We start from the raw sequence: 227,184 nt of genomic DNA on the forward strand, positions 1-227,184 counted from the left end.
AGGAGAACCACGATGAACAAGACCTATCACGGCAGCTGCCACTGCGGCGCGGTGCGCTACGAAGCCGATATCGACCTGAGCCGGGGCACCAGCAAGTGCAACTGCTCGATCTGCGCCAAGACGCGCAACTGGAACGCGGTGATCAAGCCCGATGCGTTTCGCTTGCTCAGCGGTGAGGATCAGTTGACCACGTACCAGTTTGCGACCAAGACCGGACATTATCTGTTTTGCAGGCAGTGCGGCGTGCACTCGTTCGGACGCGGGTATGTGGAGTTCCTCGGCGGGGCGCTGGTGTCGGTCAATATGGCGGCACTCGACGATGTGACGCCGGAAGAGCTGATCGCGGCGCCGGTGGCGTATCTGGACGGGTTGAACGATAACTGGGGCAATCCGCCGGCGGAAACGCGGCATTTGTAGGGCTGGCATCGATCGGCAAGGTCCGCACTAGCGCGCCGTTCGCGCCGGGGGCCGCCGGTCGTTCTCAGCAATCGTAATTCATGCTGTCACGCGGATACGCCATGGGGTTGCGGATCGCCTCCAGCGTCAGATCGAGGTCGAGCTCCGGCCAGTACACGCGCCCGGTGCTCACGCACTTGACCCGGCAGATCTGCGCAATGGTCGCGTGTTCGAACAGTGGAAACTCCACGAACGGCAAGTACAACTCTTCCTCGCCACACTGGAGCCAGAAGCCGTGCGGGCTCAGGCTCGTCACTTCGGCGCGTGAAAAATAGATGCCATTCATAGTCAATCCCCGTTAAGCATGTCACCCAGGCAGGGTCGCCCGCATCGAAGGTATCAAATGCGCCAGGCGATTCCTTTGACCTGGCTCAAATGACCCTGAATTTACTTCCGTCCTATCGAAATCAGATAATTCTGCATCGTTTGCTCGGACACGGAGGCCCACATGTTCTGGTCCTGCCGGAACCGCTTCCATGGTTCGTACACTTTCTTGAACTTGGCGTTCCTGGCCGCTTCCTCTTCCATGACCGCGGTCGAGATCTTGTAGGCCTCGTCCATGATCGCCCTGGAAAAGGTGTGCAGCTTGGCGCCGTTCTTGATCAAACGCGCCAGCGCCGACGGGTTCCTGGTGTCGTAGGCGGCCTGCATCGTCACGTGGCACTCGTAGCTGGCCGTTTCCACCGCCGCCTTGTACTGCGCGGGCAGCTTTTCCCATTCCTTGATATTGATGTAGAACGACAGCTGCGGCCCCGCTTCCCACCATCCCGGCGTGTAGTAATGCGGCGCCACCTTGGCCAGGCCGAGTTTTTCATCGTCGTACGGACCGACCCACTCGGCCGCGTCGATCGTGCCTTTTTCGAGCGCCGCATACACGTCGCCGGCCGGAATCTGCTGCGGCACCGCGCCCATGCGTTCCATCACGCGGCCGGCAAAACCGGCGATGCGGATCTTCATGCCCTTCACATCGGCCAGCGACTTGATCTCCTTGCGGTACCAGCCGCCCATCTGCGTGCCGGTGTTCCCGGCCATGAAGTTGATGATGCCGTAGCCTTTGAAAAAATCGCGCATCAGGTCACGCCCGCCGCCCTGGTCGAACCACGCGGTCTGCTGGCGCGAGGTCAGGCCGAACGGCACCGCGCAATCGAAGGCGAAGGTCGGATCCTTGCCGAAGTAGTAGTACGACGGCGTGTGGCCCATTTCCACCGTGCCCGCCTGCACCGCGTCCATCACCTGCAAACCCGGCACGATGTCGCCGGCGGCGAACTGGCGGATCTGGAAGCGCCCGCCCGTCAGTTGCGCCACGCGCTTGGTAAACGCTTCGGCCGCGCCGAAGATGGTATCGAGCGACTTGGGAAAGCTCGACGCCAGGCGCCATTTGACTTCAGGGTTGATTTGCGCGAACGCCGGCGTGGCGATGACGCCGGCCGTCGCGCCGATGGCGCTTGTGGTGAGGAAGGAACGACGCTGCATGACAGTCTCCGAGTTTTTTATCTATCTGAGGGACGTGCGACCCATTGTAGCCGCTTGTTCGCGCCAAAGTTTCGTGTAATTGTAGCGTCGCTAAGGCACGAGGGGTTTTACATTTCGCGGCGCTTCGCCGGCCAGGCCGCCGAAGCGCTGGAAGAAGCCGGCATCGAGCTGCGGCGCGCTGTCATCTTCGCGCCGCATGGTCGCCATGATGTGCGCTTCGGCGCCCGCGTACGTACGCGCATACGCCGCGCGCGCCAGTTCATACGCGCTGCTGCCGGGCCAGGGATTGGGCAGCAGTTCGATCGGCAGCATCGGGTCGTGCAGCTGCACGCGGCGGTAGGCGTGGACCAGCAGGGTGCGGATCACGAAGGCCTGCTCGGGTGCCAGCGCATCATCGCTTCTCAAGAGTTCCAGCAGCGGCGCAAAGCGTTCGATGAAGTGGCGGTAGCCTTCGATCACGCCCGACAAGTCCCAGCCATCGTGCACCAGGTCCTGCAGCGGGCGGCTCGATACACCCGGCAGCGCGCTGGCGCGGCACACGAACAGCTTGTCCTTCACGCCCACGCGCGCCAGCAGTTCTTCCAGCACGCCGGCGTCGCTGGCCGGGTGCCCGAACATGCCCGGCGCGATCATGGCGTAGCCCTCCCACAGCATCTCCTTGCGCAGCAGCGCGCGTTCGGGCGCGTCGATGTTGCCGGCGCCGGAGAGCACCAGGGTCCAGTTGCCGTCCCAGTGCGCGGCCAGCGGCGCGTAAATGCGGCGGTTGGCGCGTTCGAAGCGGGGCAGCGCCTGCGGCAGGATCGCATACGAACTGCGGCGCCCGTCGCGGCTGGCCACCAGCCAGCCTTCCTGCGCCAGCCGGAACACGCTGGTGCGCAGCAGGCGGTCGTTGACGCCGAACGGCGCCAGCAATTCGATCAGGCTGCCGAGCCAGATGGTGCCGCCGTGCGGGGCGATGGCGTCGCCGAAGATCGTCATCACAAGCGACTTGGAACGGGGCGGATCGCTGGCGAGAAAATCGGCGATCCATGCTGTGCTGGTAAGTTGTTTCATGGATGCATGGTCTGGCGCGGTGGGGTGATTGTCAAGCAAAGCAGCCGTTTACTTTAGCGCGTGTTGGGCGCAGCATGGTTTTTTTGCCATCGACTCAATCTTGATGAGATACGGATATACAATACGATTCAATTGATCTGTGTACATTTGATTTTTCGTATCGTATTATCGCTTGATCGCCTTTGCAATGGGAGAAGCACCATGTACGCACAACTCGTAGAAACCGGCCTCAAGAAAGTCCAGAGCGCCGAGGACATGGATGAGCAGGAGCGCGAGTTCCAGGCGCGCATCGATGCCGGCGTCAAGATCGAAGCCAAGGACTGGATGCCCGAGGCCTACCGCAAGACCCTGATCCGCCAGATTTCCCAGCACGCGCACTCCGAAATCGTCGGTCAGCTGCCCGAAGGCAACTGGGTCACGCGCGCCCCCACGCTCAAGCGCAAGTCGATCCTGCTGGCCAAGATCCAGGACGAGGCCGGGCACGGACTGTATCTATATAGTGCGGCCGAAACCCTGGGCGTCTCGCGCGACGAGCTGCTGGCCGCTCTCCATTCCGGCAAGGCCAAGTATTCGAGCATCTTCAATTACCCGACCCTGTCGTGGGCCGACATGGGCGCGATCGGCTGGCTGGTCGATGGCTCGGCCATCATCAACCAGATCCCGCTGTGCCGCTGCTCGTACGGACCGTACGCGCGCGCCATGATCCGCGTCTGCAAGGAAGAATCGTTCCACGCGCGCCAGGGCTACGACATCATGATGAGCCTCGCCCAGGGCACGCCCGAGCAAAAGGCGATGGCGCAGGATGCGCTCAACCGCTGGTGGTGGCCGTCGCTCATGATGTTCGGCCCGTCGGATGCCGAATCGGTCAACAGCGCGCAGTCGGCGCAGTGGCGCATCAAGCTGTTCTCGAACGACGAACTGCGCCAGCGCATGGTCGACCAGACCGTGCCCCAGGCCGAGTACCTTGGCCTGACGGTGCCCGATCCCGACCTCAAATTCAACGCCGAAACGGGCCACTACGAATTCGGCGAGATCGACTGGAGCGAGTTCCAGAACGTCTTGAAGGGTAACGGCCCGTGCAACCGGGAGCGCCTGCGCACCCGCGTCAAGGCCTATGAAGACGGCGCCTGGTTCCGCGATGCGCTGGTCGCCTACGCCGACAAGAAATCCGCGCGCGCCGCCGCGTAATCGACGAACCACACCGGAGAACAACATGAGTAAAGAATGGCCCCTGTGGGAAGTCTTCATCCGCAGCCAGCATGGCCTGGCCCACAAGCACGTGGGCAGCCTGCACGCGTCCGACGCCGAAATGGCGGTCAATAACGCGCGCGACGTCTACACGCGCCGCAACGAAGGCGTGTCGATCTGGGTCGTGCGCGCCGCCGACATCGTCGCCAGCAGCCCGGGCGACAAGTCGGCCCTGTTCGAGCCGTCCAACAGCAAAGTCTATCGCCATCCGACCTTCTTCCCGATGCCGGAAGAAGTCAAGAACCTGTGAGCGCGCCAGTGGATCAAAAAATCGACTACCTGCTGCGCCAGGGCGACAACGCCCTGATCCTGTCGCAGCAGCTCTCCAAACTGTGCGGCAAAGGCCCGGCGCTCGAAGAAGACATGGCACTGACCAACGTCGCCCTCGACCTGCTCGGCCAGACCCGCATGTGGCTCACCTACGCCGGTGAGCTGGAAGAACGCGGCCGCACCGAAGACCAGCTGGCCTTCCTGCGCGACGCCCACGACCTGCGCTGCTGCCTGATCGTCGAACAGCCCAATGGGAACTACGCCGACACCATGGTGCGCCAGTTCTACTTCGACACCTGGCACTACTTCCTGATGCTTGGCCTGACCAGGTCGAGCGACCCACGCATCGCGGAGATCGCCGAAAAATCGCTCAAGGAAGTCACCTACCACCTGCGCCGCAGCGGTGACCTGATCGTGCGCATGGGCGACGGCACGCCCGAAAGCCACGCCAAGACCCAGGCCGCCGTCAACGAACTGTGGATGTACAGCGGCGAGATGTTCCTCTACGACGCGGTGGACAACGCCATGGTGGAGCAGGGCGTGGCACCGGCCGCCGAGGGCCTGCGCGCAGCCTTCGTCGAACACGTCTCCGAAATCTTCACCGAAGCCACCTTGGCGATGCCCGATCCGGCAGCCTGGATGCAGCGCGGCGGCAAAACCGGGCGTCACAGCGAGCACCTGGGTTTCATTCTGGCCGAGATGCAGTTCCTGCAGCGCTCCTACCCCGGGGCCGAGTGGTAATGAGCACGCAGCCGGCCAGCACGGAACAGGTCTGGGCCTGGCTGGGCGAGGTCAGCGACCCCGAGATCCCGGTGATCTCTGTCGTGGACCTCGGCATCGTGCGCGCGGTGGACTGGGAAGACGCCACCTGCGTGGTCACCATCACGCCGACCTATTCGGGCTGCCCCGCGATGACGGTGATCGCCGACTCGGTGAAGGACGCGCTGCATGGCCACGGCGTGCCTGACGTGCGGCTGGTGAACCAGCTTTCGCCCGCGTGGACCACCGACTGGATGAGCGATGCCGGCAAGGCCGCGCTCAAAGGCTACGGCATCGCACCGCCGGCGCAGCAGGTGATCGACATCAGCGCTCTGCATGCGGGCGTCAAGCGCGGCGCGGCGCCGAAGCTGATCGTCATCTGCCCCAATTGCGGTTCTGGCCATACGGAGCTGACCAGCCAATTCGGCTCGACGCCGTGCAAGGCCCTCTTCAAGTGCCTGGACTGCCGCGAACCTTTCGACTATTTCAAGTGCCACTGAGTTTTCACTAAGGCTGTTATGAGCAAATTCTACCCACTGACCGTCGCCAGGGTGCGCAACGAAACGCGCGACACCATCGCCGTCACCTTCGCCGTGCCGGACGAACTGGCCGCCAGCTTCGCCTACCAGCAGGGCCAGCACCTGACCCTGCGCGCGCAGATCGGCGATGAAGACGTGCGCCGCTCCTACTCCATCTGTTCGGCGGTGCAGGACGGCGCGCTGCGCGTGGCCATCAAGCGCACGCCGGGCGGGCTGTTTTCGAGCTGGGCCAACGAACACCTGAAGGTCGGCGCGGTGCTCGACGTGATGCCGCCGATGGGGCACTTCAACGTGCCGCTGGCGCTTGAAAATGCGCGCCACTACGTCGCCTTTGCGGCCGGCAGCGGCATCACGCCGATCCTGTCGATCATCAAGACGACCTTGCTCACCGAGCCGAAAAGCCGCTTCACGCTGTTCTACGGGAACCGCGCCTCGTCGTCGGTGATCTTCAAGGAAGAACTGACCGATCTCAAAGACAGCTATATGGAGCGCCTCAACCTGGCCTACGTGATGAGCCGCGAACAGCAGGACATCGACCTGTTCAACGGCCGCATCACCAAAGAAAAGGTCGAGCAGTTCATCAAGCACTGGATCCGCATCGACGACATCGACATTGCCTTCATCTGCGGGCCGGAAGACATGATGCACGGCGTCTCGGCGGCGCTGCAGGAAGCCGGCATGCCCAAGCAGAACATCAAGGTCGAGCTGTTCGCCGCCAGCATTCCCAAGCACCAGCACAAGCCGCGCCAGTTCGACGCGCTGGTGCGCCACGAGACCGAGGTCACCGTCATTTTGGACGGCAACCACACCAGCTTCACCATGGACAAGGACAAGGAATCGATCCTCGACGCCGGCCTGCGCGCCGGCATCGACATGCGCTACTCGTGCAAGGGCGGCGTGTGCTCGACCTGCCGCTGCAAACTGGTCGACGGCAAAGTCGACATGGATGTGAACTACGCGCTGGAAGACTACGAGATCGCGCGCGGTTTCGTATTGAGCTGCCAGAGTTTTCCGGTGACAGACAAAGTGGTCGTCGACTTCGACCAGGCCGAATAATCCAACTGAAAGAACAGGACGCGCCATGAACTACGAAAACATCACGTTCAAGATCGAACACGGCATCGCCACCCTGACCCTGAACCGCCCCGACAAGCTCAATAGCTTCACGCAGGCGATGCACCTCGAAGTGCGCTCGGCGCTGGCGGCGGTGCAGTCCGACCCCACCGTGCGCGTGCTGCTGCTCACCGGTGCGGGGCGCGGTTTTTGCGCCGGCCAGGATTTGTCGGACCGCGCGGTCGAACCGGGGGCCGAAGGCGTGGACCTGGGCCACTCGGTCGAAACCTATTACGCACCGCTGGTCATGACCCTGCGCTCGCTGCCGATGCCGGTCATCTGCGCCGTCAACGGCGTGGCCGCCGGCGCCGGCGCCAACCTGGCGCTGGCCTGCGACATCGTCCTGGCCGCCAAATCGGCCAGCTTCGTCGAAGTGTTCTGCAAACTGGGCCTGATTCCCGACACCGGCGGCACCTGGCACCTTCCGCGCCTGGTCGGCCACGCGCGCGCCATGGGCATGGCCATGCTGGGCGAAAAAATCCCGGCCGAACTGGCCGAGCAATGGGGCCTGATCTGGAAGTGCGTGCCCGACACCGCCCTGATGGACGACGCGATCGCCATGGCCGAACACTTCGCGGTGGCGCCGACCAAAGGCCTGGCCTTTACCAAGCGCGCCATCCAGGCCAGCTACGCCAACAGCCTGCCGGAACAGCTCAAGCTCGAAGGCGAGATGATGCGCGAACTCGGTTACAGCCACGATTACCGCGAGGGCGTGACCGCCTTCATCGAGAAGCGCGCGCCGCACTTCATGGGGGAATGAGCATGGCAGCACTGGAACAAGGCAGCATCGTCGCCGTCATCGGCAGTGGCGCCATGGGCGCCGGCATCGCGCAGGTAGCCGCGGCATCGGGCTATCGGGTCAAGCTGTTCGACACGCGCCCCGGCGCGGTCGACAAGGCGATTGCCGATATCGGCAAGGTGTACGCCACGCTGGTCGAAAAAGGCCGCATGAGCGGCGACGCGGCAGTTGCCGCGCACGCGCGCCTGCAGAGCGTGGCCACGCTGAAAGAAGTTGACGACGCCGCCCTGGTGATCGAGGCCATTGTCGAAAACCTCGATGTCAAGCGCATGCTGTTCGCCGACCTCGAAAACGTGGTTGGCGACGACTGCATTTTGGCGACCAATACCTCGTCGATCTCGGTGACGGCGATCGCCGCGCCGCTGCGCCGCCCGCAACGCCTGGTCGGCATGCACTTCTTTAACCCGGTGCCGCTGATGGCGCTGGTCGAAGTGATCAGCGGCCTGGCCACCGATCCGGCCGTCGCCGATACGGTCTACGCCACCGCCAGCGCCTGGGGCAAGAACCCGGTGCACGCCAAGTCGACGCCCGGCTTCATCGTCAACCGCGTGGCGCGCCCGTTCTACGCCGAAGGCCTGCGCCTGTTGCAGGAGCAGGCGGCAAGCGCCGCCACCCTGGACGCGGTCATGCGCGACTGCGGCGGCTTTCGCATGGGCCCCTTCGAGCTGATGGACCTGATCGGCCACGATGTCAATTTCTCGGTCACGCAGTCGGTGTTCAACGCCTATTTCGGCGACCCGCGCTTTACGCCATCGGTGTTGCAGCAAGAGATGGTCAACGCCGGCTTCTTCGGCCGTAAATCGGGACGCGGCTTTTACCAGTACGGCGAGGGCGCGACCAGGGCGGCGGCCAGCCAGGAAGCGGCGCAAGTGCGCCCGGAAGTGGTCAGCATCAGTATCGACGCCGACGTGCTTGACGCGGTGACGCAGGCGCTGGAACAGCGCCTGGCCGGCGCCGGCTTCACGGTCGGCCACCGCAAGCCGCTCGAGCATGCGGGCGAAAACGAAGCGCCGGCGTTCCACTGCAACGGCGCCGCCATTTTCCTGACCGACGGGCGCAGCGCCACCGAGCGCGCCAGCGCCAATCACCATCCCGACACGGTGCTGTTCGACCTCGCGCTCGATTACGGCAAGGCCACCCGCATCGCGCTGGCACGCGCCGACCAGTGCAGCGACGCCGCCTGGAACGCGGCGGTCGGCCTGTTCCAGGCGGCCGGTTTTGCGGTCACGCGGCTGGACGACGTGCCCGGTATGGCGGTCATGCGCACGGTCGCCATGCTGGCCAACGAAGCGGCCGACGCGGTCAACCAGGGCGTGTGTACTGCGCCGGCGGTCGACATCGCAATGCAAAAAGGCGTCAACTACCCGCGCGGGCCGCTGGCCTGGGCCAGTGCGGTCGGCATTGGGCACATCGTGACGGTGCTTGCCAACCTGGCCGCCGCGTATGGCGAGGACCGCTACCGCGTCGCGCCGCTGCTGCGCCGCAAACTAGCCAATGGAAGCGCCTTCTGACCCATGCACACTGACCCTCACGCGCTTGACCCTCAGGCGCTGGCCGAACTGGCCGGCAAAACCATGTTCGAGCGCGATCCCGCCAGCCAGGCGCTCGGCATGCTGCTCGCCGAGATCCGTCCCGGCTACGCGCATATGACGATGCCGGTGCGGCGCGATATGCTCAACGGCCACCAGACCTGCCACGGCGGCTACATCTTCATGTTGGCCGACAGCGCCTTTGCCTTCGCCTGCAATTCGCACAACCTCAACACCGTGGGCGCGGGCTGCACCATCGACTACCTGTCGCCGGGGCGCGAAGGCGACCTGCTGACGGCCGTAGCGATCGAGCAGGCGCTGTCGGGCAAAACCGGCGTCTACGACATCACCGTCACCAACCAGGACGGCCGCACGGTCGCCCTGTTCCGAGGCAAATCGCATCGCGTGACGGGCAACGTGGCAGAACTGCCGCAATAGGAGGAACACCATGGTCCAACGCACGCCAGCTCCCGATGACCTGGAACCGATCGAACGCGCCAGCCGCGACGAGCTGCAAGCCTTGCAGCTCGAACGCATGAAGTGGTCGCTGAAACACGCCTACGACAACGTGCCGCACTACCGCGCCGCGTTCGACGCCGCCGGCGTGCATCCGGACGACCTGCGCACCCTGGCGGACCTGGCCAAATTCCCGTTCACCGACAAGAAAACCCTGCGCGACAATTATCCCTTCGGCCTGTTCGCGGTCCCGCGCGAGAAGGTGGTGCGCATCCACGCCTCGTCCGGCACCACCGGCAAGGCGACGGTGGTGGGCTACACCCGGAACGACATCGACACCTGGGCCAATGTGGTGGCGCGCTCGATCCGCGCCGCCGGCGGGCGCGCGGGCGACATGGTGCACGTCTCGTACGGCTACGGCCTGTTTACCGGCGGGCTGGGGGCGCACTACGGCGCCGAGCGGCTTGGCTGCACCGTGATCCCGATGTCGGGCGGGCAGACCGAAAAGCAGGTGCAGCTCATTTGCGACTTCAAGCCCGAGATCATCATGGTCACGCCGTCGTACATGCTGAACATCATCGAGGAATTCACGCGCCAGGGGCTCGATCCGGCGGCGTCCTCGCTCAAGGTCGGCATCTTCGGGGCCGAGCCGTGGACCGATGGCATGCGCAGCGAGATCGAAAAGCGCGCCGGGATCGACGCGGTCGACATCTACGGCCTGTCCGAAGTCATGGGGCCGGGTGTCGCCAGCGAATGCATCGAGAGCAAGGACGGCCCGGTCGTGTGGGAGGATCATTTCTACCCCGAGGTGATCGACCCGGATACCGGCGAAGTGCTGCCCGACGGTGCCGAAGGCGAACTGGTTTTCACCTCGCTGACCAAGGAAGCGCTGCCCATCATCCGCTACCGCACGCGCGACCTCACGCGCCTGTTACCGCCGACTTCGCGCGCGATGCGCCGCATGGGGAGAATCAACGGCCGTTCGGACGACATGCTGATCATCCGCGGCGTGAACGTGTTCCCCAGCCAGATCGAAGAACTGATCCTGCAGATGCCGCTGCTCGCGCCCCACTACCAGCTGGTGGTCTCGCGCGACGGCCATCTGGACAAGCTCGATGTGGTGGCCGAACTGCGCGACGGGTCGCAGTCGCAGGACGCCGTGGCGGCGCTGGCGCGCGACCTCGAACACCGCATCAAGACCTACGTGGGCGTGACCACGCGGGTGAACCTGCTGCTCGCCAACGGCATCGAGCGCACCCTGACCGGCAAGGCCCGGCGCGTGATCGACCAGCGTCCAAAATCGCATTGAATCAAGGAGCACCTGTGAACAAACCGACCGACGCCTTTATCTGCGACGCCATCCGTACCCCGTTCGGCCGCTACGGCGGCTCGCTCTCCGGCATGCGCGCCGACGACCTGGCCGCGCTGCCGATCGCCGCCCTGATCGCGCGCAACCCCGGCGTGGACTGGACGGCCGTGGATGACCTGTATTTCGGCTGCGCCAACCAGGCCGGCGAAGACAACCGCAACGTGGCCCGCATGGCTGCACTACTGGCGGGCCTGCCGCCGGAAGTCCCGGCCAGCACCATCAACCGCCTGTGCGGCTCCAGCCTGGACGCCGTCGGCATCGCCGCGCGCGCCATCAAGGCTGGCGAAGCGAACCTGATCATCGCCGGTGGCGTGGAAAGCATGACGCGCGCGCCTTTCGTGATGGGCAAGGCCGACAGCGCGTTCTCGCGCGCCGCCAAGATCGAAGACACCACCATGGGCTGGCGCTTCGTCAACCCGCTCATGAAGGCGCAATACGGCATCGACTCGATGCCAGAGACGGCCGAAAACGTGGCGCAGGAATTCAACATCAACCGCGCCGACCAGGATGCGTTCGCGCTGCGCAGCCAGCAGCGCTGGGCCGCAGCCCATGCCGCCGGCGTGTTCAGGGACGAAATCGTCCCTGTCACCATCGTGCAGAAGAAGGGCGAGGCGCGCGTATTCGACACCGACGAGCATCCGCGTCCCGACACCAGCATCGAGATGCTGGCCAAGCTCAAGGGCGTGGTCACCCCAAGCGGCACCGTCACCGCCGGTAACGCCTCGGGCATCAACGACGGCGCCTGCGCCATCCTGATCGCATCAAGCAGCGCCGCCGAGCGCTTCGGCCTCACGCCGCGCGCGCGCATCGTCGGCATGGCCCTGGCCGGACTGGAACCGCGCATCATGGGCTTCGGTCCCTCGCCAGCGACCAAAAAGGTGCTGGCGATGACCGGCCTGTCCATCGGCCAGATGGACGTGATCGAGTTGAACGAGGCCTTTGCCGCGCAGGGCCTGGCGGTCACGCGCGACCTGGGCCTGGCCGACGACGCCGCCCACGTCAACCCGAACGGCGGTGCGATCGCCATCGGCCACCCGCTGGGCGCGTCCGGTGCGCGCCTGGTGCTCGCCGCTGTCAACCAGCTGCACCGCACTGGCGGGCGCTACGCGCTGTGCACGATGTGCATCGGCGTCGGGCAGGGCATTGCCCTGATCATCGAAAAAGTATAAGGTGCGCGCCATGGTCAAGGTCTACGCAATCAATGGCGTCACGCCGGTGGTCCATCCAAGCGCTTACGTGCATCCGAGCGCGGTGCTGATCGGCGACGTGATCGTCGGCCCGCGCTGCTACGTCGGCCCGCTGGCCTCGATGCGCGGCGACTTTGGCCGGCTGATCCTCGCAGAAGGCGCCAATCTGCAAGACACCTGCGTCATGCACGGCTTTCCCGGCGAAGACACGGTGGTCGAAGTCGATGGCCACATCGGCCACGGCGCGGTGCTGCACGGCTGCCGCATCAAGCGCAACGCCATGGTCGGCATGAACGCCGTGGTGATGGACCGCGCCGTGGTGGGCGAGGAATCGATTGTCGCCGCCATGAGTTTTGTGAAGGCCGGCATGCTCATCCCGCCGCGCAGCATGGTCATGGGCACGCCGGCGCGTATCATGCGCGAACTGACGGACCAGGAAGTCAAATGGAAGAGCTTCGGCACCAGGCAGTACCACGACCTGGCGGTGCGCTCGATGGACACCATGCGCGAAGTCGAGGCGTTGACCGAAGTCGAGCCAAACCGCGCCCGCATCGACCTTGGCCCGGACCTGCATACCCATAAAGAATAGAACAGAGAATTAGGAGAAGACACCATGCAAACCATATCGACCCTGCAAAGCCTGATCGGCGGCCGCTGGCTCGGCGCCGAAGCGTCGGTGCCGCTGCACTGCGCGCTCAATAACAGCCTGATTTACCACACCCACGCCGAAAAGATCGACTTCGACGAGGCAGTCACCTATGCGCGCGGCACCGGCGTGCCGGCCCTGATGTCGCTCGACTTCCAGAAGCGCGCCGCCTGCCTCAAGGCGCTGGCGCTGTACCTGATGGAGCGCAAGGAAGAGCTGTACGCGATCTCGCACCTGACCGGCGCCACCCGCCCGGACAGCTGGGTCGATATCGAAGGCGGCATCGGCACCCTGTTCGCGTACGCCAGCATGGGCAGCCGCGAACTCCCGTCGAGCAACGTGCTGCACGAAGGCCCGGCGCTCGCGCTGGGCAAGAACGGCGGCTTTGCCGGTACCCACATCCTGGTGCCGCGCGGCGGGCTGGCGGTGCACATCAACGCCTTCAACTTCCCGATCTGGGGCCTGCTCGAAAAATTCGCGCCGAGCTTCCTGGCCGCGATGCCGTGCATCGGCAAACCCGCCACCGCCACCAGCTACCTGACCGAAGCCGTGGTCCGCATGATGCACGAGTCAAGCCTGCTGCCGGCGGGCGCGCTGCAACTGGTCATCGGCAGTACCGGCGACCTGCTCGACCGCCTGACCGGCGCCGACGTGGTGACGTTCACCGGTTCGGCCGATACCGCCGCCAAGCTGCGCGTGAACAAAAATCTGATCGCCCACTCGGTGCCGTTCACCGCCGAAGCCGATTCGCTCAACTGCGCCATCCTGGGGCCGGACGTCACGCCCGACGATGTCGAGTTCGACCTGTTCGTCAAGGAAGTCGCGCGCGAGATGACCGGCAAGGCCGGCCAGAAGTGCACCGCGATCCGCCGCATCATCGTACCGAAGCGGCACGTCGAGGCGGTGGGCGAGCGCCTGCGCGAACGCCTCGCAAAAATCGTCGTGGGCGATCCGTCGGTGAAAGAGGTGCGCATGGGCGCACTGGCGTCGATGGACCAGCACCGCGATGTGAGCGAGCGGGTCGAGATGCTCGCACGCGGCAACGAGATCTTGTTCGGCGCCAAGGACGGCTTCAAGCCGGTGGGCGATGGCGCTGCCAATGGCGCCTTCTTCTCGCCGACCCTGCTGCTGTGCCGCGACGGCATGAACAACGACGCCGTGCACGATATCGAAGCCTTTGGCCCGGTCAGCACGATGATGACCTATTCCGATCTGGACGAAGCGCTGGCGCTGGCCGCGCGCGGCAAAGGAAGCCTGGTCAGCACGCTGGTGACCAGGGACACCGCGATTGCGGCGCGCGCGGTGCCGGTGGCGGCGGCTTCGCACGGCCGCGTGCTGGTGCTCGAGCGCGAAGCGGCGGTCGATTCGACCGGCCACGGCTCGCCCCTGCCGCAGTTGAAGCACGGCGGTCCGGGCCGCGCCGGCGGCGGCGAGGAGTTGGGCGGGATTCGCGCGGTGCGCCACTTCTTGCAGCGCGCCGCGGTTCAGGGTTCGCCCACCATGCTGGCCGCGATCACGGGCGAGTACGTGCGCGGCGCGGCCGTGCGCGAGAGCGACCTGCACCCGTTCCGCAAGTATTTCGAGGAACTGCAAATGGGCGACTCGCTGCTCACGCACCGTCGCACGGTGAGCGAGGCCGATATCGTCAACTTCGGCGGGATTTCGGGCGACTATTTTTACATGCACTTCGACGAGATCGCGGCCAAGGATTCGCAGTTCGGCAAGCGCATCGCGCACGGCTACTTTGTGCTGTCGGCGGCGGCGGGCTTGTTCGTTTCGCCGGCGCCGGGCCCGGTGCTGGCCAACTACGGGCTGGATAATCTGCGCTTCATCACGCCGGTGGCGATTGGCGACACGATCCGCGCACGCCTGACGTGCAAGCGCAAGGTGGACCGCAACCGCACCGACGACAAGGGCGTGGGGCAGGGCGTGGTGGCGTGGGATGTGCAGGTCACCAACCAGCATGATGAGCTGGTGGCCAGTTACGATATTCTGACGCTGGTGATGAAGAAGGGGTGAGGGGCGCGGTGATATCTACCGCAACATTTAGCTCCGTCATTCCCGGCCTCGGCGGCCCCCTTGGCGGGAATCCAAGGCTTCGTAGCTTAGCAACGAAATTGGGTTCCCGCCTTCGCGGGAACGACGGTTTTTAGGCTAACGCTACTGGCACGTGCACAGGCTTTTTACACAAACCCCATATTGCGCGTACTTGCGTTGTAATTCCCCAGATTCGGCAGCAGCGCCAGCAACTCGCTGTTCGACACCCCCAGCCACGCGCCCATGGTGGCCGCGAACTGGTCCACCGACGTGGTCGGCAGCAAGCGCCCCTGGCCCACATCATCCGGGCCGCCATTGGCCACAATCGGCGCGGTGCCGTAAAAGCGCTTGCCCTTGACCGCGCCGCCCATCACAAAATGCATGCTGCCCCAGCCATGATCCGAGCCGTCGGCATTGCCCGCCATGGTGCGTCCGAAGTCCGAGGCGGTGAAGGTGGTCACCTTGTCGGCCACGCCCAGTTCCACCGTCGCCGCATAAAACGCCGCCATCGCGTCGCCCAGCCTGGTCATCAGCACCGGATGGTTGGTTGCCATGCCGTCGTGATTGTCGAAGCCGCCCATCGACACGAAAAACACTTGCCGTTTCGCGCCCAGGGTCGGACCGGCGGCGATCATGCGCGCCACCAGTTTCAACTGGTCGCCCAGGTTGTTTCCGGTCGGGAACGGAGTCTTCGGCGCCGGCGTCGAGGTCAAGGCCCCGGTCAGCACTTCATTGGCTTCGATCGAGCGCTTGCCGATGCGGTTGTATTCGTTTTCCAGCACGTTGCTGCGCTGCTGCGTCATCAAGGTGCGCAGCGCCGTCGAGGCCGCAGCCGAACCGAACAGCGAATTCTTCAGCCCCGCCAGCGGTACCGAGCCATTGGTCGATACCTGATATTGCACAGCGGTATTGCCCGACAAGAACACCGCATTGTTCGAGACGTTGATGCAGGTAAAGGTCGAGTGCGTATTGCTTGACTGGAACAGGTCGCCGATGCGTCCGCCCCAGCCGGAGGTGGCGCCTTCCGGCGACGAGGACTGGAATACCGACTGCTGGTCGTTGTGCGAAAACAGTTTTGGCGGCAGGCGCCCGGTCTTCTGGGTGTACTGGAGCTTGGTGGTCGGCTGCACCAGGTTGCCCACGTTCAGGATCACGGCCAGCTTGCCGTCATTAAAGATCGGCATCAGCGGCGCGAGGTTGGGCGCCAGCGCATACTGGTGCTGGAAACCGGCCGAGTCGACCGGCACCACGGTCGGAGTCAGCGCGGTCGCGCCCAGCGCGGCGCGGCTGTGCGCAAAATTGGGACGGAACGACTGGTACAGCGCGTGGCTGGTCTGGTCGTACGGCGTGACGGTATTCGCGTAGTCGTTGCCGCCGTACAGGAATACGCAGACCAGTGCCTTGTAGTCGGTGGCCGTGGCCGCGCTGGCCTCGGACATGGCGGCGATGTTGATCGCCCATGGCGCGGCCACGCCGGCGACCGACAGGGCCGAGGCGCGTTGCAGGAAGGCGCGGCGCGATGCATTGGTTCCATTTTTGTTTTGCATGGCTGCTTCCTATTTCTGGACGATGAATTCGGGTGAGGCGAGCACCAGCACCAGGGCCGCGTAGATGCGGTTCAGGCGGTGCGCTTCGGTGGTCTTCGGCATGGAATCGATCCCGCCCTTGATCAGGTTGAGCGTGGCCGGCGCCAGTTGTCCCGCCGCCAGTAGCAGGTTCAGCTCGTTGACCAGGTTCTCGGCCACCTCGGCCAGCGGCAGCAAGGCGCTGTAGTTGGCCTTGACGTCGCCCACGCCCCGGCTGACCACGCCCTGCATGTAGTTGACATAGCCGACCACGGTCGATTCGTTGGTGATCTGGAATTCCGGCGCCACCATGCGCGCATTGGCAATCTCGCTGTTGGGCGGCACATAGCCCGGACGGAAGAAATTGAATACCGTGCTGGAGCGGCCCGGGCTCTGCCCGAGGCGGGTGCCGGGGTCGGAGGTGTTGCCGATCGCCCAGGCATCCGATGGCGAACTGGCCTTGCAGGCGCGTGCCCAGGCCGTGAAGCGCAGCACCGGCTCGCGCAGTTTGCCGAAGTTGGGGTCGCTCAGCCGGTTTGGATTGCGCGCCTCGTCGTCCAGCAGAATGGCGGACACGACTTTGGCCAGGTTGCCCTTGACCCCTTTGCCATCGTTGTTGAACACGTTGGCGACCCGGGTCACGTAGGCGGGCGACGGGTTGCTCGTCACCAGGCGCTGGATCAGCTGGCGGCTGATGAACGGCGCCACGTTGGGATGCGCGTAGATGATGTCGAGCGCGCGGGTGACGCTGGTCAGGGCGTCGGTGCCGGCGGGAATGCTGCTGTCGAGGAATTCCTTGGCGCCCGATTCATGGCGGTTGGCCGACACGGCCATCGGCCGGCGCTTGTAGTCGGGCGAATTCATGTCGCCGCCAGCCAGGTCGTAGCCCCAGCCGGTGAATACGCGCGCCAGGCCGCTGATGTCGTCGAGGCCGTAGGTTTCCTGCTGCAGGCCGCCGCTGAGCTTGGGCGTGCCGTCGATGTTCAGCTGGACCAGGCCGATGGTAAACAGCTGCATGACTTCGCGCGCGTAGTTTTCGTCGGGCAGGGCGCCGGTGGTCGGATTCATCTTGACGTTGCCGCGATAGGTCAGGTACTCGCCCATCGGCGCGCTCAGCGACACTTGCTGGAGCAGGGTGCGGTAGTTGCCGAAAGCGTGGGACTCGAGCAAGTCCATGTGCGCGACGCCCGAAAAATTGCTCCAGCTGGCGCTGAAACCGGTGATCGAGGCCACCACGATTTCGGACAGCGCCAGGGTGACGCGCTGGCGCAGGGTGTCGGGCGCGCTGATCATCTTGCGCCAGAAGGCCGCATCGTGGCCGTTTTCGGTGTTCTTCAGGTCGGACGTGTTGTACTTTTTGCCGACCAGGTAGTCCCAGCGCGACTCGCCGCGCGGCATGGCGATTTGTTCGTTGATCCAGCCGGCGTAGCCCATCTGCTGCACGCGCGCGATTTGTTCGCGCGTGGCGCCCATCGACGCCTGGCCCAGGAAGCGCGAGGCTTCGGCGGGGGCGATTTTTTCAGCGACCGGCGTGGGGGTTGGGGTCGGGGTCGGCGTCGGGGTCGGGGTTGGTGTGGGAGTCGGGGTTGGTGTGGGCGTTGGTGTCGGAGTCGGCGTCGGCGTCGGCGTCGGCGTCGGTGTCGCAGGCGTCGGCGCGGTCGGGGTTGGCGTCGGGGTAGCCGGTGTCGGGACGGTCGGGGTTGGCTTGACAGGCGTCGGCACAGGGGGCGTCGGCACGGTCGGTGCGGGGCCGGAGGTGCCCGGCGTCGGCGTGACCGGCGTTGGCACGACCGGTGTCGGAACCGGCGTCGGCACCACCGGCGTCGGCACTACCGGCGTCGGCACTACCGGCGTCGGCACCACCGGCGTCGGCACGGCGGGTATCGGAACCACCGGTGTCGGCAGGATCACCGGCGGGGGCGTCAGGGCACCTACCGGAATCGACGAGCTGCTACTGCCGCCGCCGCAGGCCGCCAGCGCGGCGCTGGAGAGGAGGGCGGTGCCCGCCGTCGCCAGCCTGACCCTGGAAAGTGATTCATCGCCAGCAACATCAAGCTGGATTGTCAGCATGTCGGCGTTCAGTTCGACGCCAGCGTCATCCTCGACACCCGCGTCGAGTAGTTGTTGCTCTTGCATGAAGTTATTCCCGGTGTGTCCACGACCACAGATAATAGGTGATTAGCGGAAACAAATAAACGTTAGGTTTTGTTTATTTTGTAACAAGGGCATCATTTTCGCCTTGTTTGCAACACTGTTTCACGCCGCGGAGCGCGCAGGTGTGGATATATGAGCAAGGCGGCCGTCCAGCCGCCTTGCGTAAATTGAATCATCGCGCGACGCGCTTCAGCGTCCGATGCCGAACGGATCGTCGATCGAATGGGCCGGTTCGGTGAACCACGTCGGCCCCGCAGCCGTCATATAGAAGTGATCTTCAAGGCGCACCCCGAATTCGCCCGGAATGCAGATCATCGGCTCGTTCGAAAAGCACATGCCCACATCGAGCGGCGTGCTGTCGCTGCCGACCAGGTAGGGCCACTCGTGGATATCCATGCCGATGCCATGGCCGGTGCGGTGCGGCAGGCCTGGCAGCTTGTAGCCGGGACCGAAGCCGTTCGATTCGAGCGAGGCGCGCGCGGCGGCGTCCACCTCGCGGCAAGGCACGCCCAGTTGCGCCGCCGCGAACGCGGCCAGCTGCGCCGCCTTCTCGGCATTCCACACGAAGCGCTGGCGCTCGCTGATCTCGCCGAACACGTAGGTGCGCGTGATGTCCGAAATGTAGCCATGCACCTGGCAGCCGGTGTCGATCAGGACCACGTCGCCCTGTTTCAGGGTCTGCGCGTAGCTGACGCCGTGCGGATAGGCGGTCGCCTCGCCGAACAGCACGATGCAAAAATACGAACCGGGCGCGCCGACCTTGCGGTGCGCGCGCGCGATGAAGTCGCTCACCTCCACCGTGGTGATCCCCTCGTGCAGGATGCTGGCGGCGGCCTTGTGCACTTCCAGCGTCATGTCCTTCACACGCTGCATCAGCGCGATTTCGGCGGGCGACTTGCGCGCGCGGCAGAACGCCGTGACGCTCTTGGCGTTTTCGAGCGCGTAGCCGGCGGCCAGCGGGCCGATGCCGTCGGCGATGAAGAACGCCGCGCTCTCGCAAATGCCGATGCGCGGCGCTCTGGCCGCATTCGGCTTGACGCCCATGCGCGCCAGCACGTCGATGAACAGCTGGTAAGGGCTCTCGTGCTCTTCCCAGCAATTGACCTTGCCCTTGACGAGCATGAAGTCGGTCAGCGAGCCCTCTTCGAACACCGGTGCGATGTATTCGAGCGCGCCCACGGCCGGCAAAATGGCGCCGACCATGCGTTCGCTGGCATACCACTTGGTGCCCGTGAAGTAGCGCATGTTGGTACCCGCGTTGAGGAACACCGCGCCGATGCCCTGTTCCAGCATGAAGGCCTGGGCGCGCGCGATGCGCTCTTTGTGTTCTTGCTTGCCGATCGGGGCCATGCCGCCGGTCATGTCGGACAAGGCGGCCAGCGCCTCGTCCATGCTCTTGCCGCCAATGTTCAATGCGTTCATTTCTTTTTCGGTTCCGTGTCAGTATCGGTCGAGAAGTTCAGTTCCGGCGTGGTGTCGTCGTCCTTCTTGGCAGCGTCGCCGCCCTTCGTTTTGGCGTCGGCGTCGCTGTCGGTCGAGAAGTTCAGATCCGGGGTGCTGTCGTCGTCCGCCTTGCCGGCCTCGCTTGCCGGGGCATCGATTTTCAGTTCGATCTGTTCGTCCATGTCGACCTTCTTCTCGACCGAGACCAGGTGCGGGAAGGCGATGATCAGGCTGACCATGATCACCTGGATCACCACGAACGGGATCGCGCCCCAGTAAATGTCGGAGGTCTTGACCTCTTTCGGCGCCACCGATCTCAAATAGAACAGCGCGAATCCGAACGGCGGATGCATGAAGGAAGTCTGCATGTTCACGCCCAGCAGCACCCCGAACCAGACCAGGTCGATCCCCAGCTTGTTGGCCACCGGGCCGACCAGCGGCACCAGGATGAAGGCCAGCTCGAAGAAGTCGAGGAAGAAGGCCAGCACGAAGAACATGACGTTGACCACGATCAGGAAGCCGGTCACCCCGCCCGGAAGGCTGGTCAGCAGGTGCTCGACCCACAGGTCGCCGTCCACGCCGCGGAACACCAGCGCGAACACGGTCGAGCCGATCAGGATGAACATGACGAAGCACGACAGGCGCGTGGTCGAATTCATCGCTTGCTTGAGCAGGCTCCAGGACAGGCGGCCATTGAGCATGGCCAGAATGATCGCGCCCAGCGCGCCCATGCCGCCGCCTTCGGTCGGAGTGGCGATGCCGACGAAAATCGTGCCCAGCACCAGGAAGATCAGCGCCAGCGGCGGCACCAGCACGAACACCACCTTTTCGGCCATGCGCGAGAGCAGGCCGAGTTTCAGGTGGCGGTTGGCCAGGGCGAACGAAAAGGTCAGCGCAATGCCGGCCGCAGCGGCATAAATACCCAGTTCGTCGCTTTTCAGTTGCGGGTGGCTGGCGCCCCAGACCAGGGCGAAAGCATACGACACGGCGACCGTGCCGAGCACCAGGAACAGCAGCGACATTGCGCCGCTGTCGCCGTTCGGCTCGCGCAGGTTGCGCGCTTCGAGCGGCAGCGCCGGCACGTGGTGCGGCTTGAAGATCGACAGCGCCAGCACGTAGCCGGCGTACATCGCGGTGAGCATCAGGCCGGGGATGAAAGCGGCCTTGTACATGTCGCCCACCGATTTGCCCAGCTGGTCGGCCATCACGATCAGCACCAGCGAGGGCGGGATGATCTGCGCCAGCGTGCCGGAGGCGGCGATCACGCCCGAGGCGAGGCGCTTGTCGTACCCGTAGCGCAGCATCACCGGCAGCGAAATGAGGCCCATCGAAATCACCGACGCCGCCACCACGCCGGTGGTTGCGGCCAGCAGCGCGCCGACGAAAATGACCGCATAGGCCACGCCGCCGCGAATCGGCCCGAATAGCTGGCCAATGGTGTCGAGCAGGTCCTCCGCCATCCCCGACCTTTCCAGGATCAATCCCATGAAGGTAAAGAAGGGGATCGCCAGCAGGTTCTCGCTGCCCATGATGCCGAAGATCCGGTTGGGCAGCGCCTGCAGCAGTTCGGGTTTGAGCAAACCGAGCTCGATGCCGACCAGGCCGAAAAACAGGCCGTTGGCGGCCAGTGAAAATGCGACCGGAAAACCGGACAGCAAGAAGATGACCAGCGCCCCAAACATGATGGGCGCCAGGTTGGCGATGATGAATTGTTCCATGTGTCCCTGACCGAAGTGGCTGTGTGCTTGACTGCTAACCGAGATTGTTGGCGGCTTTGATCGCGTCGATCTCGTCCTGCGGCGTGGTGGCCTGCTTGGTGAACGAGCTGGCGTCGATGCGGCCGGCCAAAAACGCGATGCGCTTGATGATTTCGGACAGGCCCTGCAGGATGATCAGCGCAAAGGCGACCGGAATGAGCAGTTTGGCGGGCCAGACGATCAGGCCACCGGCGTTGCTCGACATTTCGGCGCTGACGATCGACAGATGGGCAAAGGGGATGCCGTACCACAGGATCAGCAGCGAGACGGGCATCAGGAACAGCAAGAAGCCGAACAGTTCGATCCAGACCTGGGTGCGCCGCGAAAAGCGTCCGACGATCACGTCGATGCGCACATGCTCGTCGCGTTTGAGCGTGTAGGCCGAGGCCAGCATGAACATGGCGCCGTACAGGTACCACTGGATTTCGAGCCAGGCATTGGAACTGATATTGAAGATGTAGCGGATCAGGGCATTGCCGGCGCAGATGAGGACCGCGGCCAGCAAGGCCCAGCTGACGGCGTTGGCGATCTTCTCATTGAGAGTATCGATCGCGCGCGACAGCGGGACGAAAAGTGACATGAGCATGGTGCTGGTATCTCCGGTAGTTTCAAACAAAAAGTTCAAAAACAAGCACAAGCGCCGGCGTCTTGCGCGCCGGTCGGCTTAAGTACAGCTCACTGCTGGTGCGCTACCCCGCCAGCTGGGCGCGCACGCGGGCGATCGCCGCGCGCACCTGGCGCGGCGCGGTGCCGCCCACATGGTCGCGCGCCGCCACCGAGCCTTCCAGGGTCAGTACCGCGAACACATCGTCGCCGATCAGGCTTGAGAACGCGCGCAGCTGGTCGAGCGACATCTCCGCCAGGTCGTATTCGAGGTCGTCGCAGGCACGCACGGCGCGCGCCACGGCTTCGTGGGCGTCGCGGAACGGCAGGCCTTTCTTGACCAGGTAGTCGGCCAGGTCGGTCGCGGTGGCGTAGCCCTGCAGGGCGGCGGCGCGCATGTTGTCCGGCTTGACCGTGATCCCGCCGGCCATGTCGGCGAAGATGCGCAGGGTGTCGACCAGGGTGTCGACGGTGTCGAACAGCGGCTCCTTGTCTTCCTGGTTATCCTTGTTGTAGGCCAGCGGCTGGCCTTTCATCAGGGTCAGGAGGCCGGTCAGGTGGCCGTACACGCGGCCGGTTTTACCGCGCGCCAGTTCCGGCACATCCGGGTTTTTCTTTTGCGGCATGATCGAGGAGCCGGTGCAGAAGCGGTCGGCGATGTCGATGAAACCGACCCGTGGGCTCATCCAGATCACCAGTTCTTCCGACATGCGCGAGATGTGCGTCATGATCAGGGCGCCGGCGGCGCAGAACTCGATCGCGAAATCGCGGTCCGAGACGGCGTCGAGCGAATTGTGGCAAACGTCGTCGAAGCCGAGCGTGCGGGCCACCCGTTCGCGGTCGATCGGGAAGGTGGTGCCGGCCAGCGCGGCGGCGCCCAGCGGCAGGCGGTTGACGCGCTTGCGGGCGTCCTGCATGCGTTCGACGTCGCGCCCGAACATCTCGACATAGGCCAGCATGTGGTGGCCGAAGGTGATCGGCTGGGCCACCTGCATGTGGGTAAAACCGGGCATGATGGTGTCGGCGTTCTGTTCCGCCAGATCGGTGAGGGCGGCGCGCAGGCCGTTCAGCAGCACCACGATATCGTCGATGGCGGCGCGTACGTACAGGCGGATGTCGGTGGCCACCTGGTCGTTGCGCGAGCGTCCCGTGTGCAGGCGCTTGCCGGCGTCGCCAACCAGTTCGGTCAGGCGTTTTTCGATATTCAGGTGGACGTCTTCCAGGTCGAGCAGCCATTCGAAGCTGCCGGCCTCGATTTCGCCCTTGATCTGGGCCATGCCGCGTTCGATCCCGGCGCGGTCTTCGGCGCTGATGATCCGCTGGGCGGCCAGCATTTCGGCGTGCGCGAGCGAACCCTGTATATCGAACAGGGCCAGGCGTTTATCGAAAAAGACGGAAGCGGTGTAGCGTTTGACGAGGTCGGAGACGGGTTCGGAAAAGCGCGCCGACCAGGCTTCGCCCTTCTTTGAAAGTTGTGCGGTCATGTGAATAGTTCCTTTACGTTACCTGATTATAAACAAGGAAAGCGGGCTGCGGGCAATTCCTGTTGGGGGGTTGTTGGGGCGTTCCGAATTCGCGCGCGGGCCTTGCGCTGGCGGCGAACGAAGGTAGAATTGTTTCTTTTCACGGGATGCGTCCAGCCATGTCCAATTTACAGATCAGTACCGACCGCACGCAGCTCGATGTCCCGATGATTTATCGCTTCCTGAGCGAGCAGTCGACGTGGGCGGTCGGCATCTCGCGCCCGGTGGTGGAGCGCGCGATCGAGAATTCCCTGTGTTTCGGCGGCTATGTGGACGGCCGCCAGGTGGCGTTCGCGCGGGTGATTACCGATTTTGCGACTTTTGGTAATCTGGTGGATGTATTTGTGATTCCCGAATACCGCGGGCGCGGATTCAGCAAGGAGATCATGAAGGCGGTGCTGGCGCATCCGAGCCTGAAAGGGCTGCGCAGGTTGACGCTGGCGACGGGGGACGCGCATGCCCTGTATGCGCAGTTCGGATTCACCCCGCCGCAAAGGCCGGAGTCGCTCATGGAGCGGTATTTCCCGAATATCTACGTCAGTTGACGGCACGCTGTTGTAACTGCCACTGGCATCTATCAGAAACTACTAAGCTAAAAACCGTCATTCCCGCCTCCGCGGGAATGACGGTTTGAAGTGTCGTGGCCGTTAAGACATAAGATCAACTCCAATTCGTCAGCGCCGGCGGAATCAGCAACAGCAGCGCCATCACAAAATACGCCAGTTGCAGCGGCACCATCCACTTGGCCCAGGTAATCCAGGGAATGCGCGCCAGTGCCAGCACGCCCACCGTCACGCCCGAGGTCGGAATCATCGGCAAGGTCAGCTCGCCCAGCTGGAACGCCAGCACGGCGGTCTGGCGCGAAATGCCCACCAGGTCGGCCAGCGGCGCCATGATCGGCATGGTCAGCGCGGCCTGCCCGGTGCCGGAGTGGATGAAGAAGTTAATCACCGTCTGGATAATGAACATCTTTTGCGCCGCGAACACCGGATTGGCCGACTGCACCAGCGGCACCAGCGAATGGAGCATGGTGTCGATGATTTTGGCATCCTGCGCCAGGATCATGGTGCCGCGCGCGAGCGCGATCACCAGCGCGGTGCCGACCAGGTCGCGCGCGCCGTGCAAAAAGGCCGCCACGAATTCGTCGCTGTCGAGCCGCCCGATGATGCCGACCACGATCGCCATCACCATGAACAGGGCGGCGATCTCGTTGATGTACCAGCCGAAGTGGATCACGCCGACCACCATGGCCGTCATGAAGCCGACGAACAGCAGCAGCACCACGGCGTGGGTGGTGGTCATGCCGGTCAGGTTGGTGAGGGCGGCGCTGCTTTCCTTGCGCTTTTCGATATCGAGCGCGTACGACGGGCTGCGGGTCGGGTCTTTCTTGATGCGCGCCGCGTACCACATCAGGAACGCGATGGTCAGCGCGGTGGCCACGAACCAGACGATCAGGCGGTAGCCTATGCCCGAAAACATCTCGATCCCGGCGATATTCTGCGCCACGCCGACATTGAACGGATTTAAGAAGGCGGCCGCGAAGCCCACCTGGGCGCTCAGGAACGGAATCGACACGCCGATGATCGAGTCGTAGCCAAGGGCGAGCGCCAGCGGCACGAAAATGAGCACGAACGGAATCGACTCCTCGCTCATGCCGAAGGTGGCCCCGCCCAGCGAGAAGATGGTCACGAACACCGGAATGAGCATGGCCCGCACGAAGCGCGAGTGCGTGTGCGCGCGCGCCACGCTGCGGATCATGGCGTCGAGCGCCTCGGTCTTTTGCAGCACCGCGAACGCGCCGCCGACAATCAGCACGAAGCCGATGATCTGGGCCGCTTCCTTGAAGCCTTTGATGGGCGCCATCATCAGCGCCACGAAGCCCTGCGGATTACTCTGCACGTAATGGAAGGAGCCGGGATCGATACGCGGTTTGCCATCGACCATGACGGTATCGTACTGGCCGCCCGGCACCAGCCAGGTGGCCACGGCGATCATCGCCAGGATCAGGAACAGCAGGACGAAGGTATTGGGGATGCGCAGTTTCATTGGCTGAGCAGCTTTCCGGCGCGGTAAGCCACGGGTCCCGCGATCTTACCGACCGCCATGCCGCGCAGCAGATGGCGGTGCGCGGTGCGGGCGAAGAACACGCCGTCGACGCTGCAGCGCAGGGTGGTGGTGCGTCCGCTGACCGGGTCGACCAGGTCGGCGATGGCGTCGCCGGCCACCACCTTCTCGCCCAGGTTCTTGAGGAACACCAGCACGCCGGCATGCGGCGCGGCGATCGGCTCCACGCCTTCGAGCGGGGTCGGGGCGCACAGGGGCGTGGGCAGGTCCGTCAGCGCCATATCGAGCACGCCGGCATGCGCCAAAAATTGCTGCAGGGCGCGCGCGTCGCCCCCGGCCAGTTCGTAGTTCACATCGCGCTCGCCGCGCAGCTCCACGGTGGTCGACAGGCAGGCCGGCGGAATCGGAAAGGCCGGCCCGAAGTGCGCCGCCAGGTCCCACCACAGGCGCGAACACGCTTCGTCGAACGGTTCGCCGCCGGCCTCCAGGGCCAGCAGCACGCTGTGCGCCTGCATCAGCGCCGCCAGCGGCGCCACCGCGTCCGCCAGCGGGGTGCCCGCATAAATATGCAGCACCGCTTCGTTATCGCAGTGCAGGTCGAGCACGATGTCGGCGTCGATCGCCATTCCGAGCAGGATTTTCTTGAGCGTGTCGGCGTCGGTTTTCGGCTCCCAGGCGGCGACCGAGTCGCGCGCGTGGGCGCGGATCAGGGCCACGTTGGCACCGGCGTCCGGGCCGAGTAAACCTGCCAGCGAGGTTTTCAGGTCCTCGGCCACGTGCTTGTAGGCGCGGTTGAAATTGGTTCCGGTCGAGAGGTCGAAGCGGCCGAACGGCGCGCCGTGGATGGCCTGCGCCAGCCCGAGCGGATTGGCCGCCGGGACCAGGATGATCTCGCCGCGGATCTTGCCGGCCGCGTCCAGCAGCTGCAATTGCTTGCGCAGGAACTGCGCCACCAGCATGGGCGGCACTTCGTCGGCGTGCAGCGCGGCCTGGATATACACCTTCTTGCCGGTGCCCGGCGCGCCGAAATGGAAACTGGCCAGTTGCGAGGACATGCTGCTGTCCTCGAGGGAGATGCGATGGGTGTTTGCTTGCATGATCAGGACCGTGAAATGAAGTCAGCCGGAAGTGTGGCATAAAAAACCGCCGCCGCGCCGGGTCCATTTCTGGAATACGACATATTATTTCTGAGCGGGGTATCATCTTGCCTGCACATAACATCGGCTGCGCGCTGGCCTGTACTGGCCCGCGCAGCCCGACCTACCGAATAAGGAAGAACCACCGATGCTGAACCTGGCCCGCCGATACTTACAGTTCCTGTTCCTCTTCCTGCTGGCGGCGGGTCAGGCGCAGGCGGCGGCAGCGGCCGCAGCGGCCGCGCCCACGGTGCCGCCGGGCGGGCCGAAAGGCTCGCTGGTGATCATCGGCGGCGCGCTGCGCGGCGAGAACGCGGCGGTGTGGAAGCGCATCGTCGAACTGGCGGGCGGCCCGGGCGCGCGCATCGCCGTCTTCGGCTCGGCCTCGGCCAGCCCGGACGTCGCGGGCAAGAACAATATCGAGGTGCTCAACTCCTACGGCGCCGACGCCTTTTTCGTTCCGGTGGCGGTCAAGCTGAAAGACACCGACTACCGCATCGCGGCCAACGACCAGGCGCTGGCGGACGCGGTGCGCCACGCCGACGGCGCCTATTTCGTCGGCGGCAACCAGGCCCGCATCACCGAAGCGCTGCGCAAGAAAGACGGCAGCAGCACCCGCGTGCTCGACGCCTTGTGGGCCATGTACCGTAACGGCGGCGTCATCGCCGGCACCAGCGCGGGGGCGGCGATCATGAGCGAGACCATGTTCTACGATGCCAGCTCGGTGCTCTCGACCCTCAAGCGCGGCGTGGCCGATGGCATGGAACTGTCGCCGGGCCTGGGCTTCGTCGGCAAGGATGTCTTCGTGGACCAGCACTTGCTGGTGCGCGGCCGCTTCGGGCGCATGCTGCCGGCCATGCTGGCCAAGGGCTACAAGATGGGACTGGGGATCGACGAGAATACCTCGATGATCATCCATGGCAACCGCGATGTGGAAGTACTCGGCTACAAGGGCGCGCTGATGATCGATTTGAGCGGCGCCACGTTCACGCCGGGCGACTTCAACGTCAGTAACGCCAAACTCAGTTACCTCGATAACGGCGACCGCTTCAATCTGCAGAATGGCGTATTTACGCCGTCGATCGAAAAGCTGGCCAACAAGCTCGATTCGTCCAGGCCGTATTATCGCGGTCCGCTGTTCTTTGCCGATATTCTCGGTAACACGACGGTGGTGGACCTGATGCACCGCCTGATCGACAGCGACCAGACCGACGCCATCGGCCTGACCCTGGGCAGCCCGCGCGACCTGCAGCCGGAACTCGGCTTCGAGTTCCGCTTCAGCCGCACCAAGGAAAGCATCGGCTACATGTCGGCCATTTCGGATATGTACTCGGTGTTTAACATCCGCCTCGACGTGCTGCCGATCCTGATCCGCCAGCCGCTGTACCAGTACAAGTAAGCCTGCAAGAAAACGCTACAGGTAGCGCACCCAGGCTTGGGTGCTGGCCCGCTTGTAGCGCCCGAACCAGCGGCACGGATAGTACAGTGCCGCGATCACCGCCACCGACCAGAGCCAGACTTCGCCGATCCCGCCCGCCTGGTGCGCCTGCCCGCCCGACAGGGCGGCCGTCAGTCCGCGCAGCGCGAGCAGCAGGTACAGGTGGGCCAGGTAGTAGAACAGGGGGGCGCCGCCGAACGTGGCGCAAAAGGCCACCACCCTTTCGTTCGCCACGCGTGTGCACGCCGCTTCCATCCACGCCAGCGCGATCAGGCCCACGCCGAGCGTCATCAGCAAAAAGTTGAACGAGGGCGGGTACTTGGTCAGGTTCAGGAACGACATCGCCGTGTGCAGCAGGTCGGCCTGCACGCTCCATGGCAGCGTTTCGCCATAGATGTTAAAACCGCGCAGCAGCGCAAGCAGCGACAGGCAGGCCGCGCCGCCGAGCAGCAGGATGCGGCGCCGCGCGCCCGGTTCCACCTTGTTCGAGAACAGCGGACCAGCCGCGTAGCCGAGCAGGATCACCCCGATCCATGCCAGCAGCGGATAACTGATCTTCACGCGCACCGGGCCATCGCCCACCAGGAAGCCGCGCTGTTCCAGCACCGTCCAGGCGGCGTGCGCAAAGCTGCCCGGTTCCAGGCCGGGGAAGGACAATGCGTTGTGGCTGGCGACGATGACGCCGCCGAGCAGCGCGAGCCAGCGCAGCGGCAGCTTGTGCAGCAGGGCCAGCGCGATCATCGACAGCCCGATTACCCAGATCACCTGCAAATACAGCACCGGGGGCGGGAAGCGGCCCGACCACGCAAAACTGACGAACACCAGTTCCAGCACGATCAAAAAGAGCCCGCGCTTGAGCAGGAAAGCCCGTGGGCTGCGCGGGCCGGACGGCGGATTGGCGTACAGCCAGGCCGACAGGCCGGTCAGGAACACGAACATCGGCGCGCAGAAGTGCGCCGCCACGCGGCTGAAGAACAGCGACGGCTCGGTCGTGGCCAGGTCCATCGGGTCGCCGACCTTGCGGTGCAAAAAGAAGGTTTCGCGCGCGTGGTCGAGCGTCATGATCAGGATGATCAGGCCGCGCAGCGCGTCGATGGCGGCGATGCGCTTGGTGGGTGCGATGGCGAGAGCGGTCACTGAGCGCCTCAGAAGCTGTAGCTGGCCGTCAGCGTGGCGGCGCGCTCGGTGCCCGGCGCCACCCAGACCTGGTTGTACGAGCTTGTGTAGTAGGCCTTGTTGAACAGGTTGTCGATATTGAGGGCGATGCGCAGCTTGCGGTACGGCGTGTAGGCCGCCACCAGCTTGACGGTGGTGTAGGCGGGCAGCTCGAAGCTGCTCGACGCGGCCACGTCGCCCATGCGCTTGCCCACATAGCTGGCGCCGCCCCCGATACTGGCACTGGCGTCGCCCAGTTTGAAACTGGACACCAGCAGCACGTTGGCGCTGTGGCGCGCCACGTTCGGGAAGCGGCTGCCGGTGCGGATGGTCTTGTCGCCCTTGGTGACCGTGGCGTCGGTGCAGGCGTAGGCGGCGGAGAGCTGCAGGTCGCGCGCCACGGCGCCGGAGACGTCCAGTTCCAGGCCGCGGCTGCCGACTTCCCCGGCCGGAATCGCAAAGTCGGCATTGGCCGGGTTGGTGGTCAGGACGTTCTTCTTGTCGATCTTGTACAGCGCCACCGTGCTGCTCAATTTCCCATCGAGGGCGTCGAATTTGGCGCCCAGTTCGTACGACAAGCTTTTCTCGGCGTCGAAGGCGCTGTTGTCGATGCTGATGCCGCTGTTCGGGCGGTACGCGCGCGCCGCGGTGGCGTACAGCGACAGCGCGTTGTTCGGCTGGTACACCAGGCCCGCGCGCGGACTGCTGGCGCTGAGGCTTTGCGCGTTGCTCGTTTTGAGGCGCTGGTTGGTGACGGTCTGGTCGGCGCTGTCGTAGCGCATGCCCAGCAGGGCTTTCCAGCGCTCGCTCAGGTCGATCTGGTCCTGCGCATACAAGCCGTGGGCGCGCTGGCGTTCCAGCGTGTCGATCGACAGCATCAAAGGATCGGCCACGGCGCCGTACACCGGCCGGAAAATATCGATTGCGTAAGGATTGGCGCTGGACGGATTGCGGCGCAGCTGCACGCGGCGGTCGTCGAAGCGGTAGGCGTCGACGCCGAACAGCACGCTGTGGCGCAGGCCGCCGATGGTCAGTTTTCCGAGCAGTTCGACTCTGCCCGACATATCGGTCGCCGAAAAATCGCGGTGGCGGCGCTGGCGACGCATGGTGCGCCCGTCGGCCAGCAGGTTGTTCGCCTCGGTCGAGAAGCCGGCCAGTTCACTGTCGCGGTACGACAGGCCCGATTGCAGCGACCAGTCGTCGTTGAAGGCGTGCTGCACGAATAGCTGGTGCCCGAGCGACTTGACGCTGACCCGGCCGTCGCCCGGCTCGCCCAGGAAGTGCGATACCGGCACCGCACCGAGCTTGCCGTTCACCGCCGGCACGCCGCGGTCGAACGGGGCTTTTTGCCCGGTCGCTTCGATCTCGTACGAGACCGTGGTGTGCTCGCCGGCCAGCCACACGAACGATGGCGAGAGCAGCAGCGTGTCGCGCCGGGCGGTGTCGCGGAAGCTGTCGCCTTGCTGCCAGGCGGCGTTGAGGCGGTAGGCCAGCGTGTCGCTCACGGGCCCGGTGACGTCGACCGCCGCGCGCCAGGTATTGAAGCTGCCGACCGAAGCGCTGATGCCGCGCTGCGGGGCGAAGCGCGGTTTCTTGGTGACGATGTTGACCGTGCCTCCCGGCTCGCCGCGCCCGTACAGGGCGGCGGAAGGGCCTTTGAGCACTTCGACCGACTGCGTGCTGGCCGTGTCGCGCAAGCCGTTGTAGCCGCGGCTGGAACTGAAGCCGTTGACCAGGAAGTCGGAGCCGAAATTGGGGTCCCCGGTGAAGCCGCGCATGGCATAGCTGTCCCACAGGCCGCCCAGGTCACTCTGGCGCGAGATGCCGCTGGCCAGGTCCAGCGCACTGGCCAGGGTGCTCACGCCGGCGTCGCGCAGCACGTCGCTGGTGAGCACGCGCACGCTTTGCGGAAGGTCCTTGAGAAGCGCATCGGTCTTGGTCGCGCCGGTGGCCGACAGGCTGCGATAGTGCTCGCGCTGGCCGCCGATGACGACCGTGTCGGTGGGCGCGGGGGCGGCGTCGGCCGCGGCCATGGCGGCCAGCGGCGTGATGCTGGCAAAGAGGGCGGCGGTAGCGGTTTTGATGTACATACGTGGATTTCTTCAGGCGTGGGAGGGCCGGGCAAGGCGGGGATGTAATGCAACTGAGTTGCTATAATAGGTCGAATGCCTCTTTATTGCAATAGGGTTGCGTTAGCAGTCCGGGCGAAGCTTGCGGCGACGCGGTGAAACCGATGCTACTTTCGGTGTTACTTTTTCACGTTACAGATATTGCAGACGCCCTTGATCAGGAAGTCGACCTGCTGGCTCGTAAAGCCGGTAGGCAGGGTGATTTGCGCAGGCAGGGCGATGTCGGTAAAGCAGGTCACCATCTCGCAGCGGGTGCACTGGAAGTGCGCGTGCTGGTGCCCGTGCTGGCCCGCGCCGGCGTTGAAGCGCCACACCTGGTCGGCGCCGGCGATGCGGTGCACCAGTTCGTGCTCGGTCAGCCATTCCAGCACCCGGTACAGGGTGACCGAATCGAGCGCGTCGCCGGCCAGGCCTTCCTGGATGTCGTGGTGGGTCAGAGGCTTGTTCTGCGCCAGCAGGTACGCCAGCACGCGCGAGCGCGGCTTGGTGAGGCGCGCGCCCGTATCGCGGATCAGTGACTCTGCCTGGCTTTCAATCGTTGTGACCATCTTGGCTGGGATTTCAAAGGAAGCGACATGCTACCACGCAGGCGCCGGCCGCAACCACCGCGCGCAGGTTTACAATGCGGGACGATCCACGCTTGCAAGGAAACCGCCATGCCGCTGTCCCCCGTCCCGCTGTTCCCCGTGCCGCTGTCCCTCGTGCCGCTGTCCCTCGTGCGTTTCATGCGCCGCCTCGCCGGCTTGCTGGCGCTGGCCGCCGCCGCCGCCGCCGCCCACGCGCAGGCCCAGCCGCCGGCCACCGTGCGCGTCGACTACCAGCACAGCGGCAATGCCCTGTCGGACCAATACGCCTTGGAGCGCGTGGTGATCGAAGCGCTGCCGTGGGCCGGCGACCTGTCGCAAAACCTCGACACCACCAACCGTGGCCAGAACATGGTCGAAGTGGTCGACGCCAAAACCGGCGACCTGCTGTATTCGCGCGGGTTCTCCACCATTTTCGGCGAATGGCGCACCACCGAGGAAGCCAACCGGATCAGCCGCGGTTTCCAGGAATCGGTGCGCTTTCCGGCCTTCGGCAAACCGGTCAGGGTGCGGGTGCTCAAGCGCGACGAGCGCAATCAGTTTTCGGTCGCGTGGAGTGTCGAGGTGGACCCGGATGCGCCGGACGTGGTGCGCAAGCAGGCGCCCGCGCCGGCCAAACCGATCCCGATCCGCGTCAGCGGGCCATCCCCGGCCAAGGTCGACCTGCTGGTCATGGGCGACGGCTACACCGCCGGCGAGATGAAAAAATTCGAGGCCGATGCGCGCCGCCTGGCCGATCACCTGTTTACGGTCTCGCCCTTCAAGGAGCGCGCGGGCGACTTCAATGTGTGGGCGATTGCGGTGCCGACCCGGGAAAGCGGCGTGTCGCGCCCGTCGACCGGCGCGCACAAGGCCTCGCCACTGGGCACGCGCTACGACATCTTCGGCAGCGAGCGTTACGTGCTCACGCTGGATAACCGCGCGCTGCGCGAGATCGCCCAGCATGCGCCCTACGAGTTCATCGAAATCCTGGTCAATAACGATACCTACGGCGGCGGCGGCATCTTCGGCCAGTTCAGCACCGCGGCGGCCGGCAACGACTGGGCCAATTACCTGTTCGTGCACGAATTCGGCCACCACTTCGCCGGCCTGGCCGACGAGTACTACACTTCACCCGTGGCTTACCAGTCCGGTTCCGCGCGCATGGAACCGTGGGAGCCGAATGTGACGGCGCTGCGCGACCCGTCAAAGCTCAAATGGCAGCGCCACGTCAAGGCCGGCACGCCGCTGCCGACCGCCTGGCCCAAGGCGCAGTACGAACAATACGCGCGCGCCTATCAAAAACGCCGCGCCGCGCTGCGTGCCGCCAACCGGCCCGAGTCCGAGATGAGCGCGCTGTTCCGCGAAGACTTGACCCACACCAATACCCTGTTCGCCAAGGCCACCCACCGGCATGATGTGGGCGCCTTCGAAGGGGCCAATTACGAGGCCACCGGCTATTACCGGTCGGAAATGCAGTGTTTGATGTTCGACCGAAGTGAAAGATTCTGTAACGTGTGTAACGACGGCATCACCACGATCATCGATTTGTATGCGAAGAAGGGCGCGGGAAAATAGGCTGGAGCCTGCAACGGCGGGCGATACGCGTGATGCGGTGGGCCGGGGGCCTCATTGTAAGTTGCTTTTGGTTAGCTCTATTCAGCGTGCGCTAACGAACAGACCACGTGTCCAGTAAGACATATTCTGGACACCGTTCCTTGACGAAATATAAAGTTGAGAACGATAGATGGCGAATGGACTGCGGTCCAGAACGTCCACGAATAAGAAACCCCAACCATTCTTCTAAAGGACTACACCATGAACAAATTACTCGTTACCCTGATCGCCGGCCTGTTCGCTACTTCGGTTTACGCACAAGCTCCCGCGGCAACCCCAGCGGTTGTCAAAGCTGAAGCCAGCGCCAACAAAGACATCGCCAAAGCCGAAGCCAAGGAAGCCAAAGTCGGTGCCAAAGCCGACGAAAAAGTGACCAAGGCAGCTGCCGACGCTTCCGAGAAAAAAGTCAAAGCCCACTCGAAAGCAGTCAAAGAGCACGCTGAAGCGAGCACCGACGTCGCTAAAGCCGATCCGGAAGACAAAATGAAAGCCGAAGCCAAGGCCGAGAAAAAAGTCGCCAAGGCCAATCTGAAAGCCGAGAAAAAAATGATCAAGGCCGACGAAAAAGCTGAAAAAGTGGCTGTCGAAGCCGGTGCCGACAAGGCAACCGCTGCTGCAAAAACCCACGAAGCCAAAGTCGAAGCATCGGCTGACGTGAAAAAAGCTGCTGCCAAGTAATTATCCGAACGCCCTGCTTGCAGGGCGCTGGATGTGAAAGCGGGGCAAGTGTTGCTTGATTGAGGTCTGAGCTCGATCAAGCAACACTTGCCCCGTTTTTGTTTGCCGGCCCTCCCGCGCGGGTAGCGCGGGAGGGGAAAGATCAGCCGATTGGCGTGAGCGCCATCACCTTGATCTTGGCTGCCAGCGGCTTGCCCTTGCGCGCCCGCTTGCCGAAGTGGACCGCCAGGCCTGAGGCCGACAAATCCACCGCGCGCGGTTTGGCGCCCGCCCAGGTGCCGTGCACCGTCACGCCTTTTTGCGAAATCGGCTGCACCGCGAGCAGCTTTTCCTTCTCTTCCAGCTCGATCAGGATCACGCCGCGTCCGCCGTTGGTCAGCGTTTTGAGTTCATCCATGCCGAATACCAGCAGCTTGCCTTTTTCGGTCAGGCAGGCCACCGCGCTCGCATTGGCCGCGATCACGCGCGGCGGCAGCGGCTGCGCGCCTTCGTCGAGCGTGATGAAGGACTTGCCGCCTTTGAGGCGGCTGACCATGTCGCCCGCCTTGGCCGAAAAACCGTAGCCCGCGGTCGTTGCCATCAGCAGCATCGTCTGTGCGCTGCCCGCAAAGAAGTGCGGGATGCGCGCGCCGTTCGGCACATCGACCAGGGTGGTGATCGGCACGCCATCGCCGCGCGCTCCCGGCAGGGCCGCCACCGGCACGGAATACACCTTGCCGTTGTCGCCGAAGCCGAGCAGGGTGTCGGTGGTGCGGCATTCGAAGGCCGCGTACAGCGAGTCGCCCGCCTTGAACGTGAACTGCGCCACATCGTGGCCGATACCGGTACGCGCGCGCACCCAGCCTTTGTCGGAGACGATCACCGTCACCGGCTCGTCGACCACTTTTTGCTCGGCCACGGCGCGCTGCGCTTCTTCGATCAGGGTACGGCGCGCGTCGCCGAACTGCTTGGCGTCGCTTTCGATCTCGCGGATGATCAGGCGCTTCATCGTCGACGGGTTCTCGAGGATGTCGCGCAGGGTCACTTCTTCCTTGCGCAGTTCCGCCAGCGCCTGCTGGATCTTGATCGTCTCCAGGCGCGCCAGCTGGCGCAGGCGCAGTTCCAGGATGTCTTCGGCCTGGATGTCGGAGAGGCGGAATTCGGCGATCAGCGCCGCTTTCGGCTCATCCGAATTGCGGATGATGTGGATCACCTTGTCGATATTGAGCAGAACCGCTTCGCGTCCTTCGAGAATGTGGATGCGGTCGTTGACCTTGCCCAGCCGGTATTCGGTACGGCGGCGTACCGTCACGAAGCGGAAATCGATCCACTCCTGCAGGATTTCGGTCAGGCCCTTCTGGCGCGGACGGCCGTCGCCGCCGATCATCACCAGGTTGATCGAACTCGATGACTCCAGCGAGGTATGCGCCAGCAGCATCAGCATGAATTCGGCCTGGTCCTGGTTCTTCGACTTCGGCTCGAACACCAGGCGCACGGCGGCGGCGCGGCCCGATTCGTCGCGGATCGAGTCGAGCGAACCGAGCATGGTCTGCTTGAGCGCCAGCTGTTCTGGCGAGAGCGCCTTTTTACCGAGCTTGATTTTCGGGTTGGTCAGCTCTTCGATCTCTTCGAGCACCTTTTGCGACGACACGCCCGGCGGCAGTTCCGACACCACCGCCTGCCACTGGCCGCGCGCCAGCTCTTCGATCTTCCAGCGCGCGCGCACCTTCATCGACCCGCGTCCGCTGGCGTACATGTCGGCGATCTGCGCCGGCGGCGTGATGATCTGGCCGCCGCCCGGGAAATCCGGCCCCGGGATGATACCCATCAGTTCGGCGTGGGTGATCTTCGGATTGCGGATCATGGCCACGGTGGCGCGCGCCACTTCGGTCAGGTTGTGCGAGGCGATTTCGGTCGCCAGGCCGACCGCGATGCCGGAGGCGCCATTCAACAGCACCATCGGCAGGCGCGCCGGCAGCGCTTTCGGTTCGGCGTGTTCGCCGTCGTAGTTGGGCTGGAAGTCGACCGTGCCTTCGTCGATTTCTTCGAGCAGCAGCTTGCCGATGGGCGTCAGGCGCGCCTCGGTGTAGCGCATCGCCGCAGCGCCGTCGCCGTCGCGCGAGCCGAAGTTACCCTGGCCGTCGATCAGCGGATAGCGCAGCGAGAAGTCCTGCGCCATGCGCACCAGCGCGTCGTAGATCGACTGGTCGCCGTGCGGGTGCAGTTTGCCCATGACGTCGCCGACCACGGCGGCCGACTTGCTTGGCTTGGCGGTCGCGCCCAGTCCCAGTTCGTTCATGCGGTACAAAATGCGGCGCTGTACGGGCTTCTGGCCGTCGCACACGTCGGGCAGGGCGCGGCCCTTGACGACCGAGACGGCGTAATCGAGATAGGCGCGCTCGGCGAAGGTCGACAGGGTCAGCGTTTCGGTGTCTTCCGGCGGTGGCGGCGGTGGCGGGTCAAACAGATTGGTTTGTGAGGACATGTACGTAGGTGCTTATGCGTAGGTGCTTGGTAAAAGGAGTGTGTTTGTTCTGGGGTGTGCGTGGCGGGGGGCGGCTCTTACGCCGACCAGCCCCTGCCGCGCACCACGGCGACCCAGTGTTCGACGATATCGGCATCGAGCTTGAGGTCGAGCATCTCGCCGTGGTAGCAGTGGACATGTTCGAGCAGCTCGCGCATGCGTTCCGTGAAGGCGGCGTCCGGATACCTGCCGATGATGCCGCGCGGGTCGCCGTCGAGCAGTGCGCGCACCACCTCGTCTTCCAGCGCGAGCTGGCAGAAGTGGGCGTACGAGCGCTGGGCGCGCAGGCGCGCCAGCATCATGCCGGTTTCGTCGGGCATCTGGCGGCCCACGAAACTGGCGTCGTCGACCCAGTTGAAATGGCCCGCCATCGCTTCGCGGAAGTCGTCGTCGCAGCCTTCGCCGGCGCAGTACTGCACCGCGCACTCTTCGAAGTGGTCGCGCACGTCGATGTTGAGCAGTTCCTCTCCGGCGAACAGCTGCGCCAGATGCTCGCGCGGGTTGCGGTGCGCGCGCGCCAGGAACGCGGCCCAGACGCGGCGCGCTTCCATGATCGGCGATTCCAGCCCGGTGCCGGGCAAGGGGCGCGGCAGGATCTCCGGCAGGCGGTATTGCTCCGGTTTCGGCGGCGGCGCTGGTGCGGCGGGCGGTGCGGGCGGCGCCGCTGGCTCAAACGCCGGCAGCGGAGCCGATGCTTCGGGCGGCGGCGCGGCCGGATCGAATTCGTAGCAAGCCGTGTAGACCGGCGCATCCGGATCGAATTCGTAGGCGGCGACGTACACCGGCGCGTCCGGGTCGAATTCGTAGGCCGCCACGTAGACCGGCTGCTCGCGCTGGTCCTCGCGCTGCCCGGTCTCGCGCAGCTCGGCGCGCGGGGCCGGCTCGTCGTCCGGCCAGTCCAGGTCGTTGGCCTGGCGCGCCAGCTGCAGCGCGGCCTGGTAAGCGTCGTTGAGAATCTGGAAGGCGGCCGGATCGTCCTCGGGACGGGTGACCTTCAGCCTGGCCGCGTAGGCGCGCTTGATCGCGCGCTCATCGCGGCTGGCCGTCATTCCGAGGACGCTCCAGATGTTCATAGGAAGGAACTCCCGCCCAGCTCACGCATGACTTTGGTGAGCGTTTCGTGCGCGCGCCGCATGGCCGCCGGCTGCTGCGTATTGAGCACGCCCGTAAAGGCGGCGATGTGCTCGGCCAGGTAGGCGCGTTCCTGACCCAGCAACTGCTCGTAGAGGCGGTCGGCCTGTGCCAGCAGGGTGCGGTTTTCGATCTTGTCGCGCGGGTGGATTTTCAGTTCATTCAGTTCGGCCAGGCGCTTGGCCACTTCGGCCTGGGTCATCACGCCGGCGTTCTCGGTGATGACCAGGGTGTGCTTCTCCTGGCTTGGCTGGAGCGTGATTTCCGCTTCCAGCACGCCGCTGATGTCGTAGGTAAAGCGCACGTCGGCGCTGATTTCGCCGGAGCGTTTCGACTCGATCGGGAAGGCCAGCTTGCCCAGGAAAACGTTGTCCGACACGCGGCGCGACTCGCCCTGGTACACATGCACCACCAGTTCTTTCTGGTAGTCGTTGATGGTGGTGATCGATTCCACGCGCGACACCGGCACCGTCGAATTGCGCTCGATGATCGGCAGGTAGTGGCCGCCCTCGTACTGGTTCGGGCCGATTTCGCGCGCGATCGAGATGCCCAGCGAGTAGGGCGCCACGTCGGTCATCACCACTTCGGAGAGGGCCGCGTCGCGCGCCATCAGGCCCGTTTGCACGGCGGCGCCCAGCGCGATCGCCTGGTCGGGATCGAGACTGATCGACGGGAAGCGCCCGAACATGCGCGAGACCATCTTGCGCACCAGCGGCATGCGGGTGGCGCCGCCGGCCAGCACCACCGAATCGAGTTCGGAGGCCTTGATGGTGGCGTCGCGCAGCGCGCGTTCGACCGGGCCGCGCAGGCGCTGCACCAGGTGGTCGCACAGCAGCACGAACAAGTCTTCGGTCAGGTCCAGGCTGTATTCCTTGCCGGCGCTGGTGTAGACCATGCGCGCGGTGAGGCTGTCGGACAGGACGCGCTTGGCGCGTTCGGCTTCTTCGCGCAGGCGCTGGCGCTGGGTGCCGTTCAGCTCCGCGCCGTTCAAGTCCTTGGACAGGCCGCTGCGGGACAGGAAGGCGTCGACCAGCACGCTGGCAAAATCTTCGCCGCCCAGGAAATTATCGCCGGCCGTGGCGCGCACTTCCATCACGCCCTCGAACAGTTCGAGGATGGAGACGTCGAAGGTGCCGCCGCCCAGATCGAAGACGAGGAATTTGGTTTCGCGCTTGGTGTCCTGGATGCCATAGGCCAGCGCCGCGGCGGTCGGCTCGTTGAGCAGGCGCTCGACGCGCAAGCCCGCCAGCTGGCCGGCCACCCGGGTCGCCTTGCGCTGGGCGTCGCTGAAGTAGGCGGGGACGGTGATGACGGCTTGCGTGACCGTTTCGCCGAGCCAGGCTTCGGCGTCTTCCTTCAGTGAGCGCAGCACCATCGACGACAATTCCTCGGGGCGGAACTTGCGCGCGCCGAGCTGGGTTTCGCGTTCGCTGCCCATGTAGCGCTTGAACAGCGCCGCCGTCATGTGCGGGTGGGTCTGCAGGCGCGCGCGCGCCGCTTCGCCGGTGAGCACGGTGCCATCGTCATCCATGCCGACGCAGGAAGGCGTGAGAAAGCTGCCCAGTGCGTTGGGAATGAGGTGGGCCTTGCCGTCGCGCCACACTGCCGCGAGACTGTTGGTGGTGCCGAGGTCGATTCCGATAATCATGGTTCAGTGTCCGTTTGCGCCGCCGCAGACCGGCGATGTGTTGCAAAACCGGGGTCAGAGCCCGGTCTTGCCGGGTGGGGTCTGACCCCGGTTTTCCCAATTTTCCTCAAACTGAGTCTGGTGCAAAGCCGGTGGAAAACCGGGGTCAGACCCCCAACTGAACAACCGGGGTCTGACCCCGGTTTTCCACCGGCCTTGCAACAACATCAGATGTCGGCTTCGGTTTCGTTGCCGTGTTCTTCGATCCAGGCGCGGCGGGCGGCGGCTTCGCCTTTGCCCATCAGCATGTTAAAGCGCGCCGAGGCGTCGATGTGGCTGAAGTCGCCCAGCGATACCGGCAGCAAACGCCGCGTGTCCGGGTTCATCGTGGTTTCCCACAGTTGTTCCGCGTTCATTTCGCCCAGGCCCTTGAAGCGCGAAATGCTCCAGCTGCCTTCTTTCAAGCCTTCTTTCATCAGCTTGTCCTGGATCGCCACCAGCTCGCCATCGTCGAGCGCGTACAGCTTCTGGATCGGCTTCTTGCCGCGCGCCGGGGCGTCGACCCGGTACAGCGGCGGGCGCGCCACGCAAATGTGGCCAGGCGCGAACAGGGCCGGGAAGTGCTTGAAGAACAAGGTCAGCAGCAACACCTGGATGTGCGAGCCGTCCACGTCCGCATCCGACAGGATACAGATCTTGCCATAACGTAGGCCCGACAGGTCCGGCGTGTCGCCCACGCTGTGCGGGTCGACCCCGATTGCCACGGCAATGTCGTGGATTTCGTTGTTGGCGAACAGGCGGTCGCGGTCGGTCTCCCAGGAGTTCAGCACCTTGCCGCGCAGCGGCAGGATGGCCTGGAATTCCTTGTCGCGCCCCATCTTGGCCGAACCGCCCGCCGAGTCGCCCTCGACCAGGAACAGTTCGTTGCGGCCGATGTCGCTCGATTCGCAATCGGTCAGCTTGCCCGGCAGGACAGCCACGCCCGAGGACTTCTTCTTTTCGACTTTTTGCAGCGAACGCAGGCGCGACTGGGCCTGGCGGATCACCAGTTCGGCCAGCTTGCGGCCGTATTCGACGTGCTGGTTCAGCCACAGTTCTAGCGGCGGCTTGGCGAAGGTCGAGACCAGCCGCACCGCGTCGCGCGAGTTCAGGCGTTCCTTGATCTGGCCCTGGAACTGCGGGTCGAGCACCTTGGCCGACAAGACAAACGAGACGCGCGCGAACACGTCTTCCGGCATCAGCTTGACGCCTTTGGGCAGCAGCGCGTGCATCTCGACGAAGCTCTTGACCGCGCCGAACAGGCCGTCGCGCAGGCCCGATTCGTGGGTGCCGCCGTTCGAGGTGGGAATCAGGTTCACGTACGACTCGCGCACCACCGCGCCTTCTTCGGTCCAGGCCACCACCCAGGCCGCGCCTTCGCCTTCGGCGAAGCCGTCCGACTCGCCGTTGGAGTACTGGGCGCCTTCGAACACCGGGATCACGGTGTCGCCGTTGGTGCTTTGCGCGAGCATTTCATTGAGGTAGCCGCGCAGGCCTTCGTCGTACTTCCAGGTGGTCACGTCGCCGGTCTTGGCGATGGTGAGGGTGACCGTCACGCCGGGCAGCAGCACCGCCTTGGAGCGCAGCAGGCGCGCGAGCTCGACCTGCGAGATCGCGGGCGAATCGAAATACTTCGGGTTCGGCCAGGCGGTCACGCGGGTGCCGCTCTTCTTGCCGTCGCGCGGCGCCGGGACCGACGCCAGCGGCTCGATCACCTCGCCGTCGGCGAACACCATCTTGTGCAGGCCGTTGCCGTTGTCTTCCTTGCGCCAGACCGTAATTTCCAGGCGCGAGGAGAGCGCGTTGGTGACCGAGACGCCGACGCCGTGCAAACCGCCCGAGAAGGCATACGCGCCGCCCGAACCCTTGTCGAATTTGCCGCCCGCGTGCAGGCGCGTAAAGACGATTTCCACCGTCGGCACGCCTTCGTCGGGATGCAGGCCGACCGGAATGCCGCGGCCGTCGTCTTCGACCGTGATCGAGCCGTCCGCATTGACCGTCACGCCGATGTTCTTGCAATGGCCGCCGAGCGCTTCATCGGAAGCGTTGTCGATCACTTCCTGGATGATGTGCAGCGGATTTTCCGTGCGGGTGTACATGCCCGGACGCTGTTTGACGGGTTCGAGTCCCTTGAGGACCCGGATGGAGGATTCGCTGTAGTCGGATGCAGGTTTTTTGGTGGCCATATCTAAGTTCTTTATGCGGATGCCTGCGCATTCTATCTTGTCAGCCGGAAAAGAAGCCAAATTTGAGCGCGCTGAATGTACTTGCCAGTCCGGACAATTGTGGTTAGATTTGTACGCGCACCAACAGGTGTGGTCAAAACACTTCCATAAGTTATCAAAAATGCATTCAAAAAGGCAGTCTCTGAGCGTTCGCCTGTTGGGCTTTCCTTCTTCCGAAGGGGCCGAGCTGGGGACGGCGCTCGCGCATCCCCCGCGCGACGGGCCGTCGTATTCTTGCCTGCTGGGCGACAGTTTGCAAGAGCCGGACCTGATGATCGCCAACGGCGACGACCTGAGCGCGCTGGCCGCCTTGCTGGCGTGGCAGCCGGACGCGCTGCGTCCCGGCCTGGTGATCGGCTCGGCGGGGATGGACTTTCCGTGTGCGCAGCTGTCGCGGCCGCTGGACATGTTCCAGATGTTCAAGCTGCTCGCCGAGATGGGGCGCAAACGCGCCGAGGGGCTCAAGGACTTGCCGGCGCCCGCGCCGACGCCGCGGCACGAGCGGCGCCGCCGCATCCGCCTCGATCTCGACATCACCGACCCGGCCGACTTCATCAAGATGCGGCGCCAGGCTCCGAGCGGCGCGGTGCTCATCGTCGACAAGCGCGGCGCGCTGCGCGACCATGTGGCGCGCCTGCTCGCACCGAACCAGGTGGCCGTGGAGTGGACCGAGAGCGCGGTGGCGGCGCTGCGCCTGTGCGCCGAGACGCCGGTGGCGGTGGTGATGATCAATACCTCCACGCCCGGCATCGATCCGTATGCCCTGTGCGGCGAGATCAAGCGCCAGGACGGGGCCGAACGGATCGCCGTGGTGCTGCTGGTGAACCAGGCGTCCGGCTACGACACGGCGCGCGCCCGCGCGGCCGGCGTGCGCGGCCTGCTCGACAAACCGATGGCCGACCGCCATCTGCTCGGGGCGCTCAAAAAGCTGCTGTCGCTGCCGTCCTAGCATGTGATAGTCACAATTTTGTTACAACTTTGAATCGTGCGCCCGCATGGGAGCGCTATATTTAAGGCATGCCCGATACCGACAAGCCCCTGTTGCCAGCCGCCGTTCCCGATCCTGTTCCCGCGCCCGTGCCCGGGCAGGATGCCGACGGCGGCGTTCACGCCCCGCGCGTTCCCGACCGCCGTGCCGCCGACGCCCTGCCGCGCTACCAGAAAGAGAGCGACACGCCGCTGGCCCTGGCGCGCCGCGTGCTCGCTTCGCGCTGGCGCAACCTGCGCGACAAAATCGGCCGCGACTTCATGCGGCGCACCTTGCGCATCGGCGTCTCGGCGCGGATTTTTCATCCCGAGCCCGGATCGACGGGGCTGCGCAGCAAGAATTTGCAGTACCTGGAAGAGTCGATCGCGCAGTGGGTGATGTCGCGCGACGTGCTGGTCTTTATGATCCCGACGGTCAATACCAACGGCCTGCTCCATCCAAGTAACATCACCTTGCGTCATTACGCGCGCCATCTCGACGGGCTGGTGCTGCAGGGCGGGGCCGACGTGTCGCCGCAAACGTATTCCGAAACGCCGACCCGGCCCGAGTGGAGCGGCGACCGCGCGCGCGATGTGTACGAGCTCGAACTGCTGCACGAATTCGTCGATGCCGGCAAACCGGTGCTGGGCATTTGCCGCGGGTGCCAGTTGATCAATGTGGCGTTCGGGGGGACGTTGTACCAGGACGTGGCGACCAATGTGCCGGCGGCGCACGCGCACGTGCACAGCGATTACGACGCGCACCGGCACAAGGTGATTTTTCCATCGGGGTCGTCGCTGGGACGCATGTTCCCGGATGTGCGGCGGCCGATCGTGAACTCGATTCACCATCAGGCGGTCAAGGACCTGGGACGCGATATCCTGGTGGAGGCGATGTCGGATCCGGATGGGATTATCGAAGCGATCCGGTATCAAAGGGCCAATTTCGTGATGGGATTGCAGTGGCACCCGGAGTTTCACCGGGCCGGCGGGGTCGATCTGCTGGACTGCACGCCGATCCTGGATGAATTCTTGCGGGCGGCGCGCGAGACGCGGCTCTGAACGTCGCTTAGCTACTTGCCTCATTCTTCCACTACCCCCGTCGTTCCCGCCGAGGGCCGCCTTGGCGCGGGAACGACGGGGCTAACGTTTGCCCCGGAAGCGCCGAATCGCCGCATTCACCATCCCCTCGGCGCTCCCCTGTTCCTCATACTGCCGTCTCAAATACGTCGCGTCGCTGGCCTCCTGCGCCGCCGTCGACAAATGCCTCAGCGCCCCCAGGCTGCCCAGCGCCTCGCCGTGCGGCTCCATCTTGCGCAATGTCGTCAGAATATCCTCGCGCAGCGACATCGTCTCGTAGGTCTTCGGATGCGTGATCGCGCCATCGAGCCCGAACCTGCACGCCTGGAAGCGGTTGAAGTTATACACAAGATAGTCGTCTTCCACCGGCGGCTCTTCGCGCCGCTCCAGCAGGTGCCGGCACAGCGCCTGCAAATACCCGGCCAGCGCGGCCGCCCGTTCCACCGTCAGCGGCGTGTCGCACACGCGCAGCTCGATGGTGCCGTACTCCGGCTTGGGCCGCACGTCCCAGTAAAAATCCTTCATGCTCTTGATGATGCCGGTGCCTTCCATCTTGGCAAAGTACACATTCGCGAATTCGTCCCAGCTCAAGGTGAACGGCGCGCGTCCGCTCATCGGAAACGCGAACACCGAATTGAGGCGCGCCGAATCGAACAGGCTGTCGTGCCCCTGCACGAACGGCGACGACGCCGACAGCGCGATGAAGTGCGGAATATACCGGTTCAGCGAATGCAGCAGGAACATCGCATCGTCCCCCGACGCGCAGCCGATGTGCACGTGCTGCCCGAACACCGTGAACTGCTTGGCCAGGTAGCCATACAGCGACGAGAGCTCCTGGAAGCGCTGCTTGGGATAGATCTTCTGCTCCGACCAGTGCTGGAACGGATGCGTGCCGCCGCCGCACAAGCCGATGTTGAGGCGGTCGCCGGCCGCCACCAGGATGTCGCGAATTTCCAGCAGTTCGGCCAGCAGCGGCAGGTGGCTCGAATGCACGCTCGAATTAATCTCGATCATGCTCTCGGCGATTTCGGGCGTCACATTGCCGGGGAAGGGCTTTTGCGCGAGCAGGTGCAGCAGGTCGGGACTGGCGGCGGTCAGGTCGAAGTCCGACAGGCTGACCAACTGCAGTTCCAGTTCCACGCCAAAGGTCAGTGCCTTGGAATTGGCAAACGGTTCAAGCGCCATCTCAGGCCTCCGTGGTTTCGCGGGCCCAGATCAGGGCGCGCTGGATGATGATGGGGCCGAATACTTCGAGCAGCATGGTGACCGCGGCCATCGAACGCAATTCCTGCACGTCGATCCCGCGCAGGCGCGCATGCTCGAGCAGCAGAATCACGAACACCGATACCGGCGCGAGCGCCAGGCCGGTCAGCGCGCCCTTGCGCCACGAAATGCCGGACAGCTGCGAGAACAGCGTCACGCCCAGGGTCTTGGTGACGAGGCGCACGATCACGACGGCGAACGCCAGTGCGCCGCCGGCGAGTACTTCGCGCCATTCCAGGGTCGATGCGGCGTACACGAACAGCAGTACGGTGAGCAGTTCGCCGAGCGCGCCGAAGTTGCGCTGCGCCTGGCTGAAGGCCACCCTGCGGTGGCGCGCCGTCAGGCCGAAGGCCAGGGTGGCCACCACCGGCGAGAGGTTCATGGTGTAGGTGATCGAGACCAGCAAAATGACGGCCAGCGCGAAAGCGACCGTGGCGTCCTGCGACAGATTGCCCAGGTGGCGCAGCAGCGCCGGCACCACGACGCCGAAGACGGCGCCCACCACGCCCGAGATCAGCAGCGCAACCAGGCTGCTGATGGTGGCATCGCCAATGTCCGACGAACTATGAAAAATCCAGAAGCCGACGATCACGTTGAAGGTAAACACCGACAGCACGCAGTTGATCGCGGACAGGTGCAGCACCCTTTCGGTCACCTGGCCGGAACTGCGCTGTTCATTGATGATGCGCACCACCGTGGCCGGCGAGGTGGACATGGCGAGCGAGGCGAGCATCAGCGCGGTCATGGTGGTCACGCCGAACCACAGGGCGACGAAATAGACGGCGACAAAGGTGCCCAGCGCTTCGACCAGCGAGGCCATGGCGAACCACGGATTGGTGCGCAGCCAGCGCAGGTTGATGCGGTAGCCAAGTTCGAACAGAATCAGGCCGAAGGCCACGTCGGCCATCAGCAGTATGGTGCCGCCGCTGGTCGCCGGCAGTACGCCGATCTGGGTGCTGGCCAGCGCAAAACCGACAATGCCGTAGAAGCTGATGCGCGGCAGGCCGGTCCAGCGCTTGCCGAATTCTCCGGCCATCCAGGCGATGCAGATCGCGAAGGGCCACGAGAGATTGGTGAGGATCGTCAGCAGATCGGGCATGAATTCCTTTCGTTCCACCGGTCGATGGGTGCGCCAAGATTCTACAAGACGGGCCCGCGCGCACGATTCCGCATAACGAAAAATGTTACCCAAAACGCAATTATGCGCTCCGGGTAGCGCCGCCCAGGGCTATTTGCTCAGGGTGCGCATGGCGCGCTCGAGGCCGTCGATCGTCAGCGGGAACATGCGGTGGCTCATGATCTGGCGGATCACCGAAATCGACTGGCGGTACTGCCACACGCCTTCCGGCTCGGGATTGAGCCAGGCGAATTTGGGGAAGGCATTGCAGAAGCGCGCCAGCCACGCGGCGCCGGCTTCTTCGTTGTTGTATTCGACCGAGCCGCCCGGATGCAGTACTTCGTAAGGGCTCATGGTGGCGTCGCCGACGAAAATGAGCTTGGTGTCGGCCGGGTACTTGCGCAGGATGTCCCAGGTCGGAAAGCGCTCGGCGTTGCGGCGCCGGTTGTTCTTCCACAGGTAATCGTAGACGCAGTTATGGAAGTAGAAGAATTCCATGTTCTTGAATTCGGTCTTCGCCGCCGAGAACAGTTCTTCGGTGCGTTCGATATGGTCGTCCATCGAACCGCCCACGTCCAGCAGCATCAGCACCTTGACCTTGTTGCGGCGCTCGGGCCGCATCTTGATGTCCAAATAGCCGGCGTTGTTGGCGGTGGCGTGGATGGTGGCGTCGAGCGCCAGTTCGTCTTCGGCGCCTTCGCGCGCGAACTTGCGCAGGCGGCGCAGCGCCACCTTGATGTTGCGCGTGCCCAGTTCGCGCTCGGCGTCGTAGTCGCGGTAGGCGCGCTGCTCCCACACCTTGACCGCGGTGCGGTTGCCGCCCTTGCCGCCGATGCGCACGCCCGCCGGATTGGTGCCGCCGTTCCCGAACGGCGAGGTGCCGCCGGTGCCGATCCACTTGCTGCCGCCTTCGTGGCGCTCTTTCTGTTCCTTGAGCAGTTCGTTCAGGCGGTCCATCAGCTTGTCGTAGCCGAATTTTTCGAGCTGGCGTTTCTGCTCGTCCGACAGTTCGCGCTCCATGCGCTTGACCAGCCAGTCGAGCGGAACGGCGGCATTGGTCTCGAAGGCGGCGTTGATGCCCTTGAAGTACTGGGCAAAGGCGCGGTCGAATTTGTCGTAGTGCGCTTCATCCTTGACCAGGGTCAGGCGCGCTACATAATAGAAGTCGTCCATCGAGGCACCGACGACGTTGCGCTCCATCGCTTCGAGCAAGGTGAGGAACTCCTTGATCGTGACCGGGATTTTGGCGTCCTTGAGGGTGAAGAAGAAGTCGATCAGCACCTTATGTTCCCTCCCTCGACCCGGCTCCCGCGCGCTGCAGCTGGTAGTGCAGCTGCGATTTGATTTCGGGCCATTCGCCGCGCACGATGCTGTACATGACGGTGTCGCGCACGGTGCCGTCGCGGCGCGGGGCGCTGTGGCGGATCACGCCATCTTTTTTGGCGCCGAGGCGTTCGATGGCCGCCTGCGAGGCATGGTTGAAGTTATCGGTGCGCAGGCCGACCACCGCGCAGCCGAGGGTGTCGAAGGCGTGCGAGAGCAGCAGCAGTTTGCAGCTGGTGTTGACGTGGCTGCGCTGGCGGCTTTTGGCATACCAGGTCCAGCCGATCTCGAGGCGGTCGACCTTGGGCAGGATGTCGTGGTAGCTGGTCGAACCCACAATGACGCCGCTCGAGACGTCGATCACGGCAAAGGCCAGCCGGTCGGGCATCTCGAGCGCATGGCCGATGTACTGCTCCACGCTGTGCGGTTCCGGCACCGAGGTGACGCGGATGTTCCACAGTTCGCCGTCGCTGGCCGCAGCGCGCAGGCCGTCGGCGTGCGCGAGCGACAAAGGCTCGAGGCGCACACCGTTGAATTCGAGAGTGAGGGCGTCGACCTGGATCATCAGCGGTTGGTCCGCGACATGTACACCAGGCGCTCGAACAGGTGCACGTCCTGCTCGTTCTTGAGCAGGGCGCCGTGCAGCGGCGGCACGATGGCCTTGGCGTCGCCGCTGCGCAGCGCTTCGGCCGGGATGTCTTCGGCCAGCAGCAGCTTGAGCCAGTCGAGGAATTCGGAGGTCGAGGGCTTTTTCTTCAGGCCCGGCACGTCGCGCACTTCGTAGAAGCTTTGCAGCGCCTGCTCCAGCAGGTCCTGTTTCAAGGTCGGGTAGTGCACCTTGACGATCTCCTCCATCGTGTCCTTGTCGGGGAATTTGATGTAATGGAAGAAGCAGCGGCGCAGGAATGCGTCCGGCAGTTCCTTTTCATTGTTCGAGGTGATGATCACCAGCGGGCGGTGCTTGGCCACGACCATTTCGCGCGTCTCGTAGACGTAGAACTCCATGCGGTCAAGTTCGCGCAGCAGGTCGTTGGGGAACTCGATGTCGGCCTTGTCGATCTCGTCGATCAGCAGCACCACCGGCTCGGGCGCGGTGAAGGCCTGCCACAGCACGCCCTTGACGATGTAGTTGTGGATGTCGCGCACGCGCTCGTCGCCGAGCTGGGAGTCGCGCAAACGCGACACCGCGTCGTACTCGTACAGGCCTTGCTGGGCCTTGGTGGTGGACTTGATATGCCACTGCATCAGCGGCATGTTCAGGGCCGCCGCGACTTCTTCGGCCAGCATGGTTTTGCCGGTACCCGGCTCGCCCTTGATCAGCAGGGGACGCTGCAAGGTGAGGGCGGCGTTGACCGCCAGTTTCAGGTCGGCGGTGGCGACGTAACTGCTTGAGCCCTGGAAGCGGTGCGCCTGCGAAGTCGATGCGTGCATGTGCGTGTATGGTCAAAAGTGGAATTATTTCGAGTATATGCCAGAAGCGGAAGGGCGGCACTGCAACACAGTGAAGTGGACGCGTCACGTCAGTTCGGTTAAACTCTCAGGTTGATAGTGCAAAACATAATAAGTTTGCACGTGCGATACCCGATTATCACTTACCCTCGCCACCATGAAAAAACTCATCGCACTCCTCGTGCTCGCCTGCGTCGCGAACGTGTCCGCCGCAGCGGACATCGTTGGAAACGCCAAGGCTGCCAAAGTTGAACAATGTATCGGCTGCCACGGCATCCCCGGTTACAAAGCGACTTTCCCCGAAGTCTATCCGGTGCCGATGATTGGCGGCCAGTCGGCCAAGTACATCGAAAACGCGTTGAATGCCTATAAAAAGGGCGACCGCAAACATCCTTCGATGCGCGGTGTGGCCGGCAGCATGACCGACCAGGAAATCGCCGATGTCGCTGCCTACTACTCGCAGCAAGTGAAAAAATAAGGACAGAGCCATGAAAAAACTGATGATCGCCCTGTTCTGCGGCGCTGTATCCATGAGCGCAAGCGCCGGCGGCAATATCGCCAATGGCGAAGCCCTGGTCAAGAAATACAACTGCGCGTCCTGCCACGGCGCCGACTTCACCAAGTCGACCGACCCGAGCTACCCCAAGCTGGCAGGCCAGCACGCCGAATACCTGAAGCACGCGCTGATCGCCTACAAGCGCGGCGAAGGCCCGAACGGCCGTAACAACGCCATCATGGGCGGCTTTGCCAAGCCATTGTCGAACAAAGAAATCGACGACATCGCAGCCTACCTGCACAGCCTTCCTTCGGGACTGGTGCTGCAGCGCTAATCAGCACGCAGCCGCGGCACGCACCCGCAGTACCCCGAGCGCCTTCCACCTTCTCCTTATCGGGAAGGGGAGGGCGTTTTGTATTGAGACCCCGCTGACGGAGCCGCGTTTGCCTACCTTCTCGCCCCACTACCTCAAATCGAACCTGCTCAGCGGCCTGACCGTGGCGCTGGCCATGGTGCCGGAGGCGATCGCCTTTGCGCTGGTGGCGCACGTGTCGCCGCTGACCGGCCTGTACGCCGCTTTCATGGTGTCCTTGATTACCTCGGCCATCGGCGGGCGGCCGGGCATGATTTCGGGCGCGACCGGTGCGCTGGCGGTGGTGATGGTGGCGCTGGTGGTCTCGCACGGGGTCGAATACCTGTTCGCCACGGTGGTGCTGATGGGGCTTTTGCAGCTGCTGTTCGCCGCCGCCCGGCTGGGCAAATTCATCCGCATGGTGCCGTATCCGGTCATGCTCGGGTTTGTGAACGGGCTGGCGATGGTGATCTTCATGGCGCAGTTCGGGCACTTCAAGGTGCCTGGGGACGACGGCGCGCAGCACTGGATGACCGGGGCGCCACTGTATACGATGCTCGCCCTGGCGGCGCTGACCATGGCGGTGATCTACCTGCTGCCGCGCCTGACAAAAGCGTTTCCCTCGACCCTGGCCGGCATCCTGCTGGTGTCGGTGCTGGTGGCCACGCTCGGCATCGACACCAAGACCGTGGGCGACCTGGCCTCGATCAAGGGCGGCCTGCCGGCGTTCCACCTGCCCGATGTCCCTCTGAACTGGGCGACCCTGTGCATCATTTTTCCTTACGCGCTGGTGCTCGCCGCGGTGGGGCTGATCGAGTCGCTGCTCACGCTCACGCTGATCGACGAGATGACCGACACGCGCGGCCAGCCGAATCGCGAAAGCATGGCGCAGGGCGTGGCCAACGTGGTCACGGGCCTGTTCGGCGGCATGGGCGGCTGCGCCATGATCGGCCAGAGCATGATCAACGTGAACAACGGCGCTACCGGGCGCCTGTCGGGCATCGCCACCGCCGTGTTCCTGCTCTCGTTCATCCTGTTCGCCTCCGCATGGATCGAACGCATTCCGCTGGCCGCCCTGATCGGCGTGATGTTCGTGGTGTGCCAGAAGACCTTCGCCTGGGGCAGTTTTCGCCTGTTCGGCAAGGTGCCGCGCGCCGATATCGCGGTCGGCCTGCTGGTCGCTGTCATTACACTGATCTTCGACCTGGCCATTGCGGTGGTCGCCGGCGTGATCGTCTCGGCGCTGGTCTTCGCGTGGGAGCACGCCAAGCGGATCCGGGTTTCCATCCATCCGGACCAGCAGGGCGCCAAGGTGTACGAACTGGAAGGAACGCTGTTTTTCGCCTCGGTGGCGCAGTTTAACCAGCTGTTTACGCCCAAGGACGATCCGCAGGACGTGGTGGTCGATTTTGCGCGCGCGCGCGTGGTCGATCATTCGGCGATCCAGGCCATCGACGCCCTGGCGCTGCGCTACCGCCAGGCCGGCAAGCGCCTGCACCTGCGCCACCTGAGCCCCGACTGCCGCGAGCTGCTGGAAAACGCGCGCGACATGATCGAGGTGAACCTGGCCGAGGATCCGCGCTACCGCATCGCCGACGACAAACTGGCCTGAGCCTGACGATGCGGGCCGCGCTCTCCTTACTCCTGCTGCTGGCAATGGGGCAGGGCGTGTTCCTGGCGATTGCGCTGCTGGCCGCGCGCCAGGCCGAGCTGCGCGGGGCCAACCGCCTGCTGGCGGGGCTGCTGCTGGGGAGCGTGGCGGTCATCGGGCACGCCTGGCTGGGCATCAACCGTCTATATACGAGCTATCCGCACAGTGCCCTCGCGATTGCCACCATTGGTTTGCTGAGCGGGCCGCTGCTGTATCTCTATCTGCGCAGCGCGCTGACCGAACGGCGCCTGGCCGCGCGCGACTGGCTCCATGGCGCGCCGTTTTTGCTGGCCACCGGCGCCATGCTGCCGTTTTACCTGCAAAGCGCCGAGGCCAAGCTGGCCTGGATGCTTCAGCGCCCGGTGCTGCCGTGGTATATCGGGCTGTCGGTGCTGGTCAAGACGGCGATGTTTATCTGTTATGTCGTCGCCAGCTACCGCCTGATGCGCGGCGCCGCCAGCGGTCCGCTGGCCGGCGGCCTGGCGCGCCTGGCCAGGATCTGGGTGGTCGGCGCGGCCGGCAGCGTGGCTGCCTTCGGCATCGAGTTTTTCGACGTGGCGCTGCCGCTGTCGTCGGACGCGGTGGGCGCCATCGCGCTGGCCTGTTTTGTCTACGCGACCGCGTTCCTGGCGATCCGCCTGCCGCTCGGGTATCGCCCGCATTTGCCGGCGCCCGCGCCGTTGCCGCAAGCGGCGCCGCGCTACGCCAACAAGCGGCTGTCGGAACCGGACCGCGCCAGCTTTCTCGACGCTCTGAAACGGTGCATGGAAGTCGACCAGGCGTATCGCAACGGCGAACTGACGCTCGATGAACTGGCCGCGCTGCTGGCCATGACGCCGCACGAACTGTCGCAGCTGATCAACGATGCCTGCGGCGTCAACCTGCAGGAATACCTGAACCGCTACCGGGTCGACGCGCTCAAAGCGGCCTTGCTGGCGCCCGGGCAGGCCAGCGTCAGCATTCTCGACCTGGCGCTGGCGTGCGGCTTTAACAGCAAGACCACGCTGAACCGCGCTTTCAAGAAGCAGACCGGCCTGACCCCGTCGGAATTCCGGCGCGGCGGCGCCGGAACAGGTGCGGACCCAGGTGCCGAATCATCATCTGGCACGACTCTGCCGGGCTAAATCGTGAAAATGGGTCCATTCGCCCCTTCACTTCCAGCCACGGAGATATGATGAAACCTGCCCTCTTGCCGGCCCTTTTGGCCACCCTGATGCTGTGCACCCCGGCCGTTGGCGCCGGCCAGACCTGGATTTCGAACGTCAAACTGGTCTCGCCCGAAAAACTCGACCGCGTCGAAACCGGCAGTGTACTGATCGACGCCGGCCGCATTGCGCGGGTCGAGCGCGGCCGGTCCGGGCCGGCGCCGGCCGGCGCCACGGTGGTCGACGGCAAAGGCTACTACCTCACCCCCGGCCTGATCGACTCCCATGTGCACCTGCATGCCGTGCCGGGCATGAGCATGGCGCAGGGCGCGTCCGGCGACAGCCTGGCCCGGGCTTACTTTCGCCAGATGCCGCGCTCGTTCCTGTATCACGGTTTTACCACCGTGATCGACCTGGCGGTGTCGGACTACGGCGTGATCGAGCGCTTGCGCAAGGAGCCGCTGCATCCGGACGTATTCCACTGCGGCGAAGCGCTGGTGCTGGCCAACGGCTACCCGATGTCGTTCTACGCGCCCGATAAACGCTTCCAGAGCTTCGGCAACTACCTGTTCGATCCGGCCATGCCGACCGCCGTGCCGGCGCAGTTTGCGCCTGCGGCGCACACTGTGGCGGCGGGCGTGGCGCGGGTGGCGAAAGCCGGCGGAATCTGCGTGAAGACCCACTTCGAGCGCGGTTTCGGGGCCGACCGCAACCTGCCGGTGATGAGCCGCGCCAAATTTGCCGAAGTGCGGGCCGCGGCCACGCAGGCGGGCAAAGTGCTGGTCACGCACGCCAATTCGTTCGAAGCGCAGTCGTTCGCGGTGGCCGGCCGCGCCGACGTGCTGGCGCACGGCATGTGGCACTGGGGCGCGCTGAACGGGCAGGCCGGCCTGCCCGGCGAGATCAAGGCGCTGCTCGACCGGATCGTCGAGCAGCGCACCGGGTACCAGCCGACCATGCAGGTGCTGCATGGCCTGCGCGCGTATGTGGAGCCGGATTACCTGAACGATCCGGCGCTGCGCAAGGTGGTGCCGGCGTCGCTGCTGGCCTGGTTTTCGACGCCGCAAGGCCAGTGGTTCAAGCCGGAAGTGACCGACGGCGAGGAGGACGCCGCCGTCATGCAGGGCATGGAAGGGCCGCTGCGGCGCCAGCGCGCGGTGGTGGCCTACCTGGCCGGGCGCGATGCCAACTTCGTGTTCGGGTCGGATACGCCATCGTCGCCGACGTATGGCAATTTACCGGGCTTGAATGGGTATCGCGAGATGCGGCAGCTGCACGCGGCGGGCATGTCGCTGGCGCAGATCTTCAAGGCGGCCACGATGAACAATGCGCGCACTTTCGGGCTCGATCGGGAACTGGGCTCGATTGAAGTGGGCAAGGCGGCCAATCTGCTGCTGCTGAAAACTTCGCCGCTGGACGACATCAGCGCCTACGACAGCGTGGTGACGGTCTGGGTGCGCGGGCGCCAGGCGCCGCGCGAGGCGCTCGCCGCCGACTATGAATAGCGCCAGAGAATAGAGCCAGAGCCGGCTGGCCGGATCAGGCGCAGCGCGCGCGCACGCACTCGACGTACGCCACGCTGTCCGGCGGCACGCCGTTGCGCTGCGAGGTCCAGATCATCTGGCCCAGGCATTCCATGATTTCATGATGGGCGTCGTGCGCGCCCAGGCGCTGGGTCAGCGCGTTGCAGGCCGCGCGAATCCCGGGCGGCTGGTCGATCGAGACCTGCTCGGCGATCGACAAATGCATGGACAGGTGCAAAAACGGATTGGCCTGCCCGCCCTCGACCGAATAATCGCGCGCCAGCGCCGCTTCGGCGTCGGACAGCACATCGGCGTATTCGGGATGCTGGACGATCCAGTCGGCGGCGATGGCGTCCATCGGGCTGAGGATCTCGCCGCTGCGCTGCTTGCGGTAGGCTTCGCAGAAAAAACGGCGAACGTCGTCGGAGGAGGGGGTGAACATGATTGGCGGGGCGGGCAAATGAGGTAGGCCACATTGTACCGCCATCGCCGCGCCCTCGTCGCTGCGGCTAGTTCTTCCTCGGCTTGCACTCGGCGCTGATGCTTTCCATGGTCTGGCGCGCCAGTGCCGGCTCGCCCGAGATGCGCTGGAGTGACGCGATGTAGGCGCCGGCCCGGCAGGCGCGCGCCTGCGCCTGGGTGCTGCCGTCGCGGGCGGCGGCCATCAGGGCGGCGGCGTCGATCCGGCCCAGGTAGAAGCTGGCCACCGGCGCCGGCCAGCGCGTGTCGGTGGCCGCCGCCAGGTCGCGCCTGGCCGCCTCGCGCTCGCCGGCCTGGACCTGGGACAGGAACAGCTCCAGGTCCAGCTCGATCTTGTCGGGCTTGCCGGCCAGGGCGGCGCGCAGGCGCGTGACCGCCTCCTTCGGCTTGCCGGCTTCGCGCAGCAGGCGTGCCGTCAGCACCAGCGCGGCCGGATGGTTCTGCGCGGCCGCCTTGTCGAGCCACGCGTTGGCCTCGACCTGGTCCTTGGGCAGGCGCGCGCCGTTGTAGAAGTCGCGCGCCAGGATGTACTGGGCGTCGGCGTTGCCGCCGTTGGCCTCCTGGCGCACCAGGGTCAGGTTGCCGCTGCCCGGCTTGGCGAACACCTCGCCGCCCAGGTAGCTCAGGTAAACGCGGCGCTGGCTGTTGGCAAACAAGACCCGGTGCGCGCGCAGGAAGTCGGTGCCGAGGATGACATCGACCTGTCCATACTCGCGGTTGAGCGATTCGGCGATGGCGATATCGGCATTGCGCACCGTCTCGTCGCCGATGGTGAAAGTCTTGAAGACGGCGTTCCAGCGCGCCGCCCTGCCGCCGCCGGCGCCGATGAAAAAGCCGTTGCGCTTCACGTCCGCCATGTCGGTGGTGACGCCGGCGCGCCGCGCGGCGCTCTGGCTGATCGAACTGACGCCCGCGCCGGTGTCGAGAATCGCCGAGAGCATCACGCCGTTGACCCGCACCTCCACCTGCGGCGTGGCCGCCTTGCCGCTGGCGCCGCAGCTGGAGGTGCAAGTCATCGGCACCACCATGGCCTGCGCATCCCAGTACGACAGCAGATTGTCGTCATTGCAGTTGTCGCTGCGGTGAAAGCGCACCACCTTGTCGGCCAGCGCCACTTCGAGATCGGACTGCATCAGGAAGTCGGCGCCCACGATCGCGTCGTACCAGGGCGTGATGCCCATCTCGCCGAGGACCGGCAGGGTGATCTTGCCGCCGCCGCTAGGGCCGATGGTGAAGTCGTCCAGGTTGGCCAGATAGAGTGCGCTGCTGCCGCCCGTTCCCAGCACTTTACGGCCGCCGCTCGAGCGCAGCGCCAGTTTGCGGTTCTCGGCGCCGGTGCGGGTCAGCATGGTCATGAAGGCGCCGGTATCGAGCAGCATGAGCGCCGGCTTGCCGTTGATGCTGCCTTGCACGGCTGGCTGCAGCGTGGCGCCGCGCAAGGTGATGGGCACCTGCTGCTGCTGGACGAATGTGCAGGTGGTGGACGGGGCGGCAAGGCCGGTGGCGGGCGCCGCCAGGCACAGGGCCGACAGCAGCAGGGCGCAGCAGGGGGAACGGAAGAGGGAGGGGAAGAGGGCGAGGAACATGGGGGCCGATTGTACTCTGGCCGCTGGCGGGAAACGCCATGCGGCGGACGAAAAAACGGCGCCGTGAAGCGCCGTTTTGTGTGGCTTGCTAGTCCTTGCTCGGCACCAGCACCAGTTGCGGTTCCGGGGCGCAGGGCTGATCCGGGGCTGGCTGGCGCGGCGCGTGCGGCTGGCGAAGGTAGCGCGCCGTGTGGCGCCGTTCGTGCGTATGGCCGCCGTTGGCCGGCCAGGTCAGGAAACGCGACAATTCCTGCAAGGCGCGCTGGTACACATCGCGCTTGAACTCGATGACCACATCGAGCGGTACCCAGTAATCGTGCCAGCGCCAGGCGTCGAACTCGGGGTGGTCGGTCAGGCGCAGATTGACGTCGTTATCACGGGCACACATGCGCAGCAGGAACCAGATCTGCTTCTGCCCGCGGTAATGGCCGCGAATTTCGCGCTTGATAAAATGGTCGGGTACTTCATAGCGCAGCCAGTCGCGGGTACGGCCCACAATCTTCACATGCTCCTGGCGCAGCCCTATTTCTTCCTCCAGTTCGCGATACATTGCCTGTTCCGGTGTCTCACCGTATTTAATGCCCCCTTGCGGGAACTGCCACGAGTGCTCGCGCACCCGCTTGCCCCACCACACCTCGTTATGGGCGTTCAGCAGGATGATGCCGACGTTGGGCCGGAACCCTTCACGGTCGAGCATAGTGCACCTCGAAACTTTCTGCCAGCGCGCGCCTTCTTTACATATTTACCCACAAATTCTGGTCCCCGCCCGGCTTTCGGGGTACGAAAACGGCAGGAACCGCGTCAAACGGGTCCATTTGTATAAGATTTGGACGCATCAGCCAGCTAATCCTTTAAAATTAGGTTGATTATAACCCTCTCTTTTTAAAAAGAATTCACCGATATGCGTGCCTCCCGTTTTTTTATTTCAACTTTAAAAGATGCACCTTCCGACGCTGAAATCGTCAGTCACCAGCTGATGATGCGCGCAGGAATGATCAAGCGCCTCGGCTCCGGTATCTACACCTACATGCCGACCGGCTTGCGCGTGATCCGCAAGGTCGAAGCAATTATCCGCGAGGAAATGAACAAGGCTGGCGGTATCGAACTGCTGATGCCGCTCGTGCAACCAGCCGAGCTGTGGCAGGAAACCGGCCGCTGGGAAAAGATGGGCCCGGAACTGATGCGCGTGAAAGACCGTCACGGCCGCGAATACGCGATCCAGCCGACTTCCGAAGAAGTCATCACCGACGTGGTGCGCTCCGAGATCAAGTCGTATCGCCAGCTGCCGCTCAATTTTTATCACATCCAGACCAAGTTCCGCGACGAGCGCCGTCCGCGTTTCGGCCTGATGCGCGGGCGTGAATTCACGATGAAGGACGCGTACTCGTTCGACCGCGACGAAGCGAGCATGAAGGCCTCGTACCAGATCATGTACGACGCCTACACCGCCATTTTCAACCGCTTCGGTTTGAAGTTCCGCGCGGTGGCGGCCGACAACGGCGCCATCGGCGGCTCCGGCTCGCACGAATTCCACGTCATCGCCAGCACCGGCGAAGACGCCATCGTCTACTGCCCGACTTCCGACTACGCGGCCAACATGGAAGCGGCCGAAGCGCTGCCGCTGGCCGAAGCACGCGCCGCGGCCGCCGCAGCGCTGACCAAGACCGCCACCCCTGGCGCGACCAAATGCGAGGCCGTGGCCGAGATGCTCAAGCTGCCGCTGAGCCAGACCGTCAAGACAATCGCCCTGACGGTGGAAAAGGAAGTCGCGGGCAAGCAGGTGTTTGAGAACTGGATGCTGCTGCTGCGCGGCGACCATGAACTCAACGAGATCAAGGTCGGCAAAGTGCCTGGCCTGGCCGGTCACCGTTTCGCCACCGAAGCCGAGATCCTGGCCTGCTACGGCAGCATTCCAGGCTATCTGGGCCCGATCGGCACCAAACAGCCGGTCACCATCGTGGCCGACCGCACGGTCGCCAACATGGCCGATTTTGTCTGCGGCGCGAATGAAGAAGGCTTCCACTACACGGGCGCCAACTGGGTGCGCGACCTGCCGGAAGCGTTGGTGGCCGACCTGCGCAACGTGGTCGAAGGCGACGCTTCGCCGGACGGCAAAGGCGTGCTGGCGATCGAGCGCGGCATCGAAGTGGGCCACGTGTTCCAGCTCGGGACCAGCTACTCCGAGAGCATGAAAGCGACGTTCCTGGACGAAAACGGCAAGCCTGCGCCGCTGCAGATGGGCTGCTACGGGATTGGCGTCACGCGCATCCTGGGCGCGGCGATCGAACAGAATTTCGACGACAAGGGCATCATCTGGCCGGCCGCCATCGCGCCGTTCGAAGTGGTGTTGTGCCCGATGGGGATGGACCGCAGCGAGATGGTCAAGACCGAAGTCGAGAGCCTGTACGCGGCGCTGCAAGCGGCTGGAGTGGACGTCATCGTCGACGACCGCGGCCTGCGTCCGGGCGCCATGTTCGCCGACTGGGAACTGATCGGCGTGCCGCACCGCGTGGTGATCGGCGAGCGTGGCCTGAAAGAAGGCAACCTCGAATACCAGGGCCGGCGCGACCTTGAGGCGACCGCCGTGCCGGTGGCTGGCATGGCCGAGTTCATCAAAGGCAAATTGAGCCAGTGAGCACGTCGTTCATGGTGAATGGACTGGTGCAGGCGGTGCTGGCGGCCGGTCTGCTCTGGTCCTGGGCCGCGTGGGCGGGCAACCAGAAAGAGGAGGCCATGGCCGACTCGGTGCGGGTGGCCCTGTCGAACGCGATCAGGGACACGCGTCCGCCGCAGCCGGTATTTCGCGACGAAGCGGCGCGGGTGCGCTACCAGCAATGGCTGTCGGCCATGTCGGACCGGCTCAAGCGCAAGCTGCCGGACGAGCAGGTGCGGCTCGAATTCCTGCAATCGGTCTGGTACGAATCGAACCGTGCCGGACTCGATACGGGGCTGGTGCTGGGGCTGATCCAGGTCGAATCGGCGTATCGCAAGTACGCCGTCTCGATGGTGGGCGCGCGCGGCTACATGCAAGTGATGCCGTTCTGGACCAACGCGATCGGCGACAGCGACCGCAGCAAGCTGTTCCACATGCAAACGAACCTGCGCTACGGCTGCTCGATTTTGCGCATGTACCTCGACATCGAAAACGGCAACCTGTACCTGGCGCTGGGCCGCTACAACGGCAGCCGCGGCAAACCCGCCTACCCCAACGCGGTACTCTCCGCCTGGGAAAAGTGGAAATTTCCTACCTAAAAACCCGGACCCCGCCTACAACCGGGGTCAGAGCTCTGACTCGAAACATTTGCCATTACCCACAACCGGGGTCAGAGCTCTGACTTGCAATTAGTTGCCAAATTAGCCTACCGGCGTGATGACCTGCGGGGCGTGTGCGCCGCAACGGGTTTCACTGTTGAAAAAGCCGCTCGTTTGCCGGCCCACCAATGCGAAGGAACAAGCGATCTTGAGCCGTAGCCGTCGCCACAATCCCATCTGGGGCATCTGTGTTTCGAGCAGCGAGCGCTGGTGCAAGAAAACCTGGCATCGCCGTTTCCGTAAAAATGAGCGCCATACGCTGGGCACGGCCTCGCCAGAGGCCCTTGAGGCCCATTTGCCTGTCGCGGAACGTGAGGTCAGCAACGTATGGGCAATGCAGAAGGACGGTCATCGTTACCATTCCTTGAGCGATCGGGCGGAGTGGGCGGAGTGGAGCGCCGCACGCCAGGGAAAGACACCTCACGAGCGCACGGCCCTCAAAAAACGCTGGATGCACAAATTGATGGGCAAATGACACGCTCCATTCCGCTGTGGCGAGGAAAGATTTCGAATTAGAGCTCTGACCCCGGTTGTAGGAAGTTCGGCGCTGGCGGTCGGAGTTTGTGCCAAATGTTGCTAGTCAGAGCTCTGACCCCGGTTGGGAGTCTTGCACTCTGGTAGCACGGGCGGCAGCGGGCGGTGTAGACTGCCTTTTTTCTCGGAGCTCACGAAAGTGCACATGCGATTGACTCTTCTTGCCGCAGCGTCCGCGCTGGCGGTCTTGGCGGGATGCGCCAGCGTCCAGCCGCCGTCCCAGGCCCTCATCCACACCCACGCGCCAGCCAAGAACATCATCTTCTTCCTCGGCGATGGCATGGGCATCAATACCCTGACCGCCGCCCGTATCTATGCCGTCGGCGAAGAGGGCGAGCTGACCCTCGACACCCTGCCCGAATCGGCCTTCGTCAAGACCTTTTCCAACGATGCCCAGGTCACCGACAGCGCCGCGTCGATGTCGGCGTATATGACCGGGGTGAAGGTGAATAACAATGTGCTGTCGATGAGCTCCGATACGCCAGCCACCGCTCCCGCTCTTGACGCCGCCGGTAACAGGCTGGCCGGGCGCTGCGCCACGGGCCGACCGGTCGCCACCCTGGCCGAACTGGCCAGGCAGCGCGGCATGTCGGTCGGCGTGGTCACCACCACCCGCGTCACCGACGCCACCCCGGGCGCGGTGTTCGCGCATGTGTGCCATCGCGGCATGGAGAACGATATCGCCGCCGCCCTCGTTCCCGGCGGCGCCGGCTACAACGCGGCCCTCGGCGCGCGCGGCCTCGATGTGCTGCTGGGCGGCGGCAGCGCCCATTTCACGCCCTCCGCCAAAGGCGGCAAGCGCAGCGACGGGCGCGACCTGCTGGCCGAACTGGCCGCGCAGGGCGTGCGCACCGTGGCCGACAGCGCCCAGCTGCGCGCGGTCGATACGTCCGCCAGCGCGCCGCTGGTCGGCTTGTTCGCCGCGCACGACCTGAGCTTCGATTCGATGCGCGATGCGGCCCAGCAGCCATCCTTGCCGGAGATGGCGGGCAAGGCCATCGGCATCCTGGCGAATAATCCGAAAGGCTTCTTCCTGGTGGTCGAGGGCGGCATGATCGATCTGGCACTGCATAATTCGAACGCGCGCCGCGCGCTGCAGGAGACGGTCGTCTTCGACAATGCCCTCAAGGCGGCCATCGCGCAGATGCGGGCCATCGATCCGGACCTGAAAAACACGCTGATCGTGGCCACCGCCGACCATGATCATTCGCTGCTCCTGAACGGCTATGCGCGCCGCACCGGCAAGACCACGCCGGCCGAACCGGGCGTGCTGGGATTGATGCGCCGGGTCGATAACAACGAGATCAAGCTCGATGCCGATGGCGCGCCGTTTACCATCATCGGCTTCGGGGCCGGCGAAAACCGGGTGCGGGGCAGCCGCGGCGCGGCCCCGCACCTGACCAGCGCCCAGGTCAGCGCCGACGATTACCGCCAGGAGGCGGTGGTGCGCACCGAGCCCGGTTACGAGACCCACAGCGGCACCGATGTGTACCTGGGCGCGGTCGGCGCGGGCGCCGCGCGCTTCGGCGGCACCATCGATAACACCCGCGTGTTCGAACTGATCAAGGCGGCCGCCGGCTGGTAAGCCGCGCTCCCTTTGTAACGTCACCATTATGAGAGTCACCATGACGCTATCCCGTTTTCCATCGCTCCTGCTGGCCGCTTCGTGCGCGCTGGCGCCATCCCTGGCCTTCGCCGCGCCGCCCGCCAGGAACATCCTCTTCTTCCTCGGCGACGGCATGGGGCCGACCACCATCACCGCCGCGCGCATCTACCGCTACAAGGAGGAGGGCTTGCTCCACTTCGAGCGCATGCCGCATTCGGCGCGCATCAAGACCTATTCGAACGATGCCCAGACCACCGACAGCGCGCCGTCGATGGGTTCCTACATGACCGGCATCAAGATCAATAACGATGTGATTTCGATGGCCGACGCCAAGCCCTTCGGGCCGCGCAAGGATGCCAACGGCAATGCCAGCATCGACGCCTGCCCGGCCGGGAACGGGCGCGCGGCGGCCACCATCCTCGAACTGGCCAAGGCGGCCGGCAAGTCGGTGGGCTCGATCACGACCACGGAGCTGACCCACGCCACGCCGGCGTCGACCTTCTCGCATGTGTGCGACCGCGACATGGCGTACCAGATCGCGGCGCAGGTGGTGCCGGGCGGCGCCGGCTACAACCCGGCCTTGATGGATGGCGTCGATGTGCTGATGGGCGGCGGGCGCAATCACTTCACGCCGTTCGACGCGGCGCATAATTCCAAGGGCCGCGCCGACGGACGCGATCTGATGGCCGAATTGGCGGCGCGCGGCTACACGGTCGCCGCCGACGCGGACCAGATGCGGGCGGCGCCGCCGGGCAAGAAATTCGTGGGTATTTACAGCGATGTGAGCCATCTCGACTACGCGCTGGCGCGGCGCGCCGGCCAGCCGGCCCTGGCGCAGATGACGTCCAAGGCGATCGACCTGCTGGCGCCCAACCCGAAGGGCTTTTTCCTGATGGTCGAAGGCGGCAAGATCGATCATGCGCTGCACGATACCAATGTGAAGAACGCGCTGGCCGAGACGGTCGACTTCGACGAGGCCATCAGGACGGCGCTCGAGAAGATGGAGGCGCTCGATCCGGGCCTGCGCAATACGCTGCTGGTGGTCACCGCCGACCACGATCACACGATCGTGATGAACGGTTACGCCAAACGCGGCAGCTCGATCCTCGATATCGTGCGCAATGTGGACGATGGCGCGCCGGCGCGCGATGCCGATGGCAAGACCTATACCGCGCTGGTGTTCGGCAATGGCCCGAACCGCCCGCATCAACGGGCCGATGTCGACAGCGCGCAGGCGCAGGCCGATGACTACCACCAGGAGACCGGGGTGCGCCTGAAAGGCGAGACCCACGGCGGCGGCGACGTGAAGCTGTTCGCCAGCGGCGCCGGCGCGGGGGTGTTCAAGGGAACCATGGAAAACACCAGGGTGTTCCACCTGATGAAGGCGGCCTTCGGCTTTTAAGCAGCTGCTTGAAACGCGTCGCCCAAACAAAAAGCCCCGTTCGCGAGAACGGGGCTTTTTGTAATCCGGCTTGGACAGGCGAACTGGTTTTTATTTCAGATGGTCGGAAATGAGTTTCGTCATTTCGAACATCGAGACCTGCGCTTTGCCGCCGAAGACTGCTTTGAGCTTGTCGTCAGCATTGATCATGCGGCGGTTGGCCGCGTCTTGCAGATCGAGCTTCTTGATGTAGTCCCAGACTTTCTTGGTCACTTCGGTGCGCGGCAGCGGCGTTGCGCCAACCACGGCTGCCAGGACGGCGGACGGAGTCATCGCCTTCATGAAGGCGGCGTTCGGCTTGCGTGGGGCTGCTGCAGGTTTTTTTGCGGCTGCTGCTTTTGGTGCTGCCGCAGCTTTCGCTGGAGCGGCTTTCTTCGCTGCTGCCGGCTTTGCCGCTGCGGCTGGCTTAGCTGCGGCGGCCTTTTTTGCTGGCGCTGCTGCTGGGGTTTTTTTGGCTGTTGCCATCTTCAAGCCTCCTTAACGAACACATGGGAAATTGCGCAATTCATCGCACGGCTTATATTGGTGGGGATTTACCGATGACGCAAGTGTTTTTCAAGAATTTTTCGGCGTTTTCATAGGGAAAAGGCGGAACGATGGCCCGAGAAGGCCGATTTTGCTGGATCGAGGAGAAGAACCGTTGAACCGTCGCCCCCGCGCAGGCGGGGGGCCAAGTTCTTCGCTGAGCAGCCAACTTGGGCCCCCGCCGTCGCGGGGGCGACGGTTTGACGGTCCGGGGCTGGCGCGAACAGTCGGTAGCGGCAGAATGCTTAGCGCATCCCGCCCGGCATCATGCCCTTCATCGAGCGCATCATTTTCATCATGCCGCCGCCTTTGAATTTCTTCATCATGGCCTGCATCTGGTCGTATTGCGCCAGCATGCGGTTTACTTCCTGCACCTGCACGCCGGCCCCGGCGGCGATGCGGCGCTTGCGCGTGGCCTTGATCAGTTCCGGCTTGGCGCGCTCCTGCGGCGTCATCGAGTCGATGATGCCGACCATGCGCCGCACCTGCTTGTCGGCCTGGTCCATGTTGGCGCCGCCGGCGGCCTGCTGGAACTGGGCCGGCAATTTGTCGATCAAACTCGACATGCCGCCCATTTTCTTCATCTGGCCCAGCTGCGACTTGAAGTCGTTCATGTCGAAACGGCCGCCGACCTTGATCTTGTTGGCCAGATCGGCGGCGGCCTTGCTGTCGACGCCCTTGCGCGCTTCTTCGACCAGCGCCAGGATGTCGCCCATGCCCAGGATACGGTTGGCCATGCGCTGGGCGTCGAAGGCTTCGAGGCCGTCGAGTTTTTCGGACACGCCGGCAAACTTGATGGGTTTACCGGTAATGTGGCGCACCGACAGCGCCGCGCCGCCGCGCGAGTCGCCATCGAGCTTGGTGAGCACGATGCCGGTCAGCGGCAGCGCGTCGTTAAAGGCCTTGGCGGTGTTGATCGCATCCTGGCCCAGCATGGCGTCGACCACGAACAGGGTTTCGATCGGGTTGACCGCCGCATGCACGGCGGAGATCTCCTGCATCATCGCTTCGTCGATGCCCAAACGGCCGGCGGTGTCGATGATCAGCACATCGTGGTAGTGCTTCCTGGCCCAGTCGAGCGCGGCCAGGGCGATGTCGACCGGCTTGTCGGTGGCGGCGGACGGGAAGAAGTCGGCGCCGACCTGCCTGGTCACCGATTCGAGCTGGGCGATCGCGGCCGGACGGTACACGTCGGCCGAGACGGTCAGGACCTTCTTCTTTTTCTCTTCCTTGAGGTACTTGGCCAGTTTGCCGACGGTGGTGGTTTTACCCACACCCTGCAGGCCGGCCATCAGGATGATCGCCGGCGGCTGCTGGGCAAAGCTCAGCTGCGACGCTTCGGGACCCAGATCGGCGCCCATCAGCGCGCCCAGCTCGCGCTGGACCACGCCGACCAGGGCCTGGCCCGGGCTGAGCGAGGCCAATACTTCTTCGCCGAGGGCTTTTTCCTTGACCCGGCTGATGAACTCGCGCACGGCGGGCAGGGCCACGTCGGCTTCGAGCAGGGCCAGGCGCACTTCGCGCAGCATCTCGGCGGTATTCGATTCGGTCAGACGCGCCTCACCGCGCATGGTCTTGACGACCTTGGCAAGGCGTTGGGTTAAGTTATCTAGCATGGCAGACCTGACTAATATATAGGGCGATGCCGGCACGCGCCGGTTGTGGCGTCATTTTACCCTATGTCCAAAGGAAAAAAGACCGGCGCCGGGCCGGTCTTGGGAAGGCTGCGCGCGCGCCGTTTTACGGCAAGCTCAGCTTGACGATGGCGTTGCCCGAGATCAGCGCGTAGCTGTTGGCGCCGATCCGCACGATGTTCCTCGGATTGTCCAGCGTGACCGGGGCGGCGCCGGGGATGGCGAGCGCCGGCCCGGCCTTGCCGGCCACGATGGTCGATACGCCCGCCGGCGTGATGCGGGTGACCGTGTTGGCGGCGGCGTCGGTCACATAGCGGTTGCCGGCGTCGTCGAAGGCCGCGCCGACGTCGGGCGGTACCCCGCTTGTGACGGGGATGACATGGCGCTCAGGCGTCACGCGCCGCACGACCTTGTGCGCATCCTGGACATACAGGTCGCCCACCTTGTCGAAACCGAGAATGTAGGGCGCCTGGAAGATGGCGCCCCTGCCGATGCCGCCGCCGGTGGTGCCGACATACGCACTCCATTCGCCCTGCGGGTTGAGCATGACGATTTCTTGCCCGGACGGCGTTGCTTCGAGGTAGCTGGCCACGGTCGAGATATAGATATTGCCGGCCTTGTCGGCGGCGATCCCGCTGGCGATGCCGCCGGCCCGGAACAGGGTGGTGACGCTGCCGTCGGGCGCGATCTTGCGCAGGTGGATGCCGCTGGCGGGAAAGGCGCCGATGTTTTCGTGGCGCAGCAGGGGCCGCTCGATGGCGTACAGGGTGCCGGACGGCGTGACCGCCAGCCCATGCGGGCCGCGCAGGCGCGCCGCCGCGCCGGTGCCGTCGACCGCCGTCTCCGACAGATTGGGTTTGCCGGCAAACAAGGTCAACTTGCCGTCCGCGCCGAGCACGGAGATATGCTGGTTGAACACCACGTACATGGTTCCCTCGCGGTCGGCCAGCAGGGTGCGTGCTTCCGGCAAGGTGATCGCGCTGGTGGTGACGACGCCGTCCAGGCTGACCCGGCGCAGCGCAAAATTGTCGATCACCAGCAGCTGGCCGTCGTGGTACACCATGCTGGCCGGATTGGCGAAGCGCGCGGCGTCGCCTTTGCCGTCGCGCGCGCTGTCGCGCACGGGCGTCCAGTCGACCCCGGCCACCGTGCTGACCATGCCTTGCGGCGTGACCTTGCGGATCCGCGTCTCATCGGCAAAGTACAGGTTGCCGGCGGGGTCGAGCGTGACGGTGTCGACCCGGATCCACTCGATGCTCACGCCCAGGCCCGGGCCTTCCGTGGCGCACGGGCGCTGGGGCGAGCTGACCTCGCCAGCGTTCGGGACGGCATATTGCTCGCATCCGGCCAGCGCGGTCTCCTTGCCGTCGGCCTCGATGCGCACAATCTGATGCGGGGTAATGCGGTAACCGATGCCGGCGGCGCTGGTGAGCATGCGTCCGCCACCGCGGGCGAAGGGCAGGGGCGTCGCCGTGCCGTCCTTGCCCAGCAGGACGGTCTGGCTCAGGACCGTGCAATACACCTGGTCGCGGGCGTCGACGGACAGGCGCGGGCCGTCATAGTTGTGGATGGCGTCGAGTCGATCGTCGAACGGGTTCAGGTACATGGTGCGCACCGTGCCGTTGCGCTCCACGCTGCGCACCGCATAGCCATAGTAATAGTCGGCGCCGCTGCCCAGGCTCTTTGGCTCGCTGACATAGATCGTGCCCTTGCTGTCGATGTCGGCATCGTAGATGCGGCTGAAACGGGCATCCGCGCCGACGCCGTCGGCGCGCCCGGTGTTGCCGTGCTCGCCGGCGATCAGGGTCAGCTCGGGCACCGGGGCGGGCGCCGGCGGTGGGCCCGGCGGCGTTGGCGCCGGGGTGGGTGTCGGGGTGGAGTCGCCGTCGCCGCCGCCGCCACAGGCGGCCAGCAATGCCGCGGCGCCCATCTGGAGCGTCATGCGGCGTAGTTGGAAAGTGCGTACAGTCATGGCGTAATCCTCTCTGGAAAGTTTGTTCATTATATTCAGTTAATGTTTTCCAATATGTAACGGAGTGTGCGGAACTGTTGTATTGCCCGCTCTGCCGCGCCTGCGTATGCAATATGGGTACCACTGTCTCTTTCTCATGCGCCTGCCTGGTTTTTCCGCACAAAGCTTGCGCCAGTCGTGGGACTGCGCGGGTTTGTCGCGATACCTTTCTCTAAAGCAATCGACCCCGCTCCCCATCGACTCTGCAGCATTGACCGGAGATTGGCATGACAGGCAAGCATATTGGCAAGATCGTCCGCACCACCCTGGTACTGGCGGCGCTGTGCGCCGGCGCCGCCACCCAGGCGCAGGAGGTGGTTCGACTCGGCAACCTCAAGTTCGCGCATTTCGGCGCCGTCGCGTACATCAAGGAAATCGCGCCCGCCTGCGGCATCAAGGTTGAAGAGAAAATTTTCGCCAAGGGGCTCGACGTGATGCAGGCGATCATCGCCGGCGAACTCGATGTGGGGGCGACCGCGTCCGAGGCGGCCATTTCGGGCCGCGCCAGCGGTGCGCCGATCGTGGTGGTGGCCGGTTTCGCCAGGGGCGGCGCGCGCCTGGTGGCGCGCCACGGCCTGGGCGTGAAGGGCATGCGCGAGCTCAAGGGCAAGAAGGTGGGCGTGACGCGCGGCGGCATCCAGGAAGTGCTGCTGATGGCCGAACTGCAACAGCACGGCATGAGCGCCGACAGTGCGCCCGGCAAGGATGTGCAGCTGATTTACCTGCCGTTCGCCGACCTGAATCAGGCGCTGATGGGCGGCGACATCGACGCCATGATGCAGTCCGAACCGCAATCCTCGCAAGCCATCAACAAGGGTTTCGGGGTTGAAGTGCTGAAACCCTACGATACCCCGATCGGCGAGCCGGTGCGCACCCTGGTGATGACCGAAGCGTTCTACAGCGGCAAGCGGGCGCTGGCCGAAAAATTCATGCGCTGCTTCGTGCAGGCCACGCGCACCTTCATCAGCGAGCCCGCAGTGGCCGAAAAATATGTGCGCGAGACCATCTTCAAGGGCCAGATCAGCAAGGACGACTTCGAGGACGCGATCGCCAATTCGCCGTATTCGTTCGATGTGACGGCCGCGCATATCCAGATCACCACCGACACCATGGTCAAGACCGGGGTGGGACGGATGGTGCGCCCGCCAAGGGCGAGCGACTGGGTGCGCATCGACCTGCTCGAGGCGGCCAAGAAAAGCGCGGGCGTGCGCTAGCAGGCGCGCGGTAGCAGGCGCGCGGTAGCAGGCGCGCGGTAGCAGGCGCGCGGTAGCAGGCGCGCGGTAGCAGGCGCGCGGTAGCAGGCGCGCGGTAACTGGCATCCGACAACCCGATCCGGAGGCGGCATGGACAGCAGGCGCTTACGCGAGAGGGGCATCGGCCTGGTGGTGCCGGTGCTGGTGATCGGCCTCTGGCAGCTGGCGGCGCTGCGCGGGCTGGTCAATCCGCAGGTCTTGCCGTCGCCGCTGGCGGTGCTGCGCAAGTGGATCGAGTACCTGCTGCCGCTGCAGCCGTACGCGGACGGCAGCTGGCTGGCCTGGGCCTTTTCGGGCGAGCTGATGGTCGATGCGCTCACCAGCATGGTGCGGGTGCTGCTCGGCTTTGCCATCGGGGCCGGGCTGGCGCTGCCGCTCGGGCTGGCGATGGGCGCGAACGCGCGCGTGTACGCCTGGCTCAACCCGCTGGTGCAGCTGCTGCGCCCGATTCCGCCGATCGCCTACATTCCGCTGGCCATCCTGTGGTTCGGGCTGGGCAACCCGCCGGCCGTGTTCCTGATCGCGCTGGGGGCGTTCTTTCCGGTGCTGATCAATACCATCGCCGGGGTGCGCCAGGTCGACGCCATCTACCTGCGCGCCGCGCGCAACCTGGGCGCCAGCGGCCACACCCTGTTCCTGCGCGTGATCCTGCCGGCCGCCGTGCCCTATATTCTGTCGGGCGTGCGGATCGGGATCGGCACCGCCTTCATCGTGGTGATCGTGTCCGAAATGATCGCGGTGAACAATGGCCTGGGTTTCCGCATCCTGGAAGCGCGCGAGTATTTTTGGTCCGACAAGATCATGGCCGGGATGATCAGCATCGGCATGCTGGGGCTGGCGATCGACGCCGGCATGGACCGCCTGAACAACTATCTGCTGCGCTGGCACCGCGGCCTGGAGAACTGAGATGAGCGCAGCGCCGATCCATATCGAGGGCGTCGACAAGGTCTTCGGCAGCGCCGGGCGCGAGCTCGTCGCGCTGCGCGGCATCAGCCTGACCATCCCGGCCGGGCAATTCACCTGCCTGCTGGGGCCGTCGGGCTGCGGCAAGTCGACCCTGCTCAACGCCGTGGCCGGGTTTGCGCCGCCCACGCGCGGGTCGATCCGCACCGGCGCGCGCGAAGTGACCGGGCCGGGGCCGGAGCGCGGCATGGTGTTCCAGGAGTACGCGCTGTTCCCGTGGATGACGGTCGAGCAGAACATCGCCTTCGGCCTGCACATCAAGGGGCTTGGCAAGGCGGCCATCGCGGCGACCATCGGCGCGCTGCTCGAGACGCTGGCGCTGACCGATTTTCGCCAGCGCTATCCGAAGGACCTGTCGGGCGGGATGCGCCAGCGCGTGGCCATTGCGCGCGTGCTGGCGCTGGACTCGCCGATCATGCTGATGGACGAGCCGTTCGGCGCGCTCGACGCCCTGACGCGGCGCAATCTGCAGGACGAATTGCTGCGCATCTGGGCGGACACCGGCAAGACCATCCTGTTCGTCACGCACAGCATCGAAGAAGCGATCTACCTGGCCGACCGGATCGTGGTGATGACCTACCGGCCCGGCACGGTCAAGCGCGATGTGGCGGTCGATCTGGCGCGCCCGCGCGACCCCTCCGCGCCCGCCTTCAATGCCCTCAAGCGCGAACTGGGCCTGCTGGTGATGGAGGAACAGCAGCGCCACCACAACGACGAGTTGCGCATGGCGGCCGGCGATTAGGATGGCGCGGGCGGGGCCGTCGGCACGCCGTCCCCGCCAGCACGCCCTGATAGTGTAAACTTGCAGCATGCAGACTTACTTACTTATCGCAGCGGCGCTGCTGTACGCGGTGTGCGCCCTTCTTCCCTCGCCCCGGGGTTCGCTCATTTCGGCCGTCACGGCCGGGGCCTGGCTGCTGCACGGCGCCGCCCTGTGGCTCGACATGATGGCGCCCGGCAGCGTGCGGATCGGCTTCGCGCTGATGATTTCGGCCGCGCTGTGGATCTCGGTGGCGGCCTACTGGATCGAAAACCGCAATTTCGCGCTCGACGGCCTGCGCCGCCTGGTGATGCCGTGCGCCGCCGCCGCCGCGCTGCTGCCGGCCGTGTTCCCGGGCAGCGTGTTGCTGCTCGAAGGGCGCGCGCCGGCCTTCGGCTGGCATATCGCGGTCGCCATCCTGGCCTACAGCACCTTGACGATTGCCGCCTTCCACGCGGTCCTGATGGCCCTGCAGGAAACACGGCTGCATGCGCGCAACCCGAAGGCCGGCTGGCTGGCCACGGCGCTCGACCAGTTGCCGGCCCTCTTGACCATGGAAAAACTGCTGTTTCGCCTGATCTGGATCGGCTTCGTGCTGCTCAGCCTGACCGTGCTGTCGGGGATCGTGTTCTCCGAGCAGTTGTTCGGCACCGTGCTCAAGTGGGATCACAAGAGCGTGTTCGCGCTGCTGTCGTGGTTCCTGTTCGCCGCGCTGCTGGCCGGACGGCGCTGGCGCGGCTGGCGCGGCAAGACCGCGCTGCGCTTCACCCTGGCCGGTTTCGCCACCCTGGTGCTGGCCTATGTCGGCAGCCGTTTCGTTCTTGAAGTGATTTTGCACCGGGGGCTGGCATGATGCGCATTCTGTTCTGGATCGCGCTGGTCGTGCTGGTCATCGCCGCCATTCGCAGCAAGATTCGCGGCAAGCTGCGCGAAATGACGCCGCCGCCCGGCCACCCGGGCCATCCGGGCGCCGGGCCGCGGGCGCCTTTGATGCGCGAACTGGGCGCCACCGTCGAGTGCGCGCACTGCCATGTGTATTTCCCGGAGTCGGAAGCGGTCACGGCCAACGGCCGCGCGTACTGCAGCCCCGAGCACGTCAATCTGCCGCCGGCCTGACCGATGCCGTTCTGGAGCGGCTTGTCGGCCGAGTCGCGCGAGACATTCTGGCGCTCGCTGCAGGCGCTCTCCGCCACCCGCATCGTCATTTCGCTGGTGCTGCTGGCCTACCTGATGTTCGACCGGCGCGATGTGCCGACCGCCGGCCTGTATCTGTATACCGAAACCTGCATCGCCTACCTGGTCATGGCCGGCGCCTTCGCGCTGGCCTGCCTGTACGTACGCACCCGTTTCCTGGCGCAGGTGGTGATCCAGATCGCGGTCGACATCGCCGTCATTTCAGTGCTGTACATGGCCGGCGAGGAGGGCCGCGGCAGCCTGGTGATCCTGTACCTGTTCCCGCTGGCCGGAGCCGCGATCCTGGCGCCGCGCGTGCTGGCCCTGTTTTCGGCCGCGCTGGTCACCCTGTTCCTGCTGCTGGCCTCGCTCTACCAGGTGTTCATGGGCATCGGCGGCATGCCGATCACCCAGGCCGGCCTGTACGGCGGCGCCTTCTTCGCCATCGTGCTGGTGGTCAGCCACCTCGCCGGCAAGCTGATCCGCCAGGAAGAACTGGCGACGCGCCACGGCGCCGATCTGCAGATCCAGCTGGCGATCAACCAGATCGTCATCGCCGACGTCGCCGACGGCATTCTCGTGGTCGACCGCGCCGGCCGCATCTTTGCCGGCAACCCGGCCGCCCAGCGCATGCTGGGGCTGGCCAACGGCGACAGCGGCTTTGCCCTGTCCGAGGTGGCGGCGCTGGAACCGGTGGCGTTTGCGTTTTCGGAGTGGCAGCAGCAGGTCGGACCGGCCAGCCCGAGCGGGGCGGCGCGCGCCGCCTTTGTCACCGTCAAGCCGTATCGCGACAGCGGCGGCGGCACCGCCGGCACGGCCGCCTGGAGCGGACGGCGCGACCTGGCCGCCCACCTCAAGCTGCGCTTCGCCCGCGTGGACACGGTCGACGAAGCCTCCGAGCGCTGCGTGATTTTCCTGCAGGACGTCACCGCCATCGAAAACCAGGCCCAGGAACTGAAACTGGCCTCGATGGGACGGCTCACCGCCAGCATCGCCCACGAGGTGCGCAATCCGCTCTCGGCCATCGGCCACGCCACCGCGCTGCTGGCCGAAGACCTGCACGAGCCGGGCCAGGCGCGCCTGCTCAAGATCGTCGGCGACAATGTCACGCGCGTCAACCGCATGGTGGAAGACATACTCCAGTTGTCGCGCAAGGTCCAGCCCAATGGCGCACCGTTGTTGCTCGGCCCCTTTTTGAATGAGCTCAAGACCGAATTTGATGAAACCCAGGGGGTTGCCGATGATATAGTGTGGCTAGGCAACACTGGCGCCGTGCCGGTGCGTTTCGACGCGCTGCACCTGCGCGAAGTGGTGATCAACCTGCTGACCAACGCGCTGCGCTACGCCAGCGGCGGGGTGGGCAGTATCCGGGTCTACGTCGTCACCGATGCGGCCGGCGGCATGGAGCTGCACGTGCAGGACGACGGTCCCGGCATCACGCCGGAAGTGCGGGCCCACCTGTTCGAGCCGTTTTATACGACGTCGAGCAAGGGGACCGGGCTGGGGCTGTACCTGGCGCGCGAGCTGTGTCTGAACAACGCGGCGATGCTCGATTACGAATATCGCTTCGATGCCAGCGGCTTCGGCGTGCGCGCGGCCAGCGGCCGTTTTGTGATTTCGTTCGCGCAGCCGCTGGGAGCGCGCGGCGCTACTGCTAACAGAAAGGCAACAACATGACATCACCCCGCGTACTGGTCGTCGATGACGAGGCGGATTTACGCGAACTGCTGGAAATCACGCTGGTCAGGATGGGGCTCGATGTGGACAGCGCCGAAACGCTGCGCGAGGCGCGCGCCTTCCTGGCGCAGAACGATTACGGCCTCATTCTCACCGACATGCGCCTGCCCGACGGGCTGGGCCTGGAACTGGTGCAGGAAGTGGGCGCCTCCAACAAGTCGACCCCGATCGCGGTCGTGACCGCTTACGGCAGCGCCGAAAACGCGGTGGTGGCGCTCAAGGCGGGCGCCTTCGATTACGTGTCCAAGCCGGTGGTGCTGGACGACTTGCGGGTAATGGTGCAGTCGGCCTTGCGGCTGTCGGCGCCGTCGGCGCACAGCGGTAGCCCGGCCGCGCCCGGCAGCGCCTCGCGCCTGATCGGCGAATCGGCCGTGATGCAGTCGCTGCGCAGCCAGATCGAGCGGCTGGCGCGCTCGATGGCGCCGATCGCCATTACCGGCGAGTCGGGCAGCGGCAAGGAACTGGTGGCGCGCGAAATCCACGCCCGCAGTTCGCGCGCGGGCAAGCCGTTCATCGCGGTCAACTGCGGCGCGATTCCCGAAGCGCTGATGGAAGCGGAGTTTTTCGGCTACCGCAAGGGCGCGTTTACCGGCGCGGCCGACGAGCGCGACGGTTTTTTCCATGCGGCCAACGGCGGCACCCTGATGCTCGACGAAGTGGCCGACCTGCCGCTGGCGATGCAGGTCAAGCTGCTGCGCGCGATCCAGGAGCGGCGCGTGCGCAAGATCGGGGCCACCAGCGAGGAGCCGGTCGACGTGCGCATCATCAGCGCCACGCACCAGAACCTGGCCCAGTGCGTCGAGACCGGCAAGTTCCGGCAGGATCTGTTTTACCGTTTGAATGTGATCGAACTGAGCGTGCCGCCGCTGCGCGAGCGGCTCGACGACCTGGGCGTGCTGGTGAACGGCATGCTGGCGCGCCTGGCCGGACCGGGCAAGCCGGCCGCGCTGGGGCCGCAGGTGCTGGAGACCCTGCGCACGTATTCGTTTCCGGGCAATGTGCGCGAACTGGAAAATGTGCTGGAACGGGCGCTGGCGTTTGCCAATGACGGCGTGATCGAGGTGGGCGACCTGTCGCTCAAGGGCGCGCGGGTGGCCGAGAAGGCGGCGCCGGCCGAGGCGATGCCGGCTCCGGCGCCGCCGCCGGTGGCGCTTGCGGCGGCGGCGCCGCTCGGCGCCGGCGCGCCGGCCGAGCTGCCCAGCAGCCTGCCCGATTACCTGGAACAGGTCGAACGCGAAATCATCTTGCGCGCGCTGACCCAGACCCAGTTCAACCGCACCCAGGCGGCCGTGCTGCTGGGGATCAGTTTCCGGCAGCTGCGCTATCAGATGCAGAAGCTCGATATCCAGGAGCCGGAAGGGTAGACAGCTTGCCCCTCTCATCGTTCGAGGCCCATTTCGACGCCCACTCTCCCCACAGTTTATAATGCTGCCCCGCGATGTAAAAAGTGGGAGCGTGACGGCGTAGCGCTGACGTAAAGAATGCGAAATGACTCGCTAAATGGAAGGGCAGGCGTGCAACTTGGCTGATAAAGTCAAGTGTGTTCGGTAAAAAAATCGCAAGTGAATTCAGTTGCCTCAGCCCGGGCAAGGCACTACAATTAGTCTCATATTTGATGAATTGACTAGATCTAGTGGTTATGAAACGTATCTACCGATAGCTCAATACGCATGCGGCAGTACCGGCGAGCCCGGCTTTTAACGCTGCGACCCCACCACAGCCCATCACGGTACCGGCCTAGGATTTCAGGCTGGCGGGGTAGTTTTTTGTTTTTTTACATTTATTGGGGACGGTTGCTTGACGCCGTCCACTTGATAACAACCGGCGGCAGACCAAAGCCCGCCGCTCCAGGAGGTCCCACATGCAAACATCCCAAGATTCTTCGATTAACCAATTGCACGTCACACCTGGAGCAGCCGCTCCGGCCGCAGCCACCAGCGCCGCCGCTGTCGCCGCCCGCGGCGACTACCGCATCATCCGCCGCAACGGCGCCGTCGTCGCGTTTGAACCATCGAAGATCTCGATCGCCGTCACCAAGGCCTTTTTGGCCGTGAGCGGCGGCCAGGGCGCCGGCTCCGCGCGCGTGCGCGAACTGGTCGAGCAACTGACCGACAACGTGGTGTCGGCCCTGATCCGCCGCCAGCCATCGGGCGGCACCTTCCACATCGAAGACGTGCAGGACCAGGTCGAACTGTCGCTGATGCGTTCGGGCGAGCACGACGTGGCGCGTGCCTATGTGCTGTACCGCGCCAAGCACATGGAAGAGCGCCGCCTGCAGAAGGAGGCGCAAGGCGCCTCCGCACATCTGACTCCGCCCCAGATCCACGTGCTTGAGAACGGCCAGCGCCGCCTGCTCGACATGAACCAGGTGCGCGACCTGATCGCCGCCGCCTGCGTCGGCCTGGAAAAGCACGTCGACGCCGACGCCATCCTGGCCGAAACGGTCAAGAACCTGTACGACGGCGTGCCGGTCGAAGAGCTGCACAAGTCCGCCATCCTGGCTGCGCGCGCGCTGATGGAAAAGGACCCGGCTTACTCGCAGGTCACCGCCCGCATCCTGCTGCACACGATCCGCAAGGAAGTCTTCTGCGAAGAAGTGCCGCAAGCCCAGGCCGCCGCACACTATATAGAGTACTTCCCGAAATACATCGCCAAGGGCATCGAGAACGAGCTGCTGGACCCGGTCCTGGCCAGCTTCGACCTGGCCAAGCTGGCCCGTGCCCTGGTCGCCGACCGTGACTTGCAGTTCGGCTACATCGGCCTGCAAACCCTGTACGACCGCTACTTCCTGCACGTGCGCGATGTGCGCATCGAAATGCCGCAGGCGTTCTACATGCGCGTGGCCATGGGCCTGTCGCTGCGCGAAGAAAACCGCGAAGCGCGCGCCGTCGAGTTCTACAACCTGCTGTCGTCGTTCGACTTCATGAGCTCGACCCCGACCCTGTTCAACGCCGGCACCCTGCGTTCGCAGCTCTCGTCGTGCTACCTGACCACCGTCTCGGACGACCTGGAAGGCATCTACGACGCGATTAAAGAAAACGCGCTGCTGGCCAAGTTCGCCGGCGGCCTGGGCAACGACTGGACCCCGGTGCGCGCCCTGGGCGCCCACATCAAGGGCACCAACGGCAAGTCGCAAGGCGTGGTGCCGTTCCTGAAAGTGGTCAACGACACCGCCGTGGCGGTCAACCAGGGCGGCAAGCGCAAGGGCGCGGTGTGCGCCTACCTGGAAACCTGGCACATGGACGTGGAAGAATTCCTCGACCTGCGCAAGAACACCGGCGACGACCGCCGCCGCACCCACGACATGAACACGGCCAACTGGATTCCCGACCTGTTCATGAAGCGCGTGATGGAAAAGGGCGACTGGACCCTGTTCTCGCCGTCCGAAACGCCCGACCTGCACGACAAGGTCGGCAAGGCTTTTGAGGCGGCCTACACCGGCTACGAGGCGAAAGCGGCCGCCGGCGAGATCCGCGTATTCAAGAAGATCGCCGCGCTCGACCTGTGGCGCAAGATGCTGTCGATGCTGTTCGAAACCGGCCACCCATGGATCACCTTCAAGGACCCATGCAACATCCGTTCGCCACAGCAACACGTGGGCGTGGTCCACAGCTCGAACCTGTGCACCGAGATTACCCTCAACACCAACGAGTCCGAAATCGCGGTCTGCAACCTGGGCTCGGTGAACTTGCCGGCGCACATGAAAGAAGGCAAGCTGGACCCGGTCAAGCTGCAAAAGACCGTGCGCACCGCGATGCGCATGCTCGACAACGTCATCGATATCAATTACTACGCCGTCGAAAAAGCCCGCAATTCGAACATGCGCCACCGTCCGGTGGGAATGGGTATCATGGGCTTCCAGGATTGCCTGCACATGATGCGCGTGCCTTACTCGTCGAACCAGGCGGTTGAATTCGCCGACCGCTCGATGGAAGCGGTGTGCTACTACGCCTACCTGGCCTCGACCGAGCTGGCCGAAGAGCGCGGCCGCTACGAGTCGTACAGCGGCTCGCTGTGGGATCGCGGCATCCTGCCGCAGGATTCGGTCAAGCTGCTGGCCGACGAGCGCGGCGGCTACCTGGAAGTCGACATGTCCTCGGCCATGGACTGGACCGTGGTGCGCGAGCGCATCAAGCAGTTCGGCATGCGCAACTCGAACTGCGTGGCGATCGCCCCGACCGCGACCATTTCGAACATCATCGGCGTGTCGGCCTGCATCGAACCGACCTTCCAGAACCTGTATGTGAAGTCGAACCTGTCCGGCGAATTTACCGAGATCAACTCGTACCTGGTGCGCGACCTCAAGGCGCGCGACCTGTGGGACGAAGTCATGATCGCCGACCTGAAATACTTCGACGGCTCGCTGGCCAAGATCGACCGCATCCCGCAAGACCTGCGCGACATCTACGCCACCGCCTTCGAAGTCTCGCCGAGCTGGCTGGTGGAGGCGGCATCGCGCCGCCAGAAGTGGATCGACCAGGCCCAGTCGCTGAACATCTACATGGCTGGCGCGTCCGGCAAGAAGTTAGATGAAACCTACAAGCTGGCCTGGCTGCGCGGCCTCAAGACCACCTACTACCTGCGCACCATCGCGGCGACCCACATGGAGAAATCGACCTCCAAGACCGGCGCGCTGAACGCGGTGGCGGTGGACGGCGGCATGTCGGCCCACGCCATGGGCGCGGCGGCCGATACGGCGGCGGCAGCTGCCGCGGCGACGGCGGCATCGGTGGCCGCCGCGGCGGCCGAGGAAGAGGGCGCGGCGTGCTACCTGCGTCCGGGCGACGATGGTTTCGAGGAATGCGAAGCCTGCCAGTAAGCGTTGAAAACCCTGATACACCAAGAGGAGCGCTGCGGCGCTCCGGCAAGACCGAACTGAACACAGACGAAAAGAGGAATCACCATGTTGTCCTGGGACGATGAAACAGCCAGCGCGCCAGCCGCGCGCCCCGCGGCGCCTAGCGCCGAACCCGCCGCCGATGCCGCATCGGTCGCCAAGCGCGTGCACGCCGACGACAAGCGCATCATCAACGGCAAGACCGATGTCAACCAGCTGGTCCCGTTCAAGTACAAATGGGCGTGGGACAAGTACCTGGCCGGTTGCGCCAATCACTGGATGCCGCAAGAGGTCAACATGCAGCGCGACATCGAGTTGTGGAAAAATCCCAACGGTCTGACCGACGACGAGCGCCGCCTGGTGAAACGCAACCTGGGTTTCTTCGTGACCGCCGATTCGCTGGCCGCGAACAACATCGTGCTCGGCACCTACCGCCACATCACGGCGCCGGAATGCCGCCAGTACCTGCTGCGCCAGGCCTTCGAAGAAGCGATCCACACCCACGCCTATCAATACATCGTGGAGTCGCTGGGCCTCGATGAAGGCGAGATCTTCAACGCCTACAACGAAGTCAAGTCGATCCGCGACAAGGACGAGTTCCTGATTCCGTTCATCAACACGCTGACCGATCCGGCCTTCACCACCGGCACCGTGGAAAACGACCAGAAGCTCCTGAAGTCGCTGATCGTGTTCGCCTGCCTGATGGAAGGGCTGTTCTTCTACGTCGGCTTCACCCAGATCCTGGCGCTGGGCCGCCAGAACAAGATGATGGGCGCGGCGGAGCAGTACCAGTACATCCTGCGCGACGAGTCGATGCACTGCAACTTCGGCATCGACCTGATCAACACGATCAAGATGGAAAACCCGCTGCTGTGGACCCCGGCCTTCAAGGAAGAAATCAAGCAGCTGTTCCTGAAAGCGGTCGACCTGGAGTATGCGTACGCCGAAGACACCATGCCGCGCGGCGTGCTCGGTCTGAACGCCACCATGTTCAAAGGTTACCTGCGCTTCATCGCGAACCGCCGCGCGCAGCAGATCGGCCTGGACGCGATGTTCGCCCAGGAAGAAAATCCCTTCCCGTGGATGAGCGAGATGATCGACCTGAAAAAGGAACGCAACTTCTTCGAGACGCGCGTGACCGAGTACCAGACCGGCGGCGCCTTGAACTGGGAATAAGCGAGCGCACGGTGGGCCGGAGAAGGATGCCGGCGCCATCGATCGTGTGAGGCACTTCGGGCGAACATGGATGTTCGCCCGAAGTCCGTTTACGCGTTGGCTTTTGCATGCGGCGCGTTGGCGCGGCGTCGGGTTGTGGAAAAATCCCAACGGTTTGACGATGACGCGCGTCGTCGCACAAAAAAAATCGCGCGCCTTCATGCGCGCCGGTTGGCGCGCCGCCCGGCGCATTATCGCGCGCCGCAATTGCCATCCAACCCGGTCGCGCCAGGCCGTCCGCGAGCGCATTCGCAGGCACCGAAAGCGTCGCATCGCGACCTCGCCGGAGCTGAGCAAAGGCGCGATTGTCGGCGCCCGAAACCGCCTTGAGCCGATCGGCGACATCGCCGCGTTGCGCATATCGTTCATCGATTTCTGTGCGATCCGGTCTCCACGGTGCGCGCTTTGGCGCGCGCCCGGATGCGCCCGACCTTGCCGATTGCCTTGCCCGGCATGATCGAAGGCGGCTTCTTTTACGCGGTCCTCACCCGATTCCCGCGCGCGCATGGCGGGACAAAATGACGGGTGCGGCGAAGCGCTATCAGAACATTTTGCGTGACGAATCAATGCATTGCAATTTTGCGGCCGACTTCATCGACACCATGCGGATGAAAAAACGCCGCTGCGCACGGCGGCTTGATACGGCGCGGACGCGGCGTCCGTGCCGCACGCATTCATCGATCGGCCGCGCATGCCGACGGCGCCGCGCGGCGCGCCGTGACGCGCGCGACGCGACGACGTTTCGTGCTTGCGCGCGCCTCATCGCACTGCATCGGGCAGCGCCGCGCGCAACCGGCCGGGCCTGATGGCGTGCGTGCGCGAGAAGAAAATTCGCGCCGGCGAATGCGCCAAATGCATGCCTCGGAAAACGCGCTCGGCGTCGTCGCGGCGCGCATCGCCAAACACCAAACCGAGGCCGCGTTGAACGGCGAATAAACGATTTTCAAAACGCGCGACGCGCATGAGGCGCAAGCGGTCGAAAAAAAAGTAAGCGAAACACAGTGTGCTGGTTGCGCACTGACAAGGTTTTCGTGTACTTTACGTGATTGAATTTGTCAAAACGTGAACGCGAAGATGCAAGCCGCGCGCGACGACAAAATCATCGATCAAAATGGGACGCTGATTCAAACAGATATGCGCTTAAACTTCTGCAAAAGACAAAGCCGCACTGCCTGATCCGGTTCAGGCATGGCGGCTTTTTCTTTTACGGATGTGGGCTCTTGATGTGGACAGCGAACCATGAACACCGTATCCATCGTCTCTGTTTTCAGAAACGACTATAGCTGAAGCGCTGCAAACTTGAGGAGTTGCAGCAGTTCAGCTGGTGCCGAATTCATTAGCATAAACACCGAACACGTTTGTGCCGATGAATAATTCGCCTGACCTCCAGTTACGGGTCGGACGGGTTTTACATCTTGTAGCGTGATTTTTTCCCATCGCAGATGAAGGAGAACCCAAATGGCAACAGCCGCTAAGAAACCCGCAGTAAAGAAACCAGTCGCGAAAGCCACTGCCGAGAAACCAGCGAAGAAAGTCGCCGCGAAAGCAGTAGCAGCTAAAGCAGTCGCAGCCAAGCCGGCAGCGAAAGCCGCAGCGAAACCTGCAGCGAAAAAAGTTGTAGCGAAAGCCGCAGCCAAGCCAGCAGCGAAAGCCGCAGCGAAGCCGGCAGCGAAAGCCGCAGCCAAGCCAGCAGTGAAAAAAGCGGCAACCAAGCCAGTAGCGAAAAAAGCAGCGGCAAAAACCGCAGCCAAGCCAGCAGCCAAGCCAGTAGCGAAGAAAGCAGCAGCCAAGTCGGCCGCCAAGCCAGTCGCTAAAAAAGCGGCAGCCAAGCCAGTCGCCAAAAAAGCGGCAGCCAAGCCAGCAGCAAGCAAGGCAGCAGCCAAGCCGGCAGCCAAGGCAAAAGCGACGGCCAAGCCAGTCGCTAAAAAGGCAGCAGCCAAGCCAGCAGCCAAGGCAGCAGCAAAGCCGGCCAAGGCAGCAGCCAAGCCAGTAGCGAAGAAAGCCACGGCGAAATCGTCGGCCAAGCCAGCAGCCAAGTCGGCAGCGAAGCCAGCAGCCAAGCCGGTAGCGAAGAAAGCCGCCGCCAAACCTGTCGCCAAGAAAGCAGCAGCAAAGCCAGCAGCCACCAAAGCCGCAGCCAAGCCAGCCGCCAAAAAAGCAGCAGCGACGTCGACCGCCAAGAAACCAGCAGTAACTAAAGCAGCAGCAAAGCCAGCAGCGAAAGCAGCAGCAAAGCCAGCAGCAAAAAAGGTGGCGGCTAAGCCAGCAGCAAAAAAGCCGGTTAAGGCTGCGGCAACGCCAGCAGCCAAGCCAGCACCAGCTCCAGCAGCGGCGATTCCTGCCGTCGCAGCAGCCAAGCCGGCCGTAAAGAAAGCGGCAGCCCCTAAAAAGGCAGCGGCACCGAAAGCCGACGCGGCCAAGCCAGCGGCAGCTCCCGCACCAGCGGCAGCGGCAGCACCGGCACCTGCGCCAGCGGCGAAAACTGTGTTGGCTCCGGCAGCAGCATGGCCATTCCCGACCAGCAGCCGTCCGTAACAGGTTGTTGGGCCTGGATCAGGCAAAATACCGCTGTGTGACTTGATTCACACAGCGGTTTTTTTTTAAGGAGAGCACGTGTACAGTATTGTTCAGTTGATCGTCGACACCATCGCCACCATTCTTGGCGGGGTCCTGTTACTCCGGTTCTGGATGCAGGCGATCCGCGTGCGTCCGCCGCCGCAGATCGGGCAATTCATTTTTACCCTGACCGATTGGATGGTGCTGCCGATGCGGCGCATCATTCCCGGTGTGGGCGGCTACGATTGGGCCAGCCTGATCGGCGCTTTTCTGGTGGTGGCACTGGCGACCTCGGTGATCCTGTTCTTTGGCGCCTCGTTCGAGCTGGTGGCCATGATGTCCCTGTACACCTTCCTGACCTGGATTCTGTACGGCTTCATGGGGACGCTGTTGATCGAGGTGATCCTGAGCTGGGTCAACCCGCAGGCACCGATGGCGCCCTTCGTACAGGCCCTCAACGACCCGCTGCTGCGCCCCTTGCGCAAGGTGGTGCCGCCGATCGGCGGGATCGACCTGTCGGTGATGGTGGCGTTGATCCTGATCAAGATCGTGCATCTTCTGGTGCAGATGCTGTTCGGGCTGCGATGAGCCGTGCCTGGTGCTCGGCCTTGCCGGGCGCGCTGCGGCTGGCGGTGCAGATCACGCCGAATGCCAGGAAGACCGAGGTGATCGGCGTGCTGGACGACGCGCTCAAGCTCAAGTTGCAGGCGCAGCCGATTGAAGGCAAGGCCAACGAGGCCTTGATCAAATATTTATCTGGAGAATTGGGCGTGCCGAAAAGCGCGCTCACGATCACGCACGGCCTGACCAGCAAGCGCAAGCTGATCGAAGTGGTGTCAGGCAGCCTGACGCCGGAGCGGGTCGCGCAGATCCTGTTGAAGTAAATCCACTAATTTCAACCGGAGTCAGCGCTCCAAATCGAAACATGTTTGTGTCGATTCGGAGCGCTGACCCCGGTTAGGCAACTTAGAAGCGGTAGCCGAACTCGGCTTCGAACTTGTCGGCGATCTGGTCGGCCGTGACGAGGTGGTTCTGGCCACCCTGGTGCGCGATCTTGATTGCGCCCATCAGGCTCGCCAGGCGGCCTGTGGTAGGCCAGTCGAGGTCGTTGGTGATGCCGAACAGCAGCCCGGCGCGGTAGGCGTCGCCGCAACCGGTCGGATCGACCACGGCCGCTGCTTGTACGCAGGGAATCTCGTGGCGCTTGCCGCCGGTGTGGATTTCCGAGCCCTTTTCGCCGCGCGTGATGATCAGCGCTTCCAGGCGCCCGGCAATCTCGGCCAGGGTCAGGCCCGTGCGGTCCATCAACATTTCGAATTCGTAGTCGTTGGCGGCCACGTAGGTCGCCTGGTTGATGAATTCGATCAATTCGTCGCCGCTGAACATCGGCAATTGCTGGCCCGGATCGAACATGAACGGCACTTGCAGCGCCGCACAGTCGCGCGCGTGCTTGATCATGCCGCCACGACCGTCCGGCGCGATGATCGCCACGCGCAGCTCGCCCTGGTCGCCGACATTGTTTTCATGCGCGAATTCCATCGCGCCCGGGTGGAAGGCATTGATCTGGTTGTTGTCCAGGTCTGCCGTAACGAAGCATTGCGCGGTGTACGAGTGGGTGATCTTGCGGATCCCGCGCGTCTCGATGCCGAGCTTGTCGAAGCGCTCCATGTACTCGCCGCCATCCTGGCCGATCGCGGCCATGATCAGCGGCTCGCCGCCCAGCATCTTGAGGTTGTAGGCAATATTGGCCGAGCAGCCGCCGTATTCGGTGCGCAAGGTGGGTACCAGGAAGGAGACGTTGACCTTGTGCAGTTGGTCGGCCAGCAGCGTTTCGCCGAAACGGCCGTTGTATTGCATGATCTTGTCGAATGCGAGCGATCCGCAGATCAGTGTGGTCTTGGTCATGAGGGTCCCTTATGGATAGAAGATGGCGATGCGGTAGCCGGATGCCTTGATCTGTTTTACTTCAAAAGTCAGTTTGATCGCTTGTTCGGACCGCGCCGTGAAGCCTTTGGCGGTCACCGTGCCTTTGGGCAGGTATTCGGCCGGCACGACGACGCGCCGCAGCAAGGTCTTGTCGTTGCCATCGGTCAGCGCCAGTTCGATGTTCGGCCAGGCCTGGGTCAGGTCGCTCTGGTTGCGCAGCAGGGTCGAGAGCGTAAAGGCGTTGGCGCCGAGCGATTGCAGCTCGCCCGTTTCGATGCTCAGGCTGTCGATCTGGGCCGGCAGTTCGAGCTTGCAGCCAAGCGTGGCGCAGGCCGATACCAGTACCGGTTTGACTGCCGGAAACTTGGCCACCAGGATGTTGCGGAAGGTCGTGACGCCCTGGGCCACGAGCAGGATCGCCAGTACAAGCGAGCCGATCATCAACGCGATGCGGCGCGAGCCTTGCTTTTCTTCCAGTTCGCGGCTGCGGCGCAGGAAATCGGGCTCGTCGTTCTCGGGCTCGGAGATGACTGGCGCCGGCGCTGGTGGCGGTGGCGCGGCCGGCACGCTGGCCGGCTTGTCGCCCGAGGACTGGCGCAGCAGCGGCAGCGGGGCATGCTCCAGGTCGCGCACCAGCGGTTCGGTGTTCGGGTTCAGCAAGGCGTCGCTGCGCGCGTGGTCGTCGATTTCTTCGGCGTAGGACAGCACCATCACGGTGTGGCCGGGCTCGTCATATGCGTGCTCGACCAGCATCGGCTCGATGCGGCCCGGCTTGGTGACGGCCGGCTCGACGCGCGCCGGCTCGTCGAAGACTGGCTCGATCGCCGGCGCGTCGAAGTGGGCAGGCTCGGCAACGGCCGGCTCGACGTGGACCGGTTTGGCCGGATCAGGCTCGGCCGGATCAGGTGCGGCCGGATCAGGTTCGTCGAAGACAGGTTCGGCCAGCGGCGGCAGGAACTGGGCTGGCTCGGCAGCGGCCGGCTCGATGTGGACCGGTTCGTCCAAGTCAGGCTCGGCCGGATCAGGCTCGGCCAGCGGTGGCAGGAATTGATCTGGCTCGGCAACGGCAGGTTCGACCTGGACCGGCTCGTCGAACGCGGGTTCGAGTGGCGGCAGTTCGTCGTGCGCCGGCTCGGCGGCGGCGGACAGCTCCACGGCTACTGGCTCGGCCAATGCGGGCTCGGGCAACATCGGTTCCGGCGCTGCTTCGGCAGGTAGCGCTTGCGTGAAAGCCGGTTCGGCAAAACGCGGTTCCTCGAAGGCCGGCTCGGCAAAGCGCGGTTCCACCAACAGCGGCTCGGCAAACTCCGGCTCCTCGCGCTCCGGCTCGAAGAAGACCGGCTCGATACGCGCGTTCGCATCGCGTACCGGCGCCGATGGATAGTTCAGATCGAGCAGCGGCTCGTTGAAGCTCAGCTCGCCGAAGTCCGATTCGGAAGAATCGTCCGGAGGAGCAATCGCGACGATTTCTTCATCGATCGGCATGTCGATCGGAAAGGGCGCTGGGCTCGAACCAGGCGTCGCGTCGTCGCGGGCGCCGATGTCGATCGTCGGCCATGGCGTCGTGGACTTGCCGCGCCAGGCTGCCGCTTGCGGTTCGGGCTCGACGTAGGGCGCCGCGTACGGCTCGTCATACATATCCTCGGGCTCGACGAACATCGCAATCGAGAGCGGGATGAAAGGTTTCGTACGCGGGGGCTCCGGCTCCGGTTCCGGTTCCGGCTCTTGAGCCGGCCCGGCTTCGGGCACAGGAACAGGCTCCGGCTCCGGCACAGGCACCGGTTCCGGCACGAATACAGGCTCCGGTTCGGGCTCGGGAAGCGGTTCGGGCTCGGGAACTGGCTCCGGCGCCGGCTGCGGCCTGAGCCACACCGGGACGAAAGCAGGCTCGACCGATGTTTCCATCTGCAAGGTGGACACGGGATTGCCGTTATCCACGGGCGCACTCATCGCCGCAGCGGCGGGAGGCGGGGCAACAGGGGAGGAGATGACTGGCGGCAGCGCGTCGAGTTCGACCAGGGCCGCGTTGCCGTCGAAAATTTCATTGCAGGCGCCGCAGCGCACTATGCCCCCACGTAACTTCAACTGGTCGGAAGCGACCCGGAAAGTCGTGCTGCAATGGGGGCATCGAGTGGCGAGCGCCATGCCTTTATTGACCGCGAGGGGTAGGTGGAACGTTGCTGCCAAGCTGGCCGTGTAGTGCTACCCAGCCATCTTGCTCAGCCCACACGCCGAGCGTAATGAACGGGGCATACGCCTCGGCCACTTCTTCAGCCTGGCGCGCCAGCACGCCGGACAACACCAGCGAACCGCCCGGGGCAACCCGGCCGGCCAGCATCGGCGCCATCAGTTTCAATGGGCTCGACAAAATATTGGCGACAACCGTGTTGAACTTGCCGGTGGCGTGATGCGGCTTGGCCGAGGTGGCGAAGCTGTCCGGCAGGTAGTAATCGATGTCGCACTGGTTGCGCGCGGCATTGTCGCGCGCCGATTCGATCGCTTGCGGATCGATATCGACACCGGCCACGTCGCCCGCGCCCATTTTCTTGGCCACCATGGCCAGGATGCCGGAGCCGCAACCGTAGTCGAGCACGGTCTTGCCGGGGGCCGGATGCGCCTCCAGCCATTCCATGCACAAACGCGTGGTCGGATGGCTGCCGGTGCCGAAGGCCAGGCCAGGATCGAGTTCGAGAATCAGGGCGTCCGGGTCCGGCGCTTCGTGCCAGCTCGGAACGACCCAGATGTTCTTGCCGATATGAATAGGCGCGAACTGCGATTGCGTCAAACGCACCCAGTCTTCGTCGGCCACGGCGCGCGTGGTAAACGTTGGTGTGGTGTCGATACCAATGGCCGCAGCCGCTTCGGCCACGATGGCGGCCTGGTCGGCGTCGACGTCGGTCAGGGCCACCACGCGGCTGTGATCCCACGCCGCTTCGGTCGGTTCCATGCCAGGTTCGCCGAACAGCGGCTTTTCCTGGTCGGTGCCTTCGTCGGCGTCTTCCACCGAGACCGACAGGGCGCCGGCTTCCATCAACGCGTCGGACAAGGCTTCGGCGTGTTCACGTGCAATTTCAATGACAACTTCTGTCCAACTCATGCGTCTGCCTTCGTTTCCGATTTGTTAGGGCTGGTCGGGCCTTTCGGCAGATCCGGCTTGTCGGCCAGTTTCTGCTCGAGGTAGTGAATATTGGTGCCGCCTTCGATAAAGCGCGCATCGATCATCAATTCGCGATGCAGCGGGATATTCGTCAGGATACCCTCAACTACCATTTCCGACAGCGCGATTTGCATGCGGCGGATGGCTTGCTCGCGCGTGGCGCCGTAAGCGATGACCTTGCCGATCATCGAATCGTAATGCGGCGGCACATAATAGCCGGCGTACGCATGCGAATCGACGCGGATGCCAGGACCGCCCGGCGCGTGCCAGGACACGATGCGCCCCGGCGACGGGGTAAACTTGAACGGGTCTTCGGCATTGATGCGGCACTCGACGGCGTGGCCCGAGAGCATGATGTCGCGCTGGCGGAAACGCAGTTTTTCGCCGCAGGCGATGCGGATCTGTTCTTGCACGATATCGATGCCGGTGATCATTTCGGTGACCGGGTGCTCGACCTGCACGCGCGTGTTCATCTCGATGAAGTAGAACTCGTTGTTCTCGTACAGGAATTCGAAGGTGCCCGCGCCGCGGTAGCCGATCTTGCGGCAGGCTTCGGCGCAGCGGTCGCCGATCTTTTCGATCAGTTTGCGCGGAATGCCCGGCGCCGGCGCTTCTTCGATCACTTTCTGGTGGCGGCGCTGCATCGAGCAGTCGCGCTCGCCCAGCCAGACGGCATTCTTGTGTTCATCGGCGAGGATCTGGATTTCCACGTGACGCGGATTTTCCAGGTACTTCTCCATATACACTTCCGGATTGCCGAAGGCGGCGCCGGCTTCGGTCTTGGTCATTGCCACGGCGTTGAGCAAGGCCGCTTCGGTGTGGACCACGCGCATGCCGCGTCCGCCGCCACCGCCGGCTGCCTTGATGATCACCGGATAGCCCACGCGGCGCGCGGTCTGGATGATTTCTTTCGGATCGTCCGGCAGGGCGCCGTCCGAGCCTGGCACGCACGGCACGCCGGCGCGGATCATGGCTTGCTTGGCCGAGACCTTGTCGCCCATCAGGCGGATCGAGTCGGAACGCGGACCAATGAAGACGAAGCCGGATTTTTCGACGCGTTCGGCGAAGTCGGCGTTTTCGGACAGGAAGCCGTAGCCGGGGTGAATCGCTTCGGCGTCCGTCACTTCGGCCGCGCTGATGATCGCCGGCATGTTCAGGTAGCTCAGCGACGATGGCGCCGGTCCGATACACACCGATTCGTCGGCCAACTTCACGTACTTGGCGTCTTTGTCGGCTTCGGAGTGGACCACCACGGTCTTGATGCCCATCTCGCGGCAGGCGCGCTGGATACGAAGCGCGATCTCTCCACGATTGGCAATGAGAATTTTTTCAAACATAGTGGTCGATCAGCCAATCACAAACAGCGGTTGGCCGAACTCGACAGGCTGGCCGTTTTCGACCAGGATCTTGGTCACGACACCGGAGACGTCGGAGTCGATTTCGTTGAGCAGCTTCATCGCTTCGATGATGCACAGGGTCTCGCCTTCCTTGATGTTCGAGCCGACGTCGACGTAGGCAGCCGAGCCCGGGGCCGACGAACGGTAGAAGGTGCCGACCATCGGCGACTTGACGATGTGGCCGGTTGGCTCGGCCGGCACGGCCACAGGGGCGGCGACCGGGGCCGGTGCCGGGGCGCCGGCGTAGTGCTGCTGCATGCCTTGCGGCTGCATCATGACCATCTGATTCTGCGGGATTGCGGATGACTTGACGATGCGGACCTTGCTCTCGCCTTCGGTTACTTCGAGTTCAGCGATGTCCGATTCGGCGACGAGATCGATCAAGGTCTTGAGTTTTCGTAAATCCATGTGAAACCCCTTGGAATTTATTGTGTTTTAAGAGTATGCGGCGTGCTCATGATATAAGCATAACCGCGCATAATGCTTGAAGATGCCAGTAGATTAACGCTTTTTAAGCGCAAAGTCGATGGCAAAGCGATATCCATCAATGCCGAGCCCGCAAATGGTGCCCTGCGCAATGGCGGACAGAAAAGAGTGATGGCGGAATGCTTCACGCTGGTGGATATTGGAGATATGCACCTCCACGAACGGGATCGCAACCCCGGCCAGCGCGTCGCGCAAGGCCACGCTGGTATGCGTCAGCCCCCCCGGATTGATGACAATGGCGTCCACGCCGCCGCTGCGGGCGGCATGGATGGCATCGATCAGGGCACCTTCATGATTGCTCTGAAAGCAAGTTAGCGTGGCGCCCGCCGCGGCAGCCTGGGCTGTCGCAGCGTTCTCGATGTCGGCTAATGTTGCCTTGCCGTACACCTCAGGCTCCCGTGTCCCCAGCAGATTCAGGTTGGGGCCGTTGAGCAGAAGGAGCTTTTTTGCCATGGTTGAAGGGTCGTTATTGCGCGAAAGTCCCGCATTTTGCCGCCAACTGCGGGCATTGGCAAGCGAAAAAAATTGCTAAAAGTTACTGACTGGTGCATTCCGTACCGTAAAGCACGGTTGCGCCAAGGGTTTGTGCCTCAGGACTTGAGTGCGGCCAGGTCGGCCTTGAGCTCGTCGAACTTGATGCGTCCCAGATAGGTTTTCTTGACCTGGCCGTCGGCGCCGATCAGCACGGTGTAGGGCAGGCCGCCGGCGCTGTTGCCCAGCTTGCGCGAGAGTTCGGTGCCGCTGATGCCGGCCACGTAAATCGGGTAGCTGATATTGAATTTGCCGGTAAATTCGGCGATGTTGGACGGCGAATCGATGCCGATGCCGATGATGTTGATGTTTTTGGCGCTGTTTTCCCTGGCCACCTCGGCCAGCTCCGGCATTTCTTCCACGCACGGCGGGCACCAGGGCGCCCAGAAATTGACCACGAGCGCCTTGCCCTTCCACTGGGCCAGCGCCTGCGGCGTGCCGGCCGGGTTGTTCAGGGTTTCGGCAAACAGCGCCTCGACCGGGGTCGCGCCAGCGCCGCCCGGCTGCACGGCAGGCGGGGTGGTGGAGGCCACCACCGGGTCCTGTTTGTTGTGCATGCCAAACCAGGCGCCCAGCGCGCCGGCCAGCACGGCGATACCGGCGAAGGTGAAGATCGTTTGCTTGTTCATGTCGGGTCCTGGGGGGAAGTCGCTGTCGTTTCGGAAGTGGTCATCATGCTGCGCAGGGCGGCGGCGTCGGCGCGCTGGGGGCGGCCGTCGGCGCGTGGCTTGAGGGCGCCGCGCAGGTCGTGCTTTTCATACAGTTCGGCGTGCACGCCTTCGCCATGCCACAAGAAGCTGACCGTTTCGACCGGGTCGAAGCGCGCGCCCTTGAAGTGCGGCGTTTCGGAAATGTCGATCGTGACGTTGCGGTTCAGAAGGTAGATCTGCACTTCCTTGGCGCTGTCGGCGAACAGTTGCAGCTCGATGTCGTCGTGCGCGCCGGCGGTGCCATTGAGCACCGCGCCGGTGATGTAGGGCGAAAATTCGGCCAGCGCATCCATCACTTGCAGGGCCGCCGTGCGCAGCGCGAGCAGGCGCGCCGGCTGGGTGTCGGCCAGGAACAGCGCCTGGTAATCGCGCACGGCGGTTTCGATCTGCACGTTATCGGGCAGCAGGTTGGCGGCGTCGGCGCGCTCGCCGAGCACCTGCAGCGCGGCCTTGCGCTTGGCGCTGGCATAGTCGGCGCCGTCCTGGGCAATCATGCGCGCGGCGACGGCGGCGATTTCCGCGCGCAGCAGGGAGAGATCGTCAATCGGGGTAGGCATCATGAGCGAGATAATACTCTGGAACGGAAAAAGTCATGGGATAGCTCGAAAAACCTACTGCGCGGCGCCTGGTTGGTCCGGCGATGCTCACCGTACCTTCGTACGGCTGCGCTTCTCGGGCCAACCATGCACCGCTCGCTACGGTTTTTCGAGCCATCCCAGTGGGTCGGGTAAAATCGCGTATTCACTCATTTGGCCACGACACCATGCATATTCACATCCTCGGCATTTGCGGCACCTTCATGGGCGGCCTCGCGGTCCTGGCGAAAGAAGCCGGCCACAAGGTCACCGGCTGCGACGCCAACGTCTATCCGCCGATGAGCACCCAGCTCGAAGCCCAGGGCATCGAACTGATCCAGGGCTTCAGCCCGGACCAGATCAAGCTCAATCCCGACCTGTATGTGATCGGCAATGTGGTGGCGCGCGGCAATCCGCTGGTCGAGGAAATCCTGAACCGCAGCCTGCCGTACATGTCGGGTCCTCAATGGATCGGCGAACACATCCTGCACGATAAATGGGTGCTGGCCGTGGCCGGTACGCACGGCAAGACCACCACCTCGGCCATGCTGGCCTGGATCCTGGAAGACGCGGGCTATTCGCCGGGCTTCCTGATCGGCGGCGTGCCGATGAACTTCGGCATTTCGGCGCGCCTGGCGGGCAGCGCGCCGTCCGGCTACTTCGTGATCGAAGCGGACGAGTACGACACCGCGTTTTTCGACAAGCGCAGCAAGTTCGTGCATTACCACGCCAAAACCGCCGTGATGAACAACCTCGAATACGATCATGCAGACATCTTCCCCGATATCGGCGCCATCGAGACCCAATTCCACCATCTGGTGCGCACCGTGCCCGGCGTTGGCCGCCTGATCGTGAACGGCGACGAAGCGTCGCTGGGCCGCGTGCTCAAGCGCGGCTGCTGGAGCGAGAAGGAAATGTTCGGCGCCAGCGACGGCGCTGACTGGAGCATGGCGGAACATGCCGGCGGTAACTTCGATGTCGTCTTCAAGGGCGCGGTCGTGGGCACCGTGGCCTGGGGCCTGACCGGCAAGCACAACCGCCTGAACGCGCTGGCGGCGATTGCCGCGGCGCGCCACGTGGGCGTGCCGGTGGCGCAGGCGGCCGAATCGCTGGCCCGCTTCGAGAGCGTCAAGCGGCGCATGGAAGTGCGCGGCGTGGTGCGCAACATTACCGTGTACGACGATTTTGCCCATCATCCGACCGCGATCGCCACCACCGTCAACGGCCTGCGGCAAAAGATCGGCAGCGGCGACAAGGCTCAGGGCCGCATCCTGGCCGTGCTGGAACCGCGTTCGAACACCATGAAACTCGGCTCGATGAAAGACGCCTTGCCTGGCAGCCTGCGCGAAGCCGACCTGGTGTTCGGCTTCGGCAGCCAGCAGGCGCTGGGCTGGAGCCTGGCCGACGCCCTGTGTCCGCTGGGCGCCATCGCGCACAGCTTCGACCATCTGGATTTCCTGGTCAAGGCGGTGGCCGACGCGGCCGAGCCGGGCGACCATATCCTGGTCATGAGCAACGGCGGCTTCGGCGGCGTGCACCAGAAACTGCTTGAGGCGCTGGCCCAATGATTCTTTACCTGCACGGTTTCCGCTCCTCGCCGCGCTCCTACAAGGCGCGCGTGGTGGGCGAGAAGATGGCGGCGCTGGGGCGCGCGTCCGAGCTGATCTGCCCGCAACTGCCGGCCTCGCCGAAAGAGGCGATGGATCTGGCGCTGACCCTGGTCGAACGCTACGATGCGGCCGAGCTGGCGATCATCGGCTCCTCGCTGGGCGGCTATTACGCCACCTGGCTGGCCGAGCGGATCGGCTGCCGCGCGGCGCTGCTCAACCCGGCGGTGTACCCCCTGAAAGACCTCGACAAGCATGTCGGCGTCACGACCGAGTATCATTCCGACAAAGTTTTTGAATTCAAGCGCGCGTACATCGATGAACTGGGCGCGCTGGCCGTGCCCGCCATCACCCGTCCGGAGCGCTATTTCCTGCTGGCTGCGACCGGCGACGAAGTGCTCGACTACCGCGACATGACGGCCCATTACGCCGGCGCGCGCCAGCATGTGATCGAGGGCAGCGACCACGCCATCGCCGAATTCGGGCAGTACGTGGACGACGTCCTGGGGTTTTGCCTGGACGGCGCCGCGGACCGGGTGCGGTGAGGGGCGCTTCGCTGCGCCAGGCGTCGTGGCATGCGCATGTGAACCGGGTCAACGCGCCGCTGGCGCTGCGCGCCTGGCTCACCAGCGGCGGCTCGCTGACGGCGCGCCTGGTCGCGCACAGCAAGGCCTTCCGCGTGCAGCGCCTGCACCAGCGGCGCGCGCCGTGCCTGGCGGACGAAGCCGCCGCGCTGGGTTTGCCGCGCACGGTCCAGGTGCTGGAGCGTGAAGTGTTGCTGCGCTGCGACGAAAGGCCGGTGGTGTTTGCGCACACGATGGTGCCGCTCTCGGCCAGCGCCAGCGACTGGCCGCTGTTCGGCGGGCTGGGCGAACGCTCGCTGGGGAGTACCCTGTTTTACGATCCGCAAGTGCTGCGCGGGGAACTGGAATTTGCGCGCATCCGCGCCGGTCATCCATTGATGGAACGGGCCCGGGCGGCGCTCGGCATGGACGCCGACACTGTTTTATATGCGCGGCGCTGCCTGTATCGCCGCCACCGGGGCATCTTGCTCGTGACCGAGGTGTTTCTGCCCCCGGTCCTGGCACTTGCCAGGCGCGACCTGACCCCCGCGCCAAAGAACAATACCAAGTAAAAAATATCAAAGCAAAGACAAAGCATTCACATGAATCTATTTTTTGAAGAATCCGGCGATTTCAAGGTCGGCACCGTATTGTCGCAAGCGGGCGAGGCCTATCAGGTCGAAATGCCAAGCGGCAAGCGCACGAAGGTCAAGGTCAAGGACGTACTGTTGCAGTACGAAAAGCCGTCCGCCGCCGACCTGCTGGAAGCGGCCAAGGCGGTTGCCGGCGACGTCGATTTCGAGTTCCTGTGGGAAGTCGCCGGCCAGGACGAATTCGGTTTCGCCGAGCTCGGCGCCGAGTATTTCGGCCACACCCCGCTGCCGTCCGAAGCGGCCGGACTGATCCTGGCGCTGCATGGCGCGCCGATCTACTTCTACAAGAAGGGACGTGGACGCTACAAGGCGGCCCCTGAAGCATCCTTGCGCGCGGCCCAGGCCGGCATCGAGAAAAAGAAACAGCAGGGCCTGATCCAGGCCGGCTATGTGGACGAACTCAAGGCCAGCAAGTTGCCGGAATCGATGCGGCCGCTGGTGCAGCAACTGTTGTTCAAGCCGGACAAGAACAGCATCGAATTCAAGGCGCTGGACGCCGCCTGCAACGAACTGCACACCACGCCGCAGCGCCTGATGCTGGCCGCCGGCGGCATCGGTTCGCCCAAAGAGCTGCACATGGCGCGCTTCCTGTTCGAGAATTTCCCGCGCGGCGCCGGTTTCCCGGCCGTCACGGTGCCAAGCGTGCCGACCAATCTGCCGCTCGCCAACGTGGCCGCGTTCTCGATCGATGACGTCACCACCACCGAGATCGACGATGCCTTCTCGGTCGTCACCCTGGCCGACGGCATGGTGCAGGTCGGCATCCACATCGCCGCGCCGGGCCTGGGCATCCGCCCGGACGACGCCATCGACAAAATGGCGCGCACGCGCATGTCCACCGTCTACATGCCGGGCGACAAAATCACCATGCTGCCGGACGAACTGGTCGCCGCTTTCACCCTGGCCGAAGGCAAGACCTGTCCGGCGGTGTCGCTGTACGCCACCATCGATCCGGCCGACTGGAGCGTGAAGTCGACCGTCACCCGCGCCGAACTGGTGCCGATCAAGAGCAACCTGCGCAACAACGACCTGGACGATGTGGTCAGCGAAGAAGCGCTGGCGGCGGGCAGCGGCGAGTATCCGCACAAGGCCGAGATGGCCGTGCTGTGGCAGTGGGCGCTCACCCTGGAAGCGGCGCGCATGGTCAAGCGCGAAGGTTTCGGGCTCAAACCCGAGCAGAACAACCGGGTCGATTTCAATTTCTACGTCGAAGACGACGTCGTGACGGTGCTGCGCCGCAAGCGTGGCGCGCCGCTCGACAAGATCGTGGCCGAGCTGATGATTTTCGCGAATAGCACCTGGGGCAAGCTGATGCACGACTCGGGCGTGCCGGGTATTTACCGTTCGCAAGGCGCCGGCAGCGGCGCCGGCTGGGCCGCCAAGATGCAGGTGCGCATGGTCACCCATGCCGCGCCGCACCAGGGCCTCGGGGTGGACCAGTACGCATGGAGCACCTCGCCGCTGCGCCGGTATACCGACCTGGTCAACCAGTGGCAGATCCTGGCCTGCGCCGAGCATGGCGTGACGGCCCCGCTGGTGGCCCCGTTCAAGCCGCGCGACGCCAACCTGTTCGCGATCGTCTCGGCCTTCGACGCGGCGTATGGCGCCTACAACGACCACCAGCAGAACATGGAGCGCTACTGGTGCCTGCGCTGGCTCGGCCAGCAGGAGCGGCGCCAGGTCGAAGCGGTGGTGCTCAAGGATGAAGTGTTGCGTCTGACCGACATTCCGCTGATCATTCGCCTGCCCGGCATGCCGCAGGTGGCGCGCGGAGCGCAGGTCAAACTCGACATCCTGCGTTGGGACGAGCTCGATTTGACGATCGAAGCACGCCTGCTCGAACTGCCTTCCAGCACCGAGATCGCTGCCGATGCCGACCTCGATTACGAGGAAGAAGAGACGGCGGCGGACAGCGCGGCCCCGGCCGACACTGGCGAAGCGACCGAGGCAGTGGAAGCCGAGGGTTCGGTCACGGTGGTGACCAGCGAGCCGGCGGCCGGCTAACGTTGCCAGCATCGCCACGGCGGCCATTAGAATGTAGAATGGCCGTTCCCTGATTCAACAGATTCTTCCCGGTATCGTGTGAAGCACTTGCAAAATATAAGCTCCCTGTCCATTGCCGTGGCCGTTTCGGTCGCGGTGCACGCGGCCCTGCTGGCGGTCCGTTTCGTCGCGCCCGAGGCGTTCAACCTGACCCCGACCGATCCCGGCCTCGAAGTCATCCTGGTCAACGCCAAGCACGCCAGCAAACCGCTGAAGGCGGACGCGCTGGCCCAGGCCAACCTCGATGGCGGCGGCAACGCCGACGCCGGCCGCGCCGCCTCGCCCCTGCCCGACATGCGCAAGGACGAGACCGGCGAAAGCGTCAAATCGACCTTGCGCCGCATTACCGAACTGGAGCAGATGCAGAAAAACCTGCTGACCAAGGCCAACGATTCGAATGTGCATGCGGCCCCGGTGACGGACAAGGAAACGCCCGATCCCGAGCAAGACGGCAACGACCTGATCGAGAGCACCAAGCCGCTCGCGCGCCAGAAGGCCGAGATTGCCCAGCGTATCGAAGACCAGAACAAGCGTCCGCGCAAGACCTTCTTCACGCCGAGCACGCAGGAAGTCGGTTACGCCGTTTACTACAAAACGACGCAGAAGAAGATCGAAGACATCGGTACGCTGAACTTTCCGCAGAAAGACGGCAAGAAGCTTTACGGCGAGCTGATCGTGTACATCCCGATCTTCCAGGACGGCACCATTTACACCAAAGAAGGCGGCGTGCGCATCGAAAAGAGTTCGGGTAATCCCGCGCTCGACAAGGCGGCGCTGGCCATCGTGCGGCGCGCCGCGCCGTTCACCCAGTTCCCGAAAAACATGCGTTCCAGCGACAAGGACGACTTGTGGATCATGATCACGAGCTTCAAGTTCACGCGTGAAGACAAGCTCGAAGCCGAGCTGCGCGGCCAGACCAAATGAGCGAGCGTTACTGCGTCATCGGGAATCCGATTGCCCACAGCAAGTCGCCCGAGATCCACGCCGCCTTTGCCCGGCAGACCGGGCAAGAGATGGTGTACGAACGCTGCCTGGCGCCGCTCGATGCCTTCGAAGCGACCGTGCGCGCCCTGGTGGCCGCCGGCTACAAGGGCGCCAACGTCACCGTGCCCTTCAAACTCCAGGCCGCCGACCTGGTCGACCGTCTGACCGAACGCGCGCGCGCGGCCGGCGCCGTCAATACCCTGGTATTTAACAGCAGCGGCGGCATCATCGGCGACAATACCGACGGTGCCGGGCTGGTGGGTGACATCACCCGCAACGCCGCCATCGACCTCGAAGGCAAGCGCGTGCTGCTGCTGGGCGCCGGCGGGGCCGCGCGCGGCGCCGTGGTGCCGCTGCTGGCCGCCTTGCCGGCCGAACTGACGATCGCCAACCGCACTCTGGCCACGGCCGACACCCTGGTCGAGCGCTTCGCCTCCCAGCTGGCGCAGGACCAGCGCCTGGCCGCCTGCGCCTTCGAGGACATTGCCGGCCCGTACGACGTGGTCATCAACGCCACCTCGGCCAGCCTGCTTGATGCCATGCCGCCAGTGCCGGCCGGCGCTTTCGGTCGCGGCACCCTGGCGCTCGACATGATGTACGGCAAGGCCCCGACCCGCTTCATGCTGTTCGCCGCCGCCCAGGGCGCGCAGGCGCGCGACGGCCTCGGCATGCTGGTCGAGCAAGCCGCCGAAGCCTTCTTGCTGTGGCGCGGCGCGCGTCCCGAGACCGCGGCCCTCCTGGACCGCCTGCGCCTGGCAATATGAGCAAGGCCGCCAAGCCCGCCAAGGGTGGCGCACGCAAGCGCTGGATCAAGTGGCTGTTGCTCGGCCCCTTGCTGATCTTCATCGTGGTCCAGCTGTATTTCTTCCTCATGGTGTGCTGGTATTCCCAGGTCAATCCATCGAGCACGAACATGATGGACGACCAGCTGGCCCTGATGCGCGAAAAGAAACCCAAGGCCGTGCTGCAGCACCAGTGGGTGCCGTACGAGCGCATCTCGGAGAACCTGAAACGGGCCGTGATCGCCTCGGAAGACGCCAATTTTTCCGAGCATGACGGGGTCGACTGGGAAGCGCTGCAAAAAGCCTATGAACGCAACAACCGGCGCCACAAGGTGGTCGGCGGCGGCTCCACCATCACCCAGCAGCTGGCCAAGAACCTGTTCCTGACCGGCTCGCGCAGCTACTTGCGCAAGGGCCAGGAAATGATCATCGCCTTCATGCTCGAAACGGTCATGAGCAAGCAGCGCATCCTGGAAATCTACCTGAACGTGGCTGAATTCGGGCGCGGCATCTTCGGCGCCGAGGCGGCCGCGCGCTATTACTACCGCACCACCGCAGCCAACCTGGGCGTGGCGCAGGCCGCCAAGCTGGCCGTGATGCTGCCCAATCCCCGCTATTACGACCGCAACCGCAGCTCGAGCTACCTGGCGCGCCGCACCACCCTCATCGTCAATCGTATGAGTTCGGCAGACTTGCCCTGATTCTTTACTGGAATATTTCCATGCTCTATCGTCACCAACATGGCGCCATCTCGCTGTTCTGGGTCGCCACCGGCTCGGTTGCCCTGGCGGCACTCGCCATGGCCGCCTTGTTTTCCATGCGCTACGAGCGCAATCTGTTCGCCGAGGGCGCTGCCAAACTCGGCAAGACCGTCACCGCCAGTGGGGCCGGCAAGGTGATCGACTCGGCCAAGCAAGCCGTCGGCGAGGCGTCCGGCAAGGGCGACGGCCAGATGCGCAAGTGCGTCATCAACGGCAAGACGGTCATTTCCAACACCGATTGCACGCCTGACAACCGCACCAGCAAGGTGATCCAGATTCACGACACCAAGGGCATCGAAGCGCCTAAAAAGCCGCCGCTCGAGCAGGCGCCGGCGGGCTCGAACCCGATGCTCGACAAAATGATCGAAAAACAGCTGCGCTGAGGCGATTTAAGTGTTTCGGGGTGGTCGGCCTCAGGCCTAACGGGTACACTTGCGCTGTTTTGAATCCGGCCGAGAAAGCGCATGATCAACGTATTTGTCCTACAAAATGGCCGACTCAATCAGGTACCGATCGAGTCGCGGGCGGATCTCGAAAACGTGGCGCCGGTGTGGGTCGACCTGACCGATCCGAACGACGACGAGCGGGCCTGGGTCAAGACCATCTACGGCGTGATCTTGCCGGGCGAAGACGAAGTCAAGGATATCGAAGCGTCGGCCCGCTATTACGAAGCCGAAAACGGCGACCTGCATCTGCGCACCGACTTCCTGCTGGAAGAAGACGACGGCCCTTCGCGCGTGGTCACGGTCGCCTTCATTCTCGCGCGCAAGATGCTGTTTTCGGTGCACACCGACGACTTGCCGGTGTTCCGCCTGGTGCGCATGCGCGCGCGCTCGCGGCCGGGCTCGATTGCCGATTACATGGACGTGCTGCTCGACCTGTACGCCACCGACGCCGAGTACTCGGCCGATGCGCTGGAAGGTATTTACCAGCACCTGGAAGAAGTCAGCGGGCTGGTGCTGCAGAAAGAATTCACCGATAAAGACGCGGCCGACGCCCTGAACGCGATTGCGCGCGAGGAAGACTTGAATGGCCGCATCCGGCGCAACATGATGGATACACGGCGCGCCGTCAGTTTCCTGATGCGCGGGCGGCTGCTCAACGCCGAGCAATTCGAAGAAGCGCGCCAGATCCTGCGCGACATCGAATCGCTGGACGGCCACACTTCCTTCCTGTTCGACAAGATCAACTTCCTGATGGACGCCACGGTCGGTTTCATCAACATTAACCAGAACAAGATCATCAAGATCTTCTCGGTGGCCTCGGTGGCGTTCTTGCCGCCGACTTTGATTGCCAGTATTTACGGCATGAACTTCAAGTTTTTCCCTGAGCTGGAATGGCAGTTCGGCTATCCGCTGGCCTTGAGCCTGATGGTGGCCTCGATGATTACGCCGGTGCTGGTGTTCTTGCGCAGGGGCTGGTTGAGGTAAGTCGGGTACGCGCGCCCCCCCAGAGCTTTGCACCGTCATTCCCGCCTGCGCGGGAATGACGGAAATGCGCTCGGTGGCTTGAAAACGTACAGTCAAGCCAGCTTGGCAAACACCCGGCGCGCCGCCGCGATGGTTTCTTCGATCACCGCGTCATCGTGCTGCGCCGACACAAACCCCGCCTCGAACGCGGCCGGCGCAAAGTACACGCCTTCGTCCAGCATCGCGTGGAAAAAGGCATTGAAGCGCGTCTTGTCGCCCGCCATCATCTCGGCATAGCTGCCCGGCACTTCTTCGCTGAAATAGATCCCGAACATGCCGCCCACCGAATCGGCGCAGAAGGTCACGCCCGCTTCTTTGGCCGCTTGCGCCAGCCCGGCCGCCAGTTTTGCGGTCTGCGCCGTCAGCTTCTCGTAGAAACCCGGCTGCTGGATCAGCTTCAAGGTGGTCATGCCGGCCGCCACCGCCACCGGATTGCCCGACAGGGTCCCGGCCTGGTACACCGCCCCGATCGGCGCCATGTTCTGCATCAGTTCCGAGCGCCCGCCGAAAGCCGCCACCGGCATCCCGCCGCCGATGACCTTGCCCAGCGCGGTCAGGTCCGGCACGATGTCGTACAGCGCCTGCGCGCCGCCCAGCCCAACGCGGAAACCGCACATGACTTCGTCGAAAATCAGGATCGCGCCGTGCTTGGTGCACAGCTCGCGCATGGCGCGCAGGAATTCCGGCGTGGCCTTGATCAGGTTCATGTTGCCGGCTACCGGTTCCACGATCACGCAGGCGATGGTGTCGCCCATCGAGGCGAACGCGTCTTCGAGCTGGGCCACATTGTTATAGTCGAGCACCAGGGTGTGCTTCACGAAGTCTTCCGGCACGCCGGCCGAGGTCGGGTTACCGAAAGTCAGCAAGCCGCTGCCGGCCTTGACCAGCAGCGAGTCGGCGTGGCCGTGGTAGCAGCCTTCGAACTTGACGATCTTGTCGCGCCCGGTGGCGCCGCGCGCCAGGCGCAGCGCGCTCATGGTCGCTTCGGTGCCGGACGATACCAGCCGCACCTGCTCGATCGACGGCACCAGGCGGCAGATTTCCTCGGCCATCAGGATTTCGCCTTCGGTCGGGGCGCCGAACGAGAGGCCGCGCGCGGCCGCGTCCTGCACCGCTTTGACCACCTCCGGGTGGGCGTGGCCGACGATGGCCGGCCCCCACGAGCCGATGTAGTCGATATAGCGCTTGCCGTCGGCGTCCCAGAAGTAGGGGCCTTCGGCGCGGGTGATGAAGCGCGGCGTGCCGCCCACCGATTTGAAGGCGCGCACCGGCGAATTGACGCCGCCGGGGGTGGTTTTCTGGGCGCGCGCGAACAGCGTGTTATTCAGGGAGTCTTGGTTCATGGCTTGCTCGATAAGGAAATGGGGTGTGCGAAAAATTTGTTGGGCACCAGCTTGCCCATGCCGAAGCGCTGCGCATTGGCCAGCGCGCCGACGGTGAATTCCTGGGCCGCCTGGATGGCGTCGATCGGCTCGAACTGGCGCGCCATCAGCGCGGCCAGCGCGCCCGACAAGGTGCTGCCGGCGCCGACGAACGGGCCGGGAAAATGCTGCCAGTTGAAGGTGCCGATCACGCCGTTCTCGTCGAACAGGGTGTTGGCCAGCTGCGCGCCGGCGCCCGTGCCGCTGGTGCCGGTGCACTTGACCAGCACATACTGGCAGCCCATGCCGGTCAGTTCAAGCACGTCTTCCTTGAGCATGTCGCCGCCGCCGTCGCGCCAGGTCTCGGCCATGCGCGCCAGTTCCACCTGCGTGAGCAGCAGCACGGTCGCCTGCGGCACCAGGATCTGGCGGATCGCGCCGAGCATGTCGTCGTCGGCCAGACCCGAATCGGGCAGGCTCGATAAAAACGGGTCGAGGATCAGCGGCACGTCAGGGTAGTCGGAGACGATTTCGGCAATCGCCGAGGCTTGCTCGATGCTGGTCAGCGCGCCCACCTTGAAGGCGGCCACCGGCATGTCTTCGAGCACCACGCGGGCCTGGTCGCAGACCCAGTCGGCGTCGACCTCCTGCACGTCTTCGACCCGCGCGGTGTCGGAAATGAGAATGCCGGTCATGACCGACAGGCCGTGGCAGCCGAGGGCCGAAAAACACGCCAGGTCGGCCTGGATGCCGATAGCGCCTATGGGGTCGGACACGCCGAACGTTAAGATCAGAGGAGAAGTTTGGATTTGCACGGCCGGTAGATTAAGATGCCTGATTCGGCATTTTACTAGATAGAAGGGTAGTCCAACGTGAGCAGCAATGAATCAACCGGCGCAGCAGGCGCCGCTTTCCAGACCTGGATGTGCCTGATCTGCGGTTGGGTGTACGACGAGGCCGCCGGCCTGCCCGAGGAAGGCATCGCCCCCGGCACCCGCTGGGCCGATGTGCCGATGAATTGGACCTGCCCCGAGTGCGGCGCCCGTAAAGACGACTTCGAAATGACAGTTATTTGATTGGCATGAGGCTTATTGCCGACACATGTTGACTAGCCGCAACATTAAGGGGACAAAAGGGTTGCCCTATGATATCGTTCATGCTCATGCCGAGTGAAACTGAATATGACGACATTGCCGCAACCGAACGTACTGAAAATCATGGTGATCGACGACAGCAGCACGATTCGTCGTTCGGCCGAGATTTTCCTCACCCAGGCAGGATATCAGGTGGTGCTGGCCGAAGATGGCTTCGATGCCCTGGCCAAGATCAACGACCATCATCCGTCGCTGATCTTCTGCGACATCCTGATGCCGCGCCTGGATGGTTACCAGACCTGCGCGCTGATCAAGCGCAGTGCGCGTTTTCACGCCACCCCGGTGCTGATGCTGTCATCGAAAGATGGCCTGTTCGACCGGGCGCGCGGCCTGATGGTCGGTTCCTCCGCCTACCTGACCAAACCCTTTAGCAAAGACAGTCTGCTTAGCGCAGTGCGCGAGCACACTGCCGATACCGTTTCAAAATAATTACTGGAGCCTCCCGTGGCCATACAAAAAATCCTGATCGTCGACGATTCCCCGACCGAGCGTTACTACCTGACCGACATCCTGGTCAAAGCCGGCTTCACCGTGACCACCGCCGAAAACGGCGAGGAAGCACTGCTCAAGATCAAGGACGACAAACCTGAACTGATCCTGATGGACGTGGTCATGCCTGGCGCGAACGGCTTCCAGGTCACCCGCACCATCGCGCGCGACCCCGAGCTGGGCGACGTGCCGATCATCATCTGCAGCAGCAAGAACCAGGAAACCGACCGTGTCTGGGGCCTGCGCCAGGGCGCGCGCGACTACATGGTCAAACCGGTCGATGCCGAACTGCTGCTGGCGAAGATCGCCGCCCTCGGCGGCGCCTAAATCGTGAGCGACGTCGATTACGCCCCAGTCGCCTCCGCGCCCACCGATGGCGCGGGACGCCGCACCCGCCTGCGCGAGTACCAGGTGCAGCTGCTCGAACGCATGCAGGCGGCCCGTACCAACAGCGGCGCGCGCGTCAACCAGCTGGGGGTCTTGATCGGCGCCGAGCGCTTCCTGCTCGACCTCACCCAGGCCGGCGAAATCGTGCCGGTGCCGCCGGTGACGGTGGTGCCGCTGACGCAGCCGTGGTACCTGGGCCTGGCCAATATCCGGGGCAACCTGGTTGGCCTGATCGATTTCGCGCGCTTCCAGGGAGGCTCCGAAACGCAGGCCGGCCCGGACAGCCGCATCGTCACCCTGGCCACCCACCTGGGCTTTAACTGCGGCCTGCTGGTGGCCCGCGTCTACGGCCTGCGCCACGCTGGCGACATGGAAGTCGTTGGCGACAGATTACGCGATACCGACGCAAACGAATGGATCCCGCTCGACCTGGCGGCCCTCGTCACCGATGCGCGGTTTTTGCACGTTGGATTTTAAGCCGCAGTCATAAGTGGCCATACCTTAAGAAACTGGGAGCTGGAATGGGATTTGCATGGAAGAGTACCCCAAAGGGTGAGCCGGTACCGGATACAGAATTCGGTCCCGACCTGGAGGCTGCGGCCTTGAACAAGGACGACGCGCCGGCGAGCGCGCAGAACGTGATCGACGACAGCCATCGCGCCGAACTCGATCAGCACGACGAGCTGCGCCTGGCCAACATCATGGGCCGCAAGCGCCGCGACGACGACGACGACGGCGAGGTTGACGCGCGCCTGCCGTTCATCGGCCATTTGTCGTTGCCGCGCCAGCTGCGTATTTTGCTGATGGTGTTCGTGGCCGGCATCCTGGTGACTGTGGTGGCGCTGTGGCGCAACGCGGCCAGCAGCTCCGACGCATCGGCCCAGACGCAGATCGCATCCGACGCCCTGATGCACTCCCAGCGTATCGGTAAAGCGGCGCCTAACGCGATCCAGGGTAACCAGGAAGCGTTCGTGCAGCTCGAGCAAAGCCGTGCCCAGCTCAAGGCCGACCTCGATGCGCTGCAGCGCGGCGGTAAAATCGGCGGCGTGCAGCTGCCGACGCCACCGGCCAGCATGAACCGCCTGATCGCCACCGCGAAAACCAAGTGGGTCAGCACCGACAATGCCGCAGGCACCATCTTGAAAATGAAGCCGGAACTGACGGGCTTCGAAAAGACCCTGCGCCAGCTCGATACGCTCTCGCCAGAGCTGCTGACGATGACCGAAGAACTGCTCAACGACAAAGTCCAGCGCGGCGGCACGCCACGTGAACTGGCGGCGATCGGCCGTCTGATGATGCTGACCCAGCGCCTCTCGCGCAGCGCCAGCGAGTTCCTGACCTCCGGCGGTATTCGTCCCGAAACCGCGTTCCAGCTGGGCCGCGACACCACGACCTTCCGTACCACCGTCGAAGGCTTCCTGAACGGGAACGAGACGATGCAGCTGTCGGCGACGAAAGATGCGGAATTGCGCGTCAAGCTCGAACAGATCAAATCGAAATTCGACACCTACCAGAAACTGGTGGCCTCGATCCTCGACAACCTGCCGAAATTCACGGCCGCCAAAGGCGCCGAACAGTCGATCTTCTACGAGAACGAAGAAGTCAAAGCGCAGCTGACCAAGGTGCAGGTGGGCTTCCGCAGCGAGCAGGATTCGACCACGGTCTGGTTCTGGGTCATGGCTCTGTCCACGATGTTCACCCTGGGCGTCGGCGTCAGTATCGCCCGCGTCATGCTGCAAGACTCGCGTACCCGTGCCCGCGGCGCCGATGTGCGTCGCCAGGAAGCGGAATCGATGCGTCAGCTGGCGCAGTCGAAGGAAGAAGAAGCGAAAGCGACCAACGACCAGAATCAGGCCGCTATTTTGCGCCTGATGAACGAACTCCAGGAAGTGGCGGATGGTGACTTGACCGTGCACGCAACGGTGTCGGAAGACATCACCGGCGCGATTGCCGACTCGGTTAACTATACGGTGGAAGAGCTGCGCGGGCTGGTGGAACGCGTGACGACGACGGCCGAGCAGGTTACCTCGGCATCGACCAACGCGCAGAACATTTCGACCGACCTGCTGGCGGCGACCGAACAGCAGTCGCGCGAGATTCAGGAAGCGTCCGAGACGGTTCTGAAAATGGCGAACGAAATTAACGACGTATCGAAGTCGGCGAATGAATCGGCAGAGGTTGCGCGCCAGTCGGTTGCGGCGGCATTGCAAGGTTCGACGGCGGTGGAAAACTCGATCAAGGGTATGCACGAGATCCGCGAGCAGATCCAGGAAACCTCGAAACGCATCAAGCGACTGGGCGAATCGTCCCAGGAGATTGGCGAGATCACGGAACTGATTTCCGACATTACCGAACAGACCAACGTACTGGCGCTGAACGCGGCGATTCAGGCGGCATCGGCCGGCGAAGCCGGTCGCGGCTTCTCGGTGGTTGCGGAAGAGGTTCAGCGACTGGCGGAACGTTCGGCGGAAGCGGCAAAACAGATCGGCGCGCTGGTGCGTACCATTCAGACCGATACCCACGACGCGGTGGCCGCTATGGAAAAATCGACGCAGGGTGTGGTCGAGGGAGCCAGGCTGTCCGATGCCGCGGGTGCCGCACTGTCCGACATTTCGCGCGTTTCGAACCGTCTTGCGGAACTGATTCAGGGCATTTCGTTCGCAACCGAGCTGCAAGCGACATCGGCGAACGATGTGGCGCACAACATTCAGCACATCCTGTCGGTGACCGAAAATACCCAGGACGGTACGCAGCAAACCGCCCAATCGATTCGCCAACTGTCGCTGCTGGCGCAGGAACTGAAAAACTCGGTATCGCGCTTCCGCGTGGTGGCTTGAGAACCCGGTTGATTTATCAAGGTAAGCATGACCACTACTGACAATTCGCACGTGCCGCAGTTCGACACAGGACCGCTGTCCTGGGTCATGAGCGAGATCCGCGATGCGCTGGGCCGCTCCAACACCGCGCTGGCAGAGGCGGCGGAGCGTACGGCGGAAGCCCAGGCAAGTTCGCTCAAACATGCGAAAGCCTATCTGCACCAGGCGCATGGCGCCTTGCAGATGGTCGATGTCGATGGCGCCGGCGCCATGACCGAAGCCGCCGAGAGCGCGCTGGACCGCTTCAAGGATGGCCTGCTCGACTGCACACAAGAGCGTGCGCAAGTCATCGCCCAGGCTTACCAGGCGGTGATCGAGTATCTCGAAGAACTGCTTTCGGGCGCGCCACAGCAGCCGGCGCGCCTGTTCCCTTACTACCGCGCGCTCAAGGAAATGCTGGGCGCCGACCGGATTCACCCGGCCGACCTGTTTTTCGCCGACCTGTCGGTGCCGGTGTCGCTCAAGCGCCACGTGGCGACCGACAGCGCGCCGGATTACGCGGCTTGCCGCACGCGCTTTGAAAAAGCGCTGCTGCCGTTCCTGAAAAGCGCCGACAAGACCAGCTGGCAGCAGCACGCCCAGGTGTTGCTCGAAGCGATCGCCCACGTGGCCGACGCCCAGGACCAGCCTTTGCCGCGCACCTTCTGGATGGCGATGCAGGGCTTCGCCGAGCTGGTGGCCCAGGGCCACCTGGCCAGCGACCTGTATGTCAAACAGCTCTTCGGCCTGATCAATCTGCAGATCCGCCGCCTCTCGCAAGGCCAGGTCAGCCTGCCCGAAACGATGCTGCGCGACGCCCTGTTCTTCATGGCCGCCGTGCCCAATCCGCCGCCGACGGCGCTGGCCCTGCGCCGCGCCTATCATCTGGACGGCATGGTGCCGGCCGATTACGATACGCGCCGCTACGGCCGCATCGACGCCGAAGCACTGAAAACGGCCAAGGAAGCCCTTTCCAAGGCCAAGAGCAACTGGGATCGCCTGTCGGTCGAACCGCTGCCTGCGCTGGAAACCGAATTCGTCGAACTGCTCAACACCATGGCTGCCGCCGGCGAGAAGCTGGGCGCTCCGGCGCTGGCCCGCCTGCAGCAGCAGATGGTGCATGTGGCCACCGCCACGGCGGCGACCAAGCATAACAGCGTGTTCAGTCTCGAAATGGCGACCGCCATGCTGTTCATCGAGAACAGCCTGGATAAAATCCGCCAGCTGCCCGACGATTTCGACGCCCATGCCGACATCATCGGCGCGCGCCTGAGCGCCATCGGCGCCGGCGAAACGCCGCCCGAAGCGCCGCAATGGCAGGGCGACCTGTCGCGCCGCATCCAGCACGAGCAGACCGTCGCCGTGCTGGCGGCCGAAATGAAAAACGGCTTGCGCCAGGTCGAAAAAGTCCTCGACGACTACTATTCCGACACCAGCAAGCGCGCCACCCTGGCCCAGATCGATCCGGTCCTGCACCAGTTGCAGGGCGCCGTCGCTATCCTCGACCAGGAAGACGCGATGCGCGCCGCCCTGCACGTCAAGGATGCGGTACGCACCCTGGCCGCGTCCGAAGGCAATCCGGAACTGGAAGCGGCCTCGCTGCAGAACATCGCCCAGAACATCGGCGCGCTGGGCTTCTTTGTCGACATGCTGGCCAAGAACGTCGACGAAGCGCGCGAACGCTTTACCTTCGACAGCAACGACGGCATGCTGCGCGCCGTTCCGTTCGAAAAACCGGCGCATGGCGAATCGCAATTCGACCAGGAACCGGTGCTCGAGATCGAGCCGGTAGCGGTAATCGACACGCCTGCGCCAGCCGCGCCGGTGGAGCCTGAAGAAGAAGTGAAGGCACCGGTCGTGGTGGCGGCGCCCGCGCCGCCGGGCGACGACGAAATCGAAGCCGAACTGCTCGAAATTTTCATCTCCGAAGCGCAGGAAGTGCTGGCCTTTGTCGGCTCGACCCTGCCCGCGGCGCAAAGCATGCCGAACAACCTGGAGACGCTGACGATGCTGCGGCGCTCCTTCCACACGCTCAAGGGCAGTGGACGCATGGTTGGCCTGAACAACTTCGCCGAAGGCGCAGCCGCCGTCGAAAAAGTGATGAATCTGTGGTTATCGGAAGAACGCGCGGCCGACGCCAACCTGCTGGCGCTGCTGACGCGCGCCACCACCGACATGACCGCCTGGGTCGAGCAGCTTGCCGCCACCGGCAGCTCGCATCGCACCAGCGAAGCGCTGGTCGCCGCCGCCGAACGCGTGCAGCATGGCGAAACCTTCGCCATGGATGCTGCGCTAGGCGACGCCCCTGGCGAAGCGCCAGCGGCTGCGCCGGTGGTCGAGGAAATCGTGGCGGCCGCTCCGGTGGACGAGCATCACGACGAACACTTTGCGATCGACGACTCGTTCGAGCCGATGATCCTCGACGACATCATCGCCCTGCCTGCGACCGAGAGCGCAGCGCCTGGCAATGTGATCGAGTTCCCGGTTCCGGGCACCATCGCCGCCGCCGACGACAATACCAAGCGGATTGGCGAACTTGAAATCCCACTGCCGCTGTATAACATCTACCTCGCCGAGACCGACGAGCTGGTTCGCCTGTTAAGCCAGGACTTCGCCGAATGGCGTCACGAACCGCAGCGCCAGGTCACGCCGGAAGCCGAAAAAGCCGCGCATACCCTGGCCGGCACTTCGGCCACGGTGGGCTTCCACGCCCTGCGCGAAATCGCCTACGAAGTCGAGATGGTGCTCAAGAGCCCCGCGCCGGTGTTCGATGAATCCCAGCGCGACCTGCTCGACGAAACCATCGAGCGCGTGCGCCACATGCTGCAGCGCTTCGCGCTGGGCGAACTGGCGCCGGCCGAGCCAAGTCTGGTGGCGCGCCTGCACGTTCTGCGCGAGCAGCTCGCGGCGCAGGAAGCGGCCGCCGTGTTCGCGGGCGCCGACGAAGACCTGGCACGCCGTCTGGACGGCCTGTTTGCCGAAACGCTCGACGAGCTGGTGGCATCGCCACCGGTGATGCCGGAACGCGCATCGGCCGTGGCCGACGCCCCGTCCGAACCGGAAGTCGACGCCATCGACGCCCTGTTCGGCGAGGACGATCCGTTCGACATTCCGCTGCTGGCCAATCCGGAACCGGCGCAGCCGGTGGTGGAAGAGGCGCAGGAGCCGGTGCTCGAAGCCGAGCCGGTGATCGACGCCGAAGAAGTCATCGAAGCCGAAGAAGTCATCGAAGCCGAAGAAGTCATCGAAGCCGAAGAAGTCATCGAAGCCGAGCCGGTAGTCGAAGAGCCAGCGCTTGAAGCCGAGCCGGTGGCCGACGTGCCGGTGCTCGAAGAACCCGTTCTTGAAGCTGAGCCGGTTCTTGAGACCGAGCCAGTTGTCGAAGAGCCGGTGCTCGAAGCCGAACCCGTGGTCGAACAGCCGGTCGTTGCAGCCGCACCGGAACCGGTGCCGATGCAGCCGATGACGGCGCACGTGCCGCTGCTCGAAGCCTTGCTGCAGCCGGAGTCCGAGACGGCCGCCGTGCCGGTGGCGCCCGAAACGTCGTTCGCCGATGACCTTGACGTCGACTTGCTGCCGGTATTCCTGGAAGAGGGCACCGACCTGCTGCCGGAAATCGGCAACAACCTGCGCAAGTGGCAGCAAAATCCGTCCGACACGACGCCGGTGGCGCAGCTTCTGCGTACCCTGCACACGGTCAAGGGCAGTGCGCGAATGGCCGGTGCGATGCGCCTCGGCCAGCACACCCACGAGATCGAAACGCAGATCGAGAACATGGTCCACGCCGGAACGTCGACGCCAGCCGCGTTCGACGAACTGATGGCCAACTACGATCACGCGCTCCTGCTGTTCGAACAATTGCAGCAGCCTGCGCTCGGCGTCGTGCCGGTGCCGGGCCTTGCCGCGGCAGTCGCCGGCAGCGTGGACGATGCTCACGCAGCCCAGACCCGCACGCCGCTGGTGCGGGTACGCGCCGACATTCTGGACCGCCTGGTCAACCAGGCGGGTGAAGTGTCGATCACGCGCTCGAAGCTGGAAAGCCAGGTCTCGACCCTGAAAGCGTCGCTGAGCGACTTCTCGGACAATCTGGGCCGCTTGCGGCGCCAGTTGCGCGAAGTCGAGATGCAGGCGGAATCGCAGATTTCGTCGCGTATGTCGATTTCCAGCGAACGCGAATTCGATCCGCTCGAATTCGACCGCTTTACCCGCCTGCAGGAACTGACGCGGATGATGGCCGAATCGGTGAACGACGTTGCGTCGTTCCACGAAAGCCTGACCCGCACGGTCGACGGCGCCACCGACGACTTGAACGTGCAGTCGCGCCTGACCCGCGATCTGCAGCAGGATCTGATGCGCGTGCGGATGGTGCAGTTTGCCAGCCTGTCGGAACGTCTGTTCCGCGTGGCGCGCCAGACCGCCAAAGAAATCGACAAACGGGTCAACCTGGACATCCGGGGCGGCACGGTCGAAATCGACCGCAGCGTTCTGGAACAGATGGCCGCGCCGTTCGAGCACTTGCTGCGTAACGCCATCGTGCATGGTATCGAGTCGCGCGCCCGCCGTGGCGCGGCCGGCAAGGCCGAAACGGGCGAGCTGCTGATCCAGGTCAGCCAGCAGGGTAACGAGGTGGTCATCCAGTTCAACGACGATGGCGCCGGTCTCGACCTGGCCCGCATCCGCACCAAGGCGCGTGAAAACGGCCTGCTGGCGCCGAATGCGATCGTCACCGACGCCGAAGCGGCCGACCTGATTTTCGAACCAGGCTTCTCGACCGCCGATGCGCTGACCGAACTGGCCGGCCGTGGCGTGGGTATGGACGTGGTGCGCTCGCAAGCGCAGGCGCTTGGCGGCCGGGTGGCGATTTCCACCGAAGCCGGCAAGGGCGCGCGCTTCACGATTCACCTGCCGCTGACCCTCGCGGTCACCCAGGTCGTGCTGACCACCAGCGGTACCAAGACCTTTGCGCTGCCATCGATTCTGGTGGAGCAGGTATTGCAGATGAAAGAAGCGGCAGTCAACGCCGCGCACGCCGAAGGCTTTGTCGAATTCCAGGGCCAGAAGGTGGCGCTGCATTACCTGCCAACCTTGTTGGGCGATACCGAAGCGCGGCCGATGTCGCAGCGTTCGTGCCCGGTGATGGTGCTCAAAAGCGGCACCGACCGGCTGGCGGTACAGGTCGACGACGTGCAGGGCAACCGCGAGGTCGTTATTAAAAACATCGGCCCGCAGCTCTCGCGCATGATCGGTATTTCGGGTGCGACGGTGCTCGGTTCGGGCGATATCGTGCTGATCCTGAACCCGGTGGCCTTGTCGCATCACCTCGACCATCATCCGCAACAGCGCCAGCGCGTTGTGGTGGAAACGGTGGCGGCGGTGCCCGAGACGCGTGCGGCCGACTTTGTGATCATGGTGGTCGATGATTCGCTGACCGTGCGTAAAGTGACCCAGCGTCTGCTGGAGCGCGAGGGCTATCAGGTGGTGCTGGCCAAGGACGGTGTGGACGCGCTCGAGCATTTGCAAGAGACGGTGCCCGACCTGATGCTGGTCGATATCGAGATGCCGCGCATGGATGGTTTCGACTTGACCCGGAATATTCGCGGCAACAGCGGCACCAACGAGATCCCGATCATCATGATCACCTCGCGTACCGCCGACAAGCACCGCAACTACGCGCTCGATCTGGGTGTGAATGCCTACTTCGGCAAGCCGTTCCAGGAAGATATGCTGCTCGCCGCGATTGCCGGTTTGCTCAATCGCGAAATGCCGGTAGCGCATTAAGCGACAGGCGGCACAAACAAGAACGCCCTGCACCGCTCAAACGGTACAGGGCGTTTTTTATGCTCGCACCATCACGATGCCTTTACCACCGCATAGCGCTCCAGCGTCTTCGCGCGCGCCTCGTCGTGCCTGACGATGGGTGCCGGATAATCCTTCCCCAGCACGATCTTCTTTTGCGCCAGCACCATCGGCGGCACGGTCCACGGCGCATGGATCTCCTTGTCCGACAAACCATCGAGCTGCGGCAAATAGCGCCGGATGAACTTGCCCTTGGCGTCGAACTTCTCCGACTGCGTGATCGGATTGAAAATCCTGAAATACGGCTGCGCATCGCATCCAGACGACGACGCCCACTGCCATCCGCCATTGTTCGACGACAGGTCGAAGTCGTTCAGGTGCAGCGCAAAATACGCCTCCCCGCGACGCCAGTCGATCCCCAGGTCCTTGATCAGAAAGCAGGCCGTGACCATGCGCAGCCGGTTGTGCATGTAGCCGGTCTGGTTCAACTGCGCCATGGCCGCATCGACCAGAGGGTAACCGGTACGTCCTTCGCACCAGGCGGCGAACAGCTCGTCGGCATCAAGTCCTGTCTCGAACGCGATCGCGTCGTAGGCCGGCTTGAACGCGCGCCCGACGACATGCGGATGGTTATACAAGATCATGGCGTAGAAATCGCGCCAGATCAGTTCCGCCAGCCACACCGGCGCGCCTTCGCCGCCGGCGCCGCGCGCGATCAGTTGCGTCACCGTGCGCACCAGGTGGCGCAGCGACAGGGTGCCGAAGCGCAGATGCACCGACAGATACGACGGCCCCTTGAGCGCCGGGTAGTTGCGCGCCTCGCCATAGTCGGCGATGCGGCCGATGAAGTCCTCGAACAGCTGCGCCGCGCCGCTCATGCCGGTGGGGATCGACAATGCCGACAGATTGGTCGGCTCGAAGCCGATCTCGCGCAGGGACGGCAGGCGCTGCTCGCCGGCAGGGGGCGCAAGGCGCGCCGCGTGCGGCTCCACCGCATACGCCACCACGCAATCCGGTTCGGCCGCCATGCGTTTGAGCCAGGCGTTCTTGTACGGCGTGAAGACCGAGAAGTTCTGGCCCGCCAGCGTGAGCACTTCGCTCTTTTCGAAAATGACCTGGTCCTTGTAGCTGGCCAGTCGCCGGCCGTCGGCTTCCAGGCGCGCGGCCACTTGCGCGTCGCGCGCGATCGCCTGCGGCTCGTAGTCGCCGTTCACAAACACCGCGTCCACGCCCAATTCGGCGGCGAGTGTTGGAATTGCCTCCACCGCGTCGGCATGGCGCACGATCAGGCAACCGCCCAACTGACGCAATTCCGCATCGAGTTCGGCCAGGCAGGCGTGAATGAATTCGACGCGGCGGTCGGCACGCGGTAAACTGTCGAGGATTGTGTTATCGTAAATGAACGCGCAATGGACGCTATTCGACGACGTTAGCGCATGATGCAGCGCGGCGTGATCGAAGGCGCGCAAGTCGCGGCGAAACCAGACGAGCGATTTACTCATAATATTGATGGTGTTCGGTATCAAGGAAGGTGGCGGGATTATCGGCTACCATCGCTTTAGCTGCGCGCGCGATGGCGCTTCCCATGGTGGCGGCCGCAATTCAGTGTAAACTATCGAAAAATCCATCGTTGGCAAGCCCGGATACTAGCAGCAAAGCGGAACATCAGAGAGCGAGCAGAGAGAGTGACGAATATGAAGAAAAGCAAAATCGACAAAACTCTGCCCGTGCCCGGCATGTCGCAGGACGACGCGCTTCGTCCCGACGAAGGCAACGTCGCGGCATCGGCGTTCACATTGAATTTGGCAAATCATTTCCTGATAGCGATGCCGTCGATGCAGGACCCGATTTTCGGCGGCACCGTGGTCTACATTTGCGAGCACAACGATAAAGGCGTGCTCGGGGTGGTCATCAACAAGCCGACCGACATGACCATGGAAGTGCTGTTCGAACGGATCGACCTGAAACTGGCCGACGGCTTGCGCACCGCCGTGGTCAATGAGCCGATCATGTTCGGCGGCCCGGTCCAGGACGACCGCGGCTTCGTGCTGCACACCCCCGGCGCGCGCTATTCGTCGTCGCTTACCGTGACCGAGGACGTCGCTTTCACCACCTCGATCGACGTGCTCGAAGCGGTGGCCAACGGCGACGGCCCGCAACGGCTGCTGGTCTCGATCGGCTACGCCGGCTGGAGCCCGGGCCAGCTGGAAGATGAAATCGGCCGCAATGGCTGGCTGACGGTGGGCGCCGACGCGCGCGTGCTGTTCGACCTGCCGATCGAAGAGCGCTACAACGCCGCCATCAAACTGCTTGGCATCGACCCGATGATGCTCGCCTCCGAGGCCGGCCATGCTTGACCGCTACAGCAGGAACCGCGCGCGTGGCTGAAGCGGTGATTGAACTCGTACTCGGCTTCGATTTCGGCATCAAGCGTATTGGCATCGCCATGGGGAACACCCTGACCGGCCAGGCGCAGCCGCTCGCGGTGGTCAACGCCATCGACAACGCGGCCCGCTTCAAGCAGATCGGCGACCTGATCGCCGCCTGGGCGCCGGCCCGCCTGGTGGTGGGCGAACCGCGCCACCCGGACGGCACCGAACACGGGATGACCTTGCGCTGCCGCCGCTTCGCCAACCAGCTGCACGGGCGCTTCAACCTGCCGGTCACCCTGGTCGACGAACGCTATTCGTCGGCCGTGATCAACGCCAAACGCGGCCAGATCATCGACGACCAGGCCGCCTCCATCATTTTGCAACAATACTTTGACGACCATGCCAACAACAACTAATCAGCTCGACGCAATCAAGCAGTTCGACGCCGAGGCGCTGTATCAAACGCTGCTCGGCCAGGTGAAGGGCGGCTTGCACGGGGTGCCGGACGCGGCCATCATCGGCATCCATTCGGGCGGCGCCTGGCTGGCCGAACGCCTCGCGGCGGACCTGGGCCTGAAAGACCGCCTGGGCTTCATCGACGTCTCGTTCTACCGCGACGACTTTGCCAGGAAGGGCCTGCACCCGGACGTCAAGCCGACCCACATTTTGTTCAACGTCGACCGCGCCAACATCGTGCTGGTCGACGATGTGCTCTACACCGGGCGCACCACGCGCGCGGCGATCAACGTGCTGTTCGATTATGGCCGTCCGGCGCGCATCATGCTGGCGGCGCTGGCCGACCGCGGCGGGCGCGAGCTGCCGGTGGCGGCCGATTTTGTCGCCACCAGTGTCGCGCTGGAAGCCAATCAGTCGCTTGCGCTGGCGCGTGCCGGCGACGGGCAATTTTCGCTCACCATAGAAGAAGACCATGCTTAATCCGCAACTGAATAAAAATGGCGAACTGCAGCACCTGTTAAGCATTGAAGGGCTGCCGAAATCGATCGTCAATCATATCCTCGACACGGCGTCGAGCTTCGTCGGCATCTCCGACCGTGAAGTCAAGAAGGTGCCGCTCATGCGCGGCAAGAGCGTGTTCAACCTGTTCTTCGAGAACTCCACGCGCACCCGCACCACCTTCGAGATCGCGTCCAAGCGCCTCTCGGCCGACGTCATCAATCTCAATATCCAGGCATCGTCCGCCAGCAAGGGCGAGTCGCTGCTCGACACCATCGACAACCTGTCGGCCATGCACGCCGATATGTTCGTGGTGCGCCACGCGCAGTCGGGCGCGCCCTACCTGATCGCCAAGCACCTGATCGACACGAAGCAGTCGCACGTCCACGTGGTCAACGCGGGCGACGGCCGCCACGCGCACCCGACCCAGGGTCTGCTCGACATGTACACGATCCGCCACTACAAGAAAGACTTCACCAACCTGCGCGTGGCCATCGTGGGCGACATTTTGCACAGCCGCGTGGCGCGTTCCGACATCCATGCCCTGACCACCCTGGGCGTGCCGGAAGTGCGCGCCATCGGCCCGCACACCTTGCTGCCGGGCGGGCTGGAACAGATGGGCGTGCGGGTGTTTACCAACATGGACGAGGGCCTCAAGGACGTCGACGTCATCATCATGCTGCGCCTGCAGAACGAGCGCATGAGCGGCGCCCTGCTGCCGTCGGCGCAGGAGTATTTCAAGAGCTATGGCCTCACACCGGAGCGCCTGGCGCTGGCCAAGCCCGATGCGATCGTCATGCATCCGGGCCCGATGAACCGGGGCGTGGAAATCGATTCGGCCGTAGCCGATGGCGCGCAGGCGGTGATTTTGCCGCAGGTGACGTTCGGGATCGCGGTACGCATGGCGGTAATGAGTATTCTGGCAGGAGCGCAAGGGTGAACGTGAACAACCATCTTCATATCAAGAACGGGCGCCTGATCGACCCGGCCAACGGCATCGACGCAGTCACCGATCTGTATATCATCGACGGCAAGGTCGCCGCCACCGGCAGCGCGCCGGCCGGCTTCAATGCCGGCAACTGCATCGACGCCACCGGCCTGGTGGTCGCTCCCGGCCTGGTCGACCTGTCGGCCCGTTTGCGCGAGCCGGGCTACGAATACAAGGCCACCCTCAAGTCCGAGATGCAGGCGGCGATGCAGGGCGGCGTGACCAGCCTGATTTGTCCGCCCGATACCGATCCGGTGCTGGACGAACCGGGCCTGGTCGAAATGCTCAAGCACCGCGCCAGCAAACTTCAGCAGGCAAATGTGCATCCGCTCGGCGCGCTGACCATGGGCCTGAAGGGCAAGTCGCTGACCGAGATGATGGAGCTGACCGAAGCGGGCTGCATCGGCTTTTCGCAGGCCGAAGAAGTCATCGAAGACACCACCGTGCTGCTGCGCGCCATGCAGTACGCCAAAACCTTCGGCTTTACCGTGTGGGTGCGTCCGCAGGATGCGCACATCGGGCGCGGCGGGATCGCCCACAGCGGGCCGCTGGCCTCGCGCCTGGGCCTGGCCGGCGTGCCGGTGATGTCCGAAACCATCGCGCTGCACACCGTGTTCGAACTGGTGCGCGCCACCGGCGCGCGCGTGCACCTGTGCCGCATGTCGTCCGCCGCCGGCCTGGAGCTGGTCAAGGCGGCCAAGAAGGAAGGCTTGCCGGTCACCTGCGACGTGGCGGTGCACCATGTGCACATGACCGACGCCGACATCGGCTTTTTCGATTCGAACGCGCGCGTGACGCCGCCGTTCCGCAGCCAGCGCGACCGCGATGCGATCCGCGCCGCCCTGTACGACGGCACCATCGACGCCATCTGCTCGGACCACACCCCGGTCGACGACGACGAGAAGCTGCTGCCGTTCGGCGAAGCCTCGCCCGGCGCCACCGGGCTGGAACTGCTGCTGTCGCTGGCGATCAAGTGGGCCGACGATTACGCCGGCATGCAGCACGGCGCCGCGGCATCAAGCACGCCGCTCGCGCGCGCGATCGCCAAGATCACCATCGACGCGGCCCGCATCGCCGGCCTGAAAGTGGGCCAGCTGGCGCCCGGCGCCCCTGCCGATGTGGTGGTGTTCGATCCGGCCGCGCGCTGGACGGTGGAAGCGTCGGCGCTGGCCAGCCAGGGCAAGCACACGCCGTTCCTCGGCTACGAACTGGCCGGACAGGTCAAGGCGACCATCGTGGGCGGACGCATCGCGTTCCAGCGCTAGGCTAGTCCAGCCGATCGCGCAGTTATAGTGGCATGCGGCGCGACGCCGCATGCACATCGGGTAGTTCGCGCTCCCGGCTTTCCCGTTCCTCTGGAGTCATTTGAAGATCAAGCTCTGTTTCCGGCTGTGCCGCGTGTTTTTTCACCTGTTGACCGGCTTGTCCGCGTGCGCATTCGTGTTCCCGTGGGCCAGCCATACGCTGCGCGACCGCATCGTCCAGGGCTGGTCGCGCCGGCTGGTGGGCATCTGCGGCGTGACTGTGGCGCCGTCGACCGGGGTGCCGGCGCTGGCGCACGCGATGGTGGTGGCCAATCATGTGTCGTGGCTCGATATTTTTGTGATCAATGCGCTGTATCCGTGCCGCTTCGTGGCCAAGTCCGAGATCCGCGAGTGGCCGGTGCTCGGCTGGCTGGCCGACAAGGCCGGCACGGTATTCCTCGCGCGCGGCAACCGGCGCGACCTGCGCCAGATTTTCAAGGGCCTGGTGCACAAGCTGGAGCAGGGCGAGCGCGTCGCCTTCTTCCCGGAAGGGACCACCGCCTCGCAGGGCAGCCTGCTGCCGTTCCATGCCAACCTGTTCGAAGCGGCGGTCGATGCCGGCGTGATGGTGCAGCCGTACGCGGTGAGCTATGTGGACGCCAGCGGCGCGCTGCATCCCTCGATTGAATTCATCGGCGAGATGAGCTTTGCCGAGAGCATGGTGGCGATCCTGTCGGGTCCCGCCGTGAGCGCGCGCGTGGTCTGCATGGCGCCGATCGACGCCGCCGGCGCGCACCGGCGCGACGTTTGCGCCGCCGCCCACGCCGCGGTGGGCGCGGCGCTCGGACACAAGGCCGATTAGCCTTTCTGTTTGCCCGGTTCCTTGTACTCGGGGCAGTCGACCTGCAGCAGGCTGCGGTCGTTCAGGCACAGCGCGGTCAGTTTGCCGCCCCACACGCAGCCACTGTCCAGACCGACCACGTCATCGCGCAGCAGCAGGCCGAGGGCCGACCAGTGGCCGAACACCACGGTGGTGCCGAGGCTCCTGCGGCCCGGCAAGTCGAACCAGGGCAGCAGCGACGATCCGGGCGGCGCGCCGGCGCTTTCCTTTTCCTTGAAATCCATCGTGCCGTCGGGCGCGCACAGGCGCATGCGCGTGAGCGCGTTGACGATGCAGCGCAGGCGCGCAATGCCGCTCAGGCCATCGTCCCAGCGCGCCGGCTCGTTGCCGTACATGCCGCGCAAAAAGTCTATCCAGCCCGGCCCGCGCAGCACCGCTTCGACTTCCCCCGCCAGCGCCATGGTTTGCGCCGCATCCCACTGCGGGGCCACGCCGGCGTGCACCAGCAGGTGGCCTTCGGCCATCATCGCCAGCGGGCGGTGACGCAGCCAGTAGATCAGTTCATCGCGGTCGGGCGCGCCGAGGATGGCGTCGAGCGTATCGGACTTCGCCATTTTTTGCGCGCCCACGGCCACCGCCAGCAGATGCAGGTCGTGGTTGCCGAGCAGCGCCTCGCCAGCGCCCGCGCGCGCCAGCGCCGCCACCCGGCGCAGGGCGTCGAGCGACGCCGGGCCGCGGTTGATCAAATCGCCGACGAACAGCACGCGCGCGGGGCCGCCGGCATCTTCTTCGATGCGATTGAGCAGGACGGCGGTTTCGTGGGCGCATCCTTGCAGATCGCCGATGACATAAGTTCTTAACAATTCAATTCCAGTACTGGCAGGTTTCACATAAAATCGGGGTTCGGCATTCCGGGCCCGGCGGATACTAAATGATTTTTGCAAGCGGTGGTGCCGGTTTGGGCTGGAACATGGTTTGCCGCGGTGCACATGTTGATGAATTGACCCTGGCCAAAATGTGGTTCGATGACGCCGCCGTATTTGCGTATCATATGCCGGTGCGCACTGCTCCGGCGCATAAGAGTTAATGCTTACAGGCAGTATTTGCTGCAATCTTCGATGATAGGATTTTCTGATGAAAGTCACGCCCACCGCCATTCCCGAAGTACTGATCCTGGAGCCTCGCGTGTTCGGCGACGACCGGGGCTTTTTCTTCGAAAGTTTTAACGAGCGCAAATTCGAGCAACTGACCGGTGTGTCCGCCCATTTCGTCCAGGATAACCACTCCAAGTCCGCCAAAAATGTGTTGCGCGGCCTGCATTACCAGATCAGCCAGCCACAAGGCAAACTGGTGCGGGTGACGGCGGGATCGGTGTATGACGTGGTGGTCGATTTGCGCAAATCGTCGGCCTTTTTCGGACGCTGGATCGGATTGGATTTATCCGCTGAAAACCAGCGTCAGCTATGGGTGCCGCCCGGTTTTGCGCACGGTTTCATGGTCACCAGCGATAGCGCCGAAGTCCAGTATAAAACCACCGATTACTGGGCGCCCGAGCTGGAACGGGTGATTTTATGGAACGATCCCGACATCGGCATCGAATGGCCCTTGCCCGGTTTGCCTATGCTCTCCGGCAAAGACAGCAAGGGGGCGCTGCTGGCGCAGTCCGACGTATTCCCATGAAAATTCTACTGACCGGCGCCAACGGCCAGCTTGGCCATGAACTGGCGCGCAGCCTGCGCCCGCTGGGCGAGCTGGTCGCGCCCGCGCGCGCCGACTGCGACCTGGCCGACCTCGACCAGCTGCGCGCCGTGCTGCGCAGCGTGCGGCCCGGCCTGATTGTCAATGCGGCCGCTTACACGGCCGTGGACCGGGCCGAGGACGAGCCCGCGCTGGCACTGCGCATCAACGCCGACGCGCCCGCCCTGATGGCGCGGGAGGCAGGCGAGCTGGGCGCGGCGCTGCTGCATTACTCCACCGACTATGTATTCGACGGCGCCGCGGCGGGGGCCTATGCCGAGACCGATACCCCGGCGCCACTGAGCGTCTACGGCCAGAGCAAGCTGGCCGGCGAACAGGCCATTGCCGCCGCCGGCATCCGGCATCTGATCCTGCGCACCAGCTGGGTGTATGGCCTGCGCGGCAATAACTTTTTGCTGACCATGTTGCGCCTGGCGCGTGAGCGCCCGCAGTTGCGCATCGTTGCGGACCAGCATGGCGCGCCCACCTGGAGCCGCACCCTGGCCGATACCAGCGCGCACCTGCTGGGCCTGGCGCTGGCGGGCGGCGCCCCATGGTGGGAGCGCCACGGCGGCCTGTACCACCTGACCAGCCAGGGCCGCACCAGCTGGGCCGGCTTTGCCGAGACGATTTTCAGCGCAACCGGCCTGGGCTGCGAGGTGGTTCCGATCACTGCGGCGGAATATGGCGCCAAAGCACCCCGGCCGGCCAATTCCAGTCTCGATTGCAGCAAGCTGATGGCGCTGTGCGGCCCCTTGCCCGACTGGCAAACGGCGCTGGCCGACTGCCTTTCTTCAGCGGACGCAAGCACGGGTCTTGTCCAGGACTGAGCAAAAGTGCCGCAACAGGCGCCGAAAGCGCTCTTTTTTGCATAAAACCTGGGTATCGTCAGTCGCTGGCCCCCATCCTGGCGTATTTGGGGGGCAGGTAATCCGGTACAATCATGGATTACCTTCATACCAGATCATGGCGACCGCAACACTCACCGCATGCGTTGGTCCGCCGGGTAGGGCACGAGCCTGCCCGCGTTTTTGCATATATAAATAATAATGTTTTCATTTCTCGTGAGTTTCGTCGCTTCCGCCTTGCTGACCCTGCTTGTAATCAAGCAGGCCAGGCTGCATGGCCCCGCGCTCGATGCCGATTTCTTCGGCGTTCAAAAAGTCCATTCGCATACCGTGGCGCGCATTGGCGGGCTGCCGATTTTCATGGCGGTCGTGATCAGCGCGCTCATTTCGATCTGGCGCGTGCCGCCCATGGCCGGCTGGCTGATGTCGCTGATGCTGTGCGCGGGCGTGGCGTTCGTGGGCGGGATCGTGGAAGACTATACCGGCAACGTCAGCGCGCTGCGGCGCCTGATATTGACGATGGCGGCCGCCTTGCTCGGCTACTTTTTGCTCGGCGCCAAACTCGACCGCATTGATTTTCCGTTCAGCTCGTGGCGCATCATGTATATCTGGGTGGCCGTTCCGCTGACCGTGCTGGCGGTGGCCGGTATCGCCAACGCGATTAATATCATCGACGGTTTTAATGGTCTGGCCAGCGTGGTGACCATTTGTATGCTTATCTCGCTCGGTTATGTGGCGTGGCAGGTGGGCGATGTGTTCGTGCTGGTGGCGGCGCTGATGGTGGCGGGCGCCACGGCCGGCTTCCTGATCTGGAATTACCCGGTCGGCCTGATATTCCTGGGCGATGGCGGAGCGTATTTTATCGGCTTCATGCTGGGCGAACTGGCGCTGCTGCTGGTAATGCGCAACCCCGACGTGTCGACCTGGTATGCGGCTTTGCTGCTGATATATCCGGCCTTCGAAACGATTTTCTCGGCCTATCGCCGCATGTTCTTGCGCGGCAAATCCCCCGCAATGCCGGATGGAATACACCTGCACAGCCTGATTTTCCGGCGCATCGTGCAATGGGCGGTCGGCCGCAAAGAAGCGCGCGCCCTGATGCGCCGAAATTCGCTAACATCGCCATACCTGTGGATGTTTTCCCTGATGGCGGTAATCCCGGCCACGGTGTTCTGGAAAGATACCGGGGTATTGATTTTCTTCTGCTTATTGTTCGTCGTCAGTTATGTGTGGCTGTATGCGCGTATTGTTCGATTTAAGTCACCCCGGTGGCTCATTCTTCGCAAGAAGGACTAGCATTAATGCGCGGATGTAGTATATTGCGACAATTGGTGAGATTTCACTTAATCTGTTTCAACCCACTTTGAAGGAACGATGATGGATCTGTCAAATATGTCGGTCGGTGATCTGCGCAACCTGCAGGATCAAATCAAGCAAGAAATGAAGAAGCGCGAGCACCAGGAAGTCGCCAAAGCCCGCGAACAGATCCTGGCAATTGCACAGAGCGTTGGTGTGCCACTAAAGGATCTGATTGGTACCGGTATCCGTGCCAAGACTGGCAGCGTGGCCGTGCGTTATCGCCATCCGGACAATGCAGCCCAACAATGGACCGGCCGTGGCCGTCAGCCGAAATGGGTCAAGGAATGGGTCGAAGGCGGCAAGGATATCGACAAGCTGCGCGTGTAATTCTTTTTCGTGCAGTTCATGTAGCGGCAGGATCGGCGGGCAATTCCCAAAGGCCCCGCTTGCCGCTACAATATCAGGCATTCATTTAAGCGCTTTCCCCCATCACCATCCCGACGCACTGTTTGCAAGCCCGGTACCGCCTGTTCCGCATGGCGCACGCCAGCATCCTGCCGCGCCGCGACTTACCTGAGGTTTCTATTCCATGCTTCCACTTTCCAAGACCATCTTCAAAGCCTACGACATTCGCGGCGTCATCGGCAGCACGCTCGACGCCGGCATCGCGCACCAGATCGGCCGGGCCTTCGGGGCCGCCGCGCTGGCCAAGGGCGAGCGTACCGTCGTGATCGGCCGCGATGGCCGCCTGTCGGGCCCGGAACTGGCGGCAGCGCTGGCGCAAGGCTTGCAGGCCTCCGGCGTCGACGTGATCGACCTGGGCATCGTGGCCACACCGATGGTCTATTACGGCACCAATGTGCTGGGCGCGGCCTCGGGCATCATGGTCACGGGCAGCCACAATCCGCCCAACTACAACGGTTTCAAAATGGTGCTGGCCGGCGAAGCGATTCACGGCGAAACGATCCAGGCGCTGTACCAGAGCATCGCCGCGCATGACGGCAGCGTTGCCGCCACACCGGGCGCCTACAGCACGCACGACATCCGCGCCGCCTACCTCGAACGCATCATCGGCGACGTCAAGCTGGCGCGCCCGATGAAGATCGCGGTCGACTGCGGCAACGGCGTGGCCGGCGCCTTTGCCGGCGACCTGTATCGCGGCATGGGCTGCGAAGTGATCGAATTGTTCTGCGAAGTCGACGGCACCTTCCCGAACCACCATCCCGACCCGGCCCACCCTGAAAACCTGCAGGACCTGATCCGCTGCCTGCAAGAGACCGACGCCGAAATCGGCATCGCTTTCGACGGCGACGGCGACCGCCTGGGCGTGGTCACCAAGGATGGCCAGATCATTTATCCGGACCGCCAGATGATGCTGTTCGCGGCCGATGTCCTGTCGCGCAATCCGGGCGCCGAGATTTTGTACGACGTTAAATGCACGCGCCACCTGGCGCCGTGGATTGCCAAGCATGGCGGGCGTCCGCTGATGTGGAAGACCGGCCACTCGCTGGTCAAGGCCAAGCTGCGCGAAACCGGCTCCCCGCTGGGCGGCGAAATGAGCGGCCATATCTTCTTCAAGGACCGCTGGTACGGTTTCGACGACGGCCTGTACTCCGGCGCGCGCCTGCTCGAACTGCTGACCAGGGAAAGCGATCCCTCGGCCATGATGAACGCGCTGCCGCAGTCCGACAGCACGCCCGAGCTGCATCTGCACCTGGCCGAAGGCGAAAACGTGGCACTGATCGAGCGCCTGCGCAATGAAGCCACCTTCCCGGGCTCCGAGCGCATCATCGACATCGACGGCCTGCGTGTCGAGTATCCGGACGGCTTTGGCCTGGCGCGTTCGTCCAACACCACGCCGGTGGTGGTGATGCGCTTCGAAGCCGAAACGCCGGAGGCGCTGCGCCGCATCCAGGGCGAGTTCCGGCGCGTGATCGTGGCCGCGCGCCCCGACGCCGAACTGCCGTTCTGAGCGCGAGCCCCGCTTGGCGCGCCTGAACATCCTGCTGGTGCGCGTGTCGTCCCTGGGCGACGTGCTGCACAACCTGCCGATGGTGGCCGACATCCTGCGCCACCATCCCGACGCCAACATCGACTGGGTGGTGGAGGAGGGCTATGTCAGCCTGGTGCGCCTGAATCCGCGCGTGCGCCGCATCATTCCGTTCGCCTTGCGGCGCTGGCGCAAGAGCCTGGGCAAGAAGGAAACCCGCGCCGAGATCCGCGGCTTTTTCAAGGCCGTGCGCGAACAAGAATACGACTATGTGTTCGATACCCAGGGCCTGCTCAAGACCGGCATCATCATGGGGGCCGCGCGCGTTACAAAGGGCGGGCGCAAGGTGGGCCTGGCCAACGGCAGCGAAGGCTCCGGCTACGAAGGCATCTCGCGCATCTTCCACAACCAGAGCATCCCTACCGATCCACGCACGCATGCGGTGGCGCGCGGGCGCCTGGTGGCCGGCGCGGCGCTCGGCTACGCGCTCGATACCCAGCCCGACTTCGGCCTGCCGGGACCCGAGCACGCCAACCGCCCGGCATGGATGCCGGCCGAAGAGTACGCGGTGTTCTTCCACGGGACCGCGCGCAACGCCAAGAAATGGGCGCCGGAGAACTGGATCGCCACCGGGCGCGCGCTCGCGCCCATGCCGGTGCTGCTGGCCTGGGGTTCGCCGCTCGAGAAAGCCGAAGCCGACACGCTCGCCGCCAGCCTGCCGAATGCCACCGTGCTGCCCAAATTGTCGATGGATGAAGCGGTCGGCCTGGCGCGCAACGCGGCGCTGGTGATCGGCGTCGACACCGGCCTGACCCACATCGCCGCCGCCTTCATGCGCCCGGTGATCGAAATTTATTGTGACTCGCCCAAGTGGAAGACCGAAGGCAACTGGTCGGACAGGATCGTCAACCTGGGCGACAAGGGCGCGCCGCCGGCGGTGGCCGAGGTCTTGGGCGCCGTCAAGCAGTTGCGGGGCATGGCCTGATGCGCACCTTCTACAGCATGATGTGGTACCTGGCCTTGCCGCTGGTGCTGCTGCGCCTGTGGTGGCGCGGCATGAAGGAACCGGGCTACCGCCAGCACTGGCGCGAGCGGCTCGGCTTCTACCGCGAGCGCGTGCCGGGCTGGCACACGATCTGGGTGCACGCGGTGTCGGTCGGCGAAACGCGCGCCGCCGAACCGCTGATCGACGCGCTGGTCGAGGCCTATCCCGACAGCCGCATCCTGCTCACCCACATGACGCCCACCGGGCGCGCCACCGGCCGCGCGCTGTTCGCCAAGCATGGCGAGCGCCTGATCCAGGCCTATCTTCCCTACGACACCGTGGCGATGGTGAACCGCTTCATCCGCCAGTTCACGCCGCGCATCTGCATCCTGATGGAGACCGAAGTCTGGCCCAACCTGATCGCGGCATGCGGCGAGCGCATACCGGTCGCGCTGGTCAACGCGCGCCTGTCGGAACGCTCGCTCAGGCGCGGCCAGCGCTTCGGCAAACTCATGACCGACGCCGGCCGCGGCATCGCCCTGGTGGCCGCCCAGACCGAGGCTGACGCGGCGCGCCTGCGTTCTTTCGGTGCGCCCAAGGTGGATGTCACCGGCAGCATCAAGTTCGACGTGGTGGTGCCCGAGGCGGCCCTGGAAACCGGCGCCTGGCTGCGCGCGCGCGTCAAGGCGCGCCCGGTGCTGCTGTGCGCCAGCACGCGCGATGGCGAGGAGGCGCTGATCCTGGACGCCTTCCAGCGCATGGCGTGGACCCATGGCGCGCCGCTGTTGATGATCGTGCCGCGCCACCCGCAGCGTTTCGACGACGTGGAAGCGCTGGTCAAGCAACGCGGCCTGTCGCTGCAGCGCCGCTCGGGCCTCGCGCAGCAGGGCGTCGATGCGGATATCCTGCTGGGCGATTCGATGGGCGAAATGTTCGCCTACTACGCCGCCTGCGACGTGGCGTTTGTCGGCGGCAGCCTGCTGCCGCTGGGCGGCCAGAATCTGATCGAGCCATGCGCGCTGGGCAAACCGGTGCTGGTCGGTCCGCACACCTTCAATTTTGCGCTCGCCACCGAGGACGCCATCGCCGACGGCGGCGCGCTGCGGGTGCCGGATGCCGCCGCACTGCTGAGCGAAGCGGCGCGCCTGCTGGGCGACCCCGAGGCCCGCACCGCCATGGGCGCGCAGGCCGCCGCGTACGCGCAGCGCCATCGCGGCGCGACCGCGCGCACAGTTGGTTTATTGCGACGACTGATTTATTAGGCTTTGGTAACATGTGTCCACAATAAATAATAACTGGGGAAGCACATGTGGTTCAGTCATCCAAAGCAGGTGGGCAGCCGCAAGCCCGTCGCCGTGCTGGTTCAACGCCAGCGGCTCGATCCGGTCAACGCGATATCTGTCGATGCGTCGCTGATGCCGCTGCCGACGCTCGGACCGGGGCTGGTGCCAGCCAGCGCGCCCGAGACGGTGCAGTTTTCGGTGCGCTATGCGCTGCCGGAATACGTCAGTTTCATGTGGCAGCACGCCGGCTATATCATCCGCCGCCGCCGCATCGGCACTCTCGCTACGTTCTGGATGCAGACCAAAAGTACATCGTCAGCCGCGCTGCATTTCGTCGCGCAGGGACGCTCCCGCCATACCTATGAATTCACGATCGACACGCACGGCATCGTGCGCGCCAGCCGCAGCGGCGTGACCCTGGTGCCGTGGGGCGATGTATGTTCGATCCGGCGCTATTCGCGCGGCTTCATGATGGTGCTCAAACGCGGCACCTTGCCGATTCCGTTCCGCTGCCTGAGCCACGCGCAGGGCGAGAGCATGGCGCGCTTCGGCGAATCGGTGCGGGCGCCGGCGCGGCTTTGATGCCGCTCCAACCCGGCCGGCACGGGGTCAGGCGCTGAACACCACCGGCATCTCCTGCGAGCGCTGGCGCAGCGCCAGCCGGGCGCCGTCGTAGTCGGGATATACCGATTCCACCTTGGCCCAGAAGCGCGCGCTGTGGTTCATTTCCAGCAGGTGCGCCAGTTCATGCGCCACCACATAGTCGACCAGCGGCAGCGCGTAATGGACCAGGCGCCAGTTCAGGCGGATGCGCCCATCGACCGTGCATGAACCCCAGCGCGTACCGGCCGACGAGAGCGTGAGCGACGCATGGCGCACCCCCAGTTTTTCCGCATACAGGTCGAGCCGCTCGGCGAACAGGCGCTTGGCTTCGGCCTGGAACCAGATTTTCACCCGCTCCTGCAACTGCCATTCGGCCAGCCCGGCCACCACGCCCACGGTCAGCACGCGCGCCCCGGCATCGAACTCGCAGCGGCTGCGCGGCGCCTCGACCAGGCGCAGGGTGATGTTCGCGCCAAGGTAAGGCAGCTGGGCGCCGTCGACCCAGACTACGGGCGCGCGCTCCTGGCGCGTGGCGCGCCGTTCGCCGCGTTCGCGCAGCTTGGTGAGGATCCAGCGCTGCTTGGCGCGGATGGCGTTGTCGATGTCGGCCAGGGTGATGCGCCTGGGCGCCGTGACGCGCAGGCCCTGGTCGTCGATCATGAAGCCGATCGAACGCCGGGTCGAGCGGCGCAGTTCGAATTCGAGGCTATGGGGACCGAGCTGAATGCGCCGCAGCGGCGGCGCGTCCGGTGCGCGCACCGGCGTGGGGAAAACGACTTTGGGTGGCGCCGGCGGCGCCTTGAACAGCGGCTGCGGCGCGATGGACTGCTTCGCGGCCGGTTCGATCGCCGCAAAAAAATCCTGGGCAAACAGTTCGAGCTGGTCGCCGTCGAGTTTGGGCGAGGACTCGGTTTTTTGCGGCGCCGATGACTGGATCAGGGCGCCGACTCCGCTCAGCCAGCGCTGTAGACGTGGGGCGAAATGACGCGCATTTCTGATTCTATCCAATTTTCTACCTCTTGCATCAAGCTGTCGGGAGTGTGACCATCGGGAGAAATCGGTTTGCCGACCGAGACCGTGATCACACCGGGGCGTTTCAGAAAAGAGTTCTTGGGCCAGCATTCACCTGAATTATGCGCGATCGGCACCACCACCGCATTGGTTTCAATCGCCAGGCGCGTACCGCCGCTTTTGTATTTACCTTTTTGTCCCACCGGGATGCGGGTCCCTTCGGGGAACATGATAATCCATTGGCCGGTGGCCAGGCGGCGTTTGCCATGCGCGACAACGTGCTTGAAGGCGTTCTTGCCCTGTTTGCGGTCGATCGGAATCATGCGCAGCAGCGCCATGGCCCAGCCGAAGAAGGGGATATACAAAATCTCCTTCTTGAAGACGAACACCAGGGGGCGGGTCAGGTTCGGCAGCAGGAAAATCGTCTCCCACGCCGACTGGTGTTTCGACAGCACGATGGCCGGCGCGTCGGGCAGGTTTTCATAGCCCTTGAATTCGTAGCGGATGCCGCAAATGACTTTGGCGCACCAGATCACGAAGACGTTCCAGCGCGAGGTGACCCAGAAGCGCTGGTTGTACGGCAGCGGCGCGGCCAGGAAGCACACGCAGGCCCATACAATGGTGGCCACCACCATGATCACGGTAAACAGCAGGGAACGCAGGAACAGAATGGTATGACGCAAAGAAGTCTCCGGGGATGCGTGAGGGGGTGGTGTCAGCTTGCGCTGGCGGGGGCGGCGGCTGCGGCATTGACCTTGAGCAGCGCGCTGACCATGGCCGCCAGGTCGGGGAAGACCTGGGTGCCGGGCGGCAGGCCGCCGGTTTCGCGGGTCTTTTCGCCCTTGCCGGTCAGGACCAGGTAGGGCGTGCAGCCGCTGATGAAGCCCGCCTGCAGATCGCGCAGCGAGTCGCCCACGGTCGGTACGCCTTTCAGGCTGACCTTGAAACGCTTGGAGATCTCGTCGAACATGCCCGATTTGGGCTTGCGGCAGTCGCAGTTGTCGATGGCCGCGTGCGGGCAGAAGAAGATGGCGTCGATGGCCGCGCCGACCTGCTGCGCGCTGGCGTGCATCTTCTGGTGGATGGCATTGAGAATCGCCATGTCGAACAGTTCGCGCGCAATGCCAGACTGGTTCGACGCGATGACCACCCGATAACCCGCCTGGTTCAGGCGGGCGATCGCTTCGAGCGAGCCGGGGATCGGAATCCATTCGGCCGGCGACTTGATGAAGGCCGGCGAATCGTGGTTGATGACGCCGTCTCGGTCGAGGATGATCATCTTCATGCCGGTCTCTCCTAGGCCGCCAGCTTCGAAATGTCGGCGACGCGGTTCATCATGCCGTGCAGGACCGACAGCAGCGCCAGGCGGTTGTTGCGCAGCGCCAGGTCTTCGTCCATCACCATCACGTCGTCGAAGAACTTGGCGACGTCGTCGCGCAGCTGGGCCAGTGTCTTGAGCGTGCCGGCGAAATCGCGCGCCGCAAAGGCCGCGTCGATTTCAGGGCGCACGCGCGTAATGGCCGCGAACAGGGTGCGTTCGGCGTCTTCCTTGAGCAGCGCTTCGGAAGGCGCTTCCGACACGGCGCCGTTTTTCTTGAGGATGTTGGTGATGCGCTTGTTCGCTTCGGCCAGGGTGACGCTTTCCGGCAGGGCGGCAAAGGCTTGCACCGCTTCCAGGCGTTCGACGATGTCGTGCAGGCGGTCCACGTGCGAGGTGAGCACCGCTTCGACTTCGTTGGCCGAGAAGCCGCGTTCGCGCAGCACGCCGCGCAGGCGGTCGAACATGAAGGCGCGCACGTCGAGCACCGGATCGGTGAAGCCGGCGATGCCCTCGAAGCGCGCGTTGGCAAAACCGAGCAACTGGATGATCGACACGTCCATGCGCTTTTCGACCAGCATGCGCAGCACGCCCAGCGCGTGGCGGCGCAGCGCGAACGGATCTTTTTCGCCGGTTGGCTGCAGGCCGATGCCCCAGATGCCGACCAGTGTTTCGAGCTTGTCCGCCAGGGCCACGGCGGTGCCGGTGTCGGTCGATGGCAGGGTGTCGCCGGCAAAGCGCGGCTGATAGTGCTCGGTCGCGGTCAGCGCCACTTCTTCCGGCTCGCCGTCGTGGCGTGCGTAGTAGGTGCCCATGATGCCTTGCAGCTCGGGGAACTCGCCCACCATGTCGGTCAGCAGGTCGGCCTTGGACAGTTGCGCGCCGCGCGCGGCCAGTTGTTCGTTGTAGCCCATGGTGTGGGCGATGTCGGTGGCGATGGCCACCACGCGCTGCGAGCGCGCGGCCTGGGTGCCCAGCTTGTTGTGGTAGACCACATTGGCCAGCAGCGGCAGGCGCGATTCCAGCGTCTTCTTCTTGTCCTGCTCGAAGAAGAACTTGGCGTCGGACAGGCGCGGACGCACCACGCGCTCGTTGCCGCCGATGATGTGCCGCGGGTCGTCGGTTGCGATGTTCGACACGATCAGGAAGCGCGAACGCAGCTTGCCGCCGGCATCGGTCAGCGCAAAGTACTTCTGGTTGGTCTGCATGGTGAGGATCAGGCATTCCTGCGGCACGGCCAGGAATTCTTCCTCGAAGCGGCATTCGTACACCACCGGCCACTCGACCAGCGCCGAGACTTCATCGAGCAGCGACTCGGGCATCAGCACCTGGTCGGCGCCCGCCGCTTGCAGCAGGGCGCTGCGGATTTTTTCCTTGCGCGCCTCGATGTTGGCGATCACCTTGCCGCCCTCTTCGAGCGTGGCCGCGTACTGGTCCGCATGCGCAATCGTCAGGGCCGCGCCATCGGTCAGGAAGCGGTGACCGAGCGTTTGATTGCCGGCGGCCAGGCCCAGCAGGGTCAACGGCACGACGGCGTCGCCATGCAGCGCAACGAGCTTGTGGGCGGGACGAACGAACTGCACGGTGCTGCCATCCGGACGCTGGTAGCTCATGAGCTTTGGAATCGGCAGGCGGGCGCAAGATTCTTCGAGCGCGGCCTGCAGGCCGGTTTGCAGCGCGCTGCCAGCCACGCTACGGGTGTAGAACAGGCTTTCGGCCTTGCCGTCGACGGCGCGTTCCAGAGTACTGATATCGAGGTCCGGCACGCCCAGGGCGGCCAGCTTCTTGGCCAGCGGCGCGGTACCCTTGCCGTCGGCGTCCAGCGCGACGCTGACCGGCAGGACTTTTTCGCGCACCGATTTATCGGGCGAGACGGCGCGCACGCCGCTGATCGAGACGGCCAGGCGGCGCGGCGAGGCGTAGGCGGTGGCGACGCTGTCGTCGGACAGGAAGTCGCGCGATTTCAAGCCATTGTTGATGCCGGCGGCGAAAGCGGCGCCCAGTTTGGCCAGCGCTTTCGGCGGCAGTTCTTCGGTCAGCAGTTCGACGAGGAGAGTTTGAGTCATCATTCTGTTTTTATCTTTCAGGCGGCGAGCGGCGCTTTGGGAGCCATCGGGAATCCCAGCTTTTCGCGCGAGTCGTAATAGGCTTGTGCGACCAGGCGCGACAGCGTGCGCACGCGCCCGATGTAGGCGGCGCGTTCGGTGACCGAAATGGCGCCACGGGCGTCGAGCATGTTGAAGCTGTGCGAGGCCTTCATGATCTGCTCGTAGGCCGGCAGGGTCAGTTCGAGTTCGATCAGGCGCTTGGCTTCCGATTCGTGGTTGGCGAACTGGGTGAACAGCAGGTCGGTGTTGGCGTGCTCGAAGTTATAGGTCGATTGCTCGACCTCGTTCTGATGGAACACGTCGCCGTAGCTGAGCGACTTTTTGACACCGTTCTCTTCCCACTCGGTCCAGACCAGGTCGTAGACGTTTTCGACGCCCTGCAGGTACATGGCCAGGCGTTCGATGCCGTAGGTGATTTCGCCGAGTACCGGTTTGCAGTCGAGGCCGCCAACTTGCTGGAAATAGGTGAATTGCGTCACTTCCATGCCGTTCAGCCACACTTCCCAGCCGAGGCCCCAGGCGCCCAATGTCGGGCTTTCCCAGTCGTCTTCGACGAAGCGCACATCGTTCTTTTGCAGGTCGAGGCCGAGCGCCTTGAGCGAGCCCAGGTACAGGTCGAGGATGTTTTCCGGCGCCGGTTTCAAGACCACCTGATACTGATAGTAGTGCTGCATGCGGTTCGGGTTTTCGCCGTAACGGCCATCTTTCGGGCGGCGCGACGGCTGCACGTAGGCGGCACGCCAGGGTTCCGGTCCGATTGCGCGCAGGAAGGTGCCTGTGTGAAAGGTGCCCGCGCCGACTTCCATATCGTATGGCTGGAGCAAGGCGCAGCCCTGCTTGTCCCAGTAGGTTTGCAAGGTCAGGATAATTTGTTGAAATGTGAGCATCTTGGTGGCTGTCGCGCGGCTGACGGCGCGAACGAATGAGTTTGCTAAAACGACCAATTTTAGCGGGTTTTAGCGGGACGCTGGGGGGCAAGTGATTGACAACGTCATGTTTGCTGCGTTTTTGCAAAGTTACGGCCCGAGAAGCAGGCAACGCCGAACGCCAGCGCCGACAGTAGCAGGAACAAATAATTGCCCATGCGGATGAATGGCGTCATGCCGCCCATCCCCTGCACCTGGGCCGCCAGGATGCCGTGGGTGTACATCGGCAAGGAATTGACGATCTTGCCGCGGCCATCGATCACGACCGTCGCGCCGGTGTTGGTGGCGCGCAGCATCGGACGCCCGGTTTCGAGCGAACGCATCTGGGACATCTGCACATGCTGGGGAATCGCCACCGATTCGCCGAACCAGGCCAGGTTCGACACGTTCAGCAGCATGGTGGCGGGGCGCGGCATGTTGCGCAGCTGCATGGCGATTTCTTCGCCGAACACGTCTTCGTAGCAGACATTCGGCAGCACCAGCTGGTCCTTGACGGCAAACGCCGGCTGGACTTCGGCGCCACGGCTCATGTCGCCCAGCGGAATGCGCATCATGTCGACGAACCAGCGAAAGCCGGCCGGGACGAACTCGCCGAACGGCACCAGGTGATGCTTGTCGTAGCGGTAGGCCTGGCCGGACGGGCTGAAACCGATCACGCTGTTGGCATAGCTGCCGGGGCCGTCGGACATGGGAATACCGGACAGAACATGGCTGCCGCTGGCGGCGGCGTATTTCTGGATCGAAGGCAGGTAATCGGGCGGCAGGTACTGGGGCAGGCTGGCGATGGCGGTTTCCGGCAGGGCGATCAGGTCGGCCGGCTGGGCGGTGATCATGCCGCGATACATCTCCAGCGCACGCAGTACGTGATCCGGATCAAACTTCTTCTGTTGCTCGACGTTGCCCTGGAGCAGGCGCACGCTGATCGGCATGCCTTGCGGCGTGGTCCAGGCCACGAAAGTGAGCCCGTAGCCGAGGCCGAGGATGGCGCCCAGCAATCCGAGGCCGGGCCAGCGCGCGCGCTGGGTCAGCATGACGATGCAACTGGCGCACACGGCGGCGATCACGCCGATGCCGTACACGCCGACGATGGGAGCAAAGCCGCCGAGCGGGCTGGCGTTATGGGCGTAGCCGGTGGCAACCCAGGGGAAGCCGGTCAAAATCCAGCCGCGCATCCAGTCCGACAAGCCCCACATGAAGGGCACTATCAGGAGCAAAAAACTGCTGACCGGCAACGACCAGCGCTTGCGCAGCCAGGTCGAGAAACCGCTGGCAAACGCCCCGAACAAGCCCATGTAGGCGCCCAGCAGGCACACTGCCGCCACCGCCATCGGCCCCGGAATGTTGCCGAAGCGATTCATGGTGATGTACAGCCAGTGCATGCCGGCAACCGACCAGCCGAAGCCGAAGGCCCAGCCGATCAAGCTGCTGCGGCGCACATTGGTGTCCATGCCGATCTGGTAGAACAGGAAGGCGAGCGCGAGGATTTGCAGCGGCCACCAGCTGATTGGCGCGAACGCCAGCACGCTGGATCCTCCCGCGAGGGCGGCGAACAGCATGGGCAGCAGCGTGGTGCGGGGTGCGCGCAGCGCCGGATCGAGCGGAACGGTCGTGCGGCGCAGCATCAATCGTGTTCGTCTTCGGGCAGCGGCAGTTTTTCCACCAGCAAGACGTGCACCTGGCGGGCGTCGGCGCGCAGTACTTCGAAGCGCATATTGGCGACATCGAAGGTGTCGCCCTTGTGCGGCATGCGGCCGAGGTGGCTCGCCACGAGGCCGCCGACGGTGTCGACATCGTCTTCGGGCAGGCTGGTGCCGAGTTCTTCGTTGAACTGGCTGATCTCGGTCAGCGCCTTGATGCGCCAGCGCGGGCCGAACTGGCCTTCCTTGATCGACAGAATGTTGTCTTCTTCTTCATCGAAATCGTATTCGTCCTCGATGTCGCCGACGATCTGCTCGAGCACGTCTTCAATCGTGATCAGGCCGGCAACGCCGCTGTATTCGTCGACGACGATGGCCATATGATTGTGATTGGCGCGGAAATCGCGCAGCAGCACATTCAGGCGTTTCGATTCGGGAATGAAGATGGCGGGACGCAGCATCTCGCGCACGTCGAAAGTTTCTTCGGCGTAATAGCGGAGCAAGTCCTTGGCCAGCAGGATGCCGATCACCTTGTCGCGTTCGCCTTCGATGGCAGGGAAGCGCGAGTGGGCTGTTTCCAGCACCTGCGGCATCCATTCCTCGATCGGCTTGCCGATGTCGATGACGTCCATCTGCGAGCGCGGGACCATGATGTCGCGCGCGGACAGGTCCGAGACCTGGAACACCCCTTCGATCATGGACAGCGCATCGGCGTCGATCAGGTTGCGTTCGTGGGCGTCGTGCAGGACTTCCAGCAGCTCGGCGCGGTTTTCGGGCTCGGGAGAGATCAGTGCGGTCAGGCGTTCAAACAGTGACCGGTGGGTCTTGGCGTCCGTGCGGACGTCATTAGGGTGCTCTGGCATAGTTGGCGTGAGCCGTTGTTGCGATAGGCGTAGGATACACCAAAAGCGCGGTTGCCTGTTTTTTGAGCGGAACCGGCCACCATGGCACAACGTATCCTCCGTCTCCCCCGCGCCAAGGCGGCCCTTCGCGGGGGAGACGTTTCAGGTCCGGCGTTCTTGACCTGCTGCCGGATGCGCTCCTCCACTCTGGATGCCTTCCAGCGTGGCCGCCGCCAGCGCGCGTTTGGCCGGCCCGTGCAGCACCTCCCCATCGGGCGCGAACCTGGACCCGTGGCACGGGCAGTCCCACGACTTCCCGCCCGCGTTCCAGTGCACCGCGCAGCCCAGGTGCGTGCACGCCGCCGATACCGCCTGCAGCCCGCCATCCTCGCCCCGGTACACCGCCAGCAAGCGCCCGCCGTCGCGCAGCAGGGCGCCTTCGCCGCTCGCGATCGCGCCGGTTGCGGCCCAAAAAGGCGAGACCGTCGGACGGCTCCATCACCTCGCCCGACCAGCGGTACGCCACCTCGCCGGCGATCGGGAAGCGCCGACGCGTCCACGCCTCGATCTCGTCGTAGCGCTGCCGCGGATGCGCATCCTGGCCGGTCTTGTGATCCTGGCCGCCGACGATCAGCAGTTCATGGTCGGCGCCAGTGCCGGCCGGGGCCAGGCGCACGTAGTGGTAAGGATCTCCCGTATCCCACATCAGCACGCGCGGCAGCGCATCCTTGGGCACGCGCAGCGCCACCACGTAGGTGCGGTAGCCGGCCTGCCTGGCATGCATCGCCACGCGCTCGTTGAAGGGCGTGTTGCTCGCCACCACCACGGCGGCCGCATCGACCTGGCCATGTTCGGTCGCGACCACCTGGCGTCCCTGTTCGGCGCGCAGGCCGAGCGCGCGGGTGCGGTCGTGGATGCGCCCGCCCAGGCGTTCGATGGCGCGTGCCAGCCCGTCGAGATATTTCAATGGATGGAACTGGCCCTGGCGCGAAAAACGCAGGCACGGGCCGGTGTCGAAGTGCAGGCCGGGCACGCGTTCGAAACGGCGCACGTTCAGGCCGAGGCGCGTGGTGATGGCGTATTCGCGTTCGAGGATGTCGTTCCAGGCGCCGTCGGGGTTGAACAGGTAGCCGTCGACGCGTTCGAATTCGCAGTCGATGCGTTCGGTGCGGATGATGGCCTCGACGCAGTCGGTGGCCTTGCGGTAGGTGTCGGCCACCAGCGCGGCCTTGTCGCTGCCGAAGCTGCGTTCGATCTCGAAAAAGCGTTCGTCGGGCGGGAAGAAATGCGCGCTGGTGCGGCCGCTTTCGCCGGCGCCGACGCCGAGCGCGTCGAGCACCACCACCGATTTGCCTTCGCGCAGGAGCATGTAGGCGGTGGTCAGGCCCGCGATGCCGGCGCCGATCATGCACACGTCGGCGCGCTCGGTCGACATCAAGGGGGAGTAAGTGGGAAGGCTTGCGGTGGCGAGCCATGCGGATGTGGTGCCGTGCTGCGCGGGTACTGCGCTTGCCTGGTTTGTTGCTGTCATTGGCAGGTTGCTCCTGTCTTGGTTTTCCTCTTGCTGAGAATGCCGAGTAGACCCGAAGGTGCCGCATGCCACAGTGCGATGGCATACAAATGGGGGTGAGCGGCGTCGCCTGTTCATGTAGGCCCGCAAGCCGCGTGCGCGTGCGAAAAGTACGACGACGATCTGGCCAGCCCTTGCCGGCTAGTCCTTCTTTTTGTCAAGGTGATGACCGAAGGCGTTCAACAGCAAGTACGGGACGAAGGACAGGGGGAACCAGAACCACTGAAGGCTACGGGCTGTCCAGGCCCAGCATCCCCAGGCCCACAGAAGAACAGTAATCTTGAGTGCTTTGTGCATCAAGCATCTCCTTCAAGGAAGAACAGCCGGCGCCAGGCCAGTGGCCGGAATCAGGCGCAGGCAGCCGCGCCTACGCCATCGCGCCCGACTTCCACGCGTTGACCAGTTCCGGCGGCCAGAACTTGTGCGGCGCGATCATCAGGCACAGCGTGTCGGGGTGGGTCAGCAGCGGGAACCAGGCGCCGTGCAGCACGTCGGCCGGCAAATGCTTGCGGATCGCCAGGAAGGAGGAAATCATCACGCGCCGGCGCGTGAGCACGGCGGGCACCGCCAGGTCCTGCGGGCGTTGCTGTTCGCTGGCCAGGCTGCCGACGATGTGCTGCAGCGCGGCTGGCGCCTCTTTGCCCTTGTATCCGAACAGCTCCACGGCGACGCGGTGCAGCGCTTGCGGGCGCGCTTCGAAATGGCGCTCGAGGCTGTACGCCAGCAGCGCCGGCATGTCGTGCGGACCCTCGGAAAACAGGGCCTTGTTGGCCTGGACCAGCGAGGCCCACACCACCATGCCTTTTTCCAGCAGCAGGTGCTGGCGGCGGTAGATCTCGGTCAGGCTGTCGCTGCCCATCCAGGCCGGGTTGTCGGCGCAGGTGGCCGCGTATTCTTCCGGCGTGGCCGAGCGGCGCCACTTCATGATGGCGTTGCGGACCTGTTCGAGCGCCTGCTCCATCGTGGCGTCGGCCGGCCAGTCTTCGATCTGGCCTGGCTCCAGCGGGCCTGCGCGCTCGTCGGCGGCCTGCGGCAGCAGCTTGCGCGCGTAGTCCAGCAGCGATTCGGCGCGCGCATCGGCCAGCAGCGTGCCGACGGTGGCCAGCGGGTAGGTGGTGTGCTCCACGCTGTCGAGAAAAGCCATGTAGCCGCGCGCGCGCGCACGCTGGCGCGCAAAGGCCGGGTGGGCGCGCACCATGTCGTCGTAGTTCATCCACTGCCACTGGCTGGGGTCGGGCGTGGCGCCGCGCACGACTTCACCCAGATAGGCGCCGGCCGCCTCGGTCGCGTGCGCCAGTTCTTGCGCGGGGATGGCGGCGCCCTGCTGGCGCACCTGGGCCAGCCAGGCGTCGAGATGGCGCAGCGAGGCGACGCTGTAATCGAGCTGCTCGCGCGCCAGTTGCGCGGCCAGCGGCAGGGCGGACTCGCCGCTCCCGAGCAGCAGCGCGCACAGGCGCGGAATGCGGCAGGCGATATCGTCGGCGCGCGCGCAGGCGCTGGCGTCGCTCACGGCCAGCTGCGCATACCAGCGCGCCACGCTGTCATGGGCGCCGTTGACGATGTGGTCGAGCACCTGCAGGTGCGGATGGCAGACGCGCCCGCGATGGGTGCGCACCACCGTCAGGCGGCGCTGGCCGCGCGTGACGTAGCCCCACTGGCCGCCGATCTGGCTGGCGAGCACGGAGCCGAGGTAGCAGCCGGCGCGCAGCGCCCAGCTGGAGGCGACCGGACTGGCGAAGGCGGTATTGGCCGGCTGCTTCGCGCGTTCGAGCACATACCAGGCGTGCAGCTTGTCGAGCAGGGCGGACAGCGCGTTGATGCTGGCGCCGCCGCCGTCGAGCGCGATGCCGTATTTGTCCCGCGCCAGCGCCACCAGCTTGCGCTGTTCGACGTCGGCGCTGGCATCGATCTCGCGCGCGGCGATAAAGCCGGGACGGTGCGCGGACAGCCCCGGGCCCGGGCTGACCATGGCGGCGCTGTGCGCCAGCGGGCCCAGTGGCTCCGATGCGAGGAACAGCTGCGCGCTGGCGTCGTGCACGAAACGGTAGGACGGGTGGTAGCCGGGATTGACGCCGACGGCGGCATCGACGCGCGCGGCGAGGTTGCGCAGCACGCGCAGGGTGGCGGCGTTGCAGGCTTCGGGCCGCAGCGCCAGGTCGATCGTCATTTCCCTGGCGCTGAAATCGGCCTCGTCGAACAGCTGCAGGCCATTCGCGCAGGGCAGGCCGGGAGGCACCTCGTCGGGCAAGCGCGTTTCGAGCTGGTCGGGCCAGAGCTGCTGGGCGCTGTCGACGCGGCGCACGCCGTTGGCGCAGGCGGCGCTCAACGCCGGCGGCAGGCCGGTGGCGCCGCGCAGCGGGGTATAGACCATCTCGAGCGCGTCGTCGAACACGGCGCAGCCGAGCTCGCGCATGCACTCCCACACCAGCGCGCGCAGCGGCGCGTCGAAGCGCGGGCGCTCGAAGCCGACGCACAGGGCGCCGCCGGTGCGCCCGCCGATCAGGGTGGCGCCGGCCGCCAGGCCGTTGGCGAAGGTGATCTCGGTGTCGTGCGCGCCGCGTCCGGGTTTGCCATGGCGCGCGAGGATGGAAAGCAGTACATCGAAAGGCATGACAGCGCTCTCGCCGTTGACGAAGCGCTGCAAGTAAAGAAATGTGGTCACGAAAATCCCGGAAAGGTGCAAAGGCACGTCAACGCGCCACCGTACATACGATTTATATATTTGCCGTATGGTACTTCAGAGCCCCGTTCCGGGTCCATCAAAGCGTTAGCATTGTGGAAAGAAAGTGACAGGCGCGCATGGCGCCCGGCGCTCAGGACGCGTAGGGATCGGGGTAGCCCAGCACGGCGAGGATGTCGCGTTCGAGCTGCTCCATTTCGGTCGCTTCGTCGTCGTCGTTGTGGTCGTAGCCTTGCGCGTGCAGCACGCCGTGCACGATCAGGTGGGCGCTGTGCTCTTCCACGGTCTTTTTCTGTTCGAGCGCTTCTTTTTCGAGCACGTCGGTGCAGAGGATGATGTCGGCGCGGGTCGGTTCATCCTCGGCGATGTCTTCGCCTTCGTTGTAGGCGAAGGTGAGCACGTTGGTGGCGTAGTCCTTTTCGCGGTAGTCGCGATTGAGCACGCGGCCTTCTTCGGCGTCGACGAAGCGGATGGTCAGTTCGGCCGGCGCGAACAGCGCCGCCTGCACCCAGCGCCGTACTTTCGGGCGCGTGATCGATTCCTGCAGGCGGGGGTCGGGATACTGGACCGACAGCGACAGCTTATTTTTTGCGGACATTTTTAGCGATAACAGGTTTCGGCAGGGCGGCCAGGTCGTCGACCGAGGCGGCCGATTCGTAGGCGTCGACAATGCGCGCCACCAGCGGATGGCGCACCACGTCGGCGCTGGAGAACTGGGTGAACGCGATGCCGCGCACGTCCTTGAGCACATGCACGGCGTCGCTCAAGCCGCTCTTTTGCGTCTTGTGCAGGTCGACCTGGGTGACGTCGCCGGTGACCACGGCCTTGCTGCCGAAGCCGATCCGGGTCAGGAACATCTTCATCTGTTCGACGGTGGTGTTCTGCGCTTCGTCGAGGATCACGAACGCGTGGTTCAGGGTGCGTCCGCGCATGTAGGCCAGCGGGGCGATCTCGATCACCTGTTTCTCGAACATCTTCTGGGTGCGGTCGAAACCGAGCAGGTCGTACAGCGCGTCGTACAAAGGGCGCAGGTACGGGTCGATCTTTTGCGTCAGGTCGCCCGGCAGGAAGCCCAGGCGCTCGCCCGCTTCCACCGCGGGACGGGTCAGGATGATGCGCTTGACGGCGTCGCGCTCAAGGGCGTCGACCGCGCACGCCACCGCCAGGTAGGTCTTGCCGGTACCGGCGGGACCGACGCCGAAGCTGATGTCGTGCTCCAGGATCGAGCGCAGGTACTGGATCTGGTGCGGCGTGCGTCCGCGCAGGTCGTGGCGGCGCGTCTTGAGCGTGGGGCTGTTGATCTCGATGTCGGGCAGCGCTTCGGTCGGGGTGCTGTCCGGGCTTTGCTGGCTGTGCAGGCCGGAGCGCTGTTCGACCAGCGCCAGTTGCACTTCCTCGATCGGGACAATCTTGTTGGCGACCGCGTAGAAGCGTTCCAGGATCTGGACCGCGTGTTCGGCGTTATGGCCGCTGACGATGAATTTTTCGCCGCGCCGGAAAATGGTCACGTCGAGCGCCGACGAGATCTGGCGCAGGTTCTCGTCGAGCGGTCCGCACAGGTGGGCAAGCCGCGTGTTGTCGAGCGGTTCGGGGATGAAGTAATGAGGCTGGATAGGTGTCTTGGTTTTCAACTGGCGCAGGCTAAAGTGTCACCGCGCGCAACGAGTTCGCCGCGCAGGGTGTAGTTAAAACTCTCGGTGATGCGCACGTCGGCCATCTGGCCGATCAGCGCGCTCGCATTCATGCCGGGCTCGAAATTGACGACCCGGTTGTTTTCGGTGCGGCCCTGCAGTTCGGCGGCGTTCTTGACCGACGGACCTTCGACCAGGATGCGCTGCACGGTGCCGACCATGGCGGCGCTGTACTTGCGCGTGTTGGCGTCGATCGCGGCCTGCAGCTGCTGCAGGCGCGCCAGCTTGACCTCGTGCGCCGTGTCGTCGGCCAGGTTGGCGGCCGGGGTGCCGGGGCGCTTGCTGAAGATGAAGCTGTAGCTGGTGTCGAAACCGACGTCCGCGATCAGTTTCATCATGGCGTCGAAGTCGGCCTGGGTCTCGCCCGGGAAGCCGACGATGAAGTCGGACGAAATCGACATGTTCGGACGCACCGCGCGGATGCGGCGGATGATCGACTTGTATTCGAGGCCGGTGTAGCCGCGCTTCATGGCGGCGAGTACATTGTCGGCGCCATGCTGGGCCGGCAGGTACAGATGGTCGACCAGCTGCGGGATCTTGGCGTAGGCGTCGATCAGGCGCTGGGTGAATTCTTTCGGATGGCTGGTGACGAAGCGGATCCGTTCGATGCCGGGAATGTCGGCCACGTATTCGAGCAGCAGGGCGAAGTCGGCGATCTCGCCGCCTTCCATCACGCCGCGGAAGGCGTTCACGTTCTGGCCGAGCAGGGTGATTTCTTTCACGCCCTGGGCGGCCAGGCCGGCGACTTCGGTCAGCACGTCTTCAAAGCGGCGCGAGACTTCTTCGCCGCGCGTGTACGGCACCACGCAGTAGCTGCAGTATTTGCTGCAGCCTTCCATGATCGACACGAAGGCCGAGGCGCCGTCGACCTTGGCCGGCGGCAGGTGGTCGAATTTTTCGATTTCGGGGAAGCTGATGTCGACCTGGGCGTCGCCGCTGGCGCGCCGTTCGCGCATCATCTGCGGCAGGCGGTGCAGGGTTTGCGGGCCGAACACCATGTCGACATACGGGGCGCGCTTGACGATGGCTGCGCCTTCTTGTGAGGCAACACAACCGCCGACGCCGATCAGCAGGTCGGGGCGCGCCAGCTTGAGCTCGCGCAGGCGGCCAAGGTCGGAAAAGACTTTTTCTTGCGCTTTTTCACGGACCGAGCAGGTGTTGAGCAAAATCACATCGGCGTCTTCCGGCGTGTCGGTGCGAACCAGACCGTCGGAGGCGCCGAGCACGTCGGCCATCTTGTCCGAGTCGTACTCGTTCATTTGGCAACCGAAGGTTTTGATGAAGACTTTTTTCTGCATGGAATGATCAACGTGGCGCTGCAGCCTGGTTTCAGGCGGGGTTGCCAGTTTATCGTAAATCAGCGGGTGCGGCCATGTTCGCGACGGCAGGCGCCACGGGACGCATGTTGCACTCCCGCCATTGCGGCGTGTCAACGGTCGAACTAGCCGTCCGTCACTCTTCCATGTAGTCCGGAAAAGTTTCCGTCAGAAATGTTTCACAATTGCTTAATTGCACACCACCTATTTCTTCTTGTAAATCAATGAGTTCCGAGGGAATTCTGTGGCCGGACTGAGGACAATAAATGTTCTTGCGTGCGCCACAATTTATCTCGCTGTGTTGAAATGACGATGTGACAAGCTTTCTGGCGGTTAGCTTGATTTCAAACAATGTCACTTATGTAAAGATAAGTTGTACTTATTGCATATGAGTCTAATAATGTGTTTGGAGTTTCAAGTGCGTTGGAAGTGAGTAGCGCAGAGCGCATACGATCCGGAAGCGCGCTTTTAAGCCAGTTATCAGATTTGTTCTGTTTAATCACGCTCAAGGGCGATTTTCCGGGAACTTATTAAGACGCGTATGGGTCTTTAACATAGTTCGTAACGGCATTATTTCAACCACTCACCACGAGGTAAAATCATGGCACACCATGCTCTGGCATCACAGGAAAGTTACAACCCCAACCACCTGCTCGACATTCTGCTTGGCAAAATGCAGCTGAAAAACGATGCAGCGCTGTCGCGCATGCTCGAAGTCGCGCCACCGGTCATCAGCAAGATCCGCCACCACCGCCTGCCGGTCGGCGCCTCGCTGCTGATCCGCATGCACGAAGTGACCGGCATGAGCATCCGCGACCTGCGCGACCTGATGGGCGACCGCCGCACCAAGTATCGCCTGTCGGACGCCCAGGGCCGTCCAAAAGCGACCGAGGAAAAGCCGGCGGCACCAGACGCATCGACGTCCGGAAACTATGCGCACTAAGTCCTCCGGCATGGCGGTGTCAGCTGTCATGCCAGCGGAACGGGGCGCCTGATTCCGCCTCTGCATGCAGAGGCGGGTCGGTCAGCCCATCAGGATCATCGTGATTTCTTCGTACTGCAGTTCGGTTTCGCGGAACACCTGCAGGTAGCATTCTTCGTTCAGTCCCAGTGCGGTCCACGCGACCGGTGACACGGCGGGCACCAGATCGTCGCTTTCGCGCCCCAGGTCGAGCGCATGCACGATGGCGTTGGCCACATGCACAATGGTGGCCAGCAAGCCTGCGTCGGGCGCGCCCGGATCATGGTGGAAGGCGATCGCCATCTTCATCGTATCCGAAAAATTCCAGTGTTCGGCCAGCGCCACGCCGGCCAGCACATGGTCCACACCCATCACCGCCAGTTCGGCATCTTGTACGTACGTATCGTTGGCCGCGCGGTATTCCATCACTTGTTGATACAGATCAGGGTAGCTGCTGACCAGCACCAGGCGCCCGATATCGTGCAGCAATCCTGCCGTGAAGGCGTAATCCTGGTTGAAGCGCACGCGCCGCGCCAGCACCTTGGCGCAGCAGGCGGTGCCGATCGAGTGGCGCCAGAAAGCCTTGTGGTCGAAGGCGGCGCAGCGGCCCTCGGCGAAGCAGCCGGTCAGGGCCGAGGCCGTGATCAGGTTGCGGGTGGTCTGGAAACCGAGGTAGGTGATCGCCTGCTGGATGGTGGTCACGCGCACCTGCAGGCCGTACAGCGAGGAATTGGCCAGGCGCAGGGTCTTGGCGGTCAGGGCCTGGTCGTGCGAGACTTTTTTGGCCAGCACCGTGATGTCGATGTCTTCCTGGTCGATGCTGGTGAGCAGTTCCATCACCACCGCCGGCAGCGAGGGCAGGTCGGCCAGGCGCTTGAGGACGTCGTCGAGCACGATGGCGCTCATAAGGCGGCCTCGCGCGCGGCGCGGTAGTCTTCTATATAGCGGCGCAGCGCGCTGGTGGCCCAGTCGTGCGGTTCGTCGGGCTTGTGCTTGCGGAACAGCTGTGCCAGGCGCTGCCCGCTGGCGGCGTGGTCGGGCCGGGGACTGGCGGCCGGCGCGGCGCCGCTGCGCAGCACGGGAACGGCGTCGATGCCGTGGCTGGGCAGCAAGGCGATGGTGCGGTCGGTCAGGATCGCGCCCTTGGGCAAGAGGATCTGTCCCTGGCGGTCGAGCAGATCGTCGGACAAGACCATTCCCGGCTCCACCTCGGCCAGTGCCAGGTGCTGGTAAGCTGCGCTCATAGGCATCCTCCCTCGTAAGGCTACGATCTTACCATTGCTGTCCGAGCCTGTGCGCCACGCAAAAAGCTTTACTTTTTGCGTGCCCACGTACGGCAATTTCTTGCCAAGGAGAAGGGCTTACCGTACATTCGGAGATGCATCGCGCACGCTGGTTGTCGGAAGGAGCTCAGTGTTGGCTGGAGCTGCTTATCGGACGGAGCTGCTTATCGGGAGGAATCGGATGTTCGGTATTCAAAGCCGGCTGAAACTGCTGTTCGTGGTGATCGTCACCCTGGTGCTGACCATTTCGGGCAGTTACACCCAGTATTCGCTGGGCAAGGCGCTCGAGGAGAGCAACCTGCGCCTGCGCAAGGGCGTGATCACGCGTTTGCAGATCAGCCTGCCGTCGGCGCTGTGGGACCTGGACAAGTCCAAGGTCGACAGCATCGTCGAGGCCGAGATGCTGCCGCCCGAAGTGGTGGCGATCCGCGTCTACGACAGCTCGGTCGGCCTGTTCGCCGGCAAGCTGCGCGCGGCCGACGGCAAGCTGGTCGGGGTCGATGGCGCGTCCGAGCCGGGCGGCCAGGCGGTCGACGCCCCGCTGGTGTTCCATGAAGGCGGCACGGCCAGCGCCTCGATCAAGCCGGTCTCGGTGGGCCGGGTGGTGATCAATTTCAGCCGCGCCCAGATCGACAAGGCGCTCGCTTCCGAACTGATGCGCAAGGTGATCGAAGTGCTGCTGCTCGACCTGATCCTGGTGGCGGCGCTGTCGCTGTCGCTGCGGGTGGTGTTCGAGCCGCTCAAGCAATTGCGCGACGGCTTGTTCGACCTGGCCACGCGCGGCACCGACGAGGTGGAGGAATTGCCCGAGAACCGGCGCGACGAGCTCGGCGAGGTGATCCGCGGCTTCAACCAGATCCAGCGCCGCCTGAAATCGACCATCGGGCGCATCCGCGAAGCCGAGGATGCGGCGCGCCGCTCGGCCCAGCAGACCGCCCAGGCGATGCACGACTTGCGCCAGACCCAGGAATCGCTGCTCCAGGCTGAACGGCTGGCCTCGCTCGGGAGCCTGGTGGCCGGGGTCGCGCACGAAATCAACACCCCGGTCGGGATCGCCCTGACCAGCGCCTCGGTGCTCAAAGCCGCCACCGACGAGCTGGAAATCGCCGTCAACGGCGCCGGCCTGAAAAAATCCGACATCCTGCGCTATGTCGAGACCGCCAGTGAAAGCGCGCGCCTGATCATGAACAACGCCTACCGCGCGGCCCACCTGATCCACAGCTTCAAGCAGATCGCGGTCGACCAGACCAGCGAGGCGCGCCGTCCCTTCGGCCTGCACGAGTACATCGAGGAAATCGTTTCCAGCCTCCAGCCCAAGCTCAAGAAAACCCCGATCTCGCTGGTGCTGAACTGCCCGGACGACATTGTGCTCGACAGCTACCCCGGCGCGTTCGCCCAGGTCATCACCAACCTGACCCTCAACTGCGTGGAGCACGCCTTCGAAGTCGATACCGCCGGCGAAATCATGATCAGCGCCCGGCTCGACGGCGAGGTGGTCGAACTGCACGTCAAGGATGACGGCAGGGGTATCGCGCCGGACGTGCTCGACCGCATTTTCGACCCGTTTTTCACGACCCGGCGCGGGCAGGGCGGCACCGGGCTGGGCCTCAATATCGTGTACAACCTGATCGTCAAGCAATTTCTCGGCACCATCGCCGTGAGCAGCACCCTGGGGCAGGGCACCCATTTCACCTTGCGCATCCCGCGCGTGACGCCGGTCGAGGGCGCTGCCGAGGGCGCGCCATAGTCACGCTGCTTGCGTGCGCCCAAGCGCGAGCGCTCGTTTTATTGTACGCTGGCCATTCTTGAAACGCGCCGCCCTCAAGCGCGCGTATCGCCCCGGCGCCCCGGCGATGCATTGCCAGCGGCTGCGCCCCTTCCATCTCAAAGGACCATCATGAAACTGTATTTCAGTCCCGGTGCTTGTTCCCTTTCTCCGCACATCGTCCTGCTCGAAGCAGGGCTGGCATTTACGACCGAAGCGGTCGATCTGCGCAAGAAGGTCACTGCCAGCGGGGCCGATTTCAGCGCCATCAATCCCAAGGGCTACGTGCCGGCGCTGGAAACCGGGCAGGGCGTCCTGCTGACCGAAGGCCCTGCCATCGTGCAATACCTGGCCGACCTGGCCCCCGAGAAAAACCTGGCGCCCGCCGCCGGCACCCCGGAGCGTTATGTGCTGGTCGAGTGGCTCAACTTCATCTCGACCGAACTGCACAAGAACTTTGCCCCGCTGTTCCGCCCGAATGCCGGCGCCGACCTGGTGAACTATGCGCACAGCAACCTGGCCTTGCGCCTGGGCTATGTCGAACGCAAGCTCGACGGGCGCGACTACCTGACCGGATCGCAGTTCACGGTGGCCGACGCCTATCTGTTTACGGTGCTCAACTGGGCGGGCGTGCTCAAGTTCGATCTCTCCAGCTTTCCGTTGGTACAAGCCTTTCACAAGCGCGTGAGCGAGCGGCCGATGGTGCGGCAGGCCATGCGCGACGAAGGCTTGCTCAAATAAGCGCCGCGCTCGATGACCGGACAACGCTGTATCGCGCTGCTGCGCGGCATTAACGTCGGGCGCGCCAAACGGATCGCCATGGCCGACCTGCGCCAGCTTGTCGGCGAACTGGGCTGCACGGACGTACGGACCTTGCTCAACAGCGGGAATGTGGTGTTCAGTGCGCCACCTGGTGCGCCACGTAGTGCGCCGCCCCGGGCGCGCGCCAGGATCGCCGCGCGCATCCAGGATGCGATGGTGGTCAAGCTGGGCGTGGTGGCCAGGGTAATCGTGCTCGGCAGCGACGAACTCGAGCGCGTGATCGCCGCCAATCCGCTGCTGGAGGTGGCGACCGACCATGCGCGCCTGCTGGTGTTCGTCTTCAGCGACCCGGACGCGCCGGCCTTGCTGGCGCCCCTGGCCGCTACCGACTGGGGGCTGGAGGTGTTGTCCGTGGGCGAACATGCCGCTTACCTGTGGTGTCCGGCTGGCGTGCTGGAAAGCAAGGCGATGGCCGCGATGAGCAAGCTGCTCGGCGACGGGCTGACCTCGCGCAACTGGAATACGATGTGCAAGCTGCAGGCGCTGTGCGCCGAGCCGGCCAAAGGCTGACGCGACTGGTAGTGCGGCCGCCGGCAGGCAAAAAAAATCCCGCGGCCAGCGGGATTTTTATGCAATTCTATGATTACTGGAACTTCTCGCCACTTTCGCGGCGGGCGCGGTAACCGATCAGCACCAGGCCGAGCAGCATCATGGCGAAGACTTCAGGCTCGGGCAATTCCGACATGTGCGGGGCGGGCATCGTGGCCATCTGCATGGCGTTCATCCGCGGCTGGCTGTCCACATGGGCGGCGGCCGCCTGATGGTTGTCCAATACCTCGATAGCGCTCGCTGGTGCGGCGGCGACCAGGGCAAGCATGAAAGCTGCTGCGACTGCGTATTTTTTCACGGTGTTTCCTCTTCTTTTTGGTTTCCGCAAGAGCATGATGACTCATGCTGCATTGCAACCAGATGAGCACTAAATGCGAATCACCCGGGTATGTATTTAACCACGCTCACCACCGATTTCAAAGCCATTCCGCTCTAAACGTCGTTTTTTTGATGTTTTATTGACCAGAGGAATTAACATTTCTCGGCAAATGCTGCGCTGCGGCAAAACGCAAGGAAACTGTCAAGAAGACACGAGGATTGCCCCGTGTTACAGCTCGCTGTCGCGCGACAGCAATCCGTGGCAGTAAGCGGTATCGGACAGGTCGACCGCGCCGGTCAGATGGTCTTCTTCGGCGGCGCGGCGGGCGCCGAACAGGCTGGCGAAATAGGCGAAGAGACGACGCATGTGACTAATCCATTCGTGGGTTTTAAGGATCATCTAATGATCGCGATTTACCATCAAGGGCTGATACGAAATGTTACGAACATACCTGCATTTCCCAAGCGGGCCTTGATGTTGCTCAGGTCCACCACAAGACGCATTGTCGAGTTGATCAGAGGTGTTGCGTCGCAAAATTTTTTCAGCAGATCAAGGTATACCTGGCATTTTTTTGGCGGTATAGTCTCCCTAATCCTATTGCTTCCAGGCATCAAACTGATGGCATAGGGGCACGCATGGGCCACATCGCCCGTCGTGCGGATGTACCGTCAGGCGACATCGATTGGCCACATGGTTTGCGGAAATTGTCATGGTCACATATCGAACGTCGCTGTCACTGCCGCTCCCCATCATTGCGCGGCAGAAGAACGATGTTTGCATAGAAATTCCGTCCGCAGCCACCATTCATAGAGTAACCACATGCCCAATCTTGCCAAGCTTCAGCTCGCCCTCAAGAATGTCTACGTGCGCATCGGCGCCGGACTCCTGTTCGTCCTGCTTGTCGGTTTGGTCATCTATAACGCCGATGTGGAGCAGGACACCAGCCCGCTGGTCCATTCGCAGGACATTTCGCGCATCACCGCGCTGGCCTCGCAGAAGGACAAGCTGGAATACCTGATGGTGGCCAAGCCGCTGTCCGAGTCGCCGCGCTACATCTTCAAATTCAAGGATGCGCCCCAGCTGCACGTGATCAAGGTGCCGAGCACCTCGCACCTGAGCCTGGAGCGCGAAGTCCTGCTCAAGAACGCGATTCCGTACTCGATCGCCAAGGAAGACTACCTGGCCTCGCACAAGGCGGTCCTGCTCGACGAAGGCCAGAACGCCGCCAGCGCCGAAGCGGTCGCTTTTCTGAAGCGCCACGCGCTCGATATCTTCCTGATCCTGCTGATTCTCTACGCGATCAAGTTCGGCATCCCCGGCATGGGCATGAGCGCCGCCGTCATCATGCCGGACAAGCTCAAAGGCAGCATGGATGACCTGATCGGCATGGACGACATCAAGCAGGAAGTGCTGCACCTGGAAGACATGATCCGCAACCGCAGCGAATACAAGTCGCACAACATCGACAAGCCGTTCAACGTGATGCTGACCGGCCCCGCCGGCACCGGCAAGACCAAGCTGGTTGGCTACCTGGCCAAGAAACTCAACGTGCCGCTGATCCAGGCCTCCGGCTCGGCGCTCGAATCGGGCTACGTGGGCGGCGGCTCCAAGGCCTTGAATGCCCTGTACCGCAAGGCCTGCGCGCGCGGCAGCTGCATCATCTTCCTGGACGAAGCGCAAACCCTGTTCATGCCGCGTGGCCGCGGCGAAAAGAAGTGGGAAGACGACACCGCCAACACGCTTCTTGGTTTGCTCGACGGCGTCAAGAGCGACAAGGGCGCCGGCGTGATCTGGGTGGTGGCCTCGAACTTCGACGATGCCTCGGTCGAGATGGACGACGCGATGCTGCGCCGTTTCTCGGTCAAGATCAACTTCCGCCTGCCGAACAAGGGTGAGCGCGGCCAGCTGCTCAAGAGCTTTTTGGGCCGCAAGAAGGACGGCCTGGTCGACTGGAACGACCTCGATCTGGGCCAGGTCGCCGAAATGACCGCCAACCTCAGTCCCGCGCTGCTCGAAACCGTGGTCGAACGCGCCAGCATGATCTCGATCCAGGAAAAGGCGATCATCAACACCGATCTGATGTTCCGCGCTTTCGAGCGCGCCACCCTGGGGCTGACCGATCGCGCCACCACGGCCGAAAAGCACAAGCAGCGCGAGCGCGTGGCGCTGCACGAACTGGGCCACTTCTTTATGCAGATCGATCCGTACCTGCGCCAGGGCCTGTCGCTGGCCGAGGTGAAGGAAAAATCGCACCTGCTCAAGATCAGTACCGAGTCGGTGTCGAAACTGGGTGCGCTGGGGTATGTGCTGCAGTCGGGCGATGACGTGTCGCTGCGCACGCTGGAAGAACTCGAGCAGGACGTGATCCAGCTGTACGGCGGCGTGGCGGCCGAGGAGCTGTTTTACGGAGCGCGCGGGATTTCGGTCGGCAGCCAGAACGACATCGAAAAAGCGACCAAGATGCTCAATCTGATGGTCAACCGCCTGTCGATGTATTCGCGCTCGAAGATCGACTACACGCAGCTGAAGAACGAAGGCGGCGGCGAGCACACGATCCGCCAGGTGGAACAGAAGTCCGATGAGCTGTACACCTACACCCTGGGCGCGATCCGCGATTACAAGGCGGTGATCGAGTCGCTCAAGGATACTTTGCTGGACCAGTACGTGCTGTCGAAGGATGCCGTCTTCGCGCTGCTGGAAGAGCGCCGCGATCTGCTGGCGTTCCACGTGGCCGGCCAGCGTTTGGGTAACCTGAAACTGTGTACCGAGGCCGCTGCGGTTTAAGCATCGACTGTAAAGGTTAGTACCAGCTAAATATGCTTCGTCGTTCCCGCGCAGGCGGGAACGACGATTTGGTGGTTAGTGCGGCTTCGCCGCCGCCAGATCCAGGCTGATTCTCTCCGCCATGCTGCGCGCCAGCTCCCGCTCTCCGACGAACACCTGGCTGCCGGTCTCCTTGCGCAGCAACTCCGCCTCTTCCTCGTTATGCGTGCGCACCAGCGTACGAATCCCCGGATTGAGCGCGCGCGCCGTCTCGATCATGGCGCGCACATGGAAGGTATCCGGCGTGGCGATCACCAGCAAGGCCGCGCGCGCGATGTGCGCCTGGATCAGCACCGCCGGTTCGGCCGCATTGCCCACCACCGCCGCAATATCGCGGCGGCGCAGCTGGTCGACCAGCTCGCGGTTCTGCTCCGCCACCACGATGTGCACGCCCTGGGCCGTGAGCGAGTCCGCAATCATGCGCCCGACCCGCCCGTACCCGACCAGCACCACCTGTCCGCTCAAACGTTCCTGCGGCACCGACATCGGCAGTTCGGCCAGCGGATCGGTCGAGCGTTCCACCTTGCGCGCCGCGCCCGATCGTTCGCGCAGCGCGCGCTGCAGCGGTTCGATCAGCTTGAACAGCAGGGGATTGAGCGCGATCGAGATGATCGCCCCGGCCAGAATCAGGCTCTGGCCTTCTTTCGGCAGCAAGCCGAGCGACATGCCGAGCGCCGCCAGGATGAACGAAAACTCGCCGATCTGCGCCAGGCTGGCAGACACCGTCAGCGCCGTATTGAGCGGATAGCGCAGCGCGATCACCAGCGCAAAGGCCACCAGCGACTTGCCGAACATGACCACGGCCACCACCGCCAGTACGCGCAGCGGGCTTTCGACCAGCACCATCGGATCGGCCAGCATGCCGACCGACACAAAAAACAGCACCGAAAACGCATCGCGCAGCGGCAGCGATTCTTCGGCCGCGCGGTGGCTCAGGGGCGACTCGCGCAGCACCATCCCGGCAAAGAAGGCGCCCAGCGCGAACGACACACCGAACAATTCCGATGAACCGTAGGCGATCCCCACGGCGGTAGCGACGACGGCCAGCGTAAACAACTCGCGCGAACCGGTGCGCGCCACGCGCCACAGGAACCACGGGAACAGCTTGCGCCCGACCACCAGCATGAACACGATGAAGGCGGCCACCTGGCCCAGGGTCAGCCCCAGGGTTTTCCAGATGTTCGCGTCCGGCCCGGCGGCGCCGCCGTCCGGGCCTGTTCCGCCCAGCGCGCCGGCCAGCGCCGGCAGCATCACCAGCATCAGCACCGTGACCAGGTCCTCGACCACCAGCCAGCCGACCGCGATGCGGCCGTTGATCGAATCGAGTATGCCCAGGTCCTCCAGCGCCCGCAGCAGCACCACCGTGCTGGCCACCGACAGCGCCAGTCCGAACACCAGGCCCGCGCCCAGGCTCCAGCCCCACAAATACGCCATGCCGATCCCCATGCCGGTGGCCGCGCCGATCTGCAGCACCGCGCCAGGCACGGCGATGCCGCGTACTTCCATCAGGTCGTCCAGCGAAAAGTGCAGGCCCACGCCGAACATCAGCAGCATCACGCCGATTTCTGCCAGTTGCCCGGCCAGCGCCACATCGGCCACGAAGCCCGGCGTGGCCGGGCCGATCACGATCCCCGCAGCCAGGTAGCCGACCAGCGCCGGCAATTTGAAGCGCACGGCGATCATGCCGAATATGAGGCCGAAGCCCAATGCGGCGGCGATGGTGGTAATCAGGCTGATGTTGTGGTGCATACGGACGCTCTCCTCGTGATGGGCGGAGCCCCCAGTATAGTTTACATCGCCCTGTACAGATGCTTACGGAATGGTGGCCAGCGCCAGCAACACCTTGCGCACCGAGGCGCGTACGGCCAGAAATTCGTCGCGCCGCCCGCTTTTATCGAGCCGGAACAGCATCAGGCCCTCGATCTGCGCCACCATCAGGATGGCGCGCTGGCGGTATTCGTCGTCGCCGATGGCGGGATTGAGGCCGCGAATGAGCTTGAAGATGGCCTTGCGCTCGCGCGCCATCATGATATCCATCAGGTTCGATGCGAAGGCGTTGCGCGAGGCCAGTGCCCAGATCTCGAAAAAGATCGCGTGCGTCACCGGGTCGGTGATCTCGTCCAAAAACATGTCGCAGGTCGAGAAAAACTGGTCCAGGCGCGGGGCGCCCGCCATGGCCGCCGAAATCGAATCCATCTTCGACTGGAACAGGTCCATGGTATAGAGCAGCAGCGCTTCGAGCAGCGCATCTTTGCTCTGGTAGTAGTGCTGCACGTTCGACAGGCTGATGCCCACATCGGCCGCCACGCGCCGCATCGACAGTCCGGCATACCCCTCGGCCGCCAGCAAGGTGCGCGCCGCGCGCAAAATGTCGTGGGCCCGCCCCAATCCTTTTTCGGTGGTGACGGAGGACTTGTGTCTGAGGGCGCTGGCGAGGGTAGGGGACATGGGCGCGATTATCGCATGGCGCTATGCAAAGCAGGTCGGCTGACCTATAATCGGCGCACTAGGTCGAGCGACCTAGTTCATAAAAATATCCAGGAGACGCGCATGAGCCGCAAAGTTTTTGTCACTGGCGTGGGCATGATCCCCTTCGCCAAGCCGGGCGCCAGCGCGCCGTACGACCAGATGGGCGCCCTGGCCGCGCGCCAGGCGCTCGACGATGCCGGCGTGGCTTACGACGACATCGAGCAGGCCTACGCCGGCTATGTGTACGGCGACTCGACCAGCGGCCAGAAGGCGCTGTACCAGGTCGGCATGAGCGGCATCCCGATTGTCAACGTCAACAACAACTGTTCCACCGGATCGACCGCCCTGTTCCTGGCGCGCCAGGCGATTGCCAGCGGCGCCGCCGAATGCGTGCTGGTGCTCGGCTTCGAGCAAATGAGCCCGGGCGCGCTCGGCTCCGTGTTCGCCGACCGTCCCAGCCCGTTCGAACCGTTCGACCGTGTGACCGATGAACTGGTCGGCATGCCCGACATGCCGCTGGCGCTGCGCTACTTCGGCGGCGCCGGCCTGGCCCACATGAAAAAGTACGGCACCCCGTTCGACGCCTTTGCCAAAATCCGCGCCAAGGCCAGCCGCCACGCCGCCAACAATCCGCTGGCGCTGTTGCGCAAGGAGGTGAGCATCCAGGACGTGCTGGACGCGCCCATGATCTGGCCGGGCGTGATGACGCGCCTGATGGCCTGCCCGCCGACTTGCGGAGCCGCTTGCGCCGTACTGGTATCGGAAGACTTCGCGAAAAAGCATGGCCTCAGGGCCGACGTCTACATCGCCGCGCAAGCCATGACCACCGACCGCCCCAGCACGTTTGAGTCGGGCGACATGATGCGCCTGGTCGGCTACGACATGAGCCGGGTTGCCGCCGCCAAGGTGTACGCGCAGGCCGGCATCGGCCCCGACGAACTCGATGTCGTCGAACTGCACGACTGCTTCGCCCACAATGAGCTGATCACCTACGAAGCGCTGGGCCTGTGCCCCGAGGGCGGCGCCGACAAATTCATCAGCGATGGCGACAACACCTACGGCGGCAAGGTCGTCACCAACCCGTCCGGCGGCCTGCTCTCGAAAGGGCACCCGCTGGGCGCGACCGGCCTGGCCCAGTGCTTTGAGCTGACCCACCAGCTGCGCGGCAGCGCCGGCGCGCGCCAAGTGGACGGCGCCCGCGTCGCCCTGCAGCACAACCTGGGCCTGGGCGGCGCCTGCGTGGTCACCATGTATCGAGCCGCGTGAATCGGGCCGCATCATGGAGATGAACGTGTGCGGTACCTCGCCCTGGATGACGGCCGAACTGGAAGGCTTTCGCGATAGCGTGCGGCGTTTTGTCGCCAGCGAAGTCGCGCCGCACCAGCAGCGCTGGCGCGAGCAGCAGCACGTCGACCGCGCGCTGTGGCACAAGGGCGGCGCCATGGGCATCCTGTGCGCCGACATTCCCGAGCAGTACGGCGGATCGGACGGCAGCTTTGCGCACCAGGCCATCGTGTTCGAAGAACTGGGCTACGTGGGCGACATGGCCTTCGGCATCCACGTGCATGCCATCGTCGCCCACTACCTGCTGAACCAGGGTACCGAAGCGCAAAAACTCAAATACCTGCCCAGGCTGGCCAGCGGCGAAATGGTGGCGGCGATCGCCATGTCGGAACCCGGCGCCGGCTCCGACCTGAAAGGCATCCGCACCAGCGCCGTCAAAACGGCGGACGGCTACAAGGTCAACGGCTCCAAGACCTTCATCTCGAACGGCTACCTGGCCGACCTGGTCGTGGTCGTGGTCAAGACCGATGCCGAGGCGGGCGCGAAGGGCGTCTCGCTGCTGCTGATGGAAACGAAGGACAACCCCGGCTTTCGGGTCGGCCGCATCCTGGAAAAGGTCGGGCAAAAGGGGCAGGACACCTGCGAACTGTTTTTCGATGATGCCCATGTCGCGCTCGACAATGTACTCGGCGGCGTCGAAGGCCAGGGCTTCGCCCAGCTGATGACCGAGCTGCCCTACGAGCGCACCATTCTCGGCGTGGCCGGCGTGGCCGCGATCGAACGCGCATTGCGCCTGACGGTCGACCATACGCGCGAGCGGCGCGCCTTCGGCCAGGCCCTGATCGAGATGCAGAATACCCGCTTCGTGCTGGCCGAGATCAAGACCGAGGCCACCATTGCGCGCGTCTTCATCGACCGCTGCATCATTGATACCATCAAGGGCCGCATGGATACGGTCACCGCCTCGATGGCCAAATACTGGATCTCGGACCTGCAATGCAAGGTGATCGACCAGTGCGTGCAGCTCTTTGGCGGCTACGGCTACATGCTCGAATACCCGATCGCCCAGATGTACGTGGACGCGCGCGTGCAGCGCATCTACGGCGGCGCCAATGAGATCATGAAGGAAATCATCGCCCGTTCACTGTAGGAGAAGCGCATGGCAGGACCGCTGGCAGGAATCAAAGTGATCGAAATGGCCGGCCTCGGACCTTGTCCGTTCTGCGCCATGATGTTGGCCGACATGGGCGCTGAAGTGATCCGCATCGAGCGCAAGAGCGCGCCCGGCGCGGCCACGCCGTTCCCCATGCTGGGCACCAAGTACGACGTGCTCGCGCGCGGACGGCGCTCGCTGGCGCTGGACCTCAAGCAGCCGGCCGCCCAGGCAATCGCGCTGGACCTGATCGCCAGGGCCGACGTGGTGCTGGAAGGCTTTCGTCCCGGCGTGATGGAGCGTCTCGGGCTCGGGCCGGACGCCTGCCAGGCGCGCAACGCCGCGCTGGTGTACGGGCGCGTGACCGGCTGGGGCCAGAGCGGTCCGCTGGCGCAGGCGGCGGGGCACGACATCAACTACATCGCGCTCACCGGCATGCTGCACGCGATGGGCCGCGCCGATGCGCCGCCGGCCCCGCCTCTGAACCTGGTGGGCGACTTTGGCGGGGGGGGAATGATGCTCGCCTTCGGCGTCGTCTGCGCGGTGCTGGAAGCGCGCAGCTCGGGCAAGGGCCAGGTGATCGACGCCGCCATGACCGATGGCGCTGCGCTCTTGGGAGCCATGCTGTACGGCCTGCGCGCGCAGGGTGGCTGGAGCGGCGGGCGCGAAGCCAACCTGCTCGACGGCGGCGCCCATTTCTACGACACCTACGCCTGCGTCGACGGCAAATTCGTCTCGGTCGGCGCGATCGAACCGCAGTTCTACGCGCTGCTGCTCAGGCTCGCCGGGGCGGAAGATCCGGCCTTCGACGCGCAGATGGACCCGGCCGGCTGGCCCCTGCTCAGCGAGAAGCTGGCGGCCTTGTTTGCGCGGCGCACGCGCGATGAGTGGTGCGCGCTGCTGGAAGGGAGCGATGCCTGCTTCGCGCCAGTGTTGGACATCGGCGAAGCGCCGCGCCATCCGCACAACGTTGCCCGTGGTACGTTCGTGGACGTCGACGGCGTGCTGCAGCCGGCGCCGGCGCCGCGTTTTTCGCGCACCGTGCCGGAGCTCGGTAGCGCACCGGCGTACCCCGGCCAGCACAGCGCGGCGGTGCTGAAAGACTGGGGCTGGGATGACGCTGCGATTGCCGGCCTGGCCGCGCAGGGAGTCATTTAAGGTGCGTTTTTATCGATATGGCGCAAGTGTGGCCCGATTAACCAGCGCCTGGGGCGATCAGGAGTAAGATCGGTACAGTCAAACACCATGCGGAGGCACTATGCAAGATACCCTGAGCGGCCCTGAGTCCTTCCCGGACGACGGCGCGGCCGATGGCACGGCCGAAGTAGAAGCGGTTCCGGGGCGCGACCTGTTCATCGTCGCCAAATTCTTCACGCCGACCGAAGCGCACCTGGCGCGCAGCTTCCTGGTCGCTTCCGGCATTCCTGCGGTGGTGGCCGATGTGAACCACGCCCAGGCCGACCAGTTCCTGCTGCCCGCGATGGGCGGGGTGCGCGTGCTGGCGCCCGAAGAATACCTGGAACAGGCGCAGCAACTGCTGGCCGCGCGCGAGCATGGCGACTTTGCCCTGAGCGACGATGCCGACGTCGGCCAGCCTGAAACCTAGTGTCCCGAGTCAGAAATTCGTTGAATAAATATGGCGATAATCGCGCCGATACCGCGTCACAAATGCTCGCCAGGCATTGCCTGTCTGCGCTTTGTTCCTTGTCTCGGTGCGATTTCGCCATATTTAATCATCAACGAATTTCTGACTCGGGACACTAGGCCGGCATCGTCGCCCATCCTGGCAGCGTGCCGATGCGCGCTGCCAGGAAGTCCATGAACAGGCGCGTCCGCGCCGGCTGGTAGCGCCTGGACGGATACACCAGTGCCACTTGCTGCGGCGTGCCGCTCCACGCGGGCAGCACGCGCGCCAGTTGGCCCGCTTGCACCAGGTCGTGCACCAGCCACTGCGGGCACAGGCCGATTCCGGCGCCCGCCAGCAGGCTGTCGCGAATCGCCAGTGCGCTATTGACCCGATAGCGCCCGCGCGTCGTCACCTTCACCACCTGCGCACCCCGCTGCAATGCCAGCGCGTCGCCGTCCGCCAGCCACGCGAAGCGAATGAAAGCGTGCCGCGCCAGGTCGTCCGGCCGCTTCAGGCGCGCATGCGGCGCCAGGTACATTGGTGCTGCGACCAGCCAGCGCGGTGATACCGCAATCGTGCGCGCCACCGCATCGGGCGGCAACGGCCCGCCCAGGCGCACCGCCACGTCCACGCCATCGCCGACCAGGTCGACGAAGCGGTCATTCAAAATCAGCTCGATCTCGATGTCCGGATGCAGCGCCAGGAACTCCTGCGCCAGCGCATTCAGGTGAAACTGACCCAGCGCCACCGGCGCATTCACGCGCAGCAGGCCCGTTGCCTGGCGCGCGTGGCCGCGTACATCGGCCAGCGCATCGTCGTATTCGTCGAGCAGGCGGCGCGCGCGCTCATGAAAGCGCACGCCTTCGGCCGTCGCCAGCAGGCCGGTGGTGCTGCGTTCGAGCAGGCGCACGCCAAGGTGCGCCTCCAGGGCGTTGATCGCCTTGCTGACCGTCGGCTGCGTGGTGCCGGCCTCGCGCGCCGCCGCCGACAGGCTGCCCAGGTCGACCGCGCGGGTGAACAGGTGCATCAAGCGCAGGGTATCCATCGTCGCTCCTTATTCCAGATTGGAATGGATGATAGTCGATCCGGCCCGCTACCAGCGCAATGCGGAATGATCTACCTTGTGCCTTCACTTCATTCAAGGGGAAATGCCATGTCGGGATTACGCGCGCTGCCGGTCTTGTTATTGTTTTCAGTGCAGGCTGCCGCCGCCAGTCCACCGCACTGGGTGGCCAGCTGGGGCGCCAGTCCGCAGGCGCGCTGGGACCAGAGTTTTGTCCTGCCGGTGGGCGTTCCGGCGTCGTTCGAACAGCAGTCGGTGCGCGACGTGGTGCGCCTGAGCGTGGGCGGCAAGCGGATGCGCATCGTGCTGTCGAACCGCTATGGCGCCACGCCGCTGCAGGTCGGCGAGATGCGCGTTGCGCTGGCCGGCGACGGGGCCGCAGTGATGGGCAGGAGTCGGGCGGTCACCTTCGGCGGCAGTGCCAACGCCAGCGCGGCACCCGGTGCGGTGATGGTCAGCGATCCGGTCGACCTGCCGGCCGGCGCGCTGGCGCGGCTGGCTATTACCACTTACTACCCGGCGCATACGCCGGTGTCGACCTTTCACTGGGGCGGCCAGCAAACGCCGTATCTGGCGAACGGCAATGCCACGGCGGCGCCCGACCTGCCGGCGGCCGTGCGCTTTCCGGGGCGCGCATTTTTGACGGCGGTGCTGGTCGACGCGCCTGCCGCGACGCGCAGCGTGGTGGTGCTGGGCGACTCGATCACCGACGGTAACGGCTCATCGCCCGACCGGGACCGGCGCTGGACCGACGCGCTGGCGCGGCGGCTTGCCCCAAGCGGCGTGGGCGTCGTCAATGCAGGCATTTCGGGCGCGCGCCTGCTGGGGGACCGCATGGGAGCCAATGCATTGGCGCGCTTCGACCAGGATGTGCTGGCGCAGCCCGGCGTGGCCAGCGTGATCGTCATGATGGGGATTAACGACATCGGCTGGCCAGGCAGCCCGTTCGCGCCGCGCGATGCCGCCGTCAGCGCGGAGCAGGTCATCGCCGCCTATCGCCAGCTGATCGCGCGCGCCCGCTCGCATAATCTGCGCATCGTCGGCGCCACGCTGCTGCCGTTCGAAGGCGCGCTGGCCGGCACGCCCTTCGAAGGCCATTACAGTCCCGCCAAGGAAGCGGTGCGCCAGCATGTGAACCGCTGGATTGTGGGCAGCGGCGAGTTCGATGCGGTATTCGATGCCGATGCGGTGCTGCGCGATCCGGCGCGGCCGTCGCGCATGCGGGCCGATTACGATTCGGGCGATCATCTGCATCCGGGCGACGCCGGTTACCGCGCCCTGGCGCAGGCGCTCGATGTGAGCGCGCTGATGGGAAATAGCGGACGCGGCATTGAACCAGATGGCGCCCGGCGGCGTCCAAGGAGGTGAGATCACCTGCCAAGGAGTTGCCCATGAACGATTTTTTTGACGCGCGCAACAAAAAGCTGATGCGCGACCTGCAAACCGCCGCGCTCAATGTGCTCGACCATAACCAGACTGAAGCGCTGTGCCTGCCGATCGACGGCACCGATCCGGTGCTGTACGTGTTCGTCGGCGACGCCGCCGCCCTGGCGCGCGTGTGCGCGATTCTCGACAGCGGGGGCGGGCCGATGAATTTTTCCTAACAAGCCAGATGGCGTCAGGGGCGCAAACGTAAAAAAACCCCTGAGCGCTTGAGGTCTCAGGGGTTTCAAGGCAAATTGATAGTTGCCGTATTCTTGGTGGTGATAGGTGGACTTGAACCACCGACCCCAGCATTATGAATGCTGTGCTCTAACCAACTGAGCTATATCACCCGACAGACCAAGATTATAGAGATCTGTTTTTTGCGTGTCAAGGCCGTCTGATTATTTTTGCTGTCGGGACACGATCAACTCCAGCATCTGCCCGGCAGGGTTGTCACTCAGGCAATCAATCACCACCCGATCCGGCATCGAACGCAGCCAGGTCAGCTGGCGCTTGGCCAACTGGCGGGTGGCGATGATGCCGGTTTCGCGCAGGGCGGCGCGGTCGATCTTGCCATCGAGATAATCCCACGCCTGGCGATAGCCCACGCAGCGCATCGACGGCAGGCCCGCATGCAGGTCGCCGCGCGCGCGCAGGCCCGCCACTTCGGCCACGATGCCCGCATCGTCGCGCGTGCCCAGCATCTGGTCGAAGCGGGTCGCGATGCGCGCGTGCAGCACGCCGCGATCAAGCGGCTCCAGCCCGAACGAGAGCAGGTCGAACGGCAGTTCGGTCTTTTCGCGCCTGGCCAGCAGTTCCGACATTGGTTTACCCGAGAGGGCGATGATTTCGAGCGCGCGGTTGATGCGCTGGGCGTCGTTGGGCGCGAGGCGGTCGGCCGTGGCGGGATCGAGCGCGCGCAGCTTGTCGTGCATGCCGGGCCAGCCGATGATGGCCGCTTCGGCGTCGAGCCGCACGCGCAGGGCCGGATCGGCCACCGGCAGGTCGTCCAGGCCATCGGCCAGGCCCTTGAAGTACATCATGGTCCCGCCGACCAGCAGCGCCAGTTTGCCGCGCGCGCTGATCTCGGCCACCAGGCGCAAGGTATCGTCGCGGAACTGGGCCACCGAATACGATTCGGCCGGGTCGATGATGTCGATCAGGTGGTGCGGCGCGCTGGCCAGTTCCTCTTGTGTCGGCTTGGCGGTGCCGATATCCATCTGGCGGTACACCAGCGCCGAATCGACGGAGATGATTTCGGCGGGGATGGCGCGCGCAATCGCCAGCGCGGCGGCGGTCTTGCCCGACGCGGTCGGCCCCATGATGGCAACGGCGAATGGTTTCATGGCGTGACCCTCGGTTTCATTGCGTGACTCCCAGTGGCGTGGCGGTCAGGCGCACCGACGCGAATACGGCCAGGCCGAGCGCGCACGAGACCAGCGCCAGCGGATACAGCGTGCCGTCGAAGCTCGCGCCGACCACGCTGCCGACCGCGAACGCGACGCACATATACAGGGCGCCCATCAAACCGGCGGCGGTGCCGGCCTGCTGCGGGAAGGGAGTGACCGAACCCGATTGCGACACCGGAAAATTGACGCCATGCGCGCCCATCGTCATGAACAGGGCCAGCACCACCACGCTCCAATGCGCCAGTCCCGCGCCGACGGCGGCCAGGAACGCGGCGCCGGCGGCCAGCGAGGCGGTGCTGCCGATGCGCAGCGTGACGGCCGCGCCGAACAAGGGCAGCAGGCGGCGGCACACGATGGTGCCGGCCAGGTAGCCCGATACGCCAATCGCGAAGCAGTAGCCGAACCACTCGGTCGGCACGCCCAGCACGCGGATCAGCACCAGCGAGGAACCGGAAATGAAGGCGAAGATCGATCCGAACGACAGTGCGCCGGGCAGTGCGTGAGCCCAGAATTTGCGCGAACCGAGCACCAGCCGGTAGTTTTGCGCGAGGCCGCTCCACTCGGTCGCCCTGGGGTTTTTATGCATGTTCGTCTCGGGCAGGCGCAGCACCACCGCCGCCAGCAGCAGTACCGACAGGACCGACAGCGCCACGAAGGCGGCGCGCCAGCCGAAGGCCACCTGCAGGTAGGAGCCGAGAATCGGCCCGGTCAGCGGCGCGAGCGAAATCCAGGAGCTGGCGCGCGCGATCACGCGCACGCTGTCGGCCGGCGGGTAGGCGTCGCGCACGATCGCGCGCGCGACGATCACGCCCGAGCAGCAGCCCAGCGCCTGCAGGAAGCGCGCCACGATCAGCAAGGTGATATCGGGCGCGGCCGCGCACAGCAGGCTCGCCACCACGTACAAGGACAGGCCCCAGATCAGCACCGGGCGGCGTCCGAAGCGGTCCGACAGCGGGCCGACGATCAGCTGCGCGCCACCGAAGCCGATCACGAACATCGACAAGGTCAGTTGCACGGTGGCGGCGGGCGCGCCGAAGCCGCTGGCCAGGCTGGGGAGCGAGGCCAGGTACAAGTCGGTGGACAGGGGCTGCAGCATCAGCAGGCCGATGATCAGCAGAAGAACAGGGGCGTGCGCGTACGGCGCCAGCGGAGCGATGGTGTCGGGCTGGCGCATCGTCATTGACCGCGCAGGAACAGCTTGTCGAGCGAGGAGATGTCGAGCTGCACCCAGGTCGGGCGTCCGTGATTGCACTGGTCGGCGCGTTCGGTGCTTTCCATCTGGCGCAGCAGGGCGTTCATTTCGGGCTGGTTCAGGATGCGGTTAGCGCGCACCGCGGTGTGGCACGCCAGGGTGCCGAGCAGTTCGTTGCGGCGCTCGATCAGCACGCGCGAGCCGCCGAATTCGCGCACATCGCGCAGCACGTCGCGCGCCAGCGTCTGGGCGTCGGCGTTCTTGAGCAGGGCCGGCACCGAGCGCACCGCCAGGGTGGTGGGCGAGAGCGCGGCGATGTCGAAGCCGAGCGCCTGCAAGGTGTCGCGGTTTTCCTGTGCGGTGCCCACTTCGACCGCGTCGGCGAAAAAGGTGACCGGGATCAGGAGCGCCTGCACCTGCATCTCCTGGCCGCCGACCTGCGCGTCGAGCGCGTTTTTCAGCTGCTCGTACAAGATGCGTTCGTGCGCGGCGTGCATGTCGACCAGCACCAGGCCCTTGGTGTTCTGGGCCAGGATATAGATACCGTGCAGCTGGGCCAGGGCGAAGCCGAGCGGGTATTCGTCGTTCGACGTCGTCTGCGCCGGCGCGGTGTAGGGCGTGACCGGGGCGCTGGCCGCGTTCGAGGCGCCGGCGAACAGTGCGCCGTAGCTGTCCATGCTCTGCGCCACGCCGGGGCCGTCGTAGCGGCTGCCGGGCGGGTAGGGCGAGGGCGAATAGGTGGCCGAGAGCTGGGCGCCGAAACTGGTCTGCTCATGCTCGCGGCGCCACGACGATGTGCCGCCCACTTCGGCGGCCATCTGCGGCGCCGGCACGCTGCCGTGGTCCGTGGCCGAGGTTTTGGCGAGCGCGCGCTGGACCGCGTGGAAGACAAACTGGTGAACCGCGCGGCTGTCGCGGAAGCGCACTTCGATTTTCGACGGATGCACGTTGACGTCGACCAGGGCCGGGTCGAGGTCGAGCGCCAGCACATAGGACGGAAAGCGGTCGCCGTGCAGCACGTCCTGGTAGGCGGCGCGCACCGCGTGCACCAGCAGCTTGTCGCGCACGTAGCGCCCGTTCACATAGAAAAACTGGCCGTCGGCGCGCGCCTTGGAGGCGGTCGGCAGGCCGGCGTAGCCGTGCACGCGCAGGGGGCCGGCGCTTTCATCGATGGCCAGGCGCGCCTCGGCGAAGTCGTTGCCGAGGATATGGGCGCTGCGGCGCGCCATCTCGCTCACGTTCCAGTGATCGATGGTGCGGCCGTTATGCGACAGCGAAAAAGCCACGTCCGGACGCGCCAGGGCGATGCGGCGCACCACTTCCGCGCAATGGCCGTATTCGGTCTGTTCCGATTTCAGGAATTTGCGCCGCGCCGGGGTATTGAAGTACAGGTCCTGGACATCGATCGTGGTGCCGTGCGCGCCGGACGAGGGCGCGACGGTGCCGTGATGCGAGCCGACGATTTCCCAGGCATGCGGGGAATCGGCCGTGCGCGAGGTGACCGAGACGGCGGCCACGGCCGCGATGGAAGCGAGTGCCTCGCCGCGAAAGCCGAGGGTGGCCACGTTTTCCAGGTCGGTCAGGGACGCGATTTTCGAGGTGGCGTGGCGGGCCAGGGCGAGCGGCAACTGCTCGGGGGCAATGCCGCGGCCGTTATCGGTAATGGCGATGCGTTTCACGCCGCCCTCTTCCAGGCGCACGGTGATCTGGGTGGCGCCGGCGTCGAGCGCGTTTTCGAGCAGCTCCTTGACCACGGCGGACGGCCGCTCGACCACCTCGCCGGCGGCAATTTGCGAAATCAGCTGGTCTGGGAGTGCCTGGATCGGGCGGTGCGCGGAAATAGGAGCATTCATGCGCGAATTATATCCCCAGCGCCCGCGAATGCCGCAGCGCGCCCCCAACTTCCCAGATTCCTACAACCCTACAACCGGAGTCAGAGCTCTAAATCGAAATATTGTGAAACCCGGAGCCGGGAAACTGTGAACAGACCCTGATTGAAGATATTTGTAAGACTGACTGGCGAATTGTGGCGCAGATGCTGCAAAACTGACATCGGTGCCCAGTTTCGCAACTGAAAAGTTTCGAGTCAGAGCTCTGACCCCGGTTGACCGGTTGAAAAAAATGCTAGTCAGAGCTCTGACCCCGGTTGGGGAGTTATTGCTGTTCGCGCACGGGGATGGGGGCGTTGCAGAGGTCGACGTGGCCGGCGGCGACTTTGGTCCAGGGGCCGCCGCGGTTGCGCTGGGCTTCGACCGCCGCTTTGTAGGCGGCGCTGTCGGTGCGCATCACTTCGAATTTGCTGCGCTCGGCCTCCGGCACATCGGCCGCCACTTTGAACGAGGCGATCGGGACGTGCTGCTCCTTCTTTTCGTAGAAACCCATCGGCGCCGGTCCGCGCGGCAGGGTCGACAGCAGCGGCATGCCGGCGACGACCCGCCCGACCACGGTGATGTTGCGGTCCAGGTGGCGCGGGGCGTGCCCGATCACCACGTACAGCGAGGAGCCGCCGCCGCTGTCGGCGCCATTGTCGCGCCCGACACCGACCATGCCGTAGCAGTGGGTCAGCCAGGCTTGCCCGGTCCTGGGGTCGCGCGCCGACGGGAAGCCGTTCGAGTGCCCGACCTGGCGCGCGTAGCCGTCGCGGTCGGGCAGGCGCGTGAAGCGGCTGTCGTTTTTCATCGGGACCGTGAATTCGCCAGGCAGGGTGGCCTTGGCGGTTTTCATCGGACGCGGGTTCTTTTCGTCCGCATCGCCCCATTGCACTACCCAGTTGTCTTGCGAGCGGATGATCGCCAGGCCATCGAAATAGTTTTCGCGGGCTAGCATTTTGATGTTCACGGCGTGTCGTGGAGCAAATCCGGGCGCCAGTTCGATCACCACCCGTCCGCCGGGCACCTCCATATACAGGGTATTCTCGGGGTCGAGCGCGCGCCAGTCCGTTGGCTTGGAATCCTTGATCACGTCGGCCACGGTGGGCTTGGAGGGCAGTTCCCTGGCCGCCCCGGCGCTGTGCGCGGGCAAGGCCAGGCTGCCTGCAAGCACGGCCGCCACAATGCTGGCCTTGTTTATCCGGTGTTGTACTTCCATCTGTTGTCTCCAGGTCGGTTGGCTAGCATGGCGTCGTGCGCCGCTCGACACAATTGTAAACCGCAAGATAGCTAGTCAGGAAACTTCTGACTCAGCGCAAATTTTCTTGCGGAACCCCCTGTGGCGGATACAAATTTTCGGTCCGAGTGATGTTATTATGCGGCGCTACCTTTTAGGATATCTATGGATCTGATGCAATTCTTCGACATGATTTTGCATGTCGATAAGACGCTGGGGGTGTTGCTGGCCCAATATGGTGTCTATGTTTACGCCGTCCTGTTTGCCATCGTGTTCTGCGAAACCGGCCTGGTCGTGTTGTTCTTCTTTCCTGGCGATACTCTTCTATTCATTGCGGGTGCGGCCTGCGCCACCGGCCAGCTCGATCCATGGATCCTGATGGCCCTTCTGATCACGGCGGCGGTCACCGGCAATACAGTCAATTACTGGATCGGCGAAAAAATCGGCCAGCGCGTGTTCACCCATAATTACCGCTGGATCAACAAGGATGCGCTGCACCGCACCCACGATTTCTTTGAAAAACACGGCGGCAAGACCATCATCCTGGCGCGCTTCGTGCCGGTGGTGCGCACCTTCGCGCCGTTCGTGGCGGGCGTGTCGGACATGACCCATGCGCGGTTCCAGTTCTATAACTTTGCCGGCGCAATCCTGTGGGTGGTCAGCCTCGTGACTGCCGGATATTTCTTCGGCAACTTGCCAATCGTGCGCGATAACCTGACCATCATCGTGATGATCGGCGTGGGCGCGGCGGTCATCCCGCTGGCACTCGGCGGTTTGTATAAAGTCAGCCGCAAGATGCTCAGCCGTTAAGCAGTTCCCCCCATCGGCGCGACATTTTCGCGCCGATGTTGCTTCGTGGACTCAAGTTTCACGAGACAGGTGCCGATAACCAGACTGTATTTCTAACTTTCTGGAACATCATGCGCAACCTGATCGCCTTCTTTGCTTGCAGTCTGGCCATCTCGACGGCAAGCGCCAACGATCCTCCCGCAGCCGCCAAGACGGCCCCCGCCGCCCCTTCGTCGGCCAAGCCTGGCGCGTCCAAGGCCGAGCCGGTCAAGCTGGCGGCGCTCGATACGCCCAAGCCGGCCGCGCCGTCGGCCAAGGCCGCTGCCGCCCAGGCCCTGAGCGAAGCGGATGCCGAAGCCGAGCTGTCGGCCAAGATCGCGGCGCGCCTGGCCCTCATGCGCGCCAACCAGGCAGCCCGCCTGGCTGCTGCCGCCAAGGCCAAAAAGGCCTCCGTGACGCGGCGCGAAGCCGTCGCCGCGATCACCCAGCCGCCGCCGGCGCGCCCCATCCACAGCGATACCTGGTCGTACGAGGGCGAGACCGGCCCGGCCAACTGGGGCAAGATCAACGCCGCCTGGACCAAATGCGGGACCGGCACGCGCCAGTCGCCGATCGACCTGCGCGATGGCATGAAGGTCGACCTCGAACAGATCAGTTTCGATTACAAGCCGTCCGGTTTCAATGTGGTCGATAACGGCCACACCGTGCAGGTGAATGTCGGCGGCGGCAATTTTCTCACGGTGCAGAACCGCTCGTACGAGCTGATTCAGTTCCACTTCCATCGCCCGTCCGAAGAGCGCGTCAACGGCAAGGGCTTCGAGATGGTGGTGCACATGCTGCACAAGGATCCGGAAGGGCGCCTGGCGATGCTGGCGGTGCTGCTCGAACGCGGCAAGGGGAACAATATGATCCAGACGGTGTGGAACAACCTGCCGCTGGAAAAGCTCGATGTGGTCAGTCCCAACGTGGTGCTGGACGTGGCCGAGATGCTGCCGCAGCGCCGCGACTATTTCACGTTCATGGGGTCGATGACCACGCCGCCCTGCAACGAGGGCGTGCTGTGGCTGGTGATGAAACAGCCGATGCAGGCCTCGCCGGCCCAGATGGCGCTGTTCTCGCGCATGTATCCGCTCAACGCCCGGCCGGTGCAGGCCAGCTCGGGACGGATGATCAAGGAGTCGAACTAGGTTTTATGAGGCGGTGTCGATGCTGACCGTGTGCGCGCCGCGCCAGGCGGCGCCCGGGGCCAGGGTCAGCGGCGCGATCAGGGCCGGTTCGATGCACACGAAGCGCCGGTACTCGGCCTCTTCCATGTCGGCCAGCGCGGCCGCGTCGAGCGCACCCGGGTTCCACACCACCGCGTCGGTAAAGCCGCTTTGCGCAAGGCGCAGGGTGGCGCCGCCGTCGGCGAGGGTGATGGCGCTTTTGACGCCGCGATAGATGGTGTCGAACTTGTCGTCGATCTGTAGCGCCCCTTCCTGCACGCCGCCGATGCGCACGCGCGCCAGTTCGCTGACCAAAAAGTAGCTGTGCAGCGCGGCCGAAAACGCAAACGCATCGGCGCCCGTGTTGGTCACCTCGAATGCCAGCGCCAGCGCGCCGCCGTTCACTTCCACCCGCAAGCGCAAGGCGAAGCCGTGCGGCCAGGCTTGCGCCAGCGCCGCGGGCAGGTCGCTGTGTTCCAGTGCGAACACGGCAAAGCCGGCGCCGGTTTCTTGCAAACGCCAGGTGGCCACGCGCGCAAAGCCGTGGCGCATGCCGGTGCCGCGTTCGGCGAACTGGGGAAAGATCAGCGGCACGCCGCCGCGAATCGCGCGGCTGCCGTCAAGTCTGGACGCGGCGCTGCAGAACAGCCGTTCGGCGCCATCGGCGCCCTGCCACGACACCAGGTGCGCGCCGTACAAGGTGACGATGGCCTGGGCGCCGTCGGCGCCGCGGATGCGCACGGCCGGCAGTTGGCCGTAGTCGACCATCTCGATGGTGTTCATGGATTCAGTCATGTCTGGCGGCCCTTGGCCAGCGGCGGATTGGCCGCGAAATAGCGCTTGATGCCCTTGGTGATGGCGGCTGCGATCTGGTCCTGGTAGCCGTTGTCGCGCAGCTTGGCTTCTTCTTCGGGATTCGAAATGAAGGCCGTCTCGATCAGGATCGAGGGGATATCGGGCGCTTTGAGCACCGCAAAGCCGGCCTGTTCGACCGAGCCTTTGTGCAGGCGCGCGATGCCGCTGATTTCGCCCAGCACCGCTTTGCCGAGCTTCATGGAGTCGTTGATCTGGGCCGTCGTCGACAGGTCCAGCAGCACGCTGGCGATCTGCTTGTCGTGGCTCTGGATGTTCACGCCGCCGATGGCGTCGGCCAGGTTTTCCTTGTTGGCGAGCCAGCGCGCGGCGGTGGAGGTGGCGCCTTTTTCGGACAGCACGAACACCGACGAGCCGCGCGCGGTCGGCAGCATGAAGGCGTCGGCGTGGATCGACACGAACAGGTCGGCCTGCACCTTGCGCGCTTTTTCGACGCGCACGCCGAGCGGCACGAAGTAGTCGCCGTCGCGGGTGAGCATGACGCGCATGTTGGGCTGCTCTTCCAGCTTGAACTTGAGCCGCTTGGCAATCGCCAGCACGATGTCTTTTTCGCGCGTGCCGGCCGAGCCGATCGCGCCCGGGTCTTCGCCACCGTGGCCGGGGTCGAGCGCGATGGTCATCATGCGCACCACCTTGCCGCCCTTGTCATTTTTTTGCGCGGTCACGCGCGGCGGCTCGGGACGGATCGGGGCCGGCTCGGGAAGCTCCGCTTTGGGCGCCGGCACGGCTGGCTGGGCCAGTACCGGGCCGGCCGGCGGCAAGGGCGCCGGCTGCTGCGCGGGCGGCACCACCACCACCACCGGCGGCGTGGCCACCGGCGGCAGCGCTGGCGTGGTGGCCGGCGGCGTCGCGACAACCGGTGGCGGCGTTGCGGCGACCGGCGGCTTGGGCGCGGGCGCCGGCAGTTCCGGGTTGCCGGCCGGCGCATCGGCGCGCGACCACTCGCCTTTTTCGATCATCACCGCGATCGGGTCGACCGCCTTGACCGGATACAGGTCGAAAATCAGGCGGTGCTTGTAGCTGCCCACCGGCGCGAGCGTAAACACCTGCGGCTTGATTTCTTCTTTGAGGTCGAACACCAGGCGCACCACGTTGGGCCGGTTCTGGCCCACGCGCACCTGCTTGATGTACGGGTCGCCCGACTGGATCTTGGCGACCAGGCCTTTCAGGGTCGGATTGAGTTCGAGCCCTTCGATGTCGACCACGAGGCGCTGCGGGTCGGGCACGGTGAAGTGCGTGACTTTGAGGTCGCTGTCGTTTTCGAGCGTGACGCGGGTGTAGTCGGCAGCCGGCCAGACGCGCACCGCGAGAATTTGCGCGGCGCTGGCGGGCAGGACGGGAAATACGGAAAGCAGCAGGGTACCGCCAGCTTTCAGGATGGTGCGCCGGGTGACTGCTCCCGGAATCAAAGGTTTGGTGCGAATGTAAGGCGGTCGAGGCATAGCAAACCCAGGTCGGACAACGCTTGCAATTCTACATCACGGCCGAGCCCGGCAACGTGAAGGAATACACGCAAGTCGGGCGGCGGCAGCACCGGATCGGCTTTTTCGGGCCATTCGACAATGCAAATGTTGTCGCCGTTAAATTCTTCGCGGAAACCGGCATCCAGGAATTCTTCGGGACTGGCCATCCGGTACAGGTCGAAATGGATGACATTGACCGTGCGTCCGCCGAGTTCGATGCGGTAGGGCTCGGACAGGGTGTAGGTCGGGCTCTTGACGGTGCCGGCGTGCCCGGCCGCGTGCAGCAGCGAGCGGGTGAGGGCGGTCTTGCCGGCGCCGAGGTCGCCGTGCAGGTGGATGGACAGCCCCGGCAGCAGCGCGCGCGCCAGTGCGGCGCCCAGGGCGGCGGTGCCGGCTTCGTCATGGAGGTGGGCTTTGAAGTGCTGCATGGAATAGAATGTGATCTGTGATGTTTGCCAGTCTCCGATTGTACTCCCGCCCAGCATGCTTTCTTCCCCTAACGAATCCGATCTGTCCGCTTTGGCGCAGTCCATCAAGCAATGGGGCCGCGAGCTCGGCTTTGGCGAGGTGCGCATCAGCGATGCCGACCTGTCGCACGCCGAAGCCGGCCTGCAAGCCTGGCTCGATGCCGGCCGCCATGGCGAGATGGATTACATGGCCAGCCATGGCATGAAGCGCGCCCGCCCGGCCGAGCTGGTGCCGGGCACGGTGCGGGTCATCAGTGCGCGCATGGACTATTTGCCGCCCGCCACGCCCGACGACTGGCGCGAGCGCGAGGCGGCGCGCCTGCGCGATCCGGGCGCGGCCGTCATTTCGATCTATGCGCGCGGCCGCGACTACCATAAGGTGCTGCGCAGCCGCCTGCAGCAGCTGGCCGAGCGCATCGAGCGCGAGACCGGGCAGCTGGGTTTTAGAGTGTTTACCGATTCGGCGCCGGTGATGGAGCTGCCGCTGGCCGAAAAAGCCGGGATCGGCTGGCGCGGCAAGCACACCTTGATCCTGAATCGCGATGCGGGCTCGATGTTTTTCATTGGCGAAATCCTGGTGGACGTGGCGCTGCCGGTCGATGCGCCGGCCAGCGCCCACTGCGGCCAGTGCAGTGCGTGCATCACGGCGTGCCCGACCCAGGCGATTCTGGGGCCGGGGCGGCTCGATGCGCGCCGCTGCATTTCGTACCTGACCATTGAGTTGAAAAACAGCATCCCGGAAGAGCTGCGCCCGCTGATCGGCAACCGGGTGTACGGCTGCGACGATTGTCAGACAGCGTGCCCGTGGAATAAGTTCGCGCAAAGGGCGGTGGTGCCGGATTTTGATGAACGCAATGCGCTCGGGAGCGCGGACATGGTCAGTTTGTTCGGCTGGAGCGAGGAGGAGTTCGGGCGCAGGATGGAAGGCAGCCCGATCCGGCGCATCGGGCACGAGCGCTGGCTGCGCAATCTGGCGGTGGGATTGGGCAATGCGGCCGAGGGACGCAAGGGCGATGCGCTTATCGTGGCGGCCTTGCAGGCGCGCGCCGACCACGACTCGCCCATGGTGCGCGAGCATGTGGCGTGGGCGCTGGGGCGGCATGATAAGGGTTGACGCGTACCGTTACCCTTCGCTCCGTCGTTCCCGCCTTCGCGGGAACGACGGAGCGAAGTTAGTGGAAAGAAATGCGCGATGCACGCTTTGGACACCAATTCCTACAAGCGCTTCAACCTCACCGCCGACCAGTCGCTGTCCATCGACACCATCGCCACGCCCGTCACGCCGTGTTCCTTGGCCCAGGCAAAGATGCTATCCCTGCTCAGGTCGGTGGCCTTGGGCGCGCTCGGCTTGAGGTAGGCCACCCACAAGGAGCCTTTCTCGCCCAGCCGCTGCAATGCGGCGGGGAACCATTTCTCGAGCTCAGCCTGGTTCAGCGCGAATACCAGCACCACGTCCGCCGGCCCTTCTTCCTCGTTGATCAAGCTCTTCGGCAACTGTTCCATCATGGCCGGATGGACCCCGCCATTGAAGACCGCCAGCGACCTGGCCGTCTTCAGGTACATCTTGTCGGCTATCGTTTTTTCACTCATCGGATAGTACCCAGATTGAATTAGGAAGCGAAATTATGCTACCAGTGTTTGACCCTGGTACGCACCATTGCGTTCATTTTCATTTTGATTATGTTGTTCGATTTCTTTACGGACACCTTTGCCGAAGCGGTCCCACAGGCGGTCGTGGAAGGGCAGGACGATGACGTTGAGCACCGGTTCGATCAGCGCGGCCAGGCCGCCAAAGGCAAGCGAGCCGCTGGCCCAGGCCATCACGCCGAACGCCACCGCGATGTGCAGGCCGGTCTGGCTGAGCTTTTCCAGTGCCAGCGCCAGGATCCGCCCGCGTGCCGTGCGCGCCAGCCTGGCGAGCGCGTGCCAGGCTTTTTCGTGGAGCGGCAGCAGGGCCACGTTGATGATGGGCTCGATCACGGCGGCCAGCCCGCCCAGCGCGGCCGAGCCGGTCATCAGCCAGGTCAGCGCGAAGGCGATCCCCATGTGGGTGGCGATCCGGCTGGTGGTTTTTGCGGCGGTCCTGACCATGGCGACCCTTCCAATGCGTGTTTGATCGGTAAATGATAATCGTTCGCATTTGGAAAGGACAGTTGTTTGTGTATCTCGATCCGATAGCCTGAGGCTATGCCCGGCGCGCCGCTGCCGTCTATTTCAGCAAGCCGGCCAGTTCGACCGCGGTTTTGACCTGCATCTTGTCGAAAATGTGGGCGCGGTGCACTTCCACCGTGCGCATGCTGATGCCGAGCTGGTCGGCGACGACCTTGTTCATCTTGCCTGCCAGGATCAGGTCGAGCACTTCGCGTTCGCGCGCCGACAGGCTGGCCAGGCGCGCCTGCACCAGGGCACTGGCGCCGGCCTGGCGCGACACGGCCAGCGCTTCTTCCACCCGGTCCATCAGGCGGTTGCCGTCGAACGGTTTTTCGAAGAAGTCGAAGGCGCCGCGTTTCAGGCTGTCGACCGCCATCGGCACGTCGCCGTGGCCGGTGAGGAAGATGACCGGCAGGCGCGCGGTCAAGCCGCGCGCGACCAGCTGGTCGAACACGGCCACGCCGTTCAGGTCGGGCATGCGCACGTCGAGCAGCAGGCAGTCGCCCTGGGCGTCGAAGCGGGCCGCGGCCTGGTCCAGGAAAAGTTGGGCGCTGGCGTGCCCGCAGGCTTCAATGCCGCGCGAGCGCGCCAGCCAGAGGAGGGAGTCGCGCAGGACGTCCTCGTCATCGACGATATGCAACATGGGGAGTCTCCGGTTTTTCGCGTAGTCTACCCCAGCGGCGCCGCTTGCGCCGGCAAGCTGAAGCTGAAGATGGTGCCGCCGTCCGGATTGGCGGCGTGTTTCAGGCTGCCGCCGTGAAATTCGACGGCGCTGCGGCACACCGACAAGCCCATCCCCATGCCTTCGGCCTTGGTCGAGAAAAACGGCGAAAACAGGCGTTCGGCCACGTCCGGCGCAATCCCGTGGCCCTGGTCGATCACGGCCACGCACACCTGGCCCTGCTCGCAGGTGGCGGCGATGCGCAGCAGGCGCCGTCCGGGGGCGATGTCTTGCATGGCTTCGATGCCGTTGCGTGTCAGGTTGAGCAAGACTTGTTCGAGCATCATGCGGTCGGCGCTCACGCACGGCAGGTCGGGCGCGATGCTGGTCTCGACCAGCACGTAAAACTTGCGCGCCTGTAGTTCGATCAGGGCGTGGATGCCGTCGACCAGCGCCTGCACGCCGATCCGCTGGCGCTGCGGTTCGCGCTTTTTGACGAACTCGTGCACGCTGCGGATGATCTGGCCGGCGCGCTGGGCTTGCAGGCTGGCCTGTTCCAGCGCCGGCCGCAGCAGGCCGGCGTCGACGCTTTGTCCTTGGTCGCGCGCCCGTCCCAGTACGTTCAGGGCGCCGGTGGTGTAGCTGGCAATCGCCGCCAGCGGCTGGTTCAGTTCGTGCGCCAGCATCGAGGAAATCTCGCCCATGGTGGCCAGGCGCGCGCTGGCCTGCAACTTTTCCTGTTGTTGGCGGTTCAGTTCTTCCACCCGTTTCAGGTCGGAGATATCGAGAATCGAGCTCATCCAGCCGGTCTGGCGGCCGTCGCTGTCGACCAGCGGTGCTTCAAAAATGAGCACCGGCACGCGCACGCCGTCGCTGCGCTGGAAGATGGTTTCGAACTGCTGGGTCGCTTCGCCCGCCAGCACCGAGGCGAAGCGCTGCTGGTAGACCGCCATCGCTTCCGGCGCCCAGTAGGGCATGGGCGGCGCCTTGCCCAGCAGTTCCTCGGGCGGCAAGCCGACCATCCGGCAAAACGCCGGGTTGACGTAGGTGACGCGCCCTTCCAGGTCGCGCGCGCGCAGGCCGGTGACCAGCGAATTTTCCATGGCGGTGCGAAACGCCATCTGCTGGCGCAGCGCGCCTTCGGCCGCCAGGCGGCGCGCGATGTGGCGCCACAGCGCCATCAGGCTGATCAGGAGGCCGAGGGCCAGCAGCACCACCGAGCCGACCAGCAGGTTGGGCAGCAGGCGCGGTTCGCTCTTGACGCTGTCGGTGGCCAGCATGACCGTGGCGCCGGCCAGGTCGAGTGCGCGCTTGTGGGTGTACACGCCGCGCCCGGGACCGGCGGCGGCGCGCTTGGCCAGCACGCTGTCGTCGCGGTCGACCAGGGAAATGGCGTTGTCCTGCGCGAACCACCAGGGCACGGTTTCGTCGAGCAGGATCTTGAGGTCGACCGTGGCCACCAGGCTGCCCACGTAGGCGCCGTCGCGAAACAGCGGCAGGTGGTAGTCGAGCAGGCGCTGGCCGGGCGCCGCGCCCGGGTACGGTTCGGCGTAGCGGCCGACCCGGCCGGCGCGCGCCATCTCGGCCGTATCTTGCGCGGGCGCGCGCAGCGAGGGCGCGCCCGGCGCCGCGCTGGCCGCTTGCAGGCGCAGGCCGGGATCGAACCAGCGCACCTGCTCCAGCTCGTGGCTGAGTTTCAACATCTGGGCCAGGCGCGCCCGCAGCGCCGCCTCGTCCAGCTTGCCCCCGGCCACTTCGGCGCCGAGCGCTGCCAGCGCTTCTTCGTTGCGGGTCAATTCGAAACGAATAGTTTGTTCGACCCACAGGGTGTCGGCAATTAATTGTTCCTGGCGCTCGGTGGTTTCCATCTGGCGCGCCTGCCACGGCAGCCAGAACAGCACCGCCAAAAACAACAGTACCAGAAACACCGGCAACAGCCAGCGCCAGGGGCCGCCGAGGACGATACGGGGACGGCTGCGTGTAGATGAGGAATTCATCGCCCAAAGTGTCCGTTTTTATGTCTCATGGCTATTGTGGTTATCCACAGTTGCAGTGCAGAATGGTGGTCGGCAGACTGCCTTGCAGTCAAGAAATGTTGGTTATCATTAACAAGGAGACAAGTATGCAGATTAAATCGCTCGTCGTCGCGCTCGCCGCAACGGTTAGTTTCAGTGCGTGGGCGCAAGCGCCGATCGTGATCAAATTCAGCCATGTTGTGGCAACCGACACACCGAAAGGGCAGGCCGCCGAACGCTTCAAGGAGCTGGCCGAGAAAGCCACCAAAGGCCGCGTCAAGGTGGAAGTCTACCCGAACAGCCAGCTGTACAAGGACAAGGAAGAGCTCGAAGCCTTGCAACTGGGCGCGGTGCAGATGCTGGCCCCGTCGCTGGCCAAATTCGGTCCGCTGGGCGTGAAAGAATTCGAAGCGTTTGATCTGCCTTACATTTTCCCGACCAAGGCCGCGCTGTACAGCGTGACCGAAGGCCCGATCGGCAAGAGCCTGCTGCAAAAGCTCGAGCCGAAGGGCATTACCGGCCTGGCGTACTGGGATAACGGCTTCAAGGTGATGTCGGCCAACAAGCAGTTGCGCGTGCCTGCCGATTTCCGTGGCCAGAAGCTGCGCATCCAGTCGTCCAAGGTGCTCGACGCGCAGATGCGCGCACTGGGCGCCAACCCGCAGGTGCTGGCCTTCTCCGAGGTGTACCAGGCGCTGCAGACCGGCGTGGTCGACGGCACCGAAAATCCGCCATCGAATATGTACACCCAGAAAATGCACGAAGTGCAAAAGCACGTGACCCTGTCGAACCACGGTTACCTGGGCTATGCGGTGATCGTCAACAAGAAGTTCTGGGATGGCTTGCCGGCCGATATCCGCACCAGCCTGACGACGGCCATGCGCGAGGCCACCACGTTCGAAAAAGCCATCGCCCAGCGCGATAACGACATGGCGCTGGAAGCGATCAAGAAAACCGGCAAGACCGCCATCTACACCCCAACCGCGGCCGAACAGGCCGAATGGCGCAAGATGCTGCTGCCAGTGCATAAACAGATGGAAAGCCGCATCGGCGCCGAGCTGATCGCCACGATCAACAAGACCGCCGCAGCCGCGAAGTAAACACGCAGTTCCCCGGCGGGCGCTGCGCCATGCAGTGCCCGCCTTCATGCATTTCCCCATTCCCCTTTCCTCGATTTACAGTTTCAACATAGGATTCGATATGAAATTTCTCGACCATCTGGAAGAGTGGATCATTGCGAGCCTGATGGGCGCAGCCACGCTCGTTGTGTTCGTCGCGGTGGTCCACCGCTATCTGTCCGGCCTGCCGATTCCCGGCCTGCAGGACTGGCTCATTACCATTAACACGAGCTGGGCCCAGGAGCTGTGCATCTACATGTTCGTGTGGATGGCCAAGTTCGGCGCCGCCTACGGCGTGCGCACCGGCATCCACGTCGGCATCGATGTGATCATCAACCGCCTGGACACCCCATGGCGCAACAAGTTCATCGTCTTCGGCCTGCTGGCCGGGGCGACGTTTACCGCCATCGTCGGCACCCTGGGCGCCAATTTCGTGTGGCACATGGCGCAGACCGACCAGACCTCGTCCGACCTCGAAGTGCCGATGTGGCTGGTGTACCTGGCCGTGCCGCTCGGTTCCTACCTGATGTGCTTCCGCTTCATCCAGGTCGCCGTGCACTTCGTGCGCACCGGCGAATTGCCCAAGCATGACCATGGCCACGTGGAAGGTCTCGAAGACGAGATCGCCGCAGCGAAAGGCGGTGCCGCATGAACGCCCTCATCATCTTCGGCCTGCTGATCGTTCTGATGCTCACGGGCATGCCGATTTCGATCTCGCTCGGCCTGACGGTCCTCACTTTCCTGTTCACCATGACCGACGTGCCGATCCAGTCGGTGGCGCTGAAACTGTTCACCGGCATCGAGAAGTTCGAGATCATGGCGATTCCGTTCTTCATTTTGGCGGGCAATTTCCTCACGCACGGCGGGGTGGCGCGGCGCATGATCAACTTCGCCACGGCGATGGTCGGTCACTGGCACGGCGGCCTGGCGCTCGGCGGCGTGGTCGCCTGCGCGCTGTTCGCGGCGGTATCCGGTTCCAGCCCGGCCACGGTGGTGGCGATCGGCTCGATCATCCTGCCGGCCATGGTGCGCCAGGGCTATCCGCGCGGCTTCGGCGCCGGCGTGATCACCACCTCGGGCGCGCTCGGGATCCTGATTCCGCCATCGATCGTGATGGTGATGTATTCGGTCACCACCAACACCTCGGTTGGCCAGCTGTTCATGGCCGGCGTGGTGCCGGGCCTGATGCTGGCCAGCCTGCTGGGCCTGACCACCTGGTACCTGGCGCGCAAGCATAACTATCCGCGCATGCCGAAGGCGAGCTGGAGCGAGCGCTGGCACGCCTTCCGCAAGAGCGCCTGGGGCCTGCTGCTGATCGTCATCGTGATGGGCGGGATTTATTCGGGCAAGTTCACCCCGACCGAAGCGGCCGCGATGGCGGCGGTGTACGCCTTCATCATCGCCGTGTTCGTCTACAAGGATTTGAAGCTCAAGCAGGTCGCCAAGGTGCTGCTCGATTCGGCGTCGATGTCGGCCATGCTGCTGTACATCATCACCAATGCGATGCTGTTCTCGTTCCTGATGACCAGCGAAGGCATTCCGCAAGCGATGGCGGCCTGGATTACCGACCAGGGCCTGGGCGTGATCAGTTTCCTGCTGGTGGTGAACATCTTGCTGCTGCTGGCCGGCAACGTGATGGAACCGTCCTCGATCGTCCTGATCATGGCGCCGATCCTGTTCCCGGTGGCGATGAAACTGGGCATCGATCCGGTCCACTTCGGCATCCTGATCATCGTCAACATGGAAGTCGGCATGTGCCATCCGCCGGTCGGGCTGAACCTGTACGTGGCCTCGGGCATTACCAAGATGGGCATCTCGGAACTGACAGTGGCGGTGATGCCGTGGCTGCTGACGATGCTGGCCTTCCTGGTGGTGGTGACGTACGTACCACAGATCTCGCTGTGGCTGCCAAATTTAATTTACAAGTGAAATATATTTTCCCCCACCGTGAAAAAAAAGCCACATTTTCTTAAATCAAATAAGTTATGATGGGCACCGATCCAGCACCATACTGGTGCGGATGGGGGCGAACGGATTGCAGGTTGGGGGAGTGGGAAGATAGAAGAAACGGTAGTCCATACCGGAGAAATATCGAGGAGACACGCGTTTTACAGAATGCTGTTGGCACGACCAAACAGCCGGGAACGTGAACAAAATTTGGAACGCACCGCGAGGTGCGTTTTTTTTCGTCCGTGCGAAACGGCGGCGGACCGGTTTGGCGCCGTCCGGGCCTATACTCTCGTGTATGAACAATCAAGCAGAGAACATTTTTTCGGCCATCGTGGCGGCGCCCTTCGGTGCGGTCGGCATCCGCACCGACGCCGGGCGCGTGCGCGAACTGGTTTACCTGCCGCCCCATTTTGGTGAGAAAGAGGCGACGGACCCGGTCGCCGAACTGGCTGCGCAGCAAGTCGCACAGTACCTGCTCGACCCCGATTTCCGCTTCACCTTGCCGCTGCTGGACGCCGGCAGCGTGTTCCAGCGCAAGGTGTGGGACGCGATTTCCGCGATCCCGCGCGGCACGGTGCGGACCTACGGCCAGGTCGCCAAGCACATCGGCTCGGCCCCGCGCGCGGTGGGGCAGGCCTGCGGTGCCAACTGGTTTCCGATCATCATTCCGTGCCACCGGGTCACCGCCGCCGGCGGGCTGGGCGGCTTTTCGAACCATGACGATGAAAATGGTTTCCACCTGAGCGTCAAGCGCTGGCTGCTCGCGCATGAAGGGGCGGGCAAGGCACCATGGCAACAGCAGTCAATCTTCAACTGATCGACGCCTTCTGCGACCAGCTGTGGCTCGAGCAAGGCTTGGCCAGGAATTCGATCGACGCCTACCGGCGCGACCTGCGCCTGTTCGCGCGCTGGCTGGAAGTGACGCGCCCGGCTTGCGCCAGCCTGCACGCGGTCGGCGCGCCCGAGCTGGAAGCGTATTTTTCCGACCGCCATGCCGAGTCCAAGCCGAGCACGGCCAACCGGCGCCTGTCCGTGCTCAAGCGCTTTTACCAGCTGGCGCTGCGCAACAAGGAGGTGACCGTCGATCCCTGCCTGCGGATGGCCTCGGCCAAGCAGCCGCAGCGTTTCGTGCATACCCTGACCGAAGCGCAGGTGGAAGCCTTGCTGCAGGCGCCCGACGTGAGTACGCCGCTGGGACTGCGCGAGCGCACCATGCTGGAAGTGATGTATGCGAGCGGGCTGCGGGTGTCGGAGCTGGTGACGCTCAAGATGATGGAGCTGAGCCTGAACGATGGGGTGCTGCGCATCACCGGCAAGGGCAGTAAAACGCGGCTGGTGCCGTTTGGCCAGGAAGCGCGCCAGTGGATCGAACGCTACCTGAAAGACGCGCGTGGGCTCATCCTGAACGGCCAGATGGACGATGCGCTGTTCGTGACCGGGCGCGGCGGGCCGATGACGCGCCAGATGTTCTGGATATTGATCAAAAAGCATGCGGGCACGGCGGGGATCACGGCGCCCTTGTCGCCGCACACCCTGCGCCATGCCTTCGCCACGCACTTGCTCAATCACGGGGCCGACTTGCGCGTTGTGCAACTTCTGCTGGGACACGCGGATATTTCGACTACACAAATTTACACGCATGTTGCGCGCGAGCGCATGAAGCGACTGCATGCCGAGCATCACCCACGTGGTTAATTCAAATGCCGAACGCATAACTGGGTCATAATGCTGTTTTACTACCCCCCTTTCTTTTATAACCCAAGAGGTGATCCATGGCTAAAACTAATTTCCAGTACGAAAAGCGGCAGAGGGAATTAGAAAAAAAGAAAAAGGCGGACGAGAAGGCCAAGCGCAAGCTTGAAGCCAAGACCACGCCTGGCGGTGAAGACAATGAGACGCCGGACGAGGATGACGCCGAGGAAGCGAAGCCGGAATAGGCAACTCGGCAACTGAGCATCCCGGCCGCTGGCGCAGGCAAGCCGCGCCAGCCTGGCGCCGGGATTGCCCGCCGGCGCATCGGGCCGGCGAGCGGCCGGCAACCCTACTTTTTGTTCACCTGGCGTGCCGTGTCATGGTACTGCCACAGCACATTGACGATCTTCCACTCGCTGCGCTGGTTCTTATACAGATGCATGTAGTCGATCCACTCGTCAGCGCTCAGCTTGACGGTTGCCACGCGCTGGTCGACATCGAGGATCTTGATGTCCACCCGTGGCTGGGCCGGGAACTTGCCGCCGTCCTTGTTGTAGGTCCGCGCCACCTTGACCATCGTGTCGTAGTCGGTATGCATGATGAATTCGGAACCGTCGGCCGCCTGCCAGTAGGTGCGCTTGGCGAGTTTGGGATCGAGGCCGCGTTCCATGCGCGCCGGATCGGCCTTGTGTTGCGACTCGATGTAGTCGCGCACTGCGCGTTCGATCAACTGATTATCGGTGGCGTCGCCCGCCTGCGCCATCAACGGCGCCACGGCGCATAACAGAAACAGTAAAGAGCGTTGCATGGATACCCTTCAGTGGTCAGTGACTTGACTTGAGCACGGGAACAGACCAGCCGTTCCCATGCAGTTTGTGCTCCTTGGACATCAGGGCGGTCAGGCGCCGACAGCGATCTTTTCCTCCTCGTGATCCTGATCCTTGTCGCTTCCCTTGAACCAGCGCGCCGCGCGCTTGCCCAGGCTGTCCAGGTAGGTGTACGCCACCGGCACCACCACCAGGGTCAGCAAGGTTGAGGTAATCACCCCGCCGATCACCGCGCGTCCCATCGGCGCCTGCGATTCGCCGCCGTCGCCCATGCCGATCGCCATCGGCAGCATCCCGAAGATCATCGCCAGGGTCGTCATCAAAATCGGACGCAGGCGCACCTGGCCCGCTTCCAGGATCGCATCGTGCTGGTTCTTGCCCTCGCGCTGGCCGTGGTTGGTAAAGTCGACCAGCAAGATCGCGTTCTTGGTCACCAGTCCCATCAGCATCACGATCCCGATCACCGAGAAGATATTCAAGGTGCTGCCCGTCACCAGCAGGGCAATCAGCACCCCGATCATCGACAGCGGCAAGGACACCATGATCGCGATCGGCTGCAGGAAGCTGCCGAACTGCGAGGCCAGCACCAGGTAGATGAAGATCACCGCGATCCCCAGCGCCGCGCCGGCCGCCCCCATGGTTTCGGCCATTTGCTCGGCGTCGCCGCCGACATCGAAACGCACGCCGTCGGGCAGGACGATGCTCTTCATGGCCAGCTTGACGTCGCCGTCGACGTCGCCGGTGGGACGCCCTTCGGCGCTGGCGTAGATCGCCACGCGCCGTTCCAGCGCCTGGCGCTTGAGCACCTGCGGGCTGGTCGAGGGCACGAATTCGACCACCTGGCGCAGCGGCACCATCACCGGATTGCCTTCGGCATCGCGCTTGGTCGACGCCACCGACAGGTCGGCCAGGTCGGCCACCTTCTGGCGCCCCGATTTGGGCAGTTGCACGTTGACATCGTAGTTCTGCCCGTCCGGCGCCAGCCAGCGGCTGATCTGGTCGCCCGCCACGAAAGGCCGCAGCGCCAGCCCGATCTGCTGGGTCGACAGTCCCAGGTCGCTGGCCAGCTCGTTGTTGATCTTGACGATGGTGGCCGGGTTGGCGCCTTCCTGGCTGTATTCCAGGTCGGCGATGCCTTTGATGGCGCGCATCTTGTCCATCAGCTGCTGCGCCACGGCGTCCAGCTTGGCTTCATCCTGGCCCAGGATCGCGATGAAGATCGGCTTCCAGCCGACCGACATGGTGATCCCGGCGATCGGTTCGAGGCGCGCGCGGATCAGGCGTTCGACTTCCTTCTGCGAGCGGCGCTTTGTCTGGTTCACATCGGTCAGTTTCAGGTTCATCTGGGCCGTGTGGCGGCCGTTGTCGGTGCCGACGGTGGTGATGGCGCTGTCGATTTCCTTGAATTCCTTGAGCGCCGCTTCGACCTGCTGCATCTTCTGGTCGGTGTATTCCAGGCTCGATCCGACCGGGGCCTTGAACTGCATGTGGATGTAGCCGTCGTCGGTTTCGGGGAACATCTCGCCGCCGATCATCGGCATCAGGGCCATGCTGCCGACGAACAGGGCCAGCGCCAGCGCCAGCGTGGCTTTGCGCCAGCGCAGCGCCAGTTCCAGCACCTGGCCGTACCAGACGTGCAGGCGTTCGATGCCGTGCTCGATCTTCTCCATGCCGCGCCCCAGCCACGGCACGTACTTGAAGCGGTCCTTGACCGGATCGCGCCACACCGACGAGAGCATCGGGTCGAGCGTGAAGCTGACGAACAGCGACACCATCACCGCCACCGCCACCGTGATCCCGAACTGCAGGAAGAAGCGCCCGATGATGCCTTCCATGAAAGCGACCGGCACGAACACGGCCACGATCGCAAAGGTGGTGGCCATCACCGCCAGCCCGATTTCGTTGGTGCCGTCGTTGGCGGCCTGGGTGTGGCTCTTGCCCATGCCGAGGTGGCGCACGATGTTTTCGCGCACCACGATGGCGTCGTCGATCAGCAGGCCGATGCACAGCGACAGCGCCATCAGGGTGAGGAAGTTGAGCGTGAAGCCGAAGAACTTCATGGCGATGAAGCTGGCCAGCACCGAAATCGGCAACGTCAACCCGGTGATGATCGTGCTGCGCCACGAGTGCAGGAACAGGAACACGATCAGCATGGTCAGCACGGCGCCTTCGATGATGGTGCGCTTGACGTTGTCGAGCTGCTTTTGCACGCGGTCGGACTGGTCTTCGATGATCTTGAGGTGGATATCGGCCGGCAGGGTGGTGCCGAGGGCGGTGATGGCCTGTTTGATGGCGGTGCCCACTTCGACCACGTTGGCATCCTGGACCTTGGTCACTTCGAGCGTGATGGCGCGCTTGCCGTTGATGCGCGAGATCGAGGTTTCTTCCTGCTCGCCGTCGATCACGTCGGCCACCTGGTCGAGGTACACCGGGCCGCTGGCGCGGCGCGCCACGATGATCTTGTTGAAACCGCGCGCATCCTTGATCTTGCCTTCGATGCGCACCAGGCGCTCGGCCGCGCCGTAAGCGATATTCCCGGCCGGCAGATTGGTGTTGGTGCTCTGGATCGCGCGCAGCACTTCGTCGACGCCGATGTTCTGGCTGGTCAGGCCGTCGGGCCGGATGTGCACCAGGATCTGGCGGTTGGTGGTGCCGTGCACGCGCACCTGGCCCACGCCGGCCACGCCCTGCAGGCGCTTGCTGATGACCTGCTCGGTCAGGGTCGACAGTTCGCGCAGGTTGCGCGTGTCGGACATCAGCGACAGTTCGACGATGGCGCGGCTGTTGTCGCCTTCTTCACGGACGATGAACGGTTCCTTGGCTTCCTTCGGAAAGCCGGGGCGCGCCAGGCCGATCTTGTCGCGCATGTCGGTCATGGCCTTGTCCATGTTGGTCGACAGGTGGAATTCGACCTGCACGCCGGCCCGGCCCTCCCAGGAATTGCTGCGGATTTTCTTGACGCCGCTGACGGTGTTGATGGCTTCTTCGAGCGGGCGGGTGACGTCGTTTTCCACCTGTTCGGGCGAGGCGCCGGGGTAGTTGACCTGCACCCAGGCGAACGGAATCGAGACGTTGGGCATGCTTTCCAGGCCCAGGCCGCGGTACGAGAACACGCCGAGCACCACCAGCGCCACCATCACCATGGTGGCGAACACCGGATTCTTGATACTGGTTGTTGTGATCCACATGGCGTCAGCCTTTCGGGGCGGCGGTGGCGGACGGCGCGGCCACGGTGGCGGGCGGCTCGCTGAGCTTGACCTGGCTGCCGGGCTTGACCGCATCCAGCTTGGCGGTGATCACGCGCGCACCGGGTTCGAGCCCCTCGGTGACTTCGACCATGCCGTCATCTTCGTTGCGCAGGCCCAGGGTGACCGGGCGCGCGACCACCTTGCCGGATTCGACCACGTAGACCACATCCTTCTGCTGGTCCTTGCGCAGGGCCGCGAACGGCAGCAGCGGGCGCACGGCGGACTTTTGCGTGGTGATCGATCCCTTGGCGAACATGCCGCCGCGCAGGGCGCTGTCGGCATTGTCGACACTGATATAGACCAGCATCGCGCGCGAGCCGGTTTCGGTGGTCGGATTGATGCGCGCCACCTTGCCGAGGAAGCTGCGGGCCGGGTAGCCGTCGACCCGGAACCTGACTTCCTGCCCGATCTTGACGCGCGGGATGTCGGAGGCCGGCACCTGGGCTTCCAGGGTCAATTGTTGCAGGTTGACGATGGAAAACGCCGCCATGTCGGGCGAGAGCTTGTCGCCGGCCTGCACATGGCGCTTGCTGACCACGCCCGCCAGCGGGGCCCGGATCACCGTGTCGTTCAAGGCGATGCGCGCCAGGTCGAGCTGGGCCTGGGCCGCGCGCACGCTGGCGCGCGCCAGCGCCACGCTGTTGTCGGTGGTGTCGTAGGCATTCTGCGAAATGTACTTTTGCGCCAGCAAAGCGCCGCTGTTGGCGTTGTTCTTGGTGGCCATCGACAGGCGCGCAGTCGCTTCGTCGAGCGCGGCCTGCTGCTGCGCCAGGCGCGCCTTGTGGTCGGCCTGGTCGAGCCGCGCCAGCACTTGCCCGGCCGCCACGGTCATGCCTTCCTGCACGGTTGTCTCCAGCACCTGGCCCGAGACCTTGGACTTGACGGTGGCCTGGGTCAGCGGCGCCAGCGAGCCCGACAGCGGCATGTTGATGCTCAGGGCGCCGGCGGCGACCGCCGCCACATCGGCGCGCGCCAGTTCATATACCGGCTCCGCCTTGGCGGCAGCCTTGGCATCGGCCGCGGCCGGCTTGGGAGCGGCCAGGGCGAACCAGGCGCCGGCGCCCACGGCGACGATCGCCACGCCGAGCGCGGGGGCGCGCCAGCGAGGCTTCTTGAGGATGGGCTGGGCCGGCGCGCTGGGCAAGGTCTCGAGTTTCATGGTGGCTTGGTCTTCTTCTGGTCGGTCGGGCGGGTGGCTGGTTCGGGAGCGCGGCCGCTCCGTCCTGGGGGCAGGATGGAGGCAGGTGCGCATGTTGTCACTATAGAAAATCGGCGTCCCGGCCGCACGCCGAATGCGACAGACCGCCGTTCCGGCACGACAAACTGCAAAAAAACCCGACAAAGCGCAAATTTTGCTGATAAGAAACAATTCTGCCGGCCTTCGCTTTGCGTGCGCGCAAACGGAACCGAACCGGCGTGGTCAGAATGGGTCTAACCATTGATTCAAGATAGGGGCCGGCCTTGGCACCGGTCTTGGCCACAACGAGATGAAGGGATTATCGTGAGTGCTGACACCCCTGCCCAAACGGGCAGTTTCGAGCCGGAAGGACCGGGACGCGAAGCGCTCGACGTCCTGTACCGCTTCGTCGCTGCCCTGGAACTGGCGCCGACGGTGGCTGTTCACAGCACCGACCGCAACGGCATCGTGCGCTACTGGAACCATACCTGCGCCGACGTGTTCGGCGTTTCGGCCGAGGAGGCGGTCGGGCGGCCCCTGACCAGCCTGGCCTCGCACCTGGACCGCGAGGAAGATTTCAAGAACACCCTCGAATCGGTCTGGAAGACCGGCCGCACGGCCCCGCCGCGCGACTGGCACATCCGGCGCCTGGACGGCGCCGATCGCTGGCTGTACTCGACCCACTTCCCGGTGCTGCGCGACGGTGTGCCGCAGCAACTGTTCTGCATGGAAGTCGACATCAGCAGGCGCAAGGTCGATGAGGCCGAACTGATCGAAGCGGGCAGCAACTTCCGCCAGCTGTTCGAGCGCTCGACCGACGCCATCGTGCTGATCGAGGGCAACAACATCATCGACGCCAATCCGGCCGCGCTGGTACTGTTCCACTGCGCCGGCAAGCAAGACGTGGTCGGCAAGACCCTGCTCGATTTTTCGCCCGAGGTCCAGGCCACCGGCGAAACCTCGATCGTGGCCGACGCCGCCCTGACGGCGCGCGCCTTCATCGATGGCAATCACCGCTACGAGTGGGAATACGCGCTGCCCGACGGCACCCATTTCTGGGCCGAGGTGCTGCTCACCTCGGTGACGCTGGACCATGAATTCCTGTCTTACGCGGTGCTGCGCGACATTTCCCCGCGCAAGGCGGCCGAGCACGCGCTGGCCATGGCGGCGCGGGTGTTCGAAAAATCGCGCGACGCCATCCTGCTCACCGACCGCCACTACCGGGTGATCGCGGTCAACCAGGCGTTCAGCGTGCTGACCGGCATCGGGGCGGACGAAGTCATGGGCGGCGAAGTGCCGGGTTTGCATTCGGGCATGCACGAACCCTCGTTCTACCAGCAGATCTGGGACTTCGTGGCGGTGCACGACCACTGGGAAGGCGAGGTCTGCTGCGTGCGGCGCGAGGATGAGGATGTGCCGGTGTGGGTCGCGGTCACGGCGATCCGCGACAGCGCCGAGCAGGTCTCGAACTACATGGCGATCATGACCGACATCACCGAGCGCAAGCGCGCCGAGGAGCAGACCCGCCATCTGGCCGAGCACGACTTCCTGACCGACCTGCCGAACCGCGTGCTGTTTCTCGACCGCCTGCAGCAGGCGCTGGTATCGGCGCGGCGCCAGCACAGCAAGGTGGCGGTCATGTTCCTCGACCTCGACCGCTTCAAGGGCATCAACGACAGTTTCGGCCACCACGTGGGCGACGCCGTGCTCAAGGAAGTGGCCACGCGCCTGACCGGCTGCGTGCGCGGGGTCGATACGGTCAGCCGCCAGGGCGGCGACGAGTTCGTTGTCATCCTGGCCGACATCGGCGGCGTCGACCAGGCCGCCCACGTGGCCACCAGCGTCATGCACGCGGTGGCGCAGCCTGTGCGCAGCAACGGCCACTCGATCAGCCTGTCGGTCTCGATCGGCATCGCCATCTGCCCGGAGGACGGGCTCGACGTCGACACCCTGCTGCAACATGCCGATGTGGCCATGTACCACGCCAAGCAGAACGGGCGCAACGCCTTCAGCTTCTTCAATGCCGACATGAACGCGCACGTCATCGAGCGGGTGCAGATCGAGAACGAACTGCGGCACGCGCTGTCGAACCAGGAGTTTTTCCTCGAATACCAGCCCGAAGTCAATATCGCGACCGGTCTGACCATCGGCGTCGAAGCGCTGCTGCGCTGGCGCCATCCGCAGCGCGGGCTGCTCATGCCGCACCAGTTCATCCAGGTGGCCGAAGAATGCGGGCTGATGGTGCCGATCGGCGAGTGGGTGCTGCGCCAGGCCTGTTCGCAGGCGCGCGCGTGGCGCGATGAAGGCTGCCCGGTGGGGGTGGCGGTCAATTTGTCGGGGGCGCAATTCCTGCATGGCGGGCTGGTGCACAGCGTCGATGAAGCCCTGCGCCTGTCCGGGCTGGCGCCCGAATTTCTCGACCTCGAGATCACCGAAAGCGTCATCATGCGCGGCGACGACGCCACCGTGGCCACGGTGGCCGCCTTGCGCGAACGCGGGGTGCAGCTGACGATCGACGACTTCGGCACCGGGTATTCGAGCCTGAGCTTCCTGCGCCGCTATCCGCTGACCAAGCTGAAGATCGACCGCTCGTTCGTGGACGAAATCCCGGAGCACGACACCACGGCCAATCTGATTCCGGCCATCATCGCGGTGGCGCGCAGCCTCAAGCTGCGCGTGATCGCCGAGGGGGTCGAAACAGCCGAGCAGCTGATGTTTTTACAGCAGCACGGCTGCGACGATTACCAGGGCTATTACGCCAGCATGGCCTCGACCGAGCCCGACCTCAAGCCCCGCCCTCGCTAGAGCCTGCCTTAGCAGATCGGAGTCGCTGCTGGCGCGCCTGTCACGCGGGGGCGGCGTTGTTCGTCGTTGCATGGCTGGCCATGCGGCCTCCTCACGCCTTGCCCGCGCGTGCCAGGCATCACCATCCGCTTCCCCCGATCTGCTAAGCCAGGCTCAGCCTGCGCGGTCCGTCGAACAGGCGGACCCGCGCCAGCACCTGCCCGTGGTCGGAGGCCTCGGGCAGTTCCAGCACCACGTGGTCGTTCAGGTACACCACGTCGACCACCTCGCCGATGGCGTTCGGCAGGGCGGCGTTGAATTCTTCGGACACCAGAATGTGGTCGATGGTCGTGTAATGGCTGTCGTGCACGATAGAAAAACCCACGTGGCGCAGATGGTCCTGGCGCTGCTGCAACTGGTAGGCGTCGAACATGCGGTCGCCCAGGGTGTTGCCGTTGCCCAGCACGAGCATGGTGGTGACCGCATCGGCCACGTCGTTGAAGTCGCCCAGCACCACGCGCGGGCGCTGGTTTTCCTTGGCCAGCTGGCTTAAAAACACGCGCAGGGCCGCCGCTTCGGTGCCGCGCCGGATCAGCGAACGCAGGCAGGCCAGCGCGTACAGCTGCGGGTCTTCGCTGCTGTCGCCGTTGCGGTAGTCGGGCCGCTTGGACTTGAGGTGCACCACCACCACATCGACCGTGCAGTCGGGCGAGACCATCACCGGCGCATGGATCACGGCGCGCGAAAAGCGGTCGGCCTCGCGGCTGCCGGGCGGCAGCGCCACGCCCTCGGGGAAGTGCAGGTGCGCCACGCCGGGCGCGGCCAGCGGCAGGCGCGACACCAGCGCCACGCTCGGCGTGAGGCGTTCGGCGGCCGGATCGGGATCGAAGCCGACGTGCAAGGCGTCGCGGTAGTTGCGGGTGCGCGCCAGCGCGTCAAGCAGGGCGGCCTGCGAAAAAATCTCCTGGAAACCGATCACGTCGGCGTAGAGCAGGTCGATCTGGCGCGCGGTCCAGTTCAGCTTGGCCTCGTATTGCTCCGGCGTGGAGGGCAACAGATTGTCGTACAGCTGCACGCCCGGCGGGGCGAGGTTGTACAGGTTAAACGTGGCAAAGCGAATTTCTTGCTGCATAATAAGAAACTCCTCAATGAACGTTTAGCGTATCACGCATGGCCAAGAAAGAGCACATTTCCGAAACACCGGCGACGCAGTTCCTGCGCAAGCACCGGGTCGATTTCTCGGAACACCCGTATCCGTATGAAGAACATGGCGGCACCGCGGTCTCCGCGCGCGAGCTCGGCGTGCCCGAACATACGGTCGTCAAGACCCTGGTGATGCAGGACGAGGCGGCCAAGCCGCTGATCGTGCTGATGCACGGCGACTGCAAGGTCTCGACCAAGAACCTGGCGCGCGCGATTGCCTGCAAGTCGGTCGAACCGTGCAAGCCGGAGGTGGCGCAGCGCCATTCCGGGTACCAGATCGGCGGCACCTCGCCGTTCGGCACCCGGAAGGCCTTGCCGGTGTATGTGGAAGAAGGCATCCTGGCGCTGGACAAGATCTACATCAATGGCGGCCGGCGCGGCTATCTGGTCGGCATCGCGCCGCAGGTGCTGGTGGCGCTGCTGGCGGCGCGGCCGGTGATGTGCGCGCTGGAAGAGTAGGCCGATGCTCCGTCATGGTCGGCCGCACCCGGCAATGGAATACTTTCATTATTGAAAATACTCGCCGCCATCATCGTTCTGAAAATGTCATATTTTCACAAAAATACGTCATATTATTGCAAATAATGCATGAAAATGTGAGAAATCACGTGCTCAAAAGTTAGCTCGGTCCAGTCCGGCAGGATAATATGCACCCAAGATGCATATGTATGGATCCTGAAACGCTGAACCGGAGTTGATATGAGACGTCTGTTGAACTACCTGGCAATCCTTGCCCTCACCAGCGGGGTGTTGACCGCATGCGGCGATAACACCGGCGCATCCGGCCCTGGCCGCGCAGCCGGGGCGGACACGCCGCCGCCTGTCGTCAGCGCCCCTGCCGCCGATGCGGCAGGGGCCGGCGTGATGAGCGGAGGCGGCGCCAACGTCGCCGACAGCGCTGCCACCGCCAACGCCACCACGGCCGAGCCTGGCGCCGCCCCGATCGCCAACGCCACCACCATGGGCGTGGCCGCCGCTGCCTCGACCACGCAATGGACATTTTGCGCCAACGAAAACAGCAGTTGCGTTTTCAATGGCAACCAGAGCGTGCGCTATGGCGCGGGCGAGCGCTTCGTCAGCAAGACGCTTGGCTGGGGTGCCGCGTGCAACAGCGCCACCTTCGGCGATCCGGCGCCGGGCGTGGCCAAGCATTGCGAAGTCACCAGCACCTGGAAAGCATGCGGCGTCGAGGGCGCCCAGTGCGCCTTTACCGATACGCGCACCGTGCGCTTCGGTTCCGGCACCAGCTTCATGAGCAAGACGGCGACCGGCGGCCTGGCTTGCAACAGCAATGTCTTCGGCGATCCGACGCCAGGCATCGCCAAGCGCTGCGACAGCGCCCCTGTCACATGGACCTTGTGCGCCACCGAAGGCGGCCGCTGCAATTTCAGCGGCACCAATGCGGTGCTGTTCGGGGCGGAGGGCAGGTATTACACCTATACCAAGACCGATGGCGTCGATTGCGCCGTGGGTCCCGCCATGGCCAACCCGGCCCCGGGTCTGGTGAAAAACTGCTATATCCCCGGCGCACCGATTGCCGACGCCACGCCACCGCTTGCCGGCGATCCGCGCATCGGCAGCATCCAGCTGGCGCAATCGCAGTTGTTCGACAGCGGCGACAGCGCCCTGATCCTGATTAACAGCAAGGCGGTGATGGTCAAGGTCAACGCCCTGAGCAACAATCCAGCGGTGGCCAAGCCGGACGGCAAAATCCAGGTCAAGGATGCGAACGGCAATCTGCTGCGCGAGATCGCCTTGAGCAAACCTGCCGGTGCGCTGCCTGCCAGCGTACCCGTCGTGCCCGACAGGAACACCTCGTACATCGGCATCGTGCCCGCCGACCTGGTGCGTCCCGGCCTGCGCCTGAGCGTGGTCCTGTCGAATGGCCAGAGCATGACCATCAATCCAAGGGTGGGCGGCGGCGTGCCGATGGACCTGGTCGTGATTCCGGTCCAGATCGGTAGCTCGGTCGGCAAGGTCGTCAGCAATCTGCGCGACTTCGTGCAGGACCGCATTCCGGTGTCGGCCGTGAACCAGACCGGCCGCGCGCCGTATGTCTCGTCGCGCGTGACCCGCCTGCCTGCCACCGAGGCGGAATGGAGTACCGCGTTTGGCAAGATCCTGGGCGAAATCGGCGATTTGCACCGTCTGGAAGGCGCCAACAATCGCCAGCATTATTTCGGCATCATTCCGAAAGCCAGTTACGGCCTGGCCGGCCTGGCCTATGTGCCGGGCACCGCCGGCGTGGCCGCCGATATTCCGTCGATGAACGAAGACGGCTTGCGCGGCATCGTCGTCCACGAACTGGGCCACAACTACCGCCTGAACCATGCCGCTTGCGGCGGCGCCGGCTCGCCGGACCCGAAGTATCCCTACCCGAACGCGCAACTGGGCACGGGCAACCATTACACCTGGGGCTATCTGTTCAGCCGTGGGGCATTCTTCGATCCGCGCAGCACGAAAATCCATGACATCATGAGTTATTGCGGAGGCAGCACCTTTTCGGACTACAACACCCATCTGATGCAGGCATTCTTGACCCCGGCTGACGCGCTCAGAATGTCGGCGGCGAGCGCCGCAGCGCAGGACCTGGTGCTGATCAGCGGCCAGATCAGCGGCGACAAGGCCAGCCTGTCGCCACTGAAATCGTTCGTCGGCCGTGCCAGCCTGCCGGCCAGGGGCGAGTACACCTTGCGCATCGTTACTGGCAAAGGTACGCTCGAGTATCCGTTCGCCACCTTGGTGGTCGACCATGCCGACCAAGCGACAGCGCACAACTTCAGCTTCGCGATTCCGAATCCGGGGCCGATCGTCGGTATCTCGGTGCTCAAGGGCATGGCCAAGCTGATGCAGGCGAGCGCCCGTCCGGTTCCGGAGAACAATGTCCAGGGCCAGGCAGCGGTGGTGCAGGTGCGCGAGCAAGCCGGCACGGTTCAACTGAACTGGGATCGCGCGAGCTATCCGTACCTGACCGTGACCGTGGTGAACGATGCCGGGCGCTCGACCCTGGCGCAGGATCTGCAAGGGGGGAGCGCGGTCTTGTCGCTCGGTCCCTTGCCGGCCGGTGGCGCGTTCGAATTGAGCCTGTCCGATGGCGTCAATTCGGTGCTCGTCAAGCAGCCGCGCGCAAGCGCGGCCGAGTAAGCCGGGCGATTAACCCGTCGTAACAGAAAACGGCCCACAACCGAGAACCTGGCGCGCGCGATTGCCTGCAAGTCGGTCGAGCCATGCACGCTGGTGGCGCTGCTGGACGCGCGCGCGGTCAGTTGCGCGCTGGAAGACCAGGGCGCCGGTGAGCGGCGGCCCTGGTCAGGCGCTTGGTGCGAACGCGGCGCGCATCGTGCCTAACCACTGACTGGTCCACTCCAGCGCAAGCGCGGAAAACTGGTTGTTTTCCGGCGTGCCGCCCAGGACGATACCCATGAAAAAGCATTCGGCAGGGCGCATGCAGTCGGGTTTCAAGGTGCCGAGCTCGCCGATCGGCACGCGGCGCGCGGCGGCGATCGTGCCGAGCAGGCCGGTGGCTCTGTCGGCGTAGGTCGAGCCATCCACCCGTCCCGCCTTGAGCGCCGCGATCAGCGCCGGTACTTCGCGCGGCGCGGATGACAGGACTGCCCAGAGATCGTCACGAATGGGCAGCAGGTTGGCGCCGCCCAGCCTGGCGCCGCGCAGGATGGCGCCGCAGACATCGGCGCTGCGCAGGTCGGCGCGGCTGAGGTCGGCGTTGCTCAGATTGGCATCGCTCAGGTCGGCGCCGCGCAAGTTGGCATCGCTCAGGTTGGCGCCGTCCAGGTTGGCGCCGCTGAGGTCCGCTCCGCTCAGGTCTGCGCCGCTCAGGTTGACGCCGCTCAGGTTGGCGTCGCGCAAGTCGACGCTGGTGAGCTCGGCGTAGTACATGGTGGGGTCGCGCAGCGGGTCCCCGCTCAGATCGGCGCCGCGCAGGTCGGTCTCGCGCAGGTCGGCGCCGCGCAGGGCGGCGTCGTTCGCGCGCGCCGCGGCCAGTGCCTCGGCCATCGTGGCGCCATCGACCGCATGGGTAAACACCACGACGCGCGACCAGCGATTATATATCTCGATTGTCATTGGTACCGCCCGTCAGGAGTAGCGGTACGGGCTGCCGGTGAAGTCATCGTCGTCCTCATCGTCGTCATCGTCTCCCTTGAACACCATCGGGCCGTCCATGGTGACGCGCACGCGCTCGCCGTCCCACTGCATCCAGGGCGTATTTTCGCTGCCCGGCTCCGAGGTCTGGCCCGACGGCCCCAGCGAGATCTGGTCGCCGTCGATGATGGCCGTGCCGATCACGTAGGTGTACACGCTGCTATCCCTGGCCGCCTCGCTGCCGTTGAAGTCAAAGGCGCATTCGACCACTTGCTCGCCGTACTCCATGCGCATGACCGGCTTGAGCGAGGCCACCGAGACCGCGCCATTGCCCACCGCCGAGTAGACGCTGAACACCAGCGCCACCCGTCCGCCCGAGAGCTGGGCCAGGGCCGGATTGACCTCGACCGTTTCGGTGGCCGGCTGCTTGGCCGAGGCCACCTTGACGTCGCCCATGTGATGCACGAAAGGCGCGCTGTCGAAGGCGTCGGCGCGGTCGGGCGCGGTGATGAATTTCATGCGGCCGTCGGGCAGCAGCAGGCCGACGCGCAGGTCGAGGTCGTCGTTGTCGCTATTGCTGTCGCCGTTGTCCTGCCAGGTGGCGCGCACCACCAGCTTGTTGGGCGCGCCCGCGCCTTTGACCAGCGAGACCACATGGCGTTCGCCGGGCTTGGTCAGCGTGACCTTGGACAGCGACACCTTGGGCGCGGCCGCTGGCGCCGGTGCGGCCGGTGCCTTGGCGCCGGTATCTTCCGCGCCGCCGTAATGGGCGAGCAGGGCCGACAGGCCGCCGGCAAAGCCCTGGCCAACGGCGCCGTAGCGCCAGGTGCCGTCGCGCAGGTACAGTTCGCCCACGATGACCGCTTTTTCGGTGTCGAAATCGGCCCCTGAAAAACCGAAGCGCGCCGAGCCCAGGGTCATCGCGCTGTGCCCGAGGCGCTTCATGTTGCCCTCGCCGTCGATGGAGGCGGCGAACACCAGGCGCTCGATGCTTGCCGGCAGCCGGGCCAGGTCGATCGCGAAGATGCTGGCGTCGCCGCGCGTGTCGTACTTGACGGCATCGGCGGGACTGGCCGTCTGGTTAAAGAAGATCATGAAGCGCTCGTCCGACAGGCGGCTGTCGGCGTCCAGTCCGAAGCAGGCCACGTCGATCACCAGCCCGGCCGGCGCCATTTCCACTGTCACGTTGAATGGTCCGGAGCAGCCAATGTCGGCCAGCTTCCCTTTTTGTCCGCGTCCTATCTCGTTCATCTGTTTCATCCTCGAAAGTGGGGGTAGCAGCTGCGATGCCGGGTGGCGCCGGCAGACGCCATAGCGGGAATTATAGCGTGCAAAGAAGCCAAGATTGCATACCGTCGTTGCTCCGATGCAATTGCCATGCTATATGAATACGTATTATAATGATAATGATTCTCATTTGCGTCAATACAGTAGCCACCTCCAGGAGTGATGTATGTTTTGCCTCAGCGCCCAAGCCACCGCCCGCCCTCAATCCCTGTCTGTGCCATTGCACGGCATCGCGCGGGGCGCCCGGATCCTGTGCGCCAGCGCGCTCCTGTCGGCCGCGTTCGCGGCCCACGCGCAGCCGGCCGCGCCGGATGCCAGCACCACCATGCCGGTCATCACCGTCACCGGCGAGGCCGACAACAGCAATACCGAGAACTCCGGCTCCTTCGCCGCCAAAAAGGCCAAGCTGTTCAAGGGCATCGACGCCATCCGCGACATTCCGCAGCCGGTCACCGTGATGACCCGCCAGTTCCTCGACGAACGCGCCTTGCTCGACCTGCACGACGTGCTGCAGAACACCCCCGGCGTGACGGTCGATTACGTCGACAGCGAACGGGTCACCTACTTTTCGCGCGGCTATTCAATTGACGCCCTGCAAGTGGACGGCCTGACCGTCAACCAGGCCGGCTCGGCCTTCATCCAGCCCGATACCGCCGTGCTCGACCGCGTCGAAGTGCTGCGCGGCGCATCGGGCATGCTGCGCGGCTCGGGCAACCCCTCGGCCACGGTCAATATGGTGCGCAAGCGCCCGAGCGCCGAATTCCAGGGATCGGTCGGCCTCACGCTCGGTTCGTGGGACCGGCGCCGCCTGGAAGCGGACATCGGCGGCGTGCTCAATGCCGCCGGCAGCGTGCGCGGACGCATGGTGGCCGTCAATGACGAGAAAGAGTTCTACCAGAAAGGCCGCAAGGAAGACCGCAAGGTGTTCTACGGCGTGCTCGAAGCCGACCTGGGCAAGCGCACCATGCTCAGCGCCAGCCTGCAGCACACCGACCTGGACGCCACCGGCGCCTGGGGCAACCTGCCGGGCAAGCTGGACGGCACAGCGCTGGCCCTGCCGCGCGAAACCTACCTGGGCGCCGACTGGAACCGCTGGAATCGCTACAACACCCAGGCCTTCACCGAGCTCGAACACCGCTTCGACAACGACTGGACCGTGAAAGTCAACGCCGCCTACACCCAGCTGCACCTGAAAGAAAACGGCTTCAAGCAAACCTACATGGTGCGCCCCGCGCGTGAAACCAACCCTTACCTGATGTCGATCGAGACCGCCCAGTACACGGGCGCGGCCAGCGACCAGCTCAACATCGGCGCCACCGCCAACGGTCCGTTCACGGCTTTCGGACGCAAGCACACGCTGGTGCTGGGGGCCGAGGGCACCCGCAACAAGTCGGTCGACAGCTGGGGCCAGGGCAGTCTTTACCCGACCATGATCGATATCCGCAGCTTCGATCCGTCGTCGACCTATCCGGAACGGGACGTTCCGATGCCGGTCAAGAAAAACACCCCGGGCACCATCAGCCAGAAAGCGGCGTTCGCCACCGCGAGCCTGTCGCTCACCGATCCGCTCACGCTGCTGCTTGGCGCGCGGGTGAGCTGGTGGCAGTCGAAGTCGCCCGCCACGCCGGCAAGCAACTACGCCGTCAACCGTGAAGTGACGCCGTTCGCCGGGCTGGTGTATGCATTGAACAAGCAAGTGAGCGCCTATGCCAGCTACACCGAGATCTTTACCCCGCAAAACGTCAAGGGCGCCAATGGCGCGATCCTCGACCCGATCCGCGGCGAAGATGTCGAAGCCGGCCTGAAGGGCGAGTTCCTGGGCGGACGCCTGAACGCCTCCGCCGGGGTGTTCCGCATCAACAACGTCGGCAAGGGGATCGAAGACAGCAGCTCGATCAATCCTTGCCTGCCATACTTCACGACCGGCTATTGCCGCATTGCCGGCGGCAAGACCCAGAGCGAAGGCTGGGAAATGGAAGCGTCCGGCCAGCTGATGACCGGCTGGCAAGTGATGGCCGGCTACACCAATACCCGCACCCGCTACCTGGCCGACAGCAACGCCAGCAATGTCGGCCAGCCGCTGCGCTCGATCGATCCGCGTCATCTGGTGGACCTGTTCACCAGCTACAAGCCGGGCGGGGCGCTGCAGGGCCTGACGGTGGGCGGCGGCGCGCAGATCCAGAGCGAGGCGTCGGTGAAAGCGGGCGCGATCACCTCGCGCCAGGGCGGCTATGCGGTGTATAACGCCATGCTGAGCTACCAGATCGGCAAGCTGTATTCGGTGCAGGCCAACGTGAATAATCTGTTCGACAAAACCTATTACAAGAAGTTCGGCCCGACCGGCATCGCTTATTACTATGGCGATCCGCGCAGCGTCTCGGTGTCGCTGCGCGCCAACTTCTGAGGGGCTTGAGGCCGCGCTAGCGAACAACATGCGTCCCGGCAGGGGGTGATCAGGCAGCGCCGATGGTGTATATTCACGCCCGGCGCTTGGCGCCTGTTCACAACACGAGAGAGCACAATGAATACAGCAATTTTCGCCATCGTCGCCTACCTGATCGGCTCGATTTCCTTCGCCGTGGTGGTAAGCCGCGTGGTTGGCCTGTCGGACCCGCGCACCTACGGTTCCAAAAACCCGGGCGCGACCAACGTACTGCGCAGCGGCAACAAGGGCGCCGCCATCGCCACCCTGGTCGGCGACGCCGCCAAGGGCTGGTTCGCGGTCTGGCTGGCGATTTTGCTGGCGCCCAAGTTTGGCGTGGCCACGGCCGGCATCGCGCTGGTGGCCATTGCGGTCTTCCTCGGGCACCTGTGGCCGATCTTTTTCCGCTTCGTGGGCGGCAAGGGCGTGGCGACCGCGCTCGGCGTGCTGCTCGGAATTAACATCTGGCTCGGCCTGGCCGTCGCGCTGACCTGGCTGGCGGTTGCTTTCGCCTCCCGCTATTCGTCGCTGGCGGCGCTGGTGGCGTCGGTGTGCGCGCCGGTCTACTTTGGCGTGGTGTTCGGCATCAACGAGCTGTTCTTCGCGATTGTGGCGATGTGTTCGCTGCTGCTGTACCGCCACAACCAGAACATCGCTAACTTGATGGCCGGCAAGGAAAGCAAGATCGGCAGCAAGTCGGCGGAAGCGAAAAAGTAAGACGTGCAGATGGCTAATGTCAGTTGGGGCTAGAATGGAACGCCCGACTGAGAGGAGCATTTGTGACCAAGCTGAAAATTGATTTTGTATCCGACATCTCCTGCCCCTGGTGCGTGATTGGCCTCAAGTCGCTGGAACAGGCGATTGGCCGCCTGGACGGCGCGGTCAGCGCCGAACTGCACTTCCAGCCGTTTGAACTCAATCCGCGCATGGCAGCCGTTGGCCAGGATATCGGCGAACACCTGACCGAAAAATACGGCGCCACGCCGGAGCAGGGCGCGCAGACGCGCGAGATGATCCGCGCGCGCGGGGCCGAGCTGGGCTTTACCTTCGACATGGATGCGCGCAGCCGCATCTACAACACCTTCGACGCGCACCGTTTGCTGCACTGGGCCGAGCAGCAGGGGCGCCAGCGCGAACTCAAGATGGCCTTGTTCGAAGCTTACTTCACCAAAGGCGACAGCCCTGGCGACCATGCCGTGCTGGCGCGGGTGGCAGGCGAAGTGGGGCTGGACGCGGCGGCGGCGGCCGAGGTGCTTGCCAGCGGCGCGTATGCGGGCGAGGTGCGCGAGCGCGAGCAGTTCTACCAGCAGCAGGGCATTAATTCGGTGCCGGCCATCATCATCAACGACCGTCATTTGATTTCCGGCGGACAGCCGCCGGAAGTGTTCGAGCAGGCGCTGCGCCAGATCGCAGCCGAATCCACAGACAACCTCACTTCAACGGAGCAATAAGATGCCTACCGCAAGCTGGAACGGCGCCGTGATCGCCCACGCGCCGGATGAGCAGGTGCGGATCGTCGAAAACAATGTGTATTTCCCGATGTCGGCGGTGAAGCAGGAATACCTGCAGCCGAGCGCGACCGAGCCCAAGTGCCCGTGGAAGGGGACGGCGAACTATTTCAGTTTGCTGGTCGATGGCGAAACCAATCGCGATGCGGTGTGGACTTACCGCGCACCGTTCGATGCGGCCAAGCAGATTGCCGGGCATGTGGCGTTCTGGAAAGGCGTTACCGTCCAGCGCTGACCTGCGCACCTCCGGCTCCGGCATTGCCGGAACCGACGACCATTTTGGTGCGCCGCACAACAACGGTGCCCAAAACCGCCCATCCCGGCGCCTCCCGCCCTTGATTTTCCTCTCCCTCACTCTCGTTTCCCGCTGGCACGCCATTTGCTGATGCTGTGGTAACGGCGCACGTCCGCGCCTCGCTTGCCAAACGAGGGAACCATGACCACCGACCGCACCACCAAGCTGTCCCGCCGCACCCTGCTCAAGGCCGGCGCCGCCGTCTCGCTGACCGGCCTTGCCAGCGGCGGCGTGTTTGCCGTCGGTTCCGACAAACCCGAAAAAGAAGAAATCAAGGTCGGCTTCATTCCCCTGACCGACTGCGCTTCCGTGGTCATGGCGTCGGTGCTCGGCTTCGACAAAAAATACGGCATCAAGATCGTCCTGAGCAAGGAATCGTCCTGGGCCAGCGTGCGCGACAAGCTGGTCAACGGCGAACTCGACGCCGCGCACGTGCTCTACGGCCTGCTGTACGGCGTCCAGATGGGCGTGGGCGGCGCCAAAAAGGACATGGCGGTGCTGATGAACCTGAACCACAACGGCCAGGCCATCACCCTCTCCAAGAAAGTGGCGGACAAAGGCGGCGTGGATGGCGCTTCCCTCGCCAAACTCATGCAAACGGACAAGCGCGAATATTCCTTCGCCCAGACCTTTCCGACCGGCACCCACGCCATGTGGCTGTACTACTGGCTGGCGAGCTACGGCATCAACCCGCTCAAGGACGCCAAGGTGATCACCGTGCCGCCGCCGCAGATGGTGGCCAATATGCGGGTCGGCAATATGGACGGCTTTTGCGTGGGCGAGCCCTGGAACCACCGCGCCATCGTGGACGGGGTCGGCATCACCGCCGCCACCACCCAGGACATCTGGAAAGACCATCCCGAAAAAACCCTTGGCACCACGCTCGAGTGGGCCAAGAAATACCCGAACAGCGCACGCGCCCTGATCGCCGCCGTGCTGGAGGCGAGCAAGTGGATCGACGCCGGCCTCGTCAACAAGACCAAGATGGCCGCCACCATCGCCGACAAGTCCTACGTGAACACCTCGGTCGATGTGATCAACCAGCGCATCCTGGGCCGCTACCAGAACGGCATGGGCAAGACCTGGGACGATCCGAACTACATGAAGTTCTACAACGACGGCTCGGTCAACTATCCGTATTTGTCGGATGGTATGTGGTTCATGACCCAGCACAAGCGCTGGGGCTTGCTCAAGGCCGAGCCCGATTACCTGGCGACCGCCACCAAGGTCAACCAGATCGGGCTGTACACCGAGGCCGCCGCCATGGCCAGGGTGAGCGTGCCGACCTCGCCGCTGCGCACGGTGAAAATGCTCGACGGAACGGTCTGGGATGGCAAGAATCCCAAGGCCTACGCCGATTCCTTCAAGATCAAAGCCTGAACCGGGAGCCCATGATGCGTGCCGTACTGGAATCGATGACCGCAAGCGCCGCCCCGCTGGCCGCACCCTTGCCGGAAAAGCGTGCCCGCAGCGAACGCCTCGCCAGCCAGGGAGTGACTCTAAGCAACGGCAAGCCGCGTTTGCGCGCTTTCTTGCTGGCGGTACTGCCACCCGTGCTCGGGCTGGGCCTGCTGGTGCTGCTGTGGCAGATTCTGTCGCTCAACAACAGCAGCTTTCCTTCGCCCGCCGTCACCTTCGCCGAAGCGGTGCGCATGTTCGCCGACCCGTTCTACCGCAACGGTCCCAACGACCAGGGCATCGGCTGGAATATCCTGGCCTCGCTCAAGCGCGTGGCGCTCGGTTTCGGGCTGGCGGCGGCGGTCGGGATTCCGCTCGGCTTCATGATCGGACGCTTCAGTTTTCTGGCGGGCATGTTCAACCCGATCATCAGCCTGCTCAAGCCGGTCTCGCCGCTGGCCTGGCTGCCGATCGGCTTATTGGTCTTCAAGTCGGCCGATCCGGCGGCGATCTGGTCGATTTTCATCTGCTCGATCTGGCCGATGATCGTCAACACCGCTAGCGGCGTGCAGCGCGTGCCGCAGGACTACATGAACGTGGCGCGCGTGCTCCAACTGTCGGAGTGGAAAATCTTTACCAAGATCCTGCTGCCCGCGGTGTTGCCCTACATGCTGACCGGCGTGCGCCTGGCCATCGGCACGGCCTGGCTGGTGATTGTCGCGGCCGAGATGCTGACCGGCGGCGTGGGCATCGGTTTCTGGGTGTGGGACGAGTGGAACAACTTGAACGTGCCGCACATCATCATCGCCATCGTCGTCATCGGCGTGGTCGGGCTGGTGCTGGAACTTGCCCTGGTGGCGCTGGCCAAGGCCTTTACCTACGAAGAAGCGGGGACCTGACATGAACAATAAATTCATTGAAGTGCAGCACGCCGAGATGGTGTTCGAGACCCGCAAGGGCCGCTTTCATGCGCTCGGCAAGGTCAACCTGACGGTGGCGCAGGGCGAGTTCGTGACCCTGATCGGGCACTCGGGCTGCGGCAAATCGACCCTGCTCAACCTGCTGGCGGGATTGACCAGGGCCACCGACGGCGCCCTGATCTGCGCCGGGCGCGAGATTGCCGGCCCGTCGCCCGAGCGCGGCGTGGTGTTCCAGAACCACTCGCTGCTGCCGTGGCTGAGCTGTTTCGAGAATGTGTACCTGGCGGTCGAGCGCGTGTTCGCGAGCAAGGAGTCAGGCAGCCAGATGCGCGAGCGCACCACGGCGGCGCTGGCGCTGGTGGGATTGAGCGCGGCGGCCCGGAAGCGGCCGAACGAAATCTCGGGCGGCATGAAGCAGCGTGTCGGCATCGCCCGCGCGCTGTCGATGGAGCCGAAGGTGCTGCTGATGGACGAGCCCTTCGGCGCACTCGACGCCCTTACGCGCGCGCACCTGCAAGACGAATTGCTGCGCATCGTGGCCCAGACCGGTTCCACGGTGGTGATGGTGACCCACGATGTGGACGAGGCGGTGCTGCTGTCGGACCGCATCGTGATGATGACCAACGGGCCGGCCGCGACCATCGGCGACATCGTGCGGGTGCAACTGGCGCGCCCGCGCGAGCGGGTGGCGCTGGCGCATGATCGGCTGTACATGGAATACCGCACGCGGGTGCTGGAGTTCTTGTATCACCGCCAGGCACGGCCGCAGGCGGCGTGAACAAACCGGTGATCAGGCAATATCGAGCACGATCGGCTGATGGTCCGAGGCGGCCGTTTCCGACTGCACTTCGACCTCGGTCACGCGCTGCGCCAGGTCCTTGGTGACGAAAAAATAGTCGAAGCAATCGGCCCGCTCCGGCCACTTGAAGCCGTGCAGGCCGGCTGTGGGCGCGCGCGCGATCTCCGGATGGCGCAAGCGCCAGGCGTCGACCAGCGGCAGCGCGCTGCCCTCGTCTGGCGCGATCAGTTCCTGGTAGTCGGGCGAGTCGGGCGTGAAGTTGAAGTCGCCGCAATAGATTGCCGAGCCCGGCCGGAATCCGAGCTGGTAGGGCGAGTCCATGCTCGGGTCCGGTTGAAACAGGCGCGCCCGTTCGCACGCTTCCCAATGCAGGTACTTGATATGCCGCACCTGCGCCATGCGCTGCACCGGCGAGTAATATTCCAGATGCGTGGTCAGCACGCGCACCTTGCCGCCGGGCGCGTCGACGACCGCCTCGATCAGCCCGCGCGGCATGCCGGCCGGACTGTTCGGATCGGGCGGCCACGGCAGCAGGTAGCGGTGCACTTGGTTGATGCGGTATTTGGAGAGCAACATGTTGCCGAACTGGCGCGGCAGGTTGTTCTGGTAGATTTCGCTGGTCGGTTCGATCACCGGCTGGTAGCCACCGAAGGCGCCCGCGAGTTGGCGGAACTGGTTGGACGCCGCGTTGCCTTCGAGCTCGGCATGATTTGACGCAACTTCTTGCAGGCAAATCACATCGGGATTTAACTTACGCAACACATCGATGATGGCGTGGATGCGGATCCTGCCATCCTTGCCGCAACCCCAGTGAATATTCCAGCTAACAACACGCATACAGCACCTCCGGAAAAACAGAACCGGGGGAGTGTGCCATTCTTTGGAAAATGACGGTACACGGTAGGATCGCCGCGCCGGCTTTTCAGACCGTCTTGATCTCGTCGAGCGGCCAGCGCGGGCGCACATTGAAGCCGTAGTCGCGCGTGGCGGCGCCGGGATTGATCTGCAGGCGCATGGCGCCGGCAAAGGCGATCATGGCGCCGTTATCGGTGCAAAATTCCAGCTCCGGGTAGAACACGCGGAATTTCTTGGCCGACGCCGCCGCGTTGAGCGAGGCGCGCAGTTGCGAGTTGGCGCCCACGCCGCCGGCGATCACCAGGCGTTTGAGGCCGGTGTGGCGCAGCGCGCTGACGCACTTGGCGGTCAGCACATCGACGATGGCGTCGACGAAGCCGCGCGCGATGTTGGCCTTGTCCTGTTCGCAGATATTGGCGATGACTTTTTCGTCGTGGTTCTTCACCACCGTCAGCACGGCCGTTTTCAGGCCCGAGAAGCTGAAGTTGAAGTCTTTTGAATGCAGCATGGGACGCGGCAGCTTGTAGGCCAGCGGATCGCCGAATTCGGCCAGGCGCGAAATCGCCGGACCGCCCGGGTAGCCCAGGCCAAGCAGCTTGGCCGATTTGTCGAAGGCTTCGCCGGCCGCGTCGTCGAGCGTTTCGCCGAGCAGGGTGTACTGGCCGACGCCGTCGACCCGCATCAATTGCGTATGGCCGCCCGAGACCAGCAGCGCGATGAAGGGGAACTGCGGCGGATCGGAGGCCAGCAGCGGCGAGAGCAGGTGGCCTTCGAGGTGGTGCACGCCGAGCACCGGCTTGTCGAGCGCCAGCGCGAGGCTGCACGCGATCGAGGAGCCGACCAGCAGCGCGCCGGCCAGGCCCGGGCCCTGGGTATAGGCGATGGCGTCGATATCGGCCATGGCCACGCCGGCGCGCGAGAGGGTTTCTTCGAGCAGCGGGATGGCGCGCCGGATATGGTCGCGCGAGGCCAGTTCCGGCACCACGCCACCGTATTGCTCGTGCATGGCGACCTGCGAATGCAGGGCGTGGGACAGCAGGCCGCGTTGCGTGTCGTACAACGCAAGGCCAGTTTCATCGCAGGAGGATTCGACGCCGAGAACGATCATGGGAGGTGCACAGAATAAGGGGGAATGCGCCATTGTAAAGCACCGGCTGCGCCGGCGCAGTGAGGCGCCCGGGGGCGGGTGCTGGCATCGCTCTTGCTATGGATAGGTATCCGCCTGTGCCTTGTGCCCACGCGGTCGCGTCGAATCCACAGGGAGGGCGGTATGGCGCAACAATGGAAAGCGGTTTGCAGGCTCAGGGACATCCCGCCGCAAGGCTGGCACGCAGTCGCGCGCGGACTGGCGTGGCAGGAGCTGCCGGGGGGGCGGGTGTTTCGGTCGGAGGACGATCAGGTGGTGGCGCAGCTCGATGGCGGGGAGGGCAGGCGCTATGCGGTCAAGGTCGAAGAGGGCCGGGTGTACCTGGACCAGAACGAGTTGAATGCGCCGGCCAGCAGGGCGGAAGCGGCGCTGGCGGGGGCGTTCGCGACGATGCCGCATGGGTAGGCGCCTGCGCCGTCGTTATCGTTAAAACCCTCGTTAACCTAAAAACCGTCGTTCCCGCGCAGGCGGGAACGACGGTTTTTAGGCTAAGGGTTTTATAGGTTGTAGCGGCCTACGGACGCTGTAACAGCTCCGCGTGCGCGGCACGCAGCATGGTCTCGGTCGCATCCCAATCGATGCAGCCGTCGGTCACCGAACAGCCATACTTCAACTGCGTCAAGTCCGCCGGAATCTTCTGGTTGCCGCCGACGATATTCGATTCGATCATCACGCCCACCAGCGACTTGTTCCCGTGACGGATCTGCTGCACCACGTCCGACATCACCAGCGGCTGCAACTCAGGCTTCTTGTAGCTGTTCGCATGCGAGCAGTCGACCACGAGGTTGGCCGGCAGCTTGGCTTTTTCCAGCGCCTGCTCCGCAATCGCGATCGACACCGAATCGTAATTCGGACGTCCATCGCCGCCGCGCAGCACCACGTGCCCGTAGGCGTTGCCGCTGGTGCGCACGATCGAGACCGTGCCCTGGCCGTTGATGCCCAAAAACGAGTGCGGATGCGCCGACGACAGAATGGCGTTGATCGCGATGCTGATGTCGCCATCGGTGCCGTTCTTGAAGCCGACCGGCGTCGACAAGCCCGACGACATTTCGCGGTGCGTCTGCGATTCGGTGGTGCGCGCACCGATCGCGGTCCAGGCGATCAGGTCGCCCAGGTACTGCGGCGAGATCGGGTCCAGCGCTTCGGTGGCGGTAGGCAGGCCCAGTTCGCACACGTCCAGCAGGAAGCGGCGCGCCTTTTCCATGCCTTCGTCGACGCGGAACGAATCGTCCATGTGCGGGTCGTTGATATAGCCCTTCCAGCCGGTCGTGGTGCGCGGCTTTTCGAAATACACGCGCATCACCAGCAGCATGGTGCCGGCCACCTCGGCCTGCAGCGCCTTGAGGCGGCGCGCATAGTCGATGCCGGCCACCGGGTCGTGGATCGAGCACGGGCCCACCACCACGAACAGGCGTTTGTCCTTGCGGTCGATGATGTCGCGCAGCGCGGCGCGGCCTTGCATGACAGTGGCGAACGCGCTGTCGGTCAGGGGAAGGCGCTTGTGCAGCTCTTCCGGGGTCGGCATGGTCGCGAACGACGTGACGTTGGTATTTTCGATGTCTGGAGTAGTAATCATGAAGGCTGCTTTTTCTCGTGTTTTTCGGCGTGGATACGGGAGTTTAGCCCGAATCGGGCCTTCTTGCACCGCTTGCATCAAAAGCCGGCCCGACACGGCGGCGCGTGTCATCATCGAGTCATCTCGCCCGTTTAAGCTTGCCGGCTTCCCAACTCCTATCAAGAGCTGTCATGACCCAACCGAATTCGCGCCGCAAGTTCCTTCGCAATCTCTCCCTCGGTACTGTCGCGGCGTCCAGCGTCGCACTGGCCGGCTGTGGCGGCAGCGACGGCGGCGATAGCGATGTCCGCTACGCGCACGGCGTCGCCAGCGGCGATCCGCTGAGCGACCGCGTCATCCTCTGGACCCGCATCAGCACCGCCGCCAGCGGCGAGATCGAAGTCAGTTGGGAGCTCTCCGAAGACAGCGGCTTCGCCGTCATCGCCGCCAAAGGCAGCACCGCTACCGGCCCGGCGCGCGACTACACCGTCAAGGTCGACGCGACCGGCCTGGCCGCCAACCGCGCCTATTACTATCGCTTCGTGGCGTACGGCGTGGTCTCGCCGGTCGGTCGCACCAAGACCATCGGCACCGGCAACCTGGCGCAGGTCAAGCTGGCCGTGTTCAGCTGCACCAACTACCCGGCCGGCTACTTCCACGTGTACGCCGAAGCGGCAAAGCTGAACGACATCGACGCCGCCATCCACCTGGGCGACTACATCTACGAATATGCCAAGGACGGTTACGCCGCCAAGGATGCCGAGGCGATGGGCCGGGTGTCGGTGCCGGCCAACGAGATCATCACCCTGAGCGACTACCGGCGCCGTTACGCCCAGTACCGCGCCGACAAGGACCTGCAGGCGATCCACGCGCGCATGCCCTTCATCACCGTGTGGGACGACCATGAACTGGCCAACGACACCTGGCGCGAAGGCGCGGAAAACCACGATCCGGCCACCGAAGGCCTGTTCCTGGCGCGCCGCCAGATGGCGATCCAGGCGTACAACGAGTGGATGCCGATCCGCCTGCCGGACGCCAGCAAGCCTGAGCGCATCTACCGTTCCTTCGACTTCGGCAACCTGCTGTCGCTGCACATGCTCGACACGCGCGTGATCGGCCGCGACAAGCAGCTCGCTTACCCGAGCTATGTCGGCGCCGACGGCGCGTTCAACGGCGCCGCGTTCGCGGCCGACGTGGGCAATCCGGCGCGCCAGCTGATGGGTCCAGAGCAGGCCACCTGGCTCAAAGGCCAGATGAGCAAGTCGAGCGCCACCTGGCAGATACTGGGCCAGCAGGTGCTGATGGCGCGCATGAACCTGCCCGCGCCGCTGGTGCTGGGCGCAATCGGCTTCGGCGCCTACGTCGCGCTGCTGACCAAAGCGAAGACCGCGCCGGCCAGCTTGAGCGCGGCCGAGCAGCAGATCCTGGCCCAGCCATCGGTGCCATACAACCTCGATGCGTGGGACGGCTACCAGGCCGCGCGCGAAACCGTGCTGGCCACGGCCAAAGCGCTGAACAAGAACCTGGTGGTGCTGGCCGGCGACACGCACAATGCGTGGGCCAGCGACCTGGCCGACATGAACGGACAGGCGGTCGGGGTGGAGTTCGGGGTGTCGTCGGTGACCTCGCCGGGTTTTGAAGAGATCTTCAAGAACGAAGATCCGGCGCAGGTGGCGGCGGGCCTGGAACAGATTATCGGGCCGCTGGTATATGCCGAAACCAAGTCGCGCGGCTTCATGGTGGTGTCGGTCACGCCGCTAGAGGCGCGCGCCGAGTACCGGTATGTGAGCACGGTCAAGTCGGCCAGCTACACGGTCGTGCCGGGTAAAGTGCTCAGGACGCTGCCGGGCGCCGCCAACCGCAAGCTGATCGCTGCATAAGGCTGCACAAAAAAAGGGGACGGGGCGCACGGTGGAATGCGGCGCCGTCCCCAATAACCCATTACACGGGCAGCAGCTTCATATCGAAGACGCGCTCGAACAGCCATACGGCGGCAATCAGGGCGATGGCGACCGACCCGGTGGTCATCAGCTGGCGGTAGAACCAGGTGCGGCGGGTCAGGAAGGCCAGCGGCAGAAACACCGCCACGATCGCCAGCTGCCCCAGCTCCACGCCCACGTTAAAGCCGGCCAGGCTTAACACCAGGGAGCCTTGCGGCAGTCCCAGGTCGGCCAGCACGCCGGCAAAGCCGAAGCCGTGAATCAGGCCGAACACAAACGCCGCCAATGGCCGCCGTCCGCGAAACAGCGGGTAAACGTTATTCACCGCCGCCAGCAGCACCGACGCTGCAATCGTCGACTCCACCCAGCGCGATGGCAGCGACAGCACCCCCAGGCTGGCCAGCGTCAATGTCAGCGAGTGCGCCAGCGTGAATGCGGTGACCACCTTGAGCACATCGAAAAAGGCGGCCCTCAAGGTCTGCGCCTCCTTCATCGCAATCGGCGCGATCACCGCCGGCAGCAGCAGCGCGAGCAGGAACAGGATGTGGTCGAAGCCGATCCAGATATGCCACACGCCGTGCCGGACGTAATCAAGAAACTGGGCCAACTTGCCGGGCGCGCGCAACGACAGCTCCTGGCGCGCCGCCTCGGGGCTGAAGATGGCCGTCGATGTCGCGCCTTCGTGTTCCAGCTTGACCAGGCCCTTGTGCTGCGGATCGAGGTCGGCGAACAGGCGGTAGCTCACGCCCAGCGCCGCGCCGCCGGCGGGGCAGGTGGCGTGAAAGCGCAGCACCGTGTAGGCACCATCGGTGTGATTGTCGATCAGCTGCTCGCCGGCGACGATGGGGCAGGGCGCCTCGCCGCTGGTCAGCGCCAGGCGCGCCAGCGCATAGGTGGCGATGGCCTCGTGCTGGCTGCGGATTTCATCCCAGGTCAGGTCGCCGTCGCCGTTCTGGTCGAGGTTCAGGGCAAAATCGAGGTCGCGCAGGGCGATGTCCCACTGGCCGCTAATCTGCTGACCGTCGACCTTGAGGGTCAGGTAGCTGTCGCTCGGCTTGTGGGCGCGCGCCGGCGCGGCCACCAGGGCCAGGGTCAGCATAATAAAGGCGATGAAGGCGCGGCCGGTCATGCGCCCGCCTTGATCTGCTTGATCAAACGCGCCACCGCCACATCTTCCAGCGCATGTTTGGCGACCCAGGCGATGACCGGTGCGGCGGCGGCCTTGTCGCCGGCTTTAGCGGCAGCTTCGAGCAGCACGATCATGTCGGCCGATTCCTTTTGCACAGCCCAGTTTTGCTGTGCCAGCGCCAGGGCGGTTCTGGCGTTAGCGCGGATGTGCAGTTCGTAACGCGCCTGTTCGCGCTGGTGGACGGTGTCGCCGCGCCGCATGGCGGCCTCAAACCGCGCCTTGAGTTCGGCATCGGCGTTGCGCAGTGCATCGCCAGTGTCGCCGGTGCCGCGCTGGCGCAGCGCCAGCGCGTGGCGCAGCAGCAGGCCGTCGATACGGGTGTGGTCCTTGACGAGTGCAATCACTTCGGACGCGCGCTGCTGCTCCAGCAAAAAGTCGGTGTAGGCGCCGAGCAGGTAGCTGTCGCGCGCGTCCAGGGCCAGTGCGCGCCTGAAGCGTTCTTCGGCGGCTTTGGCGTCGCCGCGCCGCTGCGCCATTTCGCCGAGCAGGGTCAGGACCCAGACCCGCATGCCGGCGTCGGCTTCCTGGTTGCGGCGCAGGGTCAGATCGAGCAGGGCTTCGCTTTTGGCCGAGCGTCCGGTCATGGTGCCCACGTTCGCCACGCAGGTAATCGTGAGCAGTTCGGTCGACAGCGACGACAGGCGTCCGCAGCTCGCGGTGGCGGCCTCGTAGTCGCCGCGCACGGTCTGCACGATGGCGAGGGTGAGCCAGGCTTGCGGATTGGCCGGGTCGGCGGCGACGATGGCGTCCAGGTCGCGCAGCGCTTCGGCGAAGTGGTGGGTACTTTGGAGCAGGATCGCGCGCAGCAGGCGCACCTCGGGCGGGGGCGCCGCCATCGACCACCACGGCGCCAGCGCGGCCTGGGCATAGCCGAAGTAGCGCGGATCGGTTTCCTGGCGCGCCACCGTGATGTAGCGCTGCGCGGTGCGGGTGGCCAGCGCCAGGTCGCTCGGGCTGGCCGCCAGTTGCGCGCGCAAGGTGGCCAGTTCGCGCTGGACCGGGTCGGCGCGGCGCGGCAGGCGCTCGACCACGGTGCTTGCGCTGGCCGGAATATGCGGCGCGGCCTGCGCCAGCGGCGTCAGGAGCGCGTACGCCAGCAGCGCGGGCGCGGTAAAGCGTGCGAATCGTGTCGGCATGGTGTGTTCTCGGTGCGTGAGAATTTTCTGTTTTTTTGGGCGCGAACTCCGGCCGGAAAGCGGCTTCCCGGCCGGATGGACTGCAACGGCTTACAAGGCCGACGGTTCCGTGTCTTCCGGCGCGGTGCTGGCGATGGCGTCGATGCCGACCGCTTCGCTGTCGTCCGGCATGGCCGCCACGGTCGTCTTCACCGTGGTGAAGAAGGCGTCGGCGACCGGGCCGGTTGGTGGCGGCGCTGGCGTCGGCACCTCCGGCGGCGACGAGGTGTGCGTATCGCTGCCGCAGGCCGCCAGCAACAGCATGGCGCAGATCAGACTGAGTTTTTTCATGGTGCTCTCCTGATGGTGTGATTACTTCTGCGGCGAACCAGGGATCGGCGATTTGAGGTACGGGAAGGCGGTGGTGACCATCGTCTCGTCCAGATACGCGCCATCGGTAAAGCGCAGGGCGCCGGCCGGTGCATCGGTGGGCGCGCAGCCGATGTTGATGGTGCACAGCTTGCCCATGACGACGCGCAGCGCCACGTCGACCACGTCGTCGCCCGGACGGCGGCCGTTCGGGAAGCCGGCGTTGTCGCCGTCAATCACGCCCAGGCGTTTTTGCGCGCCCGGCGCGGTCGGTGCGATCGAGGTATTCAGGCGCAGCATCTCGGACGCGGTGACGGTCTTCGGCTGGTTCACGCCCTTGATCCCGGTCAGGAAGGTCGCGACCAGGTCGTTGCGCGGGAAGTTGGTCGGGGCCTTGGCGCCGGCGCTGCCGTACAGGATCTCGACCAGCGCAGGCAGGGTCGGGTTGGTGACGTAGTCGGCGAACTGGCCGTCGGCCGACGGCTTGCTGTGGTTGAAGCGGTCCTTGTCCTTTAAGCCGATGACGACTTCATTGACCAGTGGCATGCCCAAGCGCGATACCTGGACCCAGGCGCCGCCTTCTTTCGAAACATCGGCGTCGGACTTCGGCGTCGGGTTGATCAGGCGGCCCTGGCGCAGGCTGGCCGTGGTCCAGCCGCCGATGACCGGGTCGCCGGCGCTGGCGTTGAGCAGGCACGAGGTCGGCATTTCCATGCTCAGGGTGGTCACGTTCTTGTTGGCCAGGTCATCCCTGGCGCCTTTTTCGGCGTTGGCGCTGAACTCGACGGCAGGCGCCTTGATGTTGATCAGGTCGAACGTTTCGCCGAGGTTGACGACGAACGGGTCCTTGCGCTGGCCGACGAACAGTCTGGCCGGCGCCGAGCAGCCGGGCACGCTGACGTTGTACATGTGCTGGGCGGCGTAGGCGTCGTAGTTGGCGATCGACTTGTTGCCGATGTTGTCGAGCGGCTTGTCGAAGGTGGTGCCGCCGCCGTCGGCATTGGCGACGGCGGCGCGGGTGCCGCTGCGGCGGTCGCCGCGCACCACGGTAACGCTGAAGGTTTCGCGCACGTTGGCGCCGGCGGCGTTGGCGTCGGCGATCGGGCCGCCATTGATCACGAGCGGAATCGAGACTTTTTTGCCGCCCACGGTCAATTGCGTATCTTTATTGGTATTCTTGAAGCGGAACTGGAAGGTGATGTCTTCCTTGGCGTCGCCATTATTATCGACATGAATTTCGTAGAGCGCGTCCGGGTCCATCATGAAGTAATTCGGGCCGCCGTAGGCATCCTGCAGCGGCACATAATTGGCGATCAGCGTTGTAAAATCGCTGCGGCCAGCCTGGTAACTGCGGAACATGTAGAAGTCGGTGGCATCGACCTTCGGACTGCGCGTAATGAAAGGCGCTTCCCGGTGGCTCGATGCGAATGCCGACGGCGCGAATGCGCAGGCCAGCAGGTTGCCTGCCAGTACCGCGCCGATGGTCGCCCGTAGTCTCATCTGATTCATGTTTCTCTCCTCATTATAGGTTTCACACTGATGTGTATGCGGATATACGCGGCGTTACCATCGCCGGATTCACTTTATGGCAAATAAATTTTTATGAATGCAGTGTTAAGCTGAACCCCATGAACAAAACAACCGAACCATTCCTGGCCGCCACTTTCATCAAAGAAATCGGGCGCGGCAAAAAAGGGGCGCGCAGCATGACGCGCGAAAACGCGCAGGTGCTGTACGGCGCGATGCTCGACGGCAGGGTGTCCGACCTGGAGCTGGGCGGCATTTTGCTGGCGATGCGCATCAAGGGCGAATCGGTGGACGAGATCGCCGGTTTCCTGGATGCGGCCGAGGCTTCCTTTGCGCCGCTGGCGGTGCCGGCCGGGGCGTATGCGCCGGTGCTCGTTCCCAGCTACAACGGTGCGCGCAAGCTGGCCAACCTGACGCCGCTGCTGGCCCTGCTGCTGGCGCGTGAAGGGGTGCCGGTACTGGTGCATGGCGTGACCAGCGATCCGGGCCGGGTGACGAGCTTTGAAATTCTGCGCGAGATGGGGCTCGCGGCGGCGGGTTCGGCAGGCGATGCGCAGGCGGCGTTTTCCGCCGGCAAGCCGGCCTTCATGCCGATCGAGACGCTGGCCCCGAAGATGGCGCAGTTGCTCTCGCTGCGCCGCATCCTGGGCGTGCGCAACTCGACCCATACCCTGGTCAAGATCTTGCAGCCGTTCGCCGGGCCGGCGCTGCGGCTGGTCTCGTACACGCATCCGGAATACCTGGAGATGCTGGGCGAATACTTCACGACCATCGCGCGCGAAGGGCGGGGCGACGCTTTCCTGATGCGCGGCACCGAAGGCGAAACCGTGGCCAACGCCAACCGGGCGCAGCAGATCGACTGGTTCCATGGGCTTGAACGCACCGTGCTGGTGCAGCGCGATGCACCAACGGATGACGTGGCGGAGGGGCCGGCCGAGCGCGACGCGGCCACGACCGCGGCCTGGATTAGCCGTGCGCTGGCGGGCGAGCTGCCTGTGCCGCCATCCATTACCGAACAAGTGGCACAGTGCTTGCTAGTTTCAAAGTCAATACAGGCAAACACAGGTGCGCATCATGGGGAACAAAGGTAAGGTTTATCTGGTTGGGGCGGGGCCGGGGGATCCGGAACTGCTGACCTTGAAGGCGGTGAAGGCGATCGCGGCGGCTGATGTGCTGCTGATGGACGACCTGGTCAATTTGGCGATCCTGGCGCACGCTGCGCCCTCGGCGCGCATCGTCCCCGTGGGCAAGCGCGGCGGCTGCCGTTCCACTTCACAAGAATTCATCGAACGGCTGATGGTGGCCGAGGCGCGGGCCGGGCGGCAAGTGGTGCGGCTCAAGGGCGGCGACCCCTTTATTTTCGGGCGCGGCGGCGAAGAGCGCGCGCACCTGATGGCCGAAGGCGTCGAGGTCGAGGTCATCAACGGCATCAGCAGCGGGCTGGCGGCGCCCTCGTCGATCGGCGTGCCGCTGACGCACCGCGACTGGAGCTCGGGCGCGATCTTCGTGACCGGTCACGAGCGTGGCGACGAGGCGGGCAGTGCCCGCACGCCGGACTGGGCCTTGCTGGCGCAGACCGGGCTGACCCTGGTGATCTACATGGGCGTGGCGCGCTGCCGGCAGATCCAGGCGGCGCTGCTGGCTGGCGGCAAGGCCGGCAGCACGCCGGTGGCCGTGATCCAGTCGGCGACCGGGGCGGGGCAGACGCAACTGCTGACGACCCTGGCCGACCTGGCCGACGACCTTGCCGTGTCCGGCCTGGGCAGTCCCAGCATCATCGTGATCGGCGACGTGGTGCGTTGCGCAGCCAGCCTGAATTTTCCTAACCCGGTGCAGAGTTTCACTCAGCCCGCCAGCTTCAAACTCCTACAACCGGGGTCAGAGCTTTAATCTGCAACATTTTTGTTGCAGATTGGAGCTCTGACCCCGGTTGTAGGGTTTTCTACCGATGGTTCGGACATGTTCGGACACTTGCCTGATACTGCGCGGTTTACAATCACTGTTTTAGTGATTAGCGGAAACCGGCATACGCCATGGCAAAACAATTTGATGTAGCAGTGATCGGCGCGGGTGCGGCCGGGATGATGTGCGCGGCTGTCGCCGCCCAGCGCGGCAAACGGGTGGTCTTGATCGATCATGCGGAGAAACTTGCAGAAAAGATCAGGATTTCTGGCGGTGGGCGTTGTAACTTCACCAATATCAATACGGCGCCGCAGAATTTTTTGTCGGATAACCCCCATTTCTGCAAGAGCGCCTTGTCTCGGTATACCGCTCAGGATTTTCTGACGCTCGTTAAGAAACACCGCATCGGCTATCACGAGAAACATCGCGGCCAGCTGTTTTGTAATGAGTCGGCCGAGCAAATTATCCAGATGCTCAAGGCCGAGTGCGCCAGCGGCGATGTGACCTGGCGCATGCCGTCCAAGGTCGAGTCGCTGGAAAAGACCGCCGAGGGTTTCTTCATCCTCACCGATAGCGGCGAGATCCTGGCTGACAGCGTGGTCATCGCCACCGGCGGCTTGTCGATCCCGAAGATCGGCGCGACCGACTTCGGCTACCGCATCGCGGCCCAGTTCGACCTGAAGATGGTCGAGCCGCGCCCGGGCCTGGTGCCGCTCACGTTCGACGGCCCCAGCTGGGAAGCCTTCGTGCCGCTGGCCGGCATCGCCCTCGAAGTGGAGGTGGAAACCGGCTCCAACAAGGGCAAGGGCAACAAACGCGGCCATTTCCGCGAGGATTTGCTGTTCACCCACCGCGGCCTGTCGGGTCCGGCCATCCTGCAAATTTCCAGTTACTGGCAGCCGGGCACGCCGATCATCGTCAATCTGCTGCCGGAAATGGATGTGGCGCAGGAGTTGATCGACGGCAAGAGCACGCTCAAGAAGCAGCTGGGCAACGTGGTCTCGCAGTGGCTGCCGGCGCGCCTGGCCGAGGGCTTGATCGCGGTGGCCGGCCTGACGCCGGACGCGCGCCTGGCCGATTTGCCCGATGCCAAGCTGCGCAAGCTGGGCGATGCCATCAACCGCTGGGCCATCGTGCCGACCGGCTCGGAAGGCTACCGCAAGGCCGAGGTGACCCTGGGCGGCATCGATACGCGCGAGCTGTCGCAGCAGTCGATGATGGCCAACAAGGTGCCGGGCCTGTATTTCATCGGCGAGGCGGTCGATGTGACCGGCTGGCTGGGCGGTTACAACTTCCAGTGGGCCTGGGCCTCGGGCGTGGCGGCCGGGCAGGCGGTGTAAGCGGCATCGCGGCGGCTGTTGCGAAATAGCAAAAGCAGAATGGCTTGAGCGAAAACCTTCCAAAGCTGTGGAAACGGTGCTATTATCTCGTTCTTCCCTAAATCTAACGGTTTGATTTTTACATGACCACTATTCGCCTTAAAGAAAACGAGCCGTTCGAAGTCGCAATGCGTCGCTTCAAACGCACCATCGAAAAAACGGGTCTGCTGACCGAACTGCGCGCACGCGAGTTCTACGAAAAGCCAACGGCTGAGCGCAAGCGCAAGCTGGCAGCTGCCGTCAAGCGCCACTACAAGCGCATCCGCAGCCAGCAACTGCCTAAGAAATTATTCTAAGACTGTCCAGTCGAACCTGATCCGGTGACGGCCAACAGCCTGTCCGGGTCATTGTTTTTACTGTAGTCGCAGACCCGCTCCGGTTTACCGCAGCGGGTTTTGCTATTTGGTTTTTGCTGTAGTTTAGCTGCTGAATTACCCGATATCTATTAATTATCCATACGAGGATTGCCATGGGCTTGAAAGAACAAATTACCGACGACATGAAAGCGGCGATGCGCGCGAAAGAAGCGGCCAAGCTGGGTACGATCCGCCTGATCCTGGCCGAAATCAAGCGCCGCGAAGTCGATGAGCGCATCGAGCTCGACGATGAGCAAACCCAGGCGATCATCGAAAAAATGATCAAGCAGCGCAAGGATTCGATCAGCCAGTTTGAAAACGGCAACCGCCAGGATCTGGCCGATATCGAAAAAGCCGAGCTGGTCATCCTCGCCGCCTACATGCCTGCCGGCCTGTCGGAAGAAGAAATCGCCGCCGAAGTCGCCGCCGCCGTGACCGCCTCGGGCGCCGCCGGTCCGCAGGACATGGGCAAGGTCATGGGCCTGCTCAAGGCGAAATTGCCAAAAGGCACCGATATGAGCGCCGTTTCCGGCCTGATCAAGAAGGCGCTCGCGCCCGCCTGATCGTCGTACGCGGCGTTCTTGCAGAACGCGGCTTCCCGACGCGGCAAGCCGACTCGCCCGCGTCTTGTCGCAGATCAAATCTGCGGCGGGCGCGGCGGTATAGTCTGACCTGACACAAAGACTGTTCATCGCACGTGATTCCACAATCCTTCCTTACCGATTTGCTCAACCGTATCGACATCGTCGATGTGGTCGGCCGCTACGTCCAGCTGAAGAAGGGCGGAGCGAATTTCATGGGCCTGTGCCCGTTCCACAGCGAAAAATCCCCCAGTTTCACGGTCAGCCCGACCAAGCAGTTTTACCATTGCTTCGGTTGCAGCGCGCACGGCAACGCGGTCGGTTTCCTGATCGAGTATTCCGGCATGGGCTTCATCGATGCCGTCAAGGACCTGGCCCAGGGCGTCGGCATGGTCGTGCCCGATGCGGATGACAAGATTCCGCCGCTGCAACGCGCTGCCAACCAGGCCCAGGCGCTGGCCCTGACCGAAGCCATGACCCAGGCCTGCGATTACTATCGCGGTCAGTTGCGCGGCGCCACGAATGCCATCGCCTACCTGAAAAACCGCGGCCTGACCGGCGAAGTGGCGGCCCGCTTCGGCATGGGCTATGCCCCGTCCGGCTGGGATAACCTGCGCACCGTGTTCCCCGATTACGAGGTGCTGGCGCTGGTCGAGTCCGGCCTGGTGATCGACAAGGTCGACGAGGACGGCGGAAACAAGAAGCGCTATGACCGCTTCCGCGAGCGCATCATGTTCCCGATCCGCAATACCAAGGGCCAGGTGATCGGCTTCGGCGGGCGGGTGCTGGACCAGGGCGAACCGAAATACCTGAATTCCCCCGAAACCCCGCTGTTCCAGAAGGGTCTGGAGCTGTACGGCCTGTACGAGGCGCGCCAGGCCATCCGCGACGCCGGCTACGTGCTGGTGACGGAAGGCTATATGGATGTGGTCGCGCTGGCCCAGCTCGGCTTTCCGCAAGCGGTCGCCACCTTGGGCACGGCCTGCACCAGTACCCACGTGCAAAAGTTGCTGCGCCAGACCGACAGCGTGATTTTCAGTTTCGACGGCGACAAGGCCGGCCGCCGCGCCGCCCGCCGCGCGCTCGAAGCCTGCCTGCCGCAGGTGAGCGACAACAAGATCATCAAATTCCTGTTCTTGCCGTCCGAACACGATCCGGACAGTTTCGTGCGCGAATTCGGCGCCGATGTATTCGAGCAAGAGATTCACGAAGCCATGCCCTTATCGCAGTTTTTGCTGCGCGAAGTGTCGGGCGAGCACGATCTTTCCACGTCGGAAGGGCGCGCCCACGTCCAGTTCGACGCCAAGCCGCTACTGCAATCGATGTCGCCCAGCTCGCTGCGCCTGCAGATCGTACGCGGCCTGGCCAGCATGACCGAGTCGACCCCGGCCGAAATCGAAGCCCTGTTCGAGCTGTCCAAGCCGGTCTCGGTGGCGCGCCGCGCGCCGCCGCGCCAGGGGCGGCCGGAGCCGGTCGGGCTGGAGTTGCAGATTTTGCGCCATCTGGTGGCGCATCCGCCGCTCAGCCTGGAGCTGGACGAGGCGGCCCTGGCCGCATTCAATCATTTCGGCCCGGATGCGGCCGAGCGCTTGTTATATCTGGTCGCTTGCGGCCAGGCATTGGGGCCGAACGGCGGCTTCGCGGCCCTGTCCCAGCATTTGAAGGATACGAGCAACGAATACGACGGCCTGATCGCCGAAATTGCCTCGGAGCCGGAATCGGATATCGACAGCGTGAAATTGTGGCTGGTCGGGGCTGTGAGGGAGATCAAACTTGCGGCGCTTAAACAGGAGCTGACCCAGTTGTTTTCCGCCGGCCTGACCTCAGATCAAGTGGGTGTGCGCTACCGCGAAATCATGGCTGAGCAAAAGCGGCTGGAGGACGAAGGTGGACCGAGTTAGACCCTGCGCAAAGCATGAATTCGGAGGCCCGCACAGGGGGCGTTTGGCACTGGAAAAAGACGGACTGCGTGCTATAATAAAACGATAAGTGTTGTGTTCGCAGAAATTTTTTCGTTGTCCGTAAGTTGTATTTCTTTCAGTGAGTTAGGCTCTTGATCGGCGCAAAGATGGTGGGCGTCGGCGGCCAGGGCCAGCTTTGGTTGCGACGGCAGCGCCGTCGATGGCAAACATCGGTTTGCTTTTCAGCCACACACGGCTCGCGCCTCCAACCGCCGTTGTATGCAGTAGACTACTGCCGAAATCGCGCGGGTCGTGCCCGTAAGGTGATGTAAAGGTGTTAATGAGTGCAGCAATGCCGGAGGGGCCTGCGAAGGCCGGTCCGGGGACGTAGGGCCCAAAAGGCCGGCAACAAACTTTATCTTAATCCACCATAAAGCTAGTCGTTGTGACATCGAAAGCGCCTGTGCCAATCAAGAAACCTGAAACCAAAGCGGCTGATAAGCCAACGAGAATGTCCGCCAAGGCGGACAAAGCGCAAGACAAGGCGGAAACGCGCAGCCCGGGTACGAGCGCGAGCGCGACGCCTGTCGTCAGCCAGACCACCGATGCCGCCGCGCTGGCCGCGATCGACACGTCCGGTTACGTGCTGCCCTCAGTCAAGGTGCCCGGCCGGCGCGGGCGCAAGCCGAAAGAATTCCAGCCCGAGAACGATGAAGTCGCCGCCCTCAACGCGGTCGAGCGGGCCGAGCTGAAAGCGGTCGACAAGGCCAAGGCCAAGGACCGCAAGGCCAAGGAAAAGGCCCTGCTGAAAGACGCGTTCTCGTCGGACACCGAAGCGACCGAAGAAGAACTCGAACGCCGGCGCCAGAAACTCAAGACCCTGATCAAGTTCGGCAAGGAACGCGGTTTCCTCACCTACGCCGAAATCAACGATCACCTGCCCGAAAACATCGTCGATCCGGAAGCGATCGAAGGCATCATCGGCACCTTCAACGACATGGGGATCGCGGTCTACGAGCACGCGCCCGATGCCGAAACCTTGCTGCTGTCCGACAATGTGGCCACCGTCACCAGCGATGACGAAGCCGAGGCTGCGGCCGAAGCGGCGCTGTCGACGGTCGATTCGGACTTCGGCCGCACCACCGACCCGGTGCGCATGTACATGCGCGAGATGGGCTCGGTCGAACTGCTGACGCGCGAAGGCGAGATCGAGATTGCCAAGCGCATCGAAGATGGCCTCAAGGACATGATCCAGGCGATTTCCGCCTGCCCGGTGACGATCGCCGAAATCATTTCCGCCGCGATCCGCATCCAGAACGACGAAATCAAGATCGACGAGATCGTCGACGGCATGGTCGACCCGGACGAGCCGCTCGAACCGGTGGTGGCGCCGGTCGCCGCCGACGACGATGAGGACGAAGAAGAAGCCGACGAGGAAGAAGAGGAAGAGGAAGAGGAAAACAACGCTTCCGGCGCCGCGGGTTTCTCGGCCGAACAGCTCGAAGCGCTGAAAAACCAGGCGCTCGAAAAATTCGACATCATCTCGGTGCAGTTCGACAAGATGCGCAAGGCCTTCGAAAAAGATGGCTACAACTCGAAAGCCTACGTCAAGGCGCAGGAATCGATTTCCAACGAACTGCTCGGCATCCGTTTCACCGCCAAAGTGGTCGAGAAACTGTGCGACACCCTGCGTGGGCAAGTCGATGAAGTGCGCCATATCGAGAAGCAAATCCTGGACGTGGCCGTGAACAAGTGCGGCATGCCGCGCGCCCACTTCATCAAGGTATTCCCTGGCAATGAAACCAATCTGGACTGGGTCGATGGCGAAGTGGGCGCCGGCCATGCGTACTCCGCCATCCTCGGACGCAATATTCCGACGATCAAGGAACTGCAGCAGCGCCTGATCGACCTGCAGGCGCGCGTGGTGCTGCCGCTGCCGGACTTGCGCAACATCAACCGCCAGATGGCGGCCGGTGAAATGAAGGCGCGCAAGGCCAAGCGCGAAATGACCGAGGCCAATTTGCGCCTGGTAATTTCGATCGCCAAGAAGTACACCAACCGCGGCTTGCAATTCCTCGACCTGATCCAGGAAGGCAATATCGGCCTGATGAAAGCCGTGGACAAGTTCGAGTACCGGCGCGGCTATAAATTCTCCACGTATGCGACCTGGTGGATCCGCCAGGCCATCACGCGCTCGATCGCCGACCAGGCGCGCACGATCCGCATTCCCGTGCACATGATCGAAACGATCAACAAGATGAACCGCATTTCGCGCCAGATCTTGCAGGAAACCGGTGCCGAACCCGATCCGGCGACCCTGGCGATCAAGATGGAAATGCCGGAAGATAAGATCCGCAAGATCATGAAGATCGCCAAAGAGCCGATCTCGATGGAAACGCCGATTGGCGACGATGACGATTCCCACTTGGGCGACTTCATCGAAGACAACAATACCCTGGCGCCATCGGACGCGGCGCTGCATGCCTCGATGCGCGGCGTGGTCAAGGATGTGCTCGATTCCCTGACGCCGCGCGAAGCGAAAGTGCTGCGCATGCGTTTCGGCATCGAGATGTCGACCGATCACACCCTGGAAGAAGTGGGCAAGCAGTTCGACGTGACGCGCGAGCGGATTCGCCAGATCGAAGCGAAGGCGCTGCGCAAGCTGCGCCATCCGTCGCGCTCCGACAAGCTCAAGAGCTTCCTGGAAGGTAATTAAGTCTTGACGGGCTGATGCGAAAAGCCATATCCTCTCGCCACTTTGTGACGGGAGGCGCGCTTCCTGGCTTCATCCTCGTTGCGGCGATGTCGGGCGTTTTGCCGGAAACAGCCGGTATTTTGTACAAATTTTGGGCCTGTAGCTCAGTTGGTTAGAGCAGAGGACTCATAATCCTTTGGTCGACGGTTCAAGTCCGTCCGGGCCTACCAAACAGAAGAGGGGGAGCAGCGTGAGCTGCTCCCTTTTTCGTTTCGCCGTCGCCTCGGCGCGTCAATATTGGCGTGGTCATCAGCAGTCATTGAACAAACGCCTCTTTCAGATAGCACCGTGCCCCGATCCTTCCATAAATTTGCGTTCGACGAGCGCAATTGGAGCGCAATTGCGCGCCCGATGCTGTCATCGCGGCCTCCGGAAAACGATGGCGTCCGGAATTTATGAACAGGAGCATCGATTGATCAAGGCATCAATTTCGTTGGCAGCTGAATACGCATCGGTATTTCCGCTGGCAGCATCGGCCCGAGACCCCGTATAGCGTCGAACGGCCACGTCCAGCTGCTTTCGAACCAGGATCCTGAACTCGCGGCCAACCAGCGCTTGGTCTACGATTTCTGACGCGAGGTATTCGAAGGCGGTCACCTTGAACTGGCCGGCAAGTATCTTGACGATGCGTATATCCAGCATAATCCGACCGTGATAATCCGACCGTGCCCGGAGGACGCGAAGGGTTCGTCAATTTCTTCTCCAAGCCACAGCGATGATGTCCAGCACCGGCGTGCTCTTGTACAAGGGACAGCCGCAAAAGCAAGCGGCCTCGGCAATTGAGAACCATCAAAAGCGGGCCGGAGTCGACCGATACACTCGACCATTGAAGCGGCCGGTTTGCACTGCGTGCACGGCGGCATCAGGACCTTTCGCTGCCGCCTTTTTGCGCAGCACTCTCAAGGAGAAACTTCATGAAAACAATACTCTCAACCATCGCCGCTGCCTTCGCCATGGCTTTTGCCAGCGGCGCAGCCTTGGCCCAGCCCACGGTGTCCACCTCTCAAGTGGGTACAGGTAACAGCCTGTACGTGGTGCAGCAGGCCCCGGATTATGAATTCTATGAACTGGCTGCCACGGTCAAGCAGACAGGCAATAACAACGTCGCCGGCGATCCGCTGTCCAAGACCCCCGGCATTTTCCAGATCCGCTCGTACGATGCTTACGCCGAGATCGTGCAAAACGGAAACCAGAACGGGGCGACTATTGCGCAGGACAATATTTACCGCAGCGGCACGAACATCAAGCAAGTCGGCGCCGATAACAAGGCTGCCGTGAAGCAAAAGGATTCCGGCGAAGTGGCCAATAGGGTCGAGCAGATCGGCAATCGCAATCTGGTCAATGTCGATCAGCTTTACGTATTCCCGTTCAGTATCCGCGCCTATCAGAATGGCAATGACAACAACATCACTGCGAAACAGATCAACTCGGGTTTCGGCGGGCCGCTGGTGGAACAGGTCGGCAATCTGAACAAGGTCACGATCGACCAGGATAATGCGCTCTATTCGGGGGTGCAGGTGCAGCAAACCGGCAACGCCAATAACGCCAGCGTCAAACAGAAGGATTCCTATTTCACGCGCGAACAGACCATTATCCAGAAGGGCAATAACAACCTTGCCAGCGCCGACGAGCAAGGCCACGACAATGCCAGCCGGATTGTCCAGACCGGCAATCTGAACAAGGCGACGGTGGTGCAGCGCCTGGACTACAGCCAGTCGCTGATCAGCCAGACGGGTAACAACAATCTCGCGTCCGTTACGCAAAACGGCGGCAATAACCACGAGAAGCCGAATAACGCGTCGATCATTCAGAACGGCAGTGGCTTTGCCGCCACGATTACCCAAAGCGGCAGCGGTAATCAGGCCGGTGTGGTGCAGCAGTAGCAGCGCCAGCAGTAACCCGGGAGCCTGGCCGGACAGGTTCCCGGCCGCACATCGGCGCTTACTCGCCCCGGTTCAGATTGTCCTTCACCCGCAGCAGCAGTTCAAGCAGTACCTGCTGCTGTTCATCGCTCATCCCCCGCACCGCCAGCGCGTTGAGCTTGCCCGCTTCGGCCTGGGCCGCCTGCTGGATGGCCCTGCCGGCATCGGTCAGGGACAGATGCGTGTTGCGCCGGTCGGCCGGGTCGGCAACGCCGTGCAGCAAGCCGCGTTCGCGCAGCGCCGTGATCAGGCGCGCGACCTGGGCCTTGTCGCGCCCGCTATGGCGCGCCAGTTCGCTCTGGGTCGCGCCCGGACGATGGCCGAAAAACGCCAACACCTTCGCCTCCATATGCGTCAGCTCGTGCTGGCCGTCGCGCAGCGCCTGGAATTGCTGCGAGCGGTACTGGTGCATGATCGAATGAATCAGTTCCAGAACGGCATCCCGGCGCGCTTCGCCGGAATGGTTGACATTGTCACTTGATTCGAGGATGATAGGGGACATTGTCAACCAATTGAAAGATAAAGAGATGAGTATAGACGCTCCAGTCAGCCGTGTGCAGCGTGTGCGCCACGAGCTCAAGATTCGCCGGGTCGAGGTGCTGAGCGTGCGCGCCATCGGCAGCCATTTTCGCAGCATTACGTTCGGCGGCGCGGCGCTGCACGATTTTCACAGCGCCTCGTTCGACGACCACATCAAGTTCATTCTCGGCGATGGGCCTGACGCCGCCAAGCGCGATTACACCCCGCGCAGCTTCGATCCGGCCGCGGGCGAACTGGTGATCGAATTCGCGCTGCATGGCGACGGTCCCTGCGCGGCTTGGGCGGCCCAGGCCGCGCCCGGCCAGCAGGTGATCATCGGCGGTCCGAAAGGCTCGCTGATCATCCCGGTCGATTACGAATGGCATTTGCTCGTAGGCGACGAAACCGGCTTGCCGGCCATTGCCCGCCGCCTGGAAGAACTGCCCGCCGGCACCCGCGCCACCGTCATCGTCAAGGTTGACGATGCGGCCGACCGGCGCGCCTTTGCCGGCCAGGCCGAGGTCGACCTGCGCTGGGTGGCCAGCGACGCCGAGCTGCTCGCTGCGGTGCAGGCATGGTCCTTGCCGGCCGACGAGGGCTACGCCTGGTGCGCGGGCGAAGCGGCAAGCATGGCCGCCGTGCGCCATGAACTGGTCGGCGTCAAGGGCCTGGACAAGACCGCCATCCGCGCCGCTGCCTACTGGAAGCGCGGCGGCAGCGGTTTTCACGAAAACCTGGAGTAAGCGTGCGCCGCCGCGCATCTCACGGCGCGGCTGGTTCGCCGTCGGCTGGGGCGTCGAACCAGATGCCGTAGCGGTCGCCTTGCCACGTCAGGAAGTAAAACCAATACGCCGTGACCAGCATGATCAAGCCGCCCGCCAAGGCCGCTTCGCTGACGAAACCGAGCAAGCAAAACAGAAACCCGGTGACGTGCGACACCACTTCGATGCGTTTGACAACGCGCCGGGTGGGGTGCATATGCAGCATGCTGAAACCGAACCAGGAGCGCAGCCACAGCGGCAGCGTGTGCCAGTCGAGCGCATGTTTGTCGATCACGAATGTTTGCTCATTCAGGGTCGCCACCTCCACGTCAAGCACCGCCGCGAGGCATTTGAGCGACTCCACGCTGGCCTTGTGGCCGCTTTCGATGCGCTGGATGGTTCTCGTGCTCAAGCCCGACATCTGGGCCAGCTGTTCTTGCGAGAGATGACGGCTGATACGCAGTTGTTTAAGAATTATCATGGTTCCCGAAGCTGGTGAACCGTGAGTATCGACCGATTTGCGTCGTGTCGGTGACGAAAAGCACCCGACAGCGACCCGACAGGGGCTCGCTTGCCACTATTTCCCCATGTTTTCCTGCGCGCGCAGGACGTGGGCCACCGCCGCCACCGCACGCGCGACGTCGGCGTCGCCAGTCTGCCAGTTGCATACCGATACCCGCATGCAGCGCTTGCCGCGCCACGTCGTGTTGCTGAACAGGGCCTCGCCGCCGGCTAGCACGGCGTTGCTGACCTCATCCGTCCAGCGGTCGTGATCGCCCTGCGTGGCGCCCGGCGCCCGATCGAGAAAGCGCACCAGTCCCTGATTGACCGTCGGATCCCACACAAGTTCCACGCCGGGCAGGGCGGCGATCCCGCTCACGAGCGCGTGTGCCGCCGCGCAACAGCGCTCGATCATGGCGGCGATCCCATCGCGTCCGAGCTCGCGCATGGCGGCATACGCGGCCACGCCGCGCCCGCGCCGCGACCACTCCGGATTCCAGTCCTTGGGCTCGCGCACATGATCGTTGTGGGTCACATAACTTGCCTCGTAGGACATGGCGCGCCGCTGCGCATCCGCATGGGCAATAAAGGCGAAGCCGCTGTCGTAGGGCACGTTGAGCCACTTGTGACCGTCGGTCGCCCAGGAATCGGCATGCGCCACCCCGGCCAGCAGATGGCGGTAGCGCGCGCTGGCGTTGGCCCACAGGCCGAAGGCGCCATCCACGTGCACCCAGGCGCCGTAGCGGTGCGCCAGCGGAATCAGCTCGGCAAAACAATCATAGGCACCGATGTTGAGGTCGCCCGCCTGCAGCACCACGATGACCGGGGCGCCGGCGCTCTCGACCAGCGCCTGTTGCAGGCTTGCCGCCTCGAGCTGGCCGGCCGGGTTGACCGGCAAGCCCCTCACGGCGCCCGCGCCCAGGCCCAGCAGGCGGGCCGCGCGCGCGATGCTGCCGTGGAGCTGGTCCCCGCTCAGGATGCGGATCGCCGGGGCGCCGCCCAGGCCGTCGCGTTCGACATCCCATCCACGGCGCGCCAGCAGCGCATTGCGGGCCGCCGCCAGGGCGGTCGCGTGCGCCATCTGGCAGCCGCTGGTGAGGGCGAAGCTGGCGTCGCGCGGCAGGCCGAGCAAGTCCTTGAGCCAGCTGCCGCAGACTTCTTCGATCACGGTGAGCGCCGGCGCGCAGGCAAAGGTGGCGGCGTTCTGGTCCCAGGCGCTGGTGAGCCAGTCGGCCGCCAGCGCGGCCGGCAAGGCGCCGCCGATCACCCAGCCGAAGAAGCGCCCGCCGGCGCTGCCATTGATCCCGTCGGCCGTGTCGGCGGCCAGTTCGTCGATGACTTGTGCGGCCGGCAGGCCGGCCTCGCCCAGCGGCTTGGACAGCCGGGCGCGCAGGGTGTCGAGGCTGGCGCGGGCGCCCACCGGCTGTTGCTCCAGATGATCGAGATGGGCCAGGGCGTGGCTCAGGGCACGTTCGAGTGCCGGGTGAAACGGGGACATGGTCTTCATGGCGGGTTGCTGCACCTTATTCGATTGGCTGGTCCCGAGCGTAAAGCGGGCATCGGGCGCGCGCAAACGATCTGTTGCCGCTTTTACTATAGCTGGGCTAAAGTGAAGCCATGCATATTCCGCTCCACAGCTTGTATACCTTCTTTGTCGTTTGCCGCGCCGGCAGCATGAAAGAGGCCGCGCGCGAATTGCATGTGACGGCCGGCGCGATCAGCCAGCGCATCCGTGAGCTGGAGTTGCGGCACGGTCAGCGCCTGTTCGAACGCACCCGGACCGGCGTCATGCCGACGGCTGCCGGGGCGGCCTTGTATGCGGATATCCGGGCCGCGTTCCAGCAGATCGAAACCGTGGCGCGCCGCGATCTGCCGGATGACGCTGCGCGGCAACTGGTGGTGAGCGTGATGCCCTCGTTCGCGTCCGGCTGGCTGTTGCCGCGGCTGGGCGATTTTGCCAGGCGCCATCCGGCCGTCTCGCTCTCGATCGACAGCGATGCGCGCGTGGTCGACCTGAAAACCGAGGCGATCGATTTCGCCATCCGGCATGGCCTGGGAAACTATCCCGGACTCGAAGCGCGCTGGTTGATGTCGCCCGCCATGATCGTGGTCGGCGCGCCGGACTTATTGCGGCAGGGGCCGCCGATTCGCTGCCCGGCCGATTGCCTGGCCTACCCGCTGCTGCATGACCGTGAACGCCAGGATTGGACCTTGTGGCTGCAAGCCAGCGGCAGCGCATCGCCCAAGGCGCGGCGCGGACTCTCGTTCAACGACGAGCATATGCTGGTGCGCGCCGCTATCGAAGGACAGGGGCTGGCGCTGGTGCGCGATATTTATGCCGGCGCCGACCTGGAGAAGGGGACCTTGCGCAAGGCGCTCGACGGGCAGTGGCCGACGCAGTTCGGCTACTACCTGGTCGGTTTGCCGGACAGCTTCGCCGCGTCGGGCGGGCGCGCTTTCGTGGACTGGATCCAGGCCGAAGCGGCGCGCGCGCCGGGCCTGCCGTGACGCAGGGCCGGCAATGGCGTTGCTGGCCGCAAGCGGGAGGGGGGCGCGGCAAGTTATCATCGGACTGCTAACCGCGGCCGCTGTCCGGCACGGTCGATATCAACTTCGCGCCGCAGCTGGTCGCATGGCCTTCAAAAGCGACCGGGATGCCGTGGATCAGCACTTTCGGATCGCCCTCGACGATGACGCATGCCCCGTGGCCCGAAATCGGGCAGGAGCAGCGGTCGCCAAGGCGCGCGACCTTGATGCCCAATACCGTGGTCGTCGGGGCGGCGGAGATGACTTTGCCGCCGTGGGTCGTGGGATCGTTCAGGCGAATGACGAGACGCATGGCGGGTCCTCGCGAACAGTGTGCTTGAACTCATTCATTTGGAATAGCCTTGCGAGCCCGGCGTGGCGTCGTGACGCAAGCCCCACCATGGAAGGTAGGCGTTGTTCTCGCCACGCGCACGAAACCATGGCGCGTCCGGATTCAAAGGACGCACCTTCGCCGGCGGGGTGACGAGCACTGCGGTCGTTTCGTCGGCATCGGTCGTGCCCGCGACCAGGACGTGCTTGCCCATGTGATTGGCCATGGCTATGCCGAGCGCAACGTTGGT

General features: G+C 64.3%; 206 protein-coding genes and 2 tRNA genes (1 of these 208 cut by a window edge). 114 read left to right on the top strand and 94 right to left on the bottom strand.

Features of this window, described 5'->3' with window-relative positions:
- The first annotated feature begins 12 nt into the window (after positions 1–12).
- The gene (locus tag F2P45_RS06625; protein ID WP_166871754.1) at positions 13–417 is read left to right on the top strand and encodes a GFA family protein; all 405 of its coding nucleotides are present in this window, start codon (positions 13–15) and stop codon (positions 415–417) included.
- 64 nt (positions 418–481) lie between these two features.
- Here the strand turns inward: F2P45_RS06625 and F2P45_RS06630 are convergent, their stop codons facing one another.
- The 3 genes from F2P45_RS06630 to paaX all read right to left on the bottom strand — a co-directional run bounded on the left by F2P45_RS06630 (position 482) and on the right by paaX (position 2,982).
- Entirely contained in the window at positions 482–742 is a 261-nt protein-coding gene (locus tag F2P45_RS06630) for a DUF2442 domain-containing protein (RefSeq protein WP_166871757.1), read from the bottom strand.
- Between the two features lie 101 nt (positions 743–843).
- Positions 844–1,929, bottom strand: a complete 1,086-nt coding sequence (locus F2P45_RS06635) for a TRAP transporter substrate-binding protein (RefSeq protein WP_166871760.1) — start codon at positions 1,927–1,929, stop codon at positions 844–846.
- A 90-nt stretch (positions 1,930–2,019) separates the two neighbouring features.
- Positions 2,020–2,982, bottom strand: a complete 963-nt coding sequence (gene paaX / locus F2P45_RS06640) for a phenylacetic acid degradation operon negative regulatory protein PaaX (RefSeq protein WP_166871763.1) — start codon at positions 2,980–2,982, stop codon at positions 2,020–2,022.
- 201 nt (positions 2,983–3,183) lie between these two features.
- Here paaX and paaA point away from each other — a divergent pair, with 201 nt between their 5' ends.
- From paaA to paaZ, 12 genes are read left to right on the top strand one after another with little or no spacing between them, the layout of a single operon-like run.
- Complete coding sequence (gene paaA / locus F2P45_RS06645; RefSeq protein ID WP_166871767.1) at positions 3,184–4,170, top strand: 1,2-phenylacetyl-CoA epoxidase subunit PaaA; 987 nt, start codon at positions 3,184–3,186, stop codon at positions 4,168–4,170.
- 25 nt (positions 4,171–4,195) lie between these two features.
- Entirely contained in the window at positions 4,196–4,480 is a 285-nt protein-coding gene (gene paaB / locus F2P45_RS06650; RefSeq protein WP_054268390.1) for a 1,2-phenylacetyl-CoA epoxidase subunit PaaB, read from the top strand.
- Positions 4,477–5,241, top strand: a complete 765-nt coding sequence (paaC, locus tag F2P45_RS06655) for a 1,2-phenylacetyl-CoA epoxidase subunit PaaC (protein WP_370663214.1) — start codon at positions 4,477–4,479, stop codon at positions 5,239–5,241. Before paaB ends, paaC begins: the two co-directional genes overlap by 4 nt.
- On the top strand, positions 5,241–5,759 hold the full coding sequence (gene paaD / locus F2P45_RS06660) for a 1,2-phenylacetyl-CoA epoxidase subunit PaaD (RefSeq protein WP_166871770.1): 519 nt from the start codon (positions 5,241–5,243) through the stop codon (positions 5,757–5,759). Before paaC ends, paaD begins: the two co-directional genes overlap by 1 nt.
- 18 nt (positions 5,760–5,777) lie before the next feature.
- Entirely contained in the window at positions 5,778–6,854 is a 1,077-nt protein-coding gene (gene paaE / locus F2P45_RS06665; RefSeq protein WP_166871774.1) for a 1,2-phenylacetyl-CoA epoxidase subunit PaaE, read from the top strand.
- Positions 6,855–6,879: 25 nt separating this feature from the next.
- A complete protein-coding gene (gene paaG / locus F2P45_RS06670) occupies positions 6,880–7,671 on the top strand; it encodes a 2-(1,2-epoxy-1,2-dihydrophenyl)acetyl-CoA isomerase PaaG (protein WP_166871777.1) in 792 nt (263 codons plus the stop codon).
- Between the two features lie 2 nt (positions 7,672–7,673).
- Positions 7,674–9,221, top strand: a complete 1,548-nt coding sequence (gene paaH, locus F2P45_RS06675; protein ID WP_166871780.1) for a 3-hydroxyacyl-CoA dehydrogenase PaaH — start codon at positions 7,674–7,676, stop codon at positions 9,219–9,221.
- A 3-nt stretch (positions 9,222–9,224) separates the two neighbouring features.
- Entirely contained in the window at positions 9,225–9,677 is a 453-nt protein-coding gene (gene paaI, locus F2P45_RS06680) for a hydroxyphenylacetyl-CoA thioesterase PaaI (RefSeq protein ID WP_166871783.1), read from the top strand.
- Positions 9,678–9,687: 10 nt separating this feature from the next.
- Positions 9,688–11,004: a phenylacetate--CoA ligase PaaK gene (gene paaK, locus F2P45_RS06685; RefSeq protein ID WP_166871786.1), complete on the top strand. Its 1,317-nt coding sequence runs from the start codon at positions 9,688–9,690 to the stop codon at positions 11,002–11,004.
- Between the two features lie 14 nt (positions 11,005–11,018).
- On the top strand, positions 11,019–12,233 hold the full coding sequence (gene pcaF / locus F2P45_RS06690; protein ID WP_166871789.1) for a 3-oxoadipyl-CoA thiolase: 1,215 nt from the start codon (positions 11,019–11,021) through the stop codon (positions 12,231–12,233).
- A gap of 10 nt (positions 12,234–12,243) precedes the next feature.
- Positions 12,244–12,840: a phenylacetic acid degradation protein PaaY gene (gene paaY, locus F2P45_RS06695; RefSeq protein WP_166871792.1), complete on the top strand. Its 597-nt coding sequence runs from the start codon at positions 12,244–12,246 to the stop codon at positions 12,838–12,840.
- A gap of 24 nt (positions 12,841–12,864) precedes the next feature.
- A complete protein-coding gene (gene paaZ, locus F2P45_RS06700; protein WP_166871795.1) occupies positions 12,865–14,916 on the top strand; it encodes a phenylacetic acid degradation bifunctional protein PaaZ in 2,052 nt (683 codons plus the stop codon).
- A gap of 164 nt (positions 14,917–15,080) precedes the next feature.
- Here paaZ and F2P45_RS06705 read toward each other — a convergent pair whose 3' ends face one another.
- From F2P45_RS06705 to argH, 6 genes are all read right to left on the bottom strand, one after another.
- Positions 15,081–16,481 carry a DUF1501 domain-containing protein gene (locus tag F2P45_RS06705; protein WP_229504942.1) on the bottom strand — a complete coding sequence of 467 codons (1,401 nt, stop codon included), beginning with the start codon at positions 16,479–16,481 and terminating at the stop codon, positions 15,081–15,083.
- A 9-nt stretch (positions 16,482–16,490) separates the two neighbouring features.
- Entirely contained in the window at positions 16,491–18,635 is a 2,145-nt protein-coding gene (locus tag F2P45_RS06710) for a DUF1800 domain-containing protein (RefSeq protein ID WP_229504943.1), read from the bottom strand.
- A gap of 207 nt (positions 18,636–18,842) precedes the next feature.
- Complete coding sequence (locus F2P45_RS06720) at positions 18,843–20,066, bottom strand: M24 family metallopeptidase (RefSeq protein ID WP_308613382.1); 1,224 nt, start codon at positions 20,064–20,066, stop codon at positions 18,843–18,845.
- A 5-nt stretch (positions 20,067–20,071) separates the two neighbouring features.
- Entirely contained in the window at positions 20,072–21,814 is a 1,743-nt protein-coding gene (locus tag F2P45_RS06725; protein WP_166871801.1) for a TRAP transporter large permease, read from the bottom strand.
- Between the two features lie 34 nt (positions 21,815–21,848).
- On the bottom strand, positions 21,849–22,433 hold the full coding sequence (locus F2P45_RS06730) for a TRAP transporter small permease subunit (protein WP_166872343.1): 585 nt from the start codon (positions 22,431–22,433) through the stop codon (positions 21,849–21,851).
- Between the two features lie 109 nt (positions 22,434–22,542).
- Positions 22,543–23,940 (bottom strand): argininosuccinate lyase, encoded by a 1,398-nt coding sequence (argH, locus tag F2P45_RS06735; RefSeq protein WP_166871804.1) that lies wholly within the window; start codon positions 23,938–23,940, stop codon positions 22,543–22,545.
- A gap of 206 nt (positions 23,941–24,146) precedes the next feature.
- Here argH and F2P45_RS06740 point away from each other — a divergent pair, with 206 nt between their 5' ends.
- Positions 24,147–24,524, top strand: a complete 378-nt coding sequence (locus F2P45_RS06740) for a GNAT family N-acetyltransferase (protein ID WP_229504944.1) — start codon at positions 24,147–24,149, stop codon at positions 24,522–24,524.
- Positions 24,525–24,639: 115 nt separating this feature from the next.
- Here F2P45_RS06740 and F2P45_RS06745 read toward each other — a convergent pair whose 3' ends face one another.
- Together F2P45_RS06745 and F2P45_RS06750 are read right to left on the bottom strand one after the other, a co-directional pair.
- Positions 24,640–26,025: a YfcC family protein gene (locus F2P45_RS06745; protein ID WP_166871811.1), complete on the bottom strand. Its 1,386-nt coding sequence runs from the start codon at positions 26,023–26,025 to the stop codon at positions 24,640–24,642.
- Positions 26,022–27,140, bottom strand: coding sequence for a succinylglutamate desuccinylase/aspartoacylase family protein (locus F2P45_RS06750; RefSeq protein WP_166871814.1), 1,119 nt, complete (start codon positions 27,138–27,140; stop codon positions 26,022–26,024). The genes F2P45_RS06745 and F2P45_RS06750 overlap by 4 nt, the downstream gene beginning before the upstream one ends.
- A gap of 187 nt (positions 27,141–27,327) precedes the next feature.
- Here F2P45_RS06750 and F2P45_RS06755 point away from each other — a divergent pair, with 187 nt between their 5' ends.
- A complete protein-coding gene (locus tag F2P45_RS06755) occupies positions 27,328–28,578 on the top strand; it encodes a cyanophycinase (RefSeq protein WP_166871817.1) in 1,251 nt (416 codons plus the stop codon).
- A gap of 15 nt (positions 28,579–28,593) precedes the next feature.
- On the opposite strand, the gene F2P45_RS06760 is transcribed toward F2P45_RS06755, so the two are convergent.
- The 3 genes from F2P45_RS06760 to F2P45_RS06770 all read right to left on the bottom strand — a co-directional run bounded on the left by F2P45_RS06760 (position 28,594) and on the right by F2P45_RS06770 (position 32,449).
- Positions 28,594–29,754 (bottom strand): acetyltransferase domain-containing protein, encoded by a 1,161-nt coding sequence (locus F2P45_RS06760; protein WP_370663215.1) that lies wholly within the window; start codon positions 29,752–29,754, stop codon positions 28,594–28,596.
- An 8-nt stretch (positions 29,755–29,762) separates the two neighbouring features.
- A complete protein-coding gene (locus F2P45_RS06765; RefSeq protein ID WP_166871820.1) occupies positions 29,763–31,862 on the bottom strand; it encodes a TonB-dependent siderophore receptor in 2,100 nt (699 codons plus the stop codon).
- Between the two features lie 158 nt (positions 31,863–32,020).
- Complete coding sequence (locus F2P45_RS06770; RefSeq protein ID WP_166871825.1) at positions 32,021–32,449, bottom strand: Fur family transcriptional regulator; 429 nt, start codon at positions 32,447–32,449, stop codon at positions 32,021–32,023.
- A gap of 177 nt (positions 32,450–32,626) precedes the next feature.
- On the opposite strand from F2P45_RS06770, the gene F2P45_RS06775 reads away from it, so the two are divergent.
- Positions 32,627–34,042: an IgA Peptidase M64 gene (locus tag F2P45_RS06775; protein ID WP_166872348.1), complete on the top strand. Its 1,416-nt coding sequence runs from the start codon at positions 32,627–32,629 to the stop codon at positions 34,040–34,042.
- Between the two features lie 240 nt (positions 34,043–34,282).
- Positions 34,283–34,759 carry a hypothetical protein gene (locus F2P45_RS06780; RefSeq protein WP_166871828.1) on the top strand — a complete coding sequence of 159 codons (477 nt, stop codon included), beginning with the start codon at positions 34,283–34,285 and terminating at the stop codon, positions 34,757–34,759.
- A 142-nt stretch (positions 34,760–34,901) separates the two neighbouring features.
- On the opposite strand, the gene parC is transcribed toward F2P45_RS06780, so the two are convergent.
- The 4 genes from parC to F2P45_RS06800 all read right to left on the bottom strand — a co-directional run bounded on the left by parC (position 34,902) and on the right by F2P45_RS06800 (position 42,245).
- A complete protein-coding gene (gene parC, locus F2P45_RS06785; protein ID WP_166871830.1) occupies positions 34,902–37,223 on the bottom strand; it encodes a DNA topoisomerase IV subunit A in 2,322 nt (773 codons plus the stop codon).
- Positions 37,224–37,300: 77 nt separating this feature from the next.
- Positions 37,301–38,335 (bottom strand): hypothetical protein, encoded by a 1,035-nt coding sequence (locus tag F2P45_RS35580; RefSeq protein WP_223164688.1) that lies wholly within the window; start codon positions 38,333–38,335, stop codon positions 37,301–37,303.
- Entirely contained in the window at positions 38,332–40,041 is a 1,710-nt protein-coding gene (locus tag F2P45_RS06795) for a molecular chaperone HscC (RefSeq protein ID WP_166871833.1), read from the bottom strand. The genes F2P45_RS35580 and F2P45_RS06795 overlap by 4 nt, the downstream gene beginning before the upstream one ends.
- A 206-nt stretch (positions 40,042–40,247) precedes the next feature.
- Positions 40,248–42,245: a DNA topoisomerase IV subunit B gene (locus tag F2P45_RS06800; protein ID WP_166871836.1), complete on the bottom strand. Its 1,998-nt coding sequence runs from the start codon at positions 42,243–42,245 to the stop codon at positions 40,248–40,250.
- A 196-nt stretch (positions 42,246–42,441) separates the two neighbouring features.
- Here F2P45_RS06800 and F2P45_RS06805 point away from each other — a divergent pair, with 196 nt between their 5' ends.
- Together F2P45_RS06805 and F2P45_RS06810 are read left to right on the top strand one after the other, a co-directional pair.
- Complete coding sequence (locus tag F2P45_RS06805) at positions 42,442–43,233, top strand: response regulator (protein ID WP_229504946.1); 792 nt, start codon at positions 42,442–42,444, stop codon at positions 43,231–43,233.
- Positions 43,234–43,301: 68 nt separating this feature from the next.
- Entirely contained in the window at positions 43,302–44,312 is a 1,011-nt protein-coding gene (locus tag F2P45_RS06810) for a gamma-glutamyl-gamma-aminobutyrate hydrolase family protein (protein ID WP_166871842.1), read from the top strand.
- An 81-nt stretch (positions 44,313–44,393) separates the two neighbouring features.
- Here F2P45_RS06810 and F2P45_RS06815 read toward each other — a convergent pair whose 3' ends face one another.
- From F2P45_RS06815 to F2P45_RS06835, 5 genes are all read right to left on the bottom strand, one after another.
- The gene (locus F2P45_RS06815) at positions 44,394–45,515 is read right to left on the bottom strand and encodes a YbdK family carboxylate-amine ligase (protein WP_166871844.1); all 1,122 of its coding nucleotides are present in this window, start codon (positions 45,513–45,515) and stop codon (positions 44,394–44,396) included.
- 1 nt (position 45,516) lies between these two features.
- Positions 45,517–46,692, bottom strand: coding sequence for a cation:proton antiporter (locus tag F2P45_RS06820; protein WP_166871847.1), 1,176 nt, complete (start codon positions 46,690–46,692; stop codon positions 45,517–45,519).
- A 129-nt stretch (positions 46,693–46,821) separates the two neighbouring features.
- Positions 46,822–47,991: a vWA domain-containing protein gene (locus F2P45_RS06825; protein WP_166871850.1), complete on the bottom strand. Its 1,170-nt coding sequence runs from the start codon at positions 47,989–47,991 to the stop codon at positions 46,822–46,824.
- 1 nt (position 47,992) lies between these two features.
- Positions 47,993–48,598, bottom strand: a complete 606-nt coding sequence (locus F2P45_RS06830; RefSeq protein ID WP_166871853.1) for a GNAT family N-acetyltransferase — start codon at positions 48,596–48,598, stop codon at positions 47,993–47,995.
- Entirely contained in the window at positions 48,598–49,464 is an 867-nt protein-coding gene (locus tag F2P45_RS06835) for an AAA family ATPase (RefSeq protein WP_166871856.1), read from the bottom strand. Before F2P45_RS06835 ends, F2P45_RS06830 begins: the two co-directional genes overlap by 1 nt.
- Before the next feature lie 175 nt (positions 49,465–49,639).
- On the opposite strand from F2P45_RS06835, the gene F2P45_RS06840 reads away from it, so the two are divergent.
- The 5 genes from F2P45_RS06840 to F2P45_RS06860 all read left to right on the top strand — a co-directional run bounded on the left by F2P45_RS06840 (position 49,640) and on the right by F2P45_RS06860 (position 54,631).
- Positions 49,640–49,960: a c-type cytochrome gene (locus F2P45_RS06840; protein WP_166871858.1), complete on the top strand. Its 321-nt coding sequence runs from the start codon at positions 49,640–49,642 to the stop codon at positions 49,958–49,960.
- Positions 49,961–49,970: 10 nt separating this feature from the next.
- Entirely contained in the window at positions 49,971–50,312 is a 342-nt protein-coding gene (locus F2P45_RS06845; protein WP_166871861.1) for a c-type cytochrome, read from the top strand.
- 109 nt (positions 50,313–50,421) lie between these two features.
- On the top strand, positions 50,422–51,942 hold the full coding sequence (locus tag F2P45_RS06850) for a SulP family inorganic anion transporter (protein WP_166871862.1): 1,521 nt from the start codon (positions 50,422–50,424) through the stop codon (positions 51,940–51,942).
- Between the two features lie 8 nt (positions 51,943–51,950).
- Positions 51,951–53,105, top strand: a complete 1,155-nt coding sequence (locus F2P45_RS06855; RefSeq protein WP_166871865.1) for a helix-turn-helix domain-containing protein — start codon at positions 51,951–51,953, stop codon at positions 53,103–53,105.
- Positions 53,106–53,155: 50 nt separating this feature from the next.
- A complete protein-coding gene (locus tag F2P45_RS06860) occupies positions 53,156–54,631 on the top strand; it encodes an amidohydrolase family protein (protein WP_166871868.1) in 1,476 nt (491 codons plus the stop codon).
- Positions 54,632–54,665: 34 nt separating this feature from the next.
- On the opposite strand, the gene F2P45_RS06865 is transcribed toward F2P45_RS06860, so the two are convergent.
- From F2P45_RS06865 to F2P45_RS06875, 3 genes are all read right to left on the bottom strand, one after another.
- Entirely contained in the window at positions 54,666–55,091 is a 426-nt protein-coding gene (locus tag F2P45_RS06865; protein ID WP_166871871.1) for a DUF1841 family protein, read from the bottom strand.
- Between the two features lie 67 nt (positions 55,092–55,158).
- On the bottom strand, positions 55,159–56,715 hold the full coding sequence (locus F2P45_RS06870) for a retroviral-like aspartic protease family protein (protein WP_166871874.1): 1,557 nt from the start codon (positions 56,713–56,715) through the stop codon (positions 55,159–55,161).
- 88 nt (positions 56,716–56,803) lie between these two features.
- The gene (locus F2P45_RS06875; RefSeq protein ID WP_166871877.1) at positions 56,804–57,412 is read right to left on the bottom strand and encodes an RNA pyrophosphohydrolase; all 609 of its coding nucleotides are present in this window, start codon (positions 57,410–57,412) and stop codon (positions 56,804–56,806) included.
- Between the two features lie 204 nt (positions 57,413–57,616).
- Here F2P45_RS06875 and F2P45_RS06880 point away from each other — a divergent pair, with 204 nt between their 5' ends.
- The 5 genes from F2P45_RS06880 to F2P45_RS06900 all read left to right on the top strand — a co-directional run bounded on the left by F2P45_RS06880 (position 57,617) and on the right by F2P45_RS06900 (position 63,569).
- Complete coding sequence (locus tag F2P45_RS06880; RefSeq protein WP_166871880.1) at positions 57,617–59,350, top strand: proline--tRNA ligase; 1,734 nt, start codon at positions 57,617–57,619, stop codon at positions 59,348–59,350.
- A gap of 11 nt (positions 59,351–59,361) precedes the next feature.
- Positions 59,362–59,967, top strand: coding sequence for a lytic transglycosylase domain-containing protein (locus F2P45_RS06885; RefSeq protein WP_166872351.1), 606 nt, complete (start codon positions 59,362–59,364; stop codon positions 59,965–59,967).
- A gap of 157 nt (positions 59,968–60,124) precedes the next feature.
- Positions 60,125–60,502, top strand: coding sequence for a hypothetical protein (locus F2P45_RS06890; protein ID WP_229504947.1), 378 nt, complete (start codon positions 60,125–60,127; stop codon positions 60,500–60,502).
- Between the two features lie 204 nt (positions 60,503–60,706).
- Entirely contained in the window at positions 60,707–62,146 is a 1,440-nt protein-coding gene (locus F2P45_RS06895) for an alkaline phosphatase (RefSeq protein ID WP_166871883.1), read from the top strand.
- Positions 62,147–62,186: 40 nt separating this feature from the next.
- Complete coding sequence (locus F2P45_RS06900; RefSeq protein ID WP_166871886.1) at positions 62,187–63,569, top strand: alkaline phosphatase; 1,383 nt, start codon at positions 62,187–62,189, stop codon at positions 63,567–63,569.
- 90 nt (positions 63,570–63,659) lie between these two features.
- Here the strand turns inward: F2P45_RS06900 and F2P45_RS06905 are convergent, their stop codons facing one another.
- The 3 genes from F2P45_RS06905 to F2P45_RS35440 form a co-directional block, all read right to left on the bottom strand.
- A complete protein-coding gene (locus F2P45_RS06905; RefSeq protein WP_099875175.1) occupies positions 63,660–64,073 on the bottom strand; it encodes an SWIB/MDM2 domain-containing protein in 414 nt (137 codons plus the stop codon).
- Positions 64,074–64,378: 305 nt separating this feature from the next.
- The gene (gene ffh / locus F2P45_RS06910) at positions 64,379–65,749 is read right to left on the bottom strand and encodes a signal recognition particle protein (RefSeq protein ID WP_166871889.1); all 1,371 of its coding nucleotides are present in this window, start codon (positions 65,747–65,749) and stop codon (positions 64,379–64,381) included.
- A gap of 124 nt (positions 65,750–65,873) precedes the next feature.
- Positions 65,874–67,739, bottom strand: coding sequence for an NHL repeat-containing protein (locus F2P45_RS35440; protein WP_187367150.1), 1,866 nt, complete (start codon positions 67,737–67,739; stop codon positions 65,874–65,876).
- 266 nt (positions 67,740–68,005) lie between these two features.
- Here F2P45_RS35440 and F2P45_RS06920 point away from each other — a divergent pair, with 266 nt between their 5' ends.
- The 10 genes from F2P45_RS06920 (at position 68,006) to F2P45_RS06965 (ending at position 80,173) form a co-directional block, all read left to right on the top strand.
- Positions 68,006–68,992, top strand: a complete 987-nt coding sequence (locus F2P45_RS06920) for an ABC transporter substrate-binding protein (protein WP_166871892.1) — start codon at positions 68,006–68,008, stop codon at positions 68,990–68,992.
- Between the two features lie 129 nt (positions 68,993–69,121).
- Positions 69,122–69,937, top strand: a complete 816-nt coding sequence (locus F2P45_RS06925) for an ABC transporter permease (RefSeq protein ID WP_166871895.1) — start codon at positions 69,122–69,124, stop codon at positions 69,935–69,937.
- A 1-nt stretch (position 69,938) separates the two neighbouring features.
- Positions 69,939–70,736 (top strand): ABC transporter ATP-binding protein, encoded by a 798-nt coding sequence (locus tag F2P45_RS06930; protein ID WP_166871897.1) that lies wholly within the window; start codon positions 69,939–69,941, stop codon positions 70,734–70,736.
- 67 nt (positions 70,737–70,803) lie between these two features.
- Positions 70,804–71,607 (top strand): cytochrome C assembly family protein, encoded by an 804-nt coding sequence (locus F2P45_RS06935; RefSeq protein WP_166871901.1) that lies wholly within the window; start codon positions 70,804–70,806, stop codon positions 71,605–71,607.
- Positions 71,604–71,870 (top strand): PP0621 family protein, encoded by a 267-nt coding sequence (locus tag F2P45_RS06940; protein WP_166871904.1) that lies wholly within the window; start codon positions 71,604–71,606, stop codon positions 71,868–71,870. Before F2P45_RS06935 ends, F2P45_RS06940 begins: the two co-directional genes overlap by 4 nt.
- Positions 71,871–71,873: 3 nt before the next feature.
- Positions 71,874–73,604: a sensor histidine kinase gene (locus F2P45_RS06945; RefSeq protein WP_166871907.1), complete on the top strand. Its 1,731-nt coding sequence runs from the start codon at positions 71,874–71,876 to the stop codon at positions 73,602–73,604.
- Entirely contained in the window at positions 73,601–75,028 is a 1,428-nt protein-coding gene (locus F2P45_RS06950; RefSeq protein ID WP_166871910.1) for a sigma-54-dependent transcriptional regulator, read from the top strand. Before F2P45_RS06945 ends, F2P45_RS06950 begins: the two co-directional genes overlap by 4 nt.
- A gap of 497 nt (positions 75,029–75,525) precedes the next feature.
- Positions 75,526–78,483, top strand: a complete 2,958-nt coding sequence (locus tag F2P45_RS06955; protein WP_166871913.1) for a ribonucleoside-diphosphate reductase subunit alpha — start codon at positions 75,526–75,528, stop codon at positions 78,481–78,483.
- Between the two features lie 84 nt (positions 78,484–78,567).
- On the top strand, positions 78,568–79,677 hold the full coding sequence (locus tag F2P45_RS06960) for a ribonucleotide-diphosphate reductase subunit beta (RefSeq protein WP_166871916.1): 1,110 nt from the start codon (positions 78,568–78,570) through the stop codon (positions 79,675–79,677).
- A 70-nt stretch (positions 79,678–79,747) separates the two neighbouring features.
- Positions 79,748–80,173: a hypothetical protein gene (locus F2P45_RS06965; RefSeq protein WP_166871919.1), complete on the top strand. Its 426-nt coding sequence runs from the start codon at positions 79,748–79,750 to the stop codon at positions 80,171–80,173.
- A gap of 302 nt (positions 80,174–80,475) precedes the next feature.
- On the opposite strand, the gene F2P45_RS06970 is transcribed toward F2P45_RS06965, so the two are convergent.
- The 3 genes from F2P45_RS06970 to F2P45_RS36735 form a co-directional block, all read right to left on the bottom strand.
- Positions 80,476–80,679 carry a hypothetical protein gene (locus F2P45_RS06970; RefSeq protein ID WP_166871922.1) on the bottom strand — a complete coding sequence of 68 codons (204 nt, stop codon included), beginning with the start codon at positions 80,677–80,679 and terminating at the stop codon, positions 80,476–80,478.
- Between the two features lie 314 nt (positions 80,680–80,993).
- A complete protein-coding gene (locus F2P45_RS06975; protein ID WP_166871925.1) occupies positions 80,994–82,025 on the bottom strand; it encodes a hypothetical protein in 1,032 nt (343 codons plus the stop codon).
- Between the two features lie 74 nt (positions 82,026–82,099).
- Entirely contained in the window at positions 82,100–82,222 is a 123-nt protein-coding gene (locus F2P45_RS36735; protein ID WP_267877339.1) for a hypothetical protein, read from the bottom strand.
- Positions 82,223–82,329: 107 nt separating this feature from the next.
- On the opposite strand from F2P45_RS36735, the gene F2P45_RS06980 reads away from it, so the two are divergent.
- Both F2P45_RS06980 and F2P45_RS06985 read left to right on the top strand, forming a co-directional pair.
- Positions 82,330–82,860 (top strand): YggT family protein, encoded by a 531-nt coding sequence (locus tag F2P45_RS06980; protein WP_370663216.1) that lies wholly within the window; start codon positions 82,330–82,332, stop codon positions 82,858–82,860.
- Positions 82,857–83,156 (top strand): DUF167 domain-containing protein, encoded by a 300-nt coding sequence (locus tag F2P45_RS06985; protein ID WP_166871928.1) that lies wholly within the window; start codon positions 82,857–82,859, stop codon positions 83,154–83,156. The genes F2P45_RS06980 and F2P45_RS06985 overlap by 4 nt, the downstream gene beginning before the upstream one ends.
- An 82-nt stretch (positions 83,157–83,238) precedes the next feature.
- On the opposite strand, the gene F2P45_RS06990 is transcribed toward F2P45_RS06985, so the two are convergent.
- From F2P45_RS06990 to F2P45_RS07025, 8 genes are all read right to left on the bottom strand, one after another.
- Positions 83,239–84,177, bottom strand: coding sequence for a carbohydrate kinase family protein (locus F2P45_RS06990; RefSeq protein WP_166871931.1), 939 nt, complete (start codon positions 84,175–84,177; stop codon positions 83,239–83,241).
- 9 nt (positions 84,178–84,186) lie between these two features.
- Complete coding sequence (locus F2P45_RS06995; protein WP_166871935.1) at positions 84,187–86,343, bottom strand: DUF3426 domain-containing protein; 2,157 nt, start codon at positions 86,341–86,343, stop codon at positions 84,187–84,189.
- A 4-nt stretch (positions 86,344–86,347) separates the two neighbouring features.
- Entirely contained in the window at positions 86,348–87,295 is a 948-nt protein-coding gene (gene prmA / locus F2P45_RS07000) for a 50S ribosomal protein L11 methyltransferase (protein ID WP_166871938.1), read from the bottom strand.
- The gene (gene accC, locus F2P45_RS07005; RefSeq protein ID WP_166871941.1) at positions 87,292–88,692 is read right to left on the bottom strand and encodes an acetyl-CoA carboxylase biotin carboxylase subunit; all 1,401 of its coding nucleotides are present in this window, start codon (positions 88,690–88,692) and stop codon (positions 87,292–87,294) included. Before accC ends, prmA begins: the two co-directional genes overlap by 4 nt.
- 9 nt (positions 88,693–88,701) lie before the next feature.
- Positions 88,702–89,160: an acetyl-CoA carboxylase biotin carboxyl carrier protein gene (gene accB, locus F2P45_RS07010; RefSeq protein ID WP_166871944.1), complete on the bottom strand. Its 459-nt coding sequence runs from the start codon at positions 89,158–89,160 to the stop codon at positions 88,702–88,704.
- Between the two features lie 93 nt (positions 89,161–89,253).
- Entirely contained in the window at positions 89,254–89,691 is a 438-nt protein-coding gene (gene aroQ, locus F2P45_RS07015; RefSeq protein ID WP_166871947.1) for a type II 3-dehydroquinate dehydratase, read from the bottom strand.
- A gap of 137 nt (positions 89,692–89,828) precedes the next feature.
- Complete coding sequence (locus F2P45_RS07020; protein WP_166871950.1) at positions 89,829–90,398, bottom strand: TlpA family protein disulfide reductase; 570 nt, start codon at positions 90,396–90,398, stop codon at positions 89,829–89,831.
- Entirely contained in the window at positions 90,395–91,039 is a 645-nt protein-coding gene (locus F2P45_RS07025; RefSeq protein WP_166871953.1) for a hypothetical protein, read from the bottom strand. Before F2P45_RS07025 ends, F2P45_RS07020 begins: the two co-directional genes overlap by 4 nt.
- Before the next feature lie 239 nt (positions 91,040–91,278).
- On the opposite strand from F2P45_RS07025, the gene mpl reads away from it, so the two are divergent.
- The 9 genes from mpl (at position 91,279) to corA (ending at position 99,877) form a co-directional block, all read left to right on the top strand.
- Positions 91,279–92,622, top strand: a complete 1,344-nt coding sequence (gene mpl / locus F2P45_RS07030; protein WP_229504960.1) for a UDP-N-acetylmuramate:L-alanyl-gamma-D-glutamyl-meso-diaminopimelate ligase — start codon at positions 91,279–91,281, stop codon at positions 92,620–92,622.
- Positions 92,619–93,206 carry a YqiA/YcfP family alpha/beta fold hydrolase gene (locus F2P45_RS07035; protein ID WP_166871959.1) on the top strand — a complete coding sequence of 196 codons (588 nt, stop codon included), beginning with the start codon at positions 92,619–92,621 and terminating at the stop codon, positions 93,204–93,206. Before mpl ends, F2P45_RS07035 begins: the two co-directional genes overlap by 4 nt.
- Complete coding sequence (locus F2P45_RS07040) at positions 93,203–93,796, top strand: chorismate--pyruvate lyase family protein (RefSeq protein WP_166871961.1); 594 nt, start codon at positions 93,203–93,205, stop codon at positions 93,794–93,796. The genes F2P45_RS07035 and F2P45_RS07040 overlap by 4 nt, the downstream gene beginning before the upstream one ends.
- Positions 93,797–93,826: 30 nt before the next feature.
- On the top strand, positions 93,827–95,881 hold the full coding sequence (locus F2P45_RS07045) for a ribonuclease catalytic domain-containing protein (protein ID WP_166871964.1): 2,055 nt from the start codon (positions 93,827–93,829) through the stop codon (positions 95,879–95,881).
- Positions 95,882–95,959: 78 nt separating this feature from the next.
- A complete protein-coding gene (locus F2P45_RS07050) occupies positions 95,960–96,844 on the top strand; it encodes an energy transducer TonB (protein WP_166871967.1) in 885 nt (294 codons plus the stop codon).
- Complete coding sequence (gene aroE / locus F2P45_RS07055; protein ID WP_166871970.1) at positions 96,841–97,668, top strand: shikimate dehydrogenase; 828 nt, start codon at positions 96,841–96,843, stop codon at positions 97,666–97,668. Before F2P45_RS07050 ends, aroE begins: the two co-directional genes overlap by 4 nt.
- Complete coding sequence (gene mtgA, locus F2P45_RS07060; protein ID WP_166871973.1) at positions 97,665–98,387, top strand: monofunctional biosynthetic peptidoglycan transglycosylase; 723 nt, start codon at positions 97,665–97,667, stop codon at positions 98,385–98,387. The genes aroE and mtgA overlap by 4 nt, the downstream gene beginning before the upstream one ends.
- Positions 98,388–98,407: 20 nt before the next feature.
- Positions 98,408–98,830, top strand: a complete 423-nt coding sequence (locus tag F2P45_RS07065; RefSeq protein ID WP_166871976.1) for a DUF4124 domain-containing protein — start codon at positions 98,408–98,410, stop codon at positions 98,828–98,830.
- 81 nt (positions 98,831–98,911) lie between these two features.
- A complete protein-coding gene (gene corA, locus F2P45_RS07070; protein WP_166871979.1) occupies positions 98,912–99,877 on the top strand; it encodes a magnesium/cobalt transporter CorA in 966 nt (321 codons plus the stop codon).
- 92 nt (positions 99,878–99,969) lie between these two features.
- Here corA and hemL read toward each other — a convergent pair whose 3' ends face one another.
- Together hemL and thiD are read right to left on the bottom strand one after the other, a co-directional pair.
- Positions 99,970–101,259: a glutamate-1-semialdehyde 2,1-aminomutase gene (hemL, locus tag F2P45_RS07075; protein WP_166871982.1), complete on the bottom strand. Its 1,290-nt coding sequence runs from the start codon at positions 101,257–101,259 to the stop codon at positions 99,970–99,972.
- Positions 101,256–102,092 carry a bifunctional hydroxymethylpyrimidine kinase/phosphomethylpyrimidine kinase gene (gene thiD, locus F2P45_RS07080; RefSeq protein WP_166871985.1) on the bottom strand — a complete coding sequence of 279 codons (837 nt, stop codon included), beginning with the start codon at positions 102,090–102,092 and terminating at the stop codon, positions 101,256–101,258. Before thiD ends, hemL begins: the two co-directional genes overlap by 4 nt.
- Positions 102,093–102,200: 108 nt before the next feature.
- Here thiD and F2P45_RS07085 point away from each other — a divergent pair, with 108 nt between their 5' ends.
- The 6 genes from F2P45_RS07085 (at position 102,201) to F2P45_RS07110 (ending at position 111,940) form a co-directional block, all read left to right on the top strand.
- Positions 102,201–102,353, top strand: a complete 153-nt coding sequence (locus F2P45_RS07085; RefSeq protein WP_126076659.1) for a rubredoxin — start codon at positions 102,201–102,203, stop codon at positions 102,351–102,353.
- 105 nt (positions 102,354–102,458) lie between these two features.
- The gene (locus F2P45_RS07090) at positions 102,459–102,860 is read left to right on the top strand and encodes a response regulator (protein WP_126076625.1); all 402 of its coding nucleotides are present in this window, start codon (positions 102,459–102,461) and stop codon (positions 102,858–102,860) included.
- 15 nt (positions 102,861–102,875) lie between these two features.
- Positions 102,876–103,247 carry a response regulator gene (locus F2P45_RS07095; RefSeq protein ID WP_166871988.1) on the top strand — a complete coding sequence of 124 codons (372 nt, stop codon included), beginning with the start codon at positions 102,876–102,878 and terminating at the stop codon, positions 103,245–103,247.
- Positions 103,248–103,250: 3 nt separating this feature from the next.
- On the top strand, positions 103,251–103,784 hold the full coding sequence (locus F2P45_RS07100) for a chemotaxis protein CheW (protein WP_370663217.1): 534 nt from the start codon (positions 103,251–103,253) through the stop codon (positions 103,782–103,784).
- A gap of 44 nt (positions 103,785–103,828) precedes the next feature.
- Positions 103,829–106,144: a methyl-accepting chemotaxis protein gene (locus tag F2P45_RS07105; RefSeq protein WP_229504948.1), complete on the top strand. Its 2,316-nt coding sequence runs from the start codon at positions 103,829–103,831 to the stop codon at positions 106,142–106,144.
- Positions 106,145–106,171: 27 nt separating this feature from the next.
- Entirely contained in the window at positions 106,172–111,940 is a 5,769-nt protein-coding gene (locus tag F2P45_RS07110) for a hybrid sensor histidine kinase/response regulator (protein ID WP_229504949.1), read from the top strand.
- Between the two features lie 71 nt (positions 111,941–112,011).
- Here F2P45_RS07110 and F2P45_RS07115 read toward each other — a convergent pair whose 3' ends face one another.
- Positions 112,012–113,460, bottom strand: coding sequence for a cryptochrome/photolyase family protein (locus F2P45_RS07115; protein WP_166871991.1), 1,449 nt, complete (start codon positions 113,458–113,460; stop codon positions 112,012–112,014).
- Positions 113,461–113,652: 192 nt separating this feature from the next.
- Here F2P45_RS07115 and F2P45_RS07120 point away from each other — a divergent pair, with 192 nt between their 5' ends.
- From F2P45_RS07120 to F2P45_RS07145, 6 genes are all read left to right on the top strand, one after another.
- Positions 113,653–114,315, top strand: a complete 663-nt coding sequence (locus F2P45_RS07120) for a YqgE/AlgH family protein (RefSeq protein WP_166871994.1) — start codon at positions 113,653–113,655, stop codon at positions 114,313–114,315.
- 89 nt (positions 114,316–114,404) lie between these two features.
- Positions 114,405–114,746: a Holliday junction resolvase RuvX gene (ruvX, locus tag F2P45_RS07125; protein ID WP_223164690.1), complete on the top strand. Its 342-nt coding sequence runs from the start codon at positions 114,405–114,407 to the stop codon at positions 114,744–114,746.
- A complete protein-coding gene (pyrR, locus tag F2P45_RS07130) occupies positions 114,730–115,266 on the top strand; it encodes a bifunctional pyr operon transcriptional regulator/uracil phosphoribosyltransferase PyrR (protein WP_166871997.1) in 537 nt (178 codons plus the stop codon). The genes ruvX and pyrR overlap by 17 nt, the downstream gene beginning before the upstream one ends.
- Entirely contained in the window at positions 115,259–116,224 is a 966-nt protein-coding gene (locus tag F2P45_RS07135; protein ID WP_099875215.1) for an aspartate carbamoyltransferase catalytic subunit, read from the top strand. Before pyrR ends, F2P45_RS07135 begins: the two co-directional genes overlap by 8 nt.
- Before the next feature lie 2 nt (positions 116,225–116,226).
- Positions 116,227–117,537: a dihydroorotase gene (locus tag F2P45_RS07140; protein ID WP_166872000.1), complete on the top strand. Its 1,311-nt coding sequence runs from the start codon at positions 116,227–116,229 to the stop codon at positions 117,535–117,537.
- 100 nt (positions 117,538–117,637) lie between these two features.
- Complete coding sequence (locus F2P45_RS07145) at positions 117,638–118,378, top strand: lysophospholipid acyltransferase family protein (protein ID WP_166872004.1); 741 nt, start codon at positions 117,638–117,640, stop codon at positions 118,376–118,378.
- Here the strand turns inward: F2P45_RS07145 and F2P45_RS07150 are convergent.
- The gene (locus F2P45_RS07150) at positions 118,375–119,220 is read right to left on the bottom strand and encodes a symmetrical bis(5'-nucleosyl)-tetraphosphatase (protein ID WP_229504950.1); all 846 of its coding nucleotides are present in this window, start codon (positions 119,218–119,220) and stop codon (positions 118,375–118,377) included. The two genes, F2P45_RS07145 and F2P45_RS07150, sit on opposite strands and share 4 nt — an antisense overlap.
- 68 nt (positions 119,221–119,288) lie before the next feature.
- On the opposite strand from F2P45_RS07150, the gene F2P45_RS36040 reads away from it, so the two are divergent.
- The 9 genes from F2P45_RS36040 to F2P45_RS07190 all read left to right on the top strand — a co-directional run bounded on the left by F2P45_RS36040 (position 119,289) and on the right by F2P45_RS07190 (position 127,081).
- Positions 119,289–119,444 (top strand): hypothetical protein, encoded by a 156-nt coding sequence (locus tag F2P45_RS36040; protein ID WP_229504951.1) that lies wholly within the window; start codon positions 119,289–119,291, stop codon positions 119,442–119,444.
- 47 nt (positions 119,445–119,491) lie between these two features.
- The gene (gene rfbC, locus F2P45_RS07155) at positions 119,492–120,037 is read left to right on the top strand and encodes a dTDP-4-dehydrorhamnose 3,5-epimerase (protein ID WP_166872010.1); all 546 of its coding nucleotides are present in this window, start codon (positions 119,492–119,494) and stop codon (positions 120,035–120,037) included.
- A complete protein-coding gene (rfbD, locus tag F2P45_RS07160) occupies positions 120,034–120,924 on the top strand; it encodes a dTDP-4-dehydrorhamnose reductase (protein WP_166872013.1) in 891 nt (296 codons plus the stop codon). Before rfbC ends, rfbD begins: the two co-directional genes overlap by 4 nt.
- Positions 120,925–121,143: 219 nt before the next feature.
- A complete protein-coding gene (locus F2P45_RS07165; RefSeq protein ID WP_166872016.1) occupies positions 121,144–122,238 on the top strand; it encodes a glycosyltransferase family 4 protein in 1,095 nt (364 codons plus the stop codon).
- Positions 122,239–122,319: 81 nt separating this feature from the next.
- The gene (locus tag F2P45_RS07170) at positions 122,320–122,628 is read left to right on the top strand and encodes an H-NS histone family protein (RefSeq protein ID WP_054268487.1); all 309 of its coding nucleotides are present in this window, start codon (positions 122,320–122,322) and stop codon (positions 122,626–122,628) included.
- Positions 122,629–122,830: 202 nt separating this feature from the next.
- Entirely contained in the window at positions 122,831–124,213 is a 1,383-nt protein-coding gene (locus F2P45_RS07175; RefSeq protein ID WP_166872019.1) for a phosphomannomutase/phosphoglucomutase, read from the top strand.
- A 22-nt stretch (positions 124,214–124,235) separates the two neighbouring features.
- Complete coding sequence (waaC, locus tag F2P45_RS07180; RefSeq protein WP_166872372.1) at positions 124,236–125,216, top strand: lipopolysaccharide heptosyltransferase I; 981 nt, start codon at positions 124,236–124,238, stop codon at positions 125,214–125,216.
- On the top strand, positions 125,216–126,478 hold the full coding sequence (gene waaA, locus F2P45_RS07185; RefSeq protein ID WP_166872021.1) for a lipid IV(A) 3-deoxy-D-manno-octulosonic acid transferase: 1,263 nt from the start codon (positions 125,216–125,218) through the stop codon (positions 126,476–126,478). Before waaC ends, waaA begins: the two co-directional genes overlap by 1 nt.
- Positions 126,479–126,523: 45 nt before the next feature.
- Positions 126,524–127,081 (top strand): YcxB family protein, encoded by a 558-nt coding sequence (locus F2P45_RS07190; RefSeq protein WP_229504952.1) that lies wholly within the window; start codon positions 126,524–126,526, stop codon positions 127,079–127,081.
- A gap of 27 nt (positions 127,082–127,108) precedes the next feature.
- Here F2P45_RS07190 and F2P45_RS07195 read toward each other — a convergent pair whose 3' ends face one another.
- The 12 genes from F2P45_RS07195 to miaB form a co-directional block, all read right to left on the bottom strand.
- The gene (locus F2P45_RS07195; protein WP_166872378.1) at positions 127,109–128,041 is read right to left on the bottom strand and encodes a M48 family metallopeptidase; all 933 of its coding nucleotides are present in this window, start codon (positions 128,039–128,041) and stop codon (positions 127,109–127,111) included.
- Between the two features lie 14 nt (positions 128,042–128,055).
- Positions 128,056–128,796 carry a lysophospholipid acyltransferase family protein gene (locus F2P45_RS07200; protein ID WP_166872024.1) on the bottom strand — a complete coding sequence of 247 codons (741 nt, stop codon included), beginning with the start codon at positions 128,794–128,796 and terminating at the stop codon, positions 128,056–128,058.
- Between the two features lie 32 nt (positions 128,797–128,828).
- Complete coding sequence (gmhB, locus tag F2P45_RS07205) at positions 128,829–129,398, bottom strand: D-glycero-beta-D-manno-heptose 1,7-bisphosphate 7-phosphatase (RefSeq protein WP_166872027.1); 570 nt, start codon at positions 129,396–129,398, stop codon at positions 128,829–128,831.
- A gap of 11 nt (positions 129,399–129,409) precedes the next feature.
- Positions 129,410–131,497 carry a glycine--tRNA ligase subunit beta gene (gene glyS / locus F2P45_RS07210; RefSeq protein ID WP_166872380.1) on the bottom strand — a complete coding sequence of 696 codons (2,088 nt, stop codon included), beginning with the start codon at positions 131,495–131,497 and terminating at the stop codon, positions 129,410–129,412.
- A gap of 17 nt (positions 131,498–131,514) precedes the next feature.
- A complete protein-coding gene (gene glyQ / locus F2P45_RS07215; RefSeq protein ID WP_166872030.1) occupies positions 131,515–132,426 on the bottom strand; it encodes a glycine--tRNA ligase subunit alpha in 912 nt (303 codons plus the stop codon).
- Positions 132,427–132,530: 104 nt separating this feature from the next.
- The gene (lnt, locus tag F2P45_RS07220) at positions 132,531–134,087 is read right to left on the bottom strand and encodes an apolipoprotein N-acyltransferase (RefSeq protein ID WP_166872033.1); all 1,557 of its coding nucleotides are present in this window, start codon (positions 134,085–134,087) and stop codon (positions 132,531–132,533) included.
- Complete coding sequence (locus tag F2P45_RS07225; RefSeq protein ID WP_166872036.1) at positions 134,087–134,965, bottom strand: CorC family transporter; 879 nt, start codon at positions 134,963–134,965, stop codon at positions 134,087–134,089. Before F2P45_RS07225 ends, lnt begins: the two co-directional genes overlap by 1 nt.
- Positions 134,949–136,475, bottom strand: a complete 1,527-nt coding sequence (locus tag F2P45_RS07230) for an NAD(P)/FAD-dependent oxidoreductase (protein WP_441295244.1) — start codon at positions 136,473–136,475, stop codon at positions 134,949–134,951. Before F2P45_RS07230 ends, F2P45_RS07225 begins: the two co-directional genes overlap by 17 nt.
- 406 nt (positions 136,476–136,881) lie before the next feature.
- Positions 136,882–139,176 carry a hypothetical protein gene (locus F2P45_RS07235; RefSeq protein WP_166872040.1) on the bottom strand — a complete coding sequence of 765 codons (2,295 nt, stop codon included), beginning with the start codon at positions 139,174–139,176 and terminating at the stop codon, positions 136,882–136,884.
- A 151-nt stretch (positions 139,177–139,327) separates the two neighbouring features.
- On the bottom strand, positions 139,328–139,792 hold the full coding sequence (ybeY, locus tag F2P45_RS07240; RefSeq protein ID WP_166872043.1) for an rRNA maturation RNase YbeY: 465 nt from the start codon (positions 139,790–139,792) through the stop codon (positions 139,328–139,330).
- Positions 139,776–140,825 (bottom strand): PhoH family protein, encoded by a 1,050-nt coding sequence (locus F2P45_RS07245; protein ID WP_166872046.1) that lies wholly within the window; start codon positions 140,823–140,825, stop codon positions 139,776–139,778. Before F2P45_RS07245 ends, ybeY begins: the two co-directional genes overlap by 17 nt.
- The gene (miaB, locus tag F2P45_RS07250) at positions 140,822–142,183 is read right to left on the bottom strand and encodes a tRNA (N6-isopentenyl adenosine(37)-C2)-methylthiotransferase MiaB (RefSeq protein WP_166872049.1); all 1,362 of its coding nucleotides are present in this window, start codon (positions 142,181–142,183) and stop codon (positions 140,822–140,824) included. Before miaB ends, F2P45_RS07245 begins: the two co-directional genes overlap by 4 nt.
- Before the next feature lie 619 nt (positions 142,184–142,802).
- On the opposite strand from miaB, the gene F2P45_RS07255 reads away from it, so the two are divergent.
- A complete protein-coding gene (locus tag F2P45_RS07255) occupies positions 142,803–143,144 on the top strand; it encodes a hypothetical protein (protein ID WP_166872052.1) in 342 nt (113 codons plus the stop codon).
- 81 nt (positions 143,145–143,225) lie between these two features.
- Here the strand turns inward: F2P45_RS07255 and F2P45_RS07260 are convergent, their stop codons facing one another.
- The gene (locus F2P45_RS07260; RefSeq protein WP_166872055.1) at positions 143,226–144,068 is read right to left on the bottom strand and encodes an HDOD domain-containing protein; all 843 of its coding nucleotides are present in this window, start codon (positions 144,066–144,068) and stop codon (positions 143,226–143,228) included.
- Complete coding sequence (locus F2P45_RS07265) at positions 144,065–144,406, bottom strand: hypothetical protein (RefSeq protein ID WP_166872058.1); 342 nt, start codon at positions 144,404–144,406, stop codon at positions 144,065–144,067. Before F2P45_RS07265 ends, F2P45_RS07260 begins: the two co-directional genes overlap by 4 nt.
- 220 nt (positions 144,407–144,626) lie before the next feature.
- Here F2P45_RS07265 and F2P45_RS07270 point away from each other — a divergent pair, with 220 nt between their 5' ends.
- The 3 genes from F2P45_RS07270 (at position 144,627) to F2P45_RS07280 (ending at position 147,542) form a co-directional block, all read left to right on the top strand.
- The gene (locus F2P45_RS07270) at positions 144,627–146,192 is read left to right on the top strand and encodes a sensor histidine kinase (protein WP_166872061.1); all 1,566 of its coding nucleotides are present in this window, start codon (positions 144,627–144,629) and stop codon (positions 146,190–146,192) included.
- Between the two features lie 150 nt (positions 146,193–146,342).
- Positions 146,343–146,951, top strand: coding sequence for a glutathione transferase GstA (gene gstA, locus F2P45_RS07275; protein WP_166872064.1), 609 nt, complete (start codon positions 146,343–146,345; stop codon positions 146,949–146,951).
- A 12-nt stretch (positions 146,952–146,963) separates the two neighbouring features.
- The gene (locus F2P45_RS07280; protein ID WP_166872066.1) at positions 146,964–147,542 is read left to right on the top strand and encodes a DUF1697 domain-containing protein; all 579 of its coding nucleotides are present in this window, start codon (positions 146,964–146,966) and stop codon (positions 147,540–147,542) included.
- Between the two features lie 73 nt (positions 147,543–147,615).
- Here F2P45_RS07280 and F2P45_RS07285 read toward each other — a convergent pair whose 3' ends face one another.
- Both F2P45_RS07285 and F2P45_RS07290 read right to left on the bottom strand, forming a co-directional pair.
- A complete protein-coding gene (locus F2P45_RS07285; RefSeq protein WP_166872069.1) occupies positions 147,616–147,879 on the bottom strand; it encodes a PEP-CTERM sorting domain-containing protein in 264 nt (87 codons plus the stop codon).
- A 249-nt stretch (positions 147,880–148,128) separates the two neighbouring features.
- Positions 148,129–148,266, bottom strand: coding sequence for a hypothetical protein (locus tag F2P45_RS07290; RefSeq protein ID WP_166872072.1), 138 nt, complete (start codon positions 148,264–148,266; stop codon positions 148,129–148,131).
- Positions 148,267–148,719: 453 nt separating this feature from the next.
- Here F2P45_RS07290 and F2P45_RS07295 point away from each other — a divergent pair, with 453 nt between their 5' ends.
- Positions 148,720–150,684 carry an AAA family ATPase gene (locus F2P45_RS07295; RefSeq protein ID WP_166872075.1) on the top strand — a complete coding sequence of 655 codons (1,965 nt, stop codon included), beginning with the start codon at positions 148,720–148,722 and terminating at the stop codon, positions 150,682–150,684.
- Positions 150,685–150,759: 75 nt separating this feature from the next.
- Here F2P45_RS07295 and F2P45_RS07300 read toward each other — a convergent pair whose 3' ends face one another.
- Positions 150,760–152,472: a cation:proton antiporter domain-containing protein gene (locus F2P45_RS07300; RefSeq protein ID WP_166872078.1), complete on the bottom strand. Its 1,713-nt coding sequence runs from the start codon at positions 152,470–152,472 to the stop codon at positions 150,760–150,762.
- Positions 152,473–152,535: 63 nt separating this feature from the next.
- A complete protein-coding gene (locus F2P45_RS07305; RefSeq protein WP_166872081.1) occupies positions 152,536–153,171 on the bottom strand; it encodes a TetR/AcrR family transcriptional regulator in 636 nt (211 codons plus the stop codon).
- Positions 153,172–153,273: 102 nt separating this feature from the next.
- On the opposite strand from F2P45_RS07305, the gene F2P45_RS07310 reads away from it, so the two are divergent.
- The 4 genes from F2P45_RS07310 (at position 153,274) to F2P45_RS07325 (ending at position 157,235) form a co-directional block, all read left to right on the top strand.
- Positions 153,274–154,458: a lipid-transfer protein gene (locus F2P45_RS07310; RefSeq protein WP_166872085.1), complete on the top strand. Its 1,185-nt coding sequence runs from the start codon at positions 153,274–153,276 to the stop codon at positions 154,456–154,458.
- A 13-nt stretch (positions 154,459–154,471) separates the two neighbouring features.
- Complete coding sequence (locus F2P45_RS07315) at positions 154,472–155,626, top strand: acyl-CoA dehydrogenase family protein (protein WP_166872087.1); 1,155 nt, start codon at positions 154,472–154,474, stop codon at positions 155,624–155,626.
- Between the two features lie 9 nt (positions 155,627–155,635).
- Positions 155,636–156,787, top strand: coding sequence for a CaiB/BaiF CoA transferase family protein (locus tag F2P45_RS07320; RefSeq protein ID WP_166872091.1), 1,152 nt, complete (start codon positions 155,636–155,638; stop codon positions 156,785–156,787).
- 100 nt (positions 156,788–156,887) lie between these two features.
- Entirely contained in the window at positions 156,888–157,235 is a 348-nt protein-coding gene (locus tag F2P45_RS07325) for a putative signal transducing protein (RefSeq protein WP_166872094.1), read from the top strand.
- A 154-nt stretch (positions 157,236–157,389) separates the two neighbouring features.
- On the opposite strand, the gene F2P45_RS07330 is transcribed toward F2P45_RS07325, so the two are convergent.
- Positions 157,390–158,301, bottom strand: coding sequence for a LysR family transcriptional regulator (locus F2P45_RS07330; protein ID WP_166872097.1), 912 nt, complete (start codon positions 158,299–158,301; stop codon positions 157,390–157,392).
- A 108-nt stretch (positions 158,302–158,409) separates the two neighbouring features.
- Here F2P45_RS07330 and F2P45_RS07335 point away from each other — a divergent pair, with 108 nt between their 5' ends.
- The gene (locus F2P45_RS07335; protein WP_229504953.1) at positions 158,410–159,687 is read left to right on the top strand and encodes an SGNH/GDSL hydrolase family protein; all 1,278 of its coding nucleotides are present in this window, start codon (positions 158,410–158,412) and stop codon (positions 159,685–159,687) included.
- A 23-nt stretch (positions 159,688–159,710) separates the two neighbouring features.
- Positions 159,711–159,923, top strand: a complete 213-nt coding sequence (locus F2P45_RS07340; protein ID WP_166872103.1) for a hypothetical protein — start codon at positions 159,711–159,713, stop codon at positions 159,921–159,923.
- 94 nt (positions 159,924–160,017) lie between these two features.
- On the opposite strand, the gene F2P45_RS07345 is transcribed toward F2P45_RS07340, so the two are convergent.
- The 5 genes from F2P45_RS07345 to F2P45_RS07365 form a co-directional block, all read right to left on the bottom strand.
- Positions 160,018–160,094 (bottom strand) — tRNA-Met (locus tag F2P45_RS07345).
- 51 nt (positions 160,095–160,145) lie between these two features.
- Entirely contained in the window at positions 160,146–161,090 is a 945-nt protein-coding gene (gene miaA / locus F2P45_RS07350; protein WP_166872106.1) for a tRNA (adenosine(37)-N6)-dimethylallyltransferase MiaA, read from the bottom strand.
- A gap of 16 nt (positions 161,091–161,106) precedes the next feature.
- The gene (locus tag F2P45_RS07355) at positions 161,107–162,333 is read right to left on the bottom strand and encodes a multidrug effflux MFS transporter (RefSeq protein ID WP_166872143.1); all 1,227 of its coding nucleotides are present in this window, start codon (positions 162,331–162,333) and stop codon (positions 161,107–161,109) included.
- Positions 162,330–164,198, bottom strand: coding sequence for a DNA mismatch repair endonuclease MutL (mutL, locus tag F2P45_RS07360; RefSeq protein ID WP_166872148.1), 1,869 nt, complete (start codon positions 164,196–164,198; stop codon positions 162,330–162,332). Before mutL ends, F2P45_RS07355 begins: the two co-directional genes overlap by 4 nt.
- 301 nt (positions 164,199–164,499) lie before the next feature.
- The gene (locus F2P45_RS07365) at positions 164,500–165,432 is read right to left on the bottom strand and encodes a peptidylprolyl isomerase (protein ID WP_166872151.1); all 933 of its coding nucleotides are present in this window, start codon (positions 165,430–165,432) and stop codon (positions 164,500–164,502) included.
- A gap of 183 nt (positions 165,433–165,615) precedes the next feature.
- On the opposite strand from F2P45_RS07365, the gene F2P45_RS07370 reads away from it, so the two are divergent.
- Together F2P45_RS07370 and F2P45_RS07375 are read left to right on the top strand one after the other, a co-directional pair.
- Positions 165,616–166,260 (top strand): VTT domain-containing protein, encoded by a 645-nt coding sequence (locus F2P45_RS07370; protein ID WP_166872154.1) that lies wholly within the window; start codon positions 165,616–165,618, stop codon positions 166,258–166,260.
- A 110-nt stretch (positions 166,261–166,370) separates the two neighbouring features.
- Positions 166,371–167,426 (top strand): carbonic anhydrase, encoded by a 1,056-nt coding sequence (locus F2P45_RS07375; RefSeq protein ID WP_166872156.1) that lies wholly within the window; start codon positions 166,371–166,373, stop codon positions 167,424–167,426.
- A 3-nt stretch (positions 167,427–167,429) separates the two neighbouring features.
- Here the strand turns inward: F2P45_RS07375 and F2P45_RS07380 are convergent, their stop codons facing one another.
- From F2P45_RS07380 to tsaE, 3 genes are read right to left on the bottom strand one after another with little or no spacing between them, the layout of a single operon-like run.
- Positions 167,430–168,239 (bottom strand): D-hexose-6-phosphate mutarotase, encoded by an 810-nt coding sequence (locus tag F2P45_RS07380; protein WP_229504954.1) that lies wholly within the window; start codon positions 168,237–168,239, stop codon positions 167,430–167,432.
- Entirely contained in the window at positions 168,236–169,759 is a 1,524-nt protein-coding gene (locus tag F2P45_RS07385; protein ID WP_166872159.1) for an N-acetylmuramoyl-L-alanine amidase, read from the bottom strand. Before F2P45_RS07385 ends, F2P45_RS07380 begins: the two co-directional genes overlap by 4 nt.
- On the bottom strand, positions 169,723–170,208 hold the full coding sequence (gene tsaE / locus F2P45_RS07390) for a tRNA (adenosine(37)-N6)-threonylcarbamoyltransferase complex ATPase subunit type 1 TsaE (protein WP_166872172.1): 486 nt from the start codon (positions 170,206–170,208) through the stop codon (positions 169,723–169,725). The genes F2P45_RS07385 and tsaE overlap by 37 nt, the downstream gene beginning before the upstream one ends.
- Positions 170,209–170,263: 55 nt before the next feature.
- Between tsaE and queG the strand changes: the two genes are divergently transcribed.
- A complete protein-coding gene (gene queG, locus F2P45_RS07395; protein ID WP_166872175.1) occupies positions 170,264–171,361 on the top strand; it encodes a tRNA epoxyqueuosine(34) reductase QueG in 1,098 nt (365 codons plus the stop codon).
- Between the two features lie 101 nt (positions 171,362–171,462).
- Here the strand turns inward: queG and F2P45_RS07400 are convergent, their stop codons facing one another.
- The 4 genes from F2P45_RS07400 to F2P45_RS07415 form a co-directional block, all read right to left on the bottom strand.
- Positions 171,463–171,837 (bottom strand): DUF3052 family protein, encoded by a 375-nt coding sequence (locus tag F2P45_RS07400; RefSeq protein WP_166872178.1) that lies wholly within the window; start codon positions 171,835–171,837, stop codon positions 171,463–171,465.
- Positions 171,838–171,870: 33 nt separating this feature from the next.
- The gene (locus F2P45_RS07405; RefSeq protein ID WP_166872181.1) at positions 171,871–172,338 is read right to left on the bottom strand and encodes a DUF2061 domain-containing protein; all 468 of its coding nucleotides are present in this window, start codon (positions 172,336–172,338) and stop codon (positions 171,871–171,873) included.
- A gap of 118 nt (positions 172,339–172,456) precedes the next feature.
- Positions 172,457–173,041, bottom strand: coding sequence for a response regulator transcription factor (locus tag F2P45_RS07410; protein ID WP_166872183.1), 585 nt, complete (start codon positions 173,039–173,041; stop codon positions 172,457–172,459).
- A gap of 26 nt (positions 173,042–173,067) precedes the next feature.
- The gene (locus F2P45_RS07415) at positions 173,068–175,056 is read right to left on the bottom strand and encodes a sensor histidine kinase (protein ID WP_166872186.1); all 1,989 of its coding nucleotides are present in this window, start codon (positions 175,054–175,056) and stop codon (positions 173,068–173,070) included.
- Between the two features lie 125 nt (positions 175,057–175,181).
- Here F2P45_RS07415 and F2P45_RS07420 point away from each other — a divergent pair, with 125 nt between their 5' ends.
- The 6 genes from F2P45_RS07420 to F2P45_RS07445 all read left to right on the top strand — a co-directional run bounded on the left by F2P45_RS07420 (position 175,182) and on the right by F2P45_RS07445 (position 180,079).
- Positions 175,182–176,174, top strand: coding sequence for a TRAP transporter substrate-binding protein (locus F2P45_RS07420; protein ID WP_166872188.1), 993 nt, complete (start codon positions 175,182–175,184; stop codon positions 176,172–176,174).
- A gap of 100 nt (positions 176,175–176,274) precedes the next feature.
- A complete protein-coding gene (locus F2P45_RS07425; protein WP_166872191.1) occupies positions 176,275–176,844 on the top strand; it encodes a TRAP transporter small permease in 570 nt (189 codons plus the stop codon).
- Positions 176,841–178,121, top strand: a complete 1,281-nt coding sequence (locus F2P45_RS07430; protein ID WP_166872194.1) for a TRAP transporter large permease — start codon at positions 176,841–176,843, stop codon at positions 178,119–178,121. Before F2P45_RS07425 ends, F2P45_RS07430 begins: the two co-directional genes overlap by 4 nt.
- A 316-nt stretch (positions 178,122–178,437) precedes the next feature.
- Complete coding sequence (locus F2P45_RS07435; protein ID WP_166872196.1) at positions 178,438–178,959, top strand: methylated-DNA--[protein]-cysteine S-methyltransferase; 522 nt, start codon at positions 178,438–178,440, stop codon at positions 178,957–178,959.
- On the top strand, positions 178,932–179,837 hold the full coding sequence (gene xerD / locus F2P45_RS07440) for a site-specific tyrosine recombinase XerD (RefSeq protein ID WP_166872199.1): 906 nt from the start codon (positions 178,932–178,934) through the stop codon (positions 179,835–179,837). The genes F2P45_RS07435 and xerD overlap by 28 nt, the downstream gene beginning before the upstream one ends.
- Positions 179,838–179,914: 77 nt before the next feature.
- On the top strand, positions 179,915–180,079 hold the full coding sequence (locus F2P45_RS07445; RefSeq protein WP_166872202.1) for a hypothetical protein: 165 nt from the start codon (positions 179,915–179,917) through the stop codon (positions 180,077–180,079).
- 104 nt (positions 180,080–180,183) lie between these two features.
- On the opposite strand, the gene F2P45_RS07450 is transcribed toward F2P45_RS07445, so the two are convergent.
- The 3 genes from F2P45_RS07450 to F2P45_RS07460 all read right to left on the bottom strand — a co-directional run bounded on the left by F2P45_RS07450 (position 180,184) and on the right by F2P45_RS07460 (position 185,068).
- Entirely contained in the window at positions 180,184–180,642 is a 459-nt protein-coding gene (locus F2P45_RS07450) for a nuclear transport factor 2 family protein (protein ID WP_166872206.1), read from the bottom strand.
- Between the two features lie 90 nt (positions 180,643–180,732).
- Positions 180,733–183,849: an efflux RND transporter permease subunit gene (locus F2P45_RS07455; RefSeq protein WP_166872209.1), complete on the bottom strand. Its 3,117-nt coding sequence runs from the start codon at positions 183,847–183,849 to the stop codon at positions 180,733–180,735.
- 4 nt (positions 183,850–183,853) lie between these two features.
- Positions 183,854–185,068, bottom strand: a complete 1,215-nt coding sequence (locus F2P45_RS07460; protein ID WP_166872212.1) for an efflux RND transporter periplasmic adaptor subunit — start codon at positions 185,066–185,068, stop codon at positions 183,854–183,856.
- Between the two features lie 342 nt (positions 185,069–185,410).
- Between F2P45_RS07460 and F2P45_RS07465 the strand changes: the two genes are divergently transcribed.
- Complete coding sequence (locus F2P45_RS07465; protein ID WP_166872215.1) at positions 185,411–187,891, top strand: sensor domain-containing protein; 2,481 nt, start codon at positions 185,411–185,413, stop codon at positions 187,889–187,891.
- A 142-nt stretch (positions 187,892–188,033) separates the two neighbouring features.
- Here the strand turns inward: F2P45_RS07465 and F2P45_RS07470 are convergent, their stop codons facing one another.
- Positions 188,034–189,002 carry an endonuclease/exonuclease/phosphatase family protein gene (locus tag F2P45_RS07470; RefSeq protein ID WP_166872218.1) on the bottom strand — a complete coding sequence of 323 codons (969 nt, stop codon included), beginning with the start codon at positions 189,000–189,002 and terminating at the stop codon, positions 188,034–188,036.
- Positions 189,003–189,040: 38 nt separating this feature from the next.
- Here F2P45_RS07470 and F2P45_RS07475 point away from each other — a divergent pair, with 38 nt between their 5' ends.
- Positions 189,041–189,532 carry an aminoacyl-tRNA deacylase gene (locus tag F2P45_RS07475; protein WP_166872221.1) on the top strand — a complete coding sequence of 164 codons (492 nt, stop codon included), beginning with the start codon at positions 189,041–189,043 and terminating at the stop codon, positions 189,530–189,532.
- 240 nt (positions 189,533–189,772) lie between these two features.
- Positions 189,773–192,217: a M66 family metalloprotease gene (locus F2P45_RS07480; RefSeq protein ID WP_166872224.1), complete on the top strand. Its 2,445-nt coding sequence runs from the start codon at positions 189,773–189,775 to the stop codon at positions 192,215–192,217.
- A 165-nt stretch (positions 192,218–192,382) separates the two neighbouring features.
- On the opposite strand, the gene F2P45_RS07485 is transcribed toward F2P45_RS07480, so the two are convergent.
- The gene (locus F2P45_RS07485) at positions 192,383–193,156 is read right to left on the bottom strand and encodes a pentapeptide repeat-containing protein (protein ID WP_166872227.1); all 774 of its coding nucleotides are present in this window, start codon (positions 193,154–193,156) and stop codon (positions 192,383–192,385) included.
- Between the two features lie 12 nt (positions 193,157–193,168).
- Positions 193,169–194,425, bottom strand: a complete 1,257-nt coding sequence (locus tag F2P45_RS07490) for a TerD family protein (RefSeq protein WP_166872230.1) — start codon at positions 194,423–194,425, stop codon at positions 193,169–193,171.
- A gap of 202 nt (positions 194,426–194,627) precedes the next feature.
- Here F2P45_RS07490 and F2P45_RS07495 point away from each other — a divergent pair, with 202 nt between their 5' ends.
- From F2P45_RS07495 to F2P45_RS07525, 7 genes are all read left to right on the top strand, one after another.
- Complete coding sequence (locus F2P45_RS07495; RefSeq protein WP_166872233.1) at positions 194,628–196,865, top strand: TonB-dependent siderophore receptor; 2,238 nt, start codon at positions 194,628–194,630, stop codon at positions 196,863–196,865.
- 117 nt (positions 196,866–196,982) lie between these two features.
- Positions 196,983–197,600: a glycerol-3-phosphate 1-O-acyltransferase PlsY gene (gene plsY, locus F2P45_RS07500; protein WP_166872237.1), complete on the top strand. Its 618-nt coding sequence runs from the start codon at positions 196,983–196,985 to the stop codon at positions 197,598–197,600.
- A gap of 62 nt (positions 197,601–197,662) precedes the next feature.
- A complete protein-coding gene (locus F2P45_RS07505) occupies positions 197,663–198,334 on the top strand; it encodes a DsbA family oxidoreductase (protein ID WP_166872240.1) in 672 nt (223 codons plus the stop codon).
- 1 nt (position 198,335) lies between these two features.
- Positions 198,336–198,626 carry a DUF427 domain-containing protein gene (locus F2P45_RS07510; RefSeq protein WP_166872243.1) on the top strand — a complete coding sequence of 97 codons (291 nt, stop codon included), beginning with the start codon at positions 198,336–198,338 and terminating at the stop codon, positions 198,624–198,626.
- A gap of 201 nt (positions 198,627–198,827) precedes the next feature.
- Entirely contained in the window at positions 198,828–200,066 is a 1,239-nt protein-coding gene (locus tag F2P45_RS07515; RefSeq protein WP_166872246.1) for a CmpA/NrtA family ABC transporter substrate-binding protein, read from the top strand.
- A 14-nt stretch (positions 200,067–200,080) separates the two neighbouring features.
- On the top strand, positions 200,081–200,983 hold the full coding sequence (gene ntrB, locus F2P45_RS07520) for a nitrate ABC transporter permease (protein ID WP_187367153.1): 903 nt from the start codon (positions 200,081–200,083) through the stop codon (positions 200,981–200,983).
- 1 nt (position 200,984) lies between these two features.
- Complete coding sequence (locus F2P45_RS07525; RefSeq protein ID WP_166872249.1) at positions 200,985–201,782, top strand: ABC transporter ATP-binding protein; 798 nt, start codon at positions 200,985–200,987, stop codon at positions 201,780–201,782.
- A 12-nt stretch (positions 201,783–201,794) separates the two neighbouring features.
- On the opposite strand, the gene F2P45_RS07530 is transcribed toward F2P45_RS07525, so the two are convergent.
- Both F2P45_RS07530 and tsaD read right to left on the bottom strand, forming a co-directional pair.
- The gene (locus F2P45_RS07530) at positions 201,795–202,640 is read right to left on the bottom strand and encodes an endonuclease/exonuclease/phosphatase family protein (protein ID WP_166872252.1); all 846 of its coding nucleotides are present in this window, start codon (positions 202,638–202,640) and stop codon (positions 201,795–201,797) included.
- Positions 202,641–202,725: 85 nt separating this feature from the next.
- The gene (gene tsaD, locus F2P45_RS07535; RefSeq protein WP_166872255.1) at positions 202,726–203,766 is read right to left on the bottom strand and encodes a tRNA (adenosine(37)-N6)-threonylcarbamoyltransferase complex transferase subunit TsaD; all 1,041 of its coding nucleotides are present in this window, start codon (positions 203,764–203,766) and stop codon (positions 202,726–202,728) included.
- 162 nt (positions 203,767–203,928) lie between these two features.
- On the opposite strand from tsaD, the gene F2P45_RS07540 reads away from it, so the two are divergent.
- Entirely contained in the window at positions 203,929–204,210 is a 282-nt protein-coding gene (locus F2P45_RS07540) for a Rieske (2Fe-2S) protein (RefSeq protein ID WP_166872258.1), read from the top strand.
- 109 nt (positions 204,211–204,319) lie between these two features.
- Here the strand turns inward: F2P45_RS07540 and F2P45_RS07545 are convergent, their stop codons facing one another.
- Positions 204,320–205,378, bottom strand: coding sequence for a 3-deoxy-7-phosphoheptulonate synthase (locus F2P45_RS07545; protein ID WP_166872388.1), 1,059 nt, complete (start codon positions 205,376–205,378; stop codon positions 204,320–204,322).
- 173 nt (positions 205,379–205,551) lie between these two features.
- On the opposite strand from F2P45_RS07545, the gene F2P45_RS07550 reads away from it, so the two are divergent.
- Positions 205,552–207,240 (top strand): alkaline phosphatase D family protein, encoded by a 1,689-nt coding sequence (locus F2P45_RS07550; RefSeq protein ID WP_166872261.1) that lies wholly within the window; start codon positions 205,552–205,554, stop codon positions 207,238–207,240.
- A 61-nt stretch (positions 207,241–207,301) separates the two neighbouring features.
- Here the strand turns inward: F2P45_RS07550 and F2P45_RS07555 are convergent, their stop codons facing one another.
- The 4 genes from F2P45_RS07555 to F2P45_RS07570 all read right to left on the bottom strand — a co-directional run bounded on the left by F2P45_RS07555 (position 207,302) and on the right by F2P45_RS07570 (position 211,482).
- The gene (locus F2P45_RS07555; protein WP_166872264.1) at positions 207,302–208,429 is read right to left on the bottom strand and encodes a HupE/UreJ family protein; all 1,128 of its coding nucleotides are present in this window, start codon (positions 208,427–208,429) and stop codon (positions 207,302–207,304) included.
- Complete coding sequence (locus tag F2P45_RS07560; protein WP_166872267.1) at positions 208,426–209,625, bottom strand: tetratricopeptide repeat protein; 1,200 nt, start codon at positions 209,623–209,625, stop codon at positions 208,426–208,428. The genes F2P45_RS07555 and F2P45_RS07560 overlap by 4 nt, the downstream gene beginning before the upstream one ends.
- A gap of 90 nt (positions 209,626–209,715) precedes the next feature.
- Positions 209,716–209,955, bottom strand: coding sequence for a hypothetical protein (locus tag F2P45_RS07565; RefSeq protein ID WP_166872270.1), 240 nt, complete (start codon positions 209,953–209,955; stop codon positions 209,716–209,718).
- Positions 209,956–209,976: 21 nt separating this feature from the next.
- Entirely contained in the window at positions 209,977–211,482 is a 1,506-nt protein-coding gene (locus F2P45_RS07570; RefSeq protein WP_166872273.1) for a DUF4331 domain-containing protein, read from the bottom strand.
- Between the two features lie 119 nt (positions 211,483–211,601).
- On the opposite strand from F2P45_RS07570, the gene ybiB reads away from it, so the two are divergent.
- From ybiB to F2P45_RS07610, 8 genes are all read left to right on the top strand, one after another.
- Positions 211,602–212,591, top strand: coding sequence for a DNA-binding protein YbiB (gene ybiB, locus F2P45_RS07575; RefSeq protein ID WP_166872276.1), 990 nt, complete (start codon positions 211,602–211,604; stop codon positions 212,589–212,591).
- Positions 212,575–213,390, top strand: coding sequence for a uroporphyrinogen-III C-methyltransferase (gene cobA, locus F2P45_RS07580; protein ID WP_166872280.1), 816 nt, complete (start codon positions 212,575–212,577; stop codon positions 213,388–213,390). Before ybiB ends, cobA begins: the two co-directional genes overlap by 17 nt.
- 143 nt (positions 213,391–213,533) lie before the next feature.
- A complete protein-coding gene (locus F2P45_RS07585; RefSeq protein WP_166872282.1) occupies positions 213,534–214,742 on the top strand; it encodes a BaiN/RdsA family NAD(P)/FAD-dependent oxidoreductase in 1,209 nt (402 codons plus the stop codon).
- 122 nt (positions 214,743–214,864) lie between these two features.
- Complete coding sequence (rpsU, locus tag F2P45_RS07590; RefSeq protein ID WP_008451879.1) at positions 214,865–215,077, top strand: 30S ribosomal protein S21; 213 nt, start codon at positions 214,865–214,867, stop codon at positions 215,075–215,077.
- Positions 215,078–215,250: 173 nt separating this feature from the next.
- Positions 215,251–215,700: a GatB/YqeY domain-containing protein gene (locus F2P45_RS07595; RefSeq protein WP_166872285.1), complete on the top strand. Its 450-nt coding sequence runs from the start codon at positions 215,251–215,253 to the stop codon at positions 215,698–215,700.
- 134 nt (positions 215,701–215,834) lie between these two features.
- Positions 215,835–217,619 carry a DNA primase gene (gene dnaG / locus F2P45_RS07600; RefSeq protein ID WP_166872288.1) on the top strand — a complete coding sequence of 595 codons (1,785 nt, stop codon included), beginning with the start codon at positions 215,835–215,837 and terminating at the stop codon, positions 217,617–217,619.
- Between the two features lie 511 nt (positions 217,620–218,130).
- Positions 218,131–220,335, top strand: a complete 2,205-nt coding sequence (rpoD, locus tag F2P45_RS07605) for an RNA polymerase sigma factor RpoD (RefSeq protein ID WP_166872291.1) — start codon at positions 218,131–218,133, stop codon at positions 220,333–220,335.
- Positions 220,336–220,467: 132 nt separating this feature from the next.
- Positions 220,468–220,544: transfer RNA gene (locus F2P45_RS07610), tRNA-Ile, on the top strand.
- 223 nt (positions 220,545–220,767) lie between these two features.
- Here F2P45_RS07610 and F2P45_RS07615 read toward each other — a convergent pair.
- A complete protein-coding gene (locus F2P45_RS07615; RefSeq protein WP_166872294.1) occupies positions 220,768–221,016 on the bottom strand; it encodes a hypothetical protein in 249 nt (82 codons plus the stop codon).
- 272 nt (positions 221,017–221,288) lie between these two features.
- On the opposite strand from F2P45_RS07615, the gene F2P45_RS07620 reads away from it, so the two are divergent.
- A complete protein-coding gene (locus tag F2P45_RS07620; RefSeq protein WP_166872297.1) occupies positions 221,289–222,257 on the top strand; it encodes a hypothetical protein in 969 nt (322 codons plus the stop codon).
- 58 nt (positions 222,258–222,315) lie between these two features.
- On the opposite strand, the gene F2P45_RS07625 is transcribed toward F2P45_RS07620, so the two are convergent.
- Positions 222,316–222,798, bottom strand: coding sequence for a MarR family winged helix-turn-helix transcriptional regulator (locus F2P45_RS07625; protein ID WP_166872300.1), 483 nt, complete (start codon positions 222,796–222,798; stop codon positions 222,316–222,318).
- 25 nt (positions 222,799–222,823) lie between these two features.
- On the opposite strand from F2P45_RS07625, the gene F2P45_RS07630 reads away from it, so the two are divergent.
- Positions 222,824–223,558 carry a siderophore-interacting protein gene (locus F2P45_RS07630; RefSeq protein ID WP_166872303.1) on the top strand — a complete coding sequence of 245 codons (735 nt, stop codon included), beginning with the start codon at positions 222,824–222,826 and terminating at the stop codon, positions 223,556–223,558.
- A 19-nt stretch (positions 223,559–223,577) separates the two neighbouring features.
- Here the strand turns inward: F2P45_RS07630 and F2P45_RS07635 are convergent, their stop codons facing one another.
- Positions 223,578–224,057, bottom strand: coding sequence for a helix-turn-helix domain-containing protein (locus F2P45_RS07635; RefSeq protein WP_188130106.1), 480 nt, complete (start codon positions 224,055–224,057; stop codon positions 223,578–223,580).
- Positions 224,058–224,153: 96 nt separating this feature from the next.
- Positions 224,154–225,584 (bottom strand): pyridoxal phosphate-dependent decarboxylase family protein, encoded by a 1,431-nt coding sequence (locus tag F2P45_RS07640; RefSeq protein WP_166872306.1) that lies wholly within the window; start codon positions 225,582–225,584, stop codon positions 224,154–224,156.
- A 110-nt stretch (positions 225,585–225,694) separates the two neighbouring features.
- On the opposite strand from F2P45_RS07640, the gene F2P45_RS07645 reads away from it, so the two are divergent.
- On the top strand, positions 225,695–226,585 hold the full coding sequence (locus tag F2P45_RS07645; RefSeq protein WP_166872309.1) for a LysR substrate-binding domain-containing protein: 891 nt from the start codon (positions 225,695–225,697) through the stop codon (positions 226,583–226,585).
- A gap of 67 nt (positions 226,586–226,652) precedes the next feature.
- Here F2P45_RS07645 and F2P45_RS07650 read toward each other — a convergent pair whose 3' ends face one another.
- A complete protein-coding gene (locus F2P45_RS07650) occupies positions 226,653–226,916 on the bottom strand; it encodes a PAAR domain-containing protein (RefSeq protein ID WP_166872313.1) in 264 nt (87 codons plus the stop codon).
- Between the two features lie 34 nt (positions 226,917–226,950).
- On the bottom strand, positions 226,951–227,184 hold the 3' end of the coding sequence (locus F2P45_RS07655; RefSeq protein ID WP_166872316.1) for a virulence factor. It continues 1,245 nt past the right edge of the window; the window shows 234 of its 1,479 coding nt (coding positions 1,246–1,479); its start codon lies off the right edge, out of view; its stop codon occupies positions 226,951–226,953.

This window comes from Massilia mucilaginosa, from assembly GCF_011682145.1.
In the GTDB taxonomy this organism is placed as follows: domain Bacteria; phylum Pseudomonadota; class Gammaproteobacteria; order Burkholderiales; family Burkholderiaceae_D; genus Telluria_A; species Telluria_A mucilaginosa.

What these genes read in the sequence shown, in the direction of transcription:
- F2P45_RS06625 (WP_166871754.1), top strand. Translation starts at nt 13, where the DNA reads ATGAACAAGACCTATCACGGCAGCTGCCACTGCGGCGCGGTGCGCTAC.
- F2P45_RS06630 (WP_166871757.1), bottom strand. Translation starts at nt 742, where the DNA reads ATGAATGGCATCTATTTTTCACGCGCCGAAGTGACGAGCCTGAGCCCG.
- F2P45_RS06635 (WP_166871760.1), bottom strand. Translation starts at nt 1,929, where the DNA reads ATGCAGCGTCGTTCCTTCCTCACCACAAGCGCCATCGGCGCGACGGCC.
- paaX (WP_166871763.1), bottom strand. Translation starts at nt 2,982, where the DNA reads ATGAAACAACTTACCAGCACAGCATGGATCGCCGATTTTCTCGCCAGC.
- paaA (WP_166871767.1), top strand. Translation starts at nt 3,184, where the DNA reads ATGTACGCACAACTCGTAGAAACCGGCCTCAAGAAAGTCCAGAGCGCC.
- paaB (WP_054268390.1), top strand. Translation starts at nt 4,196, where the DNA reads ATGAGTAAAGAATGGCCCCTGTGGGAAGTCTTCATCCGCAGCCAGCAT.
- paaD (WP_166871770.1), top strand. Translation starts at nt 5,241, where the DNA reads ATGAGCACGCAGCCGGCCAGCACGGAACAGGTCTGGGCCTGGCTGGGC.
- paaE (WP_166871774.1), top strand. Translation starts at nt 5,778, where the DNA reads ATGAGCAAATTCTACCCACTGACCGTCGCCAGGGTGCGCAACGAAACG.
- paaG (WP_166871777.1), top strand. Translation starts at nt 6,880, where the DNA reads ATGAACTACGAAAACATCACGTTCAAGATCGAACACGGCATCGCCACC.
- paaH (WP_166871780.1), top strand. Translation starts at nt 7,674, where the DNA reads ATGGCAGCACTGGAACAAGGCAGCATCGTCGCCGTCATCGGCAGTGGC.
- paaI (WP_166871783.1), top strand. Translation starts at nt 9,225, where the DNA reads ATGCACACTGACCCTCACGCGCTTGACCCTCAGGCGCTGGCCGAACTG.
- paaK (WP_166871786.1), top strand. Translation starts at nt 9,688, where the DNA reads ATGGTCCAACGCACGCCAGCTCCCGATGACCTGGAACCGATCGAACGC.
- paaY (WP_166871792.1), top strand. Translation starts at nt 12,244, where the DNA reads ATGGTCAAGGTCTACGCAATCAATGGCGTCACGCCGGTGGTCCATCCA.
- paaZ (WP_166871795.1), top strand. Translation starts at nt 12,865, where the DNA reads ATGCAAACCATATCGACCCTGCAAAGCCTGATCGGCGGCCGCTGGCTC.
- F2P45_RS06705 (WP_229504942.1), bottom strand. Translation starts at nt 16,481, where the DNA reads ATGCAAAACAAAAATGGAACCAATGCATCGCGCCGCGCCTTCCTGCAA.
- F2P45_RS06710 (WP_229504943.1), bottom strand. Translation starts at nt 18,635, where the DNA reads ATGCAAGAGCAACAACTACTCGACGCGGGTGTCGAGGATGACGCTGGC.
- F2P45_RS06725 (WP_166871801.1), bottom strand. Translation starts at nt 21,814, where the DNA reads ATGGAACAATTCATCATCGCCAACCTGGCGCCCATCATGTTTGGGGCG.
- F2P45_RS06730 (WP_166872343.1), bottom strand. Translation starts at nt 22,433, where the DNA reads ATGTCACTTTTCGTCCCGCTGTCGCGCGCGATCGATACTCTCAATGAG.
- argH (WP_166871804.1), bottom strand. Translation starts at nt 23,940, where the DNA reads ATGACCGCACAACTTTCAAAGAAGGGCGAAGCCTGGTCGGCGCGCTTT.
- F2P45_RS06740 (WP_229504944.1), top strand. Translation starts at nt 24,147, where the DNA reads ATGATTTATCGCTTCCTGAGCGAGCAGTCGACGTGGGCGGTCGGCATC.
- F2P45_RS06745 (WP_166871811.1), bottom strand. Translation starts at nt 26,025, where the DNA reads ATGAAACTGCGCATCCCCAATACCTTCGTCCTGCTGTTCCTGATCCTG.
- F2P45_RS06750 (WP_166871814.1), bottom strand. Translation starts at nt 27,140, where the DNA reads ATGCAAGCAAACACCCATCGCATCTCCCTCGAGGACAGCAGCATGTCC.
- F2P45_RS06755 (WP_166871817.1), top strand. Translation starts at nt 27,328, where the DNA reads ATGCTGAACCTGGCCCGCCGATACTTACAGTTCCTGTTCCTCTTCCTG.
- F2P45_RS06765 (WP_166871820.1), bottom strand. Translation starts at nt 31,862, where the DNA reads ATGTACATCAAAACCGCTACCGCCGCCCTCTTTGCCAGCATCACGCCG.
- F2P45_RS06770 (WP_166871825.1), bottom strand. Translation starts at nt 32,449, where the DNA reads ATGGTCACAACGATTGAAAGCCAGGCAGAGTCACTGATCCGCGATACG.
- F2P45_RS06775 (WP_166872348.1), top strand. Translation starts at nt 32,627, where the DNA reads ATGCGCCGCCTCGCCGGCTTGCTGGCGCTGGCCGCCGCCGCCGCCGCC.
- F2P45_RS06780 (WP_166871828.1), top strand. Translation starts at nt 34,283, where the DNA reads ATGAACAAATTACTCGTTACCCTGATCGCCGGCCTGTTCGCTACTTCG.
- parC (WP_166871830.1), bottom strand. Translation starts at nt 37,223, where the DNA reads ATGTCCTCACAAACCAATCTGTTTGACCCGCCACCGCCGCCACCGCCG.
- F2P45_RS35580 (WP_223164688.1), bottom strand. Translation starts at nt 38,335, where the DNA reads ATGAACATCTGGAGCGTCCTCGGAATGACGGCCAGCCGCGATGAGCGC.
- F2P45_RS06795 (WP_166871833.1), bottom strand. Translation starts at nt 40,041, where the DNA reads ATGATTATCGGAATCGACCTCGGCACCACCAACAGTCTCGCGGCAGTG.
- F2P45_RS06800 (WP_166871836.1), bottom strand. Translation starts at nt 42,245, where the DNA reads ATGGCCACCAAAAAACCTGCATCCGACTACAGCGAATCCTCCATCCGG.
- F2P45_RS06810 (WP_166871842.1), top strand. Translation starts at nt 43,302, where the DNA reads ATGCCCGATACCGACAAGCCCCTGTTGCCAGCCGCCGTTCCCGATCCT.
- F2P45_RS06815 (WP_166871844.1), bottom strand. Translation starts at nt 45,515, where the DNA reads ATGGCGCTTGAACCGTTTGCCAATTCCAAGGCACTGACCTTTGGCGTG.
- F2P45_RS06820 (WP_166871847.1), bottom strand. Translation starts at nt 46,692, where the DNA reads ATGCCCGATCTGCTGACGATCCTCACCAATCTCTCGTGGCCCTTCGCG.
- F2P45_RS06830 (WP_166871853.1), bottom strand. Translation starts at nt 48,598, where the DNA reads ATGATCCAGGTCGACGCCCTCACTCTCGAATTCAACGGTGTGCGCCTC.
- F2P45_RS06835 (WP_166871856.1), bottom strand. Translation starts at nt 49,464, where the DNA reads ATGCACGCATCGACTTCGCAGGCGCACCGCTTCCAGGGCTCAAGCAGT.
- F2P45_RS06840 (WP_166871858.1), top strand. Translation starts at nt 49,640, where the DNA reads ATGAAAAAACTCATCGCACTCCTCGTGCTCGCCTGCGTCGCGAACGTG.
- F2P45_RS06845 (WP_166871861.1), top strand. Translation starts at nt 49,971, where the DNA reads ATGAAAAAACTGATGATCGCCCTGTTCTGCGGCGCTGTATCCATGAGC.
- F2P45_RS06855 (WP_166871865.1), top strand. Translation starts at nt 51,951, where the DNA reads ATGCGGGCCGCGCTCTCCTTACTCCTGCTGCTGGCAATGGGGCAGGGC.
- F2P45_RS06860 (WP_166871868.1), top strand. Translation starts at nt 53,156, where the DNA reads ATGAAACCTGCCCTCTTGCCGGCCCTTTTGGCCACCCTGATGCTGTGC.
- F2P45_RS06865 (WP_166871871.1), bottom strand. Translation starts at nt 55,091, where the DNA reads ATGTTCACCCCCTCCTCCGACGACGTTCGCCGTTTTTTCTGCGAAGCC.
- F2P45_RS06870 (WP_166871874.1), bottom strand. Translation starts at nt 56,715, where the DNA reads ATGTTCCTCGCCCTCTTCCCCTCCCTCTTCCGTTCCCCCTGCTGCGCC.
- F2P45_RS06875 (WP_166871877.1), bottom strand. Translation starts at nt 57,412, where the DNA reads ATGCTCGACCGTGAAGGGTTCCGGCCCAACGTCGGCATCATCCTGCTG.
- F2P45_RS06880 (WP_166871880.1), top strand. Translation starts at nt 57,617, where the DNA reads ATGCGTGCCTCCCGTTTTTTTATTTCAACTTTAAAAGATGCACCTTCC.
- F2P45_RS06885 (WP_166872351.1), top strand. Translation starts at nt 59,362, where the DNA reads ATGGTGAATGGACTGGTGCAGGCGGTGCTGGCGGCCGGTCTGCTCTGG.
- F2P45_RS06895 (WP_166871883.1), top strand. Translation starts at nt 60,707, where the DNA reads ATGCGATTGACTCTTCTTGCCGCAGCGTCCGCGCTGGCGGTCTTGGCG.
- F2P45_RS06900 (WP_166871886.1), top strand. Translation starts at nt 62,187, where the DNA reads ATGACGCTATCCCGTTTTCCATCGCTCCTGCTGGCCGCTTCGTGCGCG.
- F2P45_RS06905 (WP_099875175.1), bottom strand. Translation starts at nt 64,073, where the DNA reads ATGGCAACAGCCAAAAAAACCCCAGCAGCAGCGCCAGCAAAAAAGGCC.
- ffh (WP_166871889.1), bottom strand. Translation starts at nt 65,749, where the DNA reads ATGCTAGATAACTTAACCCAACGCCTTGCCAAGGTCGTCAAGACCATG.
- F2P45_RS35440 (WP_187367150.1), bottom strand. Translation starts at nt 67,739, where the DNA reads ATGACTGTACGCACTTTCCAACTACGCCGCATGACGCTCCAGATGGGC.
- F2P45_RS06920 (WP_166871892.1), top strand. Translation starts at nt 68,006, where the DNA reads ATGACAGGCAAGCATATTGGCAAGATCGTCCGCACCACCCTGGTACTG.
- F2P45_RS06925 (WP_166871895.1), top strand. Translation starts at nt 69,122, where the DNA reads ATGGACAGCAGGCGCTTACGCGAGAGGGGCATCGGCCTGGTGGTGCCG.
- F2P45_RS06930 (WP_166871897.1), top strand. Translation starts at nt 69,939, where the DNA reads ATGAGCGCAGCGCCGATCCATATCGAGGGCGTCGACAAGGTCTTCGGC.
- F2P45_RS06935 (WP_166871901.1), top strand. Translation starts at nt 70,804, where the DNA reads ATGCAGACTTACTTACTTATCGCAGCGGCGCTGCTGTACGCGGTGTGC.
- F2P45_RS06940 (WP_166871904.1), top strand. Translation starts at nt 71,604, where the DNA reads ATGATGCGCATTCTGTTCTGGATCGCGCTGGTCGTGCTGGTCATCGCC.
- F2P45_RS06945 (WP_166871907.1), top strand. Translation starts at nt 71,874, where the DNA reads ATGCCGTTCTGGAGCGGCTTGTCGGCCGAGTCGCGCGAGACATTCTGG.
- F2P45_RS06950 (WP_166871910.1), top strand. Translation starts at nt 73,601, where the DNA reads ATGACATCACCCCGCGTACTGGTCGTCGATGACGAGGCGGATTTACGC.
- F2P45_RS06955 (WP_166871913.1), top strand. Translation starts at nt 75,526, where the DNA reads ATGCAAACATCCCAAGATTCTTCGATTAACCAATTGCACGTCACACCT.
- F2P45_RS06960 (WP_166871916.1), top strand. Translation starts at nt 78,568, where the DNA reads ATGTTGTCCTGGGACGATGAAACAGCCAGCGCGCCAGCCGCGCGCCCC.
- F2P45_RS06965 (WP_166871919.1), top strand. Translation starts at nt 79,748, where the DNA reads ATGTTCGCCCGAAGTCCGTTTACGCGTTGGCTTTTGCATGCGGCGCGT.
- F2P45_RS06970 (WP_166871922.1), bottom strand. Translation starts at nt 80,679, where the DNA reads ATGCGCGTCGCGCGTTTTGAAAATCGTTTATTCGCCGTTCAACGCGGC.
- F2P45_RS36735 (WP_267877339.1), bottom strand. Translation starts at nt 82,222, where the DNA reads ATGCTGCTGCCGGAGCCAACACAGTTTTCGCCGCTGGCGCAGGTGCCG.
- F2P45_RS06985 (WP_166871928.1), top strand. Translation starts at nt 82,857, where the DNA reads ATGAGCCGTGCCTGGTGCTCGGCCTTGCCGGGCGCGCTGCGGCTGGCG.
- F2P45_RS06990 (WP_166871931.1), bottom strand. Translation starts at nt 84,177, where the DNA reads ATGACCAAGACCACACTGATCTGCGGATCGCTCGCATTCGACAAGATC.
- F2P45_RS06995 (WP_166871935.1), bottom strand. Translation starts at nt 86,343, where the DNA reads ATGGCGCTCGCCACTCGATGCCCCCATTGCAGCACGACTTTCCGGGTC.
- prmA (WP_166871938.1), bottom strand. Translation starts at nt 87,295, where the DNA reads ATGAGTTGGACAGAAGTTGTCATTGAAATTGCACGTGAACACGCCGAA.
- accC (WP_166871941.1), bottom strand. Translation starts at nt 88,692, where the DNA reads ATGTTTGAAAAAATTCTCATTGCCAATCGTGGAGAGATCGCGCTTCGT.
- accB (WP_166871944.1), bottom strand. Translation starts at nt 89,160, where the DNA reads ATGGATTTACGAAAACTCAAGACCTTGATCGATCTCGTCGCCGAATCG.
- aroQ (WP_166871947.1), bottom strand. Translation starts at nt 89,691, where the DNA reads ATGGCAAAAAAGCTCCTTCTGCTCAACGGCCCCAACCTGAATCTGCTG.
- F2P45_RS07020 (WP_166871950.1), bottom strand. Translation starts at nt 90,398, where the DNA reads ATGAACAAGCAAACGATCTTCACCTTCGCCGGTATCGCCGTGCTGGCC.
- F2P45_RS07025 (WP_166871953.1), bottom strand. Translation starts at nt 91,039, where the DNA reads ATGATGCCTACCCCGATTGACGATCTCTCCCTGCTGCGCGCGGAAATC.
- mpl (WP_229504960.1), top strand. Translation starts at nt 91,279, where the DNA reads ATGGGCGGCCTCGCGGTCCTGGCGAAAGAAGCCGGCCACAAGGTCACC.
- F2P45_RS07035 (WP_166871959.1), top strand. Translation starts at nt 92,619, where the DNA reads ATGATTCTTTACCTGCACGGTTTCCGCTCCTCGCCGCGCTCCTACAAG.
- F2P45_RS07045 (WP_166871964.1), top strand. Translation starts at nt 93,827, where the DNA reads ATGAATCTATTTTTTGAAGAATCCGGCGATTTCAAGGTCGGCACCGTA.
- aroE (WP_166871970.1), top strand. Translation starts at nt 96,841, where the DNA reads ATGAGCGAGCGTTACTGCGTCATCGGGAATCCGATTGCCCACAGCAAG.
- mtgA (WP_166871973.1), top strand. Translation starts at nt 97,665, where the DNA reads ATGAGCAAGGCCGCCAAGCCCGCCAAGGGTGGCGCACGCAAGCGCTGG.
- F2P45_RS07065 (WP_166871976.1), top strand. Translation starts at nt 98,408, where the DNA reads ATGCTCTATCGTCACCAACATGGCGCCATCTCGCTGTTCTGGGTCGCC.
- corA (WP_166871979.1), top strand. Translation starts at nt 98,912, where the DNA reads ATGATCAACGTATTTGTCCTACAAAATGGCCGACTCAATCAGGTACCG.
- hemL (WP_166871982.1), bottom strand. Translation starts at nt 101,259, where the DNA reads ATGAACCAAGACTCCCTGAATAACACGCTGTTCGCGCGCGCCCAGAAA.
- F2P45_RS07085 (WP_126076659.1), top strand. Translation starts at nt 102,201, where the DNA reads ATGTGCCTGATCTGCGGTTGGGTGTACGACGAGGCCGCCGGCCTGCCC.
- F2P45_RS07090 (WP_126076625.1), top strand. Translation starts at nt 102,459, where the DNA reads ATGACGACATTGCCGCAACCGAACGTACTGAAAATCATGGTGATCGAC.
- F2P45_RS07105 (WP_229504948.1), top strand. Translation starts at nt 103,829, where the DNA reads ATGGGATTTGCATGGAAGAGTACCCCAAAGGGTGAGCCGGTACCGGAT.
- F2P45_RS07110 (WP_229504949.1), top strand. Translation starts at nt 106,172, where the DNA reads ATGACCACTACTGACAATTCGCACGTGCCGCAGTTCGACACAGGACCG.
- F2P45_RS07115 (WP_166871991.1), bottom strand. Translation starts at nt 113,460, where the DNA reads ATGAGTAAATCGCTCGTCTGGTTTCGCCGCGACTTGCGCGCCTTCGAT.
- F2P45_RS07120 (WP_166871994.1), top strand. Translation starts at nt 113,653, where the DNA reads ATGAAGAAAAGCAAAATCGACAAAACTCTGCCCGTGCCCGGCATGTCG.
- ruvX (WP_223164690.1), top strand. Translation starts at nt 114,405, where the DNA reads ATGGGGAACACCCTGACCGGCCAGGCGCAGCCGCTCGCGGTGGTCAAC.
- pyrR (WP_166871997.1), top strand. Translation starts at nt 114,730, where the DNA reads ATGCCAACAACAACTAATCAGCTCGACGCAATCAAGCAGTTCGACGCC.
- F2P45_RS07135 (WP_099875215.1), top strand. Translation starts at nt 115,259, where the DNA reads ATGCTTAATCCGCAACTGAATAAAAATGGCGAACTGCAGCACCTGTTA.
- F2P45_RS36040 (WP_229504951.1), top strand. Translation starts at nt 119,289, where the DNA reads ATGATTTTTGCAAGCGGTGGTGCCGGTTTGGGCTGGAACATGGTTTGC.
- rfbC (WP_166872010.1), top strand. Translation starts at nt 119,492, where the DNA reads ATGAAAGTCACGCCCACCGCCATTCCCGAAGTACTGATCCTGGAGCCT.
- rfbD (WP_166872013.1), top strand. Translation starts at nt 120,034, where the DNA reads ATGAAAATTCTACTGACCGGCGCCAACGGCCAGCTTGGCCATGAACTG.
- F2P45_RS07165 (WP_166872016.1), top strand. Translation starts at nt 121,144, where the DNA reads ATGTTTTCATTTCTCGTGAGTTTCGTCGCTTCCGCCTTGCTGACCCTG.
- F2P45_RS07170 (WP_054268487.1), top strand. Translation starts at nt 122,320, where the DNA reads ATGGATCTGTCAAATATGTCGGTCGGTGATCTGCGCAACCTGCAGGAT.
- F2P45_RS07175 (WP_166872019.1), top strand. Translation starts at nt 122,831, where the DNA reads ATGCTTCCACTTTCCAAGACCATCTTCAAAGCCTACGACATTCGCGGC.
- waaA (WP_166872021.1), top strand. Translation starts at nt 125,216, where the DNA reads ATGCGCACCTTCTACAGCATGATGTGGTACCTGGCCTTGCCGCTGGTG.
- F2P45_RS07190 (WP_229504952.1), top strand. Translation starts at nt 126,524, where the DNA reads ATGTGGTTCAGTCATCCAAAGCAGGTGGGCAGCCGCAAGCCCGTCGCC.
- gmhB (WP_166872027.1), bottom strand. Translation starts at nt 129,398, where the DNA reads ATGAAGATGATCATCCTCGACCGAGACGGCGTCATCAACCACGATTCG.
- glyS (WP_166872380.1), bottom strand. Translation starts at nt 131,497, where the DNA reads ATGACTCAAACTCTCCTCGTCGAACTGCTGACCGAAGAACTGCCGCCG.
- glyQ (WP_166872030.1), bottom strand. Translation starts at nt 132,426, where the DNA reads ATGCTCACATTTCAACAAATTATCCTGACCTTGCAAACCTACTGGGAC.
- lnt (WP_166872033.1), bottom strand. Translation starts at nt 134,087, where the DNA reads ATGCTGCGCCGCACGACCGTTCCGCTCGATCCGGCGCTGCGCGCACCC.
- F2P45_RS07225 (WP_166872036.1), bottom strand. Translation starts at nt 134,965, where the DNA reads ATGCCAGAGCACCCTAATGACGTCCGCACGGACGCCAAGACCCACCGG.
- F2P45_RS07230 (WP_441295244.1), bottom strand. Translation starts at nt 136,475, where the DNA reads ATGACAGCAACAAACCAGGCAAGCGCAGTACCCGCGCAGCACGGCACC.
- ybeY (WP_166872043.1), bottom strand. Translation starts at nt 139,792, where the DNA reads ATGTCCGCAAAAAATAAGCTGTCGCTGTCGGTCCAGTATCCCGACCCC.
- miaB (WP_166872049.1), bottom strand. Translation starts at nt 142,183, where the DNA reads ATGCAGAAAAAAGTCTTCATCAAAACCTTCGGTTGCCAAATGAACGAG.
- F2P45_RS07255 (WP_166872052.1), top strand. Translation starts at nt 142,803, where the DNA reads ATGGCACACCATGCTCTGGCATCACAGGAAAGTTACAACCCCAACCAC.
- F2P45_RS07260 (WP_166872055.1), bottom strand. Translation starts at nt 144,068, where the DNA reads ATGAGCGCCATCGTGCTCGACGACGTCCTCAAGCGCCTGGCCGACCTG.
- F2P45_RS07265 (WP_166872058.1), bottom strand. Translation starts at nt 144,406, where the DNA reads ATGAGCGCAGCTTACCAGCACCTGGCACTGGCCGAGGTGGAGCCGGGA.
- F2P45_RS07270 (WP_166872061.1), top strand. Translation starts at nt 144,627, where the DNA reads ATGTTCGGTATTCAAAGCCGGCTGAAACTGCTGTTCGTGGTGATCGTC.
- gstA (WP_166872064.1), top strand. Translation starts at nt 146,343, where the DNA reads ATGAAACTGTATTTCAGTCCCGGTGCTTGTTCCCTTTCTCCGCACATC.
- F2P45_RS07280 (WP_166872066.1), top strand. Translation starts at nt 146,964, where the DNA reads ATGACCGGACAACGCTGTATCGCGCTGCTGCGCGGCATTAACGTCGGG.
- F2P45_RS07290 (WP_166872072.1), bottom strand. Translation starts at nt 148,266, where the DNA reads ATGCGTCGTCTCTTCGCCTATTTCGCCAGCCTGTTCGGCGCCCGCCGC.
- F2P45_RS07295 (WP_166872075.1), top strand. Translation starts at nt 148,720, where the DNA reads ATGCCCAATCTTGCCAAGCTTCAGCTCGCCCTCAAGAATGTCTACGTG.
- F2P45_RS07300 (WP_166872078.1), bottom strand. Translation starts at nt 152,472, where the DNA reads ATGCACCACAACATCAGCCTGATTACCACCATCGCCGCCGCATTGGGC.
- F2P45_RS07305 (WP_166872081.1), bottom strand. Translation starts at nt 153,171, where the DNA reads ATGTCCCCTACCCTCGCCAGCGCCCTCAGACACAAGTCCTCCGTCACC.
- F2P45_RS07310 (WP_166872085.1), top strand. Translation starts at nt 153,274, where the DNA reads ATGAGCCGCAAAGTTTTTGTCACTGGCGTGGGCATGATCCCCTTCGCC.
- F2P45_RS07315 (WP_166872087.1), top strand. Translation starts at nt 154,472, where the DNA reads ATGGAGATGAACGTGTGCGGTACCTCGCCCTGGATGACGGCCGAACTG.
- F2P45_RS07320 (WP_166872091.1), top strand. Translation starts at nt 155,636, where the DNA reads ATGGCAGGACCGCTGGCAGGAATCAAAGTGATCGAAATGGCCGGCCTC.
- F2P45_RS07325 (WP_166872094.1), top strand. Translation starts at nt 156,888, where the DNA reads ATGCAAGATACCCTGAGCGGCCCTGAGTCCTTCCCGGACGACGGCGCG.
- F2P45_RS07330 (WP_166872097.1), bottom strand. Translation starts at nt 158,301, where the DNA reads ATGGATACCCTGCGCTTGATGCACCTGTTCACCCGCGCGGTCGACCTG.
- F2P45_RS07335 (WP_229504953.1), top strand. Translation starts at nt 158,410, where the DNA reads ATGTCGGGATTACGCGCGCTGCCGGTCTTGTTATTGTTTTCAGTGCAG.
- F2P45_RS07340 (WP_166872103.1), top strand. Translation starts at nt 159,711, where the DNA reads ATGAACGATTTTTTTGACGCGCGCAACAAAAAGCTGATGCGCGACCTG.
- miaA (WP_166872106.1), bottom strand. Translation starts at nt 161,090, where the DNA reads ATGAAACCATTCGCCGTTGCCATCATGGGGCCGACCGCGTCGGGCAAG.
- F2P45_RS07355 (WP_166872143.1), bottom strand. Translation starts at nt 162,333, where the DNA reads ATGACGATGCGCCAGCCCGACACCATCGCTCCGCTGGCGCCGTACGCG.
- mutL (WP_166872148.1), bottom strand. Translation starts at nt 164,198, where the DNA reads ATGAATGCTCCTATTTCCGCGCACCGCCCGATCCAGGCACTCCCAGAC.
- F2P45_RS07365 (WP_166872151.1), bottom strand. Translation starts at nt 165,432, where the DNA reads ATGGAAGTACAACACCGGATAAACAAGGCCAGCATTGTGGCGGCCGTG.
- F2P45_RS07370 (WP_166872154.1), top strand. Translation starts at nt 165,616, where the DNA reads ATGGATCTGATGCAATTCTTCGACATGATTTTGCATGTCGATAAGACG.
- F2P45_RS07375 (WP_166872156.1), top strand. Translation starts at nt 166,371, where the DNA reads ATGCGCAACCTGATCGCCTTCTTTGCTTGCAGTCTGGCCATCTCGACG.
- F2P45_RS07380 (WP_229504954.1), bottom strand. Translation starts at nt 168,239, where the DNA reads ATGACTGAATCCATGAACACCATCGAGATGGTCGACTACGGCCAACTG.
- F2P45_RS07385 (WP_166872159.1), bottom strand. Translation starts at nt 169,759, where the DNA reads ATGCCTCGACCGCCTTACATTCGCACCAAACCTTTGATTCCGGGAGCA.
- tsaE (WP_166872172.1), bottom strand. Translation starts at nt 170,208, where the DNA reads ATGCAGCACTTCAAAGCCCACCTCCATGACGAAGCCGGCACCGCCGCC.
- queG (WP_166872175.1), top strand. Translation starts at nt 170,264, where the DNA reads ATGCTTTCTTCCCCTAACGAATCCGATCTGTCCGCTTTGGCGCAGTCC.
- F2P45_RS07400 (WP_166872178.1), bottom strand. Translation starts at nt 171,837, where the DNA reads ATGAGTGAAAAAACGATAGCCGACAAGATGTACCTGAAGACGGCCAGG.
- F2P45_RS07405 (WP_166872181.1), bottom strand. Translation starts at nt 172,338, where the DNA reads ATGGTCAGGACCGCCGCAAAAACCACCAGCCGGATCGCCACCCACATG.
- F2P45_RS07410 (WP_166872183.1), bottom strand. Translation starts at nt 173,041, where the DNA reads ATGTTGCATATCGTCGATGACGAGGACGTCCTGCGCGACTCCCTCCTC.
- F2P45_RS07415 (WP_166872186.1), bottom strand. Translation starts at nt 175,056, where the DNA reads ATGAATTCCTCATCTACACGCAGCCGTCCCCGTATCGTCCTCGGCGGC.
- F2P45_RS07420 (WP_166872188.1), top strand. Translation starts at nt 175,182, where the DNA reads ATGCAGATTAAATCGCTCGTCGTCGCGCTCGCCGCAACGGTTAGTTTC.
- F2P45_RS07425 (WP_166872191.1), top strand. Translation starts at nt 176,275, where the DNA reads ATGAAATTTCTCGACCATCTGGAAGAGTGGATCATTGCGAGCCTGATG.
- F2P45_RS07430 (WP_166872194.1), top strand. Translation starts at nt 176,841, where the DNA reads ATGAACGCCCTCATCATCTTCGGCCTGCTGATCGTTCTGATGCTCACG.
- F2P45_RS07435 (WP_166872196.1), top strand. Translation starts at nt 178,438, where the DNA reads ATGAACAATCAAGCAGAGAACATTTTTTCGGCCATCGTGGCGGCGCCC.
- xerD (WP_166872199.1), top strand. Translation starts at nt 178,932, where the DNA reads ATGGCAACAGCAGTCAATCTTCAACTGATCGACGCCTTCTGCGACCAG.
- F2P45_RS07445 (WP_166872202.1), top strand. Translation starts at nt 179,915, where the DNA reads ATGGCTAAAACTAATTTCCAGTACGAAAAGCGGCAGAGGGAATTAGAA.
- F2P45_RS07450 (WP_166872206.1), bottom strand. Translation starts at nt 180,642, where the DNA reads ATGCAACGCTCTTTACTGTTTCTGTTATGCGCCGTGGCGCCGTTGATG.
- F2P45_RS07455 (WP_166872209.1), bottom strand. Translation starts at nt 183,849, where the DNA reads ATGTGGATCACAACAACCAGTATCAAGAATCCGGTGTTCGCCACCATG.
- F2P45_RS07460 (WP_166872212.1), bottom strand. Translation starts at nt 185,068, where the DNA reads ATGAAACTCGAGACCTTGCCCAGCGCGCCGGCCCAGCCCATCCTCAAG.
- F2P45_RS07470 (WP_166872218.1), bottom strand. Translation starts at nt 189,002, where the DNA reads ATGCAGCAAGAAATTCGCTTTGCCACGTTTAACCTGTACAACCTCGCC.
- F2P45_RS07475 (WP_166872221.1), top strand. Translation starts at nt 189,041, where the DNA reads ATGGCCAAGAAAGAGCACATTTCCGAAACACCGGCGACGCAGTTCCTG.
- F2P45_RS07480 (WP_166872224.1), top strand. Translation starts at nt 189,773, where the DNA reads ATGAGACGTCTGTTGAACTACCTGGCAATCCTTGCCCTCACCAGCGGG.
- F2P45_RS07485 (WP_166872227.1), bottom strand. Translation starts at nt 193,156, where the DNA reads ATGACAATCGAGATATATAATCGCTGGTCGCGCGTCGTGGTGTTTACC.
- F2P45_RS07490 (WP_166872230.1), bottom strand. Translation starts at nt 194,425, where the DNA reads ATGAACGAGATAGGACGCGGACAAAAAGGGAAGCTGGCCGACATTGGC.
- F2P45_RS07495 (WP_166872233.1), top strand. Translation starts at nt 194,628, where the DNA reads ATGTTTTGCCTCAGCGCCCAAGCCACCGCCCGCCCTCAATCCCTGTCT.
- plsY (WP_166872237.1), top strand. Translation starts at nt 196,983, where the DNA reads ATGAATACAGCAATTTTCGCCATCGTCGCCTACCTGATCGGCTCGATT.
- F2P45_RS07510 (WP_166872243.1), top strand. Translation starts at nt 198,336, where the DNA reads ATGCCTACCGCAAGCTGGAACGGCGCCGTGATCGCCCACGCGCCGGAT.
- F2P45_RS07515 (WP_166872246.1), top strand. Translation starts at nt 198,828, where the DNA reads ATGACCACCGACCGCACCACCAAGCTGTCCCGCCGCACCCTGCTCAAG.
- ntrB (WP_187367153.1), top strand. Translation starts at nt 200,081, where the DNA reads ATGCGTGCCGTACTGGAATCGATGACCGCAAGCGCCGCCCCGCTGGCC.
- F2P45_RS07525 (WP_166872249.1), top strand. Translation starts at nt 200,985, where the DNA reads ATGAACAATAAATTCATTGAAGTGCAGCACGCCGAGATGGTGTTCGAG.
- F2P45_RS07530 (WP_166872252.1), bottom strand. Translation starts at nt 202,640, where the DNA reads ATGCGTGTTGTTAGCTGGAATATTCACTGGGGTTGCGGCAAGGATGGC.
- tsaD (WP_166872255.1), bottom strand. Translation starts at nt 203,766, where the DNA reads ATGATCGTTCTCGGCGTCGAATCCTCCTGCGATGAAACTGGCCTTGCG.
- F2P45_RS07540 (WP_166872258.1), top strand. Translation starts at nt 203,929, where the DNA reads ATGGCGCAACAATGGAAAGCGGTTTGCAGGCTCAGGGACATCCCGCCG.
- F2P45_RS07550 (WP_166872261.1), top strand. Translation starts at nt 205,552, where the DNA reads ATGACCCAACCGAATTCGCGCCGCAAGTTCCTTCGCAATCTCTCCCTC.
- F2P45_RS07555 (WP_166872264.1), bottom strand. Translation starts at nt 208,429, where the DNA reads ATGACCGGCCGCGCCTTCATCGCCTTTATTATGCTGACCCTGGCCCTG.
- F2P45_RS07560 (WP_166872267.1), bottom strand. Translation starts at nt 209,625, where the DNA reads ATGCCGACACGATTCGCACGCTTTACCGCGCCCGCGCTGCTGGCGTAC.
- F2P45_RS07565 (WP_166872270.1), bottom strand. Translation starts at nt 209,955, where the DNA reads ATGAAAAAACTCAGTCTGATCTGCGCCATGCTGTTGCTGGCGGCCTGC.
- F2P45_RS07570 (WP_166872273.1), bottom strand. Translation starts at nt 211,482, where the DNA reads ATGAATCAGATGAGACTACGGGCGACCATCGGCGCGGTACTGGCAGGC.
- ybiB (WP_166872276.1), top strand. Translation starts at nt 211,602, where the DNA reads ATGAACAAAACAACCGAACCATTCCTGGCCGCCACTTTCATCAAAGAA.
- cobA (WP_166872280.1), top strand. Translation starts at nt 212,575, where the DNA reads ATGGGGAACAAAGGTAAGGTTTATCTGGTTGGGGCGGGGCCGGGGGAT.
- F2P45_RS07585 (WP_166872282.1), top strand. Translation starts at nt 213,534, where the DNA reads ATGGCAAAACAATTTGATGTAGCAGTGATCGGCGCGGGTGCGGCCGGG.
- rpsU (WP_008451879.1), top strand. Translation starts at nt 214,865, where the DNA reads ATGACCACTATTCGCCTTAAAGAAAACGAGCCGTTCGAAGTCGCAATG.
- F2P45_RS07595 (WP_166872285.1), top strand. Translation starts at nt 215,251, where the DNA reads ATGGGCTTGAAAGAACAAATTACCGACGACATGAAAGCGGCGATGCGC.
- rpoD (WP_166872291.1), top strand. Translation starts at nt 218,131, where the DNA reads ATGTCCGCCAAGGCGGACAAAGCGCAAGACAAGGCGGAAACGCGCAGC.
- F2P45_RS07615 (WP_166872294.1), bottom strand. Translation starts at nt 221,016, where the DNA reads ATGCTGGATATACGCATCGTCAAGATACTTGCCGGCCAGTTCAAGGTG.
- F2P45_RS07620 (WP_166872297.1), top strand. Translation starts at nt 221,289, where the DNA reads ATGAAAACAATACTCTCAACCATCGCCGCTGCCTTCGCCATGGCTTTT.
- F2P45_RS07625 (WP_166872300.1), bottom strand. Translation starts at nt 222,798, where the DNA reads ATGTCCCCTATCATCCTCGAATCAAGTGACAATGTCAACCATTCCGGC.
- F2P45_RS07630 (WP_166872303.1), top strand. Translation starts at nt 222,824, where the DNA reads ATGAGTATAGACGCTCCAGTCAGCCGTGTGCAGCGTGTGCGCCACGAG.
- F2P45_RS07635 (WP_188130106.1), bottom strand. Translation starts at nt 224,057, where the DNA reads ATGATAATTCTTAAACAACTGCGTATCAGCCGTCATCTCTCGCAAGAA.
- F2P45_RS07640 (WP_166872306.1), bottom strand. Translation starts at nt 225,584, where the DNA reads ATGAAGACCATGTCCCCGTTTCACCCGGCACTCGAACGTGCCCTGAGC.
- F2P45_RS07645 (WP_166872309.1), top strand. Translation starts at nt 225,695, where the DNA reads ATGCATATTCCGCTCCACAGCTTGTATACCTTCTTTGTCGTTTGCCGC.
- F2P45_RS07650 (WP_166872313.1), bottom strand. Translation starts at nt 226,916, where the DNA reads ATGCGTCTCGTCATTCGCCTGAACGATCCCACGACCCACGGCGGCAAA.